Here is a 200,869-nt window from a genome sequence, read left to right as displayed (position 1 = left end):
AGTGGGGAGTCATTATGTCTAGGTGATAATAAGGATAGTCGGTGTTAGACACAATTAATGATGTGATTACAGCCCTTAATAAAGTTGCTAAAAGGTTTTATAGCTTACCAGATTACTATTTTCATGATGGTGAAGTAGTTGGAGGAGAAAATCTAAAACGTCTTGAATTAAGGTTTATGCATGAATTTTCTACCCAATTTTCAAGAATCTTCGAGAAACAATCTGCTTACCAAAAACTTGAATATGATTTCGAAGTTCCTAAAAGGTTTATGTGGTCAGACCGTGCTAATATTGCGATTTGTAAAACTTATGAACGACTAGATAAGAAATTTCATCGTAAAGTAAATATGCACGAATATTTTACTACGATCCCTGATTTTTTAGTGCATGCTGGTCAGGATGATACACAAACAGAAAACCAGAAACTAATAATAGAAGCTAAGCTGAACCCAAATGCACCAAAAGGAGAAGTTTTCAAAGATATTTTTCATACGTTCATTTATTCAAACGAGTATAATTTTCAATGCAGCATTATGTTGTTGGTACATTTTGATAAGGAGCGATGGATAAAGCTACTCTCAGAGTATTTTAATGATAAGTATTAGAAAACACTAAAAGAATTTTTGTTATTTTCAAGAGTTCATACGATGCCGAAGCTGAATGTTTTTCTCTATATGATTTATTGAAAGCTCCTATATGCCCTAAATGTACAGAAAAAATGGTGTTAAAAACAGCAAAGCAAGGGTTTAACACTGGAAATAAGTTTTGGGGCTGCTCTACATATCCAAAATGCAATGGCACAAGGTAGCTCACCTAACAAGCTGTTCAAGCGGGACTGCCAAAGTTTGGCTCGGTTTCGCTTCGCTACACATTTTAACCAAACATTAGCCGCCCTTTAACGGAGCGTTATATGTAAGTAGAGAGTCATGGATCAAGATTTCGAAATTGAAATATTTGCCCCAGGTGGTCTATCAACCCTAGGGGCCGTCTTGAGTAAATGCCCCATTGAATTAGATCTTGTAGCAGAAGATTCTGGGAAAGTGGTTTTAAAGCAAAATAAGGGCTCTCGCATTGCGGGCTTTGAATTTGATTCACACGAAGATGACGTATTTACATTTTCAATGTATGTGCCTCACAAGTCATCTGAGCCGGCAGGCTCCGTAGTTTCGAGATTCTCAAGTTTTTTACAGTCAGCGTCCCTTCCGCACAAGATCACAGAAATACTACAAGAAGTAGACTTCGACGAGGAGTGGGTAAGCTACCAATGGCCAGAAAACACATAACAAATCAAAGCAGCACCGCCACTACGTGGCTGGACAGCTTTTCCGCAGCTTCGCCGCTCTAAAACTGCCGCTGTTTGAGGCGTTAACCCCTATGATAAGAAAGCAGCCAATAGGCTGTTTTTTTTGATTTGAAAAAACTTACTTTATTCTAATTAGGCAGATGTTAGGTACAACTATTACTAATATTAAGTAAAAAACACTCTCTATTTTCCGTCCGTATACCGCCCGCGGCTTTTAGTGCTAGGTATGAAAAGTTACTAAAAATCAGATGTTTATAGTATTAATTGCCGTTTTGTGACGAGAAAAGGAAATCTCTAATGAAACTGGTTAGCTTTAACGGTACAAATATCAATGAAATGGCACGAACTATCATTGTGCCCATTACTAAATTATGTAGAATCAATTAATTATCTTAGTTGCATGTAAATAGCCGAACTCAACAAGAGTAAATAGGAATCGAAATAACATACATGTGTTTTAGCCAGGGAGGCTTTCAGTTAATCAATTGTCCTTCCTTTTAAGAATTAATTAGATGTAACGCTTTGGTTGCGGTGAATAAATTGGGTAAACCGAGTGTGCGGATTATTAAAGCGTTAGGTAATTTCAAAGGAGAGATCGATGGCTAAGAAAATGACAAAAAAGGAAACTGAAGGAGTTATCTATTTAGCTCTTATTGGAGGAGTGATTTGGTTAGCCGTAAAATTTACCGAGGTACTAGGTGGGATTGAGAACCTCATAATTATCGGCATAGTAATCGTTTTTATTGTCGCTTTAGTCAAATTTTTGTCTTGGGGTAATGCAAAGAAAGCAAGGGCCGAAAAGCGAAATAAGCTAATGCAAAAGTACAATGACGAGAACATTGTGAATAACATTATGAACCAAACTATTTGGCAGGGGCAAACTTCTGATCAAGTAGCCGAATCCTTGGGTCAAGCTGAGGATATTGATCAAAAAGTATTAAAAACCAAAAAGAAAGAAATATGGAAGTACGGATCTGAGGGGGGCAATAGATACCAGCTCCGAATCACACTAGAAAACGACGTTGTGGTAGGATGGGACCAAAGATAAAGGTACAATACTTACCTAACAAATCAAGTCACTATCGCACTCAAGCGTGCTGGAACTCGGTGCTTGAGACGTTAATCCCCATAATAAGAAAGCAGCCATTTGGCTGTATTTTTTCGTCTTAAGAAAACTCAATTTCCTCTAAATAGACAAATGTTAGGCACAACTATCGCTAAAAACATGCAAATAACACACTCTATTTTCCGCCCGTATACCGCCCGCGGCTTTTAGTGTTAGGTATGAAAAGTTATTAATAATCAGTTGTTTAGAGTATTAATTGCCGTTTTGTCAGTGGAAAAGGAAAGTTCTAATAAAACTGGTTAGTTTTAACGTTACAAATATCAATGAAGTGGCACGAACTATCATTGTTCCGATCAATAAACTATGTAGAATCGATTAACTGTCTTAGTGGCACGAAAATAGTTGTGCTCGACAAGAGTATATAGGAATCGAGATAACGCGCATGCGTTTTAGCCAGAGAGTCTTCCAATGAATCAATTGCCCTTCCTTTTATAAATTAATCAGATGTGGTGCTTTGAGTGCGGTGGACATACTGCACAAACTGCGTGCGAATTACTAAAATATTACACAGTTTTGCAGAACTTCAGCTTTTTTGGTAGAAGGATTAAATAAGTTAATGATCAATTCAAATGAACTATATGCTCGAGATGACTTTGTTGCATGCGGCTGGTGCTATGATGTACTAGTTGAAGATCAATATGGGTACTCTTCTGTTATGAGAAGCCTTGAGGAGAGTGCTAAGAAAAAATTAGAGTCAGGGTTAGAGAAGCAGGGAAAAATCCTAAACTTATTAAGTCGTTCTGCCTCAATGTTACTTTCTCCTACCAGTATAAATGAACCTTTCAAACCTTACTTTCAAAACTTCGAAGCAGGAAGACGGTCACCGCTTCCTGAAGACTTTACAGAAGATGAACTACAATTTTTTGATGAAATTCTGGTAGATGTTACAGAACCATGGCTAAAGTCACGATTAGCCGATTTACTATGGTTATGTAAAAAGCCTAGAAACCCAGATCATGCCAAAACAGCAATTGATTCGTATATTTCTCATGGTTTGGATTCTGACACATGGCATCGTGATGTAAACAATTGTTGGGAAAGAGCCGCAAGGCTTTGTATGCAATTAAGAGATTTTGATCGCCTTGATATAATTAAGAATCAACTATTCGCTGCATTTGGGCTTGAATATTCGAATTGTAAGTTCATGACATTATGGCTTGCTGAGTTGATGGATAAGCTCAATATCGATACTAATTTCAAAGAGAGTATTGCTTATAAGCTATTCAATAATGGAAATGATTTAGTGGATTTGGGTGACTTTAATTCTGCTAGATCTTATTACGAGATGTCGGCTAAGAAATACAAACAATCTGATGATATTAAGGGATGGCTAGAGTCTCTTGTTGCTCTAGCTAATTGCTTTGAGAGAGAAGCATGCTTTAGATCTTCTGACAGTAATATGGTCGCAAACTCATTTTATGAAAATGCAATACAGGCCTATAGACGTATTCCTATCAAGTATCGTGACGATTATAACGTAAGTGAAAGAATTGATGGTATTCGGAAGAAAATATCGGTAACAGGAAGGGGCTCTTTAGACGAAATGGGTTTGATTGAAACCCCAGGAGTAGACCTCTCAGATACTATTGAAGCGTCTACATCCCATGTATCTGGAAAACAGTCAGTGGAAGAGGTGCTAATATACTTTGTAGGGCTGTCCTCTGGCCCTAATTACAGTGCCTTGCGTTCAAGTGCTCAAAAAAGTATTAAGGGTAGCCTAATAAGTAGTCTATGCGGCTCCACACACATGAGTAGTGATGGACGTGTGGTTGGGAAGACTCCGCCGATGAACTTTAATGCAGGTGAGGGTGATCAAGATAATGCGGCTGTGTTAAACCTGCAAGTTCAGCAACACTTTGGAATAGAAACTCAATTAATAGTACAGGGGAGGATATTACCTGCATTGCGACAGATTTTAATGGAGCATAGAGTTACAAAGGAGCTATTACAGGCTCTTTGCCATCACTCTCCAATTGTGCCCGAAGACCGCTCGTATCTCCTAGGGCATGCTTTATGGCTAGGTTTTGAACATGATTTTGGAAGTTCTATTCATTTACTATGCCCTCAAGTTGAGCACATTGTTCGTATGAAATTAAAAGAAGCAGGTGCACACACAAGCAATATAGATCGAGCTGGTATCGAGCATGAAAACGGTCTCAGTACATTAATGGAGCTACCTAATGTTTCTCAGATTTTCGGAGAAGACTTCTGTTTTGAATTAAAAAGCATCTTTACGGACTCGCTGGGAGCGAACTTAAGAAATGAAGTTGCTCACGGTTTATTGAGTGATAATTCTTCGTCATCAATAACATCTGTGTATGCATGGTGGATGATCCTCAGGGTTGTTGTCCACTCTTTAGTCGGGGTAAATGGAGTTAATGAAGAAGCTAATGAGCAGACTAGTATTCAAGGCGCATAACAAGTTGCTGCACTCGGAAAAATTACTCGCTACGATCCCAATTTCCCGATGAGCAAGGTGTTAATGCCCATGAAAGTAAACTCAACTAGCTTTTAAATTGACACAAGTTTGGAGTATTTATTACTCATGTTATATAAAAACACACTCTATTTTCCGCCCGTATACAGCCCGCGGCTTTAAGTGCTAGATATGAAAAGTTATTAATATTCAAGCGTTTAGGCTATTAATTGCCGTTTTGTGACAGGAAAAGGAAATTGAAGTTTTAAGCGCTTAAGCTTTGAAACCCTAGGTGTGAGGGGTTACATTTTCTTCACGCTGTTATTATTGTGTTTACAGCAATCTACTTTAAAAGGCTCGCAGATTGCGGGCCTTTCTCATTTCTAAGCCCTGCATTCGTGTGGGGCTTTTTCGTTTCTGGGATTCCATATGGGCGACTTAAATTCTTTTAAAGAGCCTTTTGAAGCTCAATGTATAGAGAATAAAGAACAGTTTTCAGAGGTACGCGCTGCCACTAGTGAAATGGCTAAAGCTGTTTCTCAACTAACTGCTCATTTAGCCCGTATCGAAGAGAGGCACTTGTCTCATGACAATTGAATGAAGCGAATTAGTGTTGTTTTAGATGATCGTGAAAAGCGGCTAAGGGTATCCGAAGGCCGCACTAATACTGCTATTGGAAGCTGGAAGGCATTAACTGTGATTGGCTCGATTGTTGAGTCGGTTAGTTTTAATTCCATTGTTAATTTATAAATGTATTTTCTTATAAATTTAATTCAGTTGAATACTGAATATTAGTCAAAAAAGTTTAAAAAACAATTTGTTAAACAGACTGTTGAGCATGACTAATATCTAAAAGCAGTTACACTATGGTCTTATAATCTAACTCAGTGTCAAAAAAAACTTAATTTATTATTTAAATGGATTGTATTTTTCATGTTCATAATGTCGTAGATAATCAATAATCAATAATCAACGTTGATGATCAATACTTAATGCTTTAAACAATATTTCTAATAATTCATTAATAAATGATATAAGGTTTTTTAGTTGAAAAAAATATAAAAACGAACTTGACTTTTTTGAATTATTATACCAAGACTAAGGGTAGGCGATATAAATTATTGGTATTAATATGATTAGTAAGCGAGTACTTGGAAAGTCAGCGATAAACAATATCTATCGATTTCCAAGTCAAAAAACAGGTGAAACAATTTTTACAGAATCAACTCTAGAGTTCAATGCATGTTTTCACTTCGAATATGCGCCTCAAGTGGTTTACTTCGAATCTCAGCCATTAGGGTTTGAATACTATATTGAAAATAAAGTTCATATTTATACTGCCGATTTTGCTTCTATAGATCGTCAAGGTATACGACGATTATACGAAGTAAAGCCTCATAAAATAGCTATCAAAGATTCATTTTTACATGAGTTTAAAGCTAAGAAAGAAGCAGCTTTAGATCTTGGTTTTGAGCTTGTTGTAATTGATGAAACTCAAATATGCATTAAGCCTCTCTTGGATAATCTTAAAGTTTTACATCGATATGTAATGCATGAATGCTCTGAAGAGCTACATAGGCAGATAAAAAGTGAAGTGCTTTCTGTAAAAAACGTAACTATCGAAGATATAAGTAAAAGTGTAGGGCACGGGGGGAATTTAACCTGTGAAATTTGCGCTTTAATTGCAAAAGGAGAGTTAGGTTCAGACTTATATGAGCCGATAAATAATCAAACAAGAGTATGGGTGTTGTGATGAATAATTTCGAGTCTTTTTTCGAAGGTAAACTTAATGAAATAGAGTCTAATCAAAACAAAATAGCACAAACTTACAATAATGATGAAGAACTCAAAGATATTTCAGCATTCTCAGAGACGTTACGTAACGAAGCGATTCACCGTTATAATATAATAAATTACCTCATTAAAAATGACGTTCAGATATTTACAGAAAGACATATTATTCCTCACGAACCATTATTAAAAGAAAAATTCGGCGATGATATACCAAACTGGAGAACAATATCTCGATGGTGGAAATCATTTAAAGAGAGTAATTTTCAAATTGTTTCTTTAGTTACAACCGCTAAAAACAAAGGCAATAGAGTTAAAAGATTAGAGCCTGAAGTAGATAGGTTATTGAATGAATATATATTAAGAACTTTGACTGCTGAGAGACCTTGTTTAGCCGAAGGTATGAGATGTCTAAGAACTGGAATTAAACGTTATAATAACTTGAATGGAACCAACCATAATTACCCTAGTTATGAAACATTTCGAAATCGATTTCATCAAGTTAACCCATATGAAAAGGCAAAATTAGCTTATGGTAAAAGAAAAGCAGATCAAGATTTTAGAGTGATTAAAGAGAAAATTAAAACAACACGTTTATTAGAACGAGTTGAAGTAGATCATACTCGTTTAGATTTATTTGTAGTTGATGATATTTCAAGGCTACCAATGGGAAGGCCATATCTTACTTTATTAATCGACTCACATAGCCTATCAATCACAGGTTTTTATTTAGGTTTTGAGCCACCAAGTTTTTTATCTGTTGCTTATGCTTTAAAGAATTCGATTCTAAAAAAAGATTATGTGAAAGATGAGTTTCAGAGTGTTGTTAATACATGGCCAGCTTGCGGTGTTCCTGAGTTACTTGTTTTTGATAATGGTAAAGAGTTTTGGGATGAAAACTTAACTGATAACTGCCTTGATTTGGGAATTGAAGTCCTAAGTAACCCAGTCCGGCATCCTTGGCTCAAGGCGTCGGTGGAACGGTTTTTTGGAACTGTAAATACAGAGTTACTCTCTTCAATACCTGGAAAAACATTTAGTGATATCTTATTGCGCGGAGATTATGACCCTCAAAAAAATGCAGTAATCTCAAAATCAAAAATGATAGAAATTACTCATAAGTGGATTGTAGACGTTTACCAGGTTTCTCCAAACTCACGAGAAACAAATATTCCTTCTCTAGTATGGCGAGAATCAATGGAAAGGTTTCCAGTTCGTCTATTTGACGGCTCTCTCATGCAATTAGATTTTAAGCTTGGTAAAGCAGGCACTAAAACTCTTCGAAAAGATGGAATAAATTTTCTTTATGTTCGTTACCATAGCGAGGAGCTGGCTGCTCTTAGAGCGAGAGACGGGAATGGAAAGGTCAAAATTAAAACTCTCCCCGGGAATATGGGTTTTATCTTTGTTTTAGATTGTGAGAAAAATTCATATTTTGTTGTTCCTGCTTTAAACCAAAATTACGCACAAGGATTAACCCTTTGGCAACATAATTTGAATAGAAGATATGCAAGGGAGCATATTAGACAGAACTATGATATCGATGATCTTGTGACTGCTATGTTAGAAATTAAAGAGATTATTGAGTCAGAAATACAAATAACTAAGAAAACTAAAACAAAAAAATCATCGTCATCCATCTCTAATCGTGTCAGAGCTGCACGTTATTTAGAAAAAAATGATATTGGATTATCGAAACAAATTAAAAAAGCTGAAGGTGCCAATTCATTGACGGTAGTAAAAGAAAGTGGCAGGAATGTAAATGATTGGACTGTAAGTTTGGATGTACCAAGTTGGTCTGTTTCGACTCTGGGTAAAGAAGATGAATAATCAGTTCAAAAAACAGTATTCAGATGTGAGAAATCTTTTTGTGAATACGCCGTATTTACGCTCAATTCTTCAGGAGATTGATAACTGTCGACAAGACTCTTTTTTAGGTGGTGAACCTGATTGTATGTTAATTACTGGTTATACAGGTGCGGGGAAGACAAGTTTAATTCAACGTTATTTAGATATTTACCCTAGTGTTGATAAAGAAAATAAAACGATAGTATCTGTTTTATATACAACATTACCTGAAAACTCGTCTCCAATTTCAGCGTCTCAACAAATGTTAAATGATCTTAATGACCCATTTTATTGCACGTCAAATAACGCTGTATTGCTAAATAATCGTTTGGTCACTCTGCTAAAAAATTGCGAAACAGAGCTAATCATTATTGATGAATTTCAGCATATGATTGAGCGTCGTAGTTCTAAAATTCTATTTAGGGCTGCGGACTGGCTTAAAACGTTAATCGTTAGATCAAAAGTGCCTGTTGTTATGTTTGGTATGCCAAATAGCAAACATATTCTTGAAGCAAACTCTCAGCTTGCTAGGCGATTTATTCTGCAAAGAGTATTAAAACCATTTCGAGTAACCGATGAGAAAGAAAGGGAATTTTATTTGCTCTTTCTAAATGAAGTCGACAAAGCACTACCGTTCAAAAAAACTAGTCAGTTAACCTCAAAAGCGATTGCTTTACCACTATATGCATTTTGTAGAGGCAACATGGGGCGTTTAAGAAAACTGATTAATTTAGCTACTAAAATTGCATTGTTAGAAGATCATTTGAAGATTGAATTAACTGATTTCATTAAAGCCACAGAATCATTATTGAATGAGAAATTTGATAATCCTTTTGTATTACCGCTTAACAAAATCACTTATCAAGAACCAAAAAATCAAGAGGACTGGGACGATTATATGGATAACGATCATTTATCCCATAAAAGTGACAATAAGGTTAAGTCATTGAATGATCTTTTTAGGCATTAAATTCTAGATTAGATTCAATGAAAGAAACAATACATTTTAGCTATAAGCACTTACCAGATTTGAATGTAGTTATGTTGTTCTTGGAATCAAATGTAAGGTCTTTTTGAACACTAACGAAAGGTAATTGTTAGACGTTTAAAGGGTTGCTTTTGGAGGAGGTTGAGTTGCTATTAATTAGACCTAAACCACATGTAGATGAATCACTCGAAAGCTATTTTTTACGATTAGCTCAAGCGAATGGTTTTGAAAAGTATAAGACATTTGTCGGTGCTTTAAACTTTGAACTCTATAAACATAATGGCACAAAGTCTCGTTTGTTACCGCGTGACCTTCACATGTTGAATCCTTGCTTTGCAAAACATAGCAGTAAAGAGCGGCTTAAGTGTTTAAAGCAAATTAGTATGATGACAGCTCAAGATGTTTTACCGGTTCTATCGCTGGCTATTTATAGAGCTAATCAAAAATATTCTTTAGGGGTAGGCAGCGTCATTCAGCAGGGACGGCTATACCCTCGACAGTTCCTGCGTCAGTCAAATATAGGTATTTGCCCTGAATGTTTAGGTGAAGCGTCTTATATTAGGCAGATATGGCACTTTGAACCATATACAGTCTGTCACCGTCATTGTTGTTCTCTTATTCATCAATGTGCTTGTGGTGAGCGTATTGATTACTTATTGCGGGATTCAATATATCAATGTCCTGAGTGTGGTGTTGCGTATAAGAAGATTAACGTTACTACTAAAGCAGATGTAGAAGAACTATATGTGAGTAAATGGCTCGCAGGAGATCAAGTGGACACTTTTCCTGAGGTTTCTATTGCTCATCGTTGGGGATTGTACTTATGGTGGATACGACATAGAGAAGCAACTTCAGGCTCTACAAGCTTTAATGAGAATATGACTCAATGGCCTGAATTTTTTGATAAGTATTTAAATACGTGTCTTAGTCATTTTGAAATTAAAGCAGCTTCAGTTAAACATACGAAGTTCTCAGATGTATTTGGTGATATTCTGATTAAATCAATAAGGCTTCCTTCAAGCAGGCTAGCTGATAATCTTGTGTTACAACATCTTTATCAATTTCTAAATACACAATTATCACGACAAGGTAGTCATCTAAATAAAATCACAGTCAATGCAATTGAAGCTTCTATTTTATTAGGAACTTCGATCGATCAAGTTTCTGCATTATATGATCAGGGTGAACTGCACTCTTTTATGAAACTTAAGTCAGATGAAATTATCCAACCTCATCAAAGTGTCTTTCAGTTAAATGAACTGTTTTTACTGTGGCTATCTCGCTTTCAAGTGGAAGGCTCAAATTATCACGTTATGACATCAACTTGGTGATTTATGAAATTTCATTCTTTGATAGCTAACAATGACCCTATTGAACGAAATATTTTAATTAAGAGAGCATTTTCACCTTTTGCAGTGCCATCGATAGTTGATGATGTTTTGATATACGCAATTTGTGCTTTAGTTAATTTAACGCAAAAATTGGGTCCAGATCTTGATGTTCTTGATAAGACATTATGTAAATCACTTCTTCAAAATAAAAAATGGTTAGATCGAGTTGCTAAAGTATACGAGCACCGCATTACACATAACCTGAAGTTCCCAGATTATCGAACTCACGGCTCATTAAGGCTCAGTACCATAGGCTCTCTACCTCAGGGTTACTGGTCTTCATTTAAAATTGATCAAATGGTTGTTGATTGGAGTAATAATTCTGCGGATATAAATTACGCCATTTTCTTAACTGCAATATTTAGTTATCAAGGACAATCAACCACGTTGGGCCAACTGATATTAAGAGAGAATTTAAAGGTAAATGAATGCCTACAGCAATTAGGGATTACCCAAAGAAACCTTGAGTGTCTTAAAGAAGGGCTAAAAAAAGTCAGTGATGACTGTACCCTTACCGATTTAACACAGCCATACCTGTCCCAGCTTAGGTTCCCTTCAAAAGAAGGGTACGTGTCTCTAACGCCTGTTGTATCAAGTCAAATGCAAATTAAGCTTCATAACTGGTTAAAGGGAAAGCATCAGAATCAATGGGTGCATTATTGCCAACGACCTTCAAGTGTAGGGCGAGTGGCATCGAGTGTTGCCGGAAAGCTTTTAGTTTATAGGAATAGGTTTTTAGATTTAAATAAAAATCATACTCAAAACCCCGTTCAGATATACGATAATAATCAGCTCTTGAAGGTGTTTGAAGAATGGTTAAGTGTTAAAAGTGGTCTATTACCATCAAACCACAAAAAAAATCTATTGCGTTCAAATCTTATTCAAATTGATTTTGTTTTGACCTCTTGGATCGCTTTTCAATACAAAAAGACGGTAGATGATTTAAATACAAATGATACAGATAAAATTGTTGCTGATTTAAATAACTATTTTGCTACGTCATATACATTAAAAACCTTATCGTACAAACCAGACATTATCAGACTTTTAAAGCAACGTGTTGGGAGGTTGTTGAAGCAGCCGCATCAGGAGAAGGAGCAATGCTCTGAAGATGGCAAATTAAATTACATTGTTTTGCCAGATTTAAAGATAAGTCATGCTAATGGTTATGCAAGTGATTATGTTGTTGGTTTTCCTTCATTAATTGGGTGTTTTGGCTTTGTTCACCATTTTTTAAGAAAGCTGATAGGTACTGGTCAAGATATTGTTTCAAATACCAGCTTTGCGATTTGTTTGCATGAGTATGGTTTACATCGAAGAGGGGTAATTAAAGAGCTGACCATAAACTCAATGGGTGGTTTAGCTGCTCCAGGGGTAAACGATTCAGCTCATAGCGATTTCAAAATGACTATGATTATTCGAATGCCAAAAGAGTTAACTATCGCTCAAGAAATGATCCCGTTATCAATTCCTCAAAAGCTATGTGGAGGGGCTGTTCACAGTAGTATTTCAACATTAAGCCTGAACAGGGTGTATGGCGACATCAAAGAAGCATTAACACAATTACCTTCTACTCAAGGTCACTGGCTAACACCTGATAACCTGAAAGATGAAGCGACAGAAGATACGCTTGAAAATTGGTTAACTGTTATCTCTAAAGACTATTCCAAGGTAATAACAAATGTCGGGTATCACTTTTTAGAGAAGCCATATATTAAACTCGCAAGCCTTCAAGAGTATAAACATGCTTTTGTAGAGCCCGTGTTAGGAGCAGTGAAGCTGTGTATTTTCAACCCAGAGAAAGTTGAGGATTATTTTTGGCAATACACGGTTCGAGATAACTCTATATTTGTTGATAACGAAAATTATTAATCTGGGATTGAACAATCATAGGTTGAAGGTATGAGTTATTACAGTTTTATCTACTAATATTGATAATAAATTTTATCTATTTGAATCAATAAGTTAGTTTGAATCTGAAATAACATGATGTTTGTTGTTTTATTCATATAAATGATTGGTTTTTATAGTGAATTTAATGAGTTTTTACGGTGTACTGCCGCATAGGTAGTTTGAAATTTTTCTACAACCAACGTAATTTGCAAGATAATGTGTACTGCCGCATAGGTAGCTTGTAAATATACCACCAAAGAAACCGATGGTAGCTTCAAGTGCTCTGCCGAATAGGTAGTTTATAAATGTAAACTCGCTTCAAAACACTTTAAGTGCTTTGGTCACTATTTAATTATGAAGACCTTAAATAGTTTGTAGGGCTTAATGCTCAAGCACATTGGTACCTGTGAAATTAACAGCATAAATTTAGATCATTCTTTATTGATTAGGTTCTGATTATAAAGAGGTATTCAGTATTATGAACATACCAAGCAAACTATCTTATCAACGCTCAATTTCTCCTGGACATGCTGTTTTTTATTCTCATGATTCTCAAGGAAACCTAAATCCATTAGAGATATCTGAAACAACAATACTTGGGCAGAAATCAAGTTCAACTGAAGGGTATGACTCTTCAATGAAAGAAAAGCAATCCGTCACACCTAAAAAATTTGCTGAAGGGAATATACAACGAATCGATTATTGTTTTGCTCCACCAAATTCCTCGTTAATACTAAATAAGTTTTCTTTGAGAATTGATGCTAGTTCAATTACGCCTTTTACTTGTAACGATCATTCGGTAACAACAACTCTGGAATTATTTAGCCAAAAATACAAAGAGCTTGGGGGGTACAAATTACTTGCGACACGTTACTTGAAAAATATTTTATCGGGAGCTTGGCTTTGGCGTAATCAAGAGGTATTAAAAACTGATATTGAAGTTATTTCTTCCAATGGGACTTCTTACCATGTCAAAAACATTCATCGTAAGTGCTTTGAGGATGGCTGGGAGGCCAGTGTTGATAACTGGAATGAGTTAGTTGCGGAGTTTGAAGCCGCCTTGACTACCCCTAAAAGTTACTTGTTGTTAGAAGTTACGGCAAAATTAAAAATGGGGTTTACTCAAGAAATACACCCAAGTCAGTCTTTTTGTGAAAGAGAACACACTAAATCAAGTCGTGTTTATCAAAATGTGCTCTTGAATAATAAAAGAGTTCCTATCATTGGAGCTTATAAAGTTGGGGCTGCGATAGCCTGTATTGACGATTGGTATGCTGATGGTGCTGATAAAATCAGAGTAAGCCCTTATGGGGTAGATAAAACCAATCAAACATCATATCGATCACCAGAAACTCAAAAGAGTTTGTTTAGTTATCTTTTAAAATTAGAGTCGTTAATTCAGGAAATGACTACGACTGAATTAGTTAGTGGTGATTGCCACTTTTTAGCGGCTAATTTGATAAAAGGTGGTTTGTTTCAAGTTGGGAAGAAAGCATAATGCGCTACTATATTCGAATTAATTTTCTTCCAGAACCCCGAGATGATGCGACTTTGGCAGGGCGATGTATTTCTATTTTACATGGTGTTATCAATCGTTATGGCTATACCAATATTGCTGTTGCTTTCCCTGAGTGGAATGAAAATGCTGTTGGCTCTTCAATTGCTTTCGTCTCTCAAAACCCCGAGCAGCTTTCGTTACTTGTGAGCCAAAAATACTTTAAAGAAATGGCATCGTTCAAATACTTCGACATCCAACCACTTAAGCTTGTTGAGGAAGGTGGTGAAGAGGTTGCATTCGTGCGGACTCAAGCCGCTGATAAAGCTACTGGATCCAGAAGGTCGGTAAACTTTAAACGGCTGGCTAAAAGGGCTGAACAGCGAGGGGAGCTCTATAAACCACGAACGGAGAGCTATAGTTCAACGTTTAATCACTTTCATAAAATTCCTATGAAAAGCAAGGGGAGTGAAAAAACTTTTGAACTGAATGTTGAGTTGAAAAAACTTAGCGAAAATAGCCAAGGTGTAGTCAATGATTATGGCTTATCTAAGAAAACGGGTACACCTATATCTGTTCCTAAAGAATTAAAGTAATAACAAAGATTAATTTAGGGTTAAAGTTTTCATTTTGTAGCTTCAAATTATTAATATTAGACGCTTCTATATACACAATACTCTTTGAATTGAAATTGACTTCATGGAGATTGATGGCTTTTGTCATTCTCCATTTTAGTCATGTTGTTTCCTATAGTATTAATAGGTATAAGCTGTAATTCACTCATAGGATAATGTCTAGGGAGCCTGCTAATAAGTCCACTATCATGAGGTAATGACTTATTTTAACCCTTAGAGTCTTTCCATAGACATCAGCTCACTTTTGCTGGCAGCGAGTTCAACAAAAAGCTCCGTAAAACAGGAAAAAATAATTCTCTTCCTCACGAGACTGAGTTGATACCTTGGGATAAATTGGGACGTTTTATCCTAATACTGGCAAGGTGGATGGCCTTATCTTCTATGCGCTTATTTACCAGACTGCCTTTTGATAATGCCATTCCAGATCACACCACTATTATGAATTTTCGACATCCTATGGAGAAGAGTCAACTCTTTGGAATGTTCTTTATGGAAGAGAAAAAATGGATATCTGAAGTCGGTATTTACTTAAAAGAAAGTGAGTTTGTGATACCACTATTATAAAAGCACCTATCTCAATTAAAAACAAAGCAGGAAAATGAAATCTTGGCATTTACCAAACCAAGAAAGGAAATCAATGATATTTTGGTATGAAGTCCCATATCTAGGTCGATGCAGAACAGAGCTAAAACATACATTTACAAAGACATCGGCCAGCGCGACTTTTATCAAACTTAACACCTTATTCATGGAGGTGGGTAACCCCCCCGAAAAAGAACAAAGGTTGTCATTACAGAATGTTTGATAGCAGAAATGCTGAGTAAAGTGAAGCTTCTGACAAAGCTCTCCAGCCCTAATAAACATCAGGATAAAAACCGAATTCATCAAAACGAGTATACGAGCTAAAGTTAAGCACCAGTTTTAAATCATGAATTGTCAATTTGGTTTTGTGAAAGCAAGGTACCGAGGCCTTGAGAAGAATGACGATAAACTTGCAATGTTATTTGCACTGTCGAATGTTACCCGAATTTATCAGATGATCCTTGCTGCAAAAGATAAGTGCATCCAAAGTTAAGTCAAAATAGGCCTAACCTAGCCAATATTGGAAACAAGACAGTTAAGAATGAGTCATATCGCTGTTTTTAATTTAAACCTACCAATTAGCTAGTTTGTTCGCAGGTTCCCTAATTTTTTAAGCCCAATTGAATTGCAGCTAAAGTAAAAATATTTTATAAAAACCAAAAAAACATTTAAAAAATTGCTTGCTATTGTACTTTTTTAACGTAGTATTATTTTAGCTATATCAGTGAGCTGCTTGCTTAGCGCAAGAAATGAACTGACCAATTATTCCTTAGATAATGTAGTTGCTAATTTTTTAGTAATTAATTTTTATTAACTTGGGAGAGTGGTCAGTTTAATATATTAAATCCATCTCTCCTGCACCGCCTATGGAGGCACAGATGGATACCTCAAAATTCTCCGTTTCAACTAATCTAAAACAACAACGCAAACAAAAAGGTCGTAATTTAGCTCGTCATGATCGTGATGTTAAAATGATAAACTCTGGTTCGCTTGGCCCAAAGCGTTTAGTCATGAATATAGCGATAGACCTCCAAGAAATGTGTCCTGAATTATCAGACCAAGATGCTCAGAAAATGGCTTTAGGCTACTGTATTCTTAACTATGGAACTAATTAATCTCCAAGGATGGCGTGATGAAAACATATTCTTTTGAACATGAAAACGAGACTTATACTGTATCTCTTGATTGGCTTGCTACTCGAAATATGTATGTAAATGAAGCTAATAATCATATTCATACAGATCAAATCTGGCTTACTAAAGATAAGCGTGTTTGTGATTATAAAAATGGATACAAGGAATTTAAAGAAACAGGCGGCACGTTAAAGAAAAAAGCTTATCTTGATAAAGTTGCATTTAGTGAATTCAGCGCTGATTGGGATACGGTTATTGAGTTTGCTAAAACAAATATGAGAGATCAATACAACTTCCAGAATGAGTGGGTCACCACAGAAGATCATTTGCGCCTTGGTATGCTAGCACAATCAGGTCATGCGACCGCCGCATACCATATAGGATGCCAATTCATGAAGCAAAATGATGATATGGCTGTTTCTTTTCTTGTTAATGCTCATAATTATGGTCATGTAGGTGGTTTGTATCGCTTATCTGGCTACTTGGCAAAAAAAAATAATTTTGATGCTGCAATTGCTTGTTTAGTTATTGCAGCTGATTACGGTAATGATATAGCTATAATGTCGGTTTCTCATTGGGAAACAATGAGCTACCTAATAAAAGCTTCCTCTGAAGGAATTAATATTACCAATGTATTGAGTGATCTCGCCACAACTTCACGTTACTCAACAGTACGTTATTTGCAGTTGTTTGAAATGTTGATTACTAATAATAAAGGCTCTCTAAATAAACTTAACGACATAATTTCTTCCCCGCAAAATCATCCCAAAAAAAATGACTTGAGTGAAGCATATTCAAAAAGAGGCAGTTTGGTGAAGGCATTCTTCAACGATTTAAAAAGAGAGATTACCGATAACAAAGGGAATTTACTTAAAATGAGTGTTATGGAATACATTGATGCTTATAAAAAAATTGCAAGTAAAGATGAGTTCTATTTATTTAGCTTTAAAGACTTCATGGAGCTTGATTCATACTTCAACCCTTAATGGAACTTCCTTATTAGACATCTAAAGGTTCATAAATACATGTTTAGTAGTTTCATAGATTATGTAGCTCATTGAATTGATAGTTTAATACTAGAAATAAAAATAAATAAGTGGTTGTTTTGTCATTTTATTACAAATAGAAAAATTAAAATGTCATATTATGGTTGTTTTTATAACTGACTGCTTATTGTTGTAAAGTAGTTAATATCTTGATTTATATAAAATTTTGAATGTCACCTTATGGTTGTTTCGACACAGTAAGTAGTTCAATAAATACGTTGAATGACTTATTCGCTTAGAGCAGGCTGGTGGGCTTGCTTTAAGCTATTAAATATCTCGTCTAACATGATGCCCACATCGCTAGCATTATCTTGACTGTTGCTATAGCTGCGTAATCCCATGACTTGAATTTGCATCCATTTGGCAAGACGAGCTGGATTGGATTCTTGTTTAATCAACCCTTTTTCTTGAGCCTCTAAAAACAAAGCTTCAAACCCTGATTCAACTTCTTTAAGGCCATCCTGAGCATATTGCCTTAAATGTGCGTTATTGCCATCAAGCTCTGAAATGCTTTTAACTAAAAAGCAGTTATTGATTTTACCTTCCTCTGCCTTTACAGCCATGTTTTTGATGAAATCGTAGATAGCTTTAATTGGATTTGAGTTAAGTCCAGCGTACTTATCTAACGCTAGCCGACTTTGCTCAGCATAATTTAACAAACAGATTTTGAATAAAGCCTCTTTGTTACCAAAGGCGGCATATATGCTGCCCGGCCTCATATCCAACTCTTCTTGTAAGTCGCGCATCTTGGTGGCTTGAAAGCCTAACTTCCAAAATAATTGAGTTGCTTTTTCGATAGCGAGGGCACGGTCATATTTCATGGCATTAATATCTATATAAAAAATAATTTGAACATTTGTTCAATTGTAGCTTGAACAAATGTTCAAATCTAGTTATGGTTTACCTATTGAACAAGTGTTCAAGCGGTTTTAATAAAGCGATAAGCGCTAAACCCCTTTTAAATTCTCTTAATTAATATATAGGTAACATGATGTCAGACTTTAAATTACATACATTAGAAAGTGCACCAGAAGGTTCAAAACCACTATTGGAAAACTCAGTAAAAAGTTTCGGTATGGTGCCTAACTTGCACGCTGTTATGGCAAGTTCGCCAGAGTTGCTTTTGGGTTATCAAACTCTGCATGGTTTAGCTCAGCAAACCAGTTTTGATGCGGATGAGTTAACCGTTGTTTGGCAAACCATTAATGTTGAACATGAGTGCCATTACTGTGTGCCTGCGCATACTATGATTGCTCACTCTATGAAGGTAGGTGCTGATGTTATTGATGCATTACGTGATGAAACACCGCTACCGAGTGCAAAACTAGAAGCGCTTCGTAATATGACATTATCTGTTGTGAGAGACCGTGGTGTTGTGAATGCTGAAAGTGTCGATGCTTTTTATTCAGCTGGGTTTGAGCAAAAAAACCTACTTGAAATTATCCTGATCTTGTCGCAAAAAGTGATGAGTAATTATGTGAATCACCTAGCTGAAACACCAACGGATGCACCGTTTCAAGAGTTTGCTTGGCAGAAAAGTAAGTAAGAGCTAACGAAAATAAGCTTGGATGTATTAGATCCAAGCTTATTTCGACTAATTAGAATGAAATGCTAAATCAATTAGAGCTCATTAAGATAAGTGCTTTGAGGAGGTTCAATGAGCAATGATTCTAAAGAGGCCCAATCGCCCGACTCAACTAAATGACTAATGTGAGCTTGATGGAACGCGATAGATTCCCACGTTTCAACCAGACTAAAATCATTGTTATCTTCATTACTCGAAAAAGCTTGTACTGAAAGGCAGCCTTTGACCTTAGGTAATGATGTTTTAACATCTATCAAGATTGCCTTAAAATCTTCTCGCATTTCTTCTTTTGCTTTAAAGTGAACAATGACATTAATAGGCATAAATATCCTTTTTTAAACGTTAGTTTTAGCAAGATGTTTAGTGAGTTATGGTTGTTGCTTAGTGGCAGCAATGACAATTTCACGTATGCACACATTTTGTGGTTGCGCGTAGGCAAAGCTGACAGAATTGGCGATATCTTCTGGGCTTAGAACACCACCCATATCCTCTTTCCAACTTTCATAGCCTGCTTTAATGTCTTCTGAGCTTGTGTGAGATAGCAGCTCGGTTTCAACGGCACCAGGGGCAATGGTGATTACTCTAACATTTGAGTCAGCCACTTCTTCACGCACATTTTCTGAAATAGCATGAACCGCGAATTTAGTACCACAATAAGCCGCATGGCTAGGGAATGTTTTACGGCCAGCGATTGAGCTAATGTTGATAATGGTGCCTGTATTACGGGCTTTCATTGGCGCTAATACGGTTTGCATGCCGTTTAGCAAGCCAACCACATTGATATCAAACATGCGCTGCCACTCGTTTGGTGCTTGATCTTCCACTTGGCCTAATAACATGACACCAGCGTTATTCACTAAGCAGTCTGTTGGGCCATAAAGCGCTTCAGCTTTGGCAACTGCTGTTTGAAAACCTTCGTAATCTGTTACATCAAGTGGCTCACATAAGGTGTTTGCAAGGTTTAGATCTCTTAGTTTATCGACACGGCGGGCGAGTAAAAGCAGCGGGTGGCCTTGTTCACTTAGTTGTTTGGCAATGGCTGCGCCGATACCAGAACTTGCCCCTGTAATGACAACTAGTTTTTTAAGTGTATTTTCCATCTTATCTCTCGCTTTTAAAATTAGGTTTCTGATGACTAAATAAGCTTTAAGGCGTGCCTTATTTGCTGATGTGGCTATAGTATTCTTCTCGTTATTGTTTAAAAATAAGCTCCTAGTTAAATTATTGTGAACTTATAGTGCGCAATTGAAGGCTCAAAACAGGCATAATTAGCGTTTAAGGTGTTAGCTTTAATAAACAGGATGAGGAATGGCTAAGTGAACAAAGAGATCAGCCTGCCAGATATTCAGGCGTTTGTGGTGATTGCAAGAGAGGGGAGTTTCACAAAAGCGGCTGAGCTAATGGGTTGCTCGCGATCTTATTTATCTCGACAGTTAAATCAGCTAGAGGCGCAACTTGGCGTGAGTTTGATAATAAGAACCACGCGAGCCCAGAGATTAACTCAGCAAGGTGAGGCTTTTTATCAGCAATGCCAGCAAAGCTTAAATAAAATTGATGTGGCGGTTAATCAGGCCTTAGAAAGTGCAAGCGAGTTATCAGGGCCGCTTAATATTAACTGTGTTGGCGGCTACATTGGCGAAACCCTGATAATGGACCTAATTAACGGCTTTTCTCGTTTGTATCCGAATATTGATATTAAATTAGATTTCGATAGCCGCAGAGTTGATCTTATCTCAGGTGAGTTTGATTTTGTGTTTCGTATGGGAAGCCTTGAAGATTCTGCCTTGATTGCTAGAAAACTGATGGATATCGAGATTGTGACCCTAGCAAGCCCTGAGTATTTTAAGACTCATGGGAGGCCGCTACACCCTAAAGACCTTAAAGAGCATGCTTGTATTACTGGCTCTATCAAAAATTGGCGTTTTGTTTCTAGCCATGAATTAGCGGCTGACGGATCAGCATTAGCCGAAGATATACAGGTAAAAGGGCCTTTTAGCTGTAAAAATGGCCATGCAATGGTCAATAACGCAAAAGCAGGCCTTGGCATAGTGCGAGTACCTGCTATGTATTGTTTGGATGAAATTAAAGAAGGTAAACTGCTTAACTTATTTGATAATTGGCAAGCTGCGAGTGTGGCTTTTAATTTGATTTATCTACAAGATGCTTATCAAAGCAAAAAGTTGAAGGCCTTTAAAGACTATGTGATCAGTTACTTTGAGACACTGAGTTAAGCCGAGCGAATACAGACGGTCTGGTTATAAAAGTCCGAATTTAAAAAAATAAAGAGTAAAGAATGAGAGCAAAAGGAGTGAAAGTGGAGATTAGATTAAGGCCAATGATAGCGAGTGAGTTTAGTGCTTATCAAGGCTATTTTGTGCAGGATTATGCGCAAGAAATTATGGACAACTATGGTCACTCTAACCTTGTTGCGATCAAGATGGCAAAGGCAGCCATTGAGGCTTCTTTCCCAGAGGGGATTACAGAAGAAAATGAAGAGTTACTCTGTATTGAACTGGGCGAGAGCAATCAGCTAGTGGGTTATTTATGGCGGATGATTAACCCTGAGGATAATAGCTGCTTTATTTCGGACTTTTATATATTGCCGGAGCAGCGCTCAAAAGGACTAGGAAAGCTGGCCTTGAAAGCATTAGAAGATGCTTTAAAACCATTGGAAATTGGCCAAATTAAATTGAGAGTTGCCTATCAAAACAAAAGAGCAGCTGATTTATACCAAGCTGCGGGCTATACCATTACCGGCATTAATATGAGCAAGCTATTAAATTAGTACACATTAGCAAGAGATAGCTTTCTATCCCTTGCTAATGTTTGAGACATTAAGCCTTACTCTATGGGCTACTTTAAGTAGAGGCTACTTTAAGGCGCTTTCTCTAAGCTTTGAGACTTGATCAAAGCCGATGCCCCAGTCATCCAGTTTGACTTCATCTATCACAACAAAAGTGACTTGTGGGTCCTTATCCAGCACATCGACCATAATTTGAGTACAACCTTTAATAATGGCTTGTTTCTGTTCTCTGGTGACGTTTTCGTCTGTGATTTTTACGTTGATATAAGGCATTTTGCCTCCTTAAAATAGTGTATAAATTTGCTTTAGGTTCTGTTTCTGGCTGCTAGCCTTTAAGTTTTAAAGCTAAGCTGCTTTATTCTTAAGCTGCTTTACTCTTAAGGTACTGACCAAGCTGATGAGTAATCTCTGAGACAGAGCTAGAGTCTTGTAGCAAGTAACTTCCATCCAAAATAAAGGTAGGAATACTTGTGATGTTAAATGCCATATAACGCTCGACTTTTTGCATCAGGGCTTGCTCTATTTGTGGATCCTCAAGTGCAAGTCGCGCTGAGTTTGGATCTAATCCAATATCCATGATTATTTGCAATAGAACGTCTGTTTGGCTGATATCTAAACCCAGTTCAAAGTAAGCCTTTATAAGGTATTCATTAAACTCGATTTGCTTATTAAAGCTGCGTACCCAATGCATTAATCTATGGGCTTTATGGGTATTGAAATAGTAACGACGTTTACTAAAGTCGATACATACTCCCGCGCTTTTAGCTGTCGCAACTAAGTCGGTTTGATACTGTTTTAACTTGTTTTCACTCCAACGAAATTGCTGTTTAAAGTAGTCGCTAATCAATTGGCCATCATCTGACATACTGGGGTTAAGCTCGAAAGGTAAAAAAACGAATTCAACCTCGATATTTAATGCTTTTATGGCCGCTTGAATGTTACGAAAACCAATAGGGCACCATGAACAAACTATGTCGTGCACCATCTCAATTTTTAAGCGATTCTCTTGAGTGTTTTTCATGAGCCGCTCCCATGCACTGACTCATTCGATTTTGACAGTGACTCATTCACTTTTAAATTAGAGGCAATGTCCGTATACATCTTATTGACGATTCGCCATTGGCCTTCTTCTTTTAATAAACCTAGAAAGTCGATGTAATGAAAATCAAAAAGCGGACACTCAAGTTTGACCATGGCTTGATCTTGTACCAGATCAACTGACAGTATTTTAAAGTCATAAGCTTGGCCCAAATCTTTAGGTGTTTGCCTTTGTCTTACATCTTCTAACCAAGTGCTAAGAGAGCGACGTTTGCCTGGCAGCTTTAGCCAGGCATCTTGATGGAATATGTTTTCCAGCATCTTAGCGTCGCCTAGATACAGGCCTTCGCAATATTGGTTGATAATGCTAACGACATGGTCAAAATCTGTTTCTAGAGAATGACTCATAGCTGCCTCCTTATTAGGCTTGATTCGCCAAAGCGGCTTCTTTCTCAACCACTTTTTGATAATTCGGCATTTGCTGGACGTTTGCTAACATAGCCTGTGTTTTTGGCCCTATGATGATGTCGACAGGGAAGAAAGGCCCCCAAGCTGAATACACACTTAGCATGATGTCTGCTGCAGAAACCTGCTTACCTCCTAAGAAGTCGCCTGATCCTTTTTCTAACTTGGCTTCAACTACTTGCCATAGTTTATTGATTAAAGTCGCCGCATTATTCAAAGCATCCTGCTTTGCGTTGTCATCTTGAATGTATTGGTTAATGAAAAAGAGTCTGCCGTAGGCTGGGTGCATAGTGGCGTTAGCAAAGAGAATATCCTGTACACCTTGTTGTCTGGCAGGGCCTTCTACTGCTAAAAGGCTATTGGCATGTTTATCCAAAAGGTGAAGTATGATGGCCGCACCTTCTGTTAGAACAATGTCATTTTCTACTAGGGCTGGCACAGCACCGACAGGGTTAATCTCAGTGAAATTTTCTAGGCTAGTTACATTAATAAGTTGGTAGTCTTGGCCTAATTCGTTTAGTACGACTTGTGTTGCTACTGAGCAGGCACCTTGAGAATAATAAAGTGTGTAGTCAGTTTTTGTTTTAGCGGTTTGATTTAGCTTATTTTGCGTATTAGACATAAATTTCTCCAAAGGTGATTTGATTAATTCGTTTCTATGTTTAAGGTCATCTTTACTCGCTTGGTATGAGAACCAATCTGTATGCGATAGGGAGAGTCTAAGGTGATAGTTTGTTTACATATATATCGATAATATGCATATACTGTTCTCAAATTGGAGACAAGCTGAAAAAAAATTGGCGAAACTAATTCGAAATGTTGTCTGTCTCTCTAAAAGAAAATCCTAAAGAAACCATGTGAGATAAAGCTGAATATGGATAAACTCAGGGCAATAAAGTTATTTGTAAAGTTGGCTAATTTAGGCAGTTTTACCAAGGTGGCCGAGCAAACGAATACATCTAAATCTATGATAAGTAAGGAAATAGGGCGTCTTGAGGATGATCTAGGCGCACGCTTGCTACATAGGTCTACCAGAAACCTTCAGCTTACTCATGTGGGAGAAGGTTACCTGCAAAGAGCAATCGAAATCCTAGAGAAGCTAGATGATGCTGATAATTTTGTCAGTGATTTGCAGCATAACGTGAGAGGCAAACTTAAAATCAACGCGCCTATGGCCTTGGGAATTACCGACCTCTCTGTGTTGTTTGCTGATTTTATGCTTGAAAACCCAGACATTGAGCTAGATATCCACCTAGGGGATGAGAGTGTCGATCTTGTCGAACAAGGCTTTGATTTAGGCTTAAGAGCGTCAAGTCGTGCGATCGATTCTAACTATGTAGGGAAGCCGCTGACTCGTTTTACTTATAAGGTATGCGCCTCTCCGGAATATCTTGCAAAGCATAAAGCAATTAATCTGCCTAAGGACCTTAGTGAGCATAATTGTTTTGTTTACAGCTACTTTCAGGGGAAGGATGTTTGGCCTATCGAAGATGGTGTCGCGGTAAAAGGGAACCTTAAAGTGAATAGCACCTTGTTTATGATGGATGCCATTAAAAAGGGATTAGGGCTAGGTTTTATTCCTGATTTTGTTTGTCAAAAAATGATAGATTCTGGTGAAGTGGTAGAAGTGTTAGCCGAGGCAAATAAACCTAGGCTGACCCTTTATGCGCTTTATCCGGCGAGACACTTTGTACCCACCAAGTTAGTAAAATGCATTCGCTATTTGGAAGATTGGTTCAATAACAATAAGCCGGCTTAATGCCTATTGAATGGACTCTATATAAGCAAAAATATCATAGGTATCTTGTTTGCTCAGTATGCCTTCCCAAGCGGGCATACCTTGGTCTACCTTGCCTTTAAGGACGGTGTAAGAGAGCATCATTTTAGGCTTAAAAATGTTATTTAATTTTTTAACAAGGTTTGATGGTTTTTTGGCCAAAGTGCTTGCGGCAGGGCCATCGCCTAACCCATTAATACCGTGACATACTAGACAGTTAGTCTGATATTTTTGTGCGCCATTTTGTATATCATCTGCTGCGCTAAGTTGGACACTTGTACTGATAAAAATAAGGCTTAGTATCAGGGGAATAATTTTTTTCATAACACCTCTGTGTTTGATTTAAGTAATTTAATAAGAATCATTAATATGCGAGACATGGTAAGAGTAGTGATGTAGAAAAAATGTTTTAGAAAAACCTAATGTAAGATACGTAGACGAATAAAGTTTTAATAGATTGAATGATGGAAGACAATTAGATGATAAGAGAAATGACAGAAAATGATTTTAAGATGTTTTGGCCTACCTTTGAAACCATCATTCTCGCAGAACAAACTTATGCCTTTGATAGCCAAATGGGTTATGAGGAAGCTTTACAGCTTTGGCTAAATTCTCCCCTTAAAACCTATGTTTTCGAAGAAGGTGGCGTTATTTTAGGCTCATATTACATCAAATCGAATGCCATGGGGCCAAGCGCACATATTAGCAATTGTGGTTATATGGTCAGTGAAAAAGCCAGAGGGAAAGGTGTCGCAAGAAAAATGTGCCTGCACTCTCAAGTTATGGCTAAGGAATTAGGATTTAAAGCGATGCAGTTTAATTCTGTTGTTTCCACTAATGAGATAGCGATTAAACTCTGGCAAAAGCTAGGCTTCGATATTATTGGGACGATTCCTAAAGCTTATAAACACAAGGAACTTGGGCTGGTGGATGCCTATATCATGCATAAGCTGTTAGATGATTAGGCCGTGATGAAAATCATCTGAACAAATAAAAGCCGCTATCCGAATGGAAAAGCGGCTTTATCTTTAACTCTTAAGAAAATGCCTTAAGAGGAATTTAACTTATTCGTTCGCTGTTACTGAACTAGTTCATTTTCGCTGAATTCACCTTCAAACAAAGCAGTCGATAAGTAACGCTCGCCTGAGTCAGGTAGAATCACAACGATTTTCTTATCCGCGTTTTCTTCAAGGTTTGCAATCTTCTCTGCGGCTGCCACAGCTGCACCACAAGAAATACCACATAGGATACCTTCTTCACGCATTAGGCGTTTTGCCATCTCAATAGATTCTTCGTTGCTGATTTGTGATACCTGATCAACCATAGATAGATCTAGGTTTTTAGGGATGAAACCCGCACCAATACCTTGGATCTTATGTGGTGATGGTGTTAAGTCTTCACCCGCAATGGCTTGAGTAATAACAGGAGACGCTGTTGGTTCTACCGCAACACTGGTAATCGCCTTACCTTTCGTGTTTTTAATGTAACGGCTAACACCAGAAATTGTACCACCTGTCCCCACACCTGCTACGAAGAAATCGATTTCGCCATTGGTGTCATTCCAGATTTCAGGCCCGGTTGTTTTCTCGTGAATCTCAGGGTTAGCTGGGTTATCAAATTGTTGTAGTAAGATGGTGTTTTCATCTTCAGCAATTTCAGCCGCTTTTTCGATCGCGCCTTTCATGCCTTTAGCTGGCTCAGTCAGTACAATCGTTGCGCCCATTGCTTTCATGACTTGGCGACGCTCAAGACTCATGCTTGCAGGCATAGTAATAGTGATCGGATAACCACGAGCTGCCGCGACAAAACAAAGTGCAATACCTGTGTTACCACTTGATGGTTCTACCAAGGATTTACCTGGCCCTAATAGGCCTTTCTTCTCAGCATCCCAAATCATGTTAGCGCCAATACGACACTTAACAGAAAACGCTGGGTTGCGAGATTCTAATTTCGCCCAAATGTTGCCTTTACCAATGCGGTTAAGACGAACAAGCGGCGTATTACCAATGGTTAATGAGTTATCTTCAAATATCTGATTAGACATGGAAATTCCTTGATTTAGGTAATAAATGAGAATTGTTATATATGCTTGGGGTCACACTATAACCTGTTCAAACTAAATGATGGTAGAATTTCACGCCATAAAGATAGAACCAAATATTTTTGTGGCTTATGTTTGTACAATTGCTTAATTAACGAGCAGTTTTTACATCTAACTCCTTTATTTGCAAACATATTCCACGTCAGACCCTATTAGGAAGTAACATTGTCCGTTTTTGAAATGCAAGATGTGATGAGCAAGGACAGATATCATATCGAACGTAAAGTTCAGTTGATTGAGCGCCAGCAAAAAAGTAATAGCTTGGATGCTAACTTGGTCGAAGAAGTGAAAGCTATGATTTTAGTGTCACAAGAAAAGGTGCGTGAACGTAGCGAATTAGTCCCTGAGATTAAATACGACCAGAGTTTACCTGTTGCGGCAAAAGCGGAAGACATTATTGCTTCGATTAAAGCGAATCAAGTGGTGATTGTTGCGGGTGAAACTGGGTCTGGTAAAACGACTCAGCTACCTAAAATGTGCTTACAGGCAGGTTTAGGTGTAGCGGGTATGATTGGTCACACTCAGCCTAGACGATTAGCTGCTCGCAGTGTGGCAGATAGAATCAGTGATGAATTGGGCGTTGAGTTAGGTGATGAAGTCGGTTTTCAAGTTCGATTTAATGATGAGTCTAGCGATAAAACCTTAGTCAAATTGATGACAGACGGTATTTTGTTGGCGGAAATTCAGCAAGATAAGTTCCTACAGAAGTATCAAGCTATCATTATCGATGAAGCCCATGAAAGAAGCTTAAACATAGATTTCTTATTGGGTTATCTAAAGCGTATCTTACCTTCTCGCCCTGATCTAAAAATTATCGTTACTTCGGCAACCATAGATGTAGCGCGATTCTCTAAGCATTTTAATGATGCACCAGTTTTTGAAGTGTCTGGCCGTACCTTCCCCGTAGAAATTCGTTATCAACCCTTATTGCTTAAGTCTGATTCTGAAGAAGTGGATGCAGACCAAAGTATGGAGCAGGGTATTGTTGATGCGGTTCATACGATTATTCACGAAGAAAAACAGTCTAGTTTTCGTGGTGCCTCAGATATCTTGGTGTTTTTACCGGGCGAGAGAGAAATTCGTGAGACAGCAGAGCTTCTAAGACGTGAAGAGCTAAGACACACAGAAGTTGTGCCACTTTATGCACGATTGTCATCTAGCGAACAGCAAAAGATTTTTAAATCCCATAGTGGTCGTCGAATTGTGTTATCGACCAATGTGGCTGAAACCTCATTGACTGTACCTGGCATTCGTTATGTCATCGATCCAGGTGTTGCCCGCATCAGTCGCTATAGTGTGCGTTCCAAAGTACAGCAACTTCCCATTGAAAAGATCAGTCAAGCGAGCGCGAATCAAAGAGCTGGCCGTTGTGGTCGTGTGGCAGATGGTATTTGTATTCGTCTTTATGATGAAGCTGACTACCTAGCACGTGCAGAATTTACTGACCCCGAAATTTTTAGAACTAACCTTGCCTCCGTTATCTTGCAAATGGCGAACTTAAGGTTAGGTGCGGTCGAGAAGTTCTCCTTTGTAGAAATGCCAGATAAACGTCTAATCAATGATGGTTATCGAGCCCTGAATGAACTGGGTGCTATTAATAAGGAAAGACTGACGCCGATAGGGCGTCAATTAGCTAAACTGCCAATCGACCCAAAACTTGGTCGTATGATTATCGCAGCCGATAAGCTGGGTGTTTTAAATGAAATCGCTATTATTGTTAGTGCTCTGACAATTCAAGATCCAAGGGAAAGGCCGCAAGAGAAAAAGACACAATCTGATCAAGCTCATGCTGTTGATAAGGATGCAGACTCTGATTTTGTTGTGCTGTTAAATTTATGGCATCGATTTGAGGAACAGCGCCAAGCTTTATCTCAAAACCATTTACGTCAGTTTTGTCGTAAACAATTTTTGAATTATATGCGTATGCGTGAATGGCGTGATATTCATCGCCAAATCCTAATTGCTTGTAAGCAATTAGGTTTTAAAGAGTCTCAATCTAAACCACAAGAAAACGAGATTAAAAAACAAGCTATTCAGGCGCAAAAGCATAAGGCAAACCATGTTAGCGCTAAAAATAGAGCGAATGATGACGCTGAAGAACAAGTATCAACTAAGCCAAGTGTTGATTATGAAAGAGTGCATAGGGCGCTATTAGCGGGTCTCTTCACTCAAATTGCCAACAAACTCGATGAAACCAAAGAATTTGTTGCCTGTCGCTCTCGTAAAATGCATATCTTCCCAGGCTCTGTATTATTTAAGAAGCCGCCTCAATGGGTGATGTCGGCGGAAATGGTGGAAACCACCAAACTCTATGGCCGAGTAAGTGCAAAAATGGAACCATTGTGGGTTGAAGAATTCGCTAAACCTTTTGTTAAGCGTCAATACTTTGATCCTCATTGGGAGAAGAAACAGGGCCGAGTCATGGCTTATGAGCAGGTATCATTGTATGGCCTGATTCTCGTGGCAAAACGCCGTGTTGATTATTCTAGCGTCAATCCTGATGAAGCCCGTGAAGTCTTTATCCGATCTGCTTTGGTTGAAGGGGAGTTGCGAACTCGTCATGCTTTCTTCCAAAAAAATCAGGATTTAATCAAAACCATAGAAGAAGACGAAGCTAAGTTAAGAACTCGGGATATTTTAGTTGATGACGAGGTAGTGTTTGCTTTTTATCAAAAACAAATCCCAACTGAAATTTGCAATCAGAAAAGTTTAGAGTTTTGGCTTAAGTCCAATCAAGATGCATTAACCTTGACGCGCCAAGATTTGATTAAACAAGAAGTTGATATTGATAACACGGCTTTCCCGACCAGTTTTGGTTTAAACGGGGTGAGTTTACCGATTGAATATCAATTTGAACCGGGTAAAGCAGTGGATGGGGCGACGTTAAAAGTCCCTGTTGGTCTTCTTCGACAGCTATCTGCCGACGAATTAAGCTGGGCTGTACCGGGTTATATCAAAGAAAAATGCGAAGCTTACTTACGTGCTTTACCTAAAGCCTTAAGACGTCGCTTTGTGCCTATCCCTCAATTTGTTGATCGAATTTACCCTAACTTGTCTTCAAGTAAAGGCGATCTATTAGAGCAGTTAAGCTTACAGATTAAGCGTGAAACCTTAATAGATATTCCTTTAACTGAATGGCAAGGTGATAAGCTGGAAGCTTACCTTAACCTGAATATCGAAGTTATATCGGATCAAGGTAAGGTGATAGGAACAGGAAAAGCGCTGGATGAGTTGCAAACTAAGTTTGCCGCACAAGTGGATGCAAGCTTTGCCAAGTTTGGTACTAAGGCGCATGAAGAGAAAGGCCTCACCAACTGGCCTGATCAAGATGTGCCTGAACAACAAACCCTAAGCCAAGCTGGGATTAAGGTTACGGCCTTTCCTGCGTTGGTCAGTAATGGTGAAACCGTTTCGGTTAAGATGTTTGATGATAAAGCCACAGCATTAGAAACGCACCGTAAAGGGGTGATTGCTTTGTTAAGAATCTCCCTAAGTAAGGATATGAAGTACTTACAAAAGAACTTACCTAAGTTAAGGGAGTCTCTATTAATATTCGCGCCTATAGGTAAGAAAGAACTTTTATTAGATGACCTTCTAAATGCGGTCTTAGATAAGGTATTTTTGGATGGTCAAACCTTACCAAGAACCAAAGAAGAGTTTGAACAAACCCTGATTAAGAATAAACCCCAGCTGGTAACGCTCGCGAATGAGATGGCATTGCAACTGCATCAGGTACTGTCTTCGTATCAGAAAGTCGCTAAGCAAATGAAAGGCAACATCCCATTACCCTGGACACGAGTTTACGGGGATTTAAAGCAACAGTTAGGGAATTTGATTTATCCAGGTTTTATTGGTGATACCCCGTTATTTTGGTTTAGCCAATTACCTAGATACTTTAGAGGCATTGAAGTGCGTTTAGATAGATTTCAAAATCATCTAAATAAAGAGAATGCCTTGGTGACACATTGCGAGCAGCTTTGGCAAAACTATGCCAAGCAGAAGCAAGGTCATGATGCTAAGAATGTCTACGACCCAGAGTTATTAAAATATCGCTGGTTAATGGAAGAGTATCGAGTGTCTTTATTTGCTCAAAATGTGGGCACACTGGAACCTGTTTCTGAAAAACGTTTACAAAAGCAGTGGCAGTTAGTTAAAAAAATTGTCTAAGCAATAACTGTCTTGAAAATGATTGTATAGGAACCCCCTTTATGAAAAGGAAGTATGCACTAAAACCTCTGATAGCTGGTTTTATTTTTGCTGGATTAGTGGGCTGTTCGGCGAAAGCGGTAAATCAAGATACGGCTGGGCCTGAGGCAGAGCAAGCCGTGATTGAATCTGAGCAGGAGACTTATGTTGATCCTGATCCATGGGAAAGGTTTAACCGTTCCATGTATGCGTTTAACTCTGGATTAGATAAGGCGATCTTAAAGCCAGTGGCAATTGGCTATAAGAATGTAACACCGACACCAGTACAAAAAGGGGTGAGTAACTTCTTCTCCAACCTTGGGGAAGTAGGCAACATTTTCAACAACCTATTGCAGGGTAAGATAGATGCAACCGCTTCATCAAGCTGGCGCTTCATTATCAACTCCACTGCTGGTTGGTTTGGTATTTTCGATGTGGCCTCTGAAATGGGCCTAAAAAAACAGAAAGAAGACTTTGGTGAAACCTTGGGTTATTGGGGAATTAGTTCTGGTCCTTATTTAGTTTTGCCATTATTTGGACCCTCTACCTTGAGAGACTCTACGGATGTGCCGGTTGATTTTTATACGCCGGGTGCAAAGGCTTTTTTCAATCTGCATTGGGATGAAGCTTTGGCGGTATCGGGTTTAGATCTGGTTGAGACAAGAGCTTCATTGTTGTCGTTAGAGTCTCTTATTATTGGTGATGAATACGAATTTGTTAGAGATGTGTATTTACAAAATCGCCAGAATGCCGTCTATGATGGCAATCCACCTGTCGATGACGATGCTTGGGGTGATGATGGCTGGGAAGATGACGACTGGGGTGATGAAGAGCTAGACGCTGAAGATGATTGGGCCGAAGACCTTTAATCAAACGTTTTGACCTCTGTGTTGAGGCTAGGGAGCCTGCGATAAAGTCCTCCCGCCTCAGCGTGTGGATAAAAGCGGCTAGATTTATGGCGAGGAGCGCAACTTAATAGTGATTCTATTGATAAGCTCTTCAACGTAAATATAGGGTCTTTGAAGAATACCAAAACCGCATTTCAGTAAAAGTAACACCTTGAGTGATACCTTTTTTGTAAAAACTGAGAAGAGGTGACTTAATTTCAGGTTCCCTAAGTGCCTATTGCGAGCTACTTTGGCAGATTACAGCGTCTTACTTTACATTTTTAATAAATAACACATATAAGACATCTACTTAGCAAGTATAAGAAGGTGTCTTGTATTGAATAACATGAATAAAATCTGATAGTTAAAATCATTTCAAAGCAAGTTCACTTTAATACTCGATATTAATCATTACGTCATATATTTCTCCTAAATTCTCACTATCAAGAAAATTCAAATTCTTGACATATATTAATACGCATACTTGCACTATGTTGTTTGTGTGACGTTTTTAATAAGCAGGATTTTTATAAGCATGAATGGCTTTAATTTAGGTTAAGTCATTGCATCCATGGAAGTTATAGGAGAGAGATATGCTTGGCTTTATTCGTAGACAACCCCTTCCTCAACAACTCAGTGCAGGTACATTAGTTGCTGTTGTGTTTTTCATGACATTGCTAATCTATTTTATTTCTCGGTTTTTTACTGCAGAGGTAAATAGTGTCGCCAGTGAAAATCAAAATAAGCAGGTTGAATTGGTGTCCCAAAACCTTGAAGCAAGATTTGAAGCCATGGTGGCAAATAATCAACTCATGTCTCGTATGTCTTATGCAGAGTTCAAGGCGCTAAGGGTAGATGATCAGTCATTTTTAATGACAAATGGGCGTTCAGTGCCTGAAGTTTGGTTAGGAGATACACTCGTTAATCAAGATAGTTCACAGCTAGCTGGCTTTACTCAAAAGTCTGATCATTTTATTAGCTTATATGTAAAGCAAAGCAACAAATTTACGCCAATCGCTTCTAGTATGCTTAATGAAAAAGGTGAGCCAATTCTAGAGCATGTAATCGATTCAGAGCATCCAGCCTTTAGTGACCTTATTTCAAACATAGGCTATCAAGGGCAAAACCAAGTCGCAGGTTTTAATCTCTATCAGAACTTTAAACCCATTGTTGTCGATGGTGCAGTAGTTGCTGTGATCGAAACTAGCACTAATTTGCAAAACATAATGACAAGCCTTTCAGATTACGTAAAACAACTGACCTTTGGTAAATCGGGTTATGTTTATGTGATGGCAGCGGGTAAAAATGAAGGTGATATGGTGATACACAGAACCCTTACTGGAGGTAATGTGTATGACATTCAGCCAGATTTTGTCGACACCTTTAAGCAAGCTTTTGTCGGTAACAAAGGGACGTTTAATTACTCTGTGCCCACTAAGGGGATTGATGCAGTCGCTCGAGAATCTAAGGTCTTATATCATGCGGTAGCGGGTTGGAACTGGGTCGCTTTGTTAAAAACTTATGAAGATGAATACCAAGCCGAGATTGATGCGCAAATTCTAAAAATTGAATTAATGTGTGCCGCTGGCGCTATCTTTTTAATGTTAGTGCTCTGGCAACTGATTAGACGCTCATTATTGCCGTTAACCGAGATCACGCATGGGTTGAAACTCTTGGGTGAGGGTAACCTTACATATCAATTTAAGTTTAAAAAAGATACTAAGACTAAAAATGAAATGCATTTATTGAAGCGTGACATTGCAGCTATGCGTGATGGTTTAGTGAATGTAATAAGGCAGGTATCTGACTCTAGTAAGAATCTCGTTGATTCAGCTGAGTCGATTGATAATGTTAGTCATGAACTGCAACACCATGCGAAGAAGAGTGAGGAAGAAAGTACCCATGTAGCCACTGCGATTGATCAAGTTGTGGTATCGATTGAAGAGGTAGCAAATAGTACACGTGCTGTCTCCGATGAAACCTCTGCTGCTAGCGAAATTAGTATCTCAGGTAATGATGCTGTAAATGAAGTGGAAGAAACCGTAGCGACCTTGTCACAGTCATTTAGTGCGGCTTCTAACCGTATTAAGGATGTTGAGGAAAGTAGTAACAGCATTGGCGAAGTTGTCGATGTGATTAATGCGATTGCTGAGCAAACTAATTTATTGGCTTTGAATGCTGCAATAGAGGCTGCCCGTGCTGGTGAGCAAGGCCGTGGTTTTGCTGTTGTGGCAGATGAAGTGCGAAACTTAGCTCAGAAAACGCAGGATTCTACGCAGAAAATTCGGGATGTTGTTGAGAGGTTACAAGCGAATAGCCAATCAGCCGTTGAAGGCATGGAAAGTGGTGCTAAGCAGGTTGAGTTAAGTGTTCATAAAGCCACTAAGGCTGGCATTTTATTAACTCAGATTAGAGAGTCTATTGTGGCGGTTGAAAAGAGCATGACGCAAGTGTCGAGTGCCACTGAAGAGCAAAGGTTAGCGGCACAAAAAATCAGTGATAGCGCAAGATCGCTAACACAGACATCCAGTGATACTTTTAATCATTCAGAGTTTTCATCTGATCAGGGTAAAAATGTTAAAGATTTATCCATGACACTACTTAATAACATCAGTGTGTTTAAAATTACTGAATAAGAGTGAGTAGGCCACTTTTACGATAGCTATCTATGAGCATTAAGAAACTCAAGCTTTATTCATTAAATCCCCGTCATTGATGGGGATTTTTTTCGCCTCTTTTTTGATATAAGGTGAGAACACAAACTTAGCCTGGTAATAAGTATGCTGACAGGATTAAATCATATAACCCTTACTGTGTCTGAGCTTGATAAATCATTAGCGTTTTATCAAGATGTCTTGGGCTTTAAAGGTCATGTTAAGTGGGATAAGGGAGCCTACCTTTCAATACCTGGTTTTTGGCTCTGTTTAAACTTAGGAGAGCCTTGTGCTGCGAGAGATTACTCGCATCTGGCTTTTAGTCTAGATGAACTTAATTATCAGCACCTTGTCACAGATTTGAAGAAACTTGAAGTTAGTCAATGGCAAAAGAATACGAGCGAGGGTGAGTCATTTTACTTTTTAGATCCAGATGGCCATAAGCTTGAACTTCACCTTGGTAACCTAGAAACTCGGTTAGCCAGTATTCGAGACACGCCTTATAAAGACACAACTTGGCTATAACATCTGATCTAGCTAATTTGGTTTAAACCACCAGCTAACATAGGGTAAATCATTATTTTGGTAACGTTTTAAGTAAATAACATTGCGTTTAACGGGTGTGTATTTTTGGATATATTTATTGTGGTATTTATTAAAAAGAGACCTGAACTGACCACTAAGTAAAATGTTTTCTAATCCAGCTTCGATGCGCTTAGCGAGTGACTCAAACTGAGGGCTGACATGATAGTAAACAGGGTGAGGGTAGAAAAGAGCGACATTATCTACTACTTCTAAGGTATTTGAATGGGCCTTGAAGCGAGTTAATTCTTGGTCAACTTCACGAAGACTCCTTGGAAAATAATCAAAGCGCTCGTAATTTAACATGCTATACAGGTTTAAAATGTTTGTAGCGGTCTCGACCTTAAGTTTGTTGGTCGCAAAAATTGGGAAGTCTGACCACTGGCTATTAAAGCCAGCTTTAAATGTTCGTAGCTCTTCAATACATTTGACTTTTGATAGTTTTTTCGCATTCTTATGATTAGCGACGAGCAGACGATATCCCAACAAGCCTCGGTAAAGCGGGACTTTAATCGGAATTAAATTCTTATTAACGCCTTGGCTCGCACCAAAATACGCTATTTGAAAGTCGTGGCCTTGTTCTAACATGTAACTGGATCGATTGAAGCTTAATCGAGTGTTATTCGCAGTTAATTGGTAAGTACCATGGCTCTCAATAGTGCTATCCAAAGCAAGTTGTAATAACTGATGGGCATATTCATTTTCTTTATAGGTTTTGACAACCCAATGATTACGCATTGTGTCTGCGTAAATTGCAGTACTTAGAGAAAGGATTACGACGAAGATGACTTTTTTCATTAGGTGTCTTTTTATTATTTAATTAACATCTTGGCTTCCTTTCAATGATGTGACTGTTAACTCATTAAAGTTTAATTATACTTACTAGTAAAATAAATTATATCTAGCCTTGCTTACTAGAACTGAATATAAACTTTTACATGAAAGGGAAGCAGCAAGGTGTTATAAACTATACATAGATCGTTTGTGTTTAAGTAGGGATAAATTATGAATAAATTTGCTGGGACTCTCACTATATGCGCACTTAGTTTAGGCTCACCAACAGCAATTTTGGCAACTGACTTTCAGTCGGAATACGAAGCATTTGTAAAATCGCAGCAAGAAGAGTTCAAAACTTATTCTAATGAGCACAAAGTCTTCATTAAGCAACTTAAAAAAGAATGGCAAGCATACAAAAGCATGCCTGTTTTAGTGAGAGATAAAACCCCTAAACTTCCACGTGCACCTGTAAGTGAAGATAGTTCTATTACTCCAACTGAGCCTGTGATTACTTATGTTCCTCCGGTAATTGATGATACTCCTGCTGTGGATGTGCCAGAGGAACCCGTCGTTGATGATCCTGTTGTAGATAGTCAAACTCCTGATAAACCTTTAGATAATAAAATCGCATTTACTTTTTTTGGCCAAGCCATTTCATTAGATAAGTTAGTATTGGTTGAATTAGAAGGCCGTACTCAATCTGGGCTAAAAAACTATTGGCAACATAGTGCTGAGATTAATTACGACACTGTAATTACTGAACTGAATCAATATAAGCAAGACCTTGATTTATCGGACTGGGCATTTTGGCTGTTGGTAGAGTCTTATGTGTCGCAACAAGTTAGCAATGAAAATCAGCAAATCGCGTTAAGTTGGTTCTTACTTAACAATTTAGGTTATGGTGCAAGGGTCGCATTGGGTTCTGATTCTTTAGTTTTGATGGTGCCTACCGAACAAAAACTTTACGGTGTCTCTCGTTACAAAATAGACGGTGAAGCCTTCTATCAAATTGCCGGTAACGCCACTAAAGAAGTGAGAACCTATGATGGAGACTTCAGTGAGGGTAGCCAGTCATTTGATATGCGCTTTGATAAAACGTTGAAAACTGGGAAAGATATTCATTTCAGGGAGTTAGAAACAACACTTGACGGTAAGGCGCTAAAATTGGCTTTACCTTATGATCTAGAAAGAGTGAAGTACTTTAAAACCTATCCTCAAATAGATTTACGTTATTATTTTGAAGCGCCTGTAGGTGATGTTGCATCACAAGGGCTTTCTGAACAAATGGGAATCTTTTTAGAAGGCAGTGAAGATACTCAACTAACTCAGTTGTTACACCTTATTCATCAAGCTTTCCCTTATGCGATTGATCAACAACAATTTGGCGCTGAAAACTATTTATTAGTGGAAGAATCCTTGCACTATAAAGCGTCTGACTGTGAGGACAGATCCATTTTATTCGCTTGGCTTGCTAAGCATCTATTAAGCCAGCAGGTAGTTGCCTTGAATTATCCTGGGCATGTTTCTACTGCCATTTTTAAAAACAATAAGCTGATTCCAGCAGATCCAACCTATATTGGCGCTGATTTAGGTGATGTCATGCCTGATTACCAAGGGGTAAAACCTAAGATCATTCAATTTTAATCGCAAGCTCCTATAGCTTGTTTTGATGAACTAGCAGATACAATAAATCTCAGTATAAGGAAGTAACTGATGCAAATTGATTTCCATTATTATGCAACTTATGCCATGGCACGCTGCGCTGGTTTAAACCAAGACGTCGCTAAGAGAGTGGCGACTGCCGCACAATTTGTTGACGATAATGCCTGCCCTCATGATATTGAGTTCCCGGATGGTTCAAGCCTGAGTGTTGAGGCAACTGCTCATCATGTGGCTGATATCGCCAATATAGACACTAAGGATCAAAGAGATGTTTGGGTGCCTTTTCACTTTTTACCGGGTAATCAAGGTGAAAGTTTTACCGAAAAGCTGATTTGCCAAAAGGACAGTGAGATAGCTAAGCAGATGCTGGATCATTACCTACCTCAATCCGATAAAGACTATTACTTACCTTTAATTGGCATTATGGCGCATGTTTATGCGGACACATTTTCTCACTATGGTTTTTCGGGTGTTAGCTCAAGGCGCAATAGGGTAGAAAGTCATAGTTTTCGCTTTCGTAATAGCGGTGACGAGGTTAAAAAATTTACCCAGTTAAAGCAGCAAAACTTCTTTGCAAAATACGGTAATCAACTCATTCGTAATATCAAATCTAGTGTGGCTGAGGACTTATCAGGGGCTTTAGGCCATGGCGCCGTGCTGACATACCCTGACGCTCCTTACCTTGAATGGTGCTTTGATTATGAAGCCTACAAAGAAGAGAACGCTAAACAATCAGGCTGGCGTGACAATAAGCAAACTTTCCTTGAATACTGCCAGAAGATGCATGCCTTGTTTGGGCAAATAGCAGAATCAAACCCTGAATACTCTGATGCGGGTGCCACTAGTCAATGGTCTGATATTGAAAACAAGATTATAGGTATTATTGCTGTTAGAGCTGAAAAACAGGAACGTATTAAAGCATGGCAAGAGGCGGCACAGGCAGGGCTTTTCAATACGCCAGAGACGATACCTGAATACAGAGATTGGAATAGTGATTTTGATGATATTAAGGAATGCCAAGGCGCCCATGAAGCCATTAAATATCCCTTGTACCGCTTTTATCAAGCCGCGTCTTACCATAGATGGTACGTGCTGAGACAATTACTGCCTCAGCATGGATTAGCGGTAAGGTAACTCTCTTACTGCTAAACCTGATAATATCGACTTAAGAAGATAGCGACTGTTTCGTTAACAATATGCGCTTGCTCAGCTTCAGTTAGGCTGCCTTTCATCCCCATGACTTGTGGCCAGAAGCAGCTGCCCTTAAGTAGGTTATGAAGTTGAGTAACGGCAAAATCAATGTCTGTTACTGTTAAATAACCTTCCTCTTTCGCGACTTTTAACCAACGTTTCAAGCTGGTTTCTTGCGCTGAAAATTCCGCCACTTTCTTTTGTAAGTCTTCGGGGTGATAAAAAAAATGCCCGAATGCCACTCGCGATAATGCGATGTATTCCGCATCTGCCATAAGCTCAACTTCTGTTGTGATCAACTGGGTTAACTGTTCTTTAATTGAGCTGTCTTTGTTAAAGACAATATTATTTTGAACTAGGGCTTTATTCCATAAGTCTGCCACTAATTGCATAACCAGCACTTCTTTACTTTCAAAGTGATTATAAATAGTACGTTTTGAGACTTGTGCTAATTCAGCAAGCTTATCCATGCTGGTGGCTTGAACACCAAATTCTTGGAAAGCGCTTTTGGCGGCATCTAATATGGCTTGATGCTTAATTTGAGATCGAGTGAGTTTAGTGTCTGTCATTTCATCCTACTGACTTAATTAGATTGCAAGATAGATTGGAGAATATGCATAAAATATTCAAATTAAATGCATTTTACACTTGATGGTTTACTTTTGATATAAGCATAATTACACTGCTCAGTATAGTTTACTTGGTAAGAGATTATGAAATTAAAACTCGGTTCTATCTTTGGTTTATTAGGAGTGTTTTTTATGCCGGCTCATTCAGTTGCATCAACCCAGGTTGAAGGTAAGTTTGTGAATTCAGAGATTCAATATGAATCTGGCTTAGGCGATATTGTTGGTATCTCAATGGCGTATCTAACCGCTAAACGAGATGCTCCAGAACCTGCTATGCCAGTGCCTTTAAAGATGATTAATAAAGCAGAACTTGATCAAACAAATGAAGCCGTGATTTATCGGTTAGGGCATTCCACTTTACTGATGAAGATAGATGGCAGTTATGTTTTGGCAGATCCTGTTTTCAGTGAAAGAGCATCGCCTTTTAGCTTTGTTGGACCAAAACGTTTCCATCAACCACCTATTAGTATGGAAGAATTACCACAGATCTCAGCCGTTATCCTAAGCCATGATCATTATGATCACCTTGATAAGGCCGCGATTTTAACTCTCGCAAACAAGGTTGATCAGTTTGTTACCCCTCTAAAAGTAGGCAAAACCCTTGTGAAGTGGGGAATAGACCCTAAACAAATTACCGAACTAGATTGGTGGCAAGATATTAAAATTGGTTCACTAACCTTAACCGCAACACCGGCGCAGCATTTTTCTGGCCGTGGATTGTTTGATAGAGATAAAACCCTTTGGGCTGGTTGGGCCATTAAAGGCGAGCAGGCCAATGTTTTCTATACGGGTGATACTGGTTATTTCTCTGGTTTCAAAGAAATTGGTGAACGTTTAGGTCCTTTCGATTTAAGCATGGTAGAAACAGGTGCTTATAATAAACTCTGGAAAAACATACATATGCACCCAAGTGAGAGTATGCAAGCTCATCTTGATCTGAATGCTAAAGCTATGATGCCAGTACACAATGGTACTTTTGATTTGTCTTTACATGATTGGTACGAACCATTAGAGAGTATTTTGAACCTTGCACAAGAAAATAAAGTGAGGCTGATAACGCCTATTTTTGGAGAGGCTGTCATGATTAAAGATCCTCAACCGACCCAAGCTTGGTGGCAGTCCTTGGTTGTTGAAGAAAAGCTGAAGGTAGCAGGGCAGTTTTAACAAAAACTAAAATGTAATAACGTAAGAAGGGCCATTCAGGATGGCTCTTTTTTTATATGAATTTGGCACGTCTATCCATATTAAATTTAGAAAACCTGAATACTTTTTTGTAGTTGCTCTTTACTTTGTAAAGGCGTTAGACCAAAACAGTCACGGTAAGCCTTACAAAAATATGGAACCGTTGAAAAGCCACAAGCTTGCGAAACATCACCCACCTTTAGATTTGTTCTCAATAACAAATGCTTGGCTTTTTTTAATCTTAATTTGGTGTAGTGACGATTCGGACTTTCATCAAAGTATTGCTTAAATAGCCTTTCAAGTTGCCTTAATGAGAGGAAGGATTGATTTGCAATTGTCTTGCTATCCAAGGGCACTTCAATGTTGTCTCTCATCAAGCTTAAGGCCTTATGAACTCTGCTGTCCGTCACTCTTAATGATAAGCCGTTTGATTGTTTAAGGTTGGCAAGAAGTGACTTATTTTGATTGACGTTGAGTAAAGGCATGACGATTTCTGCCATGAGTTCGGCAAGGTGATCATGTTTAAACTCATCTGCTGAATCATTTGAAGCAGGCTGGAATTGATAAATTTTTGTCCGTTTTAATACTTGTTCACCTAACCATTGTCGATTAAGAATTTGAGTAGATTGATCGGATAAAGAACCACTAAAAACAAGCACGCTTTCTGATTTTGCAATATTGTTGGGATGGCGTAGCGCGCTTAATACCATGCCATTGTCAGCTAATAATACAGAACCTTCTTCCGAACAGAGGTGCCATTCAAATAAGGTGTGATTAACGACCTCATTAGCACACTTGAACCATTCTATCGCCTCAAGTAATTCCTTCATGATGAACCTAGGTTGCAGCAGGATAACAATGTGTTGTGTCTGGGTATTTGTTAAAGCTAATTCTGACTTCATTTTCTTCTATTGCCTTTTCTGCGAAATAAACAATCCAGTATTGACTCTTTACAATCATTATTTTTGTGTACTATATTATGGTATACCATAATATATCAAGGTGATATTTTGAATAAACTCCAACACTAGGAGGGCTTCAAAAAATTACTTTGATCAATTTGATAATGATAAAAAGGAACAGAGATGAGCTTTGAAATTCGTAAAATCGTGACCACAATTGAAGAAACACGCATCGAAGGCGGGAAAGCAGCAGATAAGCCTGTCACCATGATTGGTGTTGCTGCCATCATCAAAAACCCTTGGCATGGTCGTGGTTTTGTTGAAGACCTTACACCAGAAGTAAAAGCAAACTGCTCTGATTTAGGTGCATTAATTGTTGATTATGTGTCTAAGTACATGGGTGGTGCAGCTAACATTGAAGCTTATGGTAAGGCGGCAGTTGTTGGTGTAGATGGTGAAATTGAACACGCATCTGCGGTAGTTCACACCCTAAGATTTGGTAATCATTACCGTAATGCCGTCAATGCTAAAAGCTACCTTGGTTTTACTAACAAGCGTGGTGGTGCTGGTACTTCTATTCAAATCCCTATGATGCATAAAGATGATGAAGGTTTCAGATCTCACTATATTACTTTAGAGATGTCTATCGAAGATGCCCCTGCAGCAGATGAAATTGTAGTATGTCTAGGTGCATCTGACGGTGGCCGTGTACATCCAAGAATTGGTAACCGTTATCAAGATATTCAGGATTTAGCCGCAGAAGAAGCGCAGAATCAATCTAAGTAAATGGAGTCGTTAGTATGACTGACGAAAACAGAGTTGAGAAAACTCACCTAATATCTCCTCAAGGAACGGCTTATAGCCTAGAGGGCAGTGGTGAAAATATCGTTCTGATTCATGGCGTAGGGCTTAATCAAGATATGTGGGGCGGACAAAGTGTTACTTTGTCCGCCAATTACCAGGTGATTTGTTATGACATGCTAGGGCATGGCCAAAGTAAACAACCGTCAGATACCGCCTGTCTAAAAGATTATGCCTTACAGTTAAAGGAGCTACTGGATCAACTTAATATAGAGAAAACCTCCATTGTGGGTTTTTCTATGGGAGGGCTAGTTGCAAGGGCGTTTGCCTTACATTTCCCTCAATATTTAGAAAGTTTAGTCATTCTTAATAGTGTTTTTAACCGTACCGAAGAACAAAGAACAGGGATTCAAGCACGCACCAAAGAAGTAGCAATTAAAGGTCCATCAGCCAATGTTGATGCGGCTATTAAGCGCTGGTTCAGTGAAGAATATGCGGCTTCTAGTTCTGCTCAAATTAATGAAGTGCGAAACACGGTTTTGAATAATGATCATTTAGGTTATCTCACGACTTATCGATTATTTGCAAGTGAAGACAACTACTTAGCTGATCAAATTAGCAATATTAAAGTACCAACCTTGGTGATGACTGGGGAGCTAGATCCTGGTTCGACACCACAAATGGCACATGATATGGGTAATTTGATCGAGCATGCTCAAATTGTTGTGTTAGCCGATCAAAGGCATATGATGCCAATGGAATCGCCTAAGCTAGTCAATGAAAAACTGATGAAGTTTTTTGACTTTGTCTACTTAGCTCAACCAAATACAGAGGAGTTCATATAATGTCGTTGCAAGAATTTAATATGAGCATAGCGGGTGAATGGACGAGTGCAAATTCAGGGAAGGTGTTTGAGAGTTTAGATCCAGCAACTGCTAGCCCATGGGCACAATTTCCAGATGCCGATGAAAGCGATGTAAACCGCGCTGTTGAGGCGGCAGATCAGGTCTTTAAAAGTTCACAGTGGCGCAGTATTACCGCTACTGGACGTGGCAAGTTGCTACGAAAACTAGGTGATCTTATTGCTCAAAATATAGAAACCTTAGCGCAATTAGAAAGTCGTGATAATGGTAAATTGATTCGAGAGACACGCGCTCAAGTGAATTATTTACCTGAGTTTTTCTATTACACAGCAGGGTTAGCTGACAAGGTTGAAGGAGAGACTTTACCTTTAGATAAAACCGACATGATGGCTTATACCATTCGTGAGCCTTTAGGTGTTGTGGCAGCGATTATTCCTTGGAACAGTCCATTGTATTTGACTGCGATTAAGCTTGCTCCTGCATTGGCCGCTGGTAATACCATAGTACTCAAACCATCTGAACATGCCTCTGCGACCTTGATTGAATTAGTCAAACTAGTTGAGTTAGCCGGCATTCCTAAAGGTGTTGTTAGTGTTGTTACTGGCTTTGGTCCAAGTACAGGGGCGGCGTTAACTAGCCATCCTTTGGTGCGTAAAGTCGCTTTCACGGGTGGTGCTGCAACAGCGAAACATGTGATTAGAAGTTCTGCAGAGAACTTCGCTAAGTTGTCTTTAGAGTTAGGTGGTAAATCTCCTCAGATCGTTTTTGAAGATGCTGATTTAGACAGTGCTTTAAATGGCATTGTGGCGGGTATTTTTGCTGCATCCGGTCAGAGTTGCGTCGCTGGCTCTCGCTTACTAGTGCAACGTAGTGTTTACAGTAAGTTCTTAGATGCTCTGGTTGAAAAGGCAAACAAAATTAAGATTGGTGATCCTGCTTTAGATGAAAGTGAAATGGGGCCAATGGCAACAGCGCAGCAACTTTCAGTAGTGGAGTCTTTTGTCGAACAAGCTAAAAAGCAAGGTGCAAAATTACGCCTTGGTGGTAAGCGTGCTGATCTAGATAAAGGATGGTATTACCAACCAACTATTTTTGAGTGTGCTTCCAACAGCGACTACTTGATGCAAGAAGAAGTCTTTGGCCCTGTTGCAGCCGTGATTCCCTTTGATACGGAAGAAGAGGCTTTGGCTATGGCTAATGATTCTAATTATGGCTTGGCAGCGGGTGTTTGGACCCGAGATATTGCCAGAGCTCACCGTGTTGCTAGAGATGTGCATTCAGGCATTATCTGGGTAAATACTTATCGTGTTGTCTCTGCAATGGCTTCTATCGGCGGCTACAAGCACAGTGGTTATGGTCGAGAAAGTGGTATTGATTCTGTGTTGGCTTATACAGAGCGTAAAACCGTTTGGATTAATCTATCCAGTGACCCAATGTCAGACCCATTTGTAATGCGCTAGGAGTGTAATCATGTTGAATGAAGATTTATATAAAAAGGCACTCGGTACATTTGCATCCGGTGTCACTGTTGTTACTGCTTATGATAGCCAAGGTAAAGTGACAGGTTTAACGGCAAGTGCTTTTAGTGCGCTGTCTATGGATCCTGCACTTGTACTTGTTTGTCCAAACTATTCATCGGATACCTATCCTATATTGAGTAAAGCTAAGCGTTTTGCCATCAATATATTAAGTGCTGAGCAAACAGATGTCGCTTTTGCCTTTGCTAAAAAAGGCGAAGCTAAAGATGCGGCTATTAGCGGGTTAGATATCAGCTGTTCATCTCTTGAAAACCCTGTTATTGAAGGGGCGGTAACCGTTATTGAATGCCAATTATGGCGTGAATATGAAGGCGGTGATCATGCCATTTTAGTGGGTGAAGTTGAGTCCATAAAAATTGATGATGAGCAAACCCCAATGGTTTATTGCCAAGGCAAAATGGCTGCATGGCAAGGCTCTAATTGATCCCACCCCAACTTAGACTAAATGAGAAATATAAAAATGAATAGTCAACTTTTCAGGCAAAAAGCTTATATCGCAGGGGAATGGGTTGAGAGTGAAACAGGTGAAGTTCAGTCTATTTTCAATCCTGCAACAGGAGACTTGTTAGGAACTGTTCCAAACTTAGGGTCAGAGGATACTCAAAAAGCCATTGATTTTGCTTATCAAGCGCAAAAAGCGTGGGCGGCTAAGACAGCGCAAGAAAGATCCAGCATTTTGCGTCGCTGGTATGAACTGATGATTGCCCATGCCGATAACCTAGCCAATATACTCACGTTAGAGCAAGGCAAGCCGTTAGCCGAAGCAAAAGGTGAAATTCTCTATGCGGCCAGCTTCATTGAATGGTTTGCAGAAGAAGGTAAGCGTATTTATGGGGATATCATTCCGTCTCATAAGGCCGGTGCAAGGCTAATGGTGTTAAAGCAGCCAATTGGGGTTGTTGGTGCCATAACGCCTTGGAACTTCCCAAGTGCCATGATTACACGTAAATGCGCGCCAGCGATGGCAGCAGGGTGTCCCTTTATTGTAAAACCTGCTCCAGATACGCCTTTTTCTGCATTAGCATTGGCGGTTTTGGCCGAAGAGGCGGGTGTTCCTGCTGGCATTTTTAATGTGGTGACGGGGGATGCAGTTGCTATTGGTGGTGAGCTGACAGCAAATGATAAAGTCAAAAAGTTAAGCTTTACTGGTTCTACCAATATCGGCAAATTGCTCATGGGGCAATGTGCTAATACCGTCAAAAAAGTGTCTTTAGAGTTGGGGGGGAATGCGCCTTTTATTATTTTTGATGATGCCGATATCGACTCAGCAATTGAAGGCGCCATGGCGTCAAAATTCAGAAATGCAGGGCAAACTTGTGTCTGTACCAATCGCTTTTTAGTGCAAGAAGGCGTGCATGATCTTTTTGTCGAAAAACTGACTCAAGCAGTAGAGTCTTTACAGGTAGGTAATGGATTAGAAGCGGGTATCTCTCAAGGACCACTTATTAATGATGCGGCTATCAGTAAGATTGAAGATCATGTTGCTGATGCTATCGCAAAAGGGGCTTGCTTAAATACGGGCGGTAATCGTCATGCTCTGGGCGGTACTTTTTATGAGCCAACGGTTATTTCAGGTGTGACGCTAGAGATGAAGGTTGCGAAAGAAGAAACCTTTGGACCACTTGCTCCTATTTTTAGCTTTAAAACTGAAGAAGACGCTTTGCAAATGGCTAATGACAGCGAATTTGGTCTGGCTGCTTACATTTATACTCGTGATCTTGGAAGGTCTTGGCGTATGGGTGAAGGGCTAGAATACGGCATGGTAGGCATTAACGAAGGCATAATTTCAACAACCGTCGCACCATTTGGTGGAATTAAACAGTCTGGTATTGGCCGTGAAGGTTCTAAATACGGGATTGAAGATTATGTAGAGATTAAATACCTCATGGTGGGTGGCATCTAGCGACCTTTAAAGAATTGGTATCGCCTAAAGTGTGGAGATAAAGTAATGAAAGATATAGAAATGACAGCGTTATTTGAGAAAGGCCTAGCAACACGTAAACAAGTATTAGGTGAAGAGTATGTTAATCAGAGATTAGCCAAGGCTGATGAGTTTACTGCTGATCTACAACAGCTTGTGACTGAATATTGCTGGGGAACAGTTTGGCAACGTGATGGCTTATCATTAAAGTCTCGCAGTATGATCAATTTAGCCATGATTACAGCTTTGAATCGCCCACATGAGTTAAAAATTCATGTAAGAGGTGCTATCAATAATGGTTTGAGTAAAGTTGAGATACGCGAGGTCTTAATGCAAACCGCTATTTACTGTGGTGTACCTGCTGCAATCGATAGCTTTCGTGTTGCGCAATCTGTTTTTGCAGAAATGGATCAAGAAGCGAGTGAAAAGTAAGGCTTTTTCCTTCTTGATCAGTCTGTTGCCGTTTTGATAGTGTGATAATATAAGCGTTATTTTTGGAAGAGTGATTATGCAAAGACAGCCTCTTGGAGATTCTGTAAAAATTGAACGCACGGAAATGACCTTACGTGAAAAGGTCCTTTTAGCTTTGCGTAATGCCATTTTAAATTTTCAGTTCCTACCTGGGGATCGTCTGGTTGAACGAGATCTTTGTGACCTTTTAGGTGTTAGCCGTACTTCGGTTCGAGAAGCCTTACGGCATTTAGAGTCAGAAGGTTTGGTTGAAGACGTTGCTGGTAAAGGCCCTCGCGTTGCCGTAATTAGTATGGAAGATGCTAGAGAGATATACGAACTTCGCTGTTCACTTGAATGTATGATAGTTGAATTATTCACTATACGTGCAAGTGATGAGCAGGTGCTTGATCTTGAGTATTCACTTAAAAAGTTACATTCACGTTTAGAGAAAGGCGATATGGTGCCTATTCTTGAAGCCGTGACTGACTTCTATGAAGTACTTTTCAGTGGTTGTGGCAACCATACCGCTTGTAACTTCCTAAGACAGTTACAAGCACGTATTAGCTTTTTACGCGCAACCTCTGTATCTCAAAATAACCGCTATAAATCCAGTAGTACAGAAATGTCGAATATTGTTGACGCTATCAAAACACGTGACCCTGTGATTGCCCATGAAGCTTGTTTAAATCACATTAAACGAGCTGCTGAGGTGGCGTTAGGTGTTTTGGCTGAACAACAGGGCAATGAAGGTGTATTTGCCCAAGCCAATATCCACTCGCCACATCAGGTGCAATTTCCTAAGTAAGCTTGATTAGCAAGGTTGTTAATGCAACTTTGCTAGCTAATATTGGGCCTAATGTATGAAATTCTGTTCTGAGTGCGGCAGTGCCAATTTGGTATTGCGAAAAACGAATCACGATACCCATAGCCGATACACTTGTGCTGATTGTGAGAAGATCTTTTATCATAACCCCAAGGTTATTGCTGGCTGTATAGTTGAGCATGAAGGCAAATACCTTATGTGTCAGCGTGCGATAAAACCTAGAACAGGCACTTGGACATTACCAGCTGGTTTCATGGAGTGTGGTGAAACTGTCGAGCAGGCAGCTCAACGTGAAGTATGGGAAGAAACCGGTGCTAAAATTGAAATAATAGCCCCTTACTCTATTTTCAGTGTGCCTCAAATTAATGAGGTTTATATAATGTTTAGAGCCAAGCTTGTGACTTTTACGGATGAGCCAGGGCCCGAAACACTTGCTGCTGACTTATTGTCGGCGGACCAAATACCTTGGGATAATATATTTTATCCTGCCATCAAGGATATTTTACAACGATATATCGCTGAGAAAGAGCAGGGTACATTTGGTATGTATACGGGATGTTCTGACGAAGGTGTCGTGCATTTTATGCAATGATTCAGATTAAAATCTATAAAAAAGCGTCTTCTTAGAAGGCGCTTTTTTTTTGCGCTTAAATTGACATTTTCTAGTTATAAGATGAATTTTGCTTTGATATAATATGGTATACCATATTATATAGGTGATATATGAAAGCATATTGGATTGCATTTGTTGAGGTTGAAGACCTTGAAGAATATAAAAAATACTTAGCATTAGCGCCTTCGGCTTTGAGTGCTTACAAGGCGAATATTTTGGCACGAGGAGAGACCTTTACTGCACTTGAAGGCTTTGATGTAAACCCAAGTCGCGCAGTTGTTATTGAATTTGAAAGCTATGAAATGGCGTTAGCCTGTTATCACTCAGAAGCGTATCAGAAGGCATGCCAGCATCGTAAAGAGGCTGCAAAAGCGAAAATTATTATTATGAAAGGGGTTGAGTGATTTATCACTTAAGCACTTAGAGATAGGTTAACCAAAGGTAAGATTTGACATGACGATAAAAATAAACAATTCAGAATCTAATGTAGAAGATAAGAAAATCGCTTTCATCTATGCTTCGTGGCATGAAGAGATTGTCTTAAATTGTCTACAAGGCTTTAAAAATGAATTAATCAGCAGAGGCTACCAAGCAGAGCAAATTGATATTTTCCCCGTTCCTGGCGCTTATGAGATTCCTTTGCAAGCAAAGCTTTTGGCTCAGACTGGCCAATACCATGCTATAGCTGCGTCTGGTTTGGTGGTTGATGGAGGGATTTATCGACATGATTTTGTGGCCCAAGCTGTGTGTACTGGCCTTATGCAGGTGCAACTAGAAACGTTAGTACCTGTACTAACGGCTGTTTTAACACCTCATAACTTCCATGAGCATGCTGAACACAAAGCATATTTTAGCCGCCATTTTGTGATTAAGGGTACTGAGCTTGCTAATACATTAGATACCTCCATACGCTTAACTCAAGAAGCTAAGTCTCTGTAATAATTTTTACTGTCACTTAAATGCAAAAAAGCAGGATATTTATATTCTGCTTTTTTTATTCTAGGGATGCTGGGAATACGTCCTCCCGCTTCAGCTGATGGATTTAAACCTCTAGATTTATGGCGAGGAGGGCAACTTAAGCGTTATTCAATTTTTAAGCTCCTCAACGTAAAGAAGGGGGGGAGACTAAGTCCTTTGGATCTTTGAAAAATACCTAAACAGCATTTCAGAAAAAGTAGCACCCTGTGTTGTTACGTCTGAAAACTACCCTCGAAAAGTTCTTACACTGACTTTCTACTAATCATGCACAAAGTAACGTTCTGTGTGATACGTCTCTCCCATATTCTTTAAAAGAGTAGAGTGAGAAGAGGTGACTTAATAGTAGGTTCCCTTTTTGTATCAGCAAAATTTCAAATAGTAGAACTCTTTTGATTTATGAAGGCTTAGAAACGAAAAAATCCCCTCACTAAAACAGTGAGGGGATTTTTATTCTGCTTTAAGGTTAGCTTAGGGCAGATTGGGTTTTATGGTCTTCGTCCTTGGTTTTTTGGTTGTTAGCATGAGATGTATATTCAATCCCTTCAGCCTCGTCTCTAAAGCCTTTTACTAGAGCTACACACATTAGCAACAAGACTACCGAGAAAGGAAGTGCCGCTGCGATCGCCATTGTCTGTAATGCTTTTAGACCGCCTGCGATCAGAAGTACTGCGGAAATACCACCTAAACCTAATCCCCAAATCATTCTAAATTTCTGAGGTGGGTTTTTATCTCCAAGAGATAAAATAGTACAGATAACCAGTGTGCCTGAATCTGCTGAGGTAACAAACCAAGAGATAATCATCAAGGTAGCCAAAGCAGCCATTGGCCAAGTTAGAGCATCTACACCAATTGCTTCAATCGTACTATATAAAGCAAGTGTCATATCTGAATTAACCGCATCAACAATGCCACCTACGCCATATAGCTCCATATGAAGTGCTGTACCGCCGAAGATAACTATCCATAGGAAGCCACCTAATGGGGGAATAGTTAGTGCTGTTAATAGGAACTGGCGAATGGTTCTACCACGTGAAATACGCGCAATAAACATACCGACTAGAGGGCCCCAAGATAACCACCAGCCCCAGTAGAAGATTGTCCACCAACCTTGCCATTGTGCTCCTGGCTCAGGATCACTCCAGAATCCCATTGGAATCATATTCCAAACATAATCACCCACACTTGTGGTAAACATGCCAAGCAAGAATACAGTTGGGCCAGCAAGTAAGAAGAACAGGATAAGTATTAAGCTAATGCGAATATTCCATTCACTTAATAGTTTAATTCCTTTTTCGACACCAGAAATGGCAGATAGGGTACCAATAATGGAAATGACAACAATCAATACCACTTGAACGCTTGTTGAGATTTCTAAGCCGAATAGATAGTTAAGACCAGCATTCATCTGCGAAACACCTAACCCAAGTGTGGTTGCTGTTCCGAACAAAGTGCTAAATATAGCCAGTAGGTCTACTGCGTGGCCGATTGGGCCATAAATTTTATCGCCTAATAAGGGATAAAGGGCAGAGCGTACTGTTAGGGGAAGGCCTCTACGGTAGGTGAAGTAAGCAAGCGTTAAACCGACGACAATATAAATTGCCCACCCATGTAAGCCCCAGTGAAACAAGGTAACTCGCATTGCCATTTGAGCCGCTTCCGCTGACCCTGCTGCAATATTAGCCATATCCATAAATGGATTACCCTGATAATGGAATATAGGCTCAGCAATACTCCAGAACAAAATACCTGTACCTATGGCACAGCTAAATAGCATGGCAAACCAGGTAAAAAAACCAAACTCAGGCTTTTCATCATCTTTTCCTAATCTCAATTTACCAAAACGGCTAAAGGCAACCCAGATGGCAAAGAACAAAACTAGACTGACAACAGTGACATAATACCAACCTAGAGTCGCTTGAATCCAAGATTTGATATCTGAGTATATGCCGTTGGCAAACTCCACATTACTAATAGTGAAAATGACAAAAGCTAATACCATGGCAATGGAAGCAACTCCCATTCCTGGATGAACACCTTTGAACATTCCTTTATTGGCTAACAATTCATTGGGCTGCATATCGCATGCTCCCTTTTTTATTTTATTAATTGATGTATGCCGACCTAATTAATTAACCACCCTCTATCTGAAGGTGTTTAAAGCCTTAAGTGGCAAACCAGTATAAGTATGATGCTGCTGGTATTATGGTATACCATAATATTATTTAATAAATCAAACCCTTGTTCGCTACAAATGCAAATAATTTGAATCCAGTTCATTCTCTTTAAGAAAGGGTTTAAAACTTTTCGGTAGGAAGAGAAAAGCGACATCTGTTGGCGATTTTAAGATATGTGCTTACTCTAATATCTGCTAATTTTGAATTAGGTATGATGCTGCTTAAATATCATTCAGTTGCTGCTGAATGTATCACTTTCCCTAAAAACCTGAGAATGAGTCCTCTCGTCTCTGCGTTTGGTTAAAAGCCCCTTGATTTATGGCGAGGAGTGCAACTTAATAGTCACTCTCTTGATAAGGTCCTCAAGGTAAATTTAGGGCTTTAGGCTTTGCCCTTCGGGCCTTTGAAGAATGCCTAAACAGTATTTCAGAAAAAATATCCCCCTGCGTTCTCCCTTCTTGAAAGGTGCTTGCTTTACGTCAAAGTGAGATCTTGATTGATACTTTTTCAGAAAGATTGAGAAGAGGTAACTTAATCCTTGCTTCCTTAATAACTAAGGCTTATCCAGAGATAATGGGTATGAAGTGTTAAAAACTATATTCCTCAAGATGATTAAGCTTAATGGTGCCCTGAGCATAATTAGGTGATTCTTTGTATGCCTAATTTTGAACTAATCTTAGACTATCTCTCTATGAAGAAATGGCATAAATATAAAGAAATACTAAAAATTGCGTTAGATCAAATTGACATTCGATATTATGGTATACCATAATATTTCTAGTTCGAAAATTTGATCCCTGCTTAATGGTTTCTAAAATGGCCTACTCACCTTAAGGGTGATGTCAGGAAATTATCATGCAGATTAATTTGTAAAATAAAAATAAGAGGTTCAATTGAATCAATGAAATTTTCTCTTTTTATGCAAATGGAACGTTTTGATAACAGCAAAACACACAAACAATTATTAGATGAGATGGTTGAGTTAGTTCAAATCGCCGAAGCCGGTGGTTTTGAAACAGTTTGGGTGGGTGAACACCACTCGATGGAATTTACCATTGGCCCTAATCCTTTAAGCTTCTTATCCTATTTAGCCCCATTAACATCTTCAATCCGCTTAGGAGTAGGAACATTTGTGGCGCCATTCTGGCATCCTATTAAATTAGCCAGTGAATCTGCTTTAGTTGATATTATGTGTGATGGGCGTCTAGAGTTTGGTATCGCTCGTGGTGCTTACCAATACGAATTTGATCGTATGCTTGATGGTGAAGCGGCCTCTGATGGTGGTAAATATCTAAGAGAAATTGTGCCTGCAGTGCAAAAATTATGGCAAGGCGACTATGCTCATGAAGGTGAGTGCTGGCGTTTTCCTACATCAACATCGGTTCCTAAGCCGTTGCAAAAGCAGCCGCCAATGTGGGTAGCTGCTCGTGATCCAGATTCTCACAACTTCGCGGTTAAGAATAACTGCAATGTTATGGTGACACCTTTATTCAAGTCAGATGAAGAGGTCGATAGCTTGGTAGATAAGTTTGATTCTGCCTGTGCCAATAACCCAGATGTCGCACGTCCAAAAATTATGTGTTTAAGACATACTTACCTTTATGAAAATGAAGGTGATTGGCTAGTCGGTGTGAACGGTATTAGAAATTGGTATTCGCATTTCTCAAGTTTATTCAGAAACCAGTTAGTGCCAGTTGATGGTTTTTGTGCGCCGATTAGCGAAGATGAGCTTGATACCATGCCTGACTTTAATCGTGAAACGCTTAAAGAGAACCTTATGATAGGTACTCCAAATACTGTGATTGAAAGGCTTAAGCATTATGAAGAGCTTGGAATTGATGAATACAGTTTTTGGACGGATAACAGCTTATCCCATGAAGAGAAGAAAGCATCATTAAAACTTTTTATTGAAAAGGTTGTACCTGAGTTTAACTAATTATCTCAGACATTCACCTTTGAAATTTACCTGAGAAAGTTATCCTCTCAGGTAAATTTCATTCTAAAAAGACCCCCATACTCATTCTCTCTTCTACGTGAAAGCCTAAGCTCTGATAAAAACTCGCCACTTCAGTATTATCTGCTCTAATTTGTAAATTTAACTTAATACAACCCAGACTTTTTAATTCATCAATTGCGCTTTGTATGATGCGTTGGCCTATACCACGTCTTCGGTGTGAAGGTGAGACGGCTACAGCATATAACCAATCTCTGTGGCCATCGTATCCCGCCATGCAGGCCGCCACAATTTTGTCTTCCTCTTTTGTGATAAAGACGAGGTCGTCTACTTTAAGCTTTGCACTGAGCATCTTACTAGGCTCATTATGTGGTGGATCATTTGGGAAAATGTCACGCCAAAATTCAATGAGTTGAGTATGATCACTCTGTGTTAATTTTGATGTATTCAAGTTTTGTATATCCATGCTTTTTTGCCAAACTCATTTTCTTAAATAGTGTTAATTATTGCTTATAGAAAGCGTGCCTTGATAAGGGATAAATTAACATAGCATTATTAGTTTTTTTCCATATCAGTTAAGCGTTTAGGCCAGTCAAAAAAGAAGGTAGAGCCTTGTCCAAGTTCAGATTTGACATAGACACTACCACCATAGGTATTAACCACTTTTTTGATTAACGCTAAACCCATTCCACTGCCTTCTACCTTGTCTCTAGGCTCAAGTGTTTTAAACATTTTGAAAATTTGATCAAAATGCTTAGCTTCAATACCCGGGCCATTGTCTTTAATCGAAAATGTAAAAGCATCTGCTTGCTCAGTACAATTGAATTCAACATGGAGGTTTTCTCTGTTGCTATGCTTGATCGCATTGCCAATTAGATTTCGGATAATGAGCTCAAATTGTGCTGTTACATCAAGCTCTTTTGGAAAAGCGGAACCAAAGCTCAGCTTACAAGCACTAGAAGGTGCGTTGAGCATAAAGACATTTTGTATCAATTCTTGGCTATTCACTTGGGTCAGTTTCTCTTCATGGCGACCAACTTTTGAATACTCTAGTAGGTCTATCAAGAGTTTTTCTAACCTATAAATTCGCTGTCTGATTGCAGTTAAATGCTTGGGTACATCTTCCATTTTGTCCGCATCTATATCTTCTTCTATCCAACTTGCTAGCTGATCAATCCCTCGAAGAGGCGCTTTTAGATCATGGGAGACAACATAGGTAAACTCATCTAATTCTTTATTAGATTTAGTGAGCTCTTTACTTTTATTTTCTGCTTCTTCTTTTTGCTGTTTGAGTGCAGACATTAACTCACTCAGCGCTTCGCGATTCTGGGTGAGCTGATTCACATTTTTATTGAGTTCAGCATTATTAACCGCTAATGAACGGGTTCTTTCATGCACTTTAGCTTCTAAATTTTGGTTGTAGTCCTGAATTTCTGTATTGAGAATTTTGAGTTGTAAACTATCAAATGAAATGCGTGAAAGCGCATAGGCTGAGAGCCCAAGCAAAGCACTGATAATAAAACTAATGAGTAGTGCCCATGAATAAATAGTAGGGCTTAACACTTGATGGCTTAAGGTAGGGTTCATGGTAAAACCCAGTTGCCAAGTTCTTTGAGGGACTTGAATATTAAATGAAAATTCGGGTTCAGCTATTTGGCCAAGTAACATTGGATTTTTATCTGTATTAAGGTCTTTCAGACTTAAGATCAAGCCTTCTGCTTTTGCCTGCTTAAGGATAGAGCTTAATAGGCTGTTTATTTGAAATACTCCGAGTACAAAACCTCTGAGTTCTTCCCTTCTTAATAGTTGGGAAGAGGGGATATCACCTTTAAGGTAAATAGGCGCAACCATTAAAAAGTCCTTTGAGGACCCTTTAGCTTGCACCAAGCTTATCTGATCTGTTGTGGTTATTTCTCCTTTATCTCTGGCATGCTCCAATGTCACTTTACGAGCCATATTAGAGCTAAGGTCAAAACCTAAAGCATTTTCATTGCCTATATAGGGCTGCATATAGGTAACAGGGAAATAGACGTCTTTGGCTGGACTTTTTTGCCGTAAGCCTTCAGGAGAAAAGGATGTGATAGAGAAATGTTGAAATTCGGACTGCTGCTTCTTAACAAAAGCTTCTCTGTATGACGTAGCAACTTTAGGAATCCATTCGAATGCGCGGATATAATCAACCCCTTGTAACATGAATTGGGTAAACTGATTAAATTCGGAGCGGCTGACCTCTTGATGTGTGTTAAAAAATGATTGAAGTGTATAGAGGTCAAAAACACTACGATTGATAATTTCTTGTAAATCAACCGATATCCTCTCGCTTTTAGCAAGCAATGTATTTCGGTTCGTTTCAACAATGGCTTGTTTAATATTTGCAGAGAAAAATAGACAGGCAGAAATGGAGACAATAAATACAAAAACGCCAAAACTGGCGGGCTTGGCAAAAATCAGCCAATTAAATTTACTCATAAGATCCTTCTCAACATTATTATTGATTGCGTCGCTAGTGAAGCTGTAATTAAGCATCCAATTTAAAAGCCTTTCTTTAAGGAGGGCCTTATCAATTGAGCCATTATTAACTTGTATCCATTGCCATAAATCTAGGTGTTGCAATTAGCTTGCTAGGGTGGGAAGGACTGATCCCTAGGTTCCCTTAGATATTTTCAAGGTAATAATGACTTGAGACTAGCTTGCTTATTTATTTAGTCTAAATTTTAATCTAATGGCTAAGTGGCAGGCTTAATGAGTCGCTTCCTAAAGATCAGTTTAGCTTATTTTAAAATGAGATAATTAGCTTGTTAGAGTAACTAATTGTAGTTAGAAGAAGAGAAGGCTATTGATTCAAACGCTCCATAAATATGTCTTCATGGTTTAGTTGGCGAATAATAGCCCTTGTTGGGTTAGTTCAACATGGCGTTAAGTTTATTCTTGATAAAGAGGTTTGCTTGCCAAATATCAGTTAGGTGCTGGCCATTAGAGTCAGTATGGGCATATGGGTAAGGGCCAAATTCAGGTGTAATAGTAAAACAGTCTTGAGACCTCAAGGCCGCTTTTTCCATAACTTGTTGCCATAATTCACAGTGATTATTTACCTGAGCTTCCCATAGTGGGTTTGCAGGGTCAGTAACCTGAGGACCTTCTTCATAACCGACTCTGGCATGCACATGGTGAACATGGGTAAAGAGCTTTTCTAAACGTTCCTTTTGATCAGATAAGTCTGATTCGTGGACTACCATCCAATGGCTAATATCCAAATTGAGTTTTAATTCAGGTAGAGCATCAATAATTTGCTCTGTTCCTAATGTACTAAAGGTAGGTCTAAATCTATGGGTTTCATGGGTGATAGCAACGCCATGCTTTTGCTCTAATGATAGGGCGTGTTGAAAAATTTTGAGATTATCTTTAAAACTAAAAATATCTCTACCTGTATGGCTATTGATTAACTTAGGCTTAAATTGAATGGCATGCTGGATTTGCTCATCCATAGAACGAATATGATCTTCTGCATTATCGCCTTGAGTACCTATGCCTGTGATAATGTCTAAACCTTGAGATTCATGCAAGGCCAAGGTTTCTTGGGCATCAAGAGGGAAGAAAGGTAAAAACAGTTCTGAGCCTTGATAACCTTCTGTTTTGATTTTTACCAGTAACTGGCTTAGGTCATCCAAGGTGTTGCATTCGGCTTCCCAAAAGGATTTGTGGAAATTAAATTTCATTGATCTTATATCCTGAGAAAAATTGCTTACCTTTTACGTTAAAAAGCATTGTAAAACAAGGTTAAATGTCTATATCGAAGTTTGGTTCTTTAATTAAAAGCCAGTTGAGAATCGGCGTCAATTTGAGGAATGTCTGGTATTAGTAATAGGTATAAACAGACTTTTATTATGTTTATTGGTTATGTCTTATCGCTTGTGTATGATGAATGTTAATTAGCATTTCATAAAATAACGAGAATAGGTCTAAACCATGGATGTTGAAATTATATTAATTGCTTTAAGCCCGATATTTTTAATCTTTATTGCCTATGAGTTTTTGAAGCATCGCCAGAATTATGTGATTAAAGATAGTCTGGCAAATACGGCTCTGGCGTTAATGCACCAAGGTGCTGATGCGATTGCTTTACTATTTTTAATGCCCATTTTTTATTGGCTATATGAGTTTAGATTACTCGATATTGAACTGAGCTTTCTTAGTCTATTTTTTGCTTTCTTGCTGCAAGACTTTTTGTACTACTGGTTTCATCGAGCATCTCATCATATTCATTGGCTTTGGTCGGCTCATGTGGTCCACCATAGTTCCACAGAAATGAACTTTTCTACTGCATTTAGACAAAGTATCATGTATCCGATAACAGGTATGTGGTTATTTTGGATGCCAATGATCTTAATTGGTTTTGATCCAAAAATCGTCTTCACCGTTGTGGCGCTTAACTTAGCTTTTCAGTTTTTTGTTCATACCAAGATTATTGGCAAGTTAGGTATGTTAGAGAAGGTGTTTAACACGCCGTCGATTCACCGAGTGCATCATGCTGTTAACCCTGGCTATTTGGACAAGAACTTTGCTGGTGTGTTGGTCATTTGGGACAGAATGTTTGGCACTTATGCTGAGGAGCAAGATGATAAACCTTGTCGTTATGGCATTGTTGGTCAAATTGATACTTACAACCCAATCACGATAAGCTTTCATCAATGGCTTTATATGATAAAGGCGACTCTTAGTGCAAAAGGCCTGAAAGCGAAAATTAAGGTCTTATTTGGTTATCCGACAAGCTCTGTTAGTCATGAGAAAAAAGATCAAACGAATGTTAAATCAGAAGCTTTTGAATAATTGATTTTTTATTAAAAACAAAAAACAGCCACTGGGGCTGTTTTTTTTGCTTCAAATCAGGCTGCTAAACTTTAAAGCGGCCAACAACTTGATCAAGTGCTTGATACAAATGATCCACTTCATCCGCTTGTTTACGGCTTGCATCTACAACATTCTTAGCGGCATTGGTCTGTTCATTAAGAGAAGACATGCTCTGGCTTATCATGTTGGATACATTGGATTGCTCTTGAGTTGCTTTGGCTGTCTGAGATGACATCTTTTGAACTTTAGCAAAGGATTCTTGTAGCTCGGTAAAAATGGTATTTACCTGATCGATATGACTAACGGTTTCATCTGCTCTTTCTTTACTGCGTATGATGGCCGAGGAAGCATGACCGACATTGGATTTTAGTTGTTCAATCATGTCTTGAATATCATTGGTACTATCTTGAGTACGTGTTGCTAGTGTACGTACTTCGTCTGCAACAACTGCAAAACCGCGACCTTGTTCACCAGCACGTGCCGCTTCGATTGCTGCGTTCAATGCCAGTAGGTTAGTTTGCTCTGCTATGGTTCTGATTACTTCAAGCACATTGGCGATATTCTCAGAGCTTTGCTCTAATAATTGAGATTGATTCAAGGCGCCATCAATGTCAGTCACTAGCTCATTTATCGCAGTATGTGACGCTTTAACCGCATTGATACCTTGGTGTGTCATTTCATCTGAATGACGTGCTTCAGAAGAGGTTTCTTCAGCCATACTTGCCATTTCTTGGTTGGAGCTATTCATCTCATGGCCAGCATTCACTGTTGAATCTGATGCCTGACCCAAAGCTTGAGTAATAGACTCTGTTTGTTTCGCACTCTCAATAAGGTGACCTGTAACACTTCCTAAAGCGACTGATTGAGTTTGTACTGTGGCAATTAACTTTTGCAGTTTATCTACAAAGTTATTGAATTCATGGGCAAGGTCGCCAATTTCATCATTACTATTTGGCTCAATTCGTGCTGTTAAATCACCATCACCTTCAGCAATTTCACGGATACGTTGAGTTAGACTATTGATGTTATGAGTTAAACGTTTTGGCATGGTGTAGCTGATGAAGATAACAATTAAGCTAGCAACAGCAAGGATCGCAAACGTGAAGTTACCAAATTCAAGTACGTCAGATAGTACTTTCTCACGTGACGCCTGAGCGGTTGCAATGGCTTGGTCACCTGCCATTTTTAAACGAGTACGGATATGATCAAATAATTGTTCAGCTTCAGCTTCAAGAGCCTGATAGTTAGGGTCATATTTGCCTGATTTAATCAGTTTGTTGGTTGCTTGATGCCAAGCTTCTAATTGATCATTCAGGTCACCGAAGTCTTTTTGAATCTGTGGATTGACTGACATATGACCTAGGTATTCATCGATTCTAGCAGTAGCTTCTTTAACCTTGTCTGCATGTATTTTGTGTTGTGTTGGTACATCACCAATTTGGCTTAATAAATTAAGTTCGGCTACTTTGGCCTGATAAAGATTACTGTCTGCTTTTAGCACACTTGAAATAGCGCTTTGGTATCGACCTGATTGTTCTTCTAATGCCGTTTCTTCCATGACGATTAATCGATCAAACATAAACAGAGCAAGTATAAAGGTCATGGCGAGGATAAAAACGGGGATTGAGCTTTTTACTCTAATAGACTTTAAAGACATAAGAAAACTATCCAAACTGATGAAAATTTTATTGCTGATAGGACATTTTTGATTAAAGAGAGTTCATTAAACTTCTTTGATAAAAAATACCTACTTGATCTTTCTTTCCTTGCAAAATGAAAGTGATAGGAGAAAGACACTAACTCAACAAAATGACGTAATAGCAGCTTAACAGAAAACGCTAACAATGGTATCTGAGAATACAATTTAAACCTTATGTTCTAACGAGTTAGCTCACTAAGTTTTAATGTGATCTATATCCTGCTGGTGCTTTATCATGTCGCAAATGTAAGTAAAAATTTTACTTTAAGTTTCTTTCTTTGCAGCATAAAACTTAGTTTTCTTTAAGCCTTTATGCCAGTCATTTTATGTTTTAAATAGCATTTAATTACTCAGCTGAGGTTTCATTCACTTCTTCATCAATTAGCCCTGTGTTTGATTAAGAATAATAAGGCAAGAAATAGGCTAAGTTAATCATGGAGAAGCAGTGGATTTAGCTAAGTTGGCTAGCGGGCACATTAAGTATCTTTATACTGATGGCTTGGGTTATGTGAATGAAGGAAGAGTAACAATGAATATAAAATACAATTCTATCGTAATGGCTTTTGTCGGCTACTTGTTAGCTACATCGACCTATGTTGTGGCACATACTATCGATGAAAAAATAGCTGACTGTAAATGTGATCAGGCCTGTTATACGGACGAGGTAAGTGATTTAACTTGCTCTGGTTCGAGCTTCTCATTTAAGTCACATAGCCTACCTGATGAAAGCCATACACTTATGATTGGAATTACAGGTAATAACCAACAGTTTCCTAGTAAACATAATATGGAAATCCGATTGCCACTTAACCCTCTGCAAGCGTCTAGAGTAACTCAAACAGAACCGGGTGCTGTTGGTATTGCTGTAAATGGTGTACCTATTTTTGACCCAAGTACACAGGGGCCCAAACAATCCTCAGGTAAGCCTGTAAGCGCTGCAACAGCAGGAGAATTAGATGAATGTGGCGGTCATGCGGGCCGGGGTGATGACTATCATTATCATATTGCACCTAAATGTTTGATTAATGAGTTAGGTGAAAAAGCCATTGATGAAAGAAAACAGCCTGTTGGTTATGCTGCCGATGGCTTTCCAATTTTGGCTTTAGGCTGGTTTGATAAAAGCAATGATATAGAAGCTAAGCTCGATGAGTGCCGTGGCGCGACTGATGTAAGTGGTCAGTATTTTTATAATATTGAGAGTCAAGGGGACTATGCCATTTTGGATTGCTTGAAAGGGAAAGAGCAGAGATTTGCGCGAGATAAGTGGGTACATAGAAAAGACTCAAAGGGTAAAGAAATACAGGGTATGCCAGTTAAATTAGCGGTTACTGACTATCAGCAAATAGAATCGAAAGGGAAAACTTGTTACATCATGTCAGGCACTTTATCAGATGAACAGATTTTAAAGGCTAATGGCGGAGTACAGAGAGTTAAGCAATTAGAAGGAAGTATTTTCTATTGTAGTACGAGTTGTTATGGCCAATTTACCGAAACAAGAAAAGCAAAAGCTAGAGGTCGTACTAGTATGTTTGATAGTGAGGTGAAAGGGTGCGCAAGTGACTTTATCGCCCTAAAGAATAATGGATTTTTAGAATTTTCTAATTAAATCATACTGATATGCCATATAACTGAAGAGGCATTAATCTCCTTTCTGCTTTGATATAGACTCTTTGTGAAACACAAAGGGTCTTTTTTATGACCAAATTATTCTCAAGCAAGGAATCACTATGACTTTATCTTTTACTTCACAGGTTGCGATTATAACCGGAGCAGGTAACGGCTTAGGCCGATCTCATGCATTAGCATTAGCACAACGTGGTGCCAAAGTTGTTGTTAATGATGTCGGTGGTGCTAGGGATGGAAATGGCGCCTCTAGCAAAGCTGCACTTGATGTTGTCGAAGAGATACATGCATTAGGTGGGGAGGCCTTTGCTCATGGTGCTGATGTGACTAATTTTGAAGAAGTAGAAAACATGGTTCAGCAAACTATCGAACGCTGGGGCAGGGTAGACATACTGATTAATAATGCCGGAATTTTAAGAGACAAATCTTTTAGTAAAATGGATCTAGACGATTTCAGAAAAGTGATAGATGTTCATCTAATGGGCTCCGTAAATTGCTGCAAGTCTGTTTGGCCGCATATGCAAGCGCAAAACTACGGTCGTATTATGATGACCACATCGTCAAGTGGCATGTATGGCAATTTTGGCCAGTCAAACTATGGTGCTGCAAAGATGGCAGTATTAGGGTTAATGAATACACTCGTTATAGAAGGTAAGAAGCATAATATTTTGGTTAATGCCTTGGCTCCAACTGCTGCAACACGAATGACGCAAGATTTATTGCCTCAGTCAGTGTTAGATATGCTAAGGCAAGGGAGCCTGCGATTAAGTCACCTCTTCTCAGTCTTTTCAGAAAAAGCGTCAAGCAAGGCGTCACTTTGCCACTTTTTTCTGATAAGAGCTGTAGGTACCTTTCGAAAAGGGACAACACAGGGTGGCGCTTTTTCTGAAATGCCGTTTAGGTATTCTTCAAAGACCCAAAGGGCGTGGTCTAAAAGCCCTATCTTTAAGTTGAGGGCCTTATCAATAGAATAACTATTAAGTTACGCCCCTCGCCATAAATCTAGGCGTTTTTATCCACACGCTGAGGCGGGAGGACTTATTCGCAGGTTCCCTAGACGCTGTAACCGCTGGAGCTTTAACTCTTTGTCATCAAGATGCACCAAACCGCTTTATATTATGTGCGGGAGCTGGTGGTTATTCCAATACTAGGTTGCTTGAGACTGAGGGAATATTCTTAGCACCTGAAGAGCAAACACCAGAGCAAGTAAAAATTAATTGGTCTGAACTGATTGATTCTGGCAAACAAGAAGAGTATCTAGCGGGCGCTAAACAAGCAGAGAAATTTTTAATGAAAGCCATGTCTTATGTGCAAAAGCAAAATAGAGACTAGTTTCTGACATATTGGCTTATCAGCCATTAGAGCTATTTTATCTAATGAAATTGATTTATGTGAATTAAGCCTAGTTATGCTGGCTTCTGAGCTATCCTATGAGTTAACTCAATCTGAATGAGATAATCTCATATGATGGAAGACGGTATTATAACGAGCTCTCGACTTTTGTTACGCAAAATAAGGCGTGCAGATATTGAGCAAATTTATGATATTTTCTCGAATGATAGAGTTACTGCGCTGTATGATTGTGATTCTTTTACATCAAGGCAACAAGCGGAGCGCTGGTTGGATTGGAATATATCTCTATATAAGGATAAAGGTATCCATGGTTTTCGATGGGCCATTACCCTTATTGAGGACCCTTGTACCTTAATTGGTAGCTGTGGTGTGCATTGTGTGAATGCCAAATTTCATTCCTTGGAGATTGGTTATGAGCTTCATCCCGACTATTGGGGGAAAGGCTTAGCAAGTGAAGCGATAAACCTCTTGATGAAAACCTGTTATGAGCAGAATTTTCCCATTAAACTTAATCGCATCACGGCAATAACACATCTTTCTAATTTTGCTTCTATTTCTTTATTACAAAAATTAGGCTTTCAGCAAGAAGGCATATTAAAGGAGTACGGTTTTTGGAAAGGTGAATATCAAACGGTAAGGTTATTCTCCTTATTAAAAGAAGACTGGAAAAAGGGTATATTTTCCATCGATAATTATTGTGTTTAGTCACATTATACCAGACATAAAAAAACGAGCCTGAGCTCGTTTTTTTATTCAATTAAATCGTATTCAAACTATTACTGACGAATACCTTCAATATGAAGCTCAAGCTCTACGTGAGTAGATTGTGGCCCTAGAATTTCTTGCATACCAAACTCTTTTAGACCAACGCGTGTTGTGCCGCTAAAACCAGCACGGTAACCGCCCCATGGATCTTTACCTTCACCAATTTTTTCAGCGTCGATGGTGATTTCTTTTGTTACACCGTGAAGTGTTAATGAACCTTTAACTTCGATCTCGTTGTTACCTAAGTCTTTGAAAGATGTACTTTCGAAAGTAGCTGTACCAAACTTACTTGTGTCTAAAAAGTCGTCGCTACGAATGTGCTTATCACGTTCTGCGTGGTTTGAGTTAAAGCTAGTTGTATCAACGACAACACTTACTTTTGATGCACTTACGTTGTTTTCGTCATAAGTGAAATCACCTTTAAAGTCATCAAAACGGCCAGTTAGCCAGCTATAACCAAGGTGTTTGATTTTAAAGTTAATAAAAGCGTGAGCACCTTTAGTGTCAATAACATAATCAGCAGCGTTAGCAATTGGAGCCAACATTGCACCAGTTAGTGCAGAAACAAGTAGTAATTTTTTCATTGTAATCCTCTAGGTTTATTTTTGTTTGCGATAACCCAACATACGTTTGAGGGTAATGTCTTTATCAATAAAGTGATGTTTAAAAGCGCCGAGAACGTGCAAAGCAACAGCCCCAACAAGTGTGTAAGCCGCATACTCATGTATTAGGCCAGAAATATCTTCTTGATCGGCAAAAAGCTCTCCTAAGCTTGGTACCTGAAAAAGTTCGAAAACATCTATGCCTCGACCATCAGCAGTGGAAATAAGGTAGCCACTTATCATGATGCCAAAGGTAAGAAGGTATAATAGTTGGTGTACTAGGTGACCGAGCGTACGTTCAATTTTGGTATAGTGCTCTAATGGTTTTGGTTGAACCTGTACTAATTTCCATATTAGTCGTATCGACATTAAGGCGAATAAAATAATACCAATACTTCTGTGTAAATCTGGCCCTGTTTTATACCAAGGGTCATAGTAACTCAAATCAACCATCCAGAACCCAAGTCCAAATAGTCCAATAATCATGATAGCGGCTATCCAATGTGCTCCGATAGCAAACCAGCCATAATGATGTTCTGTGTTTTTCATGTCTTTCTCCGCAAGATGGTTTCTTGCTTATTTGTGTCTCTAACTATTAAAGCAGATCTTAGAAGACATGCTTTACTTAATATGGTTCAAAAAAACTAAAATTATCATATCGCTAATTTTATTCTTCATTAACAGGGTATTTGAAAATTCATTGTTTCCATATATAGGCTAATTAACTGAATTATCTAAAAATCTTCACACAATTAAGGAAATAAAAAGATAAAAACAAAAGAAAACCCGATTTTTAGCAGTTTTATTTAAAGAAATTGATAGTAATCTTAAATAAGTTTTTTCTAATTTAATGAGGTTTTAGTTTCAGAATAAATTACTTTTGAGCCATTTTACCCTTTATTTATCTCATTGGAGGAAGGGAAGGCTTTCAAAGCGATGCGTTATCACTATATCGAGAAAAGGATAGATTTATGTATGAGCTTTTATACACGAGTGTTGCACGAAAAAAATTAACCGAAGATGCGCTATTAGACATTATGACTGACGCAAAAAAGAATAATAGTGCAATGGGGGTCACAGGTATGCTGGTTTACTATGATTGTGAAATTATGCAAATTTTAGAAGGCGATAAGCTAGCAGTTGAATCTCTGTATAAAAAAATCAGCCGAGATGAAAGGCACTCATTGGTTGAAGTGTTTTACAGTGGAGAGATTAAAGAAAGAGCCTTTAATAACTGGAGTATGGAAAGCGTTATCTTAGATGAGCAGAAACTTAAAAAATACCTTTATAGTGATCATGAACTAGTGCCAGAGAATCCACTGCAGCATATGGTTAAAAGTAACCCTAACCAAGGTAAGAAAATTTTTTTAACACTTAGAGATACGTTGTAACTACTTTAATATCTTTGCTGATCTGATTCATCCTCTTAAATTATTACTGTTATTTTGGTATGAGAATGAATGAGTGGGATATGTAGTGGCTTAATAAAACTCTTTCTTATTTTACATGTTCACACTTTAAAAGTTTAATTAATGACTTCACTGCGGCCTTCACTAGCGTAGCTAATAAATTAAGCTAGACTCTTTTATGTTGTACTTTACGAATTAAGTGTTACAAAGATAAAAGGATTTAGCATGTTTGAACTTTTATACACCAGTGTATCGCCCGAAGGGTTATCTGAAGAAGGCTTGTTAGAAATACAGCTAGAAGCCCAAAGAAATAATGCATCTAAGAATATTACTGGAATGTTGGTCTATTACGACAGAGAAATAATGCAATTAATAGAAGGTGAACAAGAAGCAATTGAAAGCCTCTATGAGAAAATTCGTAATGATCCTAGGCATATGCTGGTTGAAATATTCTACTCTGGCCAAATAACAGAAAGAGCATTTAAGGATTGGTCAATGGAAGTTGTGATGCTTAATGAGCAACACCTTAAAGAGTATCTCTATAATGGAAAAGCGTTAGTAAATGAACTCCCTATACAAAAAGTTATTAAGAAAAATCCAAACCAAGGAAAAAAAATGTTTCTCTCATTAAGAGACTCTTTATATTAACTTTCAGTATTGTCTTTTTAGTATTTAATCCAAAAATTATTGACGCTTATTAAGGTGATACCATCATTGGCATCACCTTAATAGCATACTTATGCTTATAACATCCTTACTGCTAAGAAATAGCTTAACCAGTAACCTACAGAGTAAGCTACTAGCAAATAGCCAAACATAGATAAATAGCTTATAAAGTTAAGTTCTTTTACTTTGCTCATGGCTATTATTCCTGCTGCGGAGCCGATCACTAACATAGAGCCACCAACTCCCGTTGCATACGTCATGGATAACCAAGACGCCATGTTCATCTCAACATTCGCTTTTAAAACGGCTGCAGTTAAAGGCACATTGTCAATTAAGGCTGATGAGATCCCTAGTAGGAAGTTTGCGTACTCAACAGGCATAAAGTCGTACAGGCTCGTTAAATAATCTAGTAGCTTAATCTCTTTTAAAATACCGACGATCAATAAAATGCCTACGAAGAAAAGTAAGGTATCAAATTCAATTTCTCGAATATAGTTAAGTATGCTTCTATCTGTTTTACGCAAAAGGTATTGAGCAACGAGAAACATGCAGCTTAAGCCAAACATGAAAGTAAGCACAGGCGGTACTTGGAAAAACGCATTTAGTAGCAAAGTGGAAAGAATCGTTGCTAAGAAAATAATTGAAATAATGATATCTGTTTTTTCAATAGGTTTAGTTTCTGCTGAAAAGCTCACACGACCTCTCATACGAACAGACATCATAGCGGCAAGTACTATGACACCACATAGAGATGGCCCAACTAATAGTAATAAGTTAGGAATACTGACTTTACCTGCTAAAAATATCATTAGGGTGGTTACATCACCTGTGATTAAGGATACACCACCACTATTTACAGCGAAAATAATTAAGGTTGCGTATTTAAGACGCTTTCGTGCTTCAATTTTTAAGCTGGTGATCACCGCTAGGGAAACCAGTGTTGCTGTAACATTGTCTGCAAATGATGAAAAGATAAAAGCGAAACAACCTAATAATACCATTAAGGTTCTTTCATGGAGTTCCCCTGGGAGCAACCTTTGCACCAGACTCGATATAAAGCCTTTACTATTTAGATAGGCTACGAATGTCATTGCTGACATCAAGAAAAGCCAAAGAGTCGCAATTTCTAATAAGTTTTCATTGAGCTGCTTGCTTATCTCGTGTGCAGGCACACCATGAATAGGGAATACATAGGCTAAAATCCAACATAAAGTACCGATAAATAAGGTCGATTTAGCCTTATTTATATGGATTACTTCCTCTAATACCACCATTAAAAACGCGATAATGGCTAATATACCTATCACTGCAACCATGAAGATTTAATTCCTTAAGAAATATGTGTGTAATTGGCGCGCAGTCTACGCCTATGAAAAGGATTGAACAAGATTCAGGCAAGTAAATTTAACTAAAATATCGTAATTAAATTTCATAAAATGAGAATGCCAGAGGTTATAGGCAGTATTAAAGGTAATTAAAAAACCATATTGGAATTTTATTTTTATTAGCTGGTCTTTAATAGACTTAATTTAAGTAAATTTAAAGTAAGTTTTGTCAGATTTTAGTATTTTTTACTTTAATTTTTTGTCGGTTTTGTATTTTAGCTGGGAGAGGTTTTAAATATTAAATAGAAAGTCTAATGTTAATTATTTACTCGTAATTGAAAAATTAAACCTCTGCATATTGGGGGTTATTTTAAATATTTATCGACTATTTTCTTATGTGTTCCATCAGCCTTCATATCGACTAATGCTTGGTTAATCTGATTGATGAGTGACTGCTTGTCGCTAAACGTCTTAGATTCTCGAGAAATGACTAAAAATGCTTTCTTTTCACTGATAGGGAGGGGAAGCCTTGAGACCTGGTCTAATACATCCATATTTAGTAAGTTATACCCTGTTACCAACTCGTGTCCGATGAAAGCGTCGATACGGTCTGCGAGCAATAACTCAATATTATTAACATTGCTAAACGCACTTAAAATATCCATTTTATTCTCACTCGCTGCAGTATCAAAGGCCTCGGAGACTGAGAAGGCTAGTTGTAACCCGATTCTTTTATCATATAGGTCTGTGACATCTTCAAACGTGAACTCAAAGCCTTTTTTAACATAAAGGTAAAATGCGCCATCATGAATGGGCTCTTTATCTGCGTATAGTGCAAATTGATTTCTTTCTTGAGTGAAGAATAAGGCGAATGCGGCATCAGTGCTGCCATATTTCAGGTTCGCTAAAAGCCTTTTCCAAGGTAGATAATCGATTTCAACCTCTACCCCAATTCGCTTTCCGATTTCATACATAACCTCGTTATCAATTCCTACCATTTTACCGTTTTTCTCAAAACTAAAAGGAGGGTAATTCTTCATGCCAAGAACCTTGAGCGTTTCAGTTTCAGCGTTGGCTGAAATAGTAAAACTTGATAAAAAGAATAAAAAAATGAGTTGTAGAGCTTTCTGTAGCATTATTAAGCCTGGTTATTGTTTATATTCTCTGTGTTTATTTGAATGTTCTAAAATGTAATAAACTGGTTTTAATCAGATATAACAATAAATATTAGGACGAAATAACAATAATGTGAATCACGTTCATTTTAAAAAATGTAAACGGCTGAAAATTTCGATAAGTATAAAAATATTGTGTTAAAAGGTGAAGCTTGATTTTTAAACGATAAATTTGAGAAGGTGTTTTTCGAATTTTTGATGCTTATTAAATAATAGGGAAAAATTGTGTGCTGTTAATGAAGGAGAAAGTATTAAATAAAAAAAAGCGAGCTTGTGGCTCGCTTTTTTGGTGCGAGCTTGCAAAGGGATAAGCAAGCTCGTCTAGCAAAAGACTTGTTAGTCTTCGTAGCTATCTATTGGCGGGCACTCGCAGATTAGATTACGATCGCCGTAAACATTATCTACTCGACCTACAGGAGGCCAGTATTTACGATCTTTAATCCAAGGTAGAGGATAAGCTGCTTCCTTACGAGAGTAAGCATGCTGCCATTCTTCACCTAGTAGTGCGTCCGCTGTATGAGGAGCGTTAACAAGAGGGTTGTCTTCAAGAGGCCATTCACCTGCTTGAACCTTCTTCATTTCATTGCGTATCTGAATCATAGAATCACAGAAGCGGTCGATTTCTTCTTGGTTCTCAGACTCAGTCGGCTCTATCATCAAAGTACCTGCAACAGGGAAAGACATAGTCGGCGCGTGGAAACCAAAGTCCATTAAACGCTTAGCAATATCTTCTTCACTGATACCGGACTCTTCTTTAAGAGGACGAATGTCGATAATACATTCGTGAGCAACAGTGTCATTAACACCTGTAAACAAGATTGGGTAATGGTCTTCTAAACGCTTAGCAATATAGTTAGCGTTCAAAATCGCATTGAATGTCGCATCTTTAAGACCACGATCACCCATCATTTTGATGTACATCCAAGTGATAACCAAGATGCTTGCACTACCGTAAGGTGCTGCTGATACTGCGCCATTTTGCTGGTCAGTATTAGAGTTAGCGCCTGCAACAGGGCTAACCGAGTGACCTGGTAGGAAAGGTGCTAGGTGAGATTTAACACCAATAGGACCCATACCTGGACCACCACCACCGTGCGGGATACAGAATGTTTTATGCAGGTTCAAGTGAGATACATCACCACCAAATTGGCCTGGAGGTGCAATACCCAAGACTGCATTCAAGTTAGCTCCATCAATGTAAACTTGGCCACCAAATTTATGAACTGTGTCACATACTTCACGGATATGTTCTTCAAATACACCGTGAGTAGAAGGGTAAGTTGCCATGATGCAGCTTAGGTTATCTTTATGTAACTCGGCTTTAGCTGCTAGATCTTCTAAATCGATGTTACCTTCGTCATCACACTTAACGATGACTACTTTCATACCAGCAAGAGCGGCTGAAGCTGGGTTTGTACCGTGTGCAGAGCTAGGGATCAAACAGATATTTCTGTGCCCTTCACCTAGTGACTTGTGGTACTTCTCAATAGCGATTAGACCAGCATATTCACCTTGCGCACCTGAGTTAGGTTGAAGTGATACTGTGTCATAACCAGTTGCTTTTGAAAGCATCGCAATCAATTCGTCAAGTAGTTGGTTATAGCCAGTAACTTGTGTTTGAGGTGCGAATGGGTGAATACGACCAAACTCAGCCCAAGTAACAGGTAGCATTTCAGATGTCGCATTCAACTTCATAGTACAAGAACCCAGAGGGATCATGCTTTGGTTAAGTGCAATATCTTTAACCTCAAGTTGGTGCATATAACGCATCAACTCAGTTTCACTGTGGTGGCTGTTAAATACAGGGTGAGACAGGATTGCATCAGTACGAAGCATGCCTTCATCGATACCCAAATCTGTACTTGAGTCAGCTAGAGAATCTTCAGTTAATTCAACACCGAAGCACTCTGCTAGATCAACGAGGTCTGTTAAAGACGTCGTTTCGTTAACAGATAGCGACAAGCTGCTATCAGAAGCACGCCATAAGTTGATAAGCTTGTTTTGAGCTGCAAGGAAAATAGCATCTGTTTTACTGCCAGTTTCAACAACTAAAGTATCAAAATGTGAGCTGTTTGTTGTAAAACCATTTTGGTTTAGTGTTTTTGCAAAAGAGTGTGTCAAACTAGCAACGCGTGTTGCAATTTGACGTAAACCAACAGGACCGTGATAAACAGCGTAGAAGCTTGCCATCATAGCGAGTAATGCTTGAGCAGTACAAATGTTGGATGTCGCTTTCTCGCGGCGAATGTGTTGCTCGCGAGTTTGCATAGCCATACGCAAAGCTTTGTTACCATGGCTATCAATAGATACACCGATAACACGGCCAGGCATTGAGCGTTTGAATTTATCTTTAGTTGCAAGGTATGCAGCGTGAGGACCACCAAAGCCCATAGGAACGCCGAAACGTTGTGCACAACCGATAACAATATCAGCACCTAGTTCACCAGGTGATTTAAGTAGTACTAGAGACAATAGGTCAACAGCAACACTTACAAGCGCTTTTTGTTCGTGACATGCTTTAATTAGAGTGGAGATGTCTGATACTTCGCCATCTTTACCTGGGTACTGGAAAATAGCACCAAAGATGTCGTGGTTTGATACGTTTTCAGGCGCATCAACAACGAAGTCGATTTCTAATAAGTCGGCACGTGTTTTAATTACGTCAATGGTTTGTGGCAATAGGTTGTCAGCTACAAACAATAGGTTTGACTTTTTACGATTAGATCTAAGCATTAAGGTCATGGCTTCTGCAGCTGCAGTCGCTTCATCTAACAAAGACGCGTTAGAGATTTCCATGCCAGTTAGATCAATAATCATTTGTTGGAAGTTAAGTAGAGCTTCCAAACGACCTTGAGAAATCTCAGGCTGATAAGGTGTATATGCAGTGTACCAACCTGGGTTTTCTAGTAGATTTCTAAGAATTGGAGCAGGTACAAATGTATCGTGATATCCCATGCCAATAAAAGAACGTGCAATCTTATTTTTAGATGCGATAGCTTTTAGTTCATTGAGGGCATTGGCTTCAGAAACAGGCTGTTGGCTCATATCAAGATTCGATAAACGAATAGCTTGAGGGATGGTTTTTTCGATTAGGTGTTCCAAGCTGTCCACGCCGATGGTGTTCAGCATGTTCTCTTGTTCGACTTTGTCTGGGCCAATATGGCGCGCAATAAACTCGTCATTACCTAATAAATCGCGGATGCACGATGTCATGGCACTGATACCTTTGTAAATTAAAAGAGTGGGCGCCCTGCTCAATAGAGCAGGGAGTGTACAACTGAGAGATCTTACGAAATCAGTAGGACGTCAGTTTGGACTAAGCGATAGCTGCTTCGTATCCAGCTGCATCTAGCAAGTTAGCTAGTTCAGATGCATCAGATAGTTTGATTTTTGCAATCCAAGCGCCGCCAAAAGGCTCGTCATTGATTAGCTCTGGAGTGTCGTCAAGGTCTTCGTTTACTTCAACAACTTCACCAGATATTGGAGCATAGATGTCAGAGGCTGCTTTTACAGATTCAATCAAAGAGAATTGTTCTGTCGCAGTAACTTGTGCGCCAATTTCAGGTAGTTCTACATAAACTACATCACCTAAAAGGTCTTGAGCGTGTTCTGTGATACCTACAGTAACTGTGCCGTCACCATTATCAAGAACCCATTCGTGTGATTCAGCGTATTTTAAATTAGCTGGAGTGTTACTCATAATATTGCCTCTTTATATTAGAGCTTGGGATATAAGCTACCCCAAGCTGATGACCAAAAATTATTGGTTAACGATAAAGTGGGAAGCGCTGGCATAGATCCATTACTTCAGCACGTACGCGTGCTTCCACTTCAGGATTTCCTTCAGGTTTTTCAACTAAACCGTCAAATACATCACTGATTAGGTGACCAATCTTAGTGAATTCTTCAGTGCCAAAACCACGAGTGGTTGCAGCAGGTGTACCTAGACGAACACCAGAAGTCACCATTGGCTTCTCTGTGTCGAAAGGGATACCGTTTTTGTTACAAGTGATACCAGCACGTTCAAGCGCTTTATCTGCTACGTTACCTTTAAGGCCTTTAGGGCGAAGGTCAACAAGCATAAGGTGAGTATCAGTACCGCCAGTCACTACGTCACAACCACGTTCGATCATAACAGCAGCAAGTGTTTTTGCGTTTGCAACAACTTGTTTAATATAGTCGGTAAATTCAGGTTGTAGTGCTTCACCAAATGCAACCGCTTTAGCAGCGATAACGTGCATTAGTGGACCACCTTGGTAACCTGGGAATACAGCAGAGTTGATTTTCTTACCGATATCAAGATCGTTAGTAAGAATCATGCCACCACGAGGACCACGAAGTGTTTTGTGTGTAGTCGTAGTAACAATATGTGCATGTGGTAGTGGTGATGGGTGAACACCTGTTGCAACAAGGCCCGCAATGTGAGCCATGTCTACCATTAGGTAAGCACCAACTTTGTCAGCGATTTCACGGAAACGTTTGAAGTCAATTTCACGTGGAATAGCAGAACCACCTGCAATGATAAGCTTAGGCTGGCTTTCTACAGCAATCGCTTCAACTTGATCATAATCAATGTCTAGCGTTTCTTCAGAAACACCATACTGTACAGCATTGAACCACTTTCCTGATTGCGCTGGCGGCGCACCGTGTGTCAAGTGACCACCGGCAGATAGAGACATGCCTAGGATAGTGTCGCCCGGTTGTAGTAGGGCTAACATTACAGCGCCGTTTGCTTGAGCGCCTGAGTGAGGCTGTACGTTTACAAATTCACAACCGAACAATTGTTTTGCACGGTCAATAGCTAGTTGCTCTGTTACATCAACGACTTCACAACCACCGTAGTAGCGACGGTTAGGGTAGCCTTCTGCATACTTATTAGTAAGAACAGAACCTTGTGCTTCCATTACCGCTTTAGAAACAATGTTCTCAGATGCGATAAGCTCGATACCGGTTTCCTGACGAACGAATTCTTCTTTCAATGTTGCCAGAAGTTCTGAATCGCGTTCAGCCAATGATTGGCTGAAAAAAGCTTCGGTGTTGGCCATGTTTAATTTCCTCTTAATTATCAACTGTGCTCAAAATTGCATGATTTGGCGGGCCACATCATACCATCTAGGCAGTCTAATTCGATGAAAAATCATCATGTTTCTATGAGCGTCAATGAATGTTTGCTTAACGTCCTATGCCAATCATCATACGAAAAAAGTTTCTAATAGGAAACATTTTTTTAAAAAAAGTTTATTTCAGCAAGAAATGCTTGTTTCAGGCTAAGATAACTACTGATATATAGAGGCTTTATTGTAAGAGGTACAAGTTTACGATTAGAAAGTTTTACTTGATAAAAGGGTATTTATCGGGTTACCTTGTTTCTTATTGGAAACAAACAACCCAGAGGTAGAGATGAATAAAACAGCATTGTATAACCTTCATTTAGCAGCAGACGCCCGTATGGTGGAGTTTGCAGGCTATGAAATGCCAGTTCAGTATCCATTAGGTGTAAAAAAAGAGCACTTATGGGTACGTGAGAATGCCGGTTTGTTTGATGTATCGCACATGGGGCAAGTTATTTTGTCCGGTGAAGGTGTTAAAGCAGGTCTAGAGGCTTTAATGCCTGTTGATGTTGAAGGCTTGGCTGAAGGTACTCAAAGATATGGTCTATTCACAAACGCTGAAGGCGGTATTCAAGATGACTTAATGTTCGCTAACTGGGGTGAGCAAGTATTTGTTGTAGTCAATGCGGCTTGTAAAGAGCAAGACATTGCTCATATGCAAAATGCGTTAGGTGAAGATAAAGTTAAAATCATTGATGATCGCTCGTTATTGGCTATTCAAGGGCCAAAAGCACGTGCTGCAATGGCTCGCTTAGTGCCTGAAGTTGCAGATATGATCTTCATGCAGAGCTTGAAGTTTGACTGGAATGGAAATGAGTTATGGGTAAGTTGTTCTGGCTACACTGGTGAAGATGGATATGAAGTATCTGTTTCTAATGATGTTGCTGAAGAGTTTGCAAATGCATTATTGGCTCAAGAAGAAGTTGAATGGATTGGTTTAGGTGCACGTGATTCTTTACGTTTAGAAGCGGGTCTTTGCCTTTACGGACACGATATTGATACAACAACTACCCCTTCAGAAGCAGCTTTGACTTGGGCTGTACAAAAAGTTCGTCGTGAAGCTGGTGAGCGTGAAGGTGGCTTTGCCGGTGATAGTGTTATCTTGCCACAACTTCCACAGGCTACTAATAAAGTTCAAGTCAGCCGTAAGCGTCTTGGTTTTATTGCACAAGGTAAAGCACCAGTGCGTGAAGGTGTTGAAGTCGTCGATGCTGATGATAAGGTCGTTGGTGTTGTAACAAGTGGTGGTTTTGCACCTAGCTTATCTGTGCCTATTCTGATGGCGTATGTTTCTACAGATGCTGACCTAGAAAATGTTTTTGCTCTTGTACGTGGTAAAAAGGTTGCTTTAGAAAAAGCCGCAATGCCATTTGTTACAGCGCGTTACTATCGTGGCTAATCAATAGGTTAGTCTTACTTTAGTGCAAAAGTAGAGGTGGGTGAGCTAACCTGACTCATTTGCTCTCTCTCTGAAACACCCGCCTTGTGCGGGTGTTTTAGTTTTGAGTTTGATAAATCTCTACTATTGAACTCTTATTCATTTGTTTTCTTTAACCTTTAGCTTGATTCAGGCTAAAATTCCGCACCCAGTATGAATGATGAATTCGTTTTTAATGCCTAGATACTTCTATGAGTTGCTGTCAGGCTTAATAAGATAGAGGTTAAGTTTTTTGTTGCAGCCCAAATTTAAAGATATAAAACCTATATGTTCGGTTTCTGTACAGGCTATCTTTAATGAAACCTTTCAAGAAGGATTTAATACCGTGCTTGAAGGTGGTTTTGATGAGCCACTTTATTTGCCTGCTGCATCAAATTCTCCTGCAAAAGTGCTTTTCCGTGATGATTATGTTTCAAGTGCACTGCATGAAATTAGTCATTGGGTTGTGGCTGGTGAATCTCGACGACTACTTGAAGATTACGGTTATTGGTATGAAACGGATGGTCGAGACCTTGCGCAGCAGAAAAAATTTGAGCAGGTGGAAGTTAAACCTCAATCGATTGAGTTGCTTTTGCATTTTGCAGCAGGGTTAAAGTTTCGTGTCAGTGTTGATAACCTTGCTTTGCCCGATTATGACTCTGCACCATTTGAAGTCGCTGTGAAAAAGCAAGTAGAACGCTTTTTGGATGAAGGCTCAGGAGAGCTGCTCCCTGTAAGAGCTGTAAGTTTTATTCGATCTCTGTTTAGGTTTAGAGGTGTGAGCTTTAATGATACCTCTGATTTGTTTAAACACTTAGCAACAGCTGTGTAATTTTGCTTAGTAATAAAAATTTTATTTCTTTTTAAATATATTGAGAATGACATTGAAGATAGTTGTTGATGAAAATATGCCAAAAGTGGCAGATCTGTTTGCTGATATTGCCGAGATCTCTTATGTCAACGGTCGTAACCTGACACAAGCTCAGTTACTTGATGCTGATGCATTATTGGTGAGATCTGTAACTAAGGTTAATGAGAGCCTACTTCAAGACACCCCCGTCAAGTTTGTTGGTACAGCAACCATTGGAGTGGATCATATTGATCAAGCTTATCTGGAAGCATCAGATATAGGTTTTGCGAGTGCGCCAGGCTGTAATGCTGATGCAGTCTCAGACTATGTGATTAGTAGCTTAGGGTATTTGTATTTACAAAAAAATGTTGCTTGGTTGGATGCCAAAATTGGCGTAGTTGGTTTTGGAAATGTTGGGCAAAGAGTGCATAAGCGCTTGGCAGGTTTAGGGTGTGATATTTCAGTATATGATCCTTTTCAATGTCAATTAGCGTACTGGCAAGATAAAACTGTTAATTTTGTTGATATCGAGGATATTATGTCCTGCGATATCATATGTTTACATGCGCCACTTACAAAGGTTGGTGCATATCCAACGCAAAATATGATCTCTAAACCTCTGTTGGATCAGTTAAAACCAAATGCGAGTATTATTTCCGCAGGTAGAGGAGGGGTGATAAACGAAGTCGCTTTGATGGAAAGGTATCATCAACTGTCTGGTAAACTAAATCTAATTTTAGATGTGTGGGCTGATGAACCCAATGTAAACCTTGATTTGTTGAGTTTGGCGGATGTTGGTACACCTCATATTGCTGGCTATAGTTTACAAGGGCGTGAAAAGGGGAGTTTGATGGTTTATCAGGCCTTTTGTAAACACTTCAACCTTGTTGCTAAGCATGATGAGACAACAGCGCTCACCCAAGGCGCAATTTCATTTATTGAACCAAATGTTGCTTTTGATCGTCACAGTGTTCTAGCAAAGGCGTGTCATGCTATTTATAACCCAGCGGCGGATGATGCTAAAACACGACGTAAATTATTGAAAGGTGATCTTGCTAAAGAGTTTGATTTGTTGAGAAAGCACTATGTAGAAAGAGATGAATTTTCTACCTGTAAGGTAGGCGTTGATTATAATGATTTAATAGCCGCTGGCTTTGAAGCGCATAAGTAATAGGTGGATCTAAAATAATTATGATAATAAGAGGTAGAAATGGCAGACGTTGAACAGGTGAGTTTAGATGAGCTTGAGATCTCACTGGGTGCAAATTTGCAGCTTGAGTTCGTACCGTCTGCTGCAAGATATACTGTTAAAATTATTGGTTATATTCCGCGCCGCTCTTTAATCGTAAGTTGTCCTATGGTTAATGGTAAAAATATCTTGGTTCGTGATAATCAATTAGTAATGGCAAGGCTTATGCTTGATACGGCCGTTTGTGCCTTTTCAGCGAAAATTGCAAAAAGCTATCTTGAGCCTGTACCGCATTTGCATTTGAGCTATCCTGAATTTGTAGAGACTTCAGTTGTTCGACAATCAGTTCGTGTTGAAACACGTTTGATATCGGCTGTTGAGCCCGTAAATGATCCAGAATCAATTGGCTTCATAGACTCAGGCTTCTTAGTTGATTTAAGTTTGGGTGGATGTAAGCTGATCTCAAAGAATGATTTTGGCCATGAGGGTAATGTGCTTAACCTAGCATTGAACTTAAATGTTGCTGGATTTAACCAGGTTCTTAAAATCAAATGTGAAATCCGTACGCAAGAAGTTCAAATGCGCGAACAGGTTGAATCTTCAATGCAGGATAATGCCTTTATTAGTAAGATGGGCGCAGATTTTTTATATGTATATGGCTTTAAGTTTATTGACTTAAGTAAGGAGAAAAAGATTCTGCTTACTGCCTTTATTCTGGAGCGCCGCTTGATGCAAAAAGTATAATCAGACGATTCAGTGTTTGGTTGTTTTATGATGATTTCAATTCATTTGCAGACTTGTTTTGTGGGTGGTTTGTTTAAGAGGATTTCATGGCTGAAGTTTTAAAAGTAAGCATGGATGATATTGGTGTGCCATTTGGCTTAAATCTTCAGATTGAGCTGATAGCGACCAAAGAGCGATACAATGTAAAGGTTGTTGGCTGCTTGCCGAATAAAACTTTAATTGTAAGTGCTCCAAGGATTGATGGTAAAAGTATTTGGTTAAGGGAAACCTCAATTATCAAAGCTCGCTTTATGATGGGTACTAAGGTTTGTGCATTCGCTAGCAAGATAGAAAAGGCGTGTAGGGAGCCAGTAGCATATCTTCATCTTGTCTATCCGGATGTTGTAGAAGCTTCGACAGTTAGAAGTGCAGCAAGGCTTGATACCAACTTGATAACATCTGTTGAGCCTATTGCTGAAGGAGGTGTGTTAGATAAGAAAGTCGCAGCTAAACTTATTAATTTAAGTGTAGGTGGTGGACGATTTACATCGAAACATGACCTTGGGGTTATAGGAGATACTTGTCGTGTTGCCCTGCACCTTAATGTTGAGGGCTATGATGAGGTGTTTAAAGTGGACTGTGAGTTATGTTATCGGGAAGAGAGTGTCATGGAGACGCCAGAGCATGACGACGTCCCAGCTAAATCTGTGGTTATGTATACCTTTGGCGTAAAGTTTGTCGACTTAAGCAAAGAACAAATACTATTAATAACCGCTTATATTTATCGTTCTCTTTATGAACAAGGTAAAGTGATTTAAGCGTTCATCTTATAAAGAAAAAGACCGCACCCAATTCTGGGTGCTGTCTTTTTTATTTGCGAATGCGGTCTAAAAAGTTAGCGAAACGCTCCATAGCGGGAAGAAGCTCTTCTATATGAGGGAGAAATACAATTCTCACATAATCGGGAGTTGGCCAATTAAACCCTGTTCCATGAACTAAAAGTACTTTCTCCTGCTGGAGGAAGTCCATTACCAAGTCCACATCGTTTTTTATGTCATAATAGTTTGGGTCCAATTGAGGGAAAAGGTAGAGCGCGCCTTTTGGTTTAAAGCAATTGACCCCTTTAATACTATCAAGCACTTCCCACGCTATTTTTCGTTGTTCGTATAACCTACCACCTGGTTGGGTTAACTCATTAATACTTTGATAACCACCAAGTGCTGTTTGAACGGCGTGCTGGGCTGGTACGTTAGCGCAAAGTCGCATTGATGCCAGCATATCTAAACCTTCTATATAATCCTTGGCTAGATTCTTAGGGCCTGTTAGAACCATCCAGCCAGAGCGGAACCCTGCGGTTCGGTAAACTTTAGATAGTCCGCCAAATGTGATGCAGAGTACGTCATCTTTAGTTAACGTTGCACTTGGTATGTGTTGGGCTTCGTCATAAAGAATGCCATCATAAATTTCATCAGAAAAGATGATGAGGTTATGTTCCTTGGCTATCTGTATAAGCGACTCAAGTGTGCTTTTGTCATACACAGCACCTGTTGGGTTATTAGGGTTGATAATAACCAGCGCTTTAGTTTTATTAGATATTTTCGATTTGATGTCATTTATATCAGGCTGCCATTCATTATCTGGGTCACAACGATAATGCTTAACATAACCGCCAGAAAGAGTGGCTGCTGCTGTCCAAAGAGGGTAGTCAGGTGCTGGGATTAGTATTTCGTCACCGTCGTTGAGTAGCGCTTGCATGCACATCACAATAAGCTCACTGACGCCATTCCCCATCCAGATGTCATTGACATCAACAGAACGTATGCCCATGGCCTGATACTTTTGCATAACTGCTTTACGGGCAGAGTAAAGGCCTTTAGATTCACAGTAGCCTTGTGCTGTTGGTAAGTTATGAATGACATCGACAAGTATCTCGTCTGGCGCTTCAAAACCAAAAGGTGCTGGGTTACCAATATTTAGTTTTAAAATTCTGTGGCCTTCATCCTCCATTCTCATGGCTTCTTTTAGTACTGGCCCTCTGATCTCATAGCAAATGTTTGCAAGTTTGTTTGATTTTCTAATTTGCACATCTAATCCTTGTTATCTAGGTGTCTGCTTTTAAGCGCACCTAAATTTCTTGTGTTCTAGTTTTTTAAGTTTAGTCAAAATGCTTCTAAGGCTACTCTTGTAACAATAAGCGTATATTTGAATCATTAAGAAGTCGTGTCACAGTTTTGCCAGCAACTTCGTTTAATCTTTTTTCTATTTCTTCTTGGCTAGGTAAGGTAGCAAACTCATCAACGACTTCTGAACTATAGCTTGCCTTATAATTCTTTTTGGCTGTTTTTAGGTCGGCCTTTAGGGTGAAATTAATAGTAGCGATGGTTTTTAGCCCTTTGGTCTCAGTGGTATAGGTTAGCTGGGTAATAGTGGCGGCTAAATGAGATGCTGGCTCTTTTCCTTTAACTAAGTTGAATCCAAGTGACTCTAAACCTTGGATAACTTTAACTTTTACACCTTCTTCTAATTTATTACTTACGTAAATGTCTGCATGTTCATTAATAGCTGTGTCTATGCTGCCTATTTTTTCAGCAATCAAGCTGTTTGTGCTTACTTGAATTTGATGTGTGTTAGAAAGTAGGGCAGTTTGCAAAGTGAGGGTAGGTTCAATTGCAACTTTATGGGTTGTATTGGCGCAAGCTGTAAGAAATCCTGCGAACGCAATAAGCATAAGGGGTTTGAGTGACATTTAGGACTCCATTTTGATCGATCTATTTGATTAAATTAGCCTTTTCGGAAAATACTTTAACAGAAATTTTAAAAAACTGTTGATTTTCAGGCTGGTAACAGTAATATACGCCCCCGCTGACACGGCAACACAAACAAGCATGTCCCATTCGTCTAGAGGTCTAGGACACCGCCCTTTCACGGCGGTAACAGGGGTTCGAACCCCCTATGGGACGCCATTAAATGGCAGCTTGAATGTTTGCAATGAAGCAAGTTGAGTGCGGGAATAGCTCAGTGGTAGAGCACAACCTTGCCAAGGTTGGGGTCGCGAGTTCGAGCCTCGTTTCCCGCTCCATTAACTATCAAGGTTTGTTAGTTAAAATCAACAGTGTTGTCCCATTCGTCTAGAGGTCTAGGACACCGCCCTTTCACGGCGGTAACAGGGGTTCGAACCCCCTATGGGACGCCAGGTATTTATGAGTGTAAACCGAGCTTTGCATTCTACAAAGAGTTAGTTCGTTCTCTATTGGATAATAGAGAAGAGCAGAAAGAATTGTCCCATTCGTCTAGAGGTCTAGGACACCGCCCTTTCACGGCGGTAACAGGGGTTCGAACCCCCTATGGGACGCCAATTTACTTAACTTGAAAGTTAGTAAAAATAGTTTATGAAATGCGGGAATAGCTCAGTGGTAGAGCACAACCTTGCCAAGGTTGGGGTCGCGAGTTCGAGCCTCGTTTCCCGCTCCATGAACAGCTGAATGAAAGTTTCAGTAGGGCAGAGATGTCCAATGCACTATGTGTCCCATTCGTCTAGAGGTCTAGGACACCGCCCTTTCACGGCGGTAACAGGGGTTCGAACCCCCTATGGGACGCCATTTAATAAGCTTGCTTGTTGAATGTTTAAAATGCGGGAATAGCTCAGTGGTAGAGCACAACCTTGCCAAGGTTGGGGTCGCGAGTTCGAGCCTCGTTTCCCGCTCCATTTGAATGTGTATAAAGTTTGTTGTGTCCCATTCGTCTAGAGGTCTAGGACACCGCCCTTTCACGGCGGTAACAGGGGTTCGAACCCCCTATGGGACGCCATTTAATAGGCTTGCTTATTGAATGGTTTAAAAATGCGGGAATAGCTCAGTGGTAGAGCACAACCTTGCCAAGGTTGGGGTCGCGAGTTCGAGCCTCGTTTCCCGCTCCATTTAAGTGACAAAGAGTTGAAATAGGGTATAATGCCCGAGAAAATTATGTGTCCCATTCGTCTAGAGGTCTAGGACACCGCCCTTTCACGGCGGTAACAGGGGTTCGAACCCCCTATGGGACGCCATTAACTTAAGCGGTAATAGGTTAATGGTGTTACACATAATATTAATGCCGATTGCTGTCCCATTCGTCTAGAGGTCTAGGACACCGCCCTTTCACGGCGGTAACAGGGGTTCGAACCCCCTATGGGACGCCACTTAATAAGTGTGTTACTTATTACAATGTTTTGCGGGAATAGCTCAGTGGTAGAGCACAACCTTGCCAAGGTTGGGGTCGCGAGTTCGAGCCTCGTTTCCCGCTCCATTATTCGAAAGAATAAAAGTACGTCCCATTCGTCTAGAGGTCTAGGACACCGCCCTTTCACGGCGGTAACAGGGGTTCGAACCCCCTATGGGACGCCATTCTTTATTTGCATATTCATGCACATTTCTATGTAATACCTAGCTCATTAAATTTATCTTCTAAGTAAGCAATAATTAAATTTGCTCTAAGTGGGAAGCTATGACTTGGTTTATCAATTTTGTCGAATCTGATTCTATTGCTGTAACAGATAGAGGCTTTTCCTATGGTGACGGCTTATTTGAAACGCTTTTACTTAAAGATGGAAAAATCTTAACATCTCATTTTCATCAAGAACGTCTATTGAGAGGCTGTCAACGCCTTGCTATTCCGTATAGTTTACATCAGCTTCAATGTGCTTTTGATTTTGCCGAACAGCGTGCGCCTTCGCAAAGTTTAGCCTGCGTTAAGCTCATTATAAGTCGTGGTTCTGGTGGGCGAGGTTATATGCCGCCAGTTGAGCCTAATTTAACGACGGTTATTGGTATATTGCCAGCCCCCGACTATAAGCCTTTAGCGCTAAAAGGTGTCAATATAGCGGTTTCTGATGTCAAGTCTTCAATGAACTCTTCATTGTCTGGGCTTAAACATTTAAATCGGTTAGAAAATGTACTCGCGAAGCAGAATTTAGCGCAATTGAACCTAAATGCAGAGGATATTTTTGAAGCGGTTTTGTTAGATGATAATGGATACATTGTTGAGTGTATTCAAAGCAATATTTTTTGGTTTAAAAATGAGACGTTATTTACACCGATTTTAAATAAAAGTGGCGTACAGGGTACTTTGCGAGCCAGTATTTTCTCGTTAGCAAGCTATCAAATAAATGTTGGTAGTTTCACCTTAGCCGAATTGTTGGATGCAGATGAAGTTTTTATTTGCAACAGTCTCATGTCAATTGTTCCTGTATGCTCAATCAAGACGAGTACTGAAACTGTTTTTTTTGAAAAGTGTAAAAATATAAAACGGCTTCAAACGCTGTTGATACATAATTAAATTTTTGAAGGATTACTTGCTAGATGTTTACCTGGTTTTGGCGTACCGCTTTATTGTTTGTGACTTTATCTGCAATTTTAGCCGCTGTGGTTTATACAAATCTCACTAAACCTATGCAATTACAAGAGCCGGAAAGTTTTGTTGTCGCAACTGGTGCAACAGGTCAAAAAATAGGTCAACAATTAGCCGATAGAGGATGGGTAGTTAACCCTCTGCTTGTTAGAGTTGCTTTTAAGCTTAATCCACAATGGGTGCCAAAGGTTGGTAAGTATCAAGTTGAGCCTGGTATGACACTTCTTACTGCCTTGGCATTATTTGATTCAGGCAAGGCGATTCAATATCAGGTTACCTTAATTGAAGGAAAAACAACGCAAGATTACGTTCAAGCTATGTCTAAGAAAGGTAATATTAAGATGACACTGGAAGGCTTATCTAATCTTGAAATAGCGAATATGCTTTCTTTAAATGTTAAGCACGCTGAAGGTCAGTTTTTTGCTAACACTTACACTTATTCTGAGGGGGATACAGATGCCTCTATTTTGCTGCAGGCCAATAAGAAGCTGAAACAGGTTCTTGATAAATATTGGACAGAACATGATAAGAAGTTGCCCTATAAAAATGCACAAGAATCTTTGATAATGGCTTCTATTGTTGAAAAGGAAACGGGTGCTAAAGAAGAGAGGGCGCGGATTGCTGGTGTTTTTGTAAATCGATTAAATCGTAAAATGAGATTACAAACTGATCCGACGGTTATTTATGGTATGGGCGATAGCTACGATGGAAATATTCGTCGCAAACATTTAAAGCAAAATACCCCTTATAATACTTACCGAATTTATGGGCTGCCTCCGACTCCTATTGCGAATGTAGGAGAAGAAGCGATTAAAGCGGCGCTTAATCCTGAAGCGACTAAGGCTTTATATTTTGTCGCTAAAGGTGATGGCACACATACCTTTTCAAATACGTTAAAGCAGCATAATGCCGCTGTTGCCAAATACCAGCGTTTTCAACGACGCAAAGATTATCAGTCAAAACCTAGCCAAGGTAATTAGTGGCAGGTTAATCGATATTATGATTACAAGAAGGTGAGATGAGAAAAGGTAAGTTTATAACCCTCGAAGGCGGGGAAGGAAGTGGTAAATCAACGTGTATAGATTTTATTAAAACTTGGCTTGATGAAAATAATATTGAGTACATTGTTACTCGTGAGCCTGGTGGTACCCCTTTAGCAGAAGAGATTCGTAGTTTAATCCTTTCTCATCGAGAGGAGACTGTGCACGATGAGACAGAGCTACTGTTAATGTTTGCGGCAAGAAGCCAGCATATTAATGAAAAGATCAAACCTGCTATTGAAGCAGGAAAGTGGGTTATTTCTGATCGTTTTGTTGATTCATCTTATGTCTATCAAGGTGCTGCGAGAGGTGGTGATCTTGCAAAAATTGATCAGTTAGCAGCATGGTTTTTACAAAACTGTAAGCCCGATAGGACCTTGTTATTTGATGTGCCTGTAGAAATAGGCCTAAGTCGTGTTGTTAAGCGAGCTCAGTCCGATCGGCTTGATGACGAGCCTATTGCTTTTCACCAAATGGTGAGAGAAGCATTTCTACAAAGGCTAAAAACAAATGATCATTATTGCTTGATTGACGCTGCACAATCTATTGAGCTAGTGAATCAAGATGTTAAAGCACAGCTTGAGCAGTTAAAGGCTTCATTTTGAATGATTTAGCTACTGCAAGTTTGCCTGCCTGGTTGCAATCGAGTCAGCAAGAAATTGGTGAGTTGAAGTCTAAACAAGCCTTATCGCATGCCTTGTTGTTAATGGGTAAAGATGGTGGTGGTCAGCATGTACTTGCTAGTCAACTTGCCTTTGATCTTTTATGCGATCAAAAACACTTAACCAAAGCTTGTGGTGAGTGTCATTCATGTCGATTGAATCAATCAGCTACTCATCCAGACTATCACTTCTTAGACGGTCGGGATGGCGTGATTAAAGTGGATGATATTCGTAAAATTATTGCGAAAGTTGCGACCAGTCCTCAAGTGAGTCATGCTAAAGTTGTGATTTTAGCACAAGCATCAAGCATGAATATCAATGCAGCTAATGCTGTGCTTAAAGCCTTGGAAGAGCCGCCCGCTGGCACTTTCTTTATTTTGACTGCGGATGCTACAAGTCAATTAATTGCAACGGTTAGATCCAGATGTTTGCTTATTAATCTTCCTGAGCCGAGTAATGAGGAAAGTGATACCTGGCTTGAGCAGCTTGAATTAGAAGACGATGTAACTGCAATTCGCTGGGTGACTCAGCAGCCATTTACTTTGTTTCAATTGGCAAAATCTGGCAAGAGCTTACTCTATAAAGATATTCCAAATAACTTAGCGCAATACCTTAAAGGTGAGATGAGTGCTGATCTTGTATTAAGCAAATTGGATGCTAAAAATAGTGCTGACTTTCTCACTGCATTTTCCGCTTTATTTCATCAATGCATTTGCTATTCAACAGGTGCTCAGGTACCAAATCAAGATCAAATAAAGGCTTGTATGGATGCATTGCTTGGTCGTTTAGGTATTCATAAATTAATGGATTGCTTTGCACGTTTGCAAAACTTAAATGATAAAACGCATAAAACAAATTTAAACCTTCAGATACAACTTAAATCTGAGCTTATTTATTGGCTTTCTTAATTATGTTAATCGATACCCACTGTCACTTAGATAAACTTGATTTATCGCCTTACAATAATGATTTGAAACTTGCATTAGACTCTGCCTGTGAGGCTGGTGTTAAGCAAATAATGAGTATATGTGTCGACTTAAGTGAAGTTGACCAAATATTGTCCTACACAGAATATGCTGGTGTTTATGCAAGTGTTGGTGTTCATCCTTTACATGCAGAAGGTTTGATTACTCAAACTGATGAATTAATTAAGCTTTTATCTCATGAGAAAGTTGTTGCTGTTGGTGAGACGGGGTTGGATTTTTTTTATGAAAAATCTAAAGCTTTACACGATAAGCAGGTAACTAGTTTTGCTTTACATTTAGAGGCTGCAAAAGAAACAAGCCTACCTGTTGTTATTCACACCCGTGATGCTAGGGAAGAAACAATGAGTTTAATTCGTCAGCATGGCAATATTGATGTTGGTGGTGTTCTACATTGTTTTACTGAGTCATATGAGATGGCTGCAGCAGCATTAGATGAAAACTATTTAATATCTATTTCTGGTATCGCGACCTTTAAAACGGCAAATGAACTTAGGGATGTGATTAAAAAGCTACCATTAAGTTCTTTATTGGTTGAGACTGATTCCCCTTATTTGGCGCCAGTACCTTATCGAGGTAAGAAAAATGAGCCTAAATATGTCGCTCAGGTGGCTCAGCTTGTTGCTGATGTAAAAGGCCTGCGTTATGAGGCTGTGCTTGAGCAGACCGCTGAAAACTTTCATCAAAAGTTTAATAAGGTTCAGCCCAGTAATCAGCTTATATTGAATCAGGATTAGTCGTTCTTTTTCACTCAAACTCTGGCCTCATTCAATTCACTATTTTAAATTTTCTTTACCGAATTGATTGATTTAAAAACAAAAAATACAAATTTAAATGGACTTTTCGCTCGCTGTTTTAAAAAAGAATGATAGTCTTTAGGTATAACGCCAGCGTATGAATTCGTTGGTGAGCGATATGTTTGTTGTTATTAGGAAGGTGTTTCATGTCCAAAATAGTCAGTCCACTACCTCTTTCGTCTCTGAGCGCTAAAGTGCCAGATGATCATTTATCTTTTTCTAGTTTAAAGGAGTTGGATGCGTTAAGTGGTATTTTGGGTCAAGAGCGAGCCATAGAAGCAATACAGTTTGGTGTGGCTATGCGTAGACCTGGTTACAACGTTTATGCAATGGGTGAGTCTGGTACAGGGCGCTCATCATATGTCTCGAATTACCTCAAGAGCGAAGCTAAAAGACAGGCTGCGCCAAATGAATGGACTTATGTAAATAATTTCTCAGATAACAGGTCTGCTAAAGCGCTGAGCTTTGAACCTGGTAAGGCTAAAGTTTTTGAGCAAGAGTTGCGTGGCTTTATTGATGGTCTCATGGCAACCTTTCCAGCTGCCTTTGAACATCCTAACTATCAGCAGCAAAAAAGTGCCATTGATAGAGAGTTCAACGAGCTTTACGAAGCTGCATTAACCAAAGTTGAAAGGGCTTCAATGCGCATGGGGGTTGCCATGTTTAGAGATGCAAGCTCTGTTAGTTTTGCTCCTATGCGTGATGGTAAGGCGATGGAGGATACAGAATTTGCATCATTAAGTGATGATGAACGTGACGCTTTTCAAGAGGGTGTATCTGAACTTGAGAAGCTGCTAAATGATGAACTGCTTAGTTTGCCTCAATGGAAAAGAACAACTTACGAGAGTATTAGGCTGTTAAATCTTGCGACAGTAGAAGAATCCGTTGAGACACTAATTCAGCCATTATTTGAAATGTACGCTGATAATGATGCTGTAACGGCTTACCTTAAAGCAATGCGTGAGGATTTAGATAAGACCCTTATTGATCAAATGATAGATGATAAGGCATCCGAGAATCGCGATGAAGTCAGTCGTCGTCAGGTTTATGAAGAGTTATACCTGCCAAATATTGTGGTAACTCATACTCTGGATGGTGGTACACCGGTTGTTTATGAGGCTCATCCGACTTACCGTAATTTATTTGGACAGGTTGAATATAGTAGTGAGCAAGGTCTGCTAATTACGAGTTATAGACTTATTCGCTCTGGTAGTTTGCATGCAGCGAATGGCGGCTATTTGATTCTTGATGCCGATAAGCTTATGGCTGATCATTATTTGTGGGAGGCATTAAAGCGTGCGTTAAAATCTAAGACCCTGAAAATTGAGCAGCCATATGCTGATATGGGCCTTATGAATACCACAACGCTTGTTCCTGAAGAAATACCGCTTCAAGTTAAAGTGATATTGATAGGTTCACGTGAAATTTACTATTTACTGCAGGATTTAGACCCTGATTTTCAGGATATGTTTAGAGTCTTGGTGGATTTTGATGACAGCCTTAAACGTAATGCAGATACGGAATATGCGTTCGCTAGACTATTGAAAGACCGAATTGCAAAAGAAGGTTATGCAGATGTGAGTCGAGATGGTGTAGCAAGCCTGATTGAGTATTCAAGTCGTCTTGCCGAGCATCAAAAAGAGATGGTTGCAAAAATCGGTGATGTATTTGAATTGCTTGGTGAAGCAGATTTTGTCCGTGAAATGGCAAGAGATGAAGTTACTACCTCTGATCACATTAAACGCGCGCTTAAAGCTAAAATGCATAGAACTGGGCGTGTCAGTGAGAAAATTATTGAGGAAATTCTAGAGGGTACTGTTTTATTGGATAGTGAAGGTACGGCTATCGGTAAAATCAATGCGTTAACTGTTATGCAAATTGGCGATAGTAGTTTTGGTGCGCCAGCTAGAATATCAACCACTGTTTACCCTGGCGGTAAAGGTATTGTTGATATTGAAAGAGAATCAAACTTAGGCCAAAACATACACTCAAAAGGTGTTCTGATTTTATCAGGTTATCTTGGTAGTAAATATGCTCAAAAATACCCTCTAGATATTTCTGCTTCAATTGCAATGGAGCAAAGTTATGGCTATGTGGATGGTGATAGTGCTTCTACGGCTGAATTATGTTGCTTGTTATCGGCGATGGTGCAGTTACCATTACGTCAAGATCTTGCTATCACAGGTTCTTTGAATCAGTACGGAGAAGTGCAGGCTATCGGTGGCGTTAATGAAAAAATTGAAGGCTTTTTTAATGTTTGTAATGCCCGAGGTTTAACTGGTACGCAAGGTGTATTAATTCCAAAATCAAATGTTAATAATTTGATGTTAAATGACGATGTTCGTGATGCGGTAGAACAAGGTAAATTCTCGGTATGCGCCATAGAAACAGCGGATGAAGCGTTACATATACTTACAGGCGTTGAGCCAGGTTTGCCAGATGAGGAAGGGATTTATCCGGAAGGGACGATTAATGCCATGGTGATTGATAAGCTAGAGACCTTGTCAAAACTTGGTGATGATGAGGATGAAGACGAGGAAGATGGCGATAGCAAACAAGATAAAAATAAAGCTAATGAAAAGTTAGATAAAAAATAAAAATCAGGTTAGATTTCAAGTTTTTAGTTAAGGCTCTAATGAGTTTGATTGAATTAAAGGCAATAAGTCGTTGGGCTTATTGCCTTTTTAGTTTCTTGCATGAGTGCGTTTCATTATTCTAACTGTGCAATCTAATTCGACTAAGCCAAAGAAGGTGTAATACTTCTCTTGGTCTTTTATGTAACTGGCAGTTTCTTTTCGATTGCTTGGCAAGTGGCGTTTTAGTACTTTTCCTCTTTGGAAGGTTTCAGCTTGTCTAAAATAGGCTAATGCGGCTTTATCAGTTTCGGATATTGCGTCAATATCAGCACAAATGGCAAAGCTAGGTGTTGAATAACCAAAACTGAACATAACGATACCAACAAAGGGTATGAGTTTTAGTCTTCTTGCTTGTATCATAAGGGATCCATTTGTGGGCTTAGCGCTCAATTTTATGTAATTACTTAATATCAATCTAGATTTATATCGTGCTTGACCTCATTTTCTTTGTCTAAGCTTGTATACTTCTAGCAAAATAATCTTTAAATCTACAGGAATTTGTAACGTGAGAATCAAGCAGTTTGCCGCCACCTGCCTTTGTCTGATTTCTACTTCTGCTTTTGCTCAAGGTAGCTGTGAAGAAACAGATTTATATCGATATATGGATGATTTAAAGACCGAGCTTAAGTCTTTCTCATTTGAAGTGAAGACTGGTAATTTATCTGCCGCCTCATCTAGGCTTGATGTAATGCTAGACTTATTAGGAAAATCTCGTGCTGAAGAGCCCTTTCTATTTAGAGAAAAGGGTTTAGAAGGAGATGAGCTTGCATTACGTCAATCTCAATATGAAAAGGGAATTGATAGATTAATTGGTCAGATGAAGAGAATTGAAACAGCAATTACACAAAATGATACTGCTGCAGTTAAAGGGTTATTATCTGATGTGGGTAAAAGCCGTAAAAAAGGGCATAGGGCATTTAATGGAGACTGTTAATAATCGAGCTTTCTAAGTTCGATTGGTGACCTAATCTGTTAAGGCTGTTACAATCCCGCTGGTAATAAGTGAGGACATCATGGCTCGTACAAAAAAATCGCGTACTATGCGCGGAAAATTGGGAAAAACTGGCTCCAAAGAACAGATGAAAGAGCAGAAAAAAGCGCTTAAATCTAAAGGTGTTAGTAAGTTTCATAGTAAAAAGAACAAATTACGTAAAGAACAGGCTCAAAAGAAGCTTGTTCGTTTAGGATTGGCACCTGAGGTGGAAGAGGCTGTACAAGCTCCTCGCCCTCGTAGGTTCACTTATGTTCCTAAAAAAACTGAGCAAGAAACGCCTGTTCAGGAAAAATCAAACGAAGAAAGTAATGAGCTTTCAGTTAATGATTTGATGGATGCGTTTACTGAGCTGGAATAATTGCTCAATACTTTTTGAAAGGGCTGCCACGGTAGCCCTTTTTTTATGTAAAATAGCACCCCATAAATGGAAGATAGAAATAATAAAGAGTGTGTTTTTATGAATGAAAAGGCGAGTGTTCCAATAGCCAGTGTGCGTTATCTTTTACAAGCTGCCCAAGATCAAGGTGTTGAAACAGATAACTTATTGGAATCCTTAGGTGTGAGTGTGAATGACATTGCACAAATGGAAACCTTTCCTGCTTATAAATACGGTATGTTATATCAGAGTATGATGTGGCTAATGCAAGATGAGTCTTTTGGTATGCTTGCTGGTGGTAAGATTCCAAATGGTACTTTTAGGATGATGTGCTACTGTATTATTCATGCTAGAAGTCTAGCTCACGCCTTATATCGCATAGGTGATTTCTACGAAATATGTCGTGGCGCCACAGTAAAACCTACCTTAGTAAAAAAAGGGCGTTACGCCAAAGTGACTTTAGGTCAGGTCGCTTCATCAGAAACTGAAATTGATAGTTTAGTCCAAACTCAATCTAGCGAAACTATTCGTACTACTTTGTCTATGTGGCACCACTTTATAAGTTGGTTAATTGGTAGGAGGCTGTCATTAAAGGCCGCTTATTTCACAACACCTAGACCACAGGATGTTGAATACTATAAAACGCTTTTTCAGTCTGAAGTTAAATTCGATCAGCATGCCAATGCTATTATTTTTCCTGCAAGCTATCTCGAAATGCCGATTGTGCAAACAGATGATAGTCTGAGAAGCTTTTTGAAAACCGCGCCATATCAACTTCTGGTAATGGTTGATAATGACAACAGCCTCAAGTCTCAAGTTATGGCTATGTTAGGTAAAGATTTCTCACGTGAAATGCCAAGCGCTGAAGAAGTCGCAAGTGTCTTAAATATGAGTGTGTCGACCATGCGTAGACGCCTGACAGAAGAAAATACTTCTTATCAGAAAATAAAAGATGAATGCCGTAAAGAGGCTGCAATCACTTATATGAATGCACCGCAATTAAGCATTAATGATATTGCCAGTCTTATGGGGTTTGATGAGCCTTCAGCATTTTTTAGATCGTTTAAAAAATGGACAGGAATGACGCCTGGTGAGTATAGAAAAAGCGAAGAGTATATGAAGCTGGATAAAGCTGAATCGTCAAAAAATAACTAACAAAATCATATTCTTAAACGTGTTTTCAGTCTCTTTTTTACCTTTGCGTGAGCTGTTTTGTCATTAATATAGGGAAATAATGTTATTGAGAGCTTGAGCTTTTTTGACCATTCTATAAAACATCGATAATAGTTAATAAACGGTTAATAGACTCGGAGACAATAATAATGAGCGAGTACCGCTATCCTTTAAATGACATTTTATTTAGCTTAAATGAAATTGCTGGTTTGGCTCGACTTAACGCCCACAGGGATGAAGAGGTTGATGCCGATTTAGTTGAGGCGATTCTAACTGAAGCAGGCAAACTTGCTGAGCAATGTATTGCCCCTTTAAATCATGCAGGCGATCAAGAAGGGTCAAAAGTAGTAAATGGTGATGTTCAAGAAGCTGCTGGTTTTAAAGAGGCTTTTCGAGAATATGTGGAAGGAGGTTGGTCATCTTTAGCTGGTTCTGAAGAGTTTGGTGGTCAAGGCCTACCATTCTCATTAGCAGCGGCAGTCAATGAAGGTGTTATGTCTGCAAACCTTGCCTTTTCCCTGTGCCCATTATTAAGTCAAGGTTCAATTGAAGCGATTGAAACACACGGCTCTCAATCCCTTAAAGATAAATATCTTCCCAATATGATCAGTGGTGAATGGACTGGTACCATGAACCTAACTGAACCCAATGCAGGCTCAGACTTAGCTGCAATTGCTGCACGAGCCGTCCCTAAAGATGATCATTTCCTTATCAGTGGACAGAAAATCTTTATTACTTGGGGTGACCATCAAATGACAGATAATGTCATTCATTTGGTATTGGCTCGCTTACCTGACGCTCCAACTGGTGTAAAGGGTATCTCTTTATTTTTAGTTCCTAAGTTTTTAGTGAATGATGATGGATCATTAGCCGATCGTAATGATGTAACTGTGGTTTCTGTTGAGAAAAAGCTTGGTATACATGCTTCTCCAACATGTGTCATGAGCTTTGGTGAAAATGAAGGCGCAATTGGTTACCTAGTTGGTCAAGAGCATCAAGGCATTATGGCTATGTTTACCATGATGAATAATGCAAGACAGGGGGTTGGGCTTCAAGGTTTAGCTATTGCTGAGCGTGCGTATCAACAAGCACTTGATTATGCAAAAGAGCGCGTTCAAGGAATGAGTGCTGATCGAAGCAAAAGAGCACCTATCATTGAACACCCTGATGTATTGCGTATGTTGATGACAATGAAGTCGCAAATAGATGCAATGAGATCTCTTGTGCTAAGTGCGGCAGTAGAAATTGATTTGGCTAATTCTACAGAAGGGCCGGAGCAAAGAAGTCACAAGGAAAGAGTTAACATGTATACCCCAATTGTTAAGGGGTGGATTACAGAGCAAGCGCAAGAAATTACTTCTTTAGCTATTCAGGTTCATGGTGGTGTTGGCTTCATTGAAGAAACTGGTGTAGCTCAGCATGCCAGAGATGCGCGGATTTTACCTATTTATGAAGGTACAAATGGTATCCAAGCTCTCGATTTAATCGGAAGAAAAATGTACTCTGACAAGGGCTTAGGTTTTAGTAACTGGATAGAAGACCTGACTGCAGAAGTGCAAGTGGCTAAAAGCTTAGGCATCAAGGGTACTGATAAAGTGTTAATTGCACTTGCTGAGTTAACACTTTCGAAACAGACTTGTTTGAATCAAATGAAAGAAGATGCTGTATTAGGTACTGGCTCGGCTTATGCCCTAATGATGCAAACTGGCTATGTTGTTGGTGCTTGTTTACAGATTAAAGCCTTGGCTAAACTGCCTGATTCAAACTTATCTGATGAACAAAAAGCATCTTGGCATCAATCTGTAGGGTTTTATATTCAGCAAATTTTGCCTAGAGCGAATGCTCAACACCAAACTATTCTTTCTGGTTTGGAAAGTGTTTCTGCTTTATCAGCGCAAAGCTTCGAACGATAAAGTATCCCCCCTAGTTGGGCAGCAGCTAGGGGTGTTTTTTGATTATGAGTCGTATTAATACAATAAAATAATAAAAAGGTTTTCACCTGTTGTTGGAGGGAAAATGATAGAACGTGATGAGATGGAGTTTGATGTCGTTATTGTTGGTGGTGGTCCTGCAGGATTATCAACTGCGTGCCGCATCATGCAATTGGCTAAACAAGCTGACAAAGAAGTAAGTGTTTGTTTGGTTGAAAAGGGTTCTGAAATAGGTGCTCATATCTTTTCTGGTGCTGTAATTGATCCAAAAGCGTTAAATGAATTATTTCCTGATTGGAAAGACAAGGGTGCTCCTTTACATGCAGAAGTTAATGTAGACGAATTACATTGGCTAAAAAATGAATCCAAAGGAATTAAATTTGCCAACTGGATGATACCTAAGACATTACATAATGATGGTAACTATGCCATAAGTTTAGGTAATTTATGTCGCTGGTTGGCTGAGCAAGCTGAAGAGATGGGAGTGGAGATTTTCCCTGGTTTCAGTGCTGCTGAATTAGTTTTAGATGATAACGGCCAAGTTGAAGGTATTATCACTGGCGACATGGGTGTTGCCGAAGATGGAAGTGAAAAAGACAGTTTCATGCCAGGCATGATTTTGAAAGCTAAATACACTGTCTTTTCTGAAGGGTGCCGTGGACATCTTGGTAAAGAGCTTGTTGCTCACTTTAACCTAGATAAAGATGTCTCTCCGCAGCATTATGGGTTAGGTATCAAAGAATTGTGGGATGTACCAGCAGAAGAAAGTAAGCCAGGTACTGTAATTCATACTGCAGGTTGGCCTTTAGATGGTGATGCTGGCGGCGGTGGTTTTCTTTATCACTTAGAAAATAATCAAATTGCTGTCGGTTTAATTGTAGATCTTAACTATAGCAACCCGTATATCAGTCCTTATGATGAATTCCAGCGTTACAAACATCACCCTGTCATTGCTAAGCATTTAGAGAATGGTAAACGTGTTTCTTATGGTGCGAGGGCAATTGCTAAAGGTGGCTTACAGTCCTTGCCTGAAATGGTGTTTCCAGGTGGTATGTTAATCGGTTGTGATGCTGGTACTTTAAATCCTGGTAAAATTAAGGGTACGCATACGGCAATGAAGTCCGGGATGTTAGCAGCTGAAGCAATATTTGATGCTTTGGGAATGGAAGATGCACCTCGCAAACTTGATACCTATGTTGAGAAATTTAACGCGTCTTGGGTATATGAAGAGCTTAATCAAACTAAGAACTTTGTGCCTGTATTACATACGTTAGGTACTTTCTTGGGTGGTACCTATAACTGGTTTGATCAAAATATTTTTGCCGGAAAGCTACCATTTACCTTTAAAGATGAAGTGCCTGATTTTGCGACCTTGGAAGATGCTAGCAAACATTCAGAGATTGATTATGCTAAGCCTGATGGCAAGCTTAGCTTTGATAAATTGTCTTCTGTGTTTTTATCTAGTACTAACCATGAGGAAGATCAGCCATGCCATTTGAAGTTAAAAGATGAAAGTGTTCCTTTATCGCAAAACTTACCTAGGTTTGCTGAACCAGCGCAGCGCTATTGTCCTGCTGGCGTCTATGAGATTCTAGAACAAGATGGTGAGAAGAACTTTCAAATTAACTCTCAGAACTGTTTACACTGTAAAACCTGCGATATTAAGGATCCAGCCCAAAATATAACTTGGGTTACGCCTGAAGGCGCGGGTGGACCAAATTATCCAAACATGTAAAGGTTAATTTGTTATTAAAAAGGCGACCGATGGGTCGCCTTTTTTGTTTTAGATAGAGTTAATGTGTTTTTCCTGTGGAGTTTAATTGGTTTTTTGCCCATTTAAGTGATTTTGCTTAATTATGATGTTAAAAATCACCTATCGCTAATTAAGAAATTAGGACATGAATGATGCCAGATACTCAAATTAATGCCGGTATGGATGATGAAATGCTTGGGATCTTGAACGAATTTGTTGTTCAGTTAGATCAAAAAAATGCTATTGAAGAAGAAAAAGCCTTAGTGAAAAAAAGAAAGGCTGCGGTAATGGCAAAGATTAACCAACAAGGAAAATTAACCCAAGGTTTTCGGTTGGTGAAGAATGACAGCTTAAAGCCAAAGCTTGCTGCCCTAAGGCAAAAGATAGAAACGTTTGACTATAAGAATGCCGCTAACAAACAGCAAGATCAGGTCATTCTCGATATCATGACGAAGAAAGGTTCCTTATCAAATTACCTAGATGCGAGTACTCGAGCAAAAATGGAAAGTGGTAATATTGATAATGCAGCAAGGCATCAGATTGCTAATACGCAACTGAAGCGTAAGCAGCTGTTTTTAATGTTTGAAGAAATTGCAACAGCACAAATGGAGTTGATTGAGTACTCTAAAGAAATTCAAAGTGTTGTTGGGGTTGAGAATGCAACGCTTAAGCAGCCACCTGGTGCTTATGGCGGTTTGAAAGACTTCCATGGTGCGTTAGATAAGGTGACAAACCGTAAGCGTAAATACGATATGGGTGACCTTAAAGACGCTGCTCGTATGACTATTATCTTCAAAGATCTAGACGATATGGTTGAAGCTAAAAACCTGATTTTTAATACAAATGAGTTTCAAGTTATTAAGTCTAAGCAATCTGTTATGAAAGACAGATATGGAACCAGTAAAAACGAAGAATATAATTGTGGTGCTACGGCAGCGGGTTACAAAGATATCAAATTCTTTTTACAGATGAGTAATGGTCATATCGCTGAGTTGCAGCTAAACACTGAAAATATGATGAAGGCAAAAAAGAAGGGTCATATTATTTACGACATTCTGCGTGATGGTGGCAATCTTGATAAGCCTTTTACTATTGTGAATCAAGAGGTGATTAAAAAAGTCTTAAAAAATATGAATGAGGCTTGGTTTACTTTTATCACGACACGAGTGCCTAAAGCTAAGAATGATATAGCTTATATTAGAGGGATTGTTGGCCGTATATCTAATGGTGAAATGTCACTTAATATCACTATGGAAGATATTAAAGTTCTCTCTCGTGTCAGTCTGATGATTTATGAGCAAGGTGATAACGGTAGAGCGCTTATGTAATTTGTTTTGAATGTGTAAAAGAGTGTTCTGATTTGGCCTGATAAAATATCGACTTATACTTTATCAGGCTTTTTTACATTTAGTGCTTAGTCGTACTTTTTCTCAATAAATTTCATTAAGTTCTTATTTGCCATATTACTAACCTTAGACCTTAGCATAGGTGACCACCCCATAAGGTAGCCGGGCACTCCAAGGGCTTGTCTGGACCAGCGCCAGAAATCAAATTCATCTGTGTGTTTGATGATTTTACCATCTTTAAATTTAAAACTTGCCGTGATCTTGTTTTCTACTGGCCTACCTGTTTGGCTAAATAGGTAGTTGGCTTGCCAGTTTACTTTGAGTTCGTTGCTTGATTCATCGATATCAAAGCTCAGTGTGAAGTCGGTCGCTTTATCACAGAGCATGTGCCACATAGCATTAATTTCTTGTCCTTTAAGGTCAAATACCTCGTCTTTAAATTCTGCTTTTTCATGGTAGCAAGATGCCATGGTTTGATAGTCCAGTTTTTGGAAGGCTTGGTAAAATGCGATAAGTGTATGTTTGTTCTGTGACATTATTCTTTCCTTAATCCATTTAATCCTATTTTAAGGGAGCTTTTAGTATTGGGTAAGTGGTATTAATGCTAACCTAGGTATGTGATTAGGACAGATTTAGGGGTGTCGGATGAAATGTAATATTTTGGTTAGTAAAGGGTCTCCTATTTCAAGTGTTCTTGGTCCATATGAAATGCTCATGCTGGCGAATAGCTTGGTAGATAATGAATATAAAATGGAGTTGGAAATCGTCGCGGCGGAGCATATTTTACAAGCTACGAGCGATTTTGAATTTAAGGTAACTAAAAGCTATAAAGACATTGATAAAAGCAACTATGTCATTCTGGCACCACTTGGGCGAATAAATTCAGATGCGTTAAAATTTGAGCCGTCATTGATTGCTTGGTTAAAAGAGCATTATGAACGAGGCAGCAGGTTAATTAGTTTGTGTACAGGGGCGTTTCTATTGGCTGAGACAGGCCTTTTGGACGGAAAGACTGCAACAACTCATTGGCAATATGATGATGTATTTATCAAAAAATACCCTAATGTTTTGTTGCAAAGTAATGAGGTGATTTGTCAGCAAGGAAGATTGTCTAGCAGTGGTGGGGCCAATGCTTATCAAGATCTTATTTTAAATATGATAGGGGATCACTTTGGTAAGGAAATTAAAGTTAAGTGCGCTAAATTGCTAATGTTAGATTTTACTCGTAAAAGTCAGCAAATGTACCGAACGCCAGATAAGGTGAGAAGGCATTTGGATGAACAGGTGCATATGTTACAAGACTGGATTCAAGATCACCTAGCCGAGTCTTTCAAGTTGGATGTACTTGCTAAAAAAGTCTTTTTAAGTGAAAGACAAATAAAGCGAAAATTTGTAACTGCTGTCGGTATGGCGCCGCTTATTTATGTGCAATATATGCGAGTTGAATTGGCGAAGGATTATTTACTTGAAACTAATTGGAGTGTGGAGAAAGTGAGTGATGCCGTTGGTTATCAAGATGTGCGGTTTTTTAGAATGTTATTCAAACGGCATACGAGCATAAGCCCTAGTCAGTATCGTCAAACTTTCACTTAAAAATATATGGTATAGATTGAATTTTGATGTGATGGCGAACTGACGTTTGTTTTTAATAAATAGGGTAGTTGAAAATTAACTCAAGCCTTCTTTAAAGTTAGCTGTCTAATGATCATTTTGAATGTGAAGTTAACGAATAGCTAGATACACAGCCATAGCTAGGATTTAGTTGTGATTATTAATATTGTTAAGCTTGGTTGTTTATTGTTCAAATAGTTGAATATTATTAAGTTTCAACAATTTAGTTAGCTAAAGTGTTGGCCCATCAGTCTGACTACCGTACAATGAAGATCCGCGTAAAATTAGCTAGCATGGATCATGAGTTATCAAGTATTAGCACGTAAATGGCGTCCACAAAACTTTATTGAACTTGCAGGTCAAGATCATGTTCTTCAAGCTCTGGTTAATGCGCTTAAGCAACAGAGGCTTCATCACGCTTATTTGTTTACAGGCACACGAGGTGTAGGTAAAACCACAATAGCGCGTATTTTTGCAAAATGCTTAAACTGCGAAACGAATGGTATTTCTCCTGAGCCTTGTGGCACATGCGGCAGTTGTGTCGAAATAGCTGAAGGAAGGTTCGTTGACTTAATTGAAGTCGATGCGGCCTCTCGAACCAAGGTTGAAGACACTCGAGAGTTATTAGAAAACGTACAATATACTCCGACTCGAGGGCGCTTTAAGGTTTATCTAATCGATGAAGTGCACATGTTGTCGACTCACTCCTTTAACGCTTTATTAAAAACGCTTGAAGAACCGCCTGCTCATGTGAAATTCCTGTTAGCAACGACTGACCCTCAAAAACTACCTGTTACTATTTTATCTCGATGTCTGCAGTTTAATTTGAAAAACATGTCCCCTGGGCGTGTTGTTAGTTACTTAGAGAAAATCCTGACGACCGAGCAACTTAGCTATGATGAGGCTGGGTTATGGCAAATTGGTCAAGCTGCTAATGGAAGTATGCGTGACGCTTTAAGTTTGACTGACCAAGCTATTGCCTTTGGTAATGGCCACATTAGTGAATCCGATGTGACTTCCATGCTTGGGTTAGTTAATCAAGCTCAAGTTGTAAAACTATTGGAAACGGTAGTGCAAAGCGATGCGGCAAAATTATTAACATTAATAAATGAATTGGCGGAATATCAACCTGATTTCATAGCCATTTGCGCTTCATTACTTGACCTTTTACATCGTATTGCCATCGAGCAACAAGTGCCAAACGCTTTAGAGGATCAGTTAGGTGACTTGGCAAGTGTTAAAATGATTGCTCAGCAGGTATCGAGTGAAACGATTCAACTTTTTTATCAAACCTTACTAATAGGCAAACGTGACTTACCTTTAGCACATTCACCTAAAGCTGGTTTTGAAATGCTGCTATTAAGGCTTATTGCCTTTCGTCCTGCTGCTAGTGTTGCTCTTTCCTCTGTGCCTGTTTCTGAGCAAATTCAGGCAGAAACTGGAGTTGAGAGTAACCCCGTAGTTACACAAGAGACAGCTGCACCATTAACGGCTAGTAACGCTAAACCCCAGATTCAAGAAACATCTAATGATTCTCAATCTAGTCAAGTAAGTCCGCCTCAAAATATTTCTGTTGAGGATGCTCAGTCTCTAGATACGAGTTTACAGAGTGCGTCTTTAAACGAAGATATTAAGCATGAAGTGACTGATGCTGTCGAACTCGCCTCAAATATTGGTGAATCTCAATCCCTTAATAAGGATCAGGATGACCATGTGAATAAAGAGAGTTCAGAACAAGTAAATAGCAATATTTCAACAGAAGAAAAAGTTGAATCGAATGCGCAAAAAGTTACTGACTCAAGAACTAATGAGCAAACGCCTCCTTTTGAACCAGATGAAAAACCAAAGCCATTAAATGATGCTGAAGCAACAGCAAAAATGGCTGACATAAGTCGTTTGGTTAATGATGTTGAGACTGAAAAAGACGCTATTGGTGAAGTTGAGCCAATACAAGAGGTGCAAAGTCAGTCAGCAGCGGAATCTTCTACAAAAGAAAGTGTCTTAGTAGAGGGAGATGAAAATGACGACGATGAAATTGAAGAGATAGGTGAGGCTGTTTTTGATCGTTCGGCTGAGTTAGTTGCCGTCATGCAATCTGAAGCTATTACAATAACGAACCCAGTTGAAGAGGACGCTGAATTAGTTATTGAAGAAAAGCCAATAGCGACTAATCAGTTAGATGTGTCTTTCACTAAAGCAGAAGTGATTGTACAGCCAGCTTTAGGGATGGACGTTGAGACATTAAATCATTTTTCTGAATTGACCATGCAAGTTTGGTGGTTGATAGCACCGCGTTTACCTTTAACTGGATTGGTGCAAAATATTTTAATGAACTCCTGTATGTTAGAAGCAGGAGAGCAAGGTATTAAACTTGAAGTGCCATTAGAGTATGGCCACATGTTGAACCAAGTTAGATACGAACAAATTCAAGATGCCGTTAGTCATTACTTTAATGAAACCGTGCCGCTGATTATAGATACTGTGGCAGACGTTTCAGGTGTAACAGCGGAGGAATTTGCAGCAAGCAAGCGCGCTCAAGCGATGCAAGAAGCAATTGACCATCTTAATGCTCATCCTATTGTTATGGCTCTTTCGAGTACTATGGGTGGGCAATTAATTTATGACAGTGTAAAAATCAAAGCTTAACGGAGAAGAAAATGTTTAAAGGTGGTATGGGCAATATCATGCGCCAAGCGCAAAAAATGCAAGAGAATGTACAAAAGGTACAAGACGAAATTGCAAATATGGAAGTTGAAGGTCAGTCTGGTGCTGGTCTTGTAAAAATTACTATGACAGGTCGTCACGATGTTAAGCGTGTGCAAATAGATGACAGTTTATTTGAAGACGATAAAGAAATTCTTGAAGACTTAATTGCTGCAGCTGTTAACGATGCTGTACGTAATATTGAATCAACTCAGAAATCTAAGATGGATGCAGCAACAGAAGGTATGCCTTTACCTCCTGGCTTTAAAATGCCTTTCTAATCCATTCATTATTATATAAAAGGTTTTAAAATTGGTATTTAGCCCATTAATTGCTGAACTAATTGAATCGCTTCGATGTTTGCCTGGTGTTGGTCCTAAATCAGCACAAAAGATGGCATTGTATCTTCTAGAAAGAGATCATCAAGGTGCCGATCGTTTAGCAGAAACGTTAAGAACTGCTTTAGATAAAGTAGGAAGATGCACGAGTTGCCGTAATTTGACAGAAGATCTCGAGTGTCAAATTTGTAGTGCATCGGATAGGGATGCCCAGACACTTTGCATTGTCGAAACCCCTGCCGATGTTGCTGCAATGGAGGCATCTGGACGTTATGATGGGCGATACTTTGTTTTATTAGGGCATTTATCTCCAATTGATGGCATTGGCCCTGATGAGCTTGGGTTAGATAGGTTAGAAAGCTTAGTGACCCAAAATGATGTTAAAGAAGTGATTATTGCAACTAATTCGACATTAGAAGGTGAAGCAACAAGCCATTATATTGCTGAGTTGCTAAAACCAAAAGAAATTGAGATTACACGTATTGCTCACGGTGTTCCCATGGGTGGTGAATTAGAATATGTCGATGGTAACACGCTTGCCTTGGCTCTAGATGGTCGGAAAAAGTTATAAAATGAGTACAAATGAAAAAGACGTACCTATCGTTTGGGTGGAAAGTGATGCTGATCTAGCACTTTGGTGTTCGCATTTCGCAAGTCTACCTGTGATTGCTGTGGATACTGAGTTCATTCGTCGTACAACTTTTTATCCGATTACAGGGTTAATTCAAATTAGTGATGGTGAAAGTGCTGTTTTAATTGATCCATTAGCAATCTCTAACTGGGATGATCTCACCGCATTAATGACTAACCCTAATGTAGTGAAAGTATTTCATGCTTGTTCCGAAGACTTAGAAGTTTTTGATCGCTTGTTAGGGGTTGTTCCTACACCATTCTATGATACCCAGGTTGGTGAAGCCTATGTTAGTGGCCAGTGGTCGTTAAGTTATGTGAAATTGATACTTGCCTATAAAAATATCGAAATTGCAAAAGACGAGACACGATCAGATTGGTTAAAGCGACCTTTAACAGAAGCGCAAAAACGTTATGCCGCTTTGGATGTAGTGTATTTGATAGATGTTTATGAAAATCAAATTACGACATTGAAAGAAAAAAATATGCTGGACTGGGTACTTGAAGATACACTCGCTATTACTCATCAGTACAGGCTTAATAGTGACCCTGAGCAAAACTGGTCAAATGTGAAGTCGGCTTGGCGTTTGAATCAAAAAAGCCTGACTCTGTTACGCATATTATTTATATGGCGCGATAAAACTGCCCGTGATGAAGATGTTCCCAAAGGTCAGGTCATTAAGGATCGTACTTTGTGGGCTATCGCGAAGTTCTTCCCTGATACTCATAATGCGTTATCAAGAACGGAAGAAATGACAGGGCGGCAGCATAGGTTATATGGTGAGCATATTTTAAAGTCGGTGGCGCTGGTAAACGAACTTAGTAAAGATGAATATCAAAATGCGTTAGACATGCCGCTGCCTTCTCAGGCTGGTGAATTATCTAAGTCAATAAAAGCGTTTGTGCTAGAAAAAGCGAAAGGCTTGGGGATAGCGCCAGAAGCCGCTTTGAAAAAGAAACAGCTAGATCCAATTGTACGTCACCTGTTTTTAAATGAAGCGCTTATATTAACGCCTCCTACTATGACAGGCTGGCGTAAAGAAGAGATAATAGAACCCATTTTGCAGCGTTTTGCTAAAGCATAAACCTTTTGCAATTAATATAAATCAAACTGAAATGTAACTCCTTATGTCATTAGAAAGAAAAATTGTACAAGTTTATCGTTCCACTAAGCAGGATGAGATGTATATCTATGTTGCGAAAGAAGATGGGTTATCAGTTGTGCCTGAAGCTCTGATGGAGCGCTTTGGTCGAGGAACACCTGCAATGGTGTTATTACTGGATGAAAACAAAAAACTGGCTAGAACGGATGCGGTAACTGTTTTGACATCAATTCGTGACCAGGGTTTTTATCTACAATTACCACCGGCTAAAGATGACTCATTGTTAGACTTGTATATGACACCAACTCAGGCTGCATATTAATGATTGCTAAGCGTTACCAGCCTTATTGGGAAAGTAAATCCTTAGAGCAAATGGACGAGCAAGAGTGGGAAAGTATCTGTGATGGTTGCGGCAAATGTTGTTTGCAGAAATTACAGGATGATGAAACGGATGAGATTTTTTATACGGATTTAGCTTGCCATCAATTGAATATAAAAACATGTCAGTGCAAGGTCTACCCTCAAAGGTTTAAGCATGTTAGATCCTGTGTTGACTTAACTCCAAAGCAGTTAGAAGCGTTTTCTTGGTTGCCTGATACATGTAGTTATCGAGTGCATCATGAAACGGGCAAACTACCTGATTGGCACCCTTTATTGGTAGGTGATAACTCTCAGATGCTTCGTCAAGGGTTAAGTGTTCGCGATTATGCTGTAAGTGAAAATAAAGTTGCCGAAGAAGATTGGGAAACCCATGTAATACGTTGGGTACATGGCATGCCGGAGCATCTAGACTTAGGATAATGTGTCTTTTGCTTTGGTAATTTGTTCTCAATTTAGTAAAACAATTTAGTAAGCAAATACAGGTTATTGTTTAAGGATAGATCTATGTTGTTACGCGCTATCATGGCTATATGCCTGCTAGGTACAAGCTTAAATATTTATGCGAGTACGCAGTTTCGTGTCATAGTTGATGCATCTGGCAGTATGGTAATAAGTGATCCAGATAGATTAACCTCCGAATCCCTAAGATTGATTGCAGACTTAGCACCAGAAGAAGAATCCAGTCTAGGGGTTTGGCTATTTGGTGAAGAGCCAAGAGTCTTACTTCCTGAAACTCCCATCACAGAAGAACTTAAAGTTAGCCTGAAAAATAATCTAGGTGGCTATATCACCGAAGATCTGCAGACAGATCTTGAGTCAGTACTTAGGTTGATGTTGGATACCCCTGCTGCGAATGGGGTTGCAACTGATAGTGAGCAACATTGGATTCTTGTTACTGATGGGATGGTTGATATCAGTTTAGATCCTAGCGTTAATGAGTTATCTCGCCAAAAAATACTTACCCCGATACTAGATGAGTTGATTGAAAAAGGCATTCAGCTCCACACAGTTTCTATGACGGGCTATACCGATTCTGAACTACTAAAGACCTTATCTGTAAAAACAAATGCTAGTTATACAGAGGTTGCCGTTCCGGAAGATCTACTAAGTACCTTCAATCGTATTTTTACTAGTGCTAATAAAGCGGATGAATTGCCTTTTGAAGGTAATACCTTTTTTATCGACGATAGTATCGAAGAATTTACCTTGCTGGTTTTTCACAAGTTAGGGAAAAAGCCTAAAGTAATTGCGCCAAAAGGTGACGTTTTATCTTTAAAAGACGATCAGAAAGTAACGGTTGCAAATGGACTACGTTATACCTTAGTGACAGTAGAAGAACCTATGCTAGGGACGTGGCAAGTTGAGGATGTGGATCTTGAAAAGTCGAGTATTCGTATTGTTACTAACTTGAAAGTTGAAGCTAGTAATATTGCGAGTGTGCTATTTGTTAATGAACCTCTTTTTTCTAGTATTGGTTTATATGAGAACGGTGAGTTAATTCAAGACCCTATTTTGCTGGAGGTATTGAAAGCTGAGCAATCTCTTATTAGACACAGAGGTGAGATCTTAGAAGTACTTGATAATAAGGAGCTTTCTCAATCTAGTTATCAATTCAAGAATAAGTTTGAATCTTTAATTCTTGAAGGAGATTACGAGCTTAGAAGCTTTTTGGATGGTCAGTCATTTGCTAGGAAACTAAGCCAGTATTTTACGGTGACACCAGCAGTAAGCCTTTCAGTGAAAGAAGAAGATTATGGCTTAATGTCGTTTAGCGTTAAGCCTTCAAACTTGCGTTTAGATTTGTTTAGAAGTCAGGCTTTTTTAGAAGTGGATTATATGGATGCGACTAGGGTCGAAGAAGAATTACCACTCATAGGTGCAGGTTTCTGGCAAAAGCTTGTACCAAGTAAAAAAGTTAATTTTACAGCGAAGGTGAGGTTGAAAGGGGTTACGCAAACGGGAGTAAGGTTTGATTATACAACTAACCCTCTAAAATTTAATTATAACAAGCCTGAATCCTCTAACTTGTTAACCGATGTAGCACCAGGAACAGCCGTTACTGATTTCTTGGCAGAAAGTCGCGAGGGCTTTTCAGGGCTTGAAGCACAAACAAATGAAAGCTTAGAAGAAAAGTTAAAAATAGAAATTGATGCGACTGAATTAATGAAGGATGTACAGGCTAGTATTGATGAAGCTGCTGAGTCGGCCGAAGCATTTATGTCAGGTGAACAGGGTGAGGCACAAGATGATGAAAACGACATTAGCTTTTCTGGTAGTGAAATCCTTGTATACGCTTTAATAAACTTGGCTGTATTCCTCGCCATTGGGGGGGGAATATGGTGGATGCGAAAACGTAAAAAATCGAATCAAACAAACACAGAAGAGAGTGTGTAAAAGATTATGTGTGAACTGCTTGGCATGAGTGCCAATGTACCAACTGATATTTGTTTTAGTTTTGCTGGCTTAAGAGCAAGAGGTGGGAAAACAGGGCCTCATAAAGATGGTTGGGGTGTGGCTATGTATAGAGAAGGACAGGTCTGGTGTATTCATGATCCTAGACCTAGTGCTGACTCTGATATGGCTGAGGTGATTAGTAAAACATCATTAAAATGTGATGTTGTAATTAGCCATATACGTCAAGCAAATGTTGGTGAAGTGTGTTTACCTAATACCCATCCGTTTTATCGTCAAATGTGGGGGAAAACATGGAGTTATGCTCATAATGGTCAATTAGAGAATTCAGAATCACTCTGTTCTGGCTTTCATCAAGTGTTAGGCAGTACTGATTCTGAAAAAGCCTTTTGTTGGATACTTGCACGATTACAAGAAGCTTTTCCTGATTCAGAGCCAAGTGTTGAAATTTTATCTAAAAAACTACATACGCTAGCAGACGAATTAAGGTCTATGGGTGTCTTTAACATGATGCTTTCAGATGGCGATAAGCTAATTTGCTATTGCACTACTAAATTGCACTGGATTACTCGTCGAGCACCTTTCAAACAGGCGAGCTTATCAGATGATGACGTTAGTATTGACTTCAAAGAAGTGACTACAGATAAAGATGTCGTGACTGTCATAGCGACTCAACCTTTAACAAATGATGAAGTTTGGCATGAAATGCAAACGGGTGAATTATGTGTTTTCTCCCAAGGTGAGCTCATTTCACAAATTAAAAAAGAGCTTGATCAACCACTTAATACCGAGCAAAAGGAGTAGGGTATGCCTCATTGTATTATTGAGTATGCAAGTGCGCTAAAAGGGCAAATTGAGATAGAAACTTTAATGGATAAGGTGACAGAAGGGTGTCTGAAATCTGCTTTGTTTGAGTTAAAAGATATTAAGACACGAGCAATTTCCTATGATTATTATCAGTCAGCTGGCCAGACTGATAATGCTGATTTTATACATATTGAGGTCAAGTTGCTCGCTGGGCGAAACATGTTACAAAGAAAACTGCTTTCTAAATCTATTTTAGATTCTGTGTTGGTATTGCCGTTAGCTAAGGTGTCTGTCACAGTTGAAATTAATGATCTAGACACTGAATGTTATGCAAAACAAATTCTTAATTAGATCGTTATGATTTAACAAGTAGGCTGAGATTAAGTCATACTTTCTCAGTCTGCTGCCTTCCAGACGTGTCGAATAGACACTATTCAAAGACCCAGACAGTATAGTCTAAGAGTCTTATATTCACGTTAAGTGTCTTATTCACAGAATGATTATTAAGTTGCGAATATTGCTATAAATTTAGGTGCTTTTATTTACATGATGAACCGGGATGACTTATTAGTAAGTTCGCTATTTTTCAGCCCGTTTGCATTCAGTAAAATGGCTATATTATATGAGCTAACCTTTCTCCGCTTAGCGCGCTTCTGTCTTTAGGTTTCTATATAGAATGCCTTTTAGTTATAGAGTGAATAGATTTAAACTGGCTGCTATAGAAGTGCATTTAATACAAAACCTTCCTTATTTTAATTGATTTCATAGTGTGAAATCTAAAGCCAATAAAACAATTCCATCATAGAAAAACAAGCTCAATGGCTATGTATTAATGCTGAATGTATTAGGCTTTTAACAAATTTTATCGCAGCTTAATCATACTGAAATATATTAAAATTATTCTTCATTGATAAAGCCTTATCAATAAAAAACTCACCATTAAAATAGCCATTTTCCTTTTAAATTATTCTTCAATTGAGCTTTTAGAAATTTTCAATATACATGATAATTTAGCTAATAGTGATAAGTATGCATGTTTATATCTGATATTCGCTTTAGTTTTATGGATTATTCTAAATAATGAATATTTTCTGCTTAAGGCTGTTCGAACGGTCAAGATTGTGTCATATTGCAGAAAGTGTATGAAAATGACAGTTTAATACTGTCATTTTTTATGCTCATTCTTTACGTATAAAAAAATAATAGCTTGAAGTTGGGATATAAAAGGAATTATTTAATCTCATTTGCTAAAAGAATTAGCATTCATTTCTGGCTCAAAAAAATGAATGGAGATCAAGAGTGAAAAGCATACCTGTTAAAACGATTCTAGCGACATCAATCGCCAGTGTCGTTGCCTCTACTGCATCAGCAGAGCTCATTATTAGTCAATATGTCGAAGGTAGTAGCTATAATAAAGCCGTTGAAATTTATAATACAAGTTCAGCAGAAGTTAGCTTATCAGATTATAAATTAGTTAAATATTCTAATGGTGATGCTAATTCACCAAACGATATTAACTTTGATAATGTAAGTTTAGCTGCTGGTGGTGTTTTTGTTATTGCGAGTTCTTCAGCAAGTGATGCGCTATTAGCTATAGCGAACCAAACATCATCGTCTGTTAACTTTAATGGCGATGATCCTGTCGCAATTGTACGTATTAGTGATGGCCAAACCTTAGACTTTTTCGGTCAATATGGTGATACAGACTTTGCTAAAGACGCAAGTTATGACCGAGTTGATAATACAGTCATTGCCGATGGGGTATGGAATGCTGCTGCATGGAATGTATTAGCAAAAGATAACTATGATGGTATGGGGGTTGCTCCAAATGGTGACGTTGTTGAGCCTGAGCCATTTTCTTGTTCTGGTGCGGTATTAACACCTACCTATGCAATTCAAGGAAGTGGTGATACTAGTCCATTAATCATTGAAGGTAGTTTTTCAGGTGGTACGCACTACACATCAGGGATTGTTACTGACATAGTAACTAGTTTGTATTCAGGTTTCTTTATTCAAGATGCCACGGGTGATGGTGATGCCTCTACATCAGATGGTCTCTTCGTATATAGCAATACTACGCCTACAGGACTTCAAGTCGGTGATGAGATTTGTGTACAAGGTGAAGTCTCTGAGTATTACTCTTCAACCCAAATTTCTATGGACTCAGGTGCCTATGAAATTTTGAGTTCAAATAACCAAATCCAATCAACACAGCTTGATCTTAATTCTGATAGTTTACTTCACGATCAATTAGAGCCTTATGAAGGTATGTTTGTGACAACTACAAACTCTGATTTAATTGTGTCTCGTAATTTTAGTTTTGATTATGGCTCTTATCGTAACAACATGGTTATGAGTTATGCAGAACCTATATATAAATCAACACACCTTCATGTAGCTGGTACCGAAGACGAAGTTAAGGTTGCAGAAGAAAACGCTAAACGTACCCTTTATATCGATACGGATGCCAAGCCTGCAGATGGTGTTGTTCCTTACTTCCCAGACTTTAACCCTGAAGATGGTTATATTCGTGTTGGAGATAGCATTAGTAATCTAGAGGGTGTAATTGCTTATAGTTACAGTCAGTATCGCCTAATTGCAGGTGAGGATGTGGTATTAGCAAAGTCTGACTTCTCTCGTGATCTTGAATCTGATCGTACCTCATACGGTCCAATTCTAGCGGATGATGGTAATCTTCGTGTTGCTAGCTTTAACGTATTAAACCTTTTCAATTCACCATTTGGTGGTGCCGCTAATGCTTTTGGTGATAACCGCGGTGCAGAAGTTGACAGTGAATATCAAATCCAGATCGCTAAAATTGCAAATGCAATAAGCATGATAGATGCGGACATTGTTGGCTTAATGGAAATTGAGAATAACGGTTTTAGTGATACTAGTGCCATTGCTGCGTTAGTTGATCAAATTAATACAACTCAACCTGCTAGTGCTTTGCCTTATTCTTATGTATCGGCAGGCGATAATGTTGGTACCGATGCTATTGCTGTAGGCTTAATTTATCGTGCGGATGCCGTTTCTTTGGTTGGCAACGCTGTTAAGATTGATATGCCTGAACAACATGGTACCGACTCTGAAGGTGAGCAGTTTGATAAATATATGCGTGTCTCTTTGCTACAAAAATTCAAGCATAAAGAAACTAAGCGTAAGTTGAGCATAGTTGTTAATCACCTGAAATCTAAAGGTTCTGCTTGTATCGAAGATACAGCGAATGAAAATGATGCCCAAGGTAACTGTAACGCTTTTAGGGTTTCTGCCGCTGTAACACTGGGTGATTATTTAGCTGAAAACGTAAAAGGTGATATTTTGGTTATGGGTGATTTAAATGCCTATGGTAAAGAAGATCCAATCCGCGTTTTGACTGATTATGATGCGAGTGCTTCTGAACGTAAAATTATGACAGCTGAGCAAGCTAGCTTGAACGGTGAAGCGATTAATGGTGGCGTAGCGGTTGAAGCCGCTAAATCATATGGCTTTACAAACCTAGTTGAACATTTCCAAGGGCCAAAAGCTCACTCTTATACTTATAGTGGTGAACTGGGTAGTCTTGACCATGCTTTAGCTAATAAGTCACTTTTACGTAAAGTTGTTGCAACTGATGATTGGCATATCAATTCAGCTGAATCTAACTTGTTTGAGTACTCAAGCCAATATACTGGTGATCTGGCTAAATCGACTAATGCGTATTCATCTTCAGATCATGATCCTGTGATTATTGAAATTGAATATACAAAACGTGGTGATCATGGTGAAAAACCAAAGCATGAGTCACCGTTAGAAATATTATTTAATATTTTTAAACGTCTTTTCTCCTTTCTTTGGGGTTAGTGAGTAAATTTGCTAGCCATTAAAAAGCCGTCACTTTATTTAAAGTGACGGCTTTTTTGTGGTCTTGTTATTTATTACTCGGCTGTACAAACTGCTTTTACTTGATAATATGCTGTTCTAAATAGAGTAAAAGGAATTTATAAGGAAAATGAATAAAATAAGTTTGTGTGCAGCTAGTATTTGTATTGGTTTGATGGCATCACCAGTTTTTGCTGATGAATTAGATGAAACTAGCCAAGATGAGAGTAGCACTGAAGTGTCCCATGGTTTTTTTATTTCCCCAGGTTTTGTTTATTCAAATATTGATATTGCAAATAATTTTGCTAACGAAAGCGTTGGTACCGATGCATTTGGGCTAGATGTTTCATTCGGATATGAATTTAAAAGCCACTTTATCCTTCAGTTAGATGCATTATTTGCAGAGAATTTTTCTCTAGGTGGTGCATCAGACAGATATTCATTAAGCCATCAGGCAATACTTATAGGTTATCGTTTTGCTTGGGAATCGGTTTCTTTAATTCCTTTCTACGGCAAAGCCTATTGGGATTTAACATCTAAAGAAGGACAGCTTTTTAACCCAGGTGCAGAAGCTGTTGAAGAGCTTGATGGTTCTAATCGTGTGTTTGGGTTAGGGCTTTTAGGTCATATTGGTGATACATCTGATCTTCAGATTAGTTATAAAGATATTGATGCAGATTTTGGTGGTTACTCAGTATTAAGTATGGGTGTGAGATTTAAATTCTAATTTAAGTATTTTTTGTCTTTCTCAAATCCGCTAAATTTGTATACAGATCATTACACTTCCCTTTTAAATATACTAACTATACTAAAGCATTGTTTCACTAGAGGAGTGATGCTTTGGAAAGAGTTCAAGCTAAGTCTGTCAAATACAGGCTTAGGTTTATTTTTCTAATTATTCTATTACTGGTTGTTTGCGGCGAGGCAGCAATACGGTACTGGATTGAGCTTCCTCAAATTCAAGCTATACAAGTAGAGTCTGATAAAAAGGATTTTAAACGAGTTGTTCAAGCGATTAAATCTAGCCTTAAAAGTGTCCAAGTATGGTCTTATGACTATGGTGTTTGGGAGGATACTTATAATTATATGGAAGACGTTGGAGAAGGTGTTCAATACATAAATAAAAACTATGTGTTTGGTACCTTTCACGCGGCAGGTTTATCCGGTGTAAAGCTTATTACACAGCAAAGAAGAACAAAGTTTGAGTGTGAGATAATTTTTGACGACGAACAATGTGACCAGCATAATATTTCTAATATTGAGCCTATTCAACTAGATGCGATTATTAATCACCTAGATAGTGTTAACCAAAATACAGTATCGAGTAGCGGTATTTATATTACAGATGAAGTGCCTCACTTATATGGCATCTCAAAGATTACCAATCCCATAAATAATCAGCAATCTGGGTATTTAATCTTTTTTCAAAAGATGGATAAAGTGTTAATTGACCAGTGGCGCTCAGAGACTCAGCTAGGCATTGACGTTGAGTGGGCCAAAAATGAACGCTACAGTGTGCTATCTAATAATATGTTTGATGATATTAATCAGAACTATTCTTATATTAATGATAACGGTTACCTCTCTTTTAGTTTGCCTGATATTAATGGCAATAATTTAATATCTATTTCTTTTAAAGCTGACTCAGAACAGGCAAAACAAGATTTCCTTTCTTTAACTTTAATCTTGGGCGTTTCAGCAGGGTTAGCGATTCCTTTATTGTATTTTCGTTTAATTTCCAGAGAAGTCGTTAAACCAATGGAATACATCTCGTCTGAACTAAACCGAATTAATGAAACCAGCAACTACCAATATAAATTCCCTAGATTTAATACCTTGGAGGTGAACTTAATTGTCAGTGCTTTTAATCGGTTGCTTGAAAGGGTTCAGTATCAACAAGAGCAGCTTAGGGAAAAGAATGAAAGTCTACAGCTTGTTGCTAGACAGGACTATTTAACAGGCCTTGCCAACAGGCGGCATATGGATAAGTTATCTGAAAGACTTTGGTATAAAACGGTTAAAGCGAATGAAAGCTTTTGTGTATGCATGATTGATTGTGATTATTTCAAACAATATAACGATCATTACGGCCATAAAAAAGGAGACGAACTTCTAATAAAACTTGCTTCATTATTAATCGAAATAGAAGGTAAACACACTAATGTTATTGCTTGTCGATATGGTGGTGATGAGCTTGTGTTGCTAGCCTACAGTTTACCTGTAGAAATGCTTGAATCCATTTTGGCCGAACTCAAAGAGCAGTTATTAAGGTTAGATATAAAGCATGAATCATCCTATCTAGGTAGGGTGAGTATTAGTGTGGGTTATTATCACACTTTAGCTGTAAATGAGATAGAGGCTAATCCATTTTTTATCAAAGCAGATAAAGCCTTATATTTGGCAAAAAAAATGGGGCGTAACACCATAGTTAATTATCATAATATGGATAATTAACTACTTATTCCAAGGTGTTGTTTGAGTATCTGATAGCATACCGTCACTGTTTAACCTGTACGCTAAACCTACTAGAAGTGTTTGGGCTAATGTCATTGATGAGGTTAACGATCTAAATCCCATCACTTCACCTTCTTTAATGTCAAAACATAAATCAGAAATGGCCGAAAGAGGGCTTAATTTACTATCGGTTAGTGCTATCACCTTTGCCCCTGACTTATAGGCAAAATCAGTAACGTTAACGGTTTCTTTAGCATAAGGGCTAAAAGTGGTTGCTATGATAACGTCTCCTTTACGTATGTTGCTGGCCTGTTCCATTAACATACCACCTGTTCCATCAATCAAGTGGGTTGGCTTATTTAAGTGTCTTAAACTGTATGCAAAATAGGTTGAAATTGGAAAGGAACGACGTAAACCAATCAAATAAATATTGTTTGCAGATTCTAATAAAGTAATAGCATCGTTAAGCATTGTCTCAGGAAAGTGGTGGCTCATATGCTTCATTGAGAAAGCATTACTACTACTAAACTCACTTAAAATAATACTGGGGTTAACCATATTATTAGCAGTGGTGCTCTGACTTAATTGTACGCGCTCACTGTAGCTCGACGTTTGTTCAACTAAAGACTGCCTAAACAAGTTTTGCATCTCAGTGAAACCATTGTAATTAAAAGCGGCAGCAAAACGGACTAACGTAGAAGGTGGTACATCGCATTGTTCAGCTAAACTTGCGACAGTTTCAAGTGCAACCGTGTTCGGATGTTCAAGTAGAAAACGAGCCACTTGCTGTAAGCGTTTGCTTAAAGATTCATATTCTTTACTAATGGCTTGTTGTAAATCTTCTAAAGAGGTTGGTGCTTGCAAAAAAGCCTCCTGGACAAGGTGTTAACGCGTCATTATAAACAATTTTATGCTTGAATACCTGCGAAGATTGCTAACAAGATAAAGTGTGCCCTTGAGCGATAGCACAAGGGCACAAAAAATCTTATCTATATTCACCAGCAAGTTTTTCGACTAAATCAATATTGGCTTTAGTAATAAATCCAGGGCCAGAGTTGACGTCATTACTTGGCATTAATCCGTAACGGGCATTAAGTGTTAAGAATGTAATGGGTAAATAACCTTGTAAGTAAGGTTGTTGGTCAATTGCAAAATCAATGCGGCCATCTTTAATCGCGCTAGAAATTTCACCACTTAGATCAAAGGTCGCAAAATAGACCTGATCATGCATCTTGTTTTTTTCAAGTGCCCTCAAGGTCGGGTGAGCGGATGTTGGCCCTAATGTGAGAACCGCTTGTGTATTAGGGTTCTTACGAAGGTAAGCAGATACCTTGGTTTCAACATTGGTCGGGTCAGTTTGAGAGTCTATCATTTGGCTACCTAACTCAACACCTAGACCTTTGGCAAATCCCATGCAACGTTCAACAGATGCTGGGTTCATAATGTAATGGTTTACGCATAAGAAGTTTTTGACACCGGCTTCTTTTGCTTTAAGACCTGCCCCTAAGCCTGCTGCAAACTCAGGTTGTCCAATATGAAGCTGAGCACCTAGCGCTGCAGATTGCTCTTGAGTACCTGAATTCATTGTAATAACTGGGATGCCACGCTTTTTGGCTTTTTCTAATGGGCCTTCTAAAGTGTCGAAATCAGCAATTGAGACAATGAGACCGTCTGGATTTGTTGCGATAGCTTGTTCTATGATTCTTGCCATATCGGCCAAATCACCTGTTGGCGGATTTCGATAATCTACTTGTACATCATAGTCATCGCTCGCTTGTTTGACGGCGTTTTTAATAACGTTCCACCAAGAATCTGAGTCAGGTGCATGGGATACAAATACAAATCTTTCGCCTTCTGCATGGGCTGTAGTAGAGAGGGACATTGCGCCAAATGTCGCAGCACTAGCCACTAATAGAGCGGTACTTTTCTTTAAAAAGGTTTTCATTACTAATCTCCGTTCACACAAAATTATTTTTATTTTGACTATTTTACCTGAGAGGTAAAACACGTTTTGTACGATTAATATACAAGAGCAGAACCATAATAGAATATAAATTTCATATTGGCAATGGATTAAATTATTTCGTTTCATGCTGATGGTTTTTCTTATCTTGTTGTTTTTATTAATTTAAATATATATTAATTGAGTTTTAATAACTTTTTTGTAACGATTTTCTGAAATGAAAATTAAAAAAATGTTTCAAAAATGAAACAAATATTCTAACATGGTTTCATTCTTGGAATTGATCTTGGGTTCTTCCTCAGTGTTTAAGGTTTTGCCTAGAATGCTGGATAAGAGTGATTTAGTAGCAAAAATAAATATAAAAGTGAAAGGTGACAGAGTATGAGTGATTCAGTGCAAGCGGTGAATGTCGCAGCGCAAGAAAAAGATGAGCGTATAAGAAGTGTTCCAGCTTGGAAGAAACTTTTACACAGGCCTGAATTTGGCTCCTTATCGGGTGCTATTTTGGTATTTGTCTTTTTTATTCTAACAGCAGGCGATTCAGGTATGTTCGCGGCTGACGGTGTTATTAACTGGGTTACTGTTTCTGCTCAGCTTGGCGTAATTGCAATAGGCGCCTGCCTATTAATGATTGCAGGTGAGTTCGATCTATCAATTGGCTCCATGATAGGTTTCGCGGGCATGATGATGACCATACCGGCCGTTTATTGGGGGTGGCCAATATGGGCTGCAATCATCTTTGCTTTTATTGGCGCAATGTTCATTGGCTATCTTAATGGCTATGTTGTCGTTAAAACAGGCTTACCATCATTCATCGTTACTTTGGCCTTTCTCTTTATCTTACGTGGTTTGACCATCGCATTATCCATTCTCTTTACTAACCGCACCATAGTAGGTGGTGTTAAGAAGTTTTCTGAAAATGACTGGTTAGCACCATTATTTGGCGGCACATTTGGTAATGGCTTGTTTGTTTGGTTAGCGGATATGGGAGTAATTGACTCTTATAAAGATGGGTCGCCTATCGTTGAAGGCATTCCTATGGTGGTTATTTGGTGTTTGCTGTTAGCTGCTATCAGTAGTTGGATATTACTTCGAACATCATATGGTAACTGGATTTATGCAGTGGGTGGTGATGATAAGGCAGCTCGCAATGTGGGTGTACCTGTCGACAAAGTAAAGATATCACTATTCATGTTCACGGCTTTTACTGCAACCGTTTATGCCGCGTGTCAGGTATTTGAATTTGGTTCCGCTGCTGCTGACCGAGGTGTATTAAAAGAGTTCGAAGCCATTATCGCTGTCGTTATTGGTGGCGCTTTATTAACAGGTGGTTATGGCACAGTGATCGGAGCGTGTTTAGGCGCACTTATATTTGGTGTGGTGCAAATGGGGATCTTCTTTACAGGGATAGATTCAGATTGGTTTAGGGTTTTTCTAGGGGTCATGCTGCTAGCAGCAGTGCTATTCAATAACTACATTCGTAAGCGTGTCACTGAAGCGCGACATTGATTTCGATCTGTTATTAAAACCATTAAACGAATCTAACATTTGTGCCTTTAAGGTGAGTGAATATGAGTGAATTTATTATTGAATTAAAGAAGGTGAGTCGTTTCTTCGGCTCTGTTATTGCCCTACAAAATATCGATATGCAGGTTAAATTAGGCGAAGTACATTGTTTACTTGGGGACAACGGTGCCGGTAAATCAACCTTAATAAAAACCTTGGCTGGTGTGCATGCTCCCAGTGAAGGTGAATACCATTTTGAAGGTAAGCCGGTTGTATTTAAATCGCCAGTAGATGCACTGGACTCAGGTATTGCGACGGTTTATCAAGATTTGGCGCTAGTACCATTAATGAGTGTTACCCGTAACTTTTTTATGGGCCGTGAACTCACTAAAGGTAAAGGCATATTCAAACGTTTTGATATCGAAAAAGCAGACAAGATAGCACAACAGGGTATGGCCGATATGGGGATTAATGTACGTGATCCATCTCAGGCGATTGGCACTATGTCTGGCGGCGAGCGGCAGTGTCTCGCTATTGCTAGGGCAATTCATTTCGGTGCTAAGGTGCTCATTCTTGATGAACCAACAGCCGCACTGGGAGTTAAACAATCAGCCAATGTCTTGAAAGTTGTGGCTAAGGCTAAAGCCCGTGGTTTAGCCGTTATTTTAATTACCCATAATGTACATCACGCTTATCCAATTGCTGACAGGTTTACCTTGTTAAACCGTGGTCAGAGTCTAGGTTCCTTCCTTAAATCTGAGGTGAGTCGTGAGGATGTTCTCGAAATGATGGCTGGTGGCCAAGAGCTTGATGAATTAACGGCAGAACTAGAAGAATTTAGCCGTTTAGATGCCAGCGCTTAAGTGGAAGATTGAATGATGAAAAGCTTAAAAATAGGGTTGATTGGCACAGGTTATATGGGCAAAGCCCATGCAATAGCGTATCGAAATGCCATGGCCGCATTTGGAATCCCGCATGATCAATTAGAATGCGAAATGTTAGCTGAAGTGGATGAAGACTTAGCTAAGCAAAAAGCCCGTGAGTTTGGTTTTAAGCGTGCCACAGGAGACTGGAAAGCATTGGTACAAGACCCTGATGTAGATCTGGTGGATATCTGTGCACCAAATTTCTTACATAAAGAAATGGCATTGGCGGCGATTGCAGCAGGAAAGCACGTGTATAGCGAAAAGCCATTAGCGTTAAACGCAGAAGATGCCAAAGAAATGACGCAAGCGGCCGAGCAGGCAGGTGTCAAAACCTCAGTGGGCTTTAACTATATCAAAAACCCAACACTGCAGTTTGCAAAAGAGTTAATCGACAGAGGCGATATTGGCGAACCTGTACATTTTCGTGGTGTATTTAATGAAGACTACCTAGCAGATGCGAGTTTGCCTTTTAGCTGGCGTTTGCAGCAAGAATACGCAGGCAGTGGAGCACTTAATGACTTAGCGTCACATCTGGTGAACTTAGCAATCCATTTAGTTGCACCAATCACCTCAGTTTGTGCGGATTTAAAAGTGGTGTACAAATTAAGGCCTTTAGCCGGTGATAGCCAGAAAACAGGTCAGGTAGAGAACGATGATCAAGCGCATATGATGGTGCGTTTTGCTAACGGCGCTCAAGGTACTTTAGAAGCATCGCGTATTGCTTGGGGTCGTAAAAACGGTTTGTCATTTGAGATAACAGGTACCAAAGGGAGTTTGGTTTTTGACCAAGAAACCTTGTCTGAGCTTTCTCTCTTTATGGCAGGGGATGACCCACAAACTCAAGGGTTTAAACGTATTTTAGTTGGGCCTGAGCACCCAGATTACCAGGCATTTTGTGTTTCTGCTGGTCATGGCTTGGGATTCAACGACATTAAAGCTGTTGAAGTACGGGACTTATATGAAGGGATAGTGAATAACAAACCCCTGTGGCCAGATTTTAGGGCGGCAACGCAAGTCAATATCATACTCGACAAGGTTGTTGAGTCTCATGCAAATAATGCCTGGGTAGACGTGGAGCAATATGATGGAGAGCACAAATGAAAGATAAAACTTTAGATGTTATTTGTTTAGGACGAGCCGCCGTTGATTTATATTCCGAACAAATTGGCTCGGCCTTAGAAGACGCCAATAGTTTCAAGAAATACCTTGGTGGTTCTTCCGCTAACATTGCATTTGGTACCGCCCGTATGGGGCTTAAATCTGCCATGTTAACCCGTGTGGGTGATGAGCATATGGGTCGATTTGTGAGAAACGAACTAGCCCGTGCAGGCGTTGATGTTTCACATGTGATCACAGATGAAGAAAGGTTAACTGGGTTAGTGCTATTAGGCATCAAAGATAAGGATACCTTCCCACTTATTTTCTATCGAGAAAACTGTGCTGATATGGCGATCAGTGAAACAGACTTTAATGAAGACTATATCGCCAGCGCAAAAGCTTTGTTGATCACAGGAACGCATTTTTCGACACAATCAACGAATAAAACGGCTTTGAAAGCGATTGAATATGCCCGTGCGAATAATACAAAAGTTGTCGTCGACATTGACTACCGCCCTGTCCTTTGGGGTTTAACAGGAAGAGGGGAAGGGGAAAATCGTTTCGTTTCGAATGAGTCCGTTACAGAGCACTTATTATCCATTATGCCTTTGTGCGATTTAGTTGTTGGTACAGAAGAAGAGTTTCATATTGCAGGTGGCAGTGAAGATACCATTGAATGTTTGAAGCGTATTCGAAAAGTATCTGATGCCGAATTTGTGGTGAAACGTGGTGCATTAGGTTGCTCTGTCTTTAAGGGCGATATTCCACAAACCTTGGATGAGGGTATTACCTGCTATGGGGTAAAAGTGGATGTGCTAAATGTGCTGGGTGCTGGCGATGCCTTTTTGAGTGGTTATTTAAGAGGCTGGATTAAAGGTGAAATAACAGAAAAATCGTGTGATTACGCGAATGCCTCTGGTGCCATTGTTGTTTCAAGGCACGGCTGCGCACCTGCAATGCCAAGCTTAGAAGAGTTAGATCATTATTTAGCAAACCGTAGTGACATTCCAAGGCCAGACCTTAATCCTGTATTGAATTATCTACATAGGGTGACAACCCAGAGAAATCCTAAAGAGTGGCAAGATCTATGTATTTTAGCCTTTGACCATAGACGCCAATTTGTTGATATGTGCCGTGAACTGGGTGCTTCATTAGATAAAATTCCACAAGCTAAACAACTTATCCTTGAGGCAACTTATCAAGGTGCTCATGAGCTTGATGGTAAAGTTGGTGGCACCGGTATTCTTGCTGACGGTACCTTTGCTCAGGATGTTCTGAATGACATTACAGGGAAAGATTACTGGATCGCAAGGCCAGTTGAGTTACCAAGTAGTCGACCATTAAGGTTTGATCAAGGTAATAATGTGGCTCAAGAAATCGCCACATGGCCTGCTAATCATATCGTTAAATGTTTGGTATTTTTCCACCCGGATGATGAAGTTAACTTGCGTAATGAGCAAGAGCAGAAGGTGATGGACCTCTATCAAGCATGTTGTGAAACAGGGCATGAGCTCCTTTTAGAAATTATTCCGCCGGTGGGTTCATTAGTGAATGATGAGACTTTATCAAGGTCTATTGAAAGATTTTATAACTTAGGGATTTTCCCTGATTGGTGGAAGCTTCCTTCACCAAGTGAATCGGCTTGGAAGAATATAAGCAAAGTCATTAAGCAAAGATCACCTTATTGTCGAGGTGTTGTTCTTCTTGGGTTAGACGCTCCTGTAAATGAGTTACAAGCAGGCTTTAATGCCGCTGCTGGTCAAGATATTTGCAAGGGTTTTGCTATCGGGAGAACGATCTTCTCTGAGCCAACAAAAGCCTGGTTGTCAGGCAATTTAGATGACACTCAATATGTACAAGAAGTGAAGTCTAATTATTTAACCATGAGTCAATTATGGCAGCAAAGACATCAAGGGGAGCCAAGCTAATGCAAACAATACGACTCACTATGGCGCAAGCTTTAGTAAAGCATTTGCAAGCGCAATTTAACCTTGTTGATGGTAAGGAAGTGCCTCTATTCGGTGGTGTCTGGGGAATATTTGGACACGGTAATGTGGCGGGTCTTGGTGAAGCACTTGCGGATGTAAAAGATGAATTTACCACTTATCGTGCCCATAACGAGCAAGGTATGGCGTTAGCTGCTTGTGCTTATGCCAAGCAAAATAGACGTCAACGTATTATGGCTTGTACCTCATCCATTGGACCTGGTGCAACCAACATGGTGACGGCAGCAGGCCTTGCGATGGCTAACCGATTACCTGTGTTGTTTTTACCGGGTGATGTTTTTGCTACCCGTACACCAGATCCTGTATTACAACAGGTTGAGCATTTTGGTGAGCCTAGCGTATCCGTGAATGATTGTTTTAGACCCGTATCTCGTTATTTTGATCGTATTAACCGACCCGAGCAGCTAATTACAAGTTTACCTAATGCGATTGCAACCATGCTTGATCCTGCTAATTGCGGGCCTGCAACTTTAGCCTTACCGCAAGACGTACAAACCATGGCTTTTGATTATCCTATCAGCTTCTTTGAGAAAAAAGTGCATGGTTTAACGCGAACACGGCCTGACAAGGTGCAAGTTAAAAATACGGTACAAGCAATTAAAGCGGCTAAAAAGCCTTTGTTAGTACTAGGTGGCGGGGTGCATTACAGCTTAGCTGTAAAAGAGGTTGAGCAGTTTATTGATACTTATCAGGTACCAGCATGTGAAACACAAGCGGGTAAAGGGGGATTGAACTGGCAGCATAAACTGAATCTTGGCGGTGTTGGTGTCACAGGCTCAAGCGCAGCGAATATTGCAGCAAGTGAGGCTGACCTTGTCATTGCTATTGGTACTCGTTTGCAGGATTTTACCTCGGCTTCAAGAACCTTATTTAATCGCGAGGGCTTAAGGCTTATTAATATTAATACAGCGAGTTTTGATGCCAATAAACACGGTGGATTAGCGTTAACAGGCGATGCGAGAGAAGTCTTAACAGAGTTAATGTCTGAGCTAGGTGAATGTCAATTTGATACACACTGGGCTGAAAGAGCTAAATCTCTCAATAATGACTGGCTTGATGCTGTCAACCAAGCAGTGAAAGTACCTGATACCTATCAAGATAAAAGTTACTTGCCAACAGATGCGAATGTAATCGGTATAGTGAATCGTCAGGCAACAAAAAACTCAACCATAGTACAAGCCGCAGGTGGTTTGCCGGGTGAACTACATAAGCTCTGGCGTACTGAGTCTGATCTGGGTTATCACGTTGAATATGGCTTTTCCTGTATGGGTTATGAGCTCGCTGGTGGCGTGGGTGTGAAAATGGCGACTCCTGAGCGAGATGTCATTGTTATGGTGGGGGATGGCAGTTATTTGATGCTGAACTCAGAAATTGCTACCTCAGTCATGTTGGGTTTAAAGCTCACCGTCGTGGTACTGGATAACAGGGGTTATGCCTGTATTAACCGTTTGCAAAATGCTTGTGGTAGCGATTCATTTAATAACCTTTTACAAGATTGCCACACTGTTGAAGCTGGAGCGCCAAAAACAGCCTTTGCTGAACATGCTAAAGCGTTAGGTGCAAATGGTGAACACGTACAAAGTTTAGCTGAATTAGAGGCGGCTTTAGTAAGAGCAAAAGCATCGGATAAAACCTATGTGATTTCGATTGATACAGACCCGATGCCGACAACTCAAGAAGGTGGAGCCTGGTGGGATGTTGCAGTTGCAGAAGTCTCTAGCAAAGAGAGTGTGAATCAAGCACAAGCACAGTATCAAGAAGCTAAAAGCAAACAGCCTTACTAATTCTGGCAATTTTATGAGTGATTTAATAATGAATAAAATAAAAATAGGCATAAATCCATTAACTTGGACCAATGATGATCTTCCTTCCTTAGGTGCTGATACGCCGTTATCTGTCTGTTTAAGCGAGGCTAAATTAGCGGGTTTTGCGGGGATTGAGCTTGGAAATAAGTTTCCGCGTCAGGCGGATGTGTTAGGCCCAATATTGGAAGAACATAAGATTGAATTAGTGTCAGGTTGGTATAGTGCAAAACTGATGGAAAGGTCTGTTGACGATGAAATTGAAGCACTTCAGGACCATCTAAATCTATTAAAAGCGCTTGGTTCTAATGTCATGGTTTTTGCTGAAGTGACACATTGTATACATGGAGATCAAGCTGCGCCTTTATCTCAAAGGCCTAAAATGACACAGGCTCAGTGGCAAGAGTACGTTGGCAAAATTACGCAAGTTGCTGATTACCTAGCAGAGCAAGGTGTCAAACTCGCTTATCACCATCATATGGGAACTGTGATAGAAACGGCTGATGAAGTCGATTTCCTAATGGAAAACACGGGTAAAAATGTCGGGCTGCTTTTAGATACAGGCCATATCACATTTGCTGGTGGCGATGCTTTGGCTATGGCTAAAAAGCATGCTGAACGTATTGTCCATGTCCACTGTAAAGACATTAGGCCTAATGTGCTTAAAGATAACCTAAATCGAGATAGCGCTTTCCTAAATGCTGTTCTTGAAGGTGTGTATACCGTCCCTGGTGATGGTTCAATTGACTATTTACCTATCTTTGAAACCTTAAAAACAGTGGGGTACCAAGGTTGGATAGTGCTAGAAGCAGAGCAGGACCCAGCCATTGCGCATCCATTAACTTATGCCACAAAAGGGTATGAGTATCTAGAAACTAACTTAAAAGCCGCTGGCTTGATTGCCTAATCCCTTTTTGAGAATAAGTATCGCGAGCCTTCTCGCCATGGAGATATGAATGTCGTTTAACGTAAATAACCTTATCGGTAATTTTATCGATAATAAAATGATAGCGGTTGAATCCGATAGAAAAGCGAATGTATTTAACCCTGCAACAGGTGAAATTAGTCGTCAGGTTACGCTTAGTAGCGTGAAAGAAACACAAGATGCCATTGCTTCTTCTGAAAAGGCATTTGAAACCTGGTCACAGGTGACGCCACTAAATCGCGCACGAATTTTATTTAAATTTAAAGCGCTTGTTGAAGAAAATAGTCATGAATTGGCTGAACTAATTTCCTCAGAGCATGGCAAGGTGTATTCAGATGCACTTGGCGAATTAACCCGTGGTTTAGAAGTGGTTGAGTTCGCCTGCGGTATTCCTCATCTACAAAAAGGTGAGCATAGCCTTAATGTCGGACGTGGTGTTGATAGTTACAGCTTGATGCAGCCATTAGGTGTTTGTGCTGGTATCAGCCCATTTAACTTCCCCGCTATGGTACCTATGTGGATGTTTCCTGTCGCCATTGCCTGTGGCAATACCTTCGTTATGAAACCGTCTGAAAAAGACCCAAGCACCATAATGCGTTTAGCTGAATTACTAAAAGAAGCGGGCTTGCCAGATGGGGTTTTCAACGTGGTAAATGGTGATAAAGAATCAGTAGATGTGTTACTCACTGACGATCGAATTGAAGCCGTTAGTTTTGTTGGCTCAACCCCCATTGCTGAATACATTTATGCGACCGCAAGTGCCCATGGCAAAAGAGTACAAGCATTAGGTGGTGCTAAAAATCATATGTTAGTCATGCCAGATGCTGACCCGTCACAGGTTGTTAACTCATTAATGGGTGCAGCATATGGTTCTGCTGGTGAGCGCTGCATGGCAATTTCGGTTGCAGTATGTGTTGGTGATGAGGTGGCAGATAACCTTATCAATACTTTGAAAGACAGCATTGCAACCATGACAGTTGGGCCTGGCTTATTTAAGCAATACGGATTAGAACAGGAACCTCATATGGGGCCTTTAATCTCTAATGAGCATGCTCAAAAAGTTCGTGCTTATATAGATTCTGGTGTTGAGCAGGGCGCTAAACTGGTTGTTGATGGTCGAGACTTTATTTGTGATAAACATGAGAAAGGCTATTTTGTTGGCCCAAGCTTGTTTGATCAGGTGACCTCAAATATGCGTATTTACCATGAAGAAATTTTTGGCCCTGTGTTATGTGTCGTTCGTGTTGAAAGTTATGAAGAGGCGCTAGCGCTAATCAACCAGCATGAATATGGTAATGGCACGGCTATTTTTACCCGTGATGGTGATACCGCAAGACAATTTACTGAGAAAGTTCAGGTCGGTATGGTTGGTGTGAATGTGCCAATTCCAGTGCCTATGGCCTTTCATAGCTTTGGTGGTTGGAAGCGCTCTTTATTCGGTCCTTTATATATGCATGGACCTGATGGCGTACGTTTTTATACTCGTATGAAAACGATTACAGCGCGCTGGCCAACAGGCTTAAGAGCGGGTCCAGAGTTTTCTATGCCAACAATGAAATAATGTCTGATTAAGGAAAAAGGGAAGGCTTTAAAACACTCGCCTTTCCTTTTTAAAGGTATGTATGTCTTATTTATTGAGTAAAAACAAAAAAAACGATAACAACGGCTTGATTCAAAAAGTGACACCTCAAAGTGCGAACTGGAAGTACGTAGGGTTTGAAGTGCAAGCGCTTGCAAAAAGTAGTTCTATTAACATAGAATCACTTAGCGATGAGATCTGTGTTGTGATTTTATCTGGGAAGGTTGATGCAAGTACTCGTACTGAGAGTTGGCAGAATATTGGTGAACGTATGAGTGTTTTTGAGAGAAAAGCGCCTTACTCAATTTACTCCCCCGCTGATGATTTTGTGTCTTTAACGGCATTAACTGACGTTGAAGTTGCTATATGTCGTGCACCGGGTAAAGGTGGTTATCAAGCAAAGCTTATTACGCCAGAGCAATGCCAATATGAAACTCGAGGTATCAATACTAACACTCGACATGTATGTAATATTTTATTCGCCAATGAAACAGCAGATAGTTTATTAGTATGTGAAGTGATTACACCAAGTGGCAATTGGTCTAGTTATCCTCCCCATAAGCATGATACGGATGCTGCACCAACAGAAACTCAGTTGGAAGAAACCTATTATCATAAAATTGATCCGCCACAGGGGTTTGTATTTCAAAGGGTTTATAACGATGACAGAAGTTTAGATGAAACTATGTCGGTTGAAGATGGTGATCTGGTGATGGTGCCCGAGGGCTACCATCCCGTTGGCGTTCCTCATGGTTATCAATCATATTATTTGAATGTCATGGCGGGACCAAGTCGTAATTGGATCTTTAATAATGATCCTGATCATGAGTGGATCATTGCTCAAGATATATAAAAAATAGCCCTATGATTCACTCGTAGTGAAAACAAAAATAATACTTTAAGGACGACTACAATGCTTACTTTTGCCTTATTCGGTGCCGGTAGAATCGGCAAAATGCATGCTGAAAATATTCATGCATTCGCTCAATCAGAAATCAAATATGTATTTGATGTTTATACCCCAGCAGCACAAGAAGTCGCAGATCAAACGGGTGCTATTGTTGCTGATAATGTGGATATTGCTTTGGCTGATCCTGAGGTAGATGCCGTATTAATCGCCACCAGTACGGACACGCATGTAGGCTTAATCATCAAAGCTGCCAAGGCTGGTAAAGCAATCCTTTGTGAAAAACCAATTGATCTTGATACAAGCAAGGTAAATCAATGCCTTGAGGAAATTAAAGATTGTAACGTTCCGATCCAAATTGGCTTTAACCGTCGTTATGATCCGAGTCACAGTGCTGTTGCTAAAGCCGCTAAAGATGGCAGTATTGGTACACTAGAGCAGTTAATTATCACTAGCCGTGATCCCGGTATGGCACCAGTGGAATATCTAAAATCATCTGGTGGTATTTTCAGGGATATGGTTATTCATGACTTTGATATGGCGCGTTTTGTTCTAGGTGAAGAAATTGTTGAATTACAAGCTTTTGGTAGCGCGCTAGTTGATGAAAAGATCACGGAAATTGGTGATGTAGACAGTGTTATGCTGGTAATGAAAAGCGCATCAGGCAAGCTAATTCATATTAATGGCTCGCGCAGAGCAAGCTATGGTTATGATCAAAGAGTGGAAGCTTTTGGTTCTGAAGGTATGGTGATCTCCAATAACCAAACCCCGACTTCGGTAACACGCTATTCGGCTGATAAAACCAATGAAAAAGACCCATTGTATAACTTCTTTATTGATAGATATGAAGCCGCTTATAACCTTCAGCTTACTTCCTTCATTGAAAATGTATTAGCAAAGCAAGCTGTATCACCTAGCTTTGAAGATGGCAAAAGAGCTCAAATGCTGGCTGATGCGGCCCAGAAATCATTAGAAACAGGTCAAGTCGTGAAGTTGTAAGGGAGATGTTTTCTTAATACAACTGGATGATATTTCAACTAGATGTTAGTTTGCGTGCTTGTTTCGACTAGCACGCAATTTTGAAGTTTCATATAGAAAGCTCTAAGCTATAGTAGTTGTGTTATTAGAGCTGACCAAAGCATTGAGTGAAGGAAAAATATTTTGGTTTGAATTGTTTGTCCGTGAATTAACAAAGGGTTATTGTTTATTCAAATAAATATTAATCGGGTTAATTTATGAGCCTTAAGTTTCTACTGCCTAAGTGTCTGATTTTCTCACTTCTATCTTTCTTTGTTCTATTTAGCCAAAATACCTTAAACGCCTCAGAATACACAGCCCAAGCAAAGGCAACACCTCCCTATAAAGTCGCTATGTTCTATCCTAGAGATGCGCCATTTTGGACAAACTTTATTAATTTAATGAATGAAGCTGCGCTTGATTTAGGTATTGAGTTACAAACTTTTTCTGCCAAGGGCAATAGAATTCTAATGAAACAACAGTTTATGTCTGTTTTAGAAGGGGAGAATAAAGTTGATGCTGTTATTTTTAACAATTATAAAAACTCAGCGGCTCAATTTATTAAGCTTGCGAATGAGGCCAAGGTATATTCATTCTTAGTAAATAGTGCCATGACGGCAAAGATAAGCAATGAGATGGGCTTGCCAAGAGAAAAATACCCTTATTGGGTAGGACAAATGTACCCTGATGAAAAGGGTGCTAACCAAAGAATCACCAATATATTAATTGATGACGCTAGAGATAAATACCCAGAGCAAGAGGTCAATATTATTGGTATCAATGGTCCTATTTCTTCTGGGGCAGCCATCATGCGGCTTGATGCTTTTAAAGAAGCGGTAGAACAGCACAAAAATGTAAAATTACACCAAGTTGTGAATGTAGAGAGTTGGGATGAAACGGAAGCAAGTATTAAGTTCCAAGCGCTAATGAAGCGTTATAAACAAACTCATATCGTATGGGCTGGCAGTGCTAGATTAGTTGATGGGGTTCTCATGGGGGAAAAGCCATTAGGTTTAACCGCTGGTAATGATTATTTTACAGGGGGCGTTGGGTTTAAAAAGTCTATGTTAGATGCAATTCAAAAAGGTCAGGTTAGTGCTGCAGCTGGTGGTCATTATATTGAAGGGGCTTGGTCACTGGTGCTTATTTTTGATTACTTATCAGGTGAAGACTTTGTTGACCATGGTGTCGAGCTATTAACGCCCATGGGGCTAGTTACTAAAGAAAATGTGCAGCTTTATATTGATAATTTGACCCAAGAAAAATGGACTAAGAACAATCTAAGAAAAATCAACTTTAGACAATACTCAAAAAACATTAACCCTGAGTTGGATGAATATCAATTTAATTTTGATTCAATCATTCTCCAATTATATTAAGCGCTAATTCCATCAAATTAGTTAACTAATACCCTTAATTCCTTTGAAACTATCATTTTATCAGAATTGATTTTTATTGATATTTGTTGGCTTTTTTATCAAAACGATTCATGCCTCCTTTCTGATTTTTAGCATTAATATCTAACTTCTGCACAAGAGTTTTCTTCATAAGTTGCTGATTAAAAAGAATAAAGCTGAATTTTTTATTGTGAGTAAGGCGACTTACTTATTGACCGTTAGACTATGGTCGAGTTGTCGAACTTAAGCTTCATGACCATGATGAAGCTATCGAGGTTATCCAAAAGGGTAACCCATTCATGACATGTTCAAAAAAGATAATAAGGGAACAAGTATTATGAGTTATGACAGCGAATATCAAGCCTCAATCGAAACTCCTGACGTTTTCTGGAAAGAAAAAGCAGATCAACTAGATTGGTTCAAGAAACCAAATACTATCTTAGCTAAAGACGAAAATGGCCTAGATAGATGGTTTGTAGATGGTGTGATGAATACCTGTCATATGGCACTTGATTACCATGTTGAGCAAGGTCGCGGCAATCAAATTGCTATTCATTATGATTCACCTGTAACTGATACAAAAGAATCCATTAGCTATAAGGATTTACGAGATCAAGTTGCACTTTTTGCTGGAGTACTTAGAAAGCAAGGAGTGAAGAAAGGGGATAGGGTCCTTATCTATATGCCTATGATCCCACAAGCCAGTATTGCCATGTTGGCATGTGCGAGATTAGGCGCAGTTCATTCGGTCGTATTTGGCGGCTTTGCCCCACATGAACTGGCTATTCGTATTGAAGATGCCACACCTGATGTCATTGTCTCAGCAAGTTGCGGTATTGAAGTTAGCCGAGTTATAGACTACAAGACATTACTAGATAAAGCGGTTGAGCTGTCTAGCCATAAAATTAAACATGCGATTATTTGGCAACGTCCTGAATCGGTAGCAAACCTTGTAGAAGGCAGGGACATTGACTGGCGACTAGCATTGGAAACCGCACAAGAAGCAGACTGTATTCCTGTGTTATCAACTGATCCTCTATATATTTTATATACCTCAGGTACAACAGGACGTCCAAAAGGCGTTGTTCGAGATAATGGCTCTCACGCTGTTGCAATGAAATACTCAATGAAAGCCATTTACGACATGGACCCAGGCGATGTGTTTTGGGCGGCTTCAGATGTTGGCTGGGTGGTTGGGCATTCATATATTGTTTATGCCCCTCTGATTCAAGGTTTAACCAGTGTTTTATATGAAGGCAAGCCAATTGGTACGCCTGATGCAGGTGCATTTTGGCGAGTCTGTGAAGAGTATGGTGTCAAGGCACTGTTTACTGCTCCGACAGCTTTTAGAGCCATTAAAAAAGCAGATCCAGATTCGTTATGCTTAAAGCCGTATAAGCTTTCAAATCTAAAAGCCATTTTCATGGCTGGCGAAAGGCTGGATCCTGCAACGTATCATTGGGTTAAAGATTTATTAAATGTGCCAGTGATTGATCATTGGTGGCAAACAGAAACAGGCTGGGCTATTTGCGGAAATTTAATGGGTGTTGAACTGAAAGAGGCTAAAGCGGGTTCAGCAACTCAACCCGTACCTGGTTTTAATGTGAAGATCTTAGATGATGAAGGTAATGAAGTCGGCGCAAATGTGCAGGGTAATGTGGCGCTAAAACTGCCATTACCACCGAGTTGCTTAGCAACTATTTGGGGGAATCATGACAGGTTTGTGGATGGCTACCTAAAAACATTTGACGGCTATTATACCAGTGGCGATGGCGGTTATATTGATGAAGATGGTTATGTTTTTATCATGGGGCGTACAGATGACATTATCAATGTTGCAGGACATAGATTAAGTACGGGTGAAATGGAAGAGGTGATCGCCTCTCATCCTGATGTTGCAGAATGTGCGGTTATTGGAATTAAATGTGATATTAAAGGGCAAAAACCTTTGGGTTTAGTTTTGCTTAAAGATGGTGTTCAGAAAAATGAAAATCAACTTGAAGCCGAACTAGTTTCGAATGTGAGAAGTGAAATTGGGGCTGTAGCAAGCTTTAAAGAAGCGAAAGTTGTACAAAGGTTACCCAAAACACGAAGTGGTAAAATATTAAGGAAGCTGATCCGCCAGATTGCGGATGGGGAAGAATTTAGTATTCCTTCAACTATTGATGACCCTGCAAGCTTAACTGAAATTGAGAGTGTGCTTTGTGCGCGTTAATAAAATAAGCTGATTAATAATGCTTATAGTTGGTCACTATAAGCATTTTTTTTGCTCTAAATTTATGACCTAGCATTCATTTGTGAGATCTTTTATATTGAATACAATACCTTAGAGATAGGTGAAGTTAACTCGCAATGCTAAAAAACAGGGACTTTAAATGATAGATTTACGCTCAGATACAGTAACCAAACCCACTCAGGCTATGTTAGATGTCATGTTCAGCGCTCAAGTAGGTGATGACGTTTATGGTGATGACCCAAGTGTTAAGGAACCTGCGATTAAGTCACCTCTTCTCAGTCTTTTCAGAAAAAGCGTCAAGCAAGGCGTCACTTTGACGTAATGTAGGCACCTTTCGAAAAGGGACAACACAGGTTGGCGCTTTTTCTGAAAGACCCAAAGGGCGTGGTCTAAAAGCCCTATCTTTAAGTTGAGGGCCTTATCAATAGAATAACTATTAAGTTACGTCCCTCGCCATAAATCTAGGCGCTTTTATCCACACGCTGAGGCGGGAGGACTTATTCGCAGGTTCCTTAATCAACTTGAGGCTTGGGCGGCTGAGCGTCACGGATTTGAGGCCGCTCTTTTTTGTAGTTCAGGGACTCAAGCTAATCTACTAGCTTTAATGGCGCATTGTGAAAGAGGGGATGAATACCTTTGTGGGCAACAGGCCCATAACTACAAGTTTGAAGGTGGTGGTGCTGCTGTTTTAGGCTCAATTCAACCTCAACCTATTGAGAATGAAGTTGATGGCACACTCTGTTTTAAAAAGTTGAAAGCGGCGATCAAACCAGATGATTCACACTTTGCTCAAACACGACTCTTAAGTTTAGAAAATACAATAAATGGTAGAGTAATTTCGCTGAGTTATTTACAAAATGCACGACAATTCGTGGATGAAAATAAGCTATCTCTACATCTAGATGGAGCAAGAGTATATAACGCAAGTACAGCATTAGGCATAGATATTAAAGAGATAACTCAATGCTTTGATTCAGTATCAATATGCTTATCTAAGGGGTTAGGTGCGCCAGTTGGTTCCTTGTTATTAGGTAATCAGTCTCTTATTAATAAGGCTAGACGCTGGCGAAAAGTGCTGGGTGGCGGCATGCGTCAAGCTGGTTATCTTGCTAAAGCTGGTTTGTATGCTCTGCAAAACAATGTATCTAGGTTACAAGAAGATCATGATAATGCCCGTTATCTCGCTGAGTCTCTTAACAAATTAGATGCTTTCCATTTGAATACTGACTTTGTTGAAACCAACATAGTCTTTACTAAGGTCAGGGATGATGTTGATCAAGATGAGCTAGTGGCGTTTTTGAAGCAGAATAAAGTCATTGTGAGTAAAGGCCAACCGATGCGTTTTGTTACTCATAATGGTATTAGCCGTGAAGATATCACCCGCTTGATTGATCTTTTAAAACAATATTTTTCATAGAAAAAGATTCTTATTAAAGGGGAGTCTGCGTAGGCTTTCCTTTCTCTTCTTGTCTGGCAATTTGATTCAATTAGGTCAAATTTTGCTCATTCTGAAATTTGATTCATATTACAAAAACGGCTTGTTAAGGACATAGAGCTAATTAATCTATGTCCATTCATTAGTGCTTATTTCTTGGTTAATAAATTAGAAAGTTAATTGGTTTGATTTATATAAATAAAATCTTAAGTTTATGATTTATATAGATTAAATAATCTTTCTTTATTTCAGCTTTATAACTTCTATTTTTAATCATTTGACTTCAAAGCAAGGCGAATAATGTTGTACTAAGCATAATAAATGTGCAAAAAATTAGTAAATACATACCACCTGATGAAAAATTAATCACACAAAACCTTAATGTGAAATTTATTTTGCTAATGGGGCTATGATGTCTTAGATTGACAATGTATCCTGATCTCATTGTTTCAATATAGTGACAATTGAAATTTAGTTATTGATTATGTTTTTTGTGAATACCACAAGTCTTATTTAATAACGATCTCTTCTACTTTACTCAAGAAGGGGGTAACCAAGCTCATAGTCTGAATCCAGTTTATACCTTGAGTTTGAAACATATATGAGGCTGCTATGCACCTTAATAAAAATAAAAGATTAACCTAGCTACCAAATTGGCTTAATTGGATATCAAGCAAGTTAGAAGCAGAATCCAATTCCAAATATGTTCATTAAAGAGGACTGTTCGTTATGATCAGCAGCAATTCCGAACCTAATTCAATACCTTCCAATTTTTTGGAGCGTTTTTTCAAACTTAAACAACACGGCTCTAACGTAAAAAATGAGATGATTGGTGGTATCACTACTTTTGCTACCATGGCATACATTATTTTTGTTAACCCGAGCATTATGGCTGCCTCAGGCATGGACCATGGTGCTGTGTTTGTTGCCACTTGCATCGGAGCCGCTATTGGTTGTCTTTTGATGGGGTTGTTTGCAAATTGGCCAGTTGGATTAGCGCCAGGTATGGGCCTTAACGCCTTTTTTGCTTTTACTGTCGTTGGTGAGATGGGTTATAGCTGGGAAGTGGCTTTAGGTGCAGTATTTCTCTCAGGTGTTATTTTTGTGGCCATGAGCTTTTACCGTGTTAGAGAATGGATTATAGAAAGCATTCCACAAAGCTTACGTTTTGCTATGACAGCGGGTGTTGGACTTTTCCTTGGGTTGATTGGGCTTAAAGGGGCTGGCATTGTTGTTGATAACCCTGCCACGCTTATATCTATGGGTGATTTTACTCAACCAAGCGCATTACTAGCAGGTGTTTGCTTTCTTATTATTGCTGTACTGAGCGAACGTAAGGTTTTTGGTGCCGTACTCATTGGTATCATTAGTGTCACTTTGGTTGGACTTGGGTTGGGAATTGTTGAGTACAATGGTATTTTCTCGGCACCACCTAGTATTGCTCCAACCTTTATGGCGATGGATATTATGGGGGCTTTAAACATCTCCATGGTGAGTGTCATTTTAGCCTTTCTTTTCGTTAATATGTTTGATACAGCTGGCACCTTAATGGGAGTTGCTGATAGAGCTAATCTAATAGATCCAGAAACCAATAAAATTCAGGGGCTAAGTAAAGCGCTTAAAGCAGACAGTGTTGCAAGTGTTGCGGGTGCGTGTGTAGGTTGTCCGCCTGTCACAAGTTATCTTGAAAGTGCTGCGGGTGTTGCTGCGGGTGGTCGTACTGGTCTTTCTGCTTTAGTTATCGGTGCTCTGTTCGTTTTAGCAATATTCTTATCCCCTTTAGCTGCAATGATTCCTTCTTATGCCACAGCGGGTGCGCTTATATATGTTGCTTTCGTTATGATTAGTAGCTTGCAGCATGTAAACTGGCGTGACTTTACTGATTCAGCACCTGCTGCAATCACCGCATTTATGATGCCTTTAACCTTCTCAATTGCTAACGGTATTGCCTTAGGCTTTATCACTTATACCGTACTAAAACTTGCTACAGGCAAATCAAAAGATGTTTCTGTTTGCATGTATGTTCTGACCTTAGTGTTTGTCGCTAAGCTTATGTTTTTATAAAGTTATTTAGTATCACTGAAAGCCCTTTAACTTAGGTTAAAGGGCTTTTTTTGTTTAAGTATGTAGGAAAACTGAAAAAAATTGTGTGAAAAGAGGTAATTGACTAATTGTTACATTGTTTAGCTGGTCTATATCCTTAATAATGTCCCAATCATTTATAAGGTTTTATTATGAAAATATGGGTAGATGCGGACGCCTGTCCCAATGTAATTAAAAACATTCTATTTAAAGCGTCAGAGCGTACCAAAATAGCGTGTATTCTAGTGGCAAATCAAAAAATTAATACACCACCTTCTGCTTTTATATCGAGCCGACAAGTGAGCCAAGGGTTTGATGTGGCAGATGACTATATTGTTCAAAACATTGAAGCAGGTGACTTAGCTATTACAGCTGATATTCCCCTTGCCGCTGAAATCATAGATAAAGATGCCACAGCGATAAATCCTAGGGGAGAGATTTATACTAAGGAAAATATTAAACAAAGATTGGCCATGCGAGACTTTATGGAATCAATGCGTAGCTCAGGCATACAATCAGGTGGACCTGCTGCTTTTAGCCAGCAAGATAGAATGGCTTTTGCTAATTCGCTTGATAAGTTATTGGCCAATAAGGTTAAATAAATATGAGGGTGAATTGGTCGAGCGGTTAATATCACCCCATAAATAAAAAGAAAATTCAGCTAATAGCTTTTACTAGAGCTCATAAACCGAAAGTTATTTGCTGAATTTTATTGAGGATTAGTTATGAAACGCATAGTTGTAGTAGGTGGAGGCGCCGGTGGCCTTGAGCTTGTTACCAGATTGGGGCACAAGTTTGGTAAAACACGGCAAGCCGAAATCATTCTAATAGATAAAAGTCGTACTCATATATGGAAGCCTTTATTGCATGAAGTTGCGACAGGGTCTCTAGATATCAATACTGACGGCATTAGCTATCGTGCGCATTCAGCAAAACATTACTATCAGTTTCAACTTGGTTGTATGAATGGTATGGATGCTTCTAGAAAAGTGATCAAACTAGATGCATTGAATGATGATGAAGGGCATGAACTCTTGCCAGAAAGAGAGCTTAGCTACGATATTGTCGTATTAGCCATTGGTAGTGTGAGCAATGACTTTGGTACTCCAGGCGTTGCTGAAAACTGCTACTTCTTAGACTCTCATAAACAAGCTGAGCGCTTCCAACAAGCGCTATTGAATCAGTTCTTACGTATACAACAAGGAACGGATGAAGAGAACTTAAAACTCTCAATTGTAGGTGGCGGTGCGACAGGCGTTGAGTTATCGGCTGAGCTTTACCATGTTGCTGATCTGTTAAAAGCGTATGGTATGCCTGCCGTTTCAGCTAAACGTTTAGAAGTGGAGTTAATTGAAGCTGGTCAGCGCATTCTTCCAGCGTTACCTGATCGGATTGCAAATAGCGCCAGATCAGAACTGTCTCGTCTTGGTGTAAAGGTATCTGAATCAAAACGCATTATTCGTGCGGAAAAAGAAGGCTTCATTACAGCTGATGAAACCCTTATTAATGCGGATATGATGATTTGGGCAGCTGGTGTGAAAGCACCTGATTTTGTTGCACAACTAGAGGGGTTTGAAACAAACCGGAATAACCAAATTCTAGTTAGGCCAAGTTTACAGTCTCAGTCTTTCGATAATGTGTATGTGATTGGTGATTGTTGTGCTTGTGTGCAACCTGATGGTAGTTTTGTGCCACCAAGAGCTCAGTCTGCTCACCAGATGGCAAGCATGGTATTTAAAAATATCCAAGCCAGCTTCAGAGGAGAGCCGCTGCAAGATTATCTTTATAGAGACCATGGTTCTTTAGTGAACTTAAGCCGTTATAGTACGGTTGGAAGCTTAATGGGGAATTTGACAGCAGGCTCTATGTTTGTAGAAGGGCGTATTGCACGCTTAGTATATGTGTCTTTATACCGATTACACCTCATAGCTATTCATGGGTGGACGAAAGCCATGATAATCATGGCCGCTCAGAAAATTGGTAAAGTGGTTAAGCCTAAAATGAAACTTCATTAAAGGCTGATTCTCACCTATCTAAATTTCGTTTATTTAAATAAATACGAGGTAACTTTTTTACCTCGTATTTATCTTCCAACGCTTGCTATTGCTGCTTCTTCAATGGTTTCTTCCTCATCCATTTGCTTACTCTTACAATGGATTTTGATACTTTCTCTCTGACGATCATGCTTATTTGATTGAGCGTGATCATTAACGACATCGGCGATAACGCAGGTATTAGCAAATAAACTGATAATCCCACCGTGTGCATTGACTGACGCTTTATATTGACCACCTGGAAGGCTTGGTGGCAGAGGACATAATTTGATATCAAAATTTAGAGCGAACTGAAAAGTATCGTCAGAAGTATTTAATGCAATTAAAGTCTCGTGATTTTCAAAAGTCCGAATAAAAATCAAACTCTTGTCATCGCTATGTATAAACTTGATATCACCAGAAATGAGCTCGGGCCTTAATTTGCGGAAATGCAAAAAATCCTGATAAGCCGTTAAAGTTGAGCCCGAGTCATCTTCTTGTTTAGTGACATTGTTATCTATATGTTCGGCCGAAACGGGGAGCCAAGGTGTTGTTGAGGAAAAACCGCCATTTTTTGAACCACTCCAAGGAATTGGGGTGCGACAGCCGTCTCGACCTTTAAACTCTGGCCAAAAGGCGATACCAAAAGGATCAACTAATTGCTCGAAAGTAAGCTTGGCTTCTTTTAAACCTAATTCCTCACCTTGATACAAACAAATACTGCCGCGTAGGCACAAAAGCATAAGCATGAAAATCTTTGCTTGATTAGGATCTTGATGCCCTGATCCCCAGCGGCTAGCAACACGTTCTACATCATGGTTGCCAATTGACCAGCAAGGCCAGCCATCACCAAGAGCGTGTTCTATTGTCTCTATGGTGTGGCGGATATGATTCATTGAATTGTCTTTGGTTAAAAGATCGAAGGAGTAACACATGTGAAGCTTGTCTTGACCTTGGGTGTATTCAGCCATGGTTTTTAATGAAAAGTCACAGCCGACTTCGCCAACTGTTGTTGTACCTGGGTATTGATCCAATAAAGTCCGTAACCTTTTTAAAAAGCTGATATTAATAGGTTGAGACTTATCATAAAGGTGAAGTTGATAAGCGTAAGGATTATCAGGACGAACACCTATTCCGCCTTCTTCTATGATTTCTCTTGCAGGATTATCTTTCAATTCAATGTCATGATAATAAAAGTTGGCCGTATCTAATCTGAATCCATCTACTCCACGCTTAAGCCAAAACTCAACGGTATCAAGAAGGGCGTCAACAACATCAGGGTTATGGAAGTTTAAATCAGGCTGACTATCTAGAAAATTATGTAGGTAGTATTGACGGCGGCGGCTATCCCAATGCCATGCTGGGCCACCAAAAACGGACAGCCAATTATTGGGAACACTGCCATCTGGTTTTGGGTCATGCCAAACATACCAATCTTGTTTGTCATTGGTTTTATCTTTACGAGACTCTGTGAACCAAGGGTGAGCATCAGAGCTATGATTTAAAACTTGATCAATGATAATTTTAAGCCCAAGGGAATGCGCTTTAGCAACTAGATTATCAAAATCAGTTAATGTGCCAAACATAGGATCGACATCGCAATAATTGCTAACATCATAGCCAAAGTCTTTCATGGGTGAGGTGAAAAAAGGAGATAGCCAAACAGCATCCACGCCTAGGCTTGCAATGTAATCAAGTTTTTGTGTGACACCTTGTAGGTCACCTATACCATCATTATTAGAGTCAAAAAAGCTTCTTGGATAAACTTGGTAAATTACGCAACCACGCCACCATTGTGTATTCAATTCATTCATTTCTCTTATCCCTAAATCATGATGTAAATAATATATTGATAGTAAAAACCGAGTTTGTTTACGAATTAAGACGCATTATGAGCTTTAACGCAAATTCGTCTTCAGCTAGGGTGTCTGTGAATAAGGTCTCCCATATCAGCATATGCTACAAGCGACTAGATTTATGGCGCAGAGCGCAACTTAGGAGTGACTTTATTGATAAGGCCCTAAAGATAATAGTAGCGCTTTTAGAAAATCAACTTCGGGTCTTCAAGAATACTTAAACGGTATTCATAGAAAATAACACCCTGCCTTGTCACTTTTCGAAAGGTAGCTAGATTAAGTCAAAGTTTTACTTTTTTGAGAAAACTGAGCAGGGGTGGCTTAATCGCTACTTCCTTCATAAAAACACTATAAATTTAAATTATTACTAAGATTAGATTAGTTGTGCCGCCCTTGATGGGGTAAAATAATCTATTAATCGTCTGTTACATTCATCAAGTGTTCTTAACCAAAAGTACAAGATGATTGCCTTGTTTGGAAAACATTATGTTCTCAGCCCGCTCACGTCATATTGCTTGGCCCTTATTTAATTTCTATTTCTTTTTTTGCGCCATGATAGGTGTGTTTATGCCTTATATGTCTGTGTACTTTAAGTCGATAGGGTTTAATGGCACGCAGACTGGCCAACTACTTTCGCTGGTGACACTGTCTACAATTGTCGCACCGCATTTTTGGGGTTGGTTAACAAACACTTTAGGTTTACCTAAAAGGGCTCTGCAAATAGCGGTTATTGGTGCTTGCATCATGGCTATCTGTATGAACTTTGTTGAAAGTTATCAGGCTTTTTGGTGGATAATGCTGTTATATGCTGTCTTTTTTTCTGCCTTAACACCACTCAGTGATACTTTAACTTTGCGAAGTATTCGCAACCTTAATGTACCTTATACAAGAATACGTGTCGGGGGCTCGATCGGTTTTATCGTTGCCGTAACTTTTGCTGGTTATCTGATTGAATCATTCGGACCGGTTGTTATTTTACCGAGTTTGACGGCTTTCTTACTTATCGCTGTACTGACAAGTTTTTATATATATGAGCAACCAATAGACACCAATATTAAAAAGAATAAAGGCGACTTTGTTAATCTGATTAAAAATAGAGAAGTCATTTTCTTTTTGATTCTCGCATTTTTATCTTTTATGGCTCATGCACCATTTAACGTGTTTTTTGCTGTGCATTTAACGAATGCAGGCTTTAGTGGTGATCAAGTTGGGCTATTAATTGCCTTTGGTGTTTTAGTAGAGATCTTTGTTTTTATTTTCTTAGGAAATTTTTTCGCACGGCTTAATGTTGTATACCTAATCGCATTCTGTTTTATTTCTGGAATAGTGCGCTGGTATTTAATTGCTTGGTACGCAGACAATGTGATGATTGCACTTTTTACTCAATTGCTGCACTGCATTACTTTTGCCACTTTCCATATGGTATCTATCGCTCAGATAAATCGATTATTCCCAGAGCAATATGCTGCTCAAGGACAAGCTATGTATAGTGGCTTTGCAATTGGTTTAGGTGGTGGTGTTGGTATGGTTGGTTCAGGGTATCTATGGGATTGGTTTGGCGGGGAATGGACTTTTGCCGCAGCATCAATCGTAAGTCTCATTGCCCTGATTGTATTGATTATTAGCCAAAGAGTGCGTTAACTATCATGACCATGAGATATCTCTTTTTCCAGTAAAGACATCATGGCAGCAGCGCTACGACTTAATGTTCTTTGTTTGTGATAAATTACACCTAGTCGCCTTTCTAGAATGAGGTCATTGGCAGCAAGTACCTTATGATGTTGATTTACTAAAGTTGAAGGGAGTAAAGACCAACCCCAACCAATGGAAACTAGCATGGTCAGCGTATCAAAATTGTTGGTACTCATTCTGACATTGGGTTTTAAACCCTGGCTCCCCAGCACCTTATCTACCATCTGTCTGGTAAAAGTATTTTGATCTGGTAATACACAAGGCATACTAGCCAATGCTTCTATATTAACTTCTTGGTTTGTTTTACTTTCATTGTTTGCCAGTTCGTGATCTTGTCCAACAACTAACATGAGAGGGTCTGACCAAATGGGTATCGACTCTATCATTGGATTTTCATCGTTCGATAGGGTAATGACGGCAATTTCTGTGTCACCCTTTAATACTTGTTGGTAAGCATCTTCTGATTGCGTGAAATCAATTTCGATTAATACATTTGGGTAATCATTCTGATATTGCTTCAGCGCTTTAGGTAGCCTGTGTAAGCCAATATGATGACTTGTCGCCATTTTTAATTCGCCGGTTATGACTTCATCTTGAGTTGTTAAACTTCGTTTAATATCACGAATGTCAGCAGCAATCTTTTTAGCTTTGGGTAATAGTTGATGGCCAGCTTCTGTCAGTTGTATCTGGCGACCAATACGATCAAAAAGCTTTAGCTCTAAACTGGCTTCTAAAGCGGCAATGCGTTTACTAACTGCCGGTTGAGTGACAAAGAGTTGTTCTGCAGCATCAGAAAATGAGGCGGTTTCTGCAACCTTTATAAAAGTCAGTAATTCTGAGATTTCCATTTGTCTATTTTCCCGAGTTCAGAGAGTCAAAATGCCAATTGAATTTGTCAATTTTGGTTTGATGTGTTCATAAATTAATCATTAATTCATCTATTCCAAAAAATAATCCAAAATATGAAAAATATGAATTTGAGTAATTTAGACATAAGCAGTAGGATTACGCAATCAGTTATGCAGGAGAGAATTCAATGTCAACGAAAACCTTATATGACAAGTTATGGGACCAACATCTTGTTAAGCAAAGAGATGATGGTAGTGCGTTAATTTATATCGACTTACAGCTTCTACATGAAGTGACATCACCACAGGCTTTTGAAGGTTTACGTATGGCAAACCGTAAGCCTTGGCGTATCAGTGGTAACTTAGCTACTCCTGACCATAATGTTCCGACTACTAAGAATGAGCGTCGTGAAGGGGTTAATGGTATTGCTGATCCTGTATCCAAGATTCAGGTAGTTACATTAGATGAAAACTGTGATGAATTTGGTATTACTGAATTCAATATGATGGATGAACGTCAAGGTATTGTGCATGTTGTTGGGCCAGAACAAGGTGCGACATTACCTGGAATGACAGTGGTATGTGGCGATTCGCATACTTCGACCCATGGTGCATTTGGTGCATTAGCCCATGGTATCGGTACTTCTGAGGTTGAGCATGTTTTAGCAACTCAATGTTTAGTTCAGAAAAAGAATAAAAACATGTTAGTTCGAGTGGATGGCGAACTATCACCTTATGTTTCTGCAAAAGATGTTGTACTTGCCATTATTGGTGAAATTGGTACGGCTGGTGGTACAGGTTATGCTATCGAATTTGGCGGTACAGGTATCCAAAGTCTTTCTATGGAAGGCCGTATGACCGTCTGTAATATGGCAATTGAAGCCGGTGCACGAGTTGGTCTAATTGCAGTAGACCAAACAACAATCGATTATGTTGAAGGTCGTCCATATGCGCCAAAAGGTGAGCAGTGGGATCAAGCTGTTGAAGCATGGAAAGATCTTGTGTCTGATGAAGGCGCACATTTTGATAATGTTGTTGTTCTTAAGGCTGAAGATATTAAACCTCAAGTTACTTGGGGTACATCACCAGAAATGGTTATCGCAATCGATCAAGCCATTCCACGCTCTGAAGATCAAACTGATCCAGTGTTAAAAGAAGGTTATGCACGTGCATGGAAATACATGGGGTTAGAAGGGAAGTCAGTATTGGCTGACATTACCTTAGACCGTGTTTTCATCGGTTCTTGTACTAACTCTCGTATCGAAGATCTACGTATTGCAGCAGAAGTTGTTAAAGGTCGCCAAGTAGCAGAAAGCTTGAAACAGGCAATTGTTGTACCTGGTTCTGGTTTGGTTAAAGCGCAAGCAGAAGCTGAAGGTTTAGATGAAATCTTTACCCAAGCTGGTCTTGAATGGCGTGAGCCAGGTTGCTCAATGTGTCTTGCTATGAATGCTGATAAGTTAGGTAACGGTGAACATTGTGCTTCAACATCAAACCGTAACTTTGAAGGTCGTCAAGGCTTTGGTGGACGTACGCACTTGGTGAGTCCTGCTATGGCAGCTGCCGCAGCAATTGCTGGCCACTTTGTTGACGTTAATGAATTAGTAAAACACTAGGAGACAATTATGCGCGCTTTTACACAACACCAAGGCATAGTTGCCCCATTAGATTTAGCGAATGTTGATACGGATATGATCATTCCAAAACAGTTCCTAAAATCTATCAAAAGAACGGGTTTTGGTAAGAACTTGTTTGATGAATTACGTTATGAAGATGAAGGTCAGCCTGATCAAGAATGTACAGGGCGTCCATTGCGTGAAGACTTTGTGCTAAACCAAGCCAAATATGCAGGCTCAAGTGTTTTACTAGCCCGCCGTAACTTTGGTTGTGGTTCATCTCGTGAACATGCACCTTGGGCCTTAGATGACTACGGTTTTAGAGTTGTCATTGCTCCAAGTTTTGCTGATATCTTCTTCAATAACTGCTTTAAAAATGGCCTTTTGCCAATCCAGCTTAGTGAAGAAAATGTAGAGCAATTATTTCAAGAAGTTGCTAACGAAGATGGTTATGCATTGTCTATTGATCTTGAAGCCCAAACAGTTACTACACCGTCTGGTACAAGCTTTAGCTTTGACGTAGATGATTTTAGAAAGCACTGCTTGTTGAATGGTTTAGATGATATTGGTTTAACACTACAGGACCAAGATGCGATTAAATCTTACGAAGCAGAGCGCCAGCAATCAGCTCCATGGTTGTTTGCAAACAAAGGTTAATTAAATTTATTTAAAGCGTCCATAGGGCGCTTTTAGGGAATGATTATGTCTAAAAATATTCTAATTTTGCCAGGTGATGGCATAGGTCCAGAAATTGTTGCACAAGCGGTTCGTGTACTTGATCATGTAAATGACGCTTTTTCATTAAATTTGACTCATGAAACAGCTCTAGTGGGTGGATCAGCTTACGATGAAACAGGGTCTCCGCTGCCAGAAGTGACATTAGACAAAGCTAAAGCCGCTGATGCTATATTGCTTGGCGCTGTAGGTGGTCCTAAGTGGGATGGTTTAGACATGGCTGTTCGACCTGAAAAGGGTCTACTAGGTTTACGTTCAAATCTAGAGCTTTTTGCTAACTACCGCCCTGCGATTTTGTACCCTCAACTAGCTGAAGCATCTAGCTTAAAACCTGAAATTGTTGCTGGCTTGGATATTTTAATTGTACGTGAATTAACAGGTGGCATTTACTTCGGTCAACCTCGTGGTATCCGTACTTTAGAAAATGGTGAACGCGAAGGATATAACACCTACGTTTACTCTGAATCTGAAATTCGTCGTATCGCTCATTCTGCTTTTGAAGCTGCTCGTCAACGCGGTAAACGTGTGTGTTCAATTGATAAATCTAACGTACTTGAAGTGACAGTACTTTGGAAAGAAATCATGGAAGAAGTTGCAAAAGAGTACCCAGATGTCGAATTAAGCCATATGCTAGTAGATAATGCTGCAATGCAGCTTGTTAAGGCCCCAAAACAGTTTGATGTAATGGTCACTGGCAACATGTTTGGTGATATCCTATCTGATGCCGCTGCTATGCTAACTGGCTCTATCGGTATGCTTCCATCAGCGTCATTGAATTCTAAAGGTCAAGGCATGTATGAACCTTGCCATGGCTCTGCACCAGATATCGCAGGCCAAGGTGTTGCAAACCCATTGGCGACGATTTTATCTGTTGCTATGATGTTGCGTTATTCACTAAATGAGAAGCAAGCTGCTGACGCTATTGAAGCGGCGGTAAGTAATGTATTAGACCAAGGCCTTCGTACGGGTGATATTGCCTCTGAAGGTTGTACAACAGTTGGTACACAAGCAATGGGTGACGCAGTACTTGCGGCACTATCCGCCTAGGGATTTAAAAACAGTCGTTTTTAATAATGGTAAAAAGACCATTTGGGTATTGTTAAGCAATACCCACTATAGGCATAAACGGGTTAATACTGCTCTTGGTATGAGTGGGCCCATCACAAAAAGGTAATAAAAATGTCAAAACTTACAGTTGGTTTAGTTGGTTGGCGCGGAATGGTTGGTTCTGTGTTGATGCAAAGAATGCAAGAAGAAAGAGACTTTGATCTAATTGATCCTGTTTTCTTCACCACATCACAAAAAGGTCAAGCAGGCCCTGATATTGGAAAAGACATTCCATTATTGCAGGATGCTATGAGTATTGAAGACCTTCAAAAAATGGACGTTATTATTTCATGCCAGGGTGGTGATTATACTAAAGCTGTTTTCGGGCCTTTGCGCGAAGCCGGTTGGAAAGGTTATTGGATTGATGCTGCTTCTTCTTTGCGAATGAAAGATGACGCCATTATCGTACTTGATCCTGTCAATAAAGACGTTATTCAAAACGGTCTTAAAGATGGTGTTAATACCTTTGTTGGTGGTAACTGTACTGTAAGTTTAATGATGCTTGCTCTTGGTGGTTTGTTTGAAAAAGGTCATATCGAATGGATGACTTCAATGACTTATCAAGCAGCCTCTGGTGGTGGTGCACGTCATATGCGTGAATTGATCAATCAAATGGGTCAACTTAAGCATAGCGTTTCTGATCAATTACAAGATCCTGCTAGTGCAATTTTGGATATTGACCGACAAGTTACTCAAACAATGCGTTCTAAAGAAATGCCGACAGATCAGTTTGGTGTGCCTTTAGCGGGTAGTTTGATTCCTTGGATTGATAGCCAACTTGAAAATGGCCAAAGCCGTGAAGAGTGGAAAGCACAAGCTGAAACTAACAAGATTTTAGGTAATTCTGGTGCGCCAATTCCTGTAGATGGTTTATGTGTTCGTATCGGTGCAATGCGATCTCACAGCCAGGCTTTCACTATCAAGCTGAACCAAGATATCCCTGTTTCAGATATTGAAGGCATGCTAGCTCAGCATAATGATTGGGTAAAAGTTGTACCTAATGATAAAGAACTAACAATGGCACAATTAACACCAACAGCAGCGACTGGCACACTAGATATTCCAGTAGGCCGAATTCGCAAACTTAATATGGGGCCTGAGTACATCAGTGCTTTCTCTGTTGGCGACCAATTGCTTTGGGGTGCTGCTGAACCATTAAGAAGAATGCTTCGTATTGTGTTAGAAGCTTAATTTTCTTATTTTAAAAAGAAAGCCAATTAGTTGATTCTAGTTGGCTTTTTTTATATCTCAAATTTCTTCGAGACACTTTTAAAAAATACTTTTAATCTCTAAAACTGTCCAATAAATGCAAATTTGCCTCCTATAATGAAAAAGTAAATTTTATTAAGGGAGAGTGTATGGTGCTTGAAAGGAGCATATACATATCGCAATTCGTCCTATTATCTGGACTCGCTTTATTTATAGGCAACCCCGCAGTTGCTGAAGTTGATAGCGAAGAGTTTGAGTTGTTAGATGATAGTGGTTCTGTAACGCTAGCCGAAAGTATTGAGCCGAAAGATAATATTGACGTTGTGATAAACGCCGCAGATAAAGATGGCGAAGCTTTAGATGAACCTCTAGTGGAAGAGGGGGTATACCAAATAAAGTTTGGTGGATGGTCTGATCACTATATATCCGGTAATGCATCGAATTATGACTTCAATGAAAGTCATGAAGGTTTGGGTTTTGCCTATTCGTACTATGACGAAACAAGTGAGCGCTTTTTCAATGGTTACAATTATGAGTTTTGGTATATGAAAGACTCATTTTACAAAGATAATATTCAAGCCAGTTATGGGATTTTTCATCGGAAATTACTAGATAATTGGGGGGTTAAAAGCATTGATGTAGGGATCAACTTTGCTGCGATTAGCAGAAGTACAGCAGATATTGATACAAATACAGCCGAGCTTAAAAACCATGAAAGACTTCATACTTTGATGCTTATTCCTTCGTTAAGCGTCTATACCAAATATAAGTTCCATCTAGATTTTGTGTTTTTACCTGCGATTCCAAATGTCTCTGACTATAGTGTACTTTTCTTTAGAGCTGGCTTTAATCTATAAATTAGCGGCCTTGCAAAGATAGGTGTGCGCCATTCTATTTTTTGTGCCAGCTTAAGGGCTAATTAGTAGATGAGGTCTTTTGCTTCTCCTTTTGTTCTTGTTTAGTTTAAATAAATGAAGGACAGCCAAGGTTCAGGTACGTATAATCAAAATGTATACATTTGCATGTAGCATACTCTTTATTATCCCATATAGGTTTTTATCATTTTGGCAGAACTAAGGCTGTTTTTTAGCTATGTATTAGTGCATAAGTACTCATATTTACTGGGTATTGCCTTCTTATTTTCGACAAACTGGCTCGCGGTTAATATTCCAATTTATATTGGTAATAGCATTGATATCCTGACAAAGGTGACATTAGACCAGTATGATTTACTGGTTTCGAATATTTATTATGTTATTGGTTTTGCTTTACTGATGATGCTAAGCCGTACCATTTCTAGAATGTTGTTTTTTAATCCGGGACGATTGGTCGAAAAGGAAATTAAAAATGACGCTTTTACTAAGCTTACCCAGCTGCAACAAGGGTTTTACCAAAAAAATCCTGTCGGTGGTCTTATTTCAATCGTAAATAACGACATTAATGGTATTCGTGCTATGGCTGGTGTTGGCATGATGAATATTTTTAACATCATGTTTACCTTGTCTATGACACCGTTAAAAATGTGGCAGATCTCACCAAGTTTAACCCTTTATTGCTTAGCGCCCATCATATTGTCATTTTTTATCGTTAATCATGCCATTAATAAAATGCGCCAATTACTAAAAGAAAGAATGCATCACCTTCAGTCATTATCGACTCAGACAGTGAATTATCTAAATGGCGTAGAGGTGATTAAGTCTCATCAAATACAGCCTTGGGTTGTTGATAAATTTGATGAAGATAACCAAGCTGTTTTAGATCTCTCTATCAGGCAACTTCGCATTCGTAGCTTTTTTATTCCTTTACTGGAGTACACAGATGCGGGCGTAAAAATATTAATCTTGTCTTTGGGCGGATTAATGCTAATCAGGTCAGAGTTAACTTTAGGGCAGTTAACCGCCTTTCTAACTTATGCTGCACTATTTGCTATGCCTATGATGTCTCTTGGAAGGTTGATTGCCACGATACAAATGGGGTTAGTTAGCCTTAAAAGTATGTCTAGAATTTTATCTGAAGAAACGAAAATTGATGAAGGTTTGAATAAGTCAGCTGAGTTCAAAGAAGTCATCAAGGTGAGAAATTTAAATTTCTCCTATCCTGATCTCTCTATACCTTCCACAGAAGAAAGTGATAAAGCCAAAAAGCAAATACTTAAAAATATTAACTTTGAAATCTTTAAAGGAGAGAAAGTTGCTTTATTAGGTCGAGTTGGTAGCGGTAAGACAACCTTAGTGAATTGCCTTAACCACTTTAATGAAGTCGATAAAGCGTCGATTTATATTGATGATATAGATATTACTAAAATCACTAAACAAGCGCTTAGGCAGCTTGTAAGAACGGTAACTCAAGACCCTTTTCTATTCTCAGATACCTTAAAAAATAATATTGAATTTGGGGCTGAAGAGCAAAAAATCAAACAGCCAATTAATCAAGTGTTAAAGCAAAGTGCAATGGCACAAGAAGTTCAAAACTTTAGCCAAGGTTTAGAAACGATAGTAGGGGAGAAAGGGATTCTATTATCGGGTGGTCAAAAGCAGCGGATCAGTTTAGCGCGTGGTATCTATACCCATAGTGAGCTTTTGATTTTAGATAATGTGCTATCAGCTGTAGATAATGAGACCGAAAGGTTCTTGTTAAACCAGCTATTAAGTAAAGAGAACGAATTAAGTTGTTTGATTGTGTCTCATAGACAGGCGGTTCTTGAAAGAGTGGATAAAATTCTAGTTATGGAAGAAGGTGAAATTCTGGCAATTGGTAGTCATGCAAACCTGATGCAGGAATCTGAATTTTATAGGAACACTTGGCAATCATTACAAACAGAAGAAAATGTTGGAGCTGCCCTTGTCTAAATATAGCTGGTTAGGGGCTTTTGCGCACTTCCTGCCTTTTATTAAAGCCTATCGAAAAGATTATTTTTTAGGGCTTTTGCCTGTACCCATTTCGGTATTTTGCAATATTGCGTTTCCTTGGCTGATTATTCAAATTATTGACCAGCAATTGGTTTTGAAGCAGTGGGAAGGAATGAGTTATTGGACAAGCCTTATTGTGCTTGTTCTTATCTGTAATTATTTATCAAGTTCTTTCTATAACTACTTTGTTCAAAAAGCCGCTTTGCAAACGATTACCGATATACGTAAGGACCTTTTCGATCGAGTTTTGCATTTTCCGAAATCATTTTACGATAAAACCCCAATGGGAAGTGTATTGACACGAATCACTAGTGATCTAGAGGCGATTACTGAGTCTCTAGCGTCTGGGGTTCTGGCGATGGTTAAGGATGTTCTAGTTACCATTGCACTCTTTATTTTCTTAGCCAGTATTAGTTGGAAACTAACATTGCTGACTTTGATTATTGCGCCACCTATGTATTGGATTACAAGTCGTTTGAGACGTAGCCTGCAAAAGTCTCATCTTGGGTCTAGGCGTGTTTTGTCGAAAAGTACGGGGTATTTGCAAGAAAGCTTACAGGGGATTAAAACGGTTCAGTTATACAATGCTGAGAGTGAGAGCCAAAGCAAATATCAAGGTTTTACTAAGATTTTCTTTAAGCATCAGTCTAAATCTAACTTGATTGATGCAAGTCTTTTTTCGATTATTGAAGGCATTACAACCATTAGTATGGGCCTTATTATTTGGTATGGTGCGAATGAAATTCTGTTAACCTCATTGTCAGTGGGGGTCTTAATTGGCTTTATACAAACACTAGATAAAATATTTGTACCTATCCGTGATTTCACTTCGCAAATCGCCTCTATTCAAAGAGCTGTTGCCGCTTTAAACAATATAGAAGGGCTTTATCTACAAGAAACTGAATCATCCAATAATAAAGTGACAACTTCAGAAGAAGGGTTTAATGGACGTGAGTTTCAAAACCTAGTTTTTGACAATGTTTTTTTCAGGTACAAACAGGATATGCCATATGTGTTAAACGGAGTATCTTTTAACTTGAATAAAGGTGAGAAAATAGCGCTTGTCGGTAGCACTGGTTCGGGTAAGTCAACCATTATCCGCCTTTTAACGAAAGTCTATGTTGGTTATGAGGGCAGCATTAAACTTAACGGATTTGAACTAAAAGATATCAATAAAAACCAATTAATGGACTTTTATTCTTTGATGCAGCAGGAAGTGTACCTTTTTAACGAAAGCATCGAATTTAATATTTCCTTAGCAAGAAATAATATCAGCCTTGATAAGGTCAAAGAAGCTGCTGAATATGTATTTGCAGATGGTTTTATTCGTTCATTACCTAGCGATTATCAATTTCAAATTACAGATAATGGTGGCAACTTATCAGCTGGTCAAGGTCAGTTAATTGCGTTCGCAAGAGCAATGGCAACACAAAGCCATCTTGTGTTACTGGACGAGGCTACAAGCTCAATCGATTCAGTTACAGAACAGATGATTCAAAAGGCAATTGAGCAGGTTTTTAAAGAGAAAACCCTTATCGCAATTGCTCATAGATTAAGTACTATTCAAAACTCGGATCAGATTCTGGTGCTAGACAAAGGTAAGGTAATAGAAGTCGGTGACCATAAGAGCTTAGTTAAGTTAGGAGGAACCTACGCAAATTTGGTAAATGCTGAGAAAAAATAAAATTACATTATTTGAAGATTTCTTTCATTATTCGAGCTAGATATCATTCCATTATGTTCTATATTTCTAGAGAGTCATTCGGCTTTTAATCAAATGATTAAAAGGATTGTTATCTTTGGAAAAATGGACTTAGCCATGCGCAAAATTTTCAATAAAAAGCTTCATCGCTATACTCTTGTGATTAGCATATCTCTATTTTGTGCTTTGATTTTTCTACAGGTAAGGGAATCAAAGCTTGGAACCTCATTTTTTGGGAATGAAAGTCCTGTTCTCGATAATATTTATCAAGGTTTGACTAGCTCGCCGCTGCTTAGTAGTTTTTTAATGGCGATTTTAGGCTTTTTTATTGTCTCAAACGTGATATTTAGCTTGTTTGAAAAGCAAATTATCCCTGTGTTTGGTTTTCGTTCTGTTGATCAAAGTAGTGAGGCAAATATAGCCACCAAGACTAAGTTGAATCATGGTATCCCATCTGGTCAAAGTGAACCCAACCTACCATTAAACTCAAGTCTTTCTATTTTTGATGCGGTAATAAAATGTGAACTAAGTCGGCTTGAAGATGAAGTGTCAAGACTTAAGGTGAATGCAACCTCTATTGCTCAAACAAACCAAGTCATTGATAGTTTAATGGTTAGGATTAATACAATTATTCTTGATACGCAAAAGAATATTGATAACTTTCACGTTAATGTTCCAGCAGCACAAACATTACTTAAAGAATTAGACTTATTATCAATAAAGGCAGATACCTTAACGAAGGAGATAGCAAAAGCTATCGACAAATTACTTTTGGAAACAGATAAAAGAACAGCAAAGGTAAATAGCATAATTAGCCAAGTATTATTGGTGCCAAAAGATGGACAGATACCCGAAATTAATGATTATCTAAATGATTTTGATGGTGCTAGTAAATTGACGAATGAGCTGGCGTTAGAGCAAGCTGAGATAGCCCAAGATGTTAAAATGAAGCTAAACGAGTTGAGTGATATTGCTAAAGAGACTAATTTAAAGTCTCAATGCATAGTGAATTCGATGCGTGATATATCAAACACTAAACAAGAACATGAATCTAAAGCTACCAATATTGACGGCCATTAAACGAAAGTTGAGAATGAAATCTTAAATAGGTTTCCTAGACAAGAGCTTATCTGTAAAATAAACGCCTTTCTATGTATATGAATAGGGCAGAATAATGGGTAGAGCCTACCAAAACCGTAAAGAGTCCATGGCAAAAACATCTGATGCCAAGGCAAAAGTTTATAGTAAATACGGACGTGAAATTTATGTATGTGCGAAATCGGGCGGTATAGACCCAAATGGTAACCTTTCTTTGCGCGGTTTGATTGAGCGAGCAAAAAAAGATCAGGTGCCAACACATGTTATTGATAAAGCCATAGATAAAGCAAAAGGTGGCGGTGGTGAAGATTTTGATACCGCACGATATGAAGGTTTTGGTCCTGGTGGCTGTATGGTCATTATTGATTGTCTAACAGATAACCCTAATCGTACCTTTGGTGATGTTAGAACCTGCTTTAACAAGGTTAAATGTAAAATCGGAACTCAAGGTAGTGCGAGTCATATGTTTGACCATAGCGCTATTTTGTCCTTTGCTTGCGATGATGAAGAAGCTGTACTTGATGCGCTCATGATGGCTGATGTTGATGTTGCTGATATTGAAAACGAAGAAGGTAAAGTGACTGTCTTCGCTCCTAATACGGATTACTTCAAAGCAAAAACCGCATTACTTGAAACTTTTGGTGAAATTGAGTTTGATGTAGATGAAATCCAGTTTTTACCACAAACGGTTTCTCCGATTGCTGAAGATGCGATGGAAAACTTTGAGCGTTTTGTTGATATGCTAAATGACTTAGATGATGTTCAAAACATTTATCATAATGTAGAACTTTAATTTTTGAGTTATTAGAAATAAAAAAACCAGCTTCTGCTGGTTTTTTTATTTTTCATTTTAATTAATTTCTGCGCCAAGTATGGAAGCGTTTTAGCCATGACATCGTTTTTTCTGGAATGTGAGCTCGTTTCCACTCGCCAGCCGCATACTTGTTTGCTTCAGCCATAGTTGGGTAGATATGTATTGTTCCAAGTATCTTATTAAGCCCTAAGCCATACTTCATTGCTTGAACATATTCAGCGATAAGATCTCCGGCGTGGTTGCCGACAATTGTCACACCTAAAATTTTGTCTTTTCCAGGTACTGTGAGCACTTTCACAAAGCCATCTGTTTGACGATCTGCAATGGCTCGGTCTAGTTCTTCTAAATCAAATTTAACGATCTCATATGGGATTTCCTGTGCTTTGGCTTCATCTTCACTTAGTCCCACTCTTGCAACTTCTGGGTCGGTAAAGGTTGCCCAAGGAATAACACGATAGTCGACAGCAAACTTTTTAAGGCTACCGAATAAAGCGTTGACGGCCGCAAACCAAGCTTGATGGGCGGCAGTATGTGTAAATTGATAAGAGCCAATAACATCACCGACACCAAATATATTTGGAATATTTGTTCTTAAGTAATCATCGACTACTAATGCGCCGTTAGCTGTCGTTTCAACGCCTAACTCTTCAAGACCTAATCCTTTAGTGTTTGGCGTTCTACCGACAGCAATTAAAAGGTTATCAAAAGGAACTCTTACTATCTGGTCATTGTGTTTGCATAGCAAGATTTTTTCATCACCTTCAAGAATCACTTCACTTGCTTCATGTAAAGTTAATAGGTTAACGCCTTCATTTTTAAACTTATTTGTTACCCATAATGATGCGTCATCATCCTCACGCGGTAGGATTCTTGGGCCTCTTTCAATCTGCGTTACCTCAGCACCTAAACGATTAAATGACTGGGTAAGCTCACTCCCAATAGGGCCTCCACCTAGGATAATAAGACGCCCTGGGTTTTCACGTATAGACCAAATAGTGTCACTAGTATGGTAGTTAACAAGTTCCAGCCCTTTTATATTTGGGATGAAAGGTCTTGCACCCGTTGCTATTACGATATTTTTAGTTGTAATTACCTTACCATCAATTTCAACTTCGTAAGGTGAGATTATTTTTGCTGTGGCAGCGATGCATTCGACCCCAAGGCCTTCATAGCGTTCTATAGAGTCGTGTGGTTCAACCTGTTTGATAACCTTGTCTATGCCTTCAAACACTTGGTTAAAGTCGATACTAACAGATTCTGTATTAACCCCTAGATGACTCGCATCTCTTACTTCTTGGGCTGCATGAGCAGAACGAATTAAAGCCTTACTTGGCACGCAGCCGGTATTTAGGCAGTCACCACCCATTTTATGCTTTTCGATTAATGCTACTTTTGCTTTCACTGCAGCGCCGATATAAGTACTCACTAGACCGCCTGCACCTGCACCAATTGCGACTAAATTATAATCATATTTTTTGGGCTTTTTAAAATGGGCGAAGGCTTTACGGGATTTAATTGCTTCAACATTTTTTTTAGCCGCAATCGGTAAAATACCTAATAGGGCAAATGACAAGAATAAATCAAAGGATAAAATGCCAGATAAACTGTCAATTTTAGCAAGTTGAGTACCCGCATTTACAAATACGGCAGTGCCAGCAAGCATGCCAATCTGACTAACAAGATAGAAAGTTTTTGTTTTTATCGTAGTCAAACCCATTAATAGGTTAATAACAAAAAATGGGAAAGCAGGTACCAATCGCAATGTAAATAAATAGAAAGCACCGTCCTTTTCAATGCCTTTATTAAAGGCCCTTAATTGATTCGAGAATTTAGTTTGGACGGCGTCTTTAAATAGGTATCTTGATGCAAGAAAGGCTAGAGTGGCACCGATCGAACTTGCAAAAGAAGCAATGAGTAAACCTTGATATAAACCAAAGATAGCACCAGCAGCTAAGGTTAATATTGCTGCACCTGGTAAGGACAATGCTGTAATTAAAACATAAGACAAGAAGAAGCCTGCTGCAATGAGAAAGGCATGCTCTTGCTTAAGTTGTGAAAAATAATCCTGTTGAGATTTTAGAGCATCAAGATTTAAATATTGCTGTATATCAAAAATAACGAAAACAGACACCATGATGGCAAAGAGTAAGAGGATTAGAAGTTTGCTTTTTTTCATGTAGGTTCCTGAAAGTAATCAATGAGATATAGCGTAAATGCTGAGTGCAATTTTACATTTTTTTTACATAACCTTTATGACTATGGCAAAGTAAACAAGTTCAAATTATGTTTGTTAAAGCAAAATAAATTAACCTTTTCATCAAAATGAAACATAAAGAGCAAAAAGAATTTAAAAAATGGGTTGAAATTGTGCCTTATAAACCATAGGTTATTAGTAACAGCATTGAAAAGGAGCAAATGGTAAGCAAAGTAAGTTTTAGTTAAATAGAAAAAGGAAATAGATTATATGTATACACTTAATATCAGTGGTCACCATGTAACATCAGGCCAAGAAGTCCAATCTCTAGTTAAAGATAAGATGGATAGTTTAAGTAAAATTAATCATCAAATTACGACAATTAAAGTCATACTCAATTCCGAAAAACATGAAACAAATAAACTAATTGTTGAAGCCAGCGTTCATATTCCTGGCCATGACCTATTTGCTACCGTTAAAACAGATAAACAAATTAGCCCAGCACTAGATATGTTAGTTGCAAAGCTAGAAAAACAACTTACCAAATACAAGGCCAGACACAGTGTCGGTAAAGTACATAAAAGCAATGCCAAAGATCACGAGTCATTATTTGAACGTGAATATCAAGCAGAATTTAACGAACTTGTTGAGAGGGAAGTGCTTCAATAAGCTTCTGTAAAAAAGTGAAAGCCCCTTATTAGGGGCTTTTTTATGCCTGCATATAAATGCTAGATGTAAAAAAGGCCTCATAAGAGGCCTTTTTTATCGATCTGTGTTAATTATTGCGCAGCATCTGTTGCGATAACAGAAGAGGCTTTCTTAACGTATTCACCCATTTTATCAAAGTTCAAATAAGTGTAGATCTCTGAAGACATGCTGTTAATTTTATCAGCATAAGTTAAATATTCTTCAGGAGTCGGTAGCTTGCCTAGTAGTGACGCTACAGATGCTAGTTCAGCTGATGCTAGGAATACATCTGCACCTGTACCTAAACGGTTAGGGAAGTTACGTGTAGACGTTGAAACTACGGTTGCTTTGTCTGCAACACGCGCTTGGTTACCCATACATAGTGAGCATCCAGGCATTTCCATGCGAGCACCGGCTTTACCAAAGATACTGTAATAACCTTCAGCAGTTAATTGTTCAGCGTCCATTTTAGTTGGTGGTGAAACCCATAGGCGAGTAGGAACAACAGTACCTGCTGCTTCTAGAAGCTTACCAGCTGCACGGAAGTGGCCAATGTTAGTCATACAAGAACCGATGAAAACTTCATCAATTTTTTGACCAACGCACGATGAAAGTAAACGAGCATCATCAGGGTCATTTGGAGCACAAACGATTGGTTCTTTAATGTCATTTAGATCAATTTCGATGATAGTGTGGTACTCAGCATCGGCATCAGCACGCATCAATTGTGGGTTAGCTAACCATTCTTCCATTGCATTCGCACGACGCTCTAGCGTACGTGGATCGCCATAACCTTCAGAAATCATCCAGCGTAGCATAACGATGTTTGATTTAAGGTAATTAGCAACTGATTCTTCAGAAAGGTTGATAGTACAACCCGCAGCAGAACGTTCAGCAGATGCGTCAGATAATTCGAATGCTTGCTCAGCAGTTAGATCTTCAAGGCCTTCAATTTCAAGAATTCGGCCAGAGAAAACATTTTTCTTACCTTTCTTCTCAACAGTCAGATGACCTTCTTGGATAGCTTGATAAGGGATTGCGTGTACTAGGTCACGTAGTGTGATACCTGGTTGCATTTTACCTTTAAAGCGAACCAATACAGATTCAGGCATATCTAACGGCATAACACCTGTCGCTGCAGCAAAAGCTACTAGGCCAGAACCAGCAGGGAAGGAAATACCTAGAGGGAAACGAGTGTGAGAGTCACCACCAGTACCAACAGTATCTGGTAGTAGCATACGGTTTAACCAAGAGTGGATAATACCGTCACCTGGGCGTAAGGAAACACCACCACGTGTCATGATGAAATCTGGAAGTGTGTGGTGAGTTTTAACGTCTACAGGTTTTGGATATGCTGCTGTATGACAGAAAGACTGCATAACAAGGTCAGAAGAGAAGCCTAGGCAAGCAAGGTCCTTCAGTTCATCACGAGTCATTGGGCCAGTTGTATCTTGAGATCCAACAGTTGTCATCTTAGGTTCACAGTAAACGCCAGCGCGGATACCTTCAACGCCACACGCTTTACCAACCATTTTTTGTGCTAGCGTGTAACCTTTACCAGAATCTTCTTTAGCGACAGGTGTTTTGAATAAATCAGTTTCACCAAGGCCTAAAGATTCGCGTGCTTTAGTCGTTAATCCACGACCGATAATAAGAGGAATACGGCCGCCAGCACGAACTTCATCAAGAATCACGTTAGTTTTTAGTTCAAACTCAGTGATTACATCATCAGTGCCTGCTTTCTTGATAACGCCTTCGTATGGATAAACGTCAATAACGTCGCCCATATTTAAATCTTCAACGTTAGCTTCGATAGGTAGTGCGCCTGCATCTTCCATAGTGTTGAAAAAGATAGGTGCTATTTTGCTACCAATACATAAGCCGCCAGCACGTTTGTTAGGGATGAAAGGAATATCATCACCCATGTGCCATAGAACAGAGTTAGTTGCAGATTTACGGCTTGAGCCAGTACCAACAACATCACCAACATAAGCTAATGGAATGCCATCATCTTTAAGTTCGTTGATTTGTTTAATTGGTCCTAAAGTACCATCATCGTCAGGATTGATACCTTCACGTTCCATTTTCAACATAGCGTTGGCATGTAATGGAATATCAGGGCGAGACCAAGCGTCTGGTGCTGGAGATAAGTCGTCAGTGTTTGTTTCGCCAGTAACTTTAAATACTTTAACCGTTACTTTTTCAGCTGGAGCTGGTTTAGATGTAAACCATTCACCGGCAGCCCAAGATTCAAGGATTTGAGTGGCGAATGCGTTTCCAGCTTTTGATTTTTCTTCAACGTCATGGAAAGCGTCAAACATTAGCAAAGTGTGAGATAGTGCTTTAACAGCAATTGGCGCTAGTGTGTCATTTTCTAGGCAAGCAATCAGTGGTTGAATGTTATAACCACCCAGCATTGTACCAAGCAATTCAGTTGCAAGCTCTGCAGAAACAAGAGGTGATTCAACTTCGCCTGTTGTGATTGCCGCTAAAAAACCTGCTTTTACGTAAGCCGCTTGGTCAACACCAGCGGGAATACGATTAGTAAGAAGATCAACGATAAATTCTTCTTCGCCCTTAGGTGGATTTTTCAATAATTCAACTAATGCAGCAGTTTGTTCTGCATCAAGTGCAAGTGGTGGAATACCTTCTAATGCACGTTCTTCAACATGTTTACGATATGCTTCTAACAAAATAAATCCCCTTAGTTTTCGACATCTGTGATATTACAAACACAAATGAATAAAGTTGATGTTAAATAAGTTGCTACTCAGATTAAGCGTCTTAAGTATGGATATATAAAATCAACAACTTCGATTTACCTATTTTCTGGCGTTATATTATAGCAATACGAGTTAGAAAACTGCTGAATAGCCATAACAATTCAGAATGAGTGGTATTTCCATTGCTTATTTAAAACGACATATCTATATGTCATTACGAATGATTCTCACTACCCTAAAGCCCCAATTGCTTGCTTTTAAGTTAGGGTCAGCGCGATAACGGGTAGAGCTTCGACCAACTCTTGGTATGTCATACCAAGATCCACCACGGATTACTTTGCTAGGACAGTCGCTGCTTAGCCAGGCTCTATTGTTGCTTGGAGCGCCCGCATATGAATCGTGGTAACAATCTTCAATCCATTCTGCAACATTGCCATGCATGTCAAATAATCCAAATGGGTTGCTTATTTGGCTACCAACTGGTGCTGTTGATCGGCCGTCCCACTGGCTTCCGCAATCATCACAAACGCTATAGCCAGTTTGCATCTCGTTCCCATACCAATAAGATGTCTCTGAATTGGCCCGAACGGAGTATTCCCATTCAACTTCTGTTGGAAGTCGATATTCCTGACCAGTTTGTTCTGTTAACCAAGCAGCATAGGCTTTTGCATCGTACCAGCTAACATTAATAACAGGTCTATTACCTCGTCCCCAGCCATTATCTGGGGGAAGCTCTCTATTGGTTTCATTTGCAAATTTGTCAAATTGATCAAAAGTTACTTCGTAACGGCTTAGATAAAATCCGGTAGGAATATCAACTTGGTGAACAGGCTTTTCATTATCATCACCAATACCCTGACTATCGCCCATGGTAAAAATAGCAGGTGACAGTTTAATAACTTGAGGTGCTTTACCTTCAACTTTTAAAGGCTCTTCTAAAATTGCGGGTAACTCTTCAAAATTTGGTTGCTCTGGTGCTTCAGCTACCTTGGCAGGTTCAGTTTTTTTAACAGGGATTTCCGTTTCTTGGAATGGGTTCCAGCCACTGAGTGAAACTCCTGCAATGACAGTTACCACTGCAGTTGTTGCTATCGCCTTACGCTTTGGGTTAGTTGCTAAGCTTTTTGGCTTGACTGCTTTGGTTTTTGTATTGGTATACATATCTGCTCGAAGAATACGGACAACTTCAACGAGAGACTTTGGTCTATGTCTCTGTGCTGGGCGAGACCATTTTTTAATTTTTTTCCAAGTGTCGTGGGATAGTTGGTCTATTTCATCTGGTAAATTGTTTACTTTGAGCTCGCTGTCGATTTTAGATTCACCAAGTAAGGCAGATAAAATCAAACGCATAAAAGCGTATTTGTCAGCTGCTGGAGTAAAGTCATGTTTTGGCTTTAGGTATTCTGGCGGCGCAAATCTGAAATCCATTTCGGTTTCACTAATATTTGTCATCCAGTTATAACTACCGAAACCAATCATGATGCCGAGACCGTTAACAACTTGCACTGAACTTAAGTCCAAATGACCATGACAAAGATTGTTTTCGTGTACTTTATCTAGCCCTTTGGCAATTGAGTCGAACAAACTTACAACAACGTTTAATGGTGCTCCATCAGGATATTTACCTAAATAGCTGAAAAGTTTTTCCCCACCGCATACAGATGAAATAGAATACACCCAAAGTGGTGAATTGAATGGTGGGTAATTAGGTGTAATAGATGGATGCTTAATGCCTGCGTATTTACGGGCATTTAATAAAAAGTGCTCAAGCTGCCCTCTATTAGGCTGAAAAAATCTAAGGACAAAAGGACGTCCGCCTTGATCTGCAATCCATGTTGCTTGCCCATTTCCAATCGGATGGTTTAGTACGTAGGGGTCAAGTTCGATACCGACACGAAGGCCTATTTTTAACTGTGCCGGTTCAATAATGTTGTTCATCGTAAAACTGCATCCAAATCAAGACGTTGCTGCGTTTAGTAAGTGTAATAGAGTATAATCTCGTTTTTTAGAAAGAAAAGGTAGGGAAATGTTATCCGCATATCCAGAATTATCAAAATTCTTACCCTGTGAGTCCCCAAAAGCATGGGTAGAGTGGGCAATTGAGAATCAAACTTTAATGTTGGTAGATCATGCACATTGCGAAAAGAAAGCAGCCTCAACGGCTATGAACCTTATGTATCGCTATGTAGATCGCGATAATTTGTTACATAAAATGTCTCGACTAGCTCGTGAAGAGCTACTGCATTTTGAGCAAGTTCATAAGATCATGAAGGGCAGGGGGGTTGATTACGTTCATTTGAGTGCATCGCGTTATGCTGAAGGGTTAAGAAAGCATATTCGAACTCATGAGCCAGCTAGGTTGGTTGATATTCTTATTATTGGTGCTTTTGTTGAGGCGAGATCGTGTGAACGTTTTGCGGTTTTAGCTCCTCACCTTGATGAAGAGTTGAGCAAGTTTTACCTATCTTTATTAAAATCTGAAGCACGTCATTTTGAGGATTATCTTGCTTTAGCAGAGGAATATTCAGGTGAAGATATTAGTTCACGTGTGCAATTTTTTCGTGAGTTAGAGCAGGCTTTAATTACTGAACCTGATACTGAGTTCAGAATCCATAGTGGTCCACCAAGTTAATTTAGCCTTAAAAATCAATTCATAAAAAACTTCTATATGGGATTAAATGGCTGCTACACTGAGTTTAGAGACCATAGTTGGAGAGAGTTTTATGAAAGACCAATTAGCGGATGTGACTTACTGGCTAGCTCTTCAAATTTCTCAAAGTGATCCTGCCGTAAATCTCGATGAGATCTATCAAGGATCAATTGAGCTAGATTATCTTTATCAGACCTTAACGAATAAGGCGCAACATCATTGGTGGACTGAACATGGCGTCGAATTGTCGCCAATGCTAGTAAATAACGCTTTTTTTAGAGCGGTAGCATCACTTTACGAAAGGAATTTAGAGTTTTCACGTTCTCGTAATTGCAAAGAAACAGATTGGGTGAAAGGTTTACTTCACCTCTAATCAGCAGCTTATGAGCTAAACCCCGCTTACTAGGGTTTAGCATCAGGAAAGTGCTAAAGCTTCAATGTTTGTGCTTTGTTTGCCTTTAACAACAATTCTTTTAGACCGGTAGAGCAAGACTCAAGTGACTCTAGTTCAATATTGTACTGTGTTAAGCTTGAGTCATTCAGTATGGCAAACCATGCAGTCTTATCCCAATCACCCAGCACTAAGCGACTACCTTTATCTTGTGTGTGCAAATTAGGTCTATGAGTGTGCCCATGAATCATTAGGTTTGATTGATTGAAACTCATTAGCCTTTCAATCTCTTCAAAGTTCACATCCATAATATCTAGCATTTTTTCACTATTAGATTGTTTGCTATCTTCTCTAAGTTGAGATGCTAAAGCGATTCTCTGCTCCAATGGCATACTTAATACTTGTTGCTGCCATTGCTCTTGCCTCACCATACTTCTGAACTTTTGATATTTAATATCATCTAAACAAGCCTGATCGCCATGAGAAATGAATACTTTTCTATTGTTGTAATCTAGATGATGATCATCTTTGATTAACTTAGCACCAACTCTATTAGCCCATGTTTGTCCTAGTAGAAAATCACGGTTGCCATGGTAAACAAGAACTTCACAGCCAGCATTAGATAGTTCGATTAAGCATTGCTCAATTAAGTCATTCCAAGGAGCTTGGTAGTCATCACCAATCCATGCTTCATAGAAATCTCCAACAATATGTAACTGGTGCTGGTTATCTAAATTAGCTTTGGATTCATGTTTAAGAATATTGGTGAGGGAAATAAACGCCTGGATGAGATCCGGGCGTTTATCACTTAGATGTAAATCTGATATGAAGTAATGAATCATCAAACTAGGTGTTAAACGATTTCTGCTGATTCGATGATAACATCTTCAGCTGGCACATCTTGGTGACCTGCTTTGCTCGTTGTCTGTACTTCTTTAATTTTGTTTACCACATCCATGCCAGCACTAACTTTACCAAAAACCGCATAACCCCAACCTTGGGCATTTTTTCCAGTGTGATTTAGGAAAGCGTTATCAGCAACGTTGATGAAGAACTGTGCTGAAGCAGAGTGAGGATCCATAGTACGAGCCATAGCAACAGAACCAATTTCGTTAGCTAGACCATTGTCTGCTTCGTTCTCAATAGATGCCTTAGTTTCTTTTGACTTCATGCCTGGTTCAAAACCACCGCCTTGTACCATGAAGTTATTGATAACACGGTGGAAGATTACACCGTCATAAAAACCGTCTGCAACATATTGCTCAAAGTTCTTTGCAGTAATTGGTGCTTTTTCATGATTAAGCTCTAGTGTGATATCACCGAAGTTTGTATGAAGTACGATCATGGTCTTTCCTTATTCATTAAAATAGTAGGCATATAAATATCGCTAAAACCTTTATAGGTCTTTTAATATTAATTTCAAGCGATAATGGTTTAATTTAGTTAATCAATTTCTAAAATTTTATGTGTTTGTAAGCTTAGTCGCCATTGTGGATTAGCTAAACAATAATTCAGTGTTTGTTTAAGGTTACTTTCTGGTGCAATTTGATTTTTAGCTAAATGGCTTTGGTCCATTGGCTGAAGGTAAAAGGTTTCAAATGCTAAATGAGTGTAATCTTTAGGATTAAGGTGTGTTTGAGGGTAAACAAGCTTTAACTCATGTCCTTTATCAACAACAAGAGGTTCGGTTGTTTTAGGGCTTACACAGATCCAGTCAATACCAGCAGGTAGTTTTTTAGTGCCATTGGTTTCAATGCCAATAGTATAGCCTAGGCGCTTCATTGCTTGTATTAGAAGTGAGTCTAGTTGTAATGCCGGTTCACCACCGGTAAAAACAAGATATTTATCTTTTTGCTCAAGAGGCCAAAGAGCATCAAGGTGGTTAGCTAATGCTTCAGCTTGTTTGAATTTTCCACCGTTTTGGCCATCAGTTCCGATAAAGTCTGTGTCGCAAAATTGGCATAGTGAGTCAAGTCTATGTGTCTCTTTACCATTCCATAAATTACAGCCACTGAAGCGGCAGAAAATGGATGGGCGACCGGCATGAGCCCCTTCACCTTGTAGTGAATAAAAGGCTTCTTTAATTGTATACATGGTTACACCTAATAGCGTCTCGAAAACAGTCGAGGCTTTGGTTAGTAACTTTAGTGCAGAGTCAGGATATCTGTGGAACAGAAACTGACGAACTAAAATCAGGTTAAACGTTTATTCGTAATTTTTTAATAAATCTATTCGTAACTAATCGGGTCTGTTAATCCGTGAAGCGCAAAAGATTCAAGTCTTTCAATGCAAGAACCGCATTTGCCGCAAGCTTTTTCTCTACCGTTATAGCAGGTCCAAGTATTGGCGTAATCCAAACCCATTTCAATGCCAGCAGCCAAGATGTCACCTTTAGAGCTTTTTAAGAAAGGCGCGACAATTTCTACAGCTTGGTAATTGGCAATTAGTGATACTGCATTCATCGCTTCAACAAACTCAGGTCGACAATCAGGGTAGATGTCATGGTCGCCAGAATGGGCACCATAATAAACCTTGTCGGCTTCCAGTGAAACGGCATAGGCGATAGCCATAGAAATAAGAACCATATTTCTATTTGGCACTACGGTCGACTTCATGTTGTCTGTCTCATAATCACCTTCAGGGATGGCTTCATCACTGTCTGTGGTTAAAGAGGAGCCAGCCATCAAGCTATTAATCGCCGTGATATCGACAACTTTGTGCTCAATACCTAACTCTTGGCAAACCTTCGCTGCGATTACAAGTTCTTTACTATGTTTTTGACCGTAGTTGAAAGATAAAGCATAAACCTCATCTCCGTTCGCGATTGCTTTATGAAGTACGGTAAACGAGTCCATGCCGCCTGAATAGACAACAACTGCTTTGTTTGCCATATAAACCTCTGTGTCATTGATGAAATTTAGCGCGCGATTATAGCGACTTGCTCATAAAAAACCTATTGAATTGTGATTTTTTAATTACGTCATATTGCAATTTATGCGGATAAAAATATATTATGTAACCAGTTACGTATCTGTTTACGAGGTTTTATGAATCATTTTGGTGTTATGGCGTTTGGTAGTCGACTAAAGCGACTGAGTGATTATCTATTTTCTGAGGTCGAGGCTATTTATAAAGCCCATGGGATTGGTTTTTCACCTACTCATTTTCCTATTTTAATGCAGCTCAGTCAGGAGCCGTCATTGACTGTTGTTGAGCTTGCAAATCGTCTTGGTTTGAGTCACCCAGCAATCAGTAAACAAATTAATAAGTTAGTAAAAGAAGAGTGGGTCATTAAGTCTTTAGATAAAGATGACAATAGGCGTCTGTTTATCTCTTTGTCAGAAAAGGGCGTTAATGAAATGATCAAAGTAGAACCTATATTAGAAGCTATTAAATATGTAATGGAAAAAGAGGCGCACGATATAGACTCTCAGTTACTGCATTCATTTGGTCTTTATGAAAGCTCATTACTAAATAATGGTTTGCAGACTGGGGTTAATCATCATATCGAAAGTAAGCAATTAACAGTAGAAATACAGCCTTGGGATGTAAGCTATAAAGACGAATTTAAGCAACTTAATATGCATTGGCTTGAAACCTATTTCGCAGATCAAATTGAGGAAGAAGATAAGCTTATCCTTAACAACCCTCAGTCAGAGGTTTTAGCTAAAGGTGGGTATATCTGGATTGCCTTATTGGGGGATCAATGTGTTGGTGTGTGCGCCTTACTTCCGGATGCGGTTAATTCATATAAAGTTATAAAGCTTGCTGTCAATGATGCTTACCAAGGGCAGGGGATTGGGTTGAAGCTTATGCTCAAATGTATTGAGCAAAGTCGATTAAAAGGAGCGCGCCTTTTGTCTTTAGAAACGGCCAGTAAATTGGTTCCTGCTTTAACGCTTTATGAGAGATTAGGCTTTGAAATAGTGACACCAACTAATGGTTATTCTGTAGAAAGAAGTGATGTGTATATGGAACTTAAGTTCCCAGAGAGAGGGTAAGTTAGTGGAAATTCAAAAACTGATGAAAAAAGGCATGGTCGCCAGTATTCCAATGATAGTGGGTGGGATTCCTTTCGGAATACTTTTTGGTTCTTTGGCTATGAGTAATGGGTTAAGCCCTTGGTTTGCGATTGCAATGTCGAGTCTAGTATTTGCCGGTTCTGCTCAGTTTGTAGCATTAGGGTTAATATTTATTGATGCACCGCTATGGGTTATTGTTTCAACAACTTTTATTGTTAATTTACGCCACATCTTGTATGCCGCTGATATGGTTAAATTTATTAAGCATTTACCATTGAAATGGAGGATGCTAATAGGTTTTGGTTTGATTGATGAAAGCTATGCTGCGGTTCGCCCACTTTATGGTAACCAGCAAATTAATGTTGAAAATGGGCATTATGCCTTTCTTGGCTCATTTTTGTCATTTTACCTTATGTGGCAAATATCCACTTTAATAGGCGTTGTGGCAGGTGAGTTGACTCCTGGGATGAGTGAATGGGGGCTTGAGTTCGCAATGGTTGCAACCTTTATTGGCATAATCACACCTTACTTAAAATCTACTCAATTGAAGCCGGTAGCACCATATTGGGTTGCTTTATGTGGGGCGTCTTTTACCTCTTTAGTGTTAAATGGCCTACCAAATAATTTGGGCCTATTGTTTGCGGCGTTAGTAGGTGTCGCAATGGGATTTATCGCTACAAAGCAGACTGCTAATTCAATAGTAAAAGAGGGTGTGTAAATGGCCACTAGTTATTTTGTTTTCATCATTCTTGGAATGTTTGCTGTCACCTTTGGTATTCGTTTTTGCTTATTTGCTAAGGCTAATAAGGTGGTTATGCCAAATTGGATTGAAGGTGCACTTGGTTTTGTTCCAATTTCGGTGTTGTCAGCCATCATTGTTCCTATGATTTTTATGCCTGATGGTAGGTTGGATGTAGGCTTGGATAACCCTTGGTTGCTTGGTGCTTTAGCAGCATTTGTTATTGGATTGATCAAACAAAACCAATTATTGACGATACTTGTGGGTGTTGTTGTATTTTATTTGAGCAAGTTGTTTATTTAATTGCTGATTAACCTCGATATCTTGCTCTTAGGTGACTTTTTTTATTCACCTAAGAGTTAAATCAGATATACTGACCGCACAAATTTATTTTACTTTTTAGAAACTATAAATCAGGACCCAAGGTTAACATGTCTGATACGTCTAAACCTGGTAATTTCATTACCCAAATCATTGATAAAGATAACGAAACTGGAAAGCATGGCGGTAAAGTTGTTACCCGTTTTCCACCAGAGCCAAATGGTTACCTTCATATAGGTCATGCCAAATCAATCTGTTTGAACTTCGGCTTGGCACAGCGTTATCAAGGGCAATGTAATTTAAGGTTTGATGACACTAACCCGGAAAAAGAAAGTGTTGAGTATATCAACTCGATAAAAAAGGATGTTTCTTGGTTAGGTTTTAACTGGCAAGACGAAGTGAAGTTCTCGTCTGATTACTTCGATGCTTTGTTTGATTTTGCTGTTGAACTTATTAAATTGGACAAGGCTTATGTTTGTCAGTTGAATGCTGAAGAGATGCGACTATATCGTGGCACACTAAAAGAGCCAGGTAAAAATAGTCCGTATAGAAATCGAAGCGCTGATGAAAACTTAGCCCTCTTTATGGAAATGAAAGAAGGTAAGTATAAAGATGGCGAAATGGTATTGCGTGCAAAAATTGACATGGCAAGTCCAAATATCAATATGCGCGATCCTATTATTTATCGAGTTAGACATGTAGAGCACCACCAAACAGGTAATAAATGGTGTGTTTACCCTATGTATGACTTTACTCATTGCCTATCTGACGCGCTAGAGAATATTACTCATTCTGTTTGTACCCTAGAGTTTCAGGATCACAGACCTTTATATGATTGGGTGTTAGACACCTTGAAAGCAGCTCATCCGCAGCAAATTGAATTCGCACGTCTTAATGTTAATTACACTGTCACTAGTAAACGAAAGCTAAAACAGTTAGTTGATGAAGGTCATGTTGAGGGGTGGGATGATCCTCGTATGTCAACAATTTCAGGCTTGCGTCGTCGAGGTTATACGCCACTATCAATTCGTAATTTCTGCGAAAGAATTGGCGTGACAAAATCTGACTCAGTTGTCGATGTGAGTATGCTAGAGCATGCCATACGTGAAGATTTAGATGCTAATGCTAACCGTGCTATGGCCGTTCTTAATCCAATTAAGGTGACTTTAACTAATTACCCAGAAGATAAAGAAGAAATTTTTAGCGTGGCTAATCACCCTAAAAATGAAGATGCAGGTAAGCGTGAAGTTCCTTTTTCTAAAGAGCTTTACATTGATGCAGCGGATTTTGCTGAAGTACCACCTAAAAAATGGAAACGATTAACTCTCGAGTCAGCTGTTCGCCTTCGTGGTGGTTATGTAATTACTTGTGATGAAGCGATTAAAAATGACGCTGGTGAAGTCATTGAATTATTGTGTCGTTATGATGAAAACACGCTTGGCGTAAACCCAGAAGGTTATAAGCCAAAAGGGGTTATTCATTGGGTAAGTGCTAAGCACGCTGTAACGGCAGAAGTACGCCTATATGACAGGCTATTTAATGAAGCTGCTCCAGATGCGAATCATGAAGGTAAAACATTCTTAGACTTTATTAACCCAGACTCATTATCAGTGTTAACAAATGCTAAATTGGAGCCTTCTTTGGCTAGCTCTGAGAAGAGTCAAGGCTACCAATTCGAACGAGAAGGTTACTTCTGTCGTGATTCAGAACGAGAAACATTAGTGTTTAACCGAACTGTAACATTGCGAGATTCATGGGCAAAAATAGAAGCTAAGGGAAAGTAAATAATGTTAAAGATACACAATACTTTAACCGGTAAGAAAGAAGAGTTTGTTCCATTGGTGCCAGGAAAGGTTGGCATGTATGTATGTGGTAATACAGTTTATGACTTCTGTCATATTGGCCACGCCAGAGCAATGATCTCTTTCGACATTATTTCTCGCCACCTTAGATTTAGTGGCTTTGATCTTACTTATGTTCGAAATATTACGGATGTAGATGATAAAATTATTAAACGTGCTGCTGAGAATGATGAAACACCAGAATCTCTAACAGCAAGAATGATCGAAGCACAAACTCAGGATGAGCTTAAATTAGGAAATAAACTACCTGATAGAGAGCCGAAAGCGACTGAGTTTATGCAAGAAATTATTGATATGATTTCGACCTTAGTTGATAAAGGCTTTGCTTATCAAGGCTCAACGGGTGACGTTTATTTCCGTACAGAAAAACATGCTGACTATGGCAAACTTAATAATCGTAAGTTAGACGAAATGCTTGCAGGTGCACGTATTGATGTAGAAAGTGCAAAAGAGAATCCTGCTGACTTTGTTTTATGGAAATCTGCTAAAGAGGGTGAGGTGCATTGGCAATCACCTTGGGGCATTGGTCGTCCTGGTTGGCATATTGAATGTTCAGCTATGTCTACAAGCTGCCTAGGGCCACATTTTGACATACATGGTGGTGGACCTGATCTTAAGTTTCCTCATCATGAAAACGAAATAGCTCAATCTGAATGCGCTAATGGTACTGACTATGTCAACTATTGGATGCACTGTGGTGCTGTACGCGTTAACAATGAAAAGATGTCTAAATCTTTGGGTAACTTCTTTACCGTGAGAGATGTGTTAGAAAAATATAACCCTGAGGTTGTACGTTTCTTAATGGTGTCTAGTCAATATCGTAGCCCTATCGATTATTCTGAGCAAAGTTTACTTGAGGCAAAAGTTGGCCTTGAAAGAATGTATACCAGCTTACAAGGACAAGCGTTAGCTGGCGAGTATTTGCCATCTACTTATAGCGAGCGCTATCAAGAAGCTATGGATGATGACTTTAATACGCCTGTTGCTATCTCAGTTTTATTTGATTTGGTAAGAGAGTTGAATAAAGCAAAAGCAGCTGAAGCTGATAATGCACCAATTCTTGCTAAAGAATTAAGTGTTTTAGCTGAGCTACTTGGTTTGTTGTTGCAAGACCCAGAGTATTTCTTAAAAAATAGTGTGGTCAATGATGGTATTTCTGAAGAAGAAATTGACGCGCTGATTGCTGAAAGGATTCAAGCAAGGAAAGATAAAAACTTTGCGAGAAGTGATGAAATAAGGGACTCTTTAGCGGATCAAGGTATTACTTTATTAGATACGAGAGAAGGGACAAGCTGGACAAGGCGTTAATTGTTCAGATGATAAGGCCAGCATTAGCTGGCCTTTATTTTGATTAGTTTTTAACTCTTACTGCTAGTACGTCACAAGGGGCTCCATGTAATACCCCGTTTGCTGTGGACCCTAAAAGCAGGGCTAATCCATGTCGACCATGACTACCTACAACGATGAGATTGGTTTCGTTTTCTTCTGCAACACGATGGATTTCACTTTCAATACCGCCTTGAGAAATGATTGCTTGATCAATAGGGCAGGTGATTTGTTCGCAGAGAGCGTCTAATTTTTCTTGTGCGCTTGTTTGAAGTTGATGTTGTATGTCTGTGATATCAATTGGGACATCGCCACCATAGGCGTAGTTAAGGGATTCAATAACGTGCAGAATAACCAATTTTGCGTTATATGTTGTGCACAAACGTACAGCTTTTTCAACGACGGGAAGATTCTCTTCAGTAAGGTCGGCCGCTAGTAAAATTCTTTGGTATGGCATATAAACCTCCGAAACGGTTTGTGTATTCTTATATTAGTTCAAACATGAGTAAAATTTATGACTATTTTAATAGTGGTTGCCATTGTTGCCTCAATGCTGGGCTCCATTTTATGGGTGATGCCAAGTAAGCGTGATCAAGATAAAATGAAAATTCGTCTTTTAGCACGAAAAAGTCAATTAGGTGTACAACTTACACATATAGAGTTACCTGATAAATGGGATAAGTCAACGACTAAAGTAAAATCTGCCGCTTACCACAAATTTAGAATTAATAAGCTTAAAAGCTTAACCGATGAGGTTTGCATCTATCCTTACGAGGTGTGGAAGTACGAAAATATTCTGGATGGCTGGTACGCAAGCAGGGTTATTAATCTATCTGAATCAAGCCAAGAAACGTTAAAAAATCATATGCAAAACTTTAAAGCAATTGTAGTTACAGCAGATTGTGTTTCTTTGCATTGGAATGAAAATGGAGAAGAGAGTGATGTTGAAAAGATTCAATCGCTTCTCAGTGAAATTGAAGCGATTGATTTTGTGTAAGCTATTCTTGATCTAATCCTGAAATATCAACGGGTTTTGAAAGTTCCTCAACTAAAGCGGCTGCTTCCTCTGGTGTTTCAGCCTCTTCAATTGCTTTTAATTCAGGTTCATAGATCTCTTTGATTTTTTCATCAACAAAGTTTTCAAGAATCTTTTTCTCAGGGCGCTGTAAAGGGTCAGCTCTAACGTGAGATAAGATAACGCCATATAGGGTTCTGGCGACACGTGTATCACCCGTATCGAAATTAGTATTAGCTTGAACAAGCTGGCGGTTAACTTGAATGTCGAGGTTTAACCAGCGTAAATAATCATAACAAGCTTGATAATGTGAATGGCTAATTCGTCCTTTTCTGCGCATAAATAAAAGCAGTTTGGCGAGCTTGGTTAAGCGTTCTTTATAATTCGCTTTTTCTTGAAAACTTAATAATGTAGGAGTGGTGTTATATACAATTAAATCATTTTCACGTTCTTCTTCTGCTTTGGCTATTCTTTGTTCAATTGAATCAATGTCGTCAGTGTAGTTAATAAGATCGCGTAATGTGTCGATATAAAAATCATATAAAACATCAGTAACAATTGGGTCGGTGTTAATTTGAACAATACTGCTAATATGGCTATAAGTTCTATCGGCTCGATTCATAAGTTTTAATTGAGTGAATCTACGTTCGGTTTCTTCTTTTTCTTTTTGATGCGCTCTGCTTCCGACGATTACGGAAAGAACGACTATGATGAATAAAAATAAAATGGTAACAATTTGCAATGTCACTACGTATTGTCCTCTGACGATGAATTCAGTATCTTAAATATAGATATTTTCAAATGATTTAGAAAATTATCTCGCAAACAATACAGTGATAGCTTGTTATATAAAAGGGGTTTGCTTAATATCACGACCCCGACGATGTTAACTGCACAGATTTGCAGAATCGGAGATGTACTTTACATAAGGCCTATATTAGAAAATGGGAAAATCACTGGTAATAGTGGAATCGCCAGCCAAGGCGAAGACAATTAATAAATATTTAGGTAGTGGCTATGTTGTAAAGTCCAGTGTTGGACATATACGTGACTTACCTACTGGCACAACATCAACGTCCACACCTCAAGAGCGCGCTAAGCAAGCCGCTTTGACACGTAAAATGTCAGCTGAAGAAAAAGTTGTTTATAAGAGCCGTAAAGCTCGTCAACAACTGATTAACCGAATGGGTGTTGACCCAGAGAACAACTGGCAGGCCCAGTACGAAGTGTTACCAGGCAAAGAAAAAGTTGTTGATGAACTTAAGCGCTTGGCAAAAAATGCTGACACCATCTATCTCGCGACCGATTTGGATAGAGAGGGAGAAGCTATTGCGTGGCACTTGCGTGAAGCAATAGGTGGTGACGATTCTCGCTATAAACGTGTTGTTTTTAACGAGATTACTGAAAAAGCAATTACTGAAGCTTTTGATGTTCCTGCTGAACTTGATATCAATAGAGTAAATGCACAGCAAGCAAGACGTTTCTTGGATCGCGTTGTTGGCTTTATGGTATCTCCTTTATTGTGGGCTAAAGTTGCCCGTGGATTATCAGCAGGCCGTGTTCAATCTGTTGCGGTAAGACTAATCGTTGAGCGCGAACAAAGTATTAGAGCCTTTATCCCAGATGAGTTTTGGGAAATGGACGCTTTGCTTGCAACACCTAAGCAAGAAAAAATTAAGTTTGAAGTTGCGAAGTATCAAGACAAAGAATACCGACCAACGAATGAAGAAGAGTCGAATCAACATTTAGCGAGACTTCAGAATGCAACGTATAAAGTTGCTAGACGTGAAGATAAGCCGACAAGTAGTAAACCAAGCGCACCTTTTATAACATCAACTTTGCAACAGGCTGCAAGTACTCGCTTAAGCTTTGGTGTTAAAAAGACGATGATGTTAGCTCAGCGACTTTACGAAGCGGGTTACATTACCTATATGCGAACTGACTCGACTAACTTAAGCCAAGAAGCTGTTTCTAGTTTAAGGGATTATATCGAGAAAAATTATGGCAATGAGTATTTGCCAGAAAACGCGATTCGATATTCTAGCAAAGAGGGCGCTCAAGAGGCTCACGAAGCGATTCGACCTTCTGATGTTACCTTGTTACCAGAGTTCTTGAAAGGCATGGAAAAAGACGCTCATAGACTTTACGAGTTGATTCGTAATCAGTTTATGGCATGTCAAATGACACCTGCTCGTTATACATCTACTACGGTTACGCTAGTAGTGGAAGAGTATGAGTTAAAGGCGAAAGGCAGAATTCTTCGCTTTGATGGTTATACGCGTGTTATGACACCATTAGGTAAGAAAGGTGATGACAACATTTTACCTGATATCGATCAAGGCGAAGCTTTGAGCTTAGAGCAGCTTGTGCCTGAGCAACACTTTACTAAGCCACCGGCTAGATACAGTGAAGCAAGCCTTGTTAAAGAGCTTGAGAAGCGTGGTATTGGACGTCCATCAACTTATGCTTCTATCATTTCTACGATTCAAGATCGTGGTTATGTGCGAACTGAAGGTCGTCGCTTTTATGCTGAGAAAATGGGTGACATAGTTACCGATCGTTTAGTGAATAGCTTCCAGACTTTGATGGGTTATGATTTTACCGCTCAAATGGAAGAGAGACTGGACGATATCGCTGAAGGGCGAGATGATTGGATTGAAACCCTTAATGCCTTTTACCGTGATTTTAGTAAGACACTTAATATCGCCGAACATCCAGAAACAGGTATGGCTCAAAATGCGCCAACACCTACTGATATAGAATGCCCAACATGTTCAAGACCAATGCAAATTCGCACGGCAAGTACTGGTGTGTTCTTGTCTTGCTCTGGTTATGCATTGCCACCAAAAGAACGCTGTAAAGCAACAATTAACCTAGTAAGTGGTGAAGAGGTTGTTGCTGTATATGACGATGAGGCTGAGTCAAAGGCGCTTATTAATAAGCGACGTTGTAAAATCTGTGGCTCTGCAATGGATAGCTATTTGGTTGATGAACAGCGCAAATTACATGTTTGTGGTAACAACCCTAGTTGTTCAGGATTTGAGGTTGAGGCTGGTTCGTTCAAGATAAAAGGTTATGATGGCCCTGTTCTTGAGTGTGATAAGTGTTCTTCAGAAATGCAGTTAAAAACTGGCCGTTTCGGGAAGTACTTTGGTTGTACAAATGAAGAATGTAAGAATACACGTAAGTTACTGAAAAATGGAGAAGCTGCTCCGCCTAAGATGGACCCTGTTCCTATGCCAGATTTGGCATGCCTTAAGGTTGAGGATCACTATGTTTTACGTGATGGTGCAACTGGCCTGTTCTTGGCAGCGAGTCAATTCCCAAGGAAGCGAGAAACGCGTGCTCCACTTGTGGCTGAGCTGATACCTTACATGGATCAAATAGATCCTAAGTATCATTTCTTTAAGGATGCGCCATTAGCTGACTCTGAAGGTCGACCTACAATAATTCGCTATAGTCGTAAAACAAAAGAGCAATATGTCATGTCTGAAGACGAAGGCAAGCCAACTGGTTGGAAAGCCTTTTATGTTGACTCTAAGTGGGTGATTGAAGAAGCTAAGAAAAAGGTAAAGAAATAAATGAGTTCGGCCGCTAGCATGACAAATCAGAGGCTGGATATAGCACGTCGTTTTTTGGATATGCCAAATAATGAGCAAAAATGGATGGGGCCAGCATTTGAAAATGCTGCCCTTTTTCATTTACAAAGTGCTGTTTTAGGGCTTTTGCAAGAAGTAAAACAAGCGTATCATCTTAGCTCGGAAATTGGCTTGCTTGAAATGCATCAAGATGCAAAATCAAAAAACATCAGCATTCCAGTTGTTAACGAGCTTATAGAATTGAATGCAAACGCAAACTCTTGGTTTTCACATATGCAAAATACATATGACGTGAGTTTGAAATGTCAGCCAAATTTCTATAACGCTAAACACGATAATTTAATTGTCGCCTCAGTTGATGATAGGTCAACTTATTTGACATATTTAAACTCTCTAACCGAATTGATTTTAAGGTTTAGAGAAGAATCCTCAGAGTACTAATAATATGAATGAGTCGTATCTAGAGATAGTGGAACTAGAAAATGGCGAAATTGTTTTACGTCCAGCAAGTGATGAGGGTGTTGAATCTGAACCTCTAGCGGTTCTAAAAATTTCTGATACTACAAAAGCGTATCTTCAGGATAGGTATTTTGAACTGGCTAAGAGAATGTTTCATGCCGGTATTGATTTTGTGTATTCAGAAGATTTTCCAGAATCTGAAGTGCATGAATCTCATGATGAAGACGCAGCCTCACAGGCAAAAGTGATTCACTAATGATGACCGCATAAAAAAAGCTAAGCCTAGGCTTAGCTTTTTTTATGCGTGTTACTTAGATTGTTTGTCGTATAACTCCTACGGAGAGACCCTCAATGGCAAACTCTTCACTTTCTAAGTCGACTAGTATGTCATTGAACTCTTCGTTTTCTGCGATGAGGCGAATTGTATTTCCTTTCTTTTCAAAGCGTTTTACAGTCACTTCATCGCCGATACGTGCAACAACAATTTGGCCGTTACGTACGGTAGATGTTTTATGGACGGCAAGTAAATCTCCTTCCATAATGCCCACATCTTTCATACTCATGCCATTTACAGATAAGAGATAATCAGCTTGTGGTGAGAACATACTTGGTGGCACTTGAACATGAGAGTCCACATTTTCCTGGGCAAGTATTGGAAAACCTGCAGCTACCTTACCAATAATAGGCAACCCAAGCTCTGGGTTTGCATCATTGCTGGCTTCTTCAATGATGCGTAAGCCACGTGAAGCACCAGGTAAAATCTCAATAGCACCTTTTTTACAAAGGGCTTTTAAGTGTTCTTCCGCAGCATTTGGTGATTTAAAACCTAGCTGTTTTGCAATTTCGGCTCGTGTTGGTGGAAAGCCAGTTTCCGCAATAAAGTCGCGGATTGTATCCATAACATCGGATTGTCTTTTTGTAAGTTTAATCATAAGGCATCTGGTTGTTTGTACAGTAACTGTTATTATATACAGCTTTTAAAGGGATACTCAAATAAATAAATGCTTTCTGACGATTTAAAGTTAAAAATACAAACCGCTTACCGAGCAAACCTTAAGGCAAAAGGGCACAACCCTCGTACCGGTCAAAGGCAAATGATTGGTGCTATTGCGAGAACACTGGGTAACGTTAAACCTGACAGTGAAGGTAATCGACTGGGTGAAAAACATGTTGCGGTAATAGAGGCTGGTACGGGTACAGGTAAAACCTTGTCATATTGCCTAGCCGCAGTCCCTATAGCCAGAGCACGGGAAAAAACACTCGTAATCTCAACGGCAACTGTCGCTTTGCAGGAGCAAATTCTTCACAAGGAACTACCAGAACTCCTTAAGCATACTGACTATCAGTTTAAATATACCTTGGCTAAAGGTAGAGGTCGTTATTTGTGTCTAAATCATCTAGAAAGTCATCTAGATGATGAGACACAAGCGACGGATGATATGTTCGCAGGTTTGTTTGAACAGCATTTGCAGCCAGGAGATGTTAATACCGCTCTTTATAAAGAAATGGATGATGCGCTTAAAGCTGGCACTTGGGATGGTGATAAAGATAACTGGACAGGTATTGTAAGAGAGCAAGATTGGGGACGTTTAAAAACGGACCATCAGCAATGTACAAACCGTAATTGTGCTAACTTTACGGCGTGCCCATTTTATAAGGCTAGAGCTGAAATAGAAGTTGCAGACATTATAGTTGCAAACCATGACCTTGTATTAGCGGACTTATCTCTAGGTGGAGGAGCAATACTGACTGCCCCTGCCGATAGCATTTATGTATTCGATGAAGGGCACCATTTACCCGACAAAGCTATTAATCATTTCAGACACGAACTTAGATTACAGCAAAGTATTCTTTGGTTAAGACAACTTGAGAAGAACCTGATAAACCTTAAGCAGGAGCTTTCTGACGACGTTAGTGTTACTGGGCAATTATTGTTCAAGATTCCACAAATGGTGCAAACCATTGTTAATTTTATTCAATATGCTCAACAAGGTTTAGCGCCATTCATTAATAATCTGCAAAATGTTGATGATAATGATCAGCATAGATTTGAGTTTGGCATTATCCCTGATGAGTTAAGGCAGCTCGCTTATAGCCTCCAAACCTCCTACCAAAAACTTTTTTCTGCGATCGAGTCGATTCACGATGAATGTAAGAAAGTTAAGCAGAATGAGGGTATGGGTATGAAGCCTGAAACCGCAGAAGTTTGGCTACCAATCTTAGGCGTAATACTCGGTAGGTTAGAGCAGGCAAAAGCATTATGGCTATTATTCTCTACGGCGGATGATCAGAACTTCCCGCCGAATGCAAGATGGCTCACATTGACTGGTCAAGGAATGGAGCAGGATATTGAGCTGGGTGGTTCACCCATTCTTGCTGCGCACACATTAAGAATGCAATTATGGGATAAATGCTTTGCCGCGGTTGTTACCTCAGCTACTTTGACAGCATTAAATCAATTTCACCGTTTTAATATGAGAAGTGGTGTGCCGAAGGAGTCAGAATATTTAAGAGTATTAAGCCCTTTTGATTTTCAGAATAAAGCTGTTTTGCAAATTCCAAAACTTGAGCATGAACCAAATAAGGCGGATGAACATACTAAAGAAATTATCCAATACCTTGATAATGAGGTTGATCCTTTAGCTGCCAGTTTGGTTTTATTCTCCTCAAGAAAGCAGATGGAAGCTGTTGCTGATGCAGTTAAGCAGGAGCTTAAAGATATTATGTTGGTTCAAGGGGAGCAATCAAAACGTATTATCCTTGAGGCTCATAAAGAAAGAATTGATAAAGACAAGGGGAGTTTGTTGTTGGGGCTGGCAAGCTTTGCTGAAGGTGTTGATTTACCTGGTAAATATTTAACACACGTTATTATTGCCAAAATACCTTTTTCAGTGCCTGATGACCCAGTTGATGCGACTTTAGCAGAATGGATTCAAAAGCGTGGTGGGAATCCTTTTATGGAAATATCAATCCCTGATGCGTCTCTTAAATTAGTGCAGGCGACAGGTCGTTTATTACGCAGTGAGAATGATACTGGGAAAATCTGCATACTAGATAAGCGCCTTATTACTAAGCGCTATGGCAGGAACCTTATAGACAGTTTGCCACCCTATAGCCTAAAGCTAGAATCTAGTTAAGCGCTTGGTGAGTAACTAATTAAATGACTGTAAAAATGGGTGGTATTTCTGTAAACTCCACCCACATCAAATTAGTGATAACAATTTATTCAAAGGCATTACGTCTTTGACTCCATAAGACATTCAACAGAAGATCATAGATTCCAATATGGATAATCAGAGCGCACCACAAAAACCTAGAACTAAAAAACCAAGAAAATCATATCGCAAACCTAAGCGTCAGGATGATGCTTCTCAAAACAAACCTGCTACGGGTGCTGTTTGGTCCATTGATGATTTTCAAGTGGCTGAAGTTGAGGGTAAAGTTCGCTTTCATGATTTAAATCTTCCTGACCGAGTTCTTAAATCAATTTCTGAAATGTCTTTTGAGTACTGCAGTGAAATCCAGGCAGCTACCTTACCTGAAACGCTTCAAGGCTATGATTTAATTGGCCAAGCACAAACAGGTACCGGTAAAACAGCGGCCTTTTTAATTGCCATGATAAGTGACTTTATTGATTACCCTCTAGAGGGTGATCGTGATAGTCGTTTAGCTAGGGGCCTAATCATAGCGCCAACGCGTGAATTAGCGCTTCAAATTGCTGATGATGCAGTTAAGCTAACAGCTAATTCTAATATTAATGTTGTTTCTTTGGTGGGTGGTTTAAGCTACGAAAAGCAAAAGCAGACGTTAGAGACAGAGCGTGTTGATATCGTTGTTGCTACGCCTGGTCGTTTAATGGATTTTGCTAGAAACAAAAAAGTACTCCTTAACAAGGTAGAAGCGTTAGTCCTTGATGAAGCGGATCGCATGCTATCTATGGGTTTTATCCCTGATGTGAAAAGTATTATCCGCATGACGCCGCATAAAGAAAAGCGTCAGACCATGCTGTTTAGTGCAACCTTCCCTAAAGATATTCAAAACCTTGCTCGTCAATGGACTTACTTCCCAAAAGAAGTTTCTGTTGTTCCTGAAGAGACGACAAATAAAAACATTGAGCAAGTTATTTATAGTGTTGAAGCAGATCAGAAATGGCCTGTGCTTGAGAGTCTAATTAAGGAAAAAGATAATCAAAGAACGATCGTTTTTGCTAACCGACGTGATGAAACCCGTGACCTGTATGAGCGCTTGAAAGATGCTGGCGTTAATTGCGCTATGTTGTCTGGCGAAGTATCTCAAGATAAGCGAGTTAAAACGCTAGCTAACTTTAAAAATGGACGCATTCAAGTTTTGGTTGCGACAGATGTGGCCGGTCGTGGTATTCATGTTGATGGTATTGAATTAGTCGTAAATTATTCATTACCAGAAGATCCAGAAGATTATGTTCACCGCATTGGTCGAACGGGCCGTGGTGGTGAATCAGGTAAGTCTGTCAGCTTTGCCAGTGAAGATGACGCATTTATGGTGCCTGAAATTGAAAAAGTAGTAGGTGAAAAAATTCGCTGCGAGTATGTAAGTAACAGCTAAAATATATACTGACAGTCTAATTATTAGGCTGTCAGTTCTCACTTCAAACCTTACTCTTCCTCCTGTTGTTTGGGTGATTTATGAAACTTTCACATCATTTTTCTACACTTGGTTCTAGTTTCTCATCTCAAGGTCAAATTCAACCTTTAACTCAACAAACCCTTTCCTACTCAAATGACGCTTTGGCTGCTCAATTAGATATCAATCTTAAGCATGCTAAGACCTTAAACCTGTTCCTTGGAAATGAGCCTATCTCTGGCGCATTAAGTATGGTCTATGCAGGGCACCAGTTTGGCGGCTTCACACCGCAGTTAGGTGATGGTAGAGGGCTATTGCTTGGAGAAGTGACCAACCAAGATGGTCAAATAATTGACCTGCATATGAAAGGATCGGGCCCCACGCCTTATTCAAGGCGTGGTGATGGTAGGGCCGTATTAAGTTCAAGTATTCGTGAGTACTTAGCCAGTGAGGCATTACATCATTTAGGCATTTCAAGTACTCGAGCTTTAGCATTATTTACAAGTGACCAATATGTTTACCGTGAGCAAGCCGAACCTGCAGCTATGTTGCTTAGAAGTGCTAGATCACACATTCGTTTTGGTCATTTTGAATATTTCTTTTATCAAAAGAAAACGCACGAATTAGATTCTTTAATTGATTATGTTATAGATCGTTATTTTAAGCAGCCATTAGGTAGAGAGGAGAATATCCTCTTTATGCTAGAGTCGATTGTAGATTCAACAGCAAAAATGATTGCGCAGTGGCAGGCAGTTGGTTTTCAGCATGGTGTAATGAATACCGATAATATGTCTATATTAGGGGAAACAATTGATTATGGCCCCTATGGATTTATGGAGTCATATCAGCCAAGGTGGGTTTCAAATCAATCAGATTATGAAGCCCGTTATGCTTTTGAGCGCCAACCTGGTGTGGCACTATGGAATTTGAATTGCCTATTTCATTGTTTTTCTAATCATTTGACTAAAAGCCAACTAGTTAAAGTCCTTAGTCAGTTTGAAGCCAGATTAATGGGCTACTTTCAAACAATGATAAGATCAAAATTAGGCTTTATTTTAGAGCTAGAAGACGATCAGGCAATGTTTTCTAATTTATTGTTATTATTAGAAAAGGAACAAGTAGACTATACTAGTTTTTGGCGTAACCTAAGCCAAATGAAAGAGGCTAATGATCGTCTGTTATTGATTGCTGACTTTGATGATAATGAAGCAATTAACCTTTGGTTAAATGAATATTGTGACCGACGTAAGCAAGAAACCAGATCGTGGGAAAAATCACGGGTTGAAATGCTAAAATTCAATCCTAAATATATTCTAAGAAACTATTTAGCTCAAAATGTGATTTCAGCGGCAGAGGGTGGGAGCTTTAAACTATTTGATGAGCTTATGCAGGTATTAAAGCAACCTTTTGATGAGCATGAGAGCTTATCGCACCTTGCGATACCTGCTAATAGTGAGCAACAGAAAATTTGCATTAGTTGTTCGTCTTAAAATTTATCTAATCTTATTAAATTTATCTTTGTTTGAAGGTAAATCGGAGGTTTAAAAACAAGATGGCTAAAGAAACCGTCTGTGTACTTGGTGGTGGTAGTTTTGGTACCGCTTTAGCGAATATCATGGCTAATAATGGACATATTGTTAGCCAATGGATGAGAAATGAAGAGCAAGTTGAGGAAATTAATTTAACAGGTTTCAATAGTCGCTATCTTCCTAAAGCTCAACTTAGTGAAGAGTTACTTGCTACTACCGATCTAGAAGCGGCGATTGCTGAAAGTGATGCTATTTTTGTGTCAATCCCATCAAAATCTTTCGAACAAGTTGTAGAAAGAATTACTCCCTTATTAACACCAGATAAAATGTTAATCAGTACAACCAAAGGCTTCAATCCAAATCGCTTTGAGTTGATGAGTGATATTTTATTTCGTCAAAATGTTACTGATAAAATTGGTGTTTTGAGTGGGCCGAATTTAGCAAAAGAGATAGCGGCAGGGCAATTAACCGGTTCTGTTATTGCAAGCCCAGATGATGCGGTGAGAGGTCATGCTGTTGAATTACTTAAGTCGCCAACTTTTAGAGTATACGAAAACTCTGATATCAAAGGTGTAGAGCTAGCTGGCGCATTAAAAAATATTTATGCCATTGTTTGTGGGCTTGCAAAAGCCCTCAATGTTGGCGAAAACACTATGGCTATGATAATGACGCGTAGTTTAGCTGAAATGAGCCGCTTTGCTGTTCATTTCGGTGCGAATCCAATGACATTCTTAGGCTTGGCTGGTATGGGAGATTTGATTGCAACATGTTCATCTCCATTAAGCCGAAACTATCAGGTTGGTTTTGCACTAGGCTCGGGTAAAACATTAGAGCAAGCCGTTGCAGAATTAGGACAAGTTGCCGAAGGGGTGAACACCTTGCGTATGGTAATTTCAGAAGCAGAAAAAAATAAACTCTATATGCCATTAGCATTAGGATTGTCTAAGCTTGTGTTTGATGGGTGTCAATTAGACTCTCTAGTTCAAACCATGATGACAGGTGAGCTTAAGTGGGATGTAGAGTTTGCGACATATGAGGAGAAAAGTAATGGCTAAACCAGGGTATGCAGATCAAGGTTTTTGGGTTCGTTTAGTATTCATGGCAGTGTATTGGGCTGTGTTAAATATTTCTTTGTCTGTATTTGGCATTGCGCTCATTATTCTTACTATTATTCGTTTTGGTTCTCAATTTGAGCCAAAAAGTCTTGCCGATTTTGTGGCTTCATTATCAAACTTCATTAGCCAAACACTTTCTTTTGTCTGTTTTCAAACTGAAGAAAAGCCATACCCATTTCAGCCATGGCCTAATGCGAAATAAGGATTTTGGATATGGGGATTAAGCGCTTATATATTTTGCGTCACGGTAATGCAGAAGCACCAACTTTAGGTAATGATGCGGCCAGAAACTTAACGGCAATGGGGGTGCAGGAAGTACTCTCAACAGCATTAAAGTTCAAACAAAAAAATGAGAGTATTGATCAAGTTTTTGTGAGCCCTTATATACGAGCTCAGCAAACAGCACATCATTTTTTAGACGCTATTAATTATACGGGTGTTAGTGCGACTGATGACAAGATAACACCAAGTGGTAAACCAATTGAGGTTGCGCTTTGGTTATCAAATTTACAGGCAGAGTCGGTTTTGCTAATAACTCACGAACCTTTTGCAAGTCAAATGGTCGACTTGTTAGCAGATATGCCTTTGCCACCAGACTTTATGATGCAAACAGCGACGCTTGCTGCCGTTGAAGGTGAGGTTCTTGCTACTGCATGTTGTCAATTGCGTTGGGTCGAAAACGCGCATAGTTAACACTTATTTTGATAAGACTAGTATTAAGTTGTATATGATGGATCGTGAAACCCAAATTGAATTAAAACATACTAAATTATCCTTTATTGAAACTCAGCCGAAAGATGTATTAACAACGGCTCATCATAAAGTAGTTGCACTTCATGGCTGGCTTGATAATGCAGCAAGTTTTGAGAGATGCACTCAGATGATCCCTGACTGTCATTGGTACAGTTTAGATTGTGCCGGACATGGTAAATCAGATCATAGGCCTGATGGGGCGTTTTATCATTTATGGGACTATGTACTTGATGTTGTGCAATTCATACAAAATTTGAATGCGAAAGTCTGGCTTGTTGGGCATAGTATGGGAGCTTCTATCGCCATGTTAGTTGCATCTATTGCTCCTGATAAAGTCCATGGCTTAGTTATGTTAGACAATTTGGGCCCACTAACTTCAGATGCATCTCAACGGGTATCTCAGTTACAACATGCCGTTAATAAAATGAGCATTGATAGATCCGCCTCTAAGGGTTATGACAATCAAGAAGCCATGATTCAAGCACGAATGAATGGCTTCACGAAACTTGGTTATAATGCTTCAAAATTCCTAGTAATGCGTGGAAGTTTTGAGGGAGAAGATGGCCGCTATCGATGGCGTCATGACCCGAAGCTTACATTTCCTTCTCCATACCGTATGGATAAAGAAGGTGTAACCGCTTTCATTAAAGGCGCTTCTTGTCCAACACTTATGTTATTAGCAAATCAAGGCATTTTTAAAGCGTGTCAAAAACAAGCCATTGAAATGTGTGAAAACTTTAAATCCGCCGAATTAAATTGGTGTGATGGCGGGCATCACTTTCACTTAGAAGATGAAAGTTATCAAAAAGTTGCGAAAAGGGTTTATGCTTTTATAACAAGTCACTAAGTTTTATTTATAAAAGCATATCGTTACTAAGGGTATTAAGGAGAGAGTTATTAATAATATTTTATTGAATTCTAATTCTAGCCAGCTCATAAACACTAAGCATTTAAAAGCACTTTGTATTTTAGGTTTAGGATTGGTTTCTTCCTATGGTTATTCAAACCAAACGTTGGAACAATTTAAAGGTGCGAATCTCATTAAGCATGATCAGAGCTCTCAAGTTGATTATGCTTTACCGCTTGCTAACCTGAAGAAGTCTGCACGAACTTGGATCCCGATTAAAGCTAAACAGATTCAAGGTGAACTTTCTTCATCTTTATTCAAATTTGGCCGTAATGAGAGCCTGTTACCCATTTATGATTTTTATAGAAAGCAGATGACAGCTTCAAGCAATATTCTGTATGAATGTAGTGGTCGTACTTGTGGTAGTAGTAATGCTTGGGCCAATAATTTCTTCAATGATTATCGCTTATATGGTGCCGATGCAAACCAATATTTACTTGTCGTCGAGCAAGAATCTACTGAGGGTTCAGGCTATCAAGTTTTGTATTTGAACCGTCGTGGGGCGGGGGATGTCATGCTACGCTTGGATAATGTCGCAACTAAGCTAGATACATCCAAGGTAAATATCGCCCTTCAAGTTAATCTTGATAATAAATTTGCATTGAATCAGTTCATTAATGGGCAAGCCGATATACAGAACTATGTGTTTGCGATTACTACTGAATCTTCTCTTTCTCCTATTGAATCCTTTATAAAAGGTGAAAAAGAAATTGCAGATATTAAGGCTGAATTGAGTGAAGATGCTCTAAAGCATATACATTTCGTAAATTTGGGAAATCAAGCAAAGCCAGTATATGGTGAAAGTCAGGTAACAGTGATTTCAAACCGTGATGCAAATAAAGAATAAAAAGACAGTTTCTTTAGTTTTAGGCTCAGGTGCCGCTAGAGGTCTTGCTCATATTGGCGTAATCGATGCTTTAGAAGAGCAAGGTTTTGAGATTGTCTCTATTGCAGGGTGCTCTATTGGCGCCATTATTGGTGGTGCTTATGCAACAGGTAGATTTCATGCATTTCGGCAGTGGGCATCTGGTCTCACACGGTTAGAAACAGTAAGGCTTATCGATATTAGTATTGCCAATGCCGGAGCGATCAAAGGTGATAAGCTTTTTAGCAAGATTAAAGATATTATTGGTGATCCTAATATTGAAGATTTAAATATTAGCTTCACTTCCATTGCGACTGATTTGATTAATCAAAAAGAATCTTGGTTTCAATCAGGCTCCCTAATCAATGCTTTAAGAGCTTCTTCTGCCATTCCATCACTGATTTTGCCTGTTCGTCTTGGTGACAAAGTCTATGTTGATGGTGGTTTATTAAACCCATTACCCATCATCCCGACTATTGCTGCCAATGCTGATTATATTGTTGCGGTAGATCTTAATGGTTCACAAGGGATGCCTAATTTAAATATCCAACAGCCTCAAGAAAGCTCAGAAGACTGGGTTACCAATATTAGAGATATGTTTAAAGCTAATGTTCTTGATAATTTTGAGGACCTTTTAGCTGATAAAGTAGCTTCGCAAGGTAACAAAAAGAGTCTTGATACAGAGCATTTACCTGAAAATTGGGGAAGACTGCAGATTATAAACACCATGTTTGAAACAATGCAGGCTTCTTTGACGCAATATAAAGTTGCTGGCTATCCCCCAGATGCTGTCGTGAGTCTTTCTAAAGATGCATGTTCCTTTTATGAGTTTTGGCGTGCTGATGAAATGATTGAGTACGGTTATCAAGAAACAATCAAAGTTTTAAATCACCTCGAAGAAATAGGATAGCGCTTATCTTTGTATCCTATAAAATAAATAGTTTATAATTATTATTCTATTTATCTAAACGGAATTCCTTTCCATGGCTCGTAAAGCTAATATCTCACGCGAAGAAATTATTCTGGCCTGCTGGTCACTGTTAGAGCAAAACTACTTTCCAAATATCCCTCGTTTAACTGAATATTTTTTAAAAAAAGACGGGCGTAAATGCTCTAACACGACATTTCTGAAAGCAATTACAGATTGGGAGGAGCTTTATAAAGAACAACAAGAGGCTAGCTTTAAAGATTTGTCATCTGTATTTATGCCAAGTTTTAAAAAGTTTGAAAGAGATATAAGCCGAGATCTTGAGTCTTTGTTAGAAGAGAGGTTGCATCAAGAGAAAAATGAGCAATCTCTTAAAAAAGATGCTACCCATGGACAATATTTGTCACTTTCAGAGTTAGCCCGAAATCAAGCGGAAGACATTGAAAAGCAGCAAGATGAAATACAGCAGCTTCAAGTCCAAAGTGTGTCAGATCGTAAAAAAATTGAGTATTTTGAGCAAAGGTATCAAGAGACATTAACAACATTAAAAGTTGCTCAGACTCAGTCAGAACATGATAAGTCTCAGATTAAAGAAGCGACGCTTAATTTGTCACAAAAAGAATTAGATCACAGTAAGCTTGAGCTAAAAGTAAATTTGCTTGAAGAGGAAAGAGGAAACTTAAAAGCTCAACTTGAAGTACAGGCTAAACAACTGAATAGACAGGCTTTAAAGATCGAAGAGTTGATCTCTAAAACTCATGAAAACAATGTAAACGAATTGACTTCACAGCTGAAAGAGCTAATTCAACTTCAGCAGAAGGTTGAACAAAGAAAGCCGAAATAACTTCTTTTATCTCAAGTGTTTGTCTCTTTTTATGGGTTTTTGTTTCTAGATGAAAGCAATGCTTAATTTAATGAAGAAAAGTGATAAAGGTCAGTTGATAACAAGGTATAATGGTTTCCTTTTGACATTGTGAAGCAGTAATTAATGAGTAATAGACAATCCGCTCTACGTGATTTATCAAGCATTAAAGACTTTATTCGTTGGAGCTTTAGCCGATTTAACCAAGCTAATCTTTTTTATGGCCATGGAACTGATAATCCATGGGATGAGTCTGTAAACTTAGTACTGGGTGCTTTGAAGTTGCCGTTAGACTTCGATAAAGATTTGATGGATTGTAAGCTTACAATTGATGAGAAAAAACGCATTTTAAAATTGCTTAATGAGCGTATTTCTAAACGAACACCTTTGCCATACCTACTAGGTGAAGCTTGGTTTATGGGTTTACCTTTTAAGGTAAGCAAAGACACTTTAATTCCAAGATCACCTATTATGGCATTGCTTAAAGATGAATTTCAGCCTTGGCTCGAACAGTATCCAGTTAACATTTTAGATATGTGTACGGGAAGTGGTTGTCTAGGTATTACGGCGGCATTAATTTTTGAAGGTGCTAAAGTCGATATCAGTGATATTAGTTTACCTGCATTGTCTGTCGCTAAAGAAAATATCATAAAGCATCAGGTTGAAGAGACAGTTGAAGCTATTCATTCAGATATGTTTGATAGCTTACAAGGGCGTAAATATGATCTGATTATTTGTAATCCACCTTACGTGGACGCAGATGACTATCAAACAGCGCCTGAAGAGTTTCATCAAGAGCCTGAACTAGCACTGACGTCAGGTTTTGATGGATTAGATTTTACACGTAAGTTTTTAACACAAGTGGTAGATCACCTGCATGATGGCGGTATCGTTGTCTATGAAGTGGGTAATAGCGAAATAGCGTTACAAGAAGCATTCCCTGACTTCCCCTTTATGTGGGTAGAGTTGGAGCAGGGTGGTAATGGTGTTTTTGTTATATCAAAAAATGATCTAATCACTCATTCACTTTAATTATACAAAAAGAGCAAAGCGAGTTTATGTCAGGTAATACATTTGGAACTCTGTTTAAAGTTACTACCTTTGGTGAAAGCCATGGCATTGCATTAGGTGCAATTGTTGATGGTTGCCCACCTGGAATAGAAATCTCAGAAGAAGATCTACAAAAAGATCTAGATCTTCGTAAGCCCGGGACTTCAAAATATACCACTCAAAGACGTGAACCGGATCAGGTTAAAATTCTTTCTGGTGTGTTTGAAGGTAAAACAACGGGAACGTCTATTGGTCTTTTAATTGAAAATACAGACCAAAGATCAAAAGATTACGGTAATATCCAAAATACATTTAGACCAGCTCACGCTGATTATACCTATGACCAAAAGTATGGTTTTAGAGATTATAGAGGTGGTGGCCGCTCTTCTGCGCGTGAAACAGCAATGAGGGTTGCAGCGGGCGCGATCGCTAAGAAATACCTTAAAACACGTTTTAATATTGAAGTGAATGGTTTCTTATCTCAGTTAGGGCCAATTAAACTTGAAGTAAAAGATTTAACTCAAGTGTATGAAAACCCATTCTTTAGCCCCGATCCTGACGCTATTCCTCAGCTAGAAAAGTATATGACTGAGCTAAGACGTGAAGGTGACTCAATTGGCGCTAAAATCACTGTTGTAGCACGTAATGTGATGCCAGGTTTAGGTGAGCCTGTCTTTGATAGACTCGATGCAGATATTGCCAAAGCTATGATGGGAATAAACGCGGTTAAAGGTGTTGAGATTGGTGATGGCTTTGAGGTTATTGAGCAAAAAGGAAGTCAGCATAGAGATGAACTAACACCCACAGGATTTAGCTCAAATCATGCAGGTGGTGTACTAGGTGGGATTTCATCTGGGCAAGACATTGTCGTACATATGGCGTTAAAGCCAACTTCTAGTATTACTGTGCCAGGTAAAACAATTGATAGAGAAGGCAATGTTGCTGATGTCATTACCAAAGGACGTCATGATCCTTGTGTTGGCATTCGTGCTACGCCAATTGCCGAAGCTATGTTAGCTATCACTTTACTAGATCACCTTCTTCGTCATCGTGGTCAAAATGCTGATGTTGTTTGTAATACACCAATTATCACAGCTTAAAATAATCGCATTATAAAAAAACTCGCTTCGGCGAGTTTTTTTATGTCTAAGCCTATTTAAATATTCCACTAGTCAGCGCCGAGGAAACTGAGATTAAGCTCCATCTTTATCTTGAGGACCTTATCAATAGAATAACGATTAAGTTGCGTACCTCCCTATAAATTTAAAGGTTTATCCACACGCTGAGGAGTGAGGACTTATTCGAAGCTTCTCTAGCGTTTAGATAGAAAAATTTTAATTTTATCTTCCAGTTTTAATGGATCTGTTTTAGGGGAAAAGCGTTCAATAATAGATCCATCATGGTTAACTAGAAATTTAGTAAAATTCCACTTTATCGATTGGGTACCAAAAATACCTTTTGCTTGCTGCTTTAAGTATTGATAAAGCGGTGTCGAATCAGGTCCATTAACTTTGATCTTTTTGTGCAGCTCAAAGGTGACGCCATAATTCAATTGGCAGAAACTTTCAATTTTATCTCCCTTATCTGGCTCCTGATTAGCGAATTGGTTACAGGGAAAGGCTAGAATCATCAACCCCTGATGGCTGTACTTTTTGTGTAATTCTTCTAGCGCTTGATATTGAGGTGTAAAGCGGCAATGGCTAGCTGTATTGATGATAAGGAGAACATTGCCTTTTATGTTTGATAATGGGTATGTGTTGCCATTACTTTGGGTAACTTCTATATCATATATGCTCATGCGTATAACCTAATCAAATGATTTTATATGATAGTATTACATGAAGTAATGTTAGTGTATTCCTATAAAAGGCAATATGCTTAAAGTCTTATCTTTCTTACCTTTATAAAAGAGATAATGACACAGATGGCGCCTAATAAAAGAAATGCTGGTTGATAACCAATAAATTCAGTGGTTACTCCGAAAATCAGCCCCCCAATAGCACCACCTCCTAAATTTATCGCTCCCCATAAGCTCATGACTCTTCCTCTAAATTCGCTAGCAACTGTTACTTGTATAAGTGATTGGGTACTGACACCACAGACAGTCGCACTAAAACTTAAAAGGGCGATTAACAATAAACCCAGCTCTAGACTTGCCATAAAATTAAAACAGATAATTAATAAGCCTGACGAAACAATTGCAACTTTTAAGGCTGTTAGAAGTTGTTTTGAAGCTAACCTTGAAAGAACTAAACCAGCACCAATAGCACCGGCTCCAGCAGCTGAGTTCAACCATGCGAGAGCCTCAACACCTCCTTGATATAGAATGTCAGCAGCAGCGGGTAATATTTCCAACAAGCCACGGCCAAATATCGCTGAAATACTGATAACTATTAAAAGTGTTGAAATTAGATCTGACTTTAAGGTGTATTTAAATCCGGCTTTAATATCAGCAAGAAAGGTAAAAGTTTTATTTTTTACTTGATAAGTATTTAGAGCTAGTTTGTTTAAAACAAAAATTAAAGGTAAATAGCAGGCTGCAACTAGGTATAAAGAGACGGCATCCCCTTGATACTTAATAAGGTAACCAGCAATCATGGGACCAATAAAACGAGAAGAGTTATAAATGATTGCATTAATTGCGACAGCTTTAGGCATATTAACCTTGCTGACAAGCTCTGGTACAAAAGATAATCTTATGGATTGGTATGCACTGTTTGCGATACCTATTATGAGAGCAAAGAAAAGTAAGCTCGCCTCATTCATAAGTTCTTGATGTGTCAATAATGCCAAACTCAAAGAAACTAAAGCCAGTACTAAACTCGTTGTAAGCGCTGCCTTTCGTCTATCTACACGATCGACTAAAGCGCCAAATAATGGCCCAAGAAGAATTGATGGAACAAATAGTAAAAAGGCTAGTGCACCTAGTAGGCTTTCAGAATGTGACTCTTGCCACAACATCCAACCAAGCGTCATACGCTGTATCCAAATGCCTTGTGTTGAAAAAATGCTACCTGATAAGTAAGTAAAATAGCGTTTTTCTGACCAGATAGAGGGGTGCATTATTGACCTATAAGTTTTCAGGAAGGGCATACTACCTTATTTAACCTAGTAAATTTGTTAGAAAAACTTATTAGGTTATAAATACAACTCATCAAACTTAGCGCCTGCAATATTGTAAAGTAGCCCCTCAAATTTTGGGTGCATTTATTACAACCACTCCCCACGCTAAGGCTGTCCAGTCTTAATGGTTGAACGAATTAAAGGTAAGCATAGTATGACTGACAAAACTAAAATGACGGCAGAAAAAATCGAATCTAATTTTGATAAAATTGAGCATCAAATCTTTAACAGTGAGATGTTTTCAAAATGGCGAGGTTCTTTCGAAGTTAAAAAGGTCTATGTGAAAAAAGAAAATGCAGATATTAAGTGTGATTTAGATATAAGACTGCTGCATTGGCCAGAAGGGGTTTCAATCAAAGCTTATAAACATAAAGCATTAGGTGTATTTGCTTATTTGAAAGATGAATCCGAATGTGAAAAACATCTCAACATTAAAGCTGTGCCTTGTAAGTACTGGCGTGAATCTTTTTACTTTTCTCGAATGGAAAACCTTGACCAGGATCGTTATGTTTTACTGGAAGGTAATGAAATGCAAGATGTAGAAACTGAGCTTTGCTTGGAAAAAATTAAAGCTCACCTTGAAGAAATTAGTTTAATTCTATCTGAAGTTTAGGTGTTATTTAAAGTCCAGAAAAAAGCCGAATAAAAAAGACTTTATTCGGCTTACATGAATACCACAGTTTATTTGGTATTCGACTCAGCAAAGCTGAGATTGTTTTGCTGCTTAGATAGTGGCTACCTAAGCAGTCTTGGCTTAGCCATCACTTCTCTGCGGTATTGGCTCGTCTTCTTTGATAACTCTAGTGCTAATCTTAACTTTGTTGGCAAGACTACCTAGATCACCAGACAAAGGGCGTATGTGTCCTTCATCGTTATAAAAGCCAATATCTTTTAAAGAGTGTGAGTCTAAATGTTTAAGTGCTCTTTGTGCGTGAATACGTTCAAAGTAGTTTTTAATCGCGTTTAATAGGGCAATAAAAGTCATAGTTATCTCCAGATTTTAATTAAAACCGAGACCATATGCTTTAATAGTATTTAATCACCGCATAGGATCTGCGGCTAAATATTGATTACTTAGTACGCAGTTTAACGTGTATGTCGTTTAACAGAATTGGAGCAAAATGTATTAGTTTGATAGAAATTCATATTTACCTCCAAACTGTGCGTGTTAAGTGAATGAAATGATGATGCTTAATCCTGTATTAAGCATGAGTATTAGGCTTGAATAATTAATCTATGTCAACAAGCTATATGCAAATAACTAAATTATCTTTATTAGTGAAAAAAATAACCCTGATACTTAAGGAATAAATCAGTTTATTTCACTGAATCGGGCTCAACTTAATTTTTTACGGATTGATAAGACTATTAAATTTAATCGGTTAAGGTACAATGCCACGCATAAGTGATTAATCATGTTCAAATGCTTAATTTAATTAACATTATTTTATAAAAGTAGTAAAAATGGCGATCAAATCAACGGTTTTCAAAGCAAGTATTCAAGTATCTGATATGGATAGATCTCACTATCAGGGTTATGACCTGACACTTGCCCTGCATCCATCTGAAACCGAAGAAAGAATGATGGTTAGATTGATCACCTTTGCTTTATTAGCAGATGAGAAAACAGGCGATGAACAATTGTCTTTTTGCAAAGGTATTAGCACAGATGAAGAGCCTGATTTGTGGCAAAAAACCTTGTCTGACGATATTACTCTCTGGATAGATTTAGGTCAGCCAGATGAAAAACGTCTAAGAAAAGCATGTGGTCGTGGTGAGAATGTCATCATAGTTAATTATAACGACAAGTCTGATATTTGGTGGCAGCAGAATCAAGGTAAATTATCGCGTTTTACGAATCTGAAAGTTTTAAGGTTTGCTGAAGCGGAAGTGATAGAGCTAGAAAAATTGTGTCAGCGTTCGATGCAATTGAATGTCACCATACAAGATGGCGAAGTATGGGTCTCTTCAGATATTGGCTCTTGTACATTACTACCTAGTTATCGTTAGTTGCTACATTAATACAAAGCAGGGAACAGTAATGAGCTGTTCCCCTTATCTTTATTTAAGTCTGGTATGAAAAAAGTTAGTGGCTAGGTTATAGCATTTAAAGGCGGCCTCGGCGTCATATCTATCACCTTCATCACGCATAAAAGCATGCTGAGCATTAAATTCGTGCCAAGTGAAATTTCGCTCTGTTTCCATTAAGTTTTGATAAATCTTTTGTCTGCCTTCAGGGCTAACATGTGGATCTTGTCTCCCCCATACCATGCAAAAATCTGCATCCATATCTTTAGTTCGTGTTAGAGAGTCGTTTCCTTCTGTGCAAGGCAGAGTGTTCGAATGTATATCGGTTGCATATAAACAAAAGCTAGCCGAAACCGATTTATTTAATGCTGCGCGATAAGCTAGGTGGCCACCAATACATACCCCCATACTGCCTATTAGACCATTTGAATAACTTTGCTGTTTTAGAAAGTCCACCATGGCTTCGGTATCAGTGTCATGTGACTCTAGCGTCTTAGTAAACTTATCTTCATTGCCTTTATCTTTGCCTGCATCATCATAAGCAAGGACAGTTCCTATTGGATTTAGCTCATGAAAAACTTCAGGTACTAATACAATAAAACCATGGCCTGCCATGATACGAGCGGTTCTTTCTATTGGTGCTGTATTTTGAAAAATTTCTGAATAAAAAATAATACTTGAGAACTGACCTTCTTCAACAGGGCGATATTGTGTACAGCGCATCACACCTGTCGGAGTGTTTAAATCAATAGTTTGAGTTTGAGTAATCATAAATTATCTTAATTAGCTAATGTCAGAATTAAAGGTGGATTATAAAGAGTTTGAATCAATATCACACGAAATAGATAGGGTATGCAGAGTAAGCTTAAATCGTAAAGGTCCAAAAGCGCTTACTAATCTATAGACTTCAGTGCTTTTTAAACAAAGTGAATATTCAAGCTGCAACTTATTTATTCTTAGCATAATACTTAATAACAAATGACAAAAAATTTACATGCTGAAGTCATTTACAAGCAAAGCAAAGGTTTATTATGTGTCATAAATAATTAAGAGATATCTAATGCGAAAAATTTTAGCACTCAGTTTACTTGTTTTCAGCTCCTTTACCTTAGCTCATACAGGGTCTCATACATCGGATCTTATTATTGAACTAGATAAAGCTGAATTTACACACAAAAAAGCTGATATCACACTGACATTGAGTAATAGAGGGCATAAAACATTAGTTTTGGAAAGAATCAAAAGCAATGTTGGTGTGGTTCAAACAAGCTTAAGACTTCCTCTTAAAATAAAGGCAGATTCTCAAGTATTTTTCAGTAATAAGCAGAGCCTGCAAGTTACGAATAAACTTGGTCTTCCTCAGATTTTCACATTAGTGTTAGATTTTGGTGAGGCAGGAAGTGGCCCTGTCACCATAGTACCCACCTCATTTATGGAATAAATTATGATGAATAAAACGACTCTTTTAGTTTCAATTACTGGTATGAGTGTTTTTATATCAGCTTGTTCTAGTACAGGTGGAACTAGTCACAATTTTTCAGACAGACATGCGAAAGGAAAAAAAGGTGGGCGTATGCTTTCAGGTGGGCCTCCTAGTAGAAGCCATACTGAGACAAGTATAGGTGAAGCCGTTCTTATCAAAGCGAACACCTCTCTGAGTGAAGCAAACTTGATGCAAGTAAGTATTGAACATAATACAAGAGTAATAGTGTCAAATGGTATTCCTGAGCACAAAGTTGGAGCATTTCCCAATAGAGGTAACCCTAACCGTATTAAAGCTAGGGATTATCGCTTTGAAATGACAACAACACCCTCACAATCGTATCGTGTTACCCCCTCTGATGGTTGGTATTGGGGCGTCGCTATGAATGGTGTTCCTTTTGAAGCGCAAACAGCTGAGTTTTGGAAAGGTAAGCGAGGAGGATGGAATTATGATGCTCTCGGTGGTGCTCTTCCTCTAGGGCTGGATGAAAACAATGCTCATGTACAACCAACAGGGGCATATCATTACCATGGTTTACCTGTCGGATTACTACAAAAACTTGGCTGGAGTGCTAAAGAGCATTCACCACAAATCGGTTGGGCGGCAGATGGATATCCAGTATATGCACTAACGGGTGATTTAGGTGATGGCGTAAAAATGCTGACTTCTTCGTATCGATTAAAGGAGGGAGTAAGGCCTGGCGGAAGTAATAATCCTGATGGTAAGTATGACGGCACCTTCAACCAAGATTGGGAGTATGTAAAAGGTGCTGGTGATTTAGATGAGTGTAATGGCACAATTACTTATTCAAATGATTTTCCTCAAGGGAGTTATGCCTATTTCTTAACAAAAGATCATCCATTCTTATCTCGTTGTTGGACGGGGACTCCAAATAGATCTTTTAGAACAAATCACTAGCGTATCCTTTCTCGTAAATAAGTTAAAAATCTCTTCCCATGACATGCAGCTCTCGGGCTGCATTAGTAAATTTCACCCAAAAATTCTACTTGTGTAAGGTATACACGGGCATCAAACTCAAGTTGATGGTAATCACTTAGCATATATTGGCAAAGTTGATAGAAGGCTTTGTTGTGCTCTTTTTCTTTAAGATGGGCAAGTTCATGAACACATATCATGTTAAGTAACTGGATAGGGGCATTTTTAAATAGGGTGCTTATACGTAATTCATTTTTACTCTTTAGTTTATTTCCTTGAATACGAGATACATAAGAGTGCATGCCTAAAGCGTTATTAACCAGATGTATTTTATTGTCGTATTGAATTTTACTTAAGTTAGCTGACTTCTTCATATACTGGTTTTTAAGGTTACTAACATAATCTCTTAGGGCTTTATCATTCGTAATTTTGTGAGGTTCGGGAAATCGCGATAACAAATAATTTGCGAGCTTATCTTGATCAATCAAAGTTTGAATTTGGTTTTGTAAATGGTTTGGGTAAGCACTGATGTATTTTAACTGATTCATAATTTAGGAATGATTACTAAGATTTTGCATTTGAATTAATTCTCCACCCATAGCCGTGAAATCGTCTTCGTCATGGGTAACAAGCAAAGTGGGAATGTTGGCTTTTTGAATTTGTTCAAGAGTAAAGCGACGAACACTTTGTCTTAGCTCAGGGTCAAGCTTACTAAAGGGCTCATCGAGTAAAAGATAGTCTGGACTCGATAGTAAGGTTCTCAGAAGCGCTATTCTGGCCTGCTGACCACCAGACAATGAGTTTGGTAAATTATTAGCCTTGGTTTCTAGGCCAAGCTCAGCAAGTTTAGACATGGCGAGTTTCTTTTTATTCGCTGAGGTAAGACCCTGTTGCTTTGCGTCTATAGCAAATAAGAGGTTTTCTAAATTGGTCATATGAGGGAAAAGTAAAGGCGTTTGATAAAGAATGCCGACATTACGATTTTGCGTGCACAGTGTATCGATTCTTTTTTGATTAAACTCAATACAGCCTTTAGCTTCAAAGCCTGTTTCTAATGTACCTGATAGATAGTTAAGTAAACTGGATTTACCACAACCACTTGGACCCATTAAGGTTAATACCTGACCATTATCTATTTCAAAGGAAAGCTCCGACACCAGAGGGGTTCCCGCAATACTTAAATGACAATCTTTTACTTTTAACACATTCGTCTCAATAATTTAAAAAATAGGCTATTTATGGGTAATCATTTTAGCTAGTTTCAAGCGATATTGTGTCCATACTCTGGGTAACCACTGGGCAAGCATAAAAATTATTAAGGGAAATAATGCTTGTAGCATTGCCATATTACCAACTTTTTTCCTTTCCCCTGAGGCTGCTAAGGCGACAGCTTCTGTTGTTAATGTATTTATACGACCTTCACCTGCCGTTAATGTGGGCAAGTACTGAGCAAAACTGACAGCAATTCCTAGGGCAAAAGCACTGAATAATGCGGGTTTAAGCATGGCAAGTTTCACTTGTAGAAATGAATGCCATGGCCTTTTTGTTAAGCAAACAGCTTGTCTATAAAAAGACTGATTAAAAGCCAAATATGGGCCTGATAAGGTCAAATAAACATAGGGTAATACATAAAGTAAATGCAAGCCGATGACAGCTAGTAGTGAACTACTGTTATTACTCCAAATTAAAAACACCTGAATGCCAAATAAAAAACCAACTTGAGGCAAGATAATAGGCAAATAGATAAAGCGATCGAACCACCTGGTGCTGTTTGGAAGAGTACGTTTTTGCTCAAGCATTAAAATACTAATACAAAGGGCTAATAGCGTGCTGGTAAAAGCGATGACTAAACTCACACAGGCTAATTCAAACAGTAAAGGGGCGAGCTGTTCAATCTTTTTAAAAGACCAGCTAGTTGGCAAAATATCAGGAAAACGCCATCTATGAGTAAATGCCCAGATAGGCAATACGATAAGTGAAAGTACAGCTAACAACATAGAGACTAAATATGTAAAGGCAGCGCCATGGAAAATAGGGGTTAACAGGCTTGTACGTTTGCCGTTACACCAACGCCGACGATCAAATAACACAAAAATTTGATACAAGGCTTCCCAACATAATGCTGACAATAAAATAATAAACATCAGTAAAACGGCACCAGCAGAAGCCGTAAAGCGCATATCTAAATCTGTATCGTTAAACCAATGGAATAAGGTGACCGCAAATGTTGAAGGTGTATTTGGTCCAATAACGAGTGATAGATCAACCACAGTTAAACTAAATGCCAGAATCACTAAAAGAGGTAGCCTGATGAGTGGGTACAATATGGGAAGAATTACCTTACGCCAAACGGCTATTCGAGTATAACCCATGCTGGTACCCACCTTGATAAGTTCGCACGTCTTAATTTGTTCAAGACTCGCTAGTATCACAAACAGCAGATAGGGCGTTTCTTTGACCACTAAGGCTAATACAAGTGATAGTCCATAAGGGTCTTGTACGCTTATCCAAGTGGGTGGCCTCTCATAATCAGTTAACCATGGGCTCAAAAGTCGAACTATCCAACCACTTGGACTCAGGATGAATACCAATCCAATGGCAATAGCAGCATGAGGTATGGCCAAAATAGGCGCTAATGTATTACGAATGCTGATCAACCATCGACTTTCATAAAAAACAGAAATTGTTGCAAAAGCAATTACGAATGAAATAAAGCTAGCGAGTAAGCCGCTTAATAATGTCAGTTTAATACTGCCCCAAAGTTCTGGAGACTCAAACAAACTAAACCAAGGCTTTAGGCTGAATTGGTAATGAGATAGGGCGGGAAGAAAATCAAATGCGGGTAATAAGGTTCCAACTAACCCCAGAATGATGGGTAAAATAAATAAAAGCGTTATGAGGCGTGATGCTGTTGCTAAGCCATTCAGTTTAAGTGTGAATTTTGAGATGGATAGCGTTATCAATGACTTAACCTTATGTATTTAAAAGCAAAAGCATAAACATGTTTATGTTAAATGCCAATCTTGATGATATATAAATGAGGGGTTGATGCGCTTCAGCACCTAATTAAAAGTGCTGAAGCGATAGAAGAACCGCGATCTTATTTAGCGTAACGTTTACGCCATTCCTTTTCGAGGGCTTCAACCCAAGAAACATGAGGTTCAGGTAAACTTTCGCCTAACTCATCTAAGGTTAAAGTTGCTATACCTCTTGGTAGATTATCAAACGCAGTTTTATCCTGCTGAGACAGTCTGTTATAACTTAATACACTCAAATCACCCCAAGTAGTTGGGTCCTGCTTTTTAATTTGAGCTTTTGGTGATAATAAAAAGTTAGCAACGACCTGAGCACCCGCTGTTGATGCCGAGTTGTATGGAATGGCAACAAAATGCGTGTTACCTATGGTGCCTCTGTCAAACACGTAAGATCGGACAGTATCACTTAGGTTACCTTGATCTATTTGAACTGACGCTGCAGATACATCAAAGCTTAGTGCTAGATCTATTTCTTGGTCGTCTAGTAAGCGCATCATCTGCTCTGAACTAGATGGAAACGAGGTGCCAGAACGCCAAGTATTTGGGTGTAACCTATCTAGGAATGCCCATAAAGGTTTAGTCACTTGATCAAAATCAACTTGAGTGACAGGTTTAGAGAGAGCCGTTGGGTAATGCGTTGTTTCAATGAGAGCTTGCTTTAAAAAGGTTGTACCTAAAAACTGTGGGGGTTCTGGGTAAGAAATACGACCAGGATTACGTTCGGCATAACTCAATAGTTGTGCCATTGATTTTGGTGGTTGAGATACTGTGGCTGTATCATACATGAAGATAACTTGCGCAGCTCCCCAAGGAGACTCCATGCCATCTACATCCGTTCCAAAATCTTGAGTTAAACTTTTCTTGCTTGACTCATCTATGTACTGGTAGTTTGGCAGTCCTTGGCTAAATGGACCAAATAACAAATTGTTTTGTTTTAGGGTTCTGAAGTTTTCACCATTGACCCAAATGAGATCAATTGAACCTTTGTTATTATTTCCAGCGGCTTTTTCCGCTAATACTCGTGAAACTGCGTCAGCCGTATCGGCAAGCTTCACATGTTTTAAGTTAACTTGATACTCTTCTTTAACACTTGATTTAATCCAATCAATATAAGCATTAATGTTATCTGAGCCTCCCCAAGCGTTCCAGTAAACAGTTTGACCCTTTGCTTCCTCTAAGGTGTCTTGCCAGTCTTGAGCGCCTGCGGTACTAATCAAAGATGCTAGGACACCAGAGACTAATAATGATTTTTTTAACATAAATGATCCTATTTATTATGGGTCAATGAAGTGAATTAGATATTCCTAATGTTCGATCTAAAAATTCTATTTTAGTTCAATCCTTTAGCATTATTTTATCGTATTATATTGAGCTCGTTTTATCCTGTTGAATTAAGGTTGTTTTATGTCTCATCAAATCCTTTCTCACATATTGCCATCCGCAACACCTGGCACTGCGCGAATGATTAAAGCGCATCATTTTGGTGAAGTTGGGGCAAGGCCAAAAATATACCTTCAAGCAGGATTACATGCTGACGAATGGCCTGGCTTCCTCGTGTTAAACAAATTAATTCAACTTTTAACTAAAGCAGATGAAGCTGGGTTAATTAAAGGTGAGATCACAATAGTGCCAGTTGCTAATCCAATTGGTTTAGCGCAAAACTTTCATGGTTATATTCCAGGGCGCTTTGCATTTTCTGATGGTGGCGGTAATTTCAACCGTAATTGGCCTCAACTTGGTGATAAAATAGAAAAAAAGATCAAAGGTCAGATTACCTCAAATCAAGACGATAATGCGAAATTAATACGTCAGGTGATGGCTGAAGAACTAAAACAATTACCAGAAACAACCGAGCTACAGGGTTTAAAGAAAACCCTGCTGGCCATGTCAATGGATGCGGATGAGGTTTTAGATTTACATTGTTCAGGTGAAGCCTCAATGCATGCATATGTGGCGCAAGAGTTTGAAGACCATTTCGCACCTCTGCTCGCAAGAATGGGCGCTAAGGTCGCTCTATCAGAGCTAGAAACAGGAGCACACTCCTTTGATGAGACAAATGTCTCCGTTTGGCGTCACTTGAAAAACCATTATGCGCATTTAGTTCCTTGGGGAGCAAGGTCTCTAACGCTTGAATTAAGAGGCGAAAATGATATTAGCCAAGAGCAAGCTCTAGGTGATGCCCAAGCGATTTTTGATTATCTAAGTCAGCGTGAGGTTATTGATCAAGTTGTAGAGACAGTTGATACCAGTGAGTTGCATTACTACCCATTGGATGCGATGGATCTGGTCAAAGCACCATGTGCAGGTATAGTTTGTTATAACAAAAATATCGGGGAAATGGTTGAAGTTGGTGAGAAAATTGGCGAAGTTGTCGACCTCATGGCGGATGATGTTAATCAGTCAAGTTTACCTTTGATAGCGAGAACGAATGGCGTATTTTTTGCGAGACTACAGAGACGGCTTGTCATTTGTGGCGAAGCTATAGGTAAAATAGCTGGTAAAGAGCACTTGGCTTATCGAGAGATTGGCAACCTGTTCGAAGATAAATAAAAAAGACCTAACAACATACGCCTTTAGTTTAATTAAGCTTAATTACTAACCTCAAAGTACTTAGGCCATGTAAATAGATTGTATTCATGATGCTAAACCCGTTAACGAAAGAGCAGCAAGCTGTTGTCGAGTCTGATATCGATAGCCATTCAAAAATTATCGCTGTTGCTGGAGCTGGTAAAACAACCACCTTAATCTCAAGAATTAATCACTTAATTGAACAAGGGGTTCAGCCTGATCGTATTGCTGTATTTATGTTTAATAAAAGTGCTCAAGAAGAGTTTAGCCAAAGGTTAGCTTTAAG

General features: G+C 39.0%; 182 protein-coding genes, 13 tRNA genes and 2 pseudogenes (1 of these 197 running past the window's edge). 147 read left to right on the top strand and 50 right to left on the bottom strand.

The features are described from left to right. The first annotated feature begins 41 nt into the window (after positions 1-41). The 18 genes and pseudogenes from TW85_RS15840 (at position 42) to TW85_RS15775 (ending at position 17,587) form a co-directional block, all read left to right on the top strand. Positions 42-605 (top strand): hypothetical protein, encoded by a 564-nt coding sequence (locus TW85_RS15840; protein ID WP_046018077.1) that lies wholly within the window; start codon positions 42-44, stop codon positions 603-605. A gap of 77 nt (positions 606-682) precedes the next feature. Further along, complete coding sequence (locus TW85_RS26370) at positions 683-808, top strand: topoisomerase DNA-binding C4 zinc finger domain-containing protein (protein ID WP_272947169.1); 126 nt, start codon at positions 683-685, stop codon at positions 806-808. A 118-nt stretch (positions 809-926) separates the two neighbouring features. Further along, positions 927-1,283, top strand: coding sequence for a hypothetical protein (locus TW85_RS15835; RefSeq protein ID WP_046018076.1), 357 nt, complete (start codon positions 927-929; stop codon positions 1,281-1,283). 618 nt (positions 1,284-1,901) lie between these two features. Continuing rightward, a complete protein-coding gene (locus tag TW85_RS25595; RefSeq protein WP_052702250.1) occupies positions 1,902-2,351 on the top strand; it encodes a hypothetical protein in 450 nt (149 codons plus the stop codon). 634 nt (positions 2,352-2,985) lie between these two features. Then, a complete protein-coding gene (locus tag TW85_RS15825; RefSeq protein ID WP_046018075.1) occupies positions 2,986-4,848 on the top strand; it encodes a DUF4209 domain-containing protein in 1,863 nt (620 codons plus the stop codon). A gap of 426 nt (positions 4,849-5,274) precedes the next feature. Beyond that, positions 5,275-5,442 carry a hypothetical protein gene (locus TW85_RS26185; protein ID WP_157196962.1) on the top strand — a complete coding sequence of 56 codons (168 nt, stop codon included), beginning with the start codon at positions 5,275-5,277 and terminating at the stop codon, positions 5,440-5,442. Next, a complete protein-coding gene (locus TW85_RS26180) occupies positions 5,443-5,595 on the top strand; it encodes a hypothetical protein (protein ID WP_157196961.1) in 153 nt (50 codons plus the stop codon). 382 nt (positions 5,596-5,977) lie between these two features. Beyond that, positions 5,978-6,598 carry a TnsA endonuclease N-terminal domain-containing protein gene (locus TW85_RS15820; protein ID WP_052702249.1) on the top strand — a complete coding sequence of 207 codons (621 nt, stop codon included), beginning with the start codon at positions 5,978-5,980 and terminating at the stop codon, positions 6,596-6,598. Continuing rightward, positions 6,598-8,466 carry a Mu transposase C-terminal domain-containing protein gene (locus TW85_RS15815; RefSeq protein WP_162197507.1) on the top strand — a complete coding sequence of 623 codons (1,869 nt, stop codon included), beginning with the start codon at positions 6,598-6,600 and terminating at the stop codon, positions 8,464-8,466. The genes TW85_RS15820 and TW85_RS15815 overlap by 1 nt, the downstream gene beginning before the upstream one ends. After that, positions 8,459-9,454: a TniB family NTP-binding protein gene (locus TW85_RS15810; RefSeq protein WP_052702247.1), complete on the top strand. Its 996-nt coding sequence runs from the start codon at positions 8,459-8,461 to the stop codon at positions 9,452-9,454. Before TW85_RS15815 ends, TW85_RS15810 begins: the two co-directional genes overlap by 8 nt. A gap of 164 nt (positions 9,455-9,618) precedes the next feature. Further along, positions 9,619-10,803, top strand: a complete 1,185-nt coding sequence (locus TW85_RS15805) for a TniQ family protein (RefSeq protein ID WP_046018074.1) — start codon at positions 9,619-9,621, stop codon at positions 10,801-10,803. Between the two features lie 3 nt (positions 10,804-10,806). Next, positions 10,807-12,735 carry a type I-F CRISPR-associated protein Csy2 gene (locus TW85_RS15800; protein WP_046018073.1) on the top strand — a complete coding sequence of 643 codons (1,929 nt, stop codon included), beginning with the start codon at positions 10,807-10,809 and terminating at the stop codon, positions 12,733-12,735. A 499-nt stretch (positions 12,736-13,234) separates the two neighbouring features. Further along, positions 13,235-14,254: a type I-F CRISPR-associated protein Csy3 gene (gene csy3, locus TW85_RS15795; protein WP_046018072.1), complete on the top strand. Its 1,020-nt coding sequence runs from the start codon at positions 13,235-13,237 to the stop codon at positions 14,252-14,254. Further along, positions 14,254-14,847, top strand: a complete 594-nt coding sequence (gene cas6f / locus TW85_RS15790; RefSeq protein WP_052702246.1) for a type I-F CRISPR-associated endoribonuclease Cas6/Csy4 — start codon at positions 14,254-14,256, stop codon at positions 14,845-14,847. The genes csy3 and cas6f overlap by 1 nt, the downstream gene beginning before the upstream one ends. 354 nt (positions 14,848-15,201) lie before the next feature. Beyond that, the gene (locus tag TW85_RS26365) at positions 15,202-15,450 is read left to right on the top strand and encodes a hypothetical protein (protein ID WP_202904867.1); all 249 of its coding nucleotides are present in this window, start codon (positions 15,202-15,204) and stop codon (positions 15,448-15,450) included. A 291-nt stretch (positions 15,451-15,741) separates the two neighbouring features. Further along, positions 15,742-15,961 (top strand): annotated as a pseudogene (locus tag TW85_RS26495) (hypothetical protein); the annotation flags it as partial. A gap of 385 nt (positions 15,962-16,346) precedes the next feature. Next, positions 16,347-16,583 (top strand): hypothetical protein, encoded by a 237-nt coding sequence (locus tag TW85_RS15780; RefSeq protein WP_046018070.1) that lies wholly within the window; start codon positions 16,347-16,349, stop codon positions 16,581-16,583. 17 nt (positions 16,584-16,600) lie between these two features. Further along, positions 16,601-17,587 carry a hypothetical protein gene (locus tag TW85_RS15775; protein ID WP_046018069.1) on the top strand — a complete coding sequence of 329 codons (987 nt, stop codon included), beginning with the start codon at positions 16,601-16,603 and terminating at the stop codon, positions 17,585-17,587. A gap of 287 nt (positions 17,588-17,874) precedes the next feature. On the opposite strand, the gene TW85_RS15770 is transcribed toward TW85_RS15775, so the two are convergent. Beyond that, positions 17,875-18,468, bottom strand: coding sequence for a TetR/AcrR family transcriptional regulator (locus TW85_RS15770; protein ID WP_046018068.1), 594 nt, complete (start codon positions 18,466-18,468; stop codon positions 17,875-17,877). A gap of 170 nt (positions 18,469-18,638) precedes the next feature. Between TW85_RS15770 and TW85_RS15765 the strand changes: the two genes are divergently transcribed. After that, entirely contained in the window at positions 18,639-19,193 is a 555-nt protein-coding gene (locus tag TW85_RS15765; RefSeq protein WP_046018067.1) for a carboxymuconolactone decarboxylase family protein, read from the top strand. A 74-nt stretch (positions 19,194-19,267) separates the two neighbouring features. On the opposite strand, the gene TW85_RS15760 is transcribed toward TW85_RS15765, so the two are convergent. Both TW85_RS15760 and TW85_RS15755 read right to left on the bottom strand, forming a co-directional pair. Continuing rightward, positions 19,268-19,555, bottom strand: a complete 288-nt coding sequence (locus TW85_RS15760; RefSeq protein ID WP_046018066.1) for an antibiotic biosynthesis monooxygenase — start codon at positions 19,553-19,555, stop codon at positions 19,268-19,270. Between the two features lie 45 nt (positions 19,556-19,600). Continuing rightward, positions 19,601-20,332, bottom strand: coding sequence for an SDR family oxidoreductase (locus TW85_RS15755; RefSeq protein WP_046018065.1), 732 nt, complete (start codon positions 20,330-20,332; stop codon positions 19,601-19,603). A 216-nt stretch (positions 20,333-20,548) separates the two neighbouring features. On the opposite strand from TW85_RS15755, the gene TW85_RS15750 reads away from it, so the two are divergent. Together TW85_RS15750 and TW85_RS15745 are read left to right on the top strand one after the other, a co-directional pair. Then, positions 20,549-21,463 (top strand): LysR family transcriptional regulator, encoded by a 915-nt coding sequence (locus TW85_RS15750; protein ID WP_046018064.1) that lies wholly within the window; start codon positions 20,549-20,551, stop codon positions 21,461-21,463. A 62-nt stretch (positions 21,464-21,525) separates the two neighbouring features. Beyond that, positions 21,526-22,017 carry a GNAT family N-acetyltransferase gene (locus TW85_RS15745; RefSeq protein ID WP_046018063.1) on the top strand — a complete coding sequence of 164 codons (492 nt, stop codon included), beginning with the start codon at positions 21,526-21,528 and terminating at the stop codon, positions 22,015-22,017. An 84-nt stretch (positions 22,018-22,101) separates the two neighbouring features. Here the strand turns inward: TW85_RS15745 and TW85_RS15740 are convergent, their stop codons facing one another. The 4 genes from TW85_RS15740 to TW85_RS15725 all read right to left on the bottom strand — a co-directional run bounded on the left by TW85_RS15740 (position 22,102) and on the right by TW85_RS15725 (position 24,160). Further along, positions 22,102-22,308 (bottom strand): 4-oxalocrotonate tautomerase family protein, encoded by a 207-nt coding sequence (locus TW85_RS15740; protein WP_046018062.1) that lies wholly within the window; start codon positions 22,306-22,308, stop codon positions 22,102-22,104. 88 nt (positions 22,309-22,396) lie between these two features. Then, complete coding sequence (locus TW85_RS15735; protein WP_052702244.1) at positions 22,397-23,056, bottom strand: DsbA family oxidoreductase; 660 nt, start codon at positions 23,054-23,056, stop codon at positions 22,397-22,399. Beyond that, entirely contained in the window at positions 23,053-23,481 is a 429-nt protein-coding gene (locus tag TW85_RS15730; protein ID WP_046018061.1) for a nuclear transport factor 2 family protein, read from the bottom strand. Before TW85_RS15730 ends, TW85_RS15735 begins: the two co-directional genes overlap by 4 nt. Positions 23,482-23,494: 13 nt before the next feature. Beyond that, positions 23,495-24,160, bottom strand: a complete 666-nt coding sequence (locus TW85_RS15725; protein ID WP_046018060.1) for a glutathione S-transferase family protein — start codon at positions 24,158-24,160, stop codon at positions 23,495-23,497. 252 nt (positions 24,161-24,412) lie between these two features. Here TW85_RS15725 and TW85_RS15720 point away from each other — a divergent pair, with 252 nt between their 5' ends. Continuing rightward, on the top strand, positions 24,413-25,297 hold the full coding sequence (locus TW85_RS15720; RefSeq protein WP_046018059.1) for a LysR family transcriptional regulator: 885 nt from the start codon (positions 24,413-24,415) through the stop codon (positions 25,295-25,297). A 3-nt stretch (positions 25,298-25,300) separates the two neighbouring features. On the opposite strand, the gene TW85_RS15715 is transcribed toward TW85_RS15720, so the two are convergent. Next, positions 25,301-25,639 carry a cytochrome c gene (locus tag TW85_RS15715; RefSeq protein WP_052702243.1) on the bottom strand — a complete coding sequence of 113 codons (339 nt, stop codon included), beginning with the start codon at positions 25,637-25,639 and terminating at the stop codon, positions 25,301-25,303. A 167-nt stretch (positions 25,640-25,806) separates the two neighbouring features. Between TW85_RS15715 and TW85_RS15710 the strand changes: the two genes are divergently transcribed. Then, the gene (locus TW85_RS15710) at positions 25,807-26,280 is read left to right on the top strand and encodes a GNAT family N-acetyltransferase (protein WP_238326231.1); all 474 of its coding nucleotides are present in this window, start codon (positions 25,807-25,809) and stop codon (positions 26,278-26,280) included. Positions 26,281-26,393: 113 nt separating this feature from the next. Here the strand turns inward: TW85_RS15710 and cysK are convergent, their stop codons facing one another. Next, positions 26,394-27,359, bottom strand: coding sequence for a cysteine synthase A (gene cysK, locus TW85_RS15705; RefSeq protein WP_046018057.1), 966 nt, complete (start codon positions 27,357-27,359; stop codon positions 26,394-26,396). 237 nt (positions 27,360-27,596) lie between these two features. On the opposite strand from cysK, the gene hrpA reads away from it, so the two are divergent. The 4 genes from hrpA (at position 27,597) to TW85_RS15685 (ending at position 35,667) form a co-directional block, all read left to right on the top strand. After that, on the top strand, positions 27,597-31,583 hold the full coding sequence (gene hrpA, locus TW85_RS15700) for an ATP-dependent RNA helicase HrpA (RefSeq protein ID WP_046018105.1): 3,987 nt from the start codon (positions 27,597-27,599) through the stop codon (positions 31,581-31,583). A gap of 41 nt (positions 31,584-31,624) precedes the next feature. Next, complete coding sequence (locus TW85_RS15695; protein WP_052702242.1) at positions 31,625-32,470, top strand: VacJ family lipoprotein; 846 nt, start codon at positions 31,625-31,627, stop codon at positions 32,468-32,470. 611 nt (positions 32,471-33,081) lie between these two features. Further along, positions 33,082-35,124, top strand: a complete 2,043-nt coding sequence (locus tag TW85_RS15690; protein WP_046018056.1) for a methyl-accepting chemotaxis protein — start codon at positions 33,082-33,084, stop codon at positions 35,122-35,124. A gap of 144 nt (positions 35,125-35,268) precedes the next feature. Beyond that, positions 35,269-35,667, top strand: coding sequence for a VOC family protein (locus tag TW85_RS15685; protein WP_046018055.1), 399 nt, complete (start codon positions 35,269-35,271; stop codon positions 35,665-35,667). A 12-nt stretch (positions 35,668-35,679) separates the two neighbouring features. Here the strand turns inward: TW85_RS15685 and TW85_RS25585 are convergent, their stop codons facing one another. After that, positions 35,680-36,522, bottom strand: a complete 843-nt coding sequence (locus TW85_RS25585; RefSeq protein ID WP_052702241.1) for a hypothetical protein — start codon at positions 36,520-36,522, stop codon at positions 35,680-35,682. Positions 36,523-36,729: 207 nt separating this feature from the next. Here TW85_RS25585 and TW85_RS15675 point away from each other — a divergent pair, with 207 nt between their 5' ends. Both TW85_RS15675 and TW85_RS15670 read left to right on the top strand, forming a co-directional pair. Further along, on the top strand, positions 36,730-38,145 hold the full coding sequence (locus tag TW85_RS15675) for a hypothetical protein (protein ID WP_046018054.1): 1,416 nt from the start codon (positions 36,730-36,732) through the stop codon (positions 38,143-38,145). 69 nt (positions 38,146-38,214) lie between these two features. Further along, positions 38,215-39,297: a DUF6765 family protein gene (locus TW85_RS15670; protein WP_046018053.1), complete on the top strand. Its 1,083-nt coding sequence runs from the start codon at positions 38,215-38,217 to the stop codon at positions 39,295-39,297. An 11-nt stretch (positions 39,298-39,308) separates the two neighbouring features. Here TW85_RS15670 and TW85_RS15665 read toward each other — a convergent pair whose 3' ends face one another. Further along, positions 39,309-39,923, bottom strand: coding sequence for a TetR/AcrR family transcriptional regulator (locus tag TW85_RS15665; protein ID WP_046018052.1), 615 nt, complete (start codon positions 39,921-39,923; stop codon positions 39,309-39,311). Positions 39,924-40,067: 144 nt separating this feature from the next. Here TW85_RS15665 and TW85_RS15660 point away from each other — a divergent pair, with 144 nt between their 5' ends. Continuing rightward, on the top strand, positions 40,068-41,147 hold the full coding sequence (locus TW85_RS15660) for an MBL fold metallo-hydrolase (RefSeq protein ID WP_084616352.1): 1,080 nt from the start codon (positions 40,068-40,070) through the stop codon (positions 41,145-41,147). An 86-nt stretch (positions 41,148-41,233) separates the two neighbouring features. On the opposite strand, the gene TW85_RS25580 is transcribed toward TW85_RS15660, so the two are convergent. Next, positions 41,234-42,067 (bottom strand): helix-turn-helix domain-containing protein, encoded by an 834-nt coding sequence (locus TW85_RS25580; RefSeq protein ID WP_052702240.1) that lies wholly within the window; start codon positions 42,065-42,067, stop codon positions 41,234-41,236. Between the two features lie 183 nt (positions 42,068-42,250). Here TW85_RS25580 and TW85_RS15650 point away from each other — a divergent pair, with 183 nt between their 5' ends. The 10 genes from TW85_RS15650 (at position 42,251) to TW85_RS15605 (ending at position 50,018) form a co-directional block, all read left to right on the top strand. Continuing rightward, positions 42,251-42,853, top strand: a complete 603-nt coding sequence (locus TW85_RS15650) for an amino acid synthesis family protein (RefSeq protein ID WP_046018051.1) — start codon at positions 42,251-42,253, stop codon at positions 42,851-42,853. Between the two features lie 14 nt (positions 42,854-42,867). Next, the gene (locus tag TW85_RS15645) at positions 42,868-43,713 is read left to right on the top strand and encodes an alpha/beta fold hydrolase (RefSeq protein ID WP_046018050.1); all 846 of its coding nucleotides are present in this window, start codon (positions 42,868-42,870) and stop codon (positions 43,711-43,713) included. Then, positions 43,713-45,191, top strand: coding sequence for an aldehyde dehydrogenase (locus TW85_RS15640; protein WP_046018049.1), 1,479 nt, complete (start codon positions 43,713-43,715; stop codon positions 45,189-45,191). Before TW85_RS15645 ends, TW85_RS15640 begins: the two co-directional genes overlap by 1 nt. A gap of 10 nt (positions 45,192-45,201) precedes the next feature. Then, positions 45,202-45,693: a flavin reductase family protein gene (locus tag TW85_RS15635; protein WP_046018048.1), complete on the top strand. Its 492-nt coding sequence runs from the start codon at positions 45,202-45,204 to the stop codon at positions 45,691-45,693. A gap of 36 nt (positions 45,694-45,729) precedes the next feature. Further along, the gene (locus tag TW85_RS15630) at positions 45,730-47,172 is read left to right on the top strand and encodes an NAD-dependent succinate-semialdehyde dehydrogenase (RefSeq protein WP_046018047.1); all 1,443 of its coding nucleotides are present in this window, start codon (positions 45,730-45,732) and stop codon (positions 47,170-47,172) included. Positions 47,173-47,217: 45 nt separating this feature from the next. Further along, on the top strand, positions 47,218-47,622 hold the full coding sequence (locus TW85_RS15625; protein WP_238326230.1) for a carboxymuconolactone decarboxylase family protein: 405 nt from the start codon (positions 47,218-47,220) through the stop codon (positions 47,620-47,622). 76 nt (positions 47,623-47,698) lie between these two features. Beyond that, positions 47,699-48,448, top strand: coding sequence for a GntR family transcriptional regulator (locus TW85_RS15620; RefSeq protein ID WP_046018046.1), 750 nt, complete (start codon positions 47,699-47,701; stop codon positions 48,446-48,448). Positions 48,449-48,503: 55 nt separating this feature from the next. Then, positions 48,504-49,058, top strand: coding sequence for an NUDIX hydrolase (locus TW85_RS15615; RefSeq protein ID WP_046018045.1), 555 nt, complete (start codon positions 48,504-48,506; stop codon positions 49,056-49,058). Positions 49,059-49,189: 131 nt separating this feature from the next. Next, positions 49,190-49,483, top strand: a complete 294-nt coding sequence (locus tag TW85_RS15610; protein ID WP_046018044.1) for a DUF1330 domain-containing protein — start codon at positions 49,190-49,192, stop codon at positions 49,481-49,483. Positions 49,484-49,532: 49 nt separating this feature from the next. Next, positions 49,533-50,018 carry a 6,7-dimethyl-8-ribityllumazine synthase gene (locus tag TW85_RS15605; RefSeq protein WP_046018043.1) on the top strand — a complete coding sequence of 162 codons (486 nt, stop codon included), beginning with the start codon at positions 49,533-49,535 and terminating at the stop codon, positions 50,016-50,018. A 502-nt stretch (positions 50,019-50,520) separates the two neighbouring features. Here TW85_RS15605 and TW85_RS15600 read toward each other — a convergent pair. Continuing rightward, positions 50,521-52,134, bottom strand: coding sequence for a BCCT family transporter (locus TW85_RS15600; RefSeq protein WP_084616351.1), 1,614 nt, complete (start codon positions 52,132-52,134; stop codon positions 50,521-50,523). A gap of 998 nt (positions 52,135-53,132) precedes the next feature. On the opposite strand from TW85_RS15600, the gene TW85_RS15595 reads away from it, so the two are divergent. Continuing rightward, a complete protein-coding gene (locus tag TW85_RS15595) occupies positions 53,133-54,167 on the top strand; it encodes an LLM class flavin-dependent oxidoreductase (protein ID WP_046018042.1) in 1,035 nt (344 codons plus the stop codon). A 58-nt stretch (positions 54,168-54,225) separates the two neighbouring features. On the opposite strand, the gene TW85_RS15590 is transcribed toward TW85_RS15595, so the two are convergent. The 3 genes from TW85_RS15590 to TW85_RS15580 all read right to left on the bottom strand — a co-directional run bounded on the left by TW85_RS15590 (position 54,226) and on the right by TW85_RS15580 (position 57,901). Further along, positions 54,226-54,651: a GNAT family acetyltransferase gene (locus tag TW85_RS15590; RefSeq protein ID WP_046018041.1), complete on the bottom strand. Its 426-nt coding sequence runs from the start codon at positions 54,649-54,651 to the stop codon at positions 54,226-54,228. 89 nt (positions 54,652-54,740) lie between these two features. Beyond that, the gene (locus tag TW85_RS25575; RefSeq protein ID WP_162197506.1) at positions 54,741-56,654 is read right to left on the bottom strand and encodes a CHASE domain-containing protein; all 1,914 of its coding nucleotides are present in this window, start codon (positions 56,652-56,654) and stop codon (positions 54,741-54,743) included. A 431-nt stretch (positions 56,655-57,085) separates the two neighbouring features. Then, complete coding sequence (locus TW85_RS15580) at positions 57,086-57,901, bottom strand: TIM barrel protein (protein WP_046018040.1); 816 nt, start codon at positions 57,899-57,901, stop codon at positions 57,086-57,088. Positions 57,902-58,151: 250 nt separating this feature from the next. Here TW85_RS15580 and TW85_RS15575 point away from each other — a divergent pair, with 250 nt between their 5' ends. Beyond that, positions 58,152-59,012, top strand: coding sequence for a sterol desaturase family protein (locus TW85_RS15575; protein ID WP_046018039.1), 861 nt, complete (start codon positions 58,152-58,154; stop codon positions 59,010-59,012). A gap of 64 nt (positions 59,013-59,076) precedes the next feature. Here TW85_RS15575 and TW85_RS15570 read toward each other — a convergent pair whose 3' ends face one another. Beyond that, positions 59,077-60,690 carry a methyl-accepting chemotaxis protein gene (locus TW85_RS15570; RefSeq protein ID WP_046018038.1) on the bottom strand — a complete coding sequence of 538 codons (1,614 nt, stop codon included), beginning with the start codon at positions 60,688-60,690 and terminating at the stop codon, positions 59,077-59,079. 487 nt (positions 60,691-61,177) lie between these two features. On the opposite strand from TW85_RS15570, the gene TW85_RS25570 reads away from it, so the two are divergent. From TW85_RS25570 to TW85_RS15550, 4 genes are all read left to right on the top strand, one after another. After that, on the top strand, positions 61,178-62,338 hold the full coding sequence (locus TW85_RS25570) for a YHYH protein (protein ID WP_052702238.1): 1,161 nt from the start codon (positions 61,178-61,180) through the stop codon (positions 62,336-62,338). A gap of 121 nt (positions 62,339-62,459) precedes the next feature. After that, positions 62,460-63,329: an SDR family NAD(P)-dependent oxidoreductase gene (locus TW85_RS15560; RefSeq protein WP_084616349.1), complete on the top strand. Its 870-nt coding sequence runs from the start codon at positions 62,460-62,462 to the stop codon at positions 63,327-63,329. Positions 63,330-63,507: 178 nt separating this feature from the next. Beyond that, on the top strand, positions 63,508-63,687 hold the full coding sequence (locus TW85_RS25565; protein ID WP_052702237.1) for a hypothetical protein: 180 nt from the start codon (positions 63,508-63,510) through the stop codon (positions 63,685-63,687). A 135-nt stretch (positions 63,688-63,822) separates the two neighbouring features. Further along, positions 63,823-64,413: a GNAT family protein gene (locus TW85_RS15550; RefSeq protein ID WP_162197505.1), complete on the top strand. Its 591-nt coding sequence runs from the start codon at positions 63,823-63,825 to the stop codon at positions 64,411-64,413. A 71-nt stretch (positions 64,414-64,484) separates the two neighbouring features. Here the strand turns inward: TW85_RS15550 and TW85_RS15545 are convergent, their stop codons facing one another. Beyond that, a complete protein-coding gene (locus tag TW85_RS15545) occupies positions 64,485-65,057 on the bottom strand; it encodes a YceI family protein (RefSeq protein WP_046018036.1) in 573 nt (190 codons plus the stop codon). Positions 65,058-65,072: 15 nt separating this feature from the next. Then, entirely contained in the window at positions 65,073-65,624 is a 552-nt protein-coding gene (locus TW85_RS15540; RefSeq protein ID WP_046018035.1) for a cytochrome b, read from the bottom strand. Between the two features lie 422 nt (positions 65,625-66,046). Here TW85_RS15540 and TW85_RS15535 point away from each other — a divergent pair, with 422 nt between their 5' ends. Continuing rightward, entirely contained in the window at positions 66,047-66,466 is a 420-nt protein-coding gene (locus TW85_RS15535; protein WP_052702236.1) for a BLUF domain-containing protein, read from the top strand. 243 nt (positions 66,467-66,709) lie between these two features. Beyond that, positions 66,710-67,132, top strand: coding sequence for a BLUF domain-containing protein (locus tag TW85_RS25560; RefSeq protein ID WP_052702235.1), 423 nt, complete (start codon positions 66,710-66,712; stop codon positions 67,130-67,132). A gap of 95 nt (positions 67,133-67,227) precedes the next feature. Here the strand turns inward: TW85_RS25560 and nhaD are convergent, their stop codons facing one another. The 5 genes from nhaD to glyA all read right to left on the bottom strand — a co-directional run bounded on the left by nhaD (position 67,228) and on the right by glyA (position 74,695). Further along, positions 67,228-68,466: a sodium:proton antiporter NhaD gene (nhaD, locus tag TW85_RS15525; protein WP_046018034.1), complete on the bottom strand. Its 1,239-nt coding sequence runs from the start codon at positions 68,464-68,466 to the stop codon at positions 67,228-67,230. Between the two features lie 374 nt (positions 68,467-68,840). Continuing rightward, the gene (locus TW85_RS15520; RefSeq protein ID WP_046018033.1) at positions 68,841-69,611 is read right to left on the bottom strand and encodes a transporter substrate-binding domain-containing protein; all 771 of its coding nucleotides are present in this window, start codon (positions 69,609-69,611) and stop codon (positions 68,841-68,843) included. A 375-nt stretch (positions 69,612-69,986) separates the two neighbouring features. Continuing rightward, entirely contained in the window at positions 69,987-72,863 is a 2,877-nt protein-coding gene (gcvP, locus tag TW85_RS15515; RefSeq protein ID WP_046018032.1) for an aminomethyl-transferring glycine dehydrogenase, read from the bottom strand. A gap of 103 nt (positions 72,864-72,966) precedes the next feature. After that, positions 72,967-73,350, bottom strand: coding sequence for a glycine cleavage system protein GcvH (gene gcvH, locus TW85_RS15510; protein WP_046018031.1), 384 nt, complete (start codon positions 73,348-73,350; stop codon positions 72,967-72,969). Positions 73,351-73,417: 67 nt separating this feature from the next. Continuing rightward, entirely contained in the window at positions 73,418-74,695 is a 1,278-nt protein-coding gene (gene glyA / locus TW85_RS15505; protein WP_046018030.1) for a serine hydroxymethyltransferase, read from the bottom strand. Between the two features lie 328 nt (positions 74,696-75,023). Here glyA and gcvT point away from each other — a divergent pair, with 328 nt between their 5' ends. From gcvT to TW85_RS15480, 5 genes are all read left to right on the top strand, one after another. After that, positions 75,024-76,160 (top strand): glycine cleavage system aminomethyltransferase GcvT, encoded by a 1,137-nt coding sequence (gcvT, locus tag TW85_RS15500; protein ID WP_272947168.1) that lies wholly within the window; start codon positions 75,024-75,026, stop codon positions 76,158-76,160. A gap of 271 nt (positions 76,161-76,431) precedes the next feature. Then, the gene (locus tag TW85_RS15495) at positions 76,432-77,010 is read left to right on the top strand and encodes an elongation factor P hydroxylase (RefSeq protein ID WP_238326229.1); all 579 of its coding nucleotides are present in this window, start codon (positions 76,432-76,434) and stop codon (positions 77,008-77,010) included. Positions 77,011-77,062: 52 nt separating this feature from the next. Next, a complete protein-coding gene (locus TW85_RS15490; RefSeq protein ID WP_046018091.1) occupies positions 77,063-78,199 on the top strand; it encodes a 4-phosphoerythronate dehydrogenase in 1,137 nt (378 codons plus the stop codon). A gap of 39 nt (positions 78,200-78,238) precedes the next feature. Next, on the top strand, positions 78,239-78,961 hold the full coding sequence (locus tag TW85_RS15485) for a flagellar brake protein (RefSeq protein ID WP_046018028.1): 723 nt from the start codon (positions 78,239-78,241) through the stop codon (positions 78,959-78,961). 86 nt (positions 78,962-79,047) lie between these two features. Continuing rightward, on the top strand, positions 79,048-79,758 hold the full coding sequence (locus TW85_RS15480; protein ID WP_046018027.1) for a flagellar brake protein: 711 nt from the start codon (positions 79,048-79,050) through the stop codon (positions 79,756-79,758). A gap of 52 nt (positions 79,759-79,810) precedes the next feature. Here TW85_RS15480 and TW85_RS15475 read toward each other — a convergent pair whose 3' ends face one another. Then, complete coding sequence (locus tag TW85_RS15475) at positions 79,811-81,025, bottom strand: pyridoxal phosphate-dependent aminotransferase (RefSeq protein WP_046018026.1); 1,215 nt, start codon at positions 81,023-81,025, stop codon at positions 79,811-79,813. 91 nt (positions 81,026-81,116) lie between these two features. Continuing rightward, complete coding sequence (locus TW85_RS15470) at positions 81,117-81,686, bottom strand: YajG family lipoprotein (RefSeq protein ID WP_046018025.1); 570 nt, start codon at positions 81,684-81,686, stop codon at positions 81,117-81,119. Between the two features lie 141 nt (positions 81,687-81,827). On the opposite strand from TW85_RS15470, the gene TW85_RS15465 reads away from it, so the two are divergent. The 19 genes from TW85_RS15465 (at position 81,828) to TW85_RS15375 (ending at position 90,401) form a co-directional block, all read left to right on the top strand. After that, positions 81,828-81,903, top strand: a tRNA-Glu gene (locus TW85_RS15465). 41 nt (positions 81,904-81,944) lie between these two features. Further along, a tRNA-Gly gene (locus tag TW85_RS15460) sits at positions 81,945-82,019 on the top strand. Positions 82,020-82,057: 38 nt separating this feature from the next. Continuing rightward, positions 82,058-82,133, top strand: a tRNA-Glu gene (locus TW85_RS15455). Positions 82,134-82,219: 86 nt separating this feature from the next. Continuing rightward, positions 82,220-82,295: transfer RNA gene (locus TW85_RS15450), tRNA-Glu, on the top strand. Between the two features lie 41 nt (positions 82,296-82,336). After that, positions 82,337-82,411, top strand: a tRNA-Gly gene (locus TW85_RS15445). A 52-nt stretch (positions 82,412-82,463) separates the two neighbouring features. After that, positions 82,464-82,539, top strand: a tRNA-Glu gene (locus TW85_RS15440). 32 nt (positions 82,540-82,571) lie between these two features. Continuing rightward, positions 82,572-82,646, top strand: a tRNA-Gly gene (locus tag TW85_RS15435). A 25-nt stretch (positions 82,647-82,671) separates the two neighbouring features. After that, positions 82,672-82,747: transfer RNA gene (locus TW85_RS15430), tRNA-Glu, on the top strand. 34 nt (positions 82,748-82,781) lie between these two features. Further along, a tRNA-Gly gene (locus TW85_RS15425) sits at positions 82,782-82,856 on the top strand. Between the two features lie 50 nt (positions 82,857-82,906). After that, positions 82,907-82,982, top strand: a tRNA-Glu gene (locus TW85_RS15420). A 56-nt stretch (positions 82,983-83,038) separates the two neighbouring features. After that, positions 83,039-83,114 (top strand) — tRNA-Glu (locus TW85_RS15415). A gap of 32 nt (positions 83,115-83,146) precedes the next feature. Then, a tRNA-Gly gene (locus TW85_RS15410) sits at positions 83,147-83,221 on the top strand. A 22-nt stretch (positions 83,222-83,243) separates the two neighbouring features. Beyond that, a tRNA-Glu gene (locus tag TW85_RS15405) sits at positions 83,244-83,319 on the top strand. A gap of 100 nt (positions 83,320-83,419) precedes the next feature. Then, a complete protein-coding gene (gene pabC, locus TW85_RS15400; RefSeq protein WP_046018024.1) occupies positions 83,420-84,250 on the top strand; it encodes an aminodeoxychorismate lyase in 831 nt (276 codons plus the stop codon). Between the two features lie 23 nt (positions 84,251-84,273). Further along, on the top strand, positions 84,274-85,302 hold the full coding sequence (mltG, locus tag TW85_RS15395; protein ID WP_046018023.1) for an endolytic transglycosylase MltG: 1,029 nt from the start codon (positions 84,274-84,276) through the stop codon (positions 85,300-85,302). Positions 85,303-85,340: 38 nt separating this feature from the next. Continuing rightward, complete coding sequence (gene tmk / locus TW85_RS15390) at positions 85,341-85,967, top strand: dTMP kinase (RefSeq protein WP_046018022.1); 627 nt, start codon at positions 85,341-85,343, stop codon at positions 85,965-85,967. Then, positions 85,964-86,932 (top strand): DNA polymerase III subunit, encoded by a 969-nt coding sequence (locus tag TW85_RS15385; RefSeq protein WP_052702234.1) that lies wholly within the window; start codon positions 85,964-85,966, stop codon positions 86,930-86,932. Before tmk ends, TW85_RS15385 begins: the two co-directional genes overlap by 4 nt. Positions 86,933-86,934: 2 nt before the next feature. Then, a complete protein-coding gene (locus TW85_RS15380; RefSeq protein ID WP_046018021.1) occupies positions 86,935-87,744 on the top strand; it encodes a TatD family hydrolase in 810 nt (269 codons plus the stop codon). Between the two features lie 206 nt (positions 87,745-87,950). After that, entirely contained in the window at positions 87,951-90,401 is a 2,451-nt protein-coding gene (locus tag TW85_RS15375) for an ATP-binding protein (protein WP_046018020.1), read from the top strand. Between the two features lie 87 nt (positions 90,402-90,488). Here TW85_RS15375 and TW85_RS15370 read toward each other — a convergent pair whose 3' ends face one another. Beyond that, complete coding sequence (locus tag TW85_RS15370) at positions 90,489-90,800, bottom strand: hypothetical protein (protein WP_046018019.1); 312 nt, start codon at positions 90,798-90,800, stop codon at positions 90,489-90,491. A 145-nt stretch (positions 90,801-90,945) separates the two neighbouring features. Between TW85_RS15370 and TW85_RS15365 the strand changes: the two genes are divergently transcribed. The 6 genes from TW85_RS15365 (at position 90,946) to TW85_RS15340 (ending at position 97,995) form a co-directional block, all read left to right on the top strand. Further along, entirely contained in the window at positions 90,946-91,374 is a 429-nt protein-coding gene (locus TW85_RS15365) for a cytochrome b562 (protein ID WP_046018018.1), read from the top strand. Between the two features lie 79 nt (positions 91,375-91,453). Further along, positions 91,454-91,792 carry a hypothetical protein gene (locus TW85_RS15360; RefSeq protein ID WP_046018017.1) on the top strand — a complete coding sequence of 113 codons (339 nt, stop codon included), beginning with the start codon at positions 91,454-91,456 and terminating at the stop codon, positions 91,790-91,792. A 99-nt stretch (positions 91,793-91,891) separates the two neighbouring features. Then, positions 91,892-92,965: an AraC family transcriptional regulator gene (locus TW85_RS15355; RefSeq protein ID WP_046018016.1), complete on the top strand. Its 1,074-nt coding sequence runs from the start codon at positions 91,892-91,894 to the stop codon at positions 92,963-92,965. Between the two features lie 167 nt (positions 92,966-93,132). Continuing rightward, positions 93,133-94,896, top strand: coding sequence for an acyl-CoA dehydrogenase family protein (locus tag TW85_RS15350; RefSeq protein WP_046018015.1), 1,764 nt, complete (start codon positions 93,133-93,135; stop codon positions 94,894-94,896). A 103-nt stretch (positions 94,897-94,999) separates the two neighbouring features. After that, positions 95,000-96,649 (top strand): electron transfer flavoprotein-ubiquinone oxidoreductase, encoded by a 1,650-nt coding sequence (locus TW85_RS15345; RefSeq protein WP_238326228.1) that lies wholly within the window; start codon positions 95,000-95,002, stop codon positions 96,647-96,649. Positions 96,650-96,819: 170 nt separating this feature from the next. Further along, entirely contained in the window at positions 96,820-97,995 is a 1,176-nt protein-coding gene (locus TW85_RS15340) for a hypothetical protein (protein ID WP_084616347.1), read from the top strand. A gap of 86 nt (positions 97,996-98,081) precedes the next feature. Here TW85_RS15340 and TW85_RS15335 read toward each other — a convergent pair whose 3' ends face one another. Then, the gene (locus TW85_RS15335) at positions 98,082-98,549 is read right to left on the bottom strand and encodes a nuclear transport factor 2 family protein (protein ID WP_046018014.1); all 468 of its coding nucleotides are present in this window, start codon (positions 98,547-98,549) and stop codon (positions 98,082-98,084) included. Positions 98,550-98,658: 109 nt separating this feature from the next. Between TW85_RS15335 and TW85_RS15330 the strand changes: the two genes are divergently transcribed. The 13 genes from TW85_RS15330 to TW85_RS15270 all read left to right on the top strand — a co-directional run bounded on the left by TW85_RS15330 (position 98,659) and on the right by TW85_RS15270 (position 114,313). After that, positions 98,659-99,606 carry a helix-turn-helix domain-containing protein gene (locus tag TW85_RS15330; RefSeq protein ID WP_046018013.1) on the top strand — a complete coding sequence of 316 codons (948 nt, stop codon included), beginning with the start codon at positions 98,659-98,661 and terminating at the stop codon, positions 99,604-99,606. A 318-nt stretch (positions 99,607-99,924) separates the two neighbouring features. Beyond that, on the top strand, positions 99,925-102,270 hold the full coding sequence (gene dnaX, locus TW85_RS15325; RefSeq protein WP_046018012.1) for a DNA polymerase III subunit gamma/tau: 2,346 nt from the start codon (positions 99,925-99,927) through the stop codon (positions 102,268-102,270). Between the two features lie 11 nt (positions 102,271-102,281). Then, a complete protein-coding gene (locus TW85_RS15320; protein WP_046018011.1) occupies positions 102,282-102,608 on the top strand; it encodes a YbaB/EbfC family nucleoid-associated protein in 327 nt (108 codons plus the stop codon). A gap of 31 nt (positions 102,609-102,639) precedes the next feature. Beyond that, a complete protein-coding gene (recR, locus tag TW85_RS15315; RefSeq protein WP_046018010.1) occupies positions 102,640-103,236 on the top strand; it encodes a recombination mediator RecR in 597 nt (198 codons plus the stop codon). Position 103,237: 1 nt separating this feature from the next. Further along, complete coding sequence (rnd, locus tag TW85_RS15310) at positions 103,238-104,380, top strand: ribonuclease D (protein ID WP_046018009.1); 1,143 nt, start codon at positions 103,238-103,240, stop codon at positions 104,378-104,380. 43 nt (positions 104,381-104,423) lie between these two features. After that, positions 104,424-104,720 carry a YcgL domain-containing protein gene (locus TW85_RS15305; protein WP_046018008.1) on the top strand — a complete coding sequence of 99 codons (297 nt, stop codon included), beginning with the start codon at positions 104,424-104,426 and terminating at the stop codon, positions 104,718-104,720. Then, on the top strand, positions 104,720-105,199 hold the full coding sequence (locus TW85_RS15300) for a YcgN family cysteine cluster protein (protein WP_046018007.1): 480 nt from the start codon (positions 104,720-104,722) through the stop codon (positions 105,197-105,199). Before TW85_RS15305 ends, TW85_RS15300 begins: the two co-directional genes overlap by 1 nt. Before the next feature lie 84 nt (positions 105,200-105,283). Then, the gene (locus tag TW85_RS15295) at positions 105,284-107,173 is read left to right on the top strand and encodes a vWA domain-containing protein (protein ID WP_052702233.1); all 1,890 of its coding nucleotides are present in this window, start codon (positions 105,284-105,286) and stop codon (positions 107,171-107,173) included. Between the two features lie 6 nt (positions 107,174-107,179). Further along, positions 107,180-107,995, top strand: a complete 816-nt coding sequence (locus TW85_RS15290) for a class II glutamine amidotransferase (RefSeq protein ID WP_046018006.1) — start codon at positions 107,180-107,182, stop codon at positions 107,993-107,995. 3 nt (positions 107,996-107,998) lie between these two features. After that, positions 107,999-108,349, top strand: a complete 351-nt coding sequence (locus tag TW85_RS15285; RefSeq protein ID WP_046018005.1) for a 5-carboxymethyl-2-hydroxymuconate Delta-isomerase — start codon at positions 107,999-108,001, stop codon at positions 108,347-108,349. Between the two features lie 948 nt (positions 108,350-109,297). After that, entirely contained in the window at positions 109,298-111,841 is a 2,544-nt protein-coding gene (locus TW85_RS15280; protein WP_046018004.1) for an ExeM/NucH family extracellular endonuclease, read from the top strand. A gap of 148 nt (positions 111,842-111,989) precedes the next feature. Continuing rightward, positions 111,990-112,586, top strand: coding sequence for a hypothetical protein (locus tag TW85_RS15275; protein ID WP_046018003.1), 597 nt, complete (start codon positions 111,990-111,992; stop codon positions 112,584-112,586). Between the two features lie 113 nt (positions 112,587-112,699). After that, a complete protein-coding gene (locus TW85_RS15270) occupies positions 112,700-114,313 on the top strand; it encodes a diguanylate cyclase (RefSeq protein ID WP_046018002.1) in 1,614 nt (537 codons plus the stop codon). Here TW85_RS15270 and TW85_RS15265 read toward each other — a convergent pair whose 3' ends face one another. Then, complete coding sequence (locus TW85_RS15265) at positions 114,314-115,177, bottom strand: MurR/RpiR family transcriptional regulator (protein ID WP_046018001.1); 864 nt, start codon at positions 115,175-115,177, stop codon at positions 114,314-114,316. Between the two features lie 121 nt (positions 115,178-115,298). Continuing rightward, on the bottom strand, positions 115,299-116,258 hold the full coding sequence (locus TW85_RS15260) for a sugar ABC transporter substrate-binding protein (RefSeq protein ID WP_046018000.1): 960 nt from the start codon (positions 116,256-116,258) through the stop codon (positions 115,299-115,301). Positions 116,259-116,657: 399 nt separating this feature from the next. On the opposite strand from TW85_RS15260, the gene TW85_RS15255 reads away from it, so the two are divergent. The 16 genes and pseudogenes from TW85_RS15255 (at position 116,658) to TW85_RS15180 (ending at position 137,207) form a co-directional block, all read left to right on the top strand. Beyond that, complete coding sequence (locus TW85_RS15255) at positions 116,658-117,785, top strand: ABC transporter permease (RefSeq protein WP_046017999.1); 1,128 nt, start codon at positions 116,658-116,660, stop codon at positions 117,783-117,785. Between the two features lie 62 nt (positions 117,786-117,847). Next, a complete protein-coding gene (locus tag TW85_RS15250; RefSeq protein WP_046017998.1) occupies positions 117,848-118,645 on the top strand; it encodes an ATP-binding cassette domain-containing protein in 798 nt (265 codons plus the stop codon). Positions 118,646-118,657: 12 nt separating this feature from the next. Next, a complete protein-coding gene (locus tag TW85_RS15245; RefSeq protein WP_343251981.1) occupies positions 118,658-119,809 on the top strand; it encodes a Gfo/Idh/MocA family oxidoreductase in 1,152 nt (383 codons plus the stop codon). After that, positions 119,806-121,734, top strand: a complete 1,929-nt coding sequence (gene iolC, locus TW85_RS15240; RefSeq protein WP_046017997.1) for a 5-dehydro-2-deoxygluconokinase — start codon at positions 119,806-119,808, stop codon at positions 121,732-121,734. Before TW85_RS15245 ends, iolC begins: the two co-directional genes overlap by 4 nt. After that, positions 121,734-123,596: a 3D-(3,5/4)-trihydroxycyclohexane-1,2-dione acylhydrolase (decyclizing) gene (gene iolD, locus TW85_RS15235; RefSeq protein WP_046017996.1), complete on the top strand. Its 1,863-nt coding sequence runs from the start codon at positions 121,734-121,736 to the stop codon at positions 123,594-123,596. Before iolC ends, iolD begins: the two co-directional genes overlap by 1 nt. A 13-nt stretch (positions 123,597-123,609) precedes the next feature. Further along, a complete protein-coding gene (gene iolE, locus TW85_RS15230) occupies positions 123,610-124,521 on the top strand; it encodes a myo-inosose-2 dehydratase (protein WP_238326227.1) in 912 nt (303 codons plus the stop codon). Between the two features lie 49 nt (positions 124,522-124,570). After that, a complete protein-coding gene (locus TW85_RS15225; RefSeq protein WP_046017995.1) occupies positions 124,571-126,100 on the top strand; it encodes a CoA-acylating methylmalonate-semialdehyde dehydrogenase in 1,530 nt (509 codons plus the stop codon). A gap of 61 nt (positions 126,101-126,161) precedes the next feature. Continuing rightward, positions 126,162-126,971 (top strand): 5-deoxy-glucuronate isomerase, encoded by an 810-nt coding sequence (gene iolB, locus TW85_RS15220; RefSeq protein WP_046017994.1) that lies wholly within the window; start codon positions 126,162-126,164, stop codon positions 126,969-126,971. Positions 126,972-127,031: 60 nt separating this feature from the next. Next, entirely contained in the window at positions 127,032-128,024 is a 993-nt protein-coding gene (gene iolG / locus TW85_RS15215) for an inositol 2-dehydrogenase (protein ID WP_046017993.1), read from the top strand. 236 nt (positions 128,025-128,260) lie between these two features. Continuing rightward, positions 128,261-129,421: an ABC transporter substrate-binding protein gene (locus TW85_RS15210; protein WP_046017992.1), complete on the top strand. Its 1,161-nt coding sequence runs from the start codon at positions 128,261-128,263 to the stop codon at positions 129,419-129,421. 355 nt (positions 129,422-129,776) lie between these two features. Further along, positions 129,777-131,654: a propionyl-CoA synthetase gene (locus tag TW85_RS15205; RefSeq protein ID WP_046017991.1), complete on the top strand. Its 1,878-nt coding sequence runs from the start codon at positions 129,777-129,779 to the stop codon at positions 131,652-131,654. A gap of 160 nt (positions 131,655-131,814) precedes the next feature. Further along, a pseudogene (locus tag TW85_RS26170) lies at positions 131,815-131,922 on the top strand (beta-eliminating lyase-related protein); the annotation flags it as partial. Positions 131,923-132,174: 252 nt separating this feature from the next. Next, complete coding sequence (ltaE, locus tag TW85_RS15195) at positions 132,175-133,092, top strand: low-specificity L-threonine aldolase (protein WP_084616343.1); 918 nt, start codon at positions 132,175-132,177, stop codon at positions 133,090-133,092. A gap of 747 nt (positions 133,093-133,839) precedes the next feature. Continuing rightward, on the top strand, positions 133,840-135,174 hold the full coding sequence (locus tag TW85_RS15190; protein WP_046017989.1) for an NCS2 family permease: 1,335 nt from the start codon (positions 133,840-133,842) through the stop codon (positions 135,172-135,174). A gap of 170 nt (positions 135,175-135,344) precedes the next feature. After that, positions 135,345-135,794: a YaiI/YqxD family protein gene (locus tag TW85_RS15185; protein ID WP_046017988.1), complete on the top strand. Its 450-nt coding sequence runs from the start codon at positions 135,345-135,347 to the stop codon at positions 135,792-135,794. 123 nt (positions 135,795-135,917) lie between these two features. After that, positions 135,918-137,207: an NAD(P)/FAD-dependent oxidoreductase gene (locus TW85_RS15180; protein ID WP_046017987.1), complete on the top strand. Its 1,290-nt coding sequence runs from the start codon at positions 135,918-135,920 to the stop codon at positions 137,205-137,207. Between the two features lie 68 nt (positions 137,208-137,275). Here TW85_RS15180 and TW85_RS15175 read toward each other — a convergent pair whose 3' ends face one another. Continuing rightward, complete coding sequence (locus TW85_RS15175; protein ID WP_046017986.1) at positions 137,276-139,039, bottom strand: alpha-amylase family glycosyl hydrolase; 1,764 nt, start codon at positions 139,037-139,039, stop codon at positions 137,276-137,278. 528 nt (positions 139,040-139,567) lie between these two features. On the opposite strand from TW85_RS15175, the gene TW85_RS15170 reads away from it, so the two are divergent. Beyond that, positions 139,568-140,722, top strand: coding sequence for an MFS transporter (locus tag TW85_RS15170; RefSeq protein WP_046017985.1), 1,155 nt, complete (start codon positions 139,568-139,570; stop codon positions 140,720-140,722). On the opposite strand, the gene TW85_RS15165 is transcribed toward TW85_RS15170, so the two are convergent. Then, positions 140,719-141,621 carry a LysR family transcriptional regulator gene (locus TW85_RS15165; RefSeq protein WP_046017984.1) on the bottom strand — a complete coding sequence of 301 codons (903 nt, stop codon included), beginning with the start codon at positions 141,619-141,621 and terminating at the stop codon, positions 140,719-140,721. The genes TW85_RS15170 and TW85_RS15165 overlap by 4 nt on opposite strands. A gap of 188 nt (positions 141,622-141,809) precedes the next feature. On the opposite strand from TW85_RS15165, the gene leuC reads away from it, so the two are divergent. From leuC to TW85_RS15120, 9 genes are all read left to right on the top strand, one after another. After that, positions 141,810-143,237: a 3-isopropylmalate dehydratase large subunit gene (leuC, locus tag TW85_RS15160; RefSeq protein ID WP_046017983.1), complete on the top strand. Its 1,428-nt coding sequence runs from the start codon at positions 141,810-141,812 to the stop codon at positions 143,235-143,237. A 9-nt stretch (positions 143,238-143,246) separates the two neighbouring features. After that, entirely contained in the window at positions 143,247-143,894 is a 648-nt protein-coding gene (gene leuD / locus TW85_RS15155) for a 3-isopropylmalate dehydratase small subunit (RefSeq protein ID WP_046017982.1), read from the top strand. Positions 143,895-143,939: 45 nt separating this feature from the next. Further along, positions 143,940-145,019 (top strand): 3-isopropylmalate dehydrogenase, encoded by a 1,080-nt coding sequence (gene leuB, locus TW85_RS15150; RefSeq protein ID WP_046017981.1) that lies wholly within the window; start codon positions 143,940-143,942, stop codon positions 145,017-145,019. Positions 145,020-145,151: 132 nt separating this feature from the next. After that, positions 145,152-146,270 (top strand): aspartate-semialdehyde dehydrogenase, encoded by a 1,119-nt coding sequence (gene asd, locus TW85_RS15145; protein WP_046017980.1) that lies wholly within the window; start codon positions 145,152-145,154, stop codon positions 146,268-146,270. A 167-nt stretch (positions 146,271-146,437) separates the two neighbouring features. Continuing rightward, positions 146,438-147,145, top strand: coding sequence for a hypothetical protein (locus tag TW85_RS15140; RefSeq protein WP_046017979.1), 708 nt, complete (start codon positions 146,438-146,440; stop codon positions 147,143-147,145). Positions 147,146-147,352: 207 nt separating this feature from the next. Further along, positions 147,353-149,137: an ABC transporter ATP-binding protein gene (locus tag TW85_RS15135; RefSeq protein WP_046017978.1), complete on the top strand. Its 1,785-nt coding sequence runs from the start codon at positions 147,353-147,355 to the stop codon at positions 149,135-149,137. After that, positions 149,130-150,881 (top strand): ABC transporter ATP-binding protein, encoded by a 1,752-nt coding sequence (locus TW85_RS15130; RefSeq protein WP_238326226.1) that lies wholly within the window; start codon positions 149,130-149,132, stop codon positions 150,879-150,881. The genes TW85_RS15135 and TW85_RS15130 overlap by 8 nt, the downstream gene beginning before the upstream one ends. Positions 150,882-151,016: 135 nt before the next feature. Then, the gene (locus tag TW85_RS15125) at positions 151,017-151,979 is read left to right on the top strand and encodes a hypothetical protein (protein WP_157196959.1); all 963 of its coding nucleotides are present in this window, start codon (positions 151,017-151,019) and stop codon (positions 151,977-151,979) included. Positions 151,980-152,073: 94 nt separating this feature from the next. Next, entirely contained in the window at positions 152,074-152,790 is a 717-nt protein-coding gene (locus TW85_RS15120) for a YebC/PmpR family DNA-binding transcriptional regulator (protein ID WP_046017975.1), read from the top strand. A gap of 61 nt (positions 152,791-152,851) precedes the next feature. Here the strand turns inward: TW85_RS15120 and TW85_RS15115 are convergent, their stop codons facing one another. Then, entirely contained in the window at positions 152,852-154,987 is a 2,136-nt protein-coding gene (locus TW85_RS15115; RefSeq protein ID WP_046017974.1) for an FAD-dependent oxidoreductase, read from the bottom strand. A 288-nt stretch (positions 154,988-155,275) separates the two neighbouring features. Here TW85_RS15115 and raiA point away from each other — a divergent pair, with 288 nt between their 5' ends. Then, positions 155,276-155,674: a ribosome-associated translation inhibitor RaiA gene (gene raiA, locus TW85_RS15110; RefSeq protein WP_046017973.1), complete on the top strand. Its 399-nt coding sequence runs from the start codon at positions 155,276-155,278 to the stop codon at positions 155,672-155,674. A 110-nt stretch (positions 155,675-155,784) separates the two neighbouring features. Here the strand turns inward: raiA and acnB are convergent, their stop codons facing one another. Further along, positions 155,785-158,385, bottom strand: a complete 2,601-nt coding sequence (gene acnB / locus TW85_RS15105; RefSeq protein ID WP_046017972.1) for a bifunctional aconitate hydratase 2/2-methylisocitrate dehydratase — start codon at positions 158,383-158,385, stop codon at positions 155,785-155,787. A 234-nt stretch (positions 158,386-158,619) separates the two neighbouring features. After that, complete coding sequence (locus TW85_RS15100) at positions 158,620-160,353, bottom strand: formylglycine-generating enzyme family protein (RefSeq protein ID WP_046017971.1); 1,734 nt, start codon at positions 160,351-160,353, stop codon at positions 158,620-158,622. Between the two features lie 88 nt (positions 160,354-160,441). On the opposite strand from TW85_RS15100, the gene miaE reads away from it, so the two are divergent. Together miaE and TW85_RS15090 are read left to right on the top strand one after the other, a co-directional pair. Beyond that, complete coding sequence (gene miaE / locus TW85_RS15095; protein ID WP_046017970.1) at positions 160,442-161,047, top strand: tRNA isopentenyl-2-thiomethyl-A-37 hydroxylase MiaE; 606 nt, start codon at positions 160,442-160,444, stop codon at positions 161,045-161,047. 91 nt (positions 161,048-161,138) lie between these two features. Next, positions 161,139-161,438, top strand: a complete 300-nt coding sequence (locus tag TW85_RS15090; protein WP_231870307.1) for a hypothetical protein — start codon at positions 161,139-161,141, stop codon at positions 161,436-161,438. 53 nt (positions 161,439-161,491) lie between these two features. Here TW85_RS15090 and TW85_RS15085 read toward each other — a convergent pair whose 3' ends face one another. The 4 genes from TW85_RS15085 to queC form a co-directional block, all read right to left on the bottom strand. Continuing rightward, complete coding sequence (locus TW85_RS15085) at positions 161,492-162,298, bottom strand: UDP-2,3-diacylglucosamine diphosphatase (protein WP_052702232.1); 807 nt, start codon at positions 162,296-162,298, stop codon at positions 161,492-161,494. An 11-nt stretch (positions 162,299-162,309) separates the two neighbouring features. Then, positions 162,310-162,801, bottom strand: a complete 492-nt coding sequence (locus TW85_RS15080; protein ID WP_046017967.1) for a peptidylprolyl isomerase — start codon at positions 162,799-162,801, stop codon at positions 162,310-162,312. A gap of 98 nt (positions 162,802-162,899) precedes the next feature. Then, positions 162,900-163,550: a 7-carboxy-7-deazaguanine synthase gene (queE, locus tag TW85_RS15075; RefSeq protein WP_046017966.1), complete on the bottom strand. Its 651-nt coding sequence runs from the start codon at positions 163,548-163,550 to the stop codon at positions 162,900-162,902. Between the two features lie 134 nt (positions 163,551-163,684). Continuing rightward, complete coding sequence (gene queC, locus TW85_RS15070; protein ID WP_202904869.1) at positions 163,685-164,368, bottom strand: 7-cyano-7-deazaguanine synthase QueC; 684 nt, start codon at positions 164,366-164,368, stop codon at positions 163,685-163,687. A 135-nt stretch (positions 164,369-164,503) separates the two neighbouring features. Here queC and TW85_RS15065 point away from each other — a divergent pair, with 135 nt between their 5' ends. The 5 genes from TW85_RS15065 to cysS all read left to right on the top strand — a co-directional run bounded on the left by TW85_RS15065 (position 164,504) and on the right by cysS (position 169,708). After that, positions 164,504-165,457, top strand: a complete 954-nt coding sequence (locus tag TW85_RS15065; protein WP_046017964.1) for a bifunctional helix-turn-helix transcriptional regulator/GNAT family N-acetyltransferase — start codon at positions 164,504-164,506, stop codon at positions 165,455-165,457. 4 nt (positions 165,458-165,461) lie between these two features. Further along, positions 165,462-166,196 carry an AzlC family ABC transporter permease gene (locus TW85_RS15060; protein ID WP_238326225.1) on the top strand — a complete coding sequence of 245 codons (735 nt, stop codon included), beginning with the start codon at positions 165,462-165,464 and terminating at the stop codon, positions 166,194-166,196. Next, the gene (locus TW85_RS15055; protein WP_046017963.1) at positions 166,197-166,520 is read left to right on the top strand and encodes an AzlD domain-containing protein; all 324 of its coding nucleotides are present in this window, start codon (positions 166,197-166,199) and stop codon (positions 166,518-166,520) included. Positions 166,521-166,648: 128 nt separating this feature from the next. After that, complete coding sequence (locus TW85_RS15050; protein WP_046017962.1) at positions 166,649-168,322, top strand: glutamine--tRNA ligase/YqeY domain fusion protein; 1,674 nt, start codon at positions 166,649-166,651, stop codon at positions 168,320-168,322. Positions 168,323-168,325: 3 nt separating this feature from the next. Beyond that, the gene (cysS, locus tag TW85_RS15045; RefSeq protein ID WP_046017961.1) at positions 168,326-169,708 is read left to right on the top strand and encodes a cysteine--tRNA ligase; all 1,383 of its coding nucleotides are present in this window, start codon (positions 168,326-168,328) and stop codon (positions 169,706-169,708) included. Between the two features lie 43 nt (positions 169,709-169,751). Here cysS and TW85_RS15040 read toward each other — a convergent pair whose 3' ends face one another. Continuing rightward, positions 169,752-170,183 carry a universal stress protein gene (locus tag TW85_RS15040; RefSeq protein ID WP_046017960.1) on the bottom strand — a complete coding sequence of 144 codons (432 nt, stop codon included), beginning with the start codon at positions 170,181-170,183 and terminating at the stop codon, positions 169,752-169,754. A 57-nt stretch (positions 170,184-170,240) separates the two neighbouring features. Here TW85_RS15040 and TW85_RS15035 point away from each other — a divergent pair, with 57 nt between their 5' ends. Beyond that, complete coding sequence (locus TW85_RS15035; RefSeq protein WP_046017959.1) at positions 170,241-170,723, top strand: hypothetical protein; 483 nt, start codon at positions 170,241-170,243, stop codon at positions 170,721-170,723. 1 nt (position 170,724) lies between these two features. Here TW85_RS15035 and TW85_RS15030 read toward each other — a convergent pair whose 3' ends face one another. Beyond that, positions 170,725-171,489 (bottom strand): hypothetical protein, encoded by a 765-nt coding sequence (locus tag TW85_RS15030; protein ID WP_046017958.1) that lies wholly within the window; start codon positions 171,487-171,489, stop codon positions 170,725-170,727. A 196-nt stretch (positions 171,490-171,685) separates the two neighbouring features. On the opposite strand from TW85_RS15030, the gene topA reads away from it, so the two are divergent. From topA to TW85_RS15015, 3 genes are read left to right on the top strand one after another with little or no spacing between them, the layout of a single operon-like run. Then, a complete protein-coding gene (gene topA / locus TW85_RS15025; protein WP_046017957.1) occupies positions 171,686-174,322 on the top strand; it encodes a type I DNA topoisomerase in 2,637 nt (878 codons plus the stop codon). Further along, entirely contained in the window at positions 174,323-174,781 is a 459-nt protein-coding gene (locus tag TW85_RS15020) for a DUF6586 family protein (protein ID WP_046017956.1), read from the top strand. 4 nt (positions 174,782-174,785) lie between these two features. Then, positions 174,786-175,055, top strand: coding sequence for a hypothetical protein (locus tag TW85_RS15015; protein WP_046017955.1), 270 nt, complete (start codon positions 174,786-174,788; stop codon positions 175,053-175,055). Positions 175,056-175,110: 55 nt separating this feature from the next. On the opposite strand, the gene lexA is transcribed toward TW85_RS15015, so the two are convergent. Continuing rightward, positions 175,111-175,731 (bottom strand): transcriptional repressor LexA, encoded by a 621-nt coding sequence (gene lexA / locus TW85_RS15010; RefSeq protein WP_046017954.1) that lies wholly within the window; start codon positions 175,729-175,731, stop codon positions 175,111-175,113. A 69-nt stretch (positions 175,732-175,800) separates the two neighbouring features. Here lexA and dinG point away from each other — a divergent pair, with 69 nt between their 5' ends. The 12 genes from dinG to aroC all read left to right on the top strand — a co-directional run bounded on the left by dinG (position 175,801) and on the right by aroC (position 188,510). Next, positions 175,801-177,936, top strand: coding sequence for an ATP-dependent DNA helicase DinG (gene dinG, locus TW85_RS15005; protein ID WP_046017953.1), 2,136 nt, complete (start codon positions 175,801-175,803; stop codon positions 177,934-177,936). Positions 177,937-178,084: 148 nt separating this feature from the next. After that, a complete protein-coding gene (locus TW85_RS15000; protein ID WP_046017952.1) occupies positions 178,085-179,383 on the top strand; it encodes a DEAD/DEAH box helicase in 1,299 nt (432 codons plus the stop codon). A gap of 80 nt (positions 179,384-179,463) precedes the next feature. Continuing rightward, the gene (locus tag TW85_RS14995) at positions 179,464-180,891 is read left to right on the top strand and encodes a YdiU family protein (protein WP_046017951.1); all 1,428 of its coding nucleotides are present in this window, start codon (positions 179,464-179,466) and stop codon (positions 180,889-180,891) included. 62 nt (positions 180,892-180,953) lie between these two features. Then, entirely contained in the window at positions 180,954-181,985 is a 1,032-nt protein-coding gene (locus tag TW85_RS14990) for an NAD(P)H-dependent glycerol-3-phosphate dehydrogenase (RefSeq protein ID WP_046017950.1), read from the top strand. Further along, a complete protein-coding gene (locus TW85_RS14985) occupies positions 181,978-182,247 on the top strand; it encodes a DUF4389 domain-containing protein (protein WP_046017949.1) in 270 nt (89 codons plus the stop codon). Before TW85_RS14990 ends, TW85_RS14985 begins: the two co-directional genes overlap by 8 nt. Positions 182,248-182,258: 11 nt before the next feature. Continuing rightward, positions 182,259-182,738, top strand: coding sequence for a phosphohistidine phosphatase SixA (gene sixA, locus TW85_RS14980; protein WP_046017948.1), 480 nt, complete (start codon positions 182,259-182,261; stop codon positions 182,736-182,738). Positions 182,739-182,775: 37 nt separating this feature from the next. Beyond that, on the top strand, positions 182,776-183,645 hold the full coding sequence (locus TW85_RS14975) for an alpha/beta hydrolase (protein WP_046017947.1): 870 nt from the start codon (positions 182,776-182,778) through the stop codon (positions 183,643-183,645). A gap of 133 nt (positions 183,646-183,778) precedes the next feature. Continuing rightward, positions 183,779-184,552 (top strand): DUF4892 domain-containing protein, encoded by a 774-nt coding sequence (locus tag TW85_RS14970; RefSeq protein WP_162197504.1) that lies wholly within the window; start codon positions 183,779-183,781, stop codon positions 184,550-184,552. Next, positions 184,536-185,480, top strand: a complete 945-nt coding sequence (locus TW85_RS14965; protein ID WP_046017945.1) for a patatin-like phospholipase family protein — start codon at positions 184,536-184,538, stop codon at positions 185,478-185,480. The genes TW85_RS14970 and TW85_RS14965 overlap by 17 nt, the downstream gene beginning before the upstream one ends. Before the next feature lie 73 nt (positions 185,481-185,553). Continuing rightward, positions 185,554-186,342, top strand: a complete 789-nt coding sequence (locus tag TW85_RS14960) for a hypothetical protein (protein ID WP_046017944.1) — start codon at positions 185,554-185,556, stop codon at positions 186,340-186,342. 144 nt (positions 186,343-186,486) lie between these two features. After that, a complete protein-coding gene (gene prmB / locus TW85_RS14955; protein WP_046017943.1) occupies positions 186,487-187,392 on the top strand; it encodes a 50S ribosomal protein L3 N(5)-glutamine methyltransferase in 906 nt (301 codons plus the stop codon). Positions 187,393-187,418: 26 nt separating this feature from the next. Beyond that, on the top strand, positions 187,419-188,510 hold the full coding sequence (gene aroC, locus TW85_RS14950) for a chorismate synthase (protein ID WP_046017942.1): 1,092 nt from the start codon (positions 187,419-187,421) through the stop codon (positions 188,508-188,510). A gap of 212 nt (positions 188,511-188,722) precedes the next feature. On the opposite strand, the gene TW85_RS14945 is transcribed toward aroC, so the two are convergent. Both TW85_RS14945 and TW85_RS14940 read right to left on the bottom strand, forming a co-directional pair. Next, a complete protein-coding gene (locus TW85_RS14945) occupies positions 188,723-189,208 on the bottom strand; it encodes a glutathione peroxidase (RefSeq protein WP_046017941.1) in 486 nt (161 codons plus the stop codon). 80 nt (positions 189,209-189,288) lie between these two features. Continuing rightward, complete coding sequence (locus TW85_RS14940) at positions 189,289-190,473, bottom strand: MFS transporter (protein WP_046017940.1); 1,185 nt, start codon at positions 190,471-190,473, stop codon at positions 189,289-189,291. Between the two features lie 214 nt (positions 190,474-190,687). Between TW85_RS14940 and TW85_RS14935 the strand changes: the two genes are divergently transcribed. Continuing rightward, positions 190,688-191,146, top strand: a complete 459-nt coding sequence (locus tag TW85_RS14935; RefSeq protein ID WP_046018082.1) for a hypothetical protein — start codon at positions 190,688-190,690, stop codon at positions 191,144-191,146. Positions 191,147-191,287: 141 nt separating this feature from the next. Here the strand turns inward: TW85_RS14935 and TW85_RS14930 are convergent, their stop codons facing one another. Continuing rightward, the gene (locus tag TW85_RS14930; RefSeq protein WP_046017939.1) at positions 191,288-191,518 is read right to left on the bottom strand and encodes a hypothetical protein; all 231 of its coding nucleotides are present in this window, start codon (positions 191,516-191,518) and stop codon (positions 191,288-191,290) included. A gap of 479 nt (positions 191,519-191,997) precedes the next feature. Here TW85_RS14930 and TW85_RS14925 point away from each other — a divergent pair, with 479 nt between their 5' ends. Further along, positions 191,998-192,543 (top strand): YaeQ family protein, encoded by a 546-nt coding sequence (locus TW85_RS14925; protein WP_046017938.1) that lies wholly within the window; start codon positions 191,998-192,000, stop codon positions 192,541-192,543. 51 nt (positions 192,544-192,594) lie between these two features. On the opposite strand, the gene TW85_RS14920 is transcribed toward TW85_RS14925, so the two are convergent. After that, positions 192,595-193,332 (bottom strand): dienelactone hydrolase family protein, encoded by a 738-nt coding sequence (locus TW85_RS14920; RefSeq protein WP_046017937.1) that lies wholly within the window; start codon positions 193,330-193,332, stop codon positions 192,595-192,597. Positions 193,333-193,621: 289 nt separating this feature from the next. Here TW85_RS14920 and TW85_RS14915 point away from each other — a divergent pair, with 289 nt between their 5' ends. Both TW85_RS14915 and TW85_RS14910 read left to right on the top strand, forming a co-directional pair. After that, positions 193,622-194,002, top strand: a complete 381-nt coding sequence (locus TW85_RS14915; RefSeq protein WP_046017936.1) for a hypothetical protein — start codon at positions 193,622-193,624, stop codon at positions 194,000-194,002. 3 nt (positions 194,003-194,005) lie between these two features. Continuing rightward, entirely contained in the window at positions 194,006-194,962 is a 957-nt protein-coding gene (locus TW85_RS14910; RefSeq protein WP_052702231.1) for a YHYH protein, read from the top strand. Between the two features lie 62 nt (positions 194,963-195,024). On the opposite strand, the gene TW85_RS14905 is transcribed toward TW85_RS14910, so the two are convergent. The 4 genes from TW85_RS14905 to TW85_RS14890 all read right to left on the bottom strand — a co-directional run bounded on the left by TW85_RS14905 (position 195,025) and on the right by TW85_RS14890 (position 199,274). After that, on the bottom strand, positions 195,025-195,528 hold the full coding sequence (locus TW85_RS14905) for a YgjP-like metallopeptidase domain-containing protein (RefSeq protein WP_046017935.1): 504 nt from the start codon (positions 195,526-195,528) through the stop codon (positions 195,025-195,027). Positions 195,529-195,531: 3 nt separating this feature from the next. Further along, on the bottom strand, positions 195,532-196,185 hold the full coding sequence (locus tag TW85_RS14900; protein WP_046017934.1) for an ATP-binding cassette domain-containing protein: 654 nt from the start codon (positions 196,183-196,185) through the stop codon (positions 195,532-195,534). A gap of 27 nt (positions 196,186-196,212) precedes the next feature. Continuing rightward, positions 196,213-197,943 (bottom strand): ABC transporter permease, encoded by a 1,731-nt coding sequence (locus TW85_RS14895; RefSeq protein WP_238326224.1) that lies wholly within the window; start codon positions 197,941-197,943, stop codon positions 196,213-196,215. A gap of 137 nt (positions 197,944-198,080) precedes the next feature. Further along, entirely contained in the window at positions 198,081-199,274 is a 1,194-nt protein-coding gene (locus TW85_RS14890) for an ABC transporter substrate-binding protein (protein WP_046017933.1), read from the bottom strand. Between the two features lie 145 nt (positions 199,275-199,419). On the opposite strand from TW85_RS14890, the gene TW85_RS14885 reads away from it, so the two are divergent. Together TW85_RS14885 and TW85_RS14880 are read left to right on the top strand one after the other, a co-directional pair. After that, on the top strand, positions 199,420-200,565 hold the full coding sequence (locus tag TW85_RS14885; RefSeq protein ID WP_046017932.1) for a succinylglutamate desuccinylase/aspartoacylase family protein: 1,146 nt from the start codon (positions 199,420-199,422) through the stop codon (positions 200,563-200,565). Between the two features lie 86 nt (positions 200,566-200,651). Continuing rightward, positions 200,652-200,869 carry the 5' end (the start) of an ATP-dependent helicase gene (locus TW85_RS14880; protein WP_046017931.1) on the top strand. It continues 2,092 nt past the right edge of the window, so 218 of the gene's 2,310 nt are visible here — the first part of the coding sequence; the start codon lies at positions 200,652-200,654; the stop codon falls past the right edge of the window.

The organism is Marinomonas sp. S3726, assembly GCF_000967665.1.
Classification (GTDB): Bacteria; Pseudomonadota; Gammaproteobacteria; order Pseudomonadales; family Marinomonadaceae; genus Marinomonas.
The sequence above is the reverse complement of the archived record's forward strand: the minus strand, read 5'-3'. Positions and strand labels throughout refer to the sequence as shown.

What these genes read in the sequence shown, in the direction of transcription:
- TW85_RS15835 (WP_046018076.1), top strand. Translation starts at nt 927, where the DNA reads ATGGATCAAGATTTCGAAATTGAAATATTTGCCCCAGGTGGTCTATCA.
- TW85_RS25595 (WP_052702250.1), top strand. Translation starts at nt 1,902, where the DNA reads ATGGCTAAGAAAATGACAAAAAAGGAAACTGAAGGAGTTATCTATTTA.
- TW85_RS15825 (WP_046018075.1), top strand. Translation starts at nt 2,986, where the DNA reads ATGATCAATTCAAATGAACTATATGCTCGAGATGACTTTGTTGCATGC.
- TW85_RS26185 (WP_157196962.1), top strand. Translation starts at nt 5,275, where the DNA reads ATGGGCGACTTAAATTCTTTTAAAGAGCCTTTTGAAGCTCAATGTATA.
- TW85_RS26180 (WP_157196961.1), top strand. Translation starts at nt 5,443, where the DNA reads ATGAAGCGAATTAGTGTTGTTTTAGATGATCGTGAAAAGCGGCTAAGG.
- TW85_RS15820 (WP_052702249.1), top strand. Translation starts at nt 5,978, where the DNA reads ATGATTAGTAAGCGAGTACTTGGAAAGTCAGCGATAAACAATATCTAT.
- TW85_RS15815 (WP_162197507.1), top strand. Translation starts at nt 6,598, where the DNA reads ATGAATAATTTCGAGTCTTTTTTCGAAGGTAAACTTAATGAAATAGAG.
- TW85_RS15810 (WP_052702247.1), top strand. Translation starts at nt 8,459, where the DNA reads ATGAATAATCAGTTCAAAAAACAGTATTCAGATGTGAGAAATCTTTTT.
- TW85_RS15800 (WP_046018073.1), top strand. Translation starts at nt 10,807, where the DNA reads ATGAAATTTCATTCTTTGATAGCTAACAATGACCCTATTGAACGAAAT.
- csy3 (WP_046018072.1), top strand. Translation starts at nt 13,235, where the DNA reads ATGAACATACCAAGCAAACTATCTTATCAACGCTCAATTTCTCCTGGA.
- cas6f (WP_052702246.1), top strand. Translation starts at nt 14,254, where the DNA reads ATGCGCTACTATATTCGAATTAATTTTCTTCCAGAACCCCGAGATGAT.
- TW85_RS15780 (WP_046018070.1), top strand. Translation starts at nt 16,347, where the DNA reads ATGGATACCTCAAAATTCTCCGTTTCAACTAATCTAAAACAACAACGC.
- TW85_RS15775 (WP_046018069.1), top strand. Translation starts at nt 16,601, where the DNA reads ATGAAAACATATTCTTTTGAACATGAAAACGAGACTTATACTGTATCT.
- TW85_RS15770 (WP_046018068.1), bottom strand. Translation starts at nt 18,468, where the DNA reads ATGAAATATGACCGTGCCCTCGCTATCGAAAAAGCAACTCAATTATTT.
- TW85_RS15765 (WP_046018067.1), top strand. Translation starts at nt 18,639, where the DNA reads ATGTCAGACTTTAAATTACATACATTAGAAAGTGCACCAGAAGGTTCA.
- TW85_RS15760 (WP_046018066.1), bottom strand. Translation starts at nt 19,555, where the DNA reads ATGCCTATTAATGTCATTGTTCACTTTAAAGCAAAAGAAGAAATGCGA.
- TW85_RS15755 (WP_046018065.1), bottom strand. Translation starts at nt 20,332, where the DNA reads ATGGAAAATACACTTAAAAAACTAGTTGTCATTACAGGGGCAAGTTCT.
- TW85_RS15745 (WP_046018063.1), top strand. Translation starts at nt 21,526, where the DNA reads ATGAGAGCAAAAGGAGTGAAAGTGGAGATTAGATTAAGGCCAATGATA.
- TW85_RS15740 (WP_046018062.1), bottom strand. Translation starts at nt 22,308, where the DNA reads ATGCCTTATATCAACGTAAAAATCACAGACGAAAACGTCACCAGAGAA.
- TW85_RS15735 (WP_052702244.1), bottom strand. Translation starts at nt 23,056, where the DNA reads ATGAAAAACACTCAAGAGAATCGCTTAAAAATTGAGATGGTGCACGAC.
- TW85_RS15730 (WP_046018061.1), bottom strand. Translation starts at nt 23,481, where the DNA reads ATGAGTCATTCTCTAGAAACAGATTTTGACCATGTCGTTAGCATTATC.
- TW85_RS15725 (WP_046018060.1), bottom strand. Translation starts at nt 24,160, where the DNA reads ATGTCTAATACGCAAAATAAGCTAAATCAAACCGCTAAAACAAAAACT.
- TW85_RS15720 (WP_046018059.1), top strand. Translation starts at nt 24,413, where the DNA reads ATGGATAAACTCAGGGCAATAAAGTTATTTGTAAAGTTGGCTAATTTA.
- TW85_RS15715 (WP_052702243.1), bottom strand. Translation starts at nt 25,639, where the DNA reads ATGAAAAAAATTATTCCCCTGATACTAAGCCTTATTTTTATCAGTACA.
- TW85_RS15710 (WP_238326231.1), top strand. Translation starts at nt 25,807, where the DNA reads ATGACAGAAAATGATTTTAAGATGTTTTGGCCTACCTTTGAAACCATC.
- cysK (WP_046018057.1), bottom strand. Translation starts at nt 27,359, where the DNA reads ATGTCTAATCAGATATTTGAAGATAACTCATTAACCATTGGTAATACG.
- hrpA (WP_046018105.1), top strand. Translation starts at nt 27,597, where the DNA reads ATGCAAGATGTGATGAGCAAGGACAGATATCATATCGAACGTAAAGTT.
- TW85_RS15695 (WP_052702242.1), top strand. Translation starts at nt 31,625, where the DNA reads ATGAAAAGGAAGTATGCACTAAAACCTCTGATAGCTGGTTTTATTTTT.
- TW85_RS15690 (WP_046018056.1), top strand. Translation starts at nt 33,082, where the DNA reads ATGCTTGGCTTTATTCGTAGACAACCCCTTCCTCAACAACTCAGTGCA.
- TW85_RS15685 (WP_046018055.1), top strand. Translation starts at nt 35,269, where the DNA reads ATGCTGACAGGATTAAATCATATAACCCTTACTGTGTCTGAGCTTGAT.
- TW85_RS25585 (WP_052702241.1), bottom strand. Translation starts at nt 36,522, where the DNA reads ATGAAAAAAGTCATCTTCGTCGTAATCCTTTCTCTAAGTACTGCAATT.
- TW85_RS15675 (WP_046018054.1), top strand. Translation starts at nt 36,730, where the DNA reads ATGAATAAATTTGCTGGGACTCTCACTATATGCGCACTTAGTTTAGGC.
- TW85_RS15670 (WP_046018053.1), top strand. Translation starts at nt 38,215, where the DNA reads ATGCAAATTGATTTCCATTATTATGCAACTTATGCCATGGCACGCTGC.
- TW85_RS15665 (WP_046018052.1), bottom strand. Translation starts at nt 39,923, where the DNA reads ATGACAGACACTAAACTCACTCGATCTCAAATTAAGCATCAAGCCATA.
- TW85_RS15660 (WP_084616352.1), top strand. Translation starts at nt 40,068, where the DNA reads ATGAAATTAAAACTCGGTTCTATCTTTGGTTTATTAGGAGTGTTTTTT.
- TW85_RS25580 (WP_052702240.1), bottom strand. Translation starts at nt 42,067, where the DNA reads ATGAAGTCAGAATTAGCTTTAACAAATACCCAGACACAACACATTGTT.
- TW85_RS15650 (WP_046018051.1), top strand. Translation starts at nt 42,251, where the DNA reads ATGAGCTTTGAAATTCGTAAAATCGTGACCACAATTGAAGAAACACGC.
- TW85_RS15645 (WP_046018050.1), top strand. Translation starts at nt 42,868, where the DNA reads ATGACTGACGAAAACAGAGTTGAGAAAACTCACCTAATATCTCCTCAA.
- TW85_RS15640 (WP_046018049.1), top strand. Translation starts at nt 43,713, where the DNA reads ATGTCGTTGCAAGAATTTAATATGAGCATAGCGGGTGAATGGACGAGT.
- TW85_RS15635 (WP_046018048.1), top strand. Translation starts at nt 45,202, where the DNA reads ATGTTGAATGAAGATTTATATAAAAAGGCACTCGGTACATTTGCATCC.
- TW85_RS15630 (WP_046018047.1), top strand. Translation starts at nt 45,730, where the DNA reads ATGAATAGTCAACTTTTCAGGCAAAAAGCTTATATCGCAGGGGAATGG.
- TW85_RS15625 (WP_238326230.1), top strand. Translation starts at nt 47,218, where the DNA reads ATGAAAGATATAGAAATGACAGCGTTATTTGAGAAAGGCCTAGCAACA.
- TW85_RS15620 (WP_046018046.1), top strand. Translation starts at nt 47,699, where the DNA reads ATGCAAAGACAGCCTCTTGGAGATTCTGTAAAAATTGAACGCACGGAA.
- TW85_RS15615 (WP_046018045.1), top strand. Translation starts at nt 48,504, where the DNA reads ATGAAATTCTGTTCTGAGTGCGGCAGTGCCAATTTGGTATTGCGAAAA.
- TW85_RS15610 (WP_046018044.1), top strand. Translation starts at nt 49,190, where the DNA reads ATGAAAGCATATTGGATTGCATTTGTTGAGGTTGAAGACCTTGAAGAA.
- TW85_RS15605 (WP_046018043.1), top strand. Translation starts at nt 49,533, where the DNA reads ATGACGATAAAAATAAACAATTCAGAATCTAATGTAGAAGATAAGAAA.
- TW85_RS15600 (WP_084616351.1), bottom strand. Translation starts at nt 52,134, where the DNA reads ATGCAGCCCAATGAATTGTTAGCCAATAAAGGAATGTTCAAAGGTGTT.
- TW85_RS15595 (WP_046018042.1), top strand. Translation starts at nt 53,133, where the DNA reads ATGAAATTTTCTCTTTTTATGCAAATGGAACGTTTTGATAACAGCAAA.
- TW85_RS15590 (WP_046018041.1), bottom strand. Translation starts at nt 54,651, where the DNA reads ATGGATATACAAAACTTGAATACATCAAAATTAACACAGAGTGATCAT.
- TW85_RS25575 (WP_162197506.1), bottom strand. Translation starts at nt 56,654, where the DNA reads ATGAGTAAATTTAATTGGCTGATTTTTGCCAAGCCCGCCAGTTTTGGC.
- TW85_RS15580 (WP_046018040.1), bottom strand. Translation starts at nt 57,901, where the DNA reads ATGAAATTTAATTTCCACAAATCCTTTTGGGAAGCCGAATGCAACACC.
- TW85_RS15575 (WP_046018039.1), top strand. Translation starts at nt 58,152, where the DNA reads ATGGATGTTGAAATTATATTAATTGCTTTAAGCCCGATATTTTTAATC.
- TW85_RS15570 (WP_046018038.1), bottom strand. Translation starts at nt 60,690, where the DNA reads ATGTCTTTAAAGTCTATTAGAGTAAAAAGCTCAATCCCCGTTTTTATC.
- TW85_RS15560 (WP_084616349.1), top strand. Translation starts at nt 62,460, where the DNA reads ATGACTTTATCTTTTACTTCACAGGTTGCGATTATAACCGGAGCAGGT.
- TW85_RS15550 (WP_162197505.1), top strand. Translation starts at nt 63,823, where the DNA reads ATGGAAGACGGTATTATAACGAGCTCTCGACTTTTGTTACGCAAAATA.
- TW85_RS15545 (WP_046018036.1), bottom strand. Translation starts at nt 65,057, where the DNA reads ATGAAAAAATTACTACTTGTTTCTGCACTAACTGGTGCAATGTTGGCT.
- TW85_RS15540 (WP_046018035.1), bottom strand. Translation starts at nt 65,624, where the DNA reads ATGAAAAACACAGAACATCATTATGGCTGGTTTGCTATCGGAGCACAT.
- TW85_RS15535 (WP_052702236.1), top strand. Translation starts at nt 66,047, where the DNA reads ATGTATGAGCTTTTATACACGAGTGTTGCACGAAAAAAATTAACCGAA.
- TW85_RS25560 (WP_052702235.1), top strand. Translation starts at nt 66,710, where the DNA reads ATGTTTGAACTTTTATACACCAGTGTATCGCCCGAAGGGTTATCTGAA.
- nhaD (WP_046018034.1), bottom strand. Translation starts at nt 68,466, where the DNA reads ATGGTTGCAGTGATAGGTATATTAGCCATTATCGCGTTTTTAATGGTG.
- TW85_RS15520 (WP_046018033.1), bottom strand. Translation starts at nt 69,611, where the DNA reads ATGCTACAGAAAGCTCTACAACTCATTTTTTTATTCTTTTTATCAAGT.
- gcvP (WP_046018032.1), bottom strand. Translation starts at nt 72,863, where the DNA reads ATGACATCGTGCATCCGCGATTTATTAGGTAATGACGAGTTTATTGCG.
- gcvH (WP_046018031.1), bottom strand. Translation starts at nt 73,350, where the DNA reads ATGAGTAACACTCCAGCTAATTTAAAATACGCTGAATCACACGAATGG.
- glyA (WP_046018030.1), bottom strand. Translation starts at nt 74,695, where the DNA reads ATGGCCAACACCGAAGCTTTTTTCAGCCAATCATTGGCTGAACGCGAT.
- TW85_RS15485 (WP_046018028.1), top strand. Translation starts at nt 78,239, where the DNA reads ATGGCAGACGTTGAACAGGTGAGTTTAGATGAGCTTGAGATCTCACTG.
- TW85_RS15480 (WP_046018027.1), top strand. Translation starts at nt 79,048, where the DNA reads ATGGCTGAAGTTTTAAAAGTAAGCATGGATGATATTGGTGTGCCATTT.
- TW85_RS15470 (WP_046018025.1), bottom strand. Translation starts at nt 81,686, where the DNA reads ATGTCACTCAAACCCCTTATGCTTATTGCGTTCGCAGGATTTCTTACA.
- pabC (WP_046018024.1), top strand. Translation starts at nt 83,420, where the DNA reads ATGACTTGGTTTATCAATTTTGTCGAATCTGATTCTATTGCTGTAACA.
- mltG (WP_046018023.1), top strand. Translation starts at nt 84,274, where the DNA reads ATGTTTACCTGGTTTTGGCGTACCGCTTTATTGTTTGTGACTTTATCT.
- tmk (WP_046018022.1), top strand. Translation starts at nt 85,341, where the DNA reads ATGAGAAAAGGTAAGTTTATAACCCTCGAAGGCGGGGAAGGAAGTGGT.
- TW85_RS15380 (WP_046018021.1), top strand. Translation starts at nt 86,935, where the DNA reads ATGTTAATCGATACCCACTGTCACTTAGATAAACTTGATTTATCGCCT.
- TW85_RS15375 (WP_046018020.1), top strand. Translation starts at nt 87,951, where the DNA reads ATGTCCAAAATAGTCAGTCCACTACCTCTTTCGTCTCTGAGCGCTAAA.
- TW85_RS15370 (WP_046018019.1), bottom strand. Translation starts at nt 90,800, where the DNA reads ATGATACAAGCAAGAAGACTAAAACTCATACCCTTTGTTGGTATCGTT.
- TW85_RS15360 (WP_046018017.1), top strand. Translation starts at nt 91,454, where the DNA reads ATGGCTCGTACAAAAAAATCGCGTACTATGCGCGGAAAATTGGGAAAA.
- TW85_RS15355 (WP_046018016.1), top strand. Translation starts at nt 91,892, where the DNA reads ATGAATGAAAAGGCGAGTGTTCCAATAGCCAGTGTGCGTTATCTTTTA.
- TW85_RS15350 (WP_046018015.1), top strand. Translation starts at nt 93,133, where the DNA reads ATGAGCGAGTACCGCTATCCTTTAAATGACATTTTATTTAGCTTAAAT.
- TW85_RS15345 (WP_238326228.1), top strand. Translation starts at nt 95,000, where the DNA reads ATGATAGAACGTGATGAGATGGAGTTTGATGTCGTTATTGTTGGTGGT.
- TW85_RS15340 (WP_084616347.1), top strand. Translation starts at nt 96,820, where the DNA reads ATGCCAGATACTCAAATTAATGCCGGTATGGATGATGAAATGCTTGGG.
- TW85_RS15335 (WP_046018014.1), bottom strand. Translation starts at nt 98,549, where the DNA reads ATGTCACAGAACAAACATACACTTATCGCATTTTACCAAGCCTTCCAA.
- TW85_RS15330 (WP_046018013.1), top strand. Translation starts at nt 98,659, where the DNA reads ATGAAATGTAATATTTTGGTTAGTAAAGGGTCTCCTATTTCAAGTGTT.
- dnaX (WP_046018012.1), top strand. Translation starts at nt 99,925, where the DNA reads ATGAGTTATCAAGTATTAGCACGTAAATGGCGTCCACAAAACTTTATT.
- TW85_RS15320 (WP_046018011.1), top strand. Translation starts at nt 102,282, where the DNA reads ATGTTTAAAGGTGGTATGGGCAATATCATGCGCCAAGCGCAAAAAATG.
- rnd (WP_046018009.1), top strand. Translation starts at nt 103,238, where the DNA reads ATGAGTACAAATGAAAAAGACGTACCTATCGTTTGGGTGGAAAGTGAT.
- TW85_RS15305 (WP_046018008.1), top strand. Translation starts at nt 104,424, where the DNA reads ATGTCATTAGAAAGAAAAATTGTACAAGTTTATCGTTCCACTAAGCAG.
- TW85_RS15300 (WP_046018007.1), top strand. Translation starts at nt 104,720, where the DNA reads ATGATTGCTAAGCGTTACCAGCCTTATTGGGAAAGTAAATCCTTAGAG.
- TW85_RS15295 (WP_052702233.1), top strand. Translation starts at nt 105,284, where the DNA reads ATGTTGTTACGCGCTATCATGGCTATATGCCTGCTAGGTACAAGCTTA.
- TW85_RS15290 (WP_046018006.1), top strand. Translation starts at nt 107,180, where the DNA reads ATGTGTGAACTGCTTGGCATGAGTGCCAATGTACCAACTGATATTTGT.
- TW85_RS15285 (WP_046018005.1), top strand. Translation starts at nt 107,999, where the DNA reads ATGCCTCATTGTATTATTGAGTATGCAAGTGCGCTAAAAGGGCAAATT.
- TW85_RS15275 (WP_046018003.1), top strand. Translation starts at nt 111,990, where the DNA reads ATGAATAAAATAAGTTTGTGTGCAGCTAGTATTTGTATTGGTTTGATG.
- TW85_RS15260 (WP_046018000.1), bottom strand. Translation starts at nt 116,258, where the DNA reads ATGAAAACCTTTTTAAAGAAAAGTACCGCTCTATTAGTGGCTAGTGCT.
- TW85_RS15255 (WP_046017999.1), top strand. Translation starts at nt 116,658, where the DNA reads ATGAGTGATTCAGTGCAAGCGGTGAATGTCGCAGCGCAAGAAAAAGAT.
- TW85_RS15250 (WP_046017998.1), top strand. Translation starts at nt 117,848, where the DNA reads ATGAGTGAATTTATTATTGAATTAAAGAAGGTGAGTCGTTTCTTCGGC.
- TW85_RS15245 (WP_343251981.1), top strand. Translation starts at nt 118,658, where the DNA reads ATGATGAAAAGCTTAAAAATAGGGTTGATTGGCACAGGTTATATGGGC.
- iolC (WP_046017997.1), top strand. Translation starts at nt 119,806, where the DNA reads ATGAAAGATAAAACTTTAGATGTTATTTGTTTAGGACGAGCCGCCGTT.
- iolD (WP_046017996.1), top strand. Translation starts at nt 121,734, where the DNA reads ATGCAAACAATACGACTCACTATGGCGCAAGCTTTAGTAAAGCATTTG.
- iolE (WP_238326227.1), top strand. Translation starts at nt 123,610, where the DNA reads ATGAGTGATTTAATAATGAATAAAATAAAAATAGGCATAAATCCATTA.
- TW85_RS15225 (WP_046017995.1), top strand. Translation starts at nt 124,571, where the DNA reads ATGTCGTTTAACGTAAATAACCTTATCGGTAATTTTATCGATAATAAA.
- iolB (WP_046017994.1), top strand. Translation starts at nt 126,162, where the DNA reads ATGTCTTATTTATTGAGTAAAAACAAAAAAAACGATAACAACGGCTTG.
- iolG (WP_046017993.1), top strand. Translation starts at nt 127,032, where the DNA reads ATGCTTACTTTTGCCTTATTCGGTGCCGGTAGAATCGGCAAAATGCAT.
- TW85_RS15210 (WP_046017992.1), top strand. Translation starts at nt 128,261, where the DNA reads ATGAGCCTTAAGTTTCTACTGCCTAAGTGTCTGATTTTCTCACTTCTA.
- TW85_RS15205 (WP_046017991.1), top strand. Translation starts at nt 129,777, where the DNA reads ATGAGTTATGACAGCGAATATCAAGCCTCAATCGAAACTCCTGACGTT.
- TW85_RS15190 (WP_046017989.1), top strand. Translation starts at nt 133,840, where the DNA reads ATGATCAGCAGCAATTCCGAACCTAATTCAATACCTTCCAATTTTTTG.
- TW85_RS15185 (WP_046017988.1), top strand. Translation starts at nt 135,345, where the DNA reads ATGAAAATATGGGTAGATGCGGACGCCTGTCCCAATGTAATTAAAAAC.
- TW85_RS15180 (WP_046017987.1), top strand. Translation starts at nt 135,918, where the DNA reads ATGAAACGCATAGTTGTAGTAGGTGGAGGCGCCGGTGGCCTTGAGCTT.
- TW85_RS15175 (WP_046017986.1), bottom strand. Translation starts at nt 139,039, where the DNA reads ATGAATGAATTGAATACACAATGGTGGCGTGGTTGCGTAATTTACCAA.
- TW85_RS15170 (WP_046017985.1), top strand. Translation starts at nt 139,568, where the DNA reads ATGTTCTCAGCCCGCTCACGTCATATTGCTTGGCCCTTATTTAATTTC.
- TW85_RS15165 (WP_046017984.1), bottom strand. Translation starts at nt 141,621, where the DNA reads ATGGAAATCTCAGAATTACTGACTTTTATAAAGGTTGCAGAAACCGCC.
- leuC (WP_046017983.1), top strand. Translation starts at nt 141,810, where the DNA reads ATGTCAACGAAAACCTTATATGACAAGTTATGGGACCAACATCTTGTT.
- leuD (WP_046017982.1), top strand. Translation starts at nt 143,247, where the DNA reads ATGCGCGCTTTTACACAACACCAAGGCATAGTTGCCCCATTAGATTTA.
- leuB (WP_046017981.1), top strand. Translation starts at nt 143,940, where the DNA reads ATGTCTAAAAATATTCTAATTTTGCCAGGTGATGGCATAGGTCCAGAA.
- asd (WP_046017980.1), top strand. Translation starts at nt 145,152, where the DNA reads ATGTCAAAACTTACAGTTGGTTTAGTTGGTTGGCGCGGAATGGTTGGT.
- TW85_RS15140 (WP_046017979.1), top strand. Translation starts at nt 146,438, where the DNA reads ATGGTGCTTGAAAGGAGCATATACATATCGCAATTCGTCCTATTATCT.
- TW85_RS15125 (WP_157196959.1), top strand. Translation starts at nt 151,017, where the DNA reads ATGCGCAAAATTTTCAATAAAAAGCTTCATCGCTATACTCTTGTGATT.
- TW85_RS15120 (WP_046017975.1), top strand. Translation starts at nt 152,074, where the DNA reads ATGGGTAGAGCCTACCAAAACCGTAAAGAGTCCATGGCAAAAACATCT.
- TW85_RS15115 (WP_046017974.1), bottom strand. Translation starts at nt 154,987, where the DNA reads ATGAAAAAAAGCAAACTTCTAATCCTCTTACTCTTTGCCATCATGGTG.
- raiA (WP_046017973.1), top strand. Translation starts at nt 155,276, where the DNA reads ATGTATACACTTAATATCAGTGGTCACCATGTAACATCAGGCCAAGAA.
- TW85_RS15100 (WP_046017971.1), bottom strand. Translation starts at nt 160,353, where the DNA reads ATGAACAACATTATTGAACCGGCACAGTTAAAAATAGGCCTTCGTGTC.
- miaE (WP_046017970.1), top strand. Translation starts at nt 160,442, where the DNA reads ATGTTATCCGCATATCCAGAATTATCAAAATTCTTACCCTGTGAGTCC.
- TW85_RS15090 (WP_231870307.1), top strand. Translation starts at nt 161,139, where the DNA reads ATGAAAGACCAATTAGCGGATGTGACTTACTGGCTAGCTCTTCAAATT.
- TW85_RS15085 (WP_052702232.1), bottom strand. Translation starts at nt 162,298, where the DNA reads ATGATTCATTACTTCATATCAGATTTACATCTAAGTGATAAACGCCCG.
- TW85_RS15080 (WP_046017967.1), bottom strand. Translation starts at nt 162,801, where the DNA reads ATGATCGTACTTCATACAAACTTCGGTGATATCACACTAGAGCTTAAT.
- queE (WP_046017966.1), bottom strand. Translation starts at nt 163,550, where the DNA reads ATGTATACAATTAAAGAAGCCTTTTATTCACTACAAGGTGAAGGGGCT.
- TW85_RS15065 (WP_046017964.1), top strand. Translation starts at nt 164,504, where the DNA reads ATGAATCATTTTGGTGTTATGGCGTTTGGTAGTCGACTAAAGCGACTG.
- TW85_RS15055 (WP_046017963.1), top strand. Translation starts at nt 166,197, where the DNA reads ATGGCCACTAGTTATTTTGTTTTCATCATTCTTGGAATGTTTGCTGTC.
- TW85_RS15050 (WP_046017962.1), top strand. Translation starts at nt 166,649, where the DNA reads ATGTCTGATACGTCTAAACCTGGTAATTTCATTACCCAAATCATTGAT.
- cysS (WP_046017961.1), top strand. Translation starts at nt 168,326, where the DNA reads ATGTTAAAGATACACAATACTTTAACCGGTAAGAAAGAAGAGTTTGTT.
- TW85_RS15040 (WP_046017960.1), bottom strand. Translation starts at nt 170,183, where the DNA reads ATGCCATACCAAAGAATTTTACTAGCGGCCGACCTTACTGAAGAGAAT.
- TW85_RS15035 (WP_046017959.1), top strand. Translation starts at nt 170,241, where the DNA reads ATGACTATTTTAATAGTGGTTGCCATTGTTGCCTCAATGCTGGGCTCC.
- topA (WP_046017957.1), top strand. Translation starts at nt 171,686, where the DNA reads ATGGGAAAATCACTGGTAATAGTGGAATCGCCAGCCAAGGCGAAGACA.
- TW85_RS15020 (WP_046017956.1), top strand. Translation starts at nt 174,323, where the DNA reads ATGAGTTCGGCCGCTAGCATGACAAATCAGAGGCTGGATATAGCACGT.
- TW85_RS15015 (WP_046017955.1), top strand. Translation starts at nt 174,786, where the DNA reads ATGAATGAGTCGTATCTAGAGATAGTGGAACTAGAAAATGGCGAAATT.
- lexA (WP_046017954.1), bottom strand. Translation starts at nt 175,731, where the DNA reads ATGATTAAACTTACAAAAAGACAATCCGATGTTATGGATACAATCCGC.
- dinG (WP_046017953.1), top strand. Translation starts at nt 175,801, where the DNA reads ATGCTTTCTGACGATTTAAAGTTAAAAATACAAACCGCTTACCGAGCA.
- TW85_RS15000 (WP_046017952.1), top strand. Translation starts at nt 178,085, where the DNA reads ATGGATAATCAGAGCGCACCACAAAAACCTAGAACTAAAAAACCAAGA.
- TW85_RS14995 (WP_046017951.1), top strand. Translation starts at nt 179,464, where the DNA reads ATGAAACTTTCACATCATTTTTCTACACTTGGTTCTAGTTTCTCATCT.
- TW85_RS14990 (WP_046017950.1), top strand. Translation starts at nt 180,954, where the DNA reads ATGGCTAAAGAAACCGTCTGTGTACTTGGTGGTGGTAGTTTTGGTACC.
- TW85_RS14985 (WP_046017949.1), top strand. Translation starts at nt 181,978, where the DNA reads ATGGCTAAACCAGGGTATGCAGATCAAGGTTTTTGGGTTCGTTTAGTA.
- sixA (WP_046017948.1), top strand. Translation starts at nt 182,259, where the DNA reads ATGGGGATTAAGCGCTTATATATTTTGCGTCACGGTAATGCAGAAGCA.
- TW85_RS14975 (WP_046017947.1), top strand. Translation starts at nt 182,776, where the DNA reads ATGGATCGTGAAACCCAAATTGAATTAAAACATACTAAATTATCCTTT.
- TW85_RS14965 (WP_046017945.1), top strand. Translation starts at nt 184,536, where the DNA reads ATGCAAATAAAGAATAAAAAGACAGTTTCTTTAGTTTTAGGCTCAGGT.
- TW85_RS14960 (WP_046017944.1), top strand. Translation starts at nt 185,554, where the DNA reads ATGGCTCGTAAAGCTAATATCTCACGCGAAGAAATTATTCTGGCCTGC.
- prmB (WP_046017943.1), top strand. Translation starts at nt 186,487, where the DNA reads ATGAGTAATAGACAATCCGCTCTACGTGATTTATCAAGCATTAAAGAC.
- aroC (WP_046017942.1), top strand. Translation starts at nt 187,419, where the DNA reads ATGTCAGGTAATACATTTGGAACTCTGTTTAAAGTTACTACCTTTGGT.
- TW85_RS14945 (WP_046017941.1), bottom strand. Translation starts at nt 189,208, where the DNA reads ATGAGCATATATGATATAGAAGTTACCCAAAGTAATGGCAACACATAC.
- TW85_RS14940 (WP_046017940.1), bottom strand. Translation starts at nt 190,473, where the DNA reads ATGCACCCCTCTATCTGGTCAGAAAAACGCTATTTTACTTACTTATCA.
- TW85_RS14935 (WP_046018082.1), top strand. Translation starts at nt 190,688, where the DNA reads ATGACTGACAAAACTAAAATGACGGCAGAAAAAATCGAATCTAATTTT.
- TW85_RS14930 (WP_046017939.1), bottom strand. Translation starts at nt 191,518, where the DNA reads ATGACTTTTATTGCCCTATTAAACGCGATTAAAAACTACTTTGAACGT.
- TW85_RS14925 (WP_046017938.1), top strand. Translation starts at nt 191,998, where the DNA reads ATGGCGATCAAATCAACGGTTTTCAAAGCAAGTATTCAAGTATCTGAT.
- TW85_RS14920 (WP_046017937.1), bottom strand. Translation starts at nt 193,332, where the DNA reads ATGATTACTCAAACTCAAACTATTGATTTAAACACTCCGACAGGTGTG.
- TW85_RS14915 (WP_046017936.1), top strand. Translation starts at nt 193,622, where the DNA reads ATGCGAAAAATTTTAGCACTCAGTTTACTTGTTTTCAGCTCCTTTACC.
- TW85_RS14910 (WP_052702231.1), top strand. Translation starts at nt 194,006, where the DNA reads ATGATGAATAAAACGACTCTTTTAGTTTCAATTACTGGTATGAGTGTT.
- TW85_RS14905 (WP_046017935.1), bottom strand. Translation starts at nt 195,528, where the DNA reads ATGAATCAGTTAAAATACATCAGTGCTTACCCAAACCATTTACAAAAC.
- TW85_RS14890 (WP_046017933.1), bottom strand. Translation starts at nt 199,274, where the DNA reads ATGTTAAAAAAATCATTATTAGTCTCTGGTGTCCTAGCATCTTTGATT.
- TW85_RS14885 (WP_046017932.1), top strand. Translation starts at nt 199,420, where the DNA reads ATGTCTCATCAAATCCTTTCTCACATATTGCCATCCGCAACACCTGGC.